185 protein-coding genes, 2 tRNA genes, 1 other RNA gene, 1 pseudogene and 1 riboswitch (1 of these 190 cut by a window edge) are annotated in these 209,952 nt (G+C 57.2%); of the genes and pseudogenes, 108 read left to right on the top strand and 81 right to left on the bottom strand.

All coding sequences use genetic code 11. The annotated features are described in order from the left end of the window. Positions 1-2: 2 nt before the first annotated feature. Positions 3-78: transfer RNA gene (locus MXF20_RS12825), tRNA-Gly, on the top strand. A 432-nt stretch (positions 79-510) separates the two neighbouring features. On the opposite strand, the gene queG is transcribed toward MXF20_RS12825, so the two are convergent. Next, positions 511-1,650, bottom strand: a complete 1,140-nt coding sequence (gene queG, locus MXF20_RS12820; protein ID WP_325969678.1) for a tRNA epoxyqueuosine(34) reductase QueG — start codon at positions 1,648-1,650, stop codon at positions 511-513. On the opposite strand from queG, the gene nnr reads away from it, so the two are divergent. The 15 genes from nnr to MXF20_RS12745 all read left to right on the top strand — a co-directional run bounded on the left by nnr (position 1,649) and on the right by MXF20_RS12745 (position 19,674). Then, positions 1,649-3,166 (top strand): bifunctional ADP-dependent NAD(P)H-hydrate dehydratase/NAD(P)H-hydrate epimerase, encoded by a 1,518-nt coding sequence (nnr, locus tag MXF20_RS12815; protein ID WP_325969677.1) that lies wholly within the window; start codon positions 1,649-1,651, stop codon positions 3,164-3,166. The genes queG and nnr overlap by 2 nt on opposite strands. A 3-nt stretch (positions 3,167-3,169) precedes the next feature. After that, a complete protein-coding gene (gene tsaE, locus MXF20_RS12810; RefSeq protein WP_325969676.1) occupies positions 3,170-3,646 on the top strand; it encodes a tRNA (adenosine(37)-N6)-threonylcarbamoyltransferase complex ATPase subunit type 1 TsaE in 477 nt (158 codons plus the stop codon). Further along, entirely contained in the window at positions 3,643-5,304 is a 1,662-nt protein-coding gene (gene amiB / locus MXF20_RS12805; protein ID WP_325969675.1) for an N-acetylmuramoyl-L-alanine amidase AmiB, read from the top strand. Before tsaE ends, amiB begins: the two co-directional genes overlap by 4 nt. 42 nt (positions 5,305-5,346) lie before the next feature. Next, complete coding sequence (gene mutL / locus MXF20_RS12800; RefSeq protein WP_325969674.1) at positions 5,347-7,209, top strand: DNA mismatch repair endonuclease MutL; 1,863 nt, start codon at positions 5,347-5,349, stop codon at positions 7,207-7,209. Next, positions 7,202-8,143 (top strand): tRNA (adenosine(37)-N6)-dimethylallyltransferase MiaA, encoded by a 942-nt coding sequence (gene miaA / locus MXF20_RS12795; protein ID WP_325969673.1) that lies wholly within the window; start codon positions 7,202-7,204, stop codon positions 8,141-8,143. Before mutL ends, miaA begins: the two co-directional genes overlap by 8 nt. A gap of 110 nt (positions 8,144-8,253) precedes the next feature. Then, positions 8,254-8,568: an RNA chaperone Hfq gene (hfq, locus tag MXF20_RS12790; RefSeq protein ID WP_010618006.1), complete on the top strand. Its 315-nt coding sequence runs from the start codon at positions 8,254-8,256 to the stop codon at positions 8,566-8,568. An 80-nt stretch (positions 8,569-8,648) separates the two neighbouring features. After that, positions 8,649-9,929 carry a ribosome rescue GTPase HflX gene (gene hflX / locus MXF20_RS12785; protein WP_021509763.1) on the top strand — a complete coding sequence of 427 codons (1,281 nt, stop codon included), beginning with the start codon at positions 8,649-8,651 and terminating at the stop codon, positions 9,927-9,929. Positions 9,930-10,008: 79 nt separating this feature from the next. Next, on the top strand, positions 10,009-11,244 hold the full coding sequence (hflK, locus tag MXF20_RS12780; protein WP_325969672.1) for an FtsH protease activity modulator HflK: 1,236 nt from the start codon (positions 10,009-10,011) through the stop codon (positions 11,242-11,244). Between the two features lie 3 nt (positions 11,245-11,247). Beyond that, complete coding sequence (gene hflC / locus MXF20_RS12775; protein WP_021509761.1) at positions 11,248-12,252, top strand: protease modulator HflC; 1,005 nt, start codon at positions 11,248-11,250, stop codon at positions 12,250-12,252. 57 nt (positions 12,253-12,309) lie between these two features. After that, positions 12,310-12,510 carry a DUF2065 domain-containing protein gene (locus MXF20_RS12770; protein ID WP_325969671.1) on the top strand — a complete coding sequence of 67 codons (201 nt, stop codon included), beginning with the start codon at positions 12,310-12,312 and terminating at the stop codon, positions 12,508-12,510. A 175-nt stretch (positions 12,511-12,685) separates the two neighbouring features. Next, positions 12,686-13,984: an adenylosuccinate synthase gene (locus MXF20_RS12765; RefSeq protein WP_104188201.1), complete on the top strand. Its 1,299-nt coding sequence runs from the start codon at positions 12,686-12,688 to the stop codon at positions 13,982-13,984. A 195-nt stretch (positions 13,985-14,179) separates the two neighbouring features. Then, positions 14,180-14,623, top strand: coding sequence for a nitric oxide-sensing transcriptional repressor NsrR (gene nsrR / locus MXF20_RS12760; protein ID WP_325969670.1), 444 nt, complete (start codon positions 14,180-14,182; stop codon positions 14,621-14,623). Positions 14,624-14,639: 16 nt separating this feature from the next. Beyond that, positions 14,640-17,075, top strand: coding sequence for a ribonuclease R (rnr, locus tag MXF20_RS12755; RefSeq protein WP_325969669.1), 2,436 nt, complete (start codon positions 14,640-14,642; stop codon positions 17,073-17,075). A gap of 140 nt (positions 17,076-17,215) precedes the next feature. After that, positions 17,216-17,950: a 23S rRNA (guanosine(2251)-2'-O)-methyltransferase RlmB gene (gene rlmB / locus MXF20_RS12750; protein WP_325969668.1), complete on the top strand. Its 735-nt coding sequence runs from the start codon at positions 17,216-17,218 to the stop codon at positions 17,948-17,950. 95 nt (positions 17,951-18,045) lie between these two features. Beyond that, positions 18,046-19,674: an isovaleryl-CoA dehydrogenase gene (locus tag MXF20_RS12745; RefSeq protein ID WP_325969667.1), complete on the top strand. Its 1,629-nt coding sequence runs from the start codon at positions 18,046-18,048 to the stop codon at positions 19,672-19,674. Here MXF20_RS12745 and bsmA read toward each other — a convergent pair. Both bsmA and MXF20_RS12735 read right to left on the bottom strand, forming a co-directional pair. Beyond that, positions 19,648-19,974 carry a biofilm peroxide resistance protein BsmA gene (bsmA, locus tag MXF20_RS12740; RefSeq protein WP_325969666.1) on the bottom strand — a complete coding sequence of 109 codons (327 nt, stop codon included), beginning with the start codon at positions 19,972-19,974 and terminating at the stop codon, positions 19,648-19,650. The two genes, MXF20_RS12745 and bsmA, sit on opposite strands and share 27 nt — an antisense overlap. A gap of 55 nt (positions 19,975-20,029) precedes the next feature. After that, positions 20,030-21,961 carry a methyl-accepting chemotaxis protein gene (locus MXF20_RS12735; protein WP_325969665.1) on the bottom strand — a complete coding sequence of 644 codons (1,932 nt, stop codon included), beginning with the start codon at positions 21,959-21,961 and terminating at the stop codon, positions 20,030-20,032. A gap of 158 nt (positions 21,962-22,119) precedes the next feature. Here MXF20_RS12735 and yjfP point away from each other — a divergent pair, with 158 nt between their 5' ends. Further along, the gene (yjfP, locus tag MXF20_RS12730) at positions 22,120-22,869 is read left to right on the top strand and encodes an esterase (protein ID WP_021509752.1); all 750 of its coding nucleotides are present in this window, start codon (positions 22,120-22,122) and stop codon (positions 22,867-22,869) included. 51 nt (positions 22,870-22,920) lie between these two features. On the opposite strand, the gene MXF20_RS12725 is transcribed toward yjfP, so the two are convergent. Next, positions 22,921-23,127 carry a hypothetical protein gene (locus tag MXF20_RS12725; protein WP_325969664.1) on the bottom strand — a complete coding sequence of 69 codons (207 nt, stop codon included), beginning with the start codon at positions 23,125-23,127 and terminating at the stop codon, positions 22,921-22,923. A gap of 386 nt (positions 23,128-23,513) precedes the next feature. Here MXF20_RS12725 and rpsF point away from each other — a divergent pair, with 386 nt between their 5' ends. The 4 genes from rpsF to rplI are packed head-to-tail and all read left to right on the top strand — an operon-like array spanning position 23,514 to position 24,954. Next, on the top strand, positions 23,514-23,909 hold the full coding sequence (gene rpsF / locus MXF20_RS12720; RefSeq protein WP_021509750.1) for a 30S ribosomal protein S6: 396 nt from the start codon (positions 23,514-23,516) through the stop codon (positions 23,907-23,909). 6 nt (positions 23,910-23,915) lie between these two features. Then, positions 23,916-24,233 carry a primosomal replication protein N gene (priB, locus tag MXF20_RS12715; RefSeq protein WP_031280155.1) on the top strand — a complete coding sequence of 106 codons (318 nt, stop codon included), beginning with the start codon at positions 23,916-23,918 and terminating at the stop codon, positions 24,231-24,233. Between the two features lie 4 nt (positions 24,234-24,237). Beyond that, positions 24,238-24,465: a 30S ribosomal protein S18 gene (gene rpsR / locus MXF20_RS12710; protein ID WP_000135199.1), complete on the top strand. Its 228-nt coding sequence runs from the start codon at positions 24,238-24,240 to the stop codon at positions 24,463-24,465. A gap of 39 nt (positions 24,466-24,504) precedes the next feature. Continuing rightward, positions 24,505-24,954: a 50S ribosomal protein L9 gene (rplI, locus tag MXF20_RS12705; RefSeq protein WP_021509748.1), complete on the top strand. Its 450-nt coding sequence runs from the start codon at positions 24,505-24,507 to the stop codon at positions 24,952-24,954. 55 nt (positions 24,955-25,009) lie between these two features. On the opposite strand, the gene MXF20_RS12700 is transcribed toward rplI, so the two are convergent. After that, positions 25,010-25,672, bottom strand: a complete 663-nt coding sequence (locus tag MXF20_RS12700; protein WP_325969663.1) for an OapA family protein — start codon at positions 25,670-25,672, stop codon at positions 25,010-25,012. A 184-nt stretch (positions 25,673-25,856) separates the two neighbouring features. Between MXF20_RS12700 and fklB the strand changes: the two genes are divergently transcribed. Next, on the top strand, positions 25,857-26,477 hold the full coding sequence (gene fklB / locus MXF20_RS12695; protein ID WP_021509746.1) for an FKBP-type peptidyl-prolyl cis-trans isomerase: 621 nt from the start codon (positions 25,857-25,859) through the stop codon (positions 26,475-26,477). A 32-nt stretch (positions 26,478-26,509) separates the two neighbouring features. On the opposite strand, the gene MXF20_RS12690 is transcribed toward fklB, so the two are convergent. After that, the gene (locus MXF20_RS12690) at positions 26,510-28,471 is read right to left on the bottom strand and encodes a bifunctional 2',3'-cyclic-nucleotide 2'-phosphodiesterase/3'-nucleotidase (RefSeq protein WP_325969662.1); all 1,962 of its coding nucleotides are present in this window, start codon (positions 28,469-28,471) and stop codon (positions 26,510-26,512) included. A gap of 282 nt (positions 28,472-28,753) precedes the next feature. On the opposite strand from MXF20_RS12690, the gene cysQ reads away from it, so the two are divergent. Beyond that, positions 28,754-29,500, top strand: a complete 747-nt coding sequence (gene cysQ, locus MXF20_RS12685) for a 3'(2'),5'-bisphosphate nucleotidase CysQ (protein WP_136546444.1) — start codon at positions 28,754-28,756, stop codon at positions 29,498-29,500. A 31-nt stretch (positions 29,501-29,531) separates the two neighbouring features. On the opposite strand, the gene MXF20_RS12680 is transcribed toward cysQ, so the two are convergent. After that, a complete protein-coding gene (locus tag MXF20_RS12680) occupies positions 29,532-30,089 on the bottom strand; it encodes a YtfJ family protein (protein WP_325969661.1) in 558 nt (185 codons plus the stop codon). 313 nt (positions 30,090-30,402) lie between these two features. Here MXF20_RS12680 and MXF20_RS12675 point away from each other — a divergent pair, with 313 nt between their 5' ends. Further along, positions 30,403-30,609: a DUF1107 domain-containing protein gene (locus MXF20_RS12675; RefSeq protein ID WP_031280153.1), complete on the top strand. Its 207-nt coding sequence runs from the start codon at positions 30,403-30,405 to the stop codon at positions 30,607-30,609. Between the two features lie 56 nt (positions 30,610-30,665). On the opposite strand, the gene MXF20_RS12670 is transcribed toward MXF20_RS12675, so the two are convergent. Continuing rightward, complete coding sequence (locus tag MXF20_RS12670; RefSeq protein WP_325969660.1) at positions 30,666-32,009, bottom strand: hemolysin family protein; 1,344 nt, start codon at positions 32,007-32,009, stop codon at positions 30,666-30,668. Positions 32,010-32,463: 454 nt separating this feature from the next. On the opposite strand from MXF20_RS12670, the gene tamA reads away from it, so the two are divergent. From tamA to MXF20_RS12655, 3 genes are read left to right on the top strand one after another with little or no spacing between them, the layout of a single operon-like run. Beyond that, a complete protein-coding gene (gene tamA, locus MXF20_RS12665) occupies positions 32,464-34,203 on the top strand; it encodes an autotransporter assembly complex protein TamA (RefSeq protein ID WP_325969659.1) in 1,740 nt (579 codons plus the stop codon). After that, positions 34,200-37,970: an autotransporter assembly complex protein TamB gene (gene tamB, locus MXF20_RS12660; RefSeq protein ID WP_325969658.1), complete on the top strand. Its 3,771-nt coding sequence runs from the start codon at positions 34,200-34,202 to the stop codon at positions 37,968-37,970. Before tamA ends, tamB begins: the two co-directional genes overlap by 4 nt. A 2-nt stretch (positions 37,971-37,972) precedes the next feature. Beyond that, positions 37,973-38,326 (top strand): gamma-glutamylcyclotransferase, encoded by a 354-nt coding sequence (locus MXF20_RS12655; protein WP_325969657.1) that lies wholly within the window; start codon positions 37,973-37,975, stop codon positions 38,324-38,326. An 80-nt stretch (positions 38,327-38,406) separates the two neighbouring features. On the opposite strand, the gene ppa is transcribed toward MXF20_RS12655, so the two are convergent. The 3 genes from ppa to MXF20_RS12640 form a co-directional block, all read right to left on the bottom strand. Beyond that, positions 38,407-38,937 (bottom strand): inorganic diphosphatase, encoded by a 531-nt coding sequence (gene ppa, locus MXF20_RS12650; protein ID WP_021509737.1) that lies wholly within the window; start codon positions 38,935-38,937, stop codon positions 38,407-38,409. Positions 38,938-39,037: 100 nt separating this feature from the next. After that, positions 39,038-39,487 carry a DUF441 domain-containing protein gene (locus tag MXF20_RS12645; RefSeq protein WP_021509736.1) on the bottom strand — a complete coding sequence of 150 codons (450 nt, stop codon included), beginning with the start codon at positions 39,485-39,487 and terminating at the stop codon, positions 39,038-39,040. A 67-nt stretch (positions 39,488-39,554) separates the two neighbouring features. Further along, positions 39,555-39,968 (bottom strand): lysozyme inhibitor LprI family protein, encoded by a 414-nt coding sequence (locus MXF20_RS12640; RefSeq protein ID WP_325969656.1) that lies wholly within the window; start codon positions 39,966-39,968, stop codon positions 39,555-39,557. Between the two features lie 172 nt (positions 39,969-40,140). Here MXF20_RS12640 and MXF20_RS12635 point away from each other — a divergent pair, with 172 nt between their 5' ends. Then, entirely contained in the window at positions 40,141-41,700 is a 1,560-nt protein-coding gene (locus MXF20_RS12635; protein ID WP_325969691.1) for a methyl-accepting chemotaxis protein, read from the top strand. Between the two features lie 96 nt (positions 41,701-41,796). Here MXF20_RS12635 and MXF20_RS12630 read toward each other — a convergent pair whose 3' ends face one another. Beyond that, a complete protein-coding gene (locus MXF20_RS12630) occupies positions 41,797-42,087 on the bottom strand; it encodes a helix-turn-helix transcriptional regulator (protein WP_325969655.1) in 291 nt (96 codons plus the stop codon). Between the two features lie 64 nt (positions 42,088-42,151). Here MXF20_RS12630 and MXF20_RS12625 point away from each other — a divergent pair, with 64 nt between their 5' ends. Further along, complete coding sequence (locus tag MXF20_RS12625; protein ID WP_168715054.1) at positions 42,152-42,442, top strand: helix-turn-helix domain-containing protein; 291 nt, start codon at positions 42,152-42,154, stop codon at positions 42,440-42,442. Positions 42,443-42,621: 179 nt separating this feature from the next. Here the strand turns inward: MXF20_RS12625 and fbp are convergent, their stop codons facing one another. Next, the gene (gene fbp, locus MXF20_RS12620; RefSeq protein ID WP_325969654.1) at positions 42,622-43,629 is read right to left on the bottom strand and encodes a class 1 fructose-bisphosphatase; all 1,008 of its coding nucleotides are present in this window, start codon (positions 43,627-43,629) and stop codon (positions 42,622-42,624) included. 168 nt (positions 43,630-43,797) lie between these two features. On the opposite strand from fbp, the gene mpl reads away from it, so the two are divergent. Continuing rightward, on the top strand, positions 43,798-45,153 hold the full coding sequence (gene mpl / locus MXF20_RS12615; RefSeq protein ID WP_325969653.1) for a UDP-N-acetylmuramate:L-alanyl-gamma-D-glutamyl-meso-diaminopimelate ligase: 1,356 nt from the start codon (positions 43,798-43,800) through the stop codon (positions 45,151-45,153). Between the two features lie 284 nt (positions 45,154-45,437). Here mpl and yjgA read toward each other — a convergent pair whose 3' ends face one another. Further along, complete coding sequence (yjgA, locus tag MXF20_RS12610; RefSeq protein WP_058759857.1) at positions 45,438-45,980, bottom strand: ribosome biogenesis factor YjgA; 543 nt, start codon at positions 45,978-45,980, stop codon at positions 45,438-45,440. A gap of 115 nt (positions 45,981-46,095) precedes the next feature. Between yjgA and pmbA the strand changes: the two genes are divergently transcribed. The 11 genes from pmbA to MXF20_RS12555 all read left to right on the top strand — a co-directional run bounded on the left by pmbA (position 46,096) and on the right by MXF20_RS12555 (position 55,651). Beyond that, entirely contained in the window at positions 46,096-47,436 is a 1,341-nt protein-coding gene (pmbA, locus tag MXF20_RS12605) for a metalloprotease PmbA (RefSeq protein WP_125309929.1), read from the top strand. 72 nt (positions 47,437-47,508) lie between these two features. Beyond that, positions 47,509-47,895, top strand: coding sequence for a cytochrome b562 (cybC, locus tag MXF20_RS12600; RefSeq protein ID WP_058775744.1), 387 nt, complete (start codon positions 47,509-47,511; stop codon positions 47,893-47,895). Between the two features lie 263 nt (positions 47,896-48,158). Beyond that, the gene (locus MXF20_RS12595; RefSeq protein ID WP_325969652.1) at positions 48,159-48,497 is read left to right on the top strand and encodes a glycine dehydrogenase; all 339 of its coding nucleotides are present in this window, start codon (positions 48,159-48,161) and stop codon (positions 48,495-48,497) included. Positions 48,498-48,509: 12 nt separating this feature from the next. Then, on the top strand, positions 48,510-48,872 hold the full coding sequence (locus tag MXF20_RS12590) for an SFCGS family glycine-rich protein (RefSeq protein ID WP_325969651.1): 363 nt from the start codon (positions 48,510-48,512) through the stop codon (positions 48,870-48,872). A 2-nt stretch (positions 48,873-48,874) separates the two neighbouring features. Beyond that, a complete protein-coding gene (locus MXF20_RS12585; protein WP_127834633.1) occupies positions 48,875-49,171 on the top strand; it encodes a DUF4312 family protein in 297 nt (98 codons plus the stop codon). 25 nt (positions 49,172-49,196) lie between these two features. Then, positions 49,197-49,973: a DUF4311 domain-containing protein gene (locus MXF20_RS12580; RefSeq protein WP_125309923.1), complete on the top strand. Its 777-nt coding sequence runs from the start codon at positions 49,197-49,199 to the stop codon at positions 49,971-49,973. 12 nt (positions 49,974-49,985) lie between these two features. Then, a complete protein-coding gene (locus MXF20_RS12575; RefSeq protein ID WP_021509724.1) occupies positions 49,986-50,633 on the top strand; it encodes a DUF4310 family protein in 648 nt (215 codons plus the stop codon). A 110-nt stretch (positions 50,634-50,743) separates the two neighbouring features. Then, the gene (locus MXF20_RS12570) at positions 50,744-51,877 is read left to right on the top strand and encodes an amidohydrolase/deacetylase family metallohydrolase (protein WP_325969650.1); all 1,134 of its coding nucleotides are present in this window, start codon (positions 50,744-50,746) and stop codon (positions 51,875-51,877) included. After that, complete coding sequence (locus tag MXF20_RS12565; RefSeq protein WP_325969649.1) at positions 51,861-52,982, top strand: DgaE family pyridoxal phosphate-dependent ammonia lyase; 1,122 nt, start codon at positions 51,861-51,863, stop codon at positions 52,980-52,982. The genes MXF20_RS12570 and MXF20_RS12565 overlap by 17 nt, the downstream gene beginning before the upstream one ends. Then, complete coding sequence (gene dagF / locus MXF20_RS12560; RefSeq protein ID WP_058759853.1) at positions 52,979-53,716, top strand: 2-dehydro-3-deoxy-phosphogluconate aldolase; 738 nt, start codon at positions 52,979-52,981, stop codon at positions 53,714-53,716. Before MXF20_RS12565 ends, dagF begins: the two co-directional genes overlap by 4 nt. A 24-nt stretch (positions 53,717-53,740) precedes the next feature. Then, on the top strand, positions 53,741-55,651 hold the full coding sequence (locus MXF20_RS12555; protein WP_325969648.1) for a BglG family transcription antiterminator: 1,911 nt from the start codon (positions 53,741-53,743) through the stop codon (positions 55,649-55,651). A gap of 245 nt (positions 55,652-55,896) precedes the next feature. On the opposite strand, the gene MXF20_RS12550 is transcribed toward MXF20_RS12555, so the two are convergent. After that, positions 55,897-56,796 carry a LysR family transcriptional regulator gene (locus tag MXF20_RS12550; protein WP_211725490.1) on the bottom strand — a complete coding sequence of 300 codons (900 nt, stop codon included), beginning with the start codon at positions 56,794-56,796 and terminating at the stop codon, positions 55,897-55,899. Between the two features lie 129 nt (positions 56,797-56,925). Here MXF20_RS12550 and MXF20_RS12545 point away from each other — a divergent pair, with 129 nt between their 5' ends. After that, positions 56,926-57,627 carry a pirin family protein gene (locus MXF20_RS12545; protein ID WP_325969647.1) on the top strand — a complete coding sequence of 234 codons (702 nt, stop codon included), beginning with the start codon at positions 56,926-56,928 and terminating at the stop codon, positions 57,625-57,627. Positions 57,628-57,658: 31 nt separating this feature from the next. On the opposite strand, the gene dolP is transcribed toward MXF20_RS12545, so the two are convergent. Genes dolP through MXF20_RS12525 form a run of 4 tightly spaced genes read right to left on the bottom strand, consistent with a single transcriptional unit; the run spans position 57,659 to position 61,246 of the window. Then, a complete protein-coding gene (gene dolP / locus MXF20_RS12540; RefSeq protein WP_211725488.1) occupies positions 57,659-58,231 on the bottom strand; it encodes a division/outer membrane stress-associated lipid-binding lipoprotein in 573 nt (190 codons plus the stop codon). Between the two features lie 14 nt (positions 58,232-58,245). Next, positions 58,246-58,833, bottom strand: a complete 588-nt coding sequence (gene diaA / locus MXF20_RS12535) for a DnaA initiator-associating protein DiaA (RefSeq protein WP_021509716.1) — start codon at positions 58,831-58,833, stop codon at positions 58,246-58,248. A 14-nt stretch (positions 58,834-58,847) separates the two neighbouring features. Further along, positions 58,848-59,243, bottom strand: coding sequence for a YraN family protein (locus MXF20_RS12530; protein ID WP_021509715.1), 396 nt, complete (start codon positions 59,241-59,243; stop codon positions 58,848-58,850). Continuing rightward, a complete protein-coding gene (locus MXF20_RS12525) occupies positions 59,201-61,246 on the bottom strand; it encodes a penicillin-binding protein activator (RefSeq protein ID WP_325969646.1) in 2,046 nt (681 codons plus the stop codon). The genes MXF20_RS12530 and MXF20_RS12525 overlap by 43 nt, the downstream gene beginning before the upstream one ends. Before the next feature lie 62 nt (positions 61,247-61,308). Here MXF20_RS12525 and rsmI point away from each other — a divergent pair, with 62 nt between their 5' ends. Together rsmI and rnpB are read left to right on the top strand one after the other, a co-directional pair. Next, a complete protein-coding gene (rsmI, locus tag MXF20_RS12520; RefSeq protein ID WP_325969645.1) occupies positions 61,309-62,172 on the top strand; it encodes a 16S rRNA (cytidine(1402)-2'-O)-methyltransferase in 864 nt (287 codons plus the stop codon). 33 nt (positions 62,173-62,205) lie between these two features. Beyond that, positions 62,206-62,582, top strand: an RNA gene (gene rnpB / locus MXF20_RS12515) — RNase P RNA component class A. A 229-nt stretch (positions 62,583-62,811) separates the two neighbouring features. Here rnpB and MXF20_RS12510 read toward each other — a convergent pair. Beyond that, positions 62,812-63,966 (bottom strand): IS481 family transposase, encoded by a 1,155-nt coding sequence (locus MXF20_RS12510; RefSeq protein WP_325969644.1) that lies wholly within the window; start codon positions 63,964-63,966, stop codon positions 62,812-62,814. Positions 63,967-64,431: 465 nt separating this feature from the next. On the opposite strand from MXF20_RS12510, the gene mdtJ reads away from it, so the two are divergent. Both mdtJ and mdtI read left to right on the top strand, forming a co-directional pair. After that, positions 64,432-64,782: a multidrug/spermidine efflux SMR transporter subunit MdtJ gene (gene mdtJ / locus MXF20_RS12505; protein ID WP_418936853.1), complete on the top strand. Its 351-nt coding sequence runs from the start codon at positions 64,432-64,434 to the stop codon at positions 64,780-64,782. After that, positions 64,769-65,098, top strand: coding sequence for a multidrug/spermidine efflux SMR transporter subunit MdtI (gene mdtI, locus MXF20_RS12500; protein WP_325969643.1), 330 nt, complete (start codon positions 64,769-64,771; stop codon positions 65,096-65,098). Before mdtJ ends, mdtI begins: the two co-directional genes overlap by 14 nt. Before the next feature lie 68 nt (positions 65,099-65,166). Here mdtI and MXF20_RS12495 read toward each other — a convergent pair whose 3' ends face one another. The 9 genes from MXF20_RS12495 to exuR form a co-directional block, all read right to left on the bottom strand. Beyond that, entirely contained in the window at positions 65,167-66,141 is a 975-nt protein-coding gene (locus MXF20_RS12495; protein ID WP_021509710.1) for a glutathione S-transferase family protein, read from the bottom strand. 81 nt (positions 66,142-66,222) lie between these two features. Next, complete coding sequence (locus MXF20_RS12490; protein ID WP_010618799.1) at positions 66,223-66,633, bottom strand: DoxX family protein; 411 nt, start codon at positions 66,631-66,633, stop codon at positions 66,223-66,225. 206 nt (positions 66,634-66,839) lie between these two features. Continuing rightward, entirely contained in the window at positions 66,840-67,124 is a 285-nt protein-coding gene (locus tag MXF20_RS12485; protein WP_325969642.1) for a YqjK-like family protein, read from the bottom strand. Then, the gene (locus MXF20_RS12480; RefSeq protein WP_021312955.1) at positions 67,121-67,516 is read right to left on the bottom strand and encodes a phage holin family protein; all 396 of its coding nucleotides are present in this window, start codon (positions 67,514-67,516) and stop codon (positions 67,121-67,123) included. The genes MXF20_RS12485 and MXF20_RS12480 overlap by 4 nt, the downstream gene beginning before the upstream one ends. Before the next feature lies 1 nt (position 67,517). Further along, on the bottom strand, positions 67,518-67,823 hold the full coding sequence (locus MXF20_RS12475) for a DUF883 family protein (protein ID WP_021509708.1): 306 nt from the start codon (positions 67,821-67,823) through the stop codon (positions 67,518-67,520). 34 nt (positions 67,824-67,857) lie between these two features. After that, positions 67,858-68,232 carry a DUF1090 domain-containing protein gene (locus MXF20_RS12470; protein WP_325969641.1) on the bottom strand — a complete coding sequence of 125 codons (375 nt, stop codon included), beginning with the start codon at positions 68,230-68,232 and terminating at the stop codon, positions 67,858-67,860. 172 nt (positions 68,233-68,404) lie between these two features. Then, positions 68,405-68,773, bottom strand: coding sequence for an EnvZ/OmpR regulon moderator MzrA (mzrA, locus tag MXF20_RS12465; RefSeq protein WP_325969640.1), 369 nt, complete (start codon positions 68,771-68,773; stop codon positions 68,405-68,407). Next, positions 68,773-69,447 carry a DedA family protein gene (locus tag MXF20_RS12460; RefSeq protein WP_021509705.1) on the bottom strand — a complete coding sequence of 225 codons (675 nt, stop codon included), beginning with the start codon at positions 69,445-69,447 and terminating at the stop codon, positions 68,773-68,775. Before MXF20_RS12460 ends, mzrA begins: the two co-directional genes overlap by 1 nt. 342 nt (positions 69,448-69,789) lie before the next feature. Next, complete coding sequence (gene exuR, locus MXF20_RS12455) at positions 69,790-70,542, bottom strand: transcriptional regulator ExuR (protein ID WP_325969639.1); 753 nt, start codon at positions 70,540-70,542, stop codon at positions 69,790-69,792. A gap of 296 nt (positions 70,543-70,838) precedes the next feature. Between exuR and MXF20_RS12450 the strand changes: the two genes are divergently transcribed. Both MXF20_RS12450 and MXF20_RS12445 read left to right on the top strand, forming a co-directional pair. Beyond that, positions 70,839-72,287: a tagaturonate reductase gene (locus MXF20_RS12450; RefSeq protein ID WP_325969638.1), complete on the top strand. Its 1,449-nt coding sequence runs from the start codon at positions 70,839-70,841 to the stop codon at positions 72,285-72,287. Positions 72,288-72,291: 4 nt separating this feature from the next. Further along, positions 72,292-73,782 (top strand): altronate dehydratase family protein, encoded by a 1,491-nt coding sequence (locus MXF20_RS12445; RefSeq protein WP_325969637.1) that lies wholly within the window; start codon positions 72,292-72,294, stop codon positions 73,780-73,782. Positions 73,783-73,828: 46 nt separating this feature from the next. Here the strand turns inward: MXF20_RS12445 and sstT are convergent, their stop codons facing one another. The 3 genes from sstT to MXF20_RS12430 form a co-directional block, all read right to left on the bottom strand. Continuing rightward, entirely contained in the window at positions 73,829-75,064 is a 1,236-nt protein-coding gene (gene sstT / locus MXF20_RS12440; protein ID WP_325969636.1) for a serine/threonine transporter SstT, read from the bottom strand. A 228-nt stretch (positions 75,065-75,292) separates the two neighbouring features. After that, positions 75,293-76,264: a TerC family protein gene (locus tag MXF20_RS12435; RefSeq protein WP_325969635.1), complete on the bottom strand. Its 972-nt coding sequence runs from the start codon at positions 76,262-76,264 to the stop codon at positions 75,293-75,295. 255 nt (positions 76,265-76,519) lie between these two features. Then, positions 76,520-77,506, bottom strand: a complete 987-nt coding sequence (locus MXF20_RS12430) for a Gfo/Idh/MocA family oxidoreductase (protein WP_325969634.1) — start codon at positions 77,504-77,506, stop codon at positions 76,520-76,522. A gap of 137 nt (positions 77,507-77,643) precedes the next feature. Between MXF20_RS12430 and MXF20_RS12425 the strand changes: the two genes are divergently transcribed. Beyond that, the gene (locus MXF20_RS12425; RefSeq protein ID WP_325969633.1) at positions 77,644-79,332 is read left to right on the top strand and encodes a chloride channel protein; all 1,689 of its coding nucleotides are present in this window, start codon (positions 77,644-77,646) and stop codon (positions 79,330-79,332) included. Here MXF20_RS12425 and MXF20_RS12420 read toward each other — a convergent pair. Continuing rightward, positions 79,329-79,829, bottom strand: coding sequence for a M48 family metallopeptidase (locus tag MXF20_RS12420; protein WP_325969632.1), 501 nt, complete (start codon positions 79,827-79,829; stop codon positions 79,329-79,331). The two genes, MXF20_RS12425 and MXF20_RS12420, sit on opposite strands and share 4 nt — an antisense overlap. A gap of 81 nt (positions 79,830-79,910) precedes the next feature. On the opposite strand from MXF20_RS12420, the gene rlmG reads away from it, so the two are divergent. Next, complete coding sequence (gene rlmG / locus MXF20_RS12415) at positions 79,911-81,029, top strand: 23S rRNA (guanine(1835)-N(2))-methyltransferase RlmG (RefSeq protein WP_325969631.1); 1,119 nt, start codon at positions 79,911-79,913, stop codon at positions 81,027-81,029. Here the strand turns inward: rlmG and MXF20_RS12410 are convergent, their stop codons facing one another. The 3 genes from MXF20_RS12410 to MXF20_RS12400 form a co-directional block, all read right to left on the bottom strand. After that, positions 81,030-83,036, bottom strand: a complete 2,007-nt coding sequence (locus tag MXF20_RS12410; protein ID WP_325969630.1) for an NADPH-dependent 2,4-dienoyl-CoA reductase — start codon at positions 83,034-83,036, stop codon at positions 81,030-81,032. A gap of 319 nt (positions 83,037-83,355) precedes the next feature. Then, the gene (locus MXF20_RS12405) at positions 83,356-83,979 is read right to left on the bottom strand and encodes a response regulator transcription factor (RefSeq protein WP_325969629.1); all 624 of its coding nucleotides are present in this window, start codon (positions 83,977-83,979) and stop codon (positions 83,356-83,358) included. A 99-nt stretch (positions 83,980-84,078) separates the two neighbouring features. Continuing rightward, positions 84,079-87,675: an ATP-binding protein gene (locus MXF20_RS12400; RefSeq protein ID WP_325969628.1), complete on the bottom strand. Its 3,597-nt coding sequence runs from the start codon at positions 87,673-87,675 to the stop codon at positions 84,079-84,081. Positions 87,676-88,266: 591 nt separating this feature from the next. Here MXF20_RS12400 and MXF20_RS12395 point away from each other — a divergent pair. The 4 genes from MXF20_RS12395 (at position 88,267) to MXF20_RS12380 (ending at position 92,343) form a co-directional block, all read left to right on the top strand. Further along, the gene (locus MXF20_RS12395; protein ID WP_325969627.1) at positions 88,267-88,968 is read left to right on the top strand and encodes a response regulator transcription factor; all 702 of its coding nucleotides are present in this window, start codon (positions 88,267-88,269) and stop codon (positions 88,966-88,968) included. A gap of 170 nt (positions 88,969-89,138) precedes the next feature. Then, positions 89,139-90,170: an L-idonate 5-dehydrogenase gene (gene idnD, locus MXF20_RS12390; RefSeq protein WP_325969626.1), complete on the top strand. Its 1,032-nt coding sequence runs from the start codon at positions 89,139-89,141 to the stop codon at positions 90,168-90,170. Positions 90,171-90,179: 9 nt separating this feature from the next. Beyond that, the gene (gene idnO / locus MXF20_RS12385) at positions 90,180-90,944 is read left to right on the top strand and encodes a gluconate 5-dehydrogenase (protein ID WP_325969625.1); all 765 of its coding nucleotides are present in this window, start codon (positions 90,180-90,182) and stop codon (positions 90,942-90,944) included. A 79-nt stretch (positions 90,945-91,023) separates the two neighbouring features. Then, entirely contained in the window at positions 91,024-92,343 is a 1,320-nt protein-coding gene (locus MXF20_RS12380) for a gluconate:H+ symporter (RefSeq protein WP_058771315.1), read from the top strand. 31 nt (positions 92,344-92,374) lie between these two features. Here MXF20_RS12380 and MXF20_RS12375 read toward each other — a convergent pair whose 3' ends face one another. Further along, the gene (locus tag MXF20_RS12375) at positions 92,375-93,085 is read right to left on the bottom strand and encodes a polyphenol oxidase family protein (protein ID WP_325969624.1); all 711 of its coding nucleotides are present in this window, start codon (positions 93,083-93,085) and stop codon (positions 92,375-92,377) included. Positions 93,086-93,194: 109 nt separating this feature from the next. Between MXF20_RS12375 and MXF20_RS12370 the strand changes: the two genes are divergently transcribed. From MXF20_RS12370 to MXF20_RS12355, 4 genes are all read left to right on the top strand, one after another. Then, on the top strand, positions 93,195-94,004 hold the full coding sequence (locus MXF20_RS12370; RefSeq protein ID WP_325969689.1) for a 5'-nucleotidase, lipoprotein e(P4) family: 810 nt from the start codon (positions 93,195-93,197) through the stop codon (positions 94,002-94,004). Between the two features lie 580 nt (positions 94,005-94,584). Further along, a complete protein-coding gene (locus MXF20_RS12365; protein WP_325969688.1) occupies positions 94,585-95,226 on the top strand; it encodes a carbonic anhydrase in 642 nt (213 codons plus the stop codon). 2 nt (positions 95,227-95,228) lie between these two features. After that, the gene (locus tag MXF20_RS12360) at positions 95,229-96,698 is read left to right on the top strand and encodes a SulP family inorganic anion transporter (RefSeq protein WP_325969687.1); all 1,470 of its coding nucleotides are present in this window, start codon (positions 95,229-95,231) and stop codon (positions 96,696-96,698) included. A 292-nt stretch (positions 96,699-96,990) separates the two neighbouring features. Beyond that, positions 96,991-98,415 carry a diguanylate cyclase gene (locus tag MXF20_RS12355; RefSeq protein WP_325969623.1) on the top strand — a complete coding sequence of 475 codons (1,425 nt, stop codon included), beginning with the start codon at positions 96,991-96,993 and terminating at the stop codon, positions 98,413-98,415. Positions 98,416-98,431: 16 nt separating this feature from the next. Here the strand turns inward: MXF20_RS12355 and ddlA are convergent, their stop codons facing one another. After that, positions 98,432-99,526, bottom strand: a complete 1,095-nt coding sequence (ddlA, locus tag MXF20_RS12350; RefSeq protein WP_325969622.1) for a D-alanine--D-alanine ligase — start codon at positions 99,524-99,526, stop codon at positions 98,432-98,434. Between the two features lie 269 nt (positions 99,527-99,795). On the opposite strand from ddlA, the gene MXF20_RS12345 reads away from it, so the two are divergent. The 3 genes from MXF20_RS12345 (at position 99,796) to MXF20_RS12335 (ending at position 105,187) form a co-directional block, all read left to right on the top strand. Beyond that, complete coding sequence (locus MXF20_RS12345) at positions 99,796-102,108, top strand: type I secretion system permease/ATPase (protein WP_325969621.1); 2,313 nt, start codon at positions 99,796-99,798, stop codon at positions 102,106-102,108. Beyond that, the gene (locus MXF20_RS12340; RefSeq protein WP_325969620.1) at positions 102,105-103,346 is read left to right on the top strand and encodes an HlyD family type I secretion periplasmic adaptor subunit; all 1,242 of its coding nucleotides are present in this window, start codon (positions 102,105-102,107) and stop codon (positions 103,344-103,346) included. The genes MXF20_RS12345 and MXF20_RS12340 overlap by 4 nt, the downstream gene beginning before the upstream one ends. A 77-nt stretch (positions 103,347-103,423) precedes the next feature. Beyond that, a complete protein-coding gene (locus tag MXF20_RS12335) occupies positions 103,424-105,187 on the top strand; it encodes a TolC family protein (RefSeq protein WP_325969619.1) in 1,764 nt (587 codons plus the stop codon). Here the strand turns inward: MXF20_RS12335 and MXF20_RS12330 are convergent. From MXF20_RS12330 to MXF20_RS12305, 6 genes and pseudogenes are all read right to left on the bottom strand, one after another. Then, entirely contained in the window at positions 105,184-106,329 is a 1,146-nt protein-coding gene (locus tag MXF20_RS12330) for an MFS transporter (protein WP_325969618.1), read from the bottom strand. The two genes, MXF20_RS12335 and MXF20_RS12330, sit on opposite strands and share 4 nt — an antisense overlap. Further along, complete coding sequence (locus MXF20_RS12325; protein WP_325969617.1) at positions 106,326-106,859, bottom strand: TetR/AcrR family transcriptional regulator; 534 nt, start codon at positions 106,857-106,859, stop codon at positions 106,326-106,328. The genes MXF20_RS12330 and MXF20_RS12325 overlap by 4 nt, the downstream gene beginning before the upstream one ends. A gap of 127 nt (positions 106,860-106,986) precedes the next feature. Further along, positions 106,987-108,291, bottom strand: a complete 1,305-nt coding sequence (yjjJ, locus tag MXF20_RS12320; RefSeq protein ID WP_325969616.1) for a type II toxin-antitoxin system HipA family toxin YjjJ — start codon at positions 108,289-108,291, stop codon at positions 106,987-106,989. Between the two features lie 691 nt (positions 108,292-108,982). Next, positions 108,983-109,192, bottom strand: a complete 210-nt coding sequence (locus MXF20_RS12315; protein ID WP_325969615.1) for a hypothetical protein — start codon at positions 109,190-109,192, stop codon at positions 108,983-108,985. Continuing rightward, positions 109,182-109,814, bottom strand: coding sequence for a hypothetical protein (locus tag MXF20_RS12310; protein ID WP_325969613.1), 633 nt, complete (start codon positions 109,812-109,814; stop codon positions 109,182-109,184). The genes MXF20_RS12315 and MXF20_RS12310 overlap by 11 nt, the downstream gene beginning before the upstream one ends. 5 nt (positions 109,815-109,819) lie before the next feature. Beyond that, positions 109,820-110,409, bottom strand: a pseudogene (locus tag MXF20_RS12305) (tyrosine-type recombinase/integrase); the annotation flags it as partial. Positions 110,410-110,543: 134 nt separating this feature from the next. Here MXF20_RS12305 and MXF20_RS12300 point away from each other — a divergent pair. Then, positions 110,544-110,807 (top strand): hypothetical protein, encoded by a 264-nt coding sequence (locus tag MXF20_RS12300; RefSeq protein WP_325969612.1) that lies wholly within the window; start codon positions 110,544-110,546, stop codon positions 110,805-110,807. Positions 110,808-111,240: 433 nt separating this feature from the next. Here the strand turns inward: MXF20_RS12300 and MXF20_RS12295 are convergent, their stop codons facing one another. After that, positions 111,241-111,888 carry a hypothetical protein gene (locus MXF20_RS12295; RefSeq protein WP_325969610.1) on the bottom strand — a complete coding sequence of 216 codons (648 nt, stop codon included), beginning with the start codon at positions 111,886-111,888 and terminating at the stop codon, positions 111,241-111,243. 484 nt (positions 111,889-112,372) lie between these two features. Here MXF20_RS12295 and MXF20_RS12290 point away from each other — a divergent pair, with 484 nt between their 5' ends. The 3 genes from MXF20_RS12290 to MXF20_RS12280 all read left to right on the top strand — a co-directional run bounded on the left by MXF20_RS12290 (position 112,373) and on the right by MXF20_RS12280 (position 114,742). After that, entirely contained in the window at positions 112,373-113,794 is a 1,422-nt protein-coding gene (locus MXF20_RS12290) for an integrase family protein (protein WP_325969609.1), read from the top strand. After that, positions 113,791-114,411: a hypothetical protein gene (locus MXF20_RS12285; protein WP_241798604.1), complete on the top strand. Its 621-nt coding sequence runs from the start codon at positions 113,791-113,793 to the stop codon at positions 114,409-114,411. Before MXF20_RS12290 ends, MXF20_RS12285 begins: the two co-directional genes overlap by 4 nt. A 121-nt stretch (positions 114,412-114,532) precedes the next feature. Further along, positions 114,533-114,742 carry a helix-turn-helix domain-containing protein gene (locus tag MXF20_RS12280; RefSeq protein WP_058771303.1) on the top strand — a complete coding sequence of 70 codons (210 nt, stop codon included), beginning with the start codon at positions 114,533-114,535 and terminating at the stop codon, positions 114,740-114,742. A gap of 118 nt (positions 114,743-114,860) precedes the next feature. On the opposite strand, the gene MXF20_RS12275 is transcribed toward MXF20_RS12280, so the two are convergent. Next, a complete protein-coding gene (locus MXF20_RS12275) occupies positions 114,861-115,043 on the bottom strand; it encodes a YlcI/YnfO family protein (protein WP_072210008.1) in 183 nt (60 codons plus the stop codon). A 394-nt stretch (positions 115,044-115,437) separates the two neighbouring features. On the opposite strand from MXF20_RS12275, the gene MXF20_RS12270 reads away from it, so the two are divergent. The 12 genes from MXF20_RS12270 (at position 115,438) to MXF20_RS12215 (ending at position 129,882) form a co-directional block, all read left to right on the top strand. After that, positions 115,438-115,632, top strand: coding sequence for a hypothetical protein (locus MXF20_RS12270; RefSeq protein WP_021509672.1), 195 nt, complete (start codon positions 115,438-115,440; stop codon positions 115,630-115,632). Further along, a complete protein-coding gene (locus MXF20_RS12265) occupies positions 115,622-115,990 on the top strand; it encodes a hypothetical protein (RefSeq protein ID WP_159378402.1) in 369 nt (122 codons plus the stop codon). The genes MXF20_RS12270 and MXF20_RS12265 overlap by 11 nt, the downstream gene beginning before the upstream one ends. Beyond that, positions 115,987-117,354, top strand: a complete 1,368-nt coding sequence (locus MXF20_RS12260; RefSeq protein WP_325969608.1) for a helicase RepA family protein — start codon at positions 115,987-115,989, stop codon at positions 117,352-117,354. The genes MXF20_RS12265 and MXF20_RS12260 overlap by 4 nt, the downstream gene beginning before the upstream one ends. A 284-nt stretch (positions 117,355-117,638) precedes the next feature. Continuing rightward, on the top strand, positions 117,639-117,959 hold the full coding sequence (locus MXF20_RS12255; RefSeq protein ID WP_150059437.1) for a hypothetical protein: 321 nt from the start codon (positions 117,639-117,641) through the stop codon (positions 117,957-117,959). A 1,007-nt stretch (positions 117,960-118,966) separates the two neighbouring features. Further along, positions 118,967-119,344, top strand: coding sequence for a response regulator (locus MXF20_RS12250; RefSeq protein WP_325969607.1), 378 nt, complete (start codon positions 118,967-118,969; stop codon positions 119,342-119,344). A gap of 83 nt (positions 119,345-119,427) precedes the next feature. Then, entirely contained in the window at positions 119,428-119,589 is a 162-nt protein-coding gene (locus tag MXF20_RS12245) for a response regulator transcription factor (RefSeq protein WP_325969606.1), read from the top strand. Between the two features lie 3 nt (positions 119,590-119,592). Then, entirely contained in the window at positions 119,593-123,249 is a 3,657-nt protein-coding gene (locus MXF20_RS12240; protein WP_325969604.1) for an ATP-binding protein, read from the top strand. Between the two features lie 944 nt (positions 123,250-124,193). Next, complete coding sequence (locus tag MXF20_RS12235; protein WP_058771500.1) at positions 124,194-124,703, top strand: fimbrial protein; 510 nt, start codon at positions 124,194-124,196, stop codon at positions 124,701-124,703. A 41-nt stretch (positions 124,704-124,744) separates the two neighbouring features. Further along, positions 124,745-125,455: a molecular chaperone gene (locus tag MXF20_RS12230; protein ID WP_325969602.1), complete on the top strand. Its 711-nt coding sequence runs from the start codon at positions 124,745-124,747 to the stop codon at positions 125,453-125,455. 49 nt (positions 125,456-125,504) lie between these two features. Beyond that, the gene (locus tag MXF20_RS12225) at positions 125,505-128,036 is read left to right on the top strand and encodes a fimbria/pilus outer membrane usher protein (protein ID WP_325969600.1); all 2,532 of its coding nucleotides are present in this window, start codon (positions 125,505-125,507) and stop codon (positions 128,034-128,036) included. 29 nt (positions 128,037-128,065) lie between these two features. Further along, on the top strand, positions 128,066-129,247 hold the full coding sequence (locus MXF20_RS12220) for a fimbrial protein (RefSeq protein ID WP_325969598.1): 1,182 nt from the start codon (positions 128,066-128,068) through the stop codon (positions 129,245-129,247). Between the two features lie 404 nt (positions 129,248-129,651). Further along, a complete protein-coding gene (locus MXF20_RS12215; RefSeq protein ID WP_325969595.1) occupies positions 129,652-129,882 on the top strand; it encodes a hypothetical protein in 231 nt (76 codons plus the stop codon). 1,064 nt (positions 129,883-130,946) lie between these two features. On the opposite strand, the gene arsH is transcribed toward MXF20_RS12215, so the two are convergent. Next, positions 130,947-131,645 (bottom strand): arsenical resistance protein ArsH, encoded by a 699-nt coding sequence (arsH, locus tag MXF20_RS12210; RefSeq protein WP_325969594.1) that lies wholly within the window; start codon positions 131,643-131,645, stop codon positions 130,947-130,949. 86 nt (positions 131,646-131,731) lie between these two features. On the opposite strand from arsH, the gene MXF20_RS12205 reads away from it, so the two are divergent. Genes MXF20_RS12205 through arsC form a run of 3 tightly spaced genes read left to right on the top strand, consistent with a single transcriptional unit; the run spans position 131,732 to position 133,825 of the window. After that, entirely contained in the window at positions 131,732-132,052 is a 321-nt protein-coding gene (locus MXF20_RS12205) for a transcriptional regulator (RefSeq protein ID WP_111141359.1), read from the top strand. 45 nt (positions 132,053-132,097) lie between these two features. Then, entirely contained in the window at positions 132,098-133,387 is a 1,290-nt protein-coding gene (locus MXF20_RS12200) for an arsenic transporter (protein WP_293774462.1), read from the top strand. 12 nt (positions 133,388-133,399) lie between these two features. After that, on the top strand, positions 133,400-133,825 hold the full coding sequence (arsC, locus tag MXF20_RS12195) for a glutaredoxin-dependent arsenate reductase (protein ID WP_064365669.1): 426 nt from the start codon (positions 133,400-133,402) through the stop codon (positions 133,823-133,825). A gap of 250 nt (positions 133,826-134,075) precedes the next feature. Here the strand turns inward: arsC and MXF20_RS12190 are convergent. Then, positions 134,076-134,151 (bottom strand) — tRNA-Ile (locus tag MXF20_RS12190). A 199-nt stretch (positions 134,152-134,350) separates the two neighbouring features. Then, entirely contained in the window at positions 134,351-135,133 is a 783-nt protein-coding gene (locus MXF20_RS12185; protein WP_325969589.1) for an SDR family oxidoreductase, read from the bottom strand. Between the two features lie 136 nt (positions 135,134-135,269). Here MXF20_RS12185 and MXF20_RS12180 point away from each other — a divergent pair, with 136 nt between their 5' ends. From MXF20_RS12180 to MXF20_RS12170, 3 genes are all read left to right on the top strand, one after another. Continuing rightward, positions 135,270-135,857 carry a TetR/AcrR family transcriptional regulator gene (locus MXF20_RS12180; protein ID WP_325969588.1) on the top strand — a complete coding sequence of 196 codons (588 nt, stop codon included), beginning with the start codon at positions 135,270-135,272 and terminating at the stop codon, positions 135,855-135,857. Then, positions 135,854-136,369, top strand: a complete 516-nt coding sequence (gene mug / locus MXF20_RS12175; RefSeq protein ID WP_152390417.1) for a G/U mismatch-specific DNA glycosylase — start codon at positions 135,854-135,856, stop codon at positions 136,367-136,369. The genes MXF20_RS12180 and mug overlap by 4 nt, the downstream gene beginning before the upstream one ends. An 88-nt stretch (positions 136,370-136,457) precedes the next feature. Continuing rightward, positions 136,458-137,219: a substrate-binding domain-containing protein gene (locus MXF20_RS12170; protein ID WP_325969587.1), complete on the top strand. Its 762-nt coding sequence runs from the start codon at positions 136,458-136,460 to the stop codon at positions 137,217-137,219. A 48-nt stretch (positions 137,220-137,267) separates the two neighbouring features. Here the strand turns inward: MXF20_RS12170 and rpoD are convergent, their stop codons facing one another. The 3 genes from rpoD to rpsU all read right to left on the bottom strand — a co-directional run bounded on the left by rpoD (position 137,268) and on the right by rpsU (position 141,570). Further along, a complete protein-coding gene (gene rpoD, locus MXF20_RS12165; protein WP_325969586.1) occupies positions 137,268-139,112 on the bottom strand; it encodes an RNA polymerase sigma factor RpoD in 1,845 nt (614 codons plus the stop codon). Positions 139,113-139,490: 378 nt separating this feature from the next. Beyond that, entirely contained in the window at positions 139,491-141,236 is a 1,746-nt protein-coding gene (gene dnaG, locus MXF20_RS12160; protein ID WP_325969584.1) for a DNA primase, read from the bottom strand. Positions 141,237-141,354: 118 nt separating this feature from the next. After that, on the bottom strand, positions 141,355-141,570 hold the full coding sequence (gene rpsU / locus MXF20_RS12155; protein ID WP_001144069.1) for a 30S ribosomal protein S21: 216 nt from the start codon (positions 141,568-141,570) through the stop codon (positions 141,355-141,357). A 281-nt stretch (positions 141,571-141,851) separates the two neighbouring features. Here rpsU and tsaD point away from each other — a divergent pair, with 281 nt between their 5' ends. After that, positions 141,852-142,865: a tRNA (adenosine(37)-N6)-threonylcarbamoyltransferase complex transferase subunit TsaD gene (gene tsaD / locus MXF20_RS12150; protein WP_325969583.1), complete on the top strand. Its 1,014-nt coding sequence runs from the start codon at positions 141,852-141,854 to the stop codon at positions 142,863-142,865. 30 nt (positions 142,866-142,895) lie between these two features. On the opposite strand, the gene plsY is transcribed toward tsaD, so the two are convergent. Continuing rightward, positions 142,896-143,495, bottom strand: a complete 600-nt coding sequence (gene plsY, locus MXF20_RS12145) for a glycerol-3-phosphate 1-O-acyltransferase PlsY (protein WP_325969581.1) — start codon at positions 143,493-143,495, stop codon at positions 142,896-142,898. 107 nt (positions 143,496-143,602) lie between these two features. On the opposite strand from plsY, the gene folB reads away from it, so the two are divergent. Together folB and bacA are read left to right on the top strand one after the other, a co-directional pair. Further along, the gene (gene folB, locus MXF20_RS12140; RefSeq protein ID WP_325969579.1) at positions 143,603-143,962 is read left to right on the top strand and encodes a bifunctional dihydroneopterin aldolase/7,8-dihydroneopterin epimerase; all 360 of its coding nucleotides are present in this window, start codon (positions 143,603-143,605) and stop codon (positions 143,960-143,962) included. A 191-nt stretch (positions 143,963-144,153) separates the two neighbouring features. After that, the gene (bacA, locus tag MXF20_RS12135) at positions 144,154-144,972 is read left to right on the top strand and encodes an undecaprenyl-diphosphate phosphatase (protein ID WP_031280132.1); all 819 of its coding nucleotides are present in this window, start codon (positions 144,154-144,156) and stop codon (positions 144,970-144,972) included. An 18-nt stretch (positions 144,973-144,990) separates the two neighbouring features. Here the strand turns inward: bacA and MXF20_RS12130 are convergent, their stop codons facing one another. After that, a complete protein-coding gene (locus tag MXF20_RS12130; protein ID WP_325969578.1) occupies positions 144,991-146,223 on the bottom strand; it encodes a multifunctional CCA addition/repair protein in 1,233 nt (410 codons plus the stop codon). A gap of 141 nt (positions 146,224-146,364) precedes the next feature. Beyond that, positions 146,365-146,988 carry a TIGR04211 family SH3 domain-containing protein gene (locus MXF20_RS12125; protein ID WP_010618709.1) on the bottom strand — a complete coding sequence of 208 codons (624 nt, stop codon included), beginning with the start codon at positions 146,986-146,988 and terminating at the stop codon, positions 146,365-146,367. A 205-nt stretch (positions 146,989-147,193) separates the two neighbouring features. Between MXF20_RS12125 and MXF20_RS12120 the strand changes: the two genes are divergently transcribed. The 3 genes from MXF20_RS12120 to hldE all read left to right on the top strand — a co-directional run bounded on the left by MXF20_RS12120 (position 147,194) and on the right by hldE (position 152,888). Next, the gene (locus tag MXF20_RS12120; protein ID WP_325969577.1) at positions 147,194-148,504 is read left to right on the top strand and encodes an inorganic triphosphatase; all 1,311 of its coding nucleotides are present in this window, start codon (positions 147,194-147,196) and stop codon (positions 148,502-148,504) included. Between the two features lie 33 nt (positions 148,505-148,537). After that, positions 148,538-151,396, top strand: coding sequence for a bifunctional [glutamate--ammonia ligase]-adenylyl-L-tyrosine phosphorylase/[glutamate--ammonia-ligase] adenylyltransferase (gene glnE / locus MXF20_RS12115; RefSeq protein WP_325969576.1), 2,859 nt, complete (start codon positions 148,538-148,540; stop codon positions 151,394-151,396). Positions 151,397-151,463: 67 nt separating this feature from the next. After that, the gene (hldE, locus tag MXF20_RS12110) at positions 151,464-152,888 is read left to right on the top strand and encodes a bifunctional D-glycero-beta-D-manno-heptose-7-phosphate kinase/D-glycero-beta-D-manno-heptose 1-phosphate adenylyltransferase HldE (RefSeq protein WP_325969575.1); all 1,425 of its coding nucleotides are present in this window, start codon (positions 151,464-151,466) and stop codon (positions 152,886-152,888) included. 40 nt (positions 152,889-152,928) lie between these two features. Here hldE and ubiK read toward each other — a convergent pair whose 3' ends face one another. Continuing rightward, positions 152,929-153,234: a ubiquinone biosynthesis accessory factor UbiK gene (gene ubiK / locus MXF20_RS12105; RefSeq protein WP_010618705.1), complete on the bottom strand. Its 306-nt coding sequence runs from the start codon at positions 153,232-153,234 to the stop codon at positions 152,929-152,931. 171 nt (positions 153,235-153,405) lie between these two features. After that, a riboswitch (FMN riboswitch) is annotated at positions 153,406-153,555 on the top strand. 106 nt (positions 153,556-153,661) lie between these two features. Between ubiK and ribB the strand changes: the two genes are divergently transcribed. After that, on the top strand, positions 153,662-154,318 hold the full coding sequence (gene ribB / locus MXF20_RS12100; protein WP_325969574.1) for a 3,4-dihydroxy-2-butanone-4-phosphate synthase: 657 nt from the start codon (positions 153,662-153,664) through the stop codon (positions 154,316-154,318). 50 nt (positions 154,319-154,368) lie between these two features. On the opposite strand, the gene MXF20_RS12095 is transcribed toward ribB, so the two are convergent. Both MXF20_RS12095 and zupT read right to left on the bottom strand, forming a co-directional pair. After that, positions 154,369-154,752, bottom strand: a complete 384-nt coding sequence (locus MXF20_RS12095; protein WP_325969573.1) for a cell wall hydrolase — start codon at positions 154,750-154,752, stop codon at positions 154,369-154,371. A gap of 143 nt (positions 154,753-154,895) precedes the next feature. Continuing rightward, complete coding sequence (gene zupT, locus MXF20_RS12090; RefSeq protein ID WP_021509618.1) at positions 154,896-155,663, bottom strand: zinc transporter ZupT; 768 nt, start codon at positions 155,661-155,663, stop codon at positions 154,896-154,898. A 210-nt stretch (positions 155,664-155,873) separates the two neighbouring features. Between zupT and ygiD the strand changes: the two genes are divergently transcribed. After that, positions 155,874-156,644, top strand: a complete 771-nt coding sequence (ygiD, locus tag MXF20_RS12085; protein ID WP_390951346.1) for a 4,5-DOPA dioxygenase extradiol — start codon at positions 155,874-155,876, stop codon at positions 156,642-156,644. Positions 156,645-156,679: 35 nt separating this feature from the next. On the opposite strand, the gene MXF20_RS12080 is transcribed toward ygiD, so the two are convergent. From MXF20_RS12080 to tolC, 3 genes are all read right to left on the bottom strand, one after another. Next, positions 156,680-157,843, bottom strand: a complete 1,164-nt coding sequence (locus MXF20_RS12080; RefSeq protein ID WP_021509615.1) for a glutathionylspermidine synthase family protein — start codon at positions 157,841-157,843, stop codon at positions 156,680-156,682. Positions 157,844-157,851: 8 nt separating this feature from the next. Then, on the bottom strand, positions 157,852-158,526 hold the full coding sequence (locus tag MXF20_RS12075) for a DUF1190 family protein (RefSeq protein ID WP_325969572.1): 675 nt from the start codon (positions 158,524-158,526) through the stop codon (positions 157,852-157,854). A gap of 141 nt (positions 158,527-158,667) precedes the next feature. Continuing rightward, positions 158,668-160,140: an outer membrane channel protein TolC gene (gene tolC, locus MXF20_RS12070; RefSeq protein WP_325969571.1), complete on the bottom strand. Its 1,473-nt coding sequence runs from the start codon at positions 160,138-160,140 to the stop codon at positions 158,668-158,670. Positions 160,141-160,353: 213 nt separating this feature from the next. On the opposite strand from tolC, the gene nudF reads away from it, so the two are divergent. From nudF to parE, 5 genes are all read left to right on the top strand, one after another. Next, entirely contained in the window at positions 160,354-160,989 is a 636-nt protein-coding gene (gene nudF / locus MXF20_RS12065) for an ADP-ribose diphosphatase (protein ID WP_325969686.1), read from the top strand. After that, positions 160,986-161,411, top strand: a complete 426-nt coding sequence (locus MXF20_RS12060) for a DUF1249 family protein (protein WP_325969570.1) — start codon at positions 160,986-160,988, stop codon at positions 161,409-161,411. The genes nudF and MXF20_RS12060 overlap by 4 nt, the downstream gene beginning before the upstream one ends. 64 nt (positions 161,412-161,475) lie before the next feature. Further along, entirely contained in the window at positions 161,476-162,303 is an 828-nt protein-coding gene (cpdA, locus tag MXF20_RS12055; RefSeq protein WP_325969569.1) for a 3',5'-cyclic-AMP phosphodiesterase, read from the top strand. A gap of 3 nt (positions 162,304-162,306) precedes the next feature. Next, positions 162,307-162,888 (top strand): esterase YqiA, encoded by a 582-nt coding sequence (gene yqiA, locus MXF20_RS12050; protein WP_325969568.1) that lies wholly within the window; start codon positions 162,307-162,309, stop codon positions 162,886-162,888. A 46-nt stretch (positions 162,889-162,934) separates the two neighbouring features. Continuing rightward, complete coding sequence (gene parE, locus MXF20_RS12045; RefSeq protein ID WP_325969567.1) at positions 162,935-164,830, top strand: DNA topoisomerase IV subunit B; 1,896 nt, start codon at positions 162,935-162,937, stop codon at positions 164,828-164,830. A 28-nt stretch (positions 164,831-164,858) separates the two neighbouring features. Here the strand turns inward: parE and MXF20_RS12040 are convergent, their stop codons facing one another. Continuing rightward, on the bottom strand, positions 164,859-166,325 hold the full coding sequence (locus MXF20_RS12040; RefSeq protein ID WP_325969566.1) for a tetratricopeptide repeat protein: 1,467 nt from the start codon (positions 166,323-166,325) through the stop codon (positions 164,859-164,861). A 102-nt stretch (positions 166,326-166,427) separates the two neighbouring features. On the opposite strand from MXF20_RS12040, the gene MXF20_RS12035 reads away from it, so the two are divergent. The 4 genes from MXF20_RS12035 to MXF20_RS12020 all read left to right on the top strand — a co-directional run bounded on the left by MXF20_RS12035 (position 166,428) and on the right by MXF20_RS12020 (position 173,969). Next, complete coding sequence (locus MXF20_RS12035) at positions 166,428-167,327, top strand: LysR substrate-binding domain-containing protein (RefSeq protein WP_325969565.1); 900 nt, start codon at positions 166,428-166,430, stop codon at positions 167,325-167,327. A 258-nt stretch (positions 167,328-167,585) separates the two neighbouring features. Next, on the top strand, positions 167,586-169,709 hold the full coding sequence (locus MXF20_RS12030) for an Ig-like domain-containing protein (RefSeq protein WP_325969564.1): 2,124 nt from the start codon (positions 167,586-167,588) through the stop codon (positions 169,707-169,709). Between the two features lie 47 nt (positions 169,710-169,756). Next, entirely contained in the window at positions 169,757-170,632 is an 876-nt protein-coding gene (locus MXF20_RS12025) for an OmpA family protein (RefSeq protein WP_325969563.1), read from the top strand. Between the two features lie 208 nt (positions 170,633-170,840). Continuing rightward, a complete protein-coding gene (locus MXF20_RS12020; RefSeq protein WP_325969561.1) occupies positions 170,841-173,969 on the top strand; it encodes an Ig-like domain-containing protein in 3,129 nt (1,042 codons plus the stop codon). Between the two features lie 72 nt (positions 173,970-174,041). Here the strand turns inward: MXF20_RS12020 and MXF20_RS12015 are convergent, their stop codons facing one another. Continuing rightward, entirely contained in the window at positions 174,042-174,350 is a 309-nt protein-coding gene (locus MXF20_RS12015; protein WP_325969560.1) for a putative quinol monooxygenase, read from the bottom strand. Positions 174,351-174,386: 36 nt separating this feature from the next. Beyond that, positions 174,387-174,968, bottom strand: a complete 582-nt coding sequence (locus MXF20_RS12010; RefSeq protein ID WP_325969559.1) for an NAD(P)H-dependent oxidoreductase — start codon at positions 174,966-174,968, stop codon at positions 174,387-174,389. Between the two features lie 163 nt (positions 174,969-175,131). Here MXF20_RS12010 and MXF20_RS12005 point away from each other — a divergent pair, with 163 nt between their 5' ends. After that, the gene (locus MXF20_RS12005; RefSeq protein WP_325969558.1) at positions 175,132-175,896 is read left to right on the top strand and encodes a transporter substrate-binding domain-containing protein; all 765 of its coding nucleotides are present in this window, start codon (positions 175,132-175,134) and stop codon (positions 175,894-175,896) included. Positions 175,897-176,065: 169 nt separating this feature from the next. Here MXF20_RS12005 and MXF20_RS12000 read toward each other — a convergent pair whose 3' ends face one another. The 6 genes from MXF20_RS12000 to MXF20_RS11975 all read right to left on the bottom strand — a co-directional run bounded on the left by MXF20_RS12000 (position 176,066) and on the right by MXF20_RS11975 (position 181,387). Further along, the gene (locus MXF20_RS12000; RefSeq protein ID WP_021509600.1) at positions 176,066-176,929 is read right to left on the bottom strand and encodes a ketose-bisphosphate aldolase; all 864 of its coding nucleotides are present in this window, start codon (positions 176,927-176,929) and stop codon (positions 176,066-176,068) included. Between the two features lie 108 nt (positions 176,930-177,037). Next, entirely contained in the window at positions 177,038-177,889 is an 852-nt protein-coding gene (locus MXF20_RS11995; RefSeq protein ID WP_325969557.1) for a class II fructose-bisphosphate aldolase, read from the bottom strand. A 9-nt stretch (positions 177,890-177,898) separates the two neighbouring features. After that, the gene (locus tag MXF20_RS11990; RefSeq protein ID WP_058771377.1) at positions 177,899-178,990 is read right to left on the bottom strand and encodes a PTS fructose transporter subunit IIC; all 1,092 of its coding nucleotides are present in this window, start codon (positions 178,988-178,990) and stop codon (positions 177,899-177,901) included. Positions 178,991-179,001: 11 nt separating this feature from the next. Next, complete coding sequence (locus tag MXF20_RS11985; protein ID WP_325969556.1) at positions 179,002-179,316, bottom strand: PTS fructose transporter subunit IIB; 315 nt, start codon at positions 179,314-179,316, stop codon at positions 179,002-179,004. 23 nt (positions 179,317-179,339) lie between these two features. Continuing rightward, positions 179,340-179,810 carry a PTS sugar transporter subunit IIA gene (locus tag MXF20_RS11980; protein ID WP_283342638.1) on the bottom strand — a complete coding sequence of 157 codons (471 nt, stop codon included), beginning with the start codon at positions 179,808-179,810 and terminating at the stop codon, positions 179,340-179,342. Between the two features lie 17 nt (positions 179,811-179,827). Continuing rightward, positions 179,828-181,387 (bottom strand): BglG family transcription antiterminator, encoded by a 1,560-nt coding sequence (locus MXF20_RS11975; RefSeq protein WP_325969555.1) that lies wholly within the window; start codon positions 181,385-181,387, stop codon positions 179,828-179,830. Positions 181,388-181,797: 410 nt separating this feature from the next. Here MXF20_RS11975 and parC point away from each other — a divergent pair, with 410 nt between their 5' ends. The 3 genes from parC to ftsP all read left to right on the top strand — a co-directional run bounded on the left by parC (position 181,798) and on the right by ftsP (position 186,504). After that, positions 181,798-184,071 (top strand): DNA topoisomerase IV subunit A, encoded by a 2,274-nt coding sequence (gene parC / locus MXF20_RS11970; RefSeq protein ID WP_325969553.1) that lies wholly within the window; start codon positions 181,798-181,800, stop codon positions 184,069-184,071. 38 nt (positions 184,072-184,109) lie between these two features. Continuing rightward, entirely contained in the window at positions 184,110-184,847 is a 738-nt protein-coding gene (locus tag MXF20_RS11965) for a 1-acylglycerol-3-phosphate O-acyltransferase (protein WP_325969552.1), read from the top strand. Between the two features lie 229 nt (positions 184,848-185,076). Next, a complete protein-coding gene (ftsP, locus tag MXF20_RS11960; protein ID WP_325969551.1) occupies positions 185,077-186,504 on the top strand; it encodes a cell division protein FtsP in 1,428 nt (475 codons plus the stop codon). A gap of 300 nt (positions 186,505-186,804) precedes the next feature. Here the strand turns inward: ftsP and dkgA are convergent, their stop codons facing one another. Continuing rightward, positions 186,805-187,632, bottom strand: coding sequence for a 2,5-didehydrogluconate reductase DkgA (dkgA, locus tag MXF20_RS11955; protein ID WP_325969550.1), 828 nt, complete (start codon positions 187,630-187,632; stop codon positions 186,805-186,807). A 205-nt stretch (positions 187,633-187,837) separates the two neighbouring features. On the opposite strand from dkgA, the gene MXF20_RS11950 reads away from it, so the two are divergent. Beyond that, positions 187,838-188,755, top strand: coding sequence for an AraC family transcriptional regulator (locus tag MXF20_RS11950; protein WP_325969549.1), 918 nt, complete (start codon positions 187,838-187,840; stop codon positions 188,753-188,755). Positions 188,756-188,776: 21 nt separating this feature from the next. Here MXF20_RS11950 and MXF20_RS11945 read toward each other — a convergent pair whose 3' ends face one another. Next, entirely contained in the window at positions 188,777-189,436 is a 660-nt protein-coding gene (locus tag MXF20_RS11945) for a DedA family protein (RefSeq protein WP_325969548.1), read from the bottom strand. A 105-nt stretch (positions 189,437-189,541) separates the two neighbouring features. Next, entirely contained in the window at positions 189,542-190,732 is a 1,191-nt protein-coding gene (gene metC, locus MXF20_RS11940; protein ID WP_325969547.1) for a cystathionine beta-lyase, read from the bottom strand. 647 nt (positions 190,733-191,379) lie between these two features. Here metC and exbB point away from each other — a divergent pair. Both exbB and exbD read left to right on the top strand, forming a co-directional pair. Next, positions 191,380-192,108, top strand: a complete 729-nt coding sequence (gene exbB / locus MXF20_RS11935) for a tol-pal system-associated acyl-CoA thioesterase (RefSeq protein WP_031280126.1) — start codon at positions 191,380-191,382, stop codon at positions 192,106-192,108. A gap of 5 nt (positions 192,109-192,113) precedes the next feature. Next, positions 192,114-192,536, top strand: coding sequence for a TonB system transport protein ExbD (gene exbD, locus MXF20_RS11930; RefSeq protein WP_021509588.1), 423 nt, complete (start codon positions 192,114-192,116; stop codon positions 192,534-192,536). A gap of 113 nt (positions 192,537-192,649) precedes the next feature. Here exbD and MXF20_RS11925 read toward each other — a convergent pair whose 3' ends face one another. The 5 genes from MXF20_RS11925 to MXF20_RS11905 all read right to left on the bottom strand — a co-directional run bounded on the left by MXF20_RS11925 (position 192,650) and on the right by MXF20_RS11905 (position 204,215). Next, positions 192,650-194,977 (bottom strand): Ig-like domain-containing protein, encoded by a 2,328-nt coding sequence (locus MXF20_RS11925; RefSeq protein WP_325969546.1) that lies wholly within the window; start codon positions 194,975-194,977, stop codon positions 192,650-192,652. A 196-nt stretch (positions 194,978-195,173) separates the two neighbouring features. Next, positions 195,174-197,486 (bottom strand): Ig-like domain-containing protein, encoded by a 2,313-nt coding sequence (locus MXF20_RS11920; RefSeq protein ID WP_325969544.1) that lies wholly within the window; start codon positions 197,484-197,486, stop codon positions 195,174-195,176. A gap of 192 nt (positions 197,487-197,678) precedes the next feature. After that, the gene (locus MXF20_RS11915) at positions 197,679-199,817 is read right to left on the bottom strand and encodes an Ig-like domain-containing protein (protein WP_325969543.1); all 2,139 of its coding nucleotides are present in this window, start codon (positions 199,815-199,817) and stop codon (positions 197,679-197,681) included. Positions 199,818-199,829: 12 nt separating this feature from the next. Next, on the bottom strand, positions 199,830-202,175 hold the full coding sequence (locus MXF20_RS11910) for an Ig-like domain-containing protein (protein ID WP_325969542.1): 2,346 nt from the start codon (positions 202,173-202,175) through the stop codon (positions 199,830-199,832). A 195-nt stretch (positions 202,176-202,370) separates the two neighbouring features. Beyond that, a complete protein-coding gene (locus MXF20_RS11905) occupies positions 202,371-204,215 on the bottom strand; it encodes an Ig-like domain-containing protein (RefSeq protein WP_325969541.1) in 1,845 nt (614 codons plus the stop codon). 402 nt (positions 204,216-204,617) lie between these two features. Between MXF20_RS11905 and MXF20_RS11900 the strand changes: the two genes are divergently transcribed. Further along, positions 204,618-205,940 (top strand): MFS transporter, encoded by a 1,323-nt coding sequence (locus MXF20_RS11900; RefSeq protein WP_325969540.1) that lies wholly within the window; start codon positions 204,618-204,620, stop codon positions 205,938-205,940. 284 nt (positions 205,941-206,224) lie between these two features. Here the strand turns inward: MXF20_RS11900 and MXF20_RS11895 are convergent, their stop codons facing one another. The 3 genes in view from MXF20_RS11895 to MXF20_RS11885 are tightly spaced (each overlapping or abutting the next) and all read right to left on the bottom strand, a layout consistent with a single transcriptional unit that may run on beyond the window. Beyond that, positions 206,225-207,187: a spore coat U domain-containing protein gene (locus MXF20_RS11895; protein WP_325969539.1), complete on the bottom strand. Its 963-nt coding sequence runs from the start codon at positions 207,185-207,187 to the stop codon at positions 206,225-206,227. Then, positions 207,184-209,616, bottom strand: coding sequence for a fimbria/pilus outer membrane usher protein (locus tag MXF20_RS11890; protein ID WP_325969538.1), 2,433 nt, complete (start codon positions 209,614-209,616; stop codon positions 207,184-207,186). The genes MXF20_RS11895 and MXF20_RS11890 overlap by 4 nt, the downstream gene beginning before the upstream one ends. After that, positions 209,616-209,952, bottom strand: the 3' end of a protein-coding gene (locus MXF20_RS11885) for a molecular chaperone (protein ID WP_418936852.1). The gene runs 362 nt beyond the window's last position; the window shows 337 of its 699 coding nt (coding positions 363-699); its start codon lies off the right edge, out of view; its stop codon occupies positions 209,616-209,618. The genes MXF20_RS11890 and MXF20_RS11885 overlap by 1 nt, the downstream gene beginning before the upstream one ends.

Below are 209,952 nucleotides of genomic sequence, written 5' to 3'. Positions count from 1 at the left end.
ATGCGGGAATAGCTCAGTTGGTAGAGCACGACCTTGCCAAGGTCGGGGTCGCGAGTTCGAGTCTCGTTTCCCGCTCCAGATTTTCATATTCACTAATGTTATTTGCCTCCGGGCACAATCAGACATACCACTGCTGCAGTTTGTTTTACCTGTGCGGTTCCGTTTGTTATCTGGAAATTTTGCACGCCGCGTCAGTGGCCGTGATGTCTGTCTCTGTTGCAGTAATCTTACAGGTTATCCACAATGCGCCCGCAACGTGCTGGCGGCGTTTTACCCTATCTGCAAAACCGTTTTGAACAGAGTTATCCACAAGCTCTGGACAAGCCCGTGCGCGCGAAACGCTACGCAAATGTTTACAGTAATCATCTAACCTTTTGAATATATTCAGGTAAATGATATTTCAGACTGTGAATGGCCTCGCTGGACGAAATAACGATCCATGTCACTATTCGGTGAAATAATTTTATTCACAGCATGTGGAAAAGCATAATATCCTGCGCGATTGCTCAATCATGCATCACGCGGTAACCCTTTCTCGACGGCGCGCACCAGCCGCTGCTGCTGTGCTGATTGCACCTCAATCGCCTGCGCCGCGCGTTTTTGCTGCTGCTGCGCGATCGCCCAGTCAATGTGCTCATCCAGCAGCGGATGCTCACCACGGCGCTGCTGTAATGCCGTAAGATTCGCTTCCGCCCAGGGCGCATTGCCCAGCGCTACCGCCACATTACGCAGCCAGCGCAGATGGCCGATGCGGCGAATGGCGGAGCCTTCCGTGACGCGCAGAAAACGCGCTTCATCCCAGCCGAACAGGTCGACCAGCTGCGGCGCGTGCAGCACCGCGCGCGGCGAAAAATCCTCTTCATCGGTCAGCTGACCATAGCGGTTCCATGGGCAGATCAGCTGGCAGTCGTCACAGCCGTAAATGCGGTTGCCGATCAGCGGACGCAGCGCTTCGGGGATAGCGCCTTCCAGTTCAATGGTGAGATAGGAGATGCAGCGGCGCGCATCAACCACATAAGGTTCGACGATGGCGCCGGTCGGGCAGATGGTCATGCAGGCGACGCAGCGCCCGCACTGTTCCGGCTGTGGCTGATCAACCGGCAGGGGCAGATCAATCAGCAGTTCGCCGAGAAAAAACCACGAACCGGCTTCGCGATTCAGCACCAGCGAATGTTTGCCGGTCCAGCCGAGGCCGGCTTTGACGGCAATCGGCCGCTCCAGAATTGGCGCGGAGTCGACAAACGGACGAAAATTGAGTTCGCCGCAATGGGCCTGAATCTTTTCTCCGAGCTTTTTCAGTCGATTGCGCAATACTTTGTGGTAATCGCGGCCCAGCGCGTAGCGGCTGACATAACCCAGCTGCGGGTTTTTGAGCGTGCTGGCAAACGCGGCTTTGGCCGGAAGATAGTTCATGCGCACGCTGATCACGCGCAGCGTGCCGGGCAGCAGTTCATGCGGACGGGCGCGCATCATGCCGTGACGCGCCATCCAGTCCATCTCGCCGTGATACTGTTTCTCCAGCCACTGCTGCAGTTTGGGTTCTTCGGCGCTCAGGTCGGTATCGCAAATACCCACCTGCTGAAAGCCGAGGTCGCGCCCCCACTGTTTAATCTGTTGAGCGAGCTGTTGAAGATCGAGAGGGTATGACATGAGAGACCAGGCAATTGAAGCAAACGCGCGCAGTTTACCACACTCTGTCTGGCCTGCGCAGGCCATGCCGCAACTGGAGCGCGACGCCGCCGATAGCCTGGGACTGACGCTGTATGAACTGATGCAGCGCGCCGGGCAGGCCAGCTATGAACTGATTCGCCGGCAGTGGCCGCAGGCTCAGCACTGGCTGATCTTATGCGGCCACGGCAATAACGGCGGCGATGGCTATGTAGTGGCGCGGCTGGCGCAGGCCGCCGGGCTGAGCGTGACGCTGCTGGCCTGTGACAGCGAACGTCCGCTGCCGGGAGAAGCAGAGCAGGCGCGCGACGGCTGGCTGGCGGCGGGCGGCGTGATTCATGCCGCCGACGCTGCCTGGCCGGAACACATCGACGTGATTGTTGATGCGCTGCTTGGCACCGGGCTGAATCGCGCACCTGCCGCGCCTTATCAGTCGCTGATTGAACAGATCAACGCGCACGCTGCGCCGGTGCTGGCCGTCGACATCCCTTCCGGGCTGGTTGCGGCCAGCGGCACCACGCCAGGTGCCGCAGTGGTGGCGGACTGCACGCTGAGCATGATCGCGCTAAAGCCTGGCCTGCTCACTGGCAAAGCGCGCGACCATGTCGGCGTGCTGCATTGCGCGACGCTTGGTCTGGACGCGTTTCTGGCCGGCGAGCCGGCACCGATTCATCGCTACGCCGCCCAGGATTTGTCGCGCTGGCTGAAGCCGCGTAAAGCCACTTCGCACAAAGGCGATCACGGCCGATTGCTGGTGGTCGGCGGCGACAGCGGTACGGCCGGCGCGATTCGCATGACCGGCGAAGCGGCGTTGCGCAGCGGTGCCGGACTTGTGCGGGTATTAACGCATGAAGATAATATTGGCCCGATTCTCAGCGCGCGGCCGGAGCTGATGGTGGATGCCCTGAGCGATGCGCGGCTGGATGACGCGCTGGCGTGGGCCGATGTCATCGCCATCGGACCGGGGCTCGGCCAGCGTGAATGGGCTCAGAAGGCACTGAAAAAGGTGGCACTGAGTGAAAAGCCGATGCTTTGGGATGCTGATGCGCTTAACCTGCTGGCAATCAATGCAGATAACCGTCAGAATCGCATCATTACGCCGCATCCCGGCGAGGCGGCACGCCTGCTTGGGGTGAAAACCGCTGAGGTTGAGAGTGACCGCTTACATGCCGCGCAGACCCTGGTAAAACGCTACGGTGGCGTGGTGGTACTGAAAGGTGCCGGGACGGTAATCGCCAGCGCGGCCGGCGAAATGGCGATTGCGGATGTCGGCAACGCGGGCATGGCGTCCGGCGGCATGGGCGATGTGCTGAGCGGTATTATCGCCGCCCTGCTGGGCCAGCAGGCCACCCTGTTTGACGCCGCCTGTGCCGGCTGTGTTGCGCACGGTGCCGCGGCTGATGCGGTAGCGCGACAGCGCGGGACGCGCGGCATGTTAGCCACTGATTTGTTCGCACTGCTGTGGCAGTTTGTTAATCCAGAGATGATCCAACAATAAAGCATGAAGACCTGTGTTATTCCTTTGCCCGATGAGGCGGCAACCCTGAATCTGGGTGCGCAACTGGCCCGCGTTTGCAGCAGCGCGGTGGTGATCTATCTGTATGGCGATCTGGGTGCCGGTAAAACCACCTTCAGCCGCGGCTTTTTGCAGGCGCTTGGCCATCAGGGCAACGTCAAAAGCCCAACCTATACGCTGGTCGAGCCCTATCAACTGGGCGACCGCAGCCTGTACCACTTCGATCTCTATCGCCTTGCCGACCCGGAAGAGCTGGAGTTTATGGGCATCCGTGACTACTTCAGCGGCGACGCGCTGTGCCTGGTAGAGTGGCCGCAGCAGGGCGCGGGCGTGCTGCCGGAGCCCGATCTGGCGCTGACGCTGCGCTATGTCGCTAACGCACGCGAAGCGGAGATCAGCGCGCATTCGCCGCTGGGCAACACGCTGCTGCAGCAGTTTCAGCAGGGCAGGGAACCGGCATGATGGCACGCGTTACAGGGATTTTGCTGGCCCTGCTGTGTTGGTTCTCCACCCCGGCGCTGGCTGCGACGCTGTCAGACATTAAAGTGGATAACGGTGACAGCCAGGCGACGGTGACGCTGAGCTTCAACGGCCAGCCGGTGTATGGCTTCTTTCCGTTGCACAACCCGAACCGGGTGGTGCTGGATATTCGCCAGAGCGGCAGTATTCAGGGCCTGCCGCTCAACTTTAGCGGCGATAACATCGTCAAACGTATTCGCAACAGCCAGCCGAAGGATAAGCAGAGCATCCGGCTGGTGTTTGAGCTGACGCAGGCGGCGAAAACGCGCGCCAGTACGCAGCGTGACGGCAATCAGTACCGCGTGGTGTTCACCATCAGCGGAACGCAGCCCGCCAGACGCAGCACGGCGGCCGCACCGGTGACGCGTGCGCGCCAGAGCGACAGCGCCGCGACCACCAGCCAGGGCAATCCGTTCAACGCCAATCCGGTGACGGCGGTGACCAGCAGCAATACCACGGTGCGTCCGGGCGGTGCGGTCAGCCGTAACGATGCGGTGATCGTGGCGATTGATGCCGGACACGGCGGTCAGGATCCGGGCGCCTCGGGCCAGCATGGTTTGCATGAGAAGAATGTCACCATCGCTATTGCCCGTAAGCTTAAAGCGCTGATGGATCAGGACCCGATGTTCAAACCGGTGCTGACGCGTAACGGCGACTACTTTATTTCGGTGATGGGCCGTTCTGAGGTGGCGCGTAAAGAGAACGCGAACCTGCTGGTATCGATTCACGCCGACGCCGCGCCAAATCACTCTGCCACCGGCGCTTCGGTGTGGGTGCTGTCCAACCGCCGCGCCAACAGCGAAATGGCTAACTGGCTGGAGCAGAAAGAGAAACAGTCTGAACTGCTGGGCGGCGCGGGCGACCTGCTGGCAAACAGTCAGGCCGATCCCTACCTGAGCCAGGCGGTACTGGATCTGCAGTTTGGCCATTCACAGCGCGTCGGCTACGACGTGGCGGTCAAGGTGCTGCAGCAGCTGCGCGGTGTGACGCCGCTGCACAAACGTCTGCCGGAACATGCCAGCCTTGGCGTGCTGCGTTCGCCGGACATTCCTTCTTTACTGGTTGAAACCGGCTTTATCAGTAACGCCGGGGAGGAGCGGCTGCTCGGCAGCAGCGCGTATCAGGAAAAGATTGCCCAGTCGATTTACAAGGGACTGCGCAACTATTTCCTCGCGCATCCGCTGCAATCGGTCCCAAAGGAGGAAAACCGGCCGCTGGACAGCGCACCAGCGGTTAGCGTCGCCAGCAACCCGGCGACCGGTACCGTACAGTACACCGGCGCAACCCAGCGCCACACCGTGACGCGTGGCGAGACGCTGTCCGGCATTGCCGCCCGATACGGTGTCAGTATGGCGACATTGCGCGAGCTGAATAACCTGAAGCGTGACGTGGTGTGGGTCGGGCAGCGGCTGAAAGTGCCGGCCGGCTCCGGCGTCAGCAGCGCGGCCCGCCGTCCGGCGCGGCACAAAGTGGTGCGCGGGGATTCGCTGACGGCGATTGCCGCGAAGTACGGCGTCAGCCCGAAAGCCATCATGCAGGCGAATAACATGAAGTCGAGCAACGTGATGCTGGGGCAAAATTTAAAGATTCCACAATCCTGATGTGGGGCTGCGCGCAGCCCATACCTGATAAGGATCACCACCATGCCAATACAGATTTTACCGCCCCAGCTGGCGAACCAGATTGCCGCCGGCGAAGTGGTTGAGCGCCCGGCTTCGGTCGTAAAAGAGCTGGTGGAGAACAGCCTCGATGCCGGAGCGACGCGCATTGAGGTGGATATTGAAAAGGGCGGTGCAAAGCTGATTCGCATCCGCGACAACGGCTGCGGTATCGCCAGAGGTGAGCTGGCGATGGCGCTGGCCCGTCACGCCACCAGCAAGATCGCCTCGCTGGATGACCTGGAGGCGATTGTCAGCCTCGGCTTTCGCGGCGAAGCGCTGGCCAGTATCAGCTCGGTGTCGCGTCTGACGCTGACGTCGCGCACCGCCGATCAGCAGGAAGCCTGGCAGGCCTACGCCGAAGGGCGCGATATGGCGGTGACAGTCAAACCCGCCGCGCACCCGGTGGGCACCTCGCTGGAAGTGCTCGATCTGTTTTACAACACGCCTGCCCGCCGTAAATTCATGCGCACCGAAAAAACCGAATTCACCCATATTGATGAGGTGATTCGCCGCATTGCCCTGGCGCGTTTCGACGTGGCCATTTCGCTGACGCACAACGGCAAGCTGGTGCGCCAGTATCGCGGTGTGACGCAGGAGGCGCAGCGCGAGCGGCGTCTGGGCGCGATTTGCGGTACCCCTTTTATGCAGCATGCGCTGCGCATTGACTGGCAGCACGACGATCTGGCGCTGCGCGGCTGGGTAGCCGATCCGGCCGGTTCGCGTCAGGTTACCGACCTGCAGTACTGCTACGTTAACGGTCGCATGATGCGCGACAAGCTGATTAATCACGCCATCCGCCAGGCCTACCAAACCCAGCTCGGCGACGATCAGCAGCCAGCCTATGTGCTGTATCTGGAGATTGACCCGCACCAGGTGGATGTCAACGTGCATCCTGCGAAGCATGAGGTGCGTTTTCATCAGTCGCGGCTGGTACATGACTTTATCTGGCAGGGTGTGATGAGCGTGCTGCAGGCCAGTCGCAGCGCCGAATTGCCGCTGGCCCATGCCGAAGAGCCGCCACCACAGTGGCAGCCGGAAAACCGCCAGGCTGCCGGGGCAAATCATTTTGCTCAGCCGGCAACCGGCGCGCGCAGTAGCAGTAGCGGCACCGCATCCGGCGGCACGGGCGCTCAGTGGCAGTCGAAAGAGCCGGGCTATCGCGCGCGTGAAGGGGCGATTTATCAGCAGCTGATAAAAACGCCGGCGGCGGAAGCGCCACGCGCACCGGTCGCCGAGTCAGCAGCGGCGCCACGTCCGGCCGCAACGCGTGAAGCGCCGCTGGCGGCCCATACGCAAAGTTTTGGCCGGGTGCTCAGCGTGATACGCGATCGCTATGCGCTGCTGGAGCGCGGGGCGACATTGCAGCTGCTGTCATTAAGCGTGGCGGCGCGCTGGCTTAAACAGGCCCAGCTGCAACCTGGTGATGAAGGGCTAAAACCGCAGCCGCTGCTGATTCCGGTACGGCTGAAAATTGCGCACGAAGAATTAAGCGTAATTGATGCCCAGGCGGCGCTGTTAAGCCAGATGGGCATTGATTTACAACGGGAAGGACAGCATGTGACGCTGCGCGCCGTTCCTTTACCGTTACGAACACAAAATTTACAAATCTTGATTCCAGACCTGTTAGGCTATCTCGCCCGGCAGCAAGAGGTTTCTGCTTCCGCACTGGCCCAGTGGCTGGCGCGACGCGACGATGCAACAGAACCTCACTGGAATCACTCGCAGGCGATCACGCTGCTGGCAGAGCTCGAACGGCTCTGTCCGCATCTGCTGAAATCGCCGCCTTCAGGTCTGTTACAGACCCTTGAGATTGAGAGCGCGCTAAACGCGTTGAAGCATGAGTGAACTGAACCAGGCTAGCCGGCCAAAGGCAATTTTTTTGATGGGGCCGACCGCCTCCGGTAAGACGGCATTAGCCATTGCGCTGCGTCAGCAGCTTCCGGTGGAACTTATTAGCGTTGACTCTGCCTTAATCTATCGCGGGATGGATATTGGCACGGCGAAACCGTCGGCACAGGAGTTGGCGCAGGCACCCCATCGCTTGCTGGACATTCGCGACCCGGCGGAGAGCTATTCCGCTGCCGAGTTTCGTCGCGATGCGCTGGCAGAAATGGCGGAGATTACCCAAAAAGGTAAGATTCCGCTGCTTGTTGGTGGAACCATGCTTTACTTCAAAGCGTTGCTGGAAGGATTGTCGCCGTTGCCCTCGGCCGATCCGGAAGTGCGTCAGCGAATAGAGCAAATGGCGGCGGAAAAAGGCTGGGAAGCCCTGCACCGCCAGCTGTGTGAAATCGATCCGGTCGCCGGTAGTCGTATTCATCCGAATGATCCGCAGAGACTTTCGCGAGCACTGGAAGTTTTTTTTATTTCGGGTAAAACTTTAACGGAACTGACAAAAACGGCCGGTGAAGCGTTACCCTACGATGTGTACCAGTTTGCCATCGCTCCGGCGAGCCGCGAACTGTTACACCAGCGCATCGCGTTGCGTTACGACCAGATGTTAGCGTTAGGTTTTGAAGCGGAGGCTCGGGCACTGTTTGCACGAGGTGATTTGCATACGGACATGCCTTCCATTCGCTGTGTTGGTTACCGTCAGATGTGGTCTTATCTGTCTGGCGAAATCGATTACGACGAAATGGTTTATCGGGGAATTTGCGCCACCCGGCAGCTCGCTAAACGCCAGATGACCTGGTTACGTGGCTGGCCCGACGTCCACTGGTTAGACAGTGACGCACCAGAATTAGCGCGTAATGCGGTGCTTCAGGTTGTTAGTGCGTAGCAGGGATGATTGTGTACAATTGGTCCGTTATCGTGCGCAAATTTTTACGCAGTTTTTCTGAACCACGGTTCACAAAGTAACAAACAACAAGCATATAAGGAAAAGATAGAATGGCTAAGGGGCAATCATTACAAGACCCGTTTTTGAACGCATTGCGTCGTGAACGTGTACCGGTTTCGATCTATTTGGTGAATGGTATTAAGCTGCAGGGACAAATTGAATCCTTCGATCAGTTCGTCATTCTGTTGAAAAACACGGTAAGCCAGATGGTGTATAAGCACGCCATCTCGACAGTGGTTCCTTCTCGTCCGGTTTCGCACCATAGCAACAACGCGGGCGGCAGCGGTGGCAGTAACTACCACCACGGCGGAAGCAACCAGGGCGCTCAGTCGCAGCCACAACAAGACGGCGATAACGCAGAGTAATTCTGCACGGCCGTAAAGCCAGGGCTGGGGAGCGAGTCCGTTTTCCCGTCCTGGTTATTTTATTTTAGCGAGGTTATAGCTTGTTTGACCGTTATGATGCCGGTGAGCAGGCCGTACTGGTACACATCTGGTTCTCCCAAGACAAAGAGCTGGAAGATTTGCAGGAGTTTGAAACTCTTGTCTCTTCTGCGGGCGTCGATGCGCTGCAAGTGATTACCGGCAGCCGTAAAGCGCCACATCCCAAATATTTTGTCGGTGAAGGAAAGGCAGTTGAAATTGCCGATGCGGTGAAAGCGAGTGGAGCATCGGTCGTTTTATTCGATCATGCCTTATCCCCTGCTCAGGAACGTAATCTTGAGCGGCTGTGCGAATGTCGCGTAATCGATCGCACCGGCTTAATTCTCGATATTTTTGCCCAGCGCGCCCGCACCCATGAAGGGAAACTGCAGGTCGAGCTGGCACAGTTACGCCATCTTGCCACCCGTCTGGTGCGCGGATGGACTCACCTTGAGCGGCAGAAAGGCGGTATCGGCCTGCGTGGACCGGGTGAAACCCAGCTGGAAACCGACCGTCGCTTACTGCGCGGCCGCATCAGCCAGATTCTGTCCCGCCTTGAACGCGTGGAAAAACAGCGTGAGCAGGGACGTCAGGCGCGCGCCAAAGCCGATGTGCCGACCGTGTCGCTGGTGGGCTACACCAACGCCGGTAAATCCACCCTGTTCAACGCCATCACTTCAGCCAACGTGTATGCTGCAGACCAGCTGTTTGCCACGCTGGACCCGACGCTGCGCCGCCTGAACGTGGCCGATGTCGGCGAAGTGGTGCTGGCGGATACGGTAGGCTTTATCCGGCACCTGCCGCATGACTTAGTGGCGGCGTTTAAAGCCACCCTGCAGGAAACCCGTCAGGCGTCGCTGCTGCTGCACGTGATTGACGCTGCGGATTTGCGCGTCAATGACAACATCGACGCCGTGAACGAAGTGCTGGCAGAGATTGAAGCCGATGAGATCCCGGTGCTGCTGGTGATGAACAAGATCGATATGCTGGATGGCTTTGAGCCGCGTATCGATCGCGATGAAGAAAACCGGCCGACGCGCGTATGGCTGTCGGCGCAGAGCGGTGCCGGTTTGCCGCTGCTGTGGCAGGCGCTGTCCGAGCGCTTAGCCGGTGAAGTGGCGCAGTATGATTTACGTCTGCCGCCGGAAGCGGGGCGCCTGCGCAGCCGCTTCTATCAGCTGCAGGCGATTGAAAAAGAGTGGAATGAAGAAGATGGCTGCGTTGGTTTGCAGGTGCGAATGCCGATTGTTGACTGGCGCCGCTTGTGCAAGCAGGAACCGCAGCTCGCCAGTTATATTGTTTGACCGTTGCCCAACTCATTTACCCTAAGACGTGCCTGGCACGTGGCAGGGTAAACTTATATACAATAAATGGAGTAGAGACATGGCGTGGAATCAGCCCGGAAATAACGGACAGGACCGCGACCCGTGGGGAAGCAGCAATAACCAAGGCGGCAACTCTGGGGGAAATAAAGGAGGTCGCGATCAGGGACCTCCTGATCTGGATGATATCTTCCGTAAGCTGAGTAAAAAACTCGGCGGACTGGGCGGTGGCAAACAGAGCGATAACGGCCAGCGCAGCGGCGGCAGCGGTGGCAAACTGGTTGGCATTGTCGCCGTGGCGGCAGTGGTCATCTGGGCAGCCAGTGGTTTCTACACCATCAAAGAAGCGGAACGCGGGGTAGTGACGCGTTTCGGCAAATTCAGCCATCTGGTTGAGCCTGGCCTCAACTGGAAACCGACCTTTATCGATCAGGTGCGGGCCGTCAACGTCGAAGCGGTGCGTGAGCTGGCGGCGTCTGGCGTGATGCTGACTTCGGACGAAAACGTGGTGCGCGTGGAGATGAACGTGCAGTACCGCGTGACCGATCCGGAGCGCTACCTGTATGCGGTGACCAGTGCCGATGACAGCCTGCGTCAGGCCACGGACAGCGCGCTGCGCGGCGTGATTGGCCGCTCAACCATGGACCGTATCCTCACCGAAGGCCGTACCGTGGTGCGTAGCGATACCCAACGTGAAATCGACGAAACCATTCGTCCTTACAACATGGGTATTACGCTGCTTGACGTCAACTTCCAGGCGGCGCGTCCACCGGAAGAGGTCAAAGCCGCGTTTGACGATGCGATTGCCGCCCGCGAAAACCGCGAGCAGTACGTGCGTGAAGCCGAAGCGTACGCCAACGAAGTGCAGCCGCGTGCCAACGGTCAGGCGCAGCGTATCCTGGAAGAGGCGCGCGCCTACAAAGAGCGTACCGTGCTGGAAGCGCAGGGTGAAGTGGCGCGGTTCGCGCGTCTGCTGCCGGAGTACAAAGCCGCACCGCAGATCACCAAAGAACGTCTCTACATTGAAAGCATGGAGCGCGTGCTCAGCCATACCCGCAAAGTGCTGGTTAACGACCGTGGCAACAGCCTGATGGTGCTGCCGCTCGATCAGCTGATGCGTGGCGGCCAGGCAGGCGGCCAGAGCGGTCAGAACAATGCCAATCTGATGAAGTTACCGTCGTCGCCGGGCAGCAGTGCCGGCCGCAGCGATACTTCGTCCTACAGTCCGGACAGCATCATGGATCAGCGTCGCGCCAATGCGCTGCGTAACGATACCCAGCGCGAAGGGAGGGAGTAATCGATGCGTAAGCCAATCATCGCCGTAATTATTGTTGTACTGGTGGTGCTGTACGCCTCACTGTTCGTGGTGCAGGAAGGCCAGCGCGGTATCGTGCTGCGCTTTGGTAAAGTGCTGCGTGATGATGAGAACAAGCCGCAGGTGTACGCACCGGGCCTGCACTTCAAGATTCCATTTATCGAAACCGTGAAGTCGCTGGATGCGCGCATCCAGACCATGGATAACCAGGCGGATCGTTTCGTCACTAAAGAGAAGAAAGACCTGATTGTTGACTCTTACATCAAGTGGCGCATCAGTGATTTCAGCCGTTACTACCTCGCAACCGGTGGTGGTGACGTGTCTCAGGCGGAAGTGCTGCTGAAACGTAAGTTCAGCGACCGTTTGCGTTCAGAAATGGGCCGTCTTGATGTTAAAGACATCGTCACCGACTCGCGTGGCCGTCTGACCACCGACGTACGCGATGCGCTGAACACCGGCAGTGCCGGCAACGATGACGAAGTGCAGACGCCAGCCGCTGACGATGCGATTGCCAGCGCAGCTGCCCGCGTTGAGCGTGAGACTAACAGCAATGAGCCAGCGCCAAATCCGAACAGTATGGCGGCACTGGGCATTCAGGTTGTCGACGTGCGTATCAAGCAGATCAACCTGCCGACCGAAGTGTCTGATGCTATCTACAACCGTATGCGCGCCGAGCGTGAAGCGGTCGCACGTAGCCAGCGTTCACAGGGTCAGGAAGAGGCGGAAAAACTGCGCGCCCAGGCGGATTATCAGGTAACCCGTACGCTGGCCGAAGCGCAGCGTCAGGCGCTGATCAGCCGTGGTGAAGGGGATGGTGAAGCGGCCAAGCTGTTCGCCGACGCCTTCAGCCAGGATCCTGATTTCTACGCCTTTATCCGCAGCCTGCGTGCCTATGAGAATAGTTTCGCGGACAACCAGGACGTGATGGTGCTGAGCCCGGATAGCGATTTCTTCCGCTATATGAAGGCGCCAACTAACGTCTCGCGTTAATCACTGTTATAAGCTTGAGGCCGACACCGATGTCGGCCTTTTTTTTGGGAAAACAGAATGAACACAACCGTCTGGATGGCGCTGGCTTTGGTGCTGGTGCTGGAGGGCTTAGGACCAATGCTGCTGCCGCGCCTGTGGCGCCGCATGATTCTGGCGATGACGCAGCTACCGGACCGTATCCTGCATCGTTTCGGTGGCGGCCTGGTGGTGGCTGGCGTGGTGATTTACGCCATGCTGAGCACGCACGGGAATGGCTGAGCACAAATCTGCGCGCTGCCGCACAGCTAAATTGTGTCTGCCGCAGAGCATTGCCCCCAACATGTTGTAGTGATCAAAACTCAGGCAAAAAACAGCGCAATCGTATGCTAAAAGTGCTGAAAGAGTGAAAATCCGATGGTAGAATCCATTTTTAAGCAATCGGTGATTTTAGAAAATGGGTAAGAACGTCGTCGTACTGGGCACCCAATGGGGTGACGAAGGTAAAGGTAAGATCGTAGACCTTCTGACTGAACGCGCGAAATATGTTGTGCGTTACCAGGGTGGCCACAATGCAGGCCATACACTTGTCATCAACGGTGAGAAAACCGTCCTCCACTTAATTCCCTCTGGCATCCTGCGTGAAAACGTCACCAGCATCATTGGTAATGGTGTTGTGCTGTCGCCTGAAGCCCTGATGAAAGAGATGAACGGTCTGGAAGCGCGCGGTGTGCCGGTACGTGAACGTCTGCTGATCTCTGAAGCTTGTCCACTGATTCTGCAATACCATGTGGCGATGGACCTGGCGCGTGAAAAAGCGCGCGGTGCCAAAGCTATCGGTACCACCGGTCGTGGTATCGGCCCAGCCTACGAAGACAAAGTTGCCCGTCGCGGTCTGCGCGTCAGCGACCTGTTCAACAAAGAAACCTTCGCCGTGAAGCTGAAAGAGATCGTTGATTTCTACAACTTCCAGCTGGTGAACTACTACAAAGAAGATGCAGTAGACTACGATAAAGTGCTGAGCGATGTGCTGGCGGTGGCCGACATCCTGACCGGCATGGTCGTTGACGTGTCTGAACTGCTGGACGGCGCGCGCAAGCGTGGCGATCTGATCATGTTCGAAGGTGCACAGGGCACGCTGCTGGATATCGACCACGGTACCTATCCGTACGTGACCTCGTCCAACACCACTGCTGGTGGCGTGGCGACCGGTTCAGGTATCGGTCCACGCTACGTGGATTACGTGCTGGGCATCGTCAAAGCTTACTCGACCCGCGTCGGTGCCGGTCCATTCCCGACCGAACTGTTTGATGAAACCGGCGAGTTCCTGTGTAAGAAAGGTAACGAGTTCGGTGCCACCACCGGCCGTCGTCGTCGTACCGGCTGGCTGGATGCGGTAGCTGTGCGCCGCGCGGTGCAGATCAACTCCCTGTCCGGCTTCTGCATGACCAAACTGGACGTGCTGGATGGCCTGAAAGAGGTGAAAATCTGTGTTGGTTACCGCATGCCGGATGGCCGCGAGATGACCACCACGCCGCTGGCCGCTGAGGGCTGGGAAGGGATCGAGCCGATTTATGAAACCCTGCCGGGCTGGAGTGAAAACACCTTTGGTGTTAAAACACTGGAAGGCCTGCCGCAGGCAGCACGTGATTACATCAAACGTGTTGAAGAAGTGACTGGCGTGCCGATTGATATTATTTCAACCGGTCCCGACCGTAGTGAGACCATGATTCTGCGCGATCCGTTCGACGCATAATCACGTTCTGCAGGCCGGACACTGTCCGGCCTTTGTTTATCTGCTCTTTGACTCCGCTCACTTCATTTTTTCCTGCTGGTTTCGCGAGTTGCAGGAAAAAAGCGCTCCGGGTTTCCCACACTGGTTTATCATCAATGTTAATCGAAGCGCTTACGTGCGTAATAACAACAATATCGATGATTCACTGAGGTACATGTGCAGCTAACAAGTTTTACCGATTATGGACTGCGCGCCCTGATTTACATGGCGACATTGCCGCAAGGTCAGCAGACCAACATTACCGAAGTCACCGATACCTACGGGGTATCGCGTAACCACATGGTGAAAATCATCAATCAACTGAGCCGGGCCGGCTTTGTTGCCGCGACACGCGGTAAAAACGGCGGAATTCGTTTAGGCATGGACCCGGGTAAAATCGTCATTGGCGATGTCGTGAGAAAAATGGAGCCTTTGCAGCTGGTAAACTGTAAAGAGTGTGCGATAAATCCCGCCTGTCGCCTGCGTAGCGCGCTGAATGATGCGGTCCAGCTGTTCCTGCAGGAACTGGATAAGTACACGCTGGCCGATCTGGTGCAAAACAACGATTCGCTTTACCACATCTTATTGTCCGAACCGCCGGTGGCAATTCCACATAAATGACATCGGAGGAACCGTAATGTCAAAAGATCCCTTTCAGGATAGAGAAGCTGAAAAGTACGAAAATCCTATTCCCAGTCGGGAATTTATCCTGGCGCTATTAGAAAAGCGCGAAAAGCCGGCGAGTCGCGAAGAGATCGCCGAAGAATTAAAGATCACCAGCGAAGAGCAGCTGGAAGCGCTGCGCCGCCGCCTGCGCGCCATGGAGCGCGACGGCCAGCTGGTGTTCACCCGTCGCCAGTGCTATGCCCTGCCGGAGCGGCTGGATTTACTGCGCGGTAAAGTCATTGGCCATCGCGATGGCTACGGCTTCCTGCGCGTTGACGGCCAGAAAGATGACTTCTACCTCTCGGCGGAGCAGATGAAGTTCTGTCTGCACGGCGATGTGATTCTCGCCCAGCCGGGCGGCTCCGACCGCAAAGGGCGGCGTGAAGCGCGCGTGGTGCGCGTGCTGGAACCGCGCAACAGCCAGATCGTTGGCCGCTACTTCACCGATGCCGGCACCGGCTTCGTGGTACCGGACGACAGCCGACTCAGTTTTGACATTCTGATCCCGGCCGAAGAGACGCTGAACGCGCGCATGGGTTCTGTCGTGGTGGTGGAGATCGTGCAGCGTTCGACGCGCCGCAGCAAAGCCATCGGCAAAATTACCGAAATTCTCGGCGACAACATGGGCACCGGTCTGGCCGTGGATATGGCGCTGCGCACCCATGAAATTCCGCACTCATGGCCGGAAGAAGTTGAGCAAGAGATTTCCAGACTGAAAGAGCAGGTGCCGGAAGCCGCCAAAAAAGGCCGCGTCGATCTGCGTGAGCTACCGCTGGTGACCATTGACGGTGAAGACGCGCGCGACTTCGATGACGCCGTGTACTGCGAGAAAAAACGCGGCGGCGGCTGGCGCCTGTGGGTGGCCATTGCTGACGTCAGCTATTACGTGCGTCCCGGCACCGCGCTGGACAATGAAGCGCATCAGCGCGGCACCTCGGTCTACTTCCCGTCGCAGGTGGTGCCGATGCTGCCGGAGATCCTCTCCAATGGCCTGTGCTCGCTCAATCCGCAGGTGGATCGCCTGTGCATGGTGTGCGAGATGACCATCTCGGCCGCCGGTAAACTCACTGGCTTTAAACACTACGAAGCGGTGATGAACTCGCACGCGCGTCTGACCTACACCAAAGTGTGGAACATTCTGCAGGGCAATCCGGAGCTGCGTGAACAATATGCGGCACAGGTGAAGCACCTGGAAGAGCTGCACAATATGTATCAGGCACTGGAGACCGCACGCGAGCAGCGCGGTGGCATCTCGTTTGAAACCGATGAGGCCAAATTCATCTTCAACGCTGAGCGGCGCATTGAGCGTGTCGAGCGCACCGTGCGTAACGATGCGCACAAGCTGATCGAAGAGTGCATGATTCTGGCCAATATCGCTTCGGCGCGTTTCGTTGAGAAAAATGAGGAACCCTCTCTGTTCCGCGATCACGATCGTCCAAGCGAAGACAGCATCACCAGCTTCCGTACCGTGCTGGGCGAGCTGGGTCTCAGCCTGCCGGGCGGAGCGAAACCACAGCCGATCCATTATGCCGATCTGCTGAACCAGATCGCCGACCGTCCGGATGCCGAAATGCTGCAAACCATGCTGCTGCGTTCGATGAAGCAGGCGGTGTACGATCCGGAAAACCGCGGCCACTTTGGCCTGGCGCTGGCGTCCTACGCGCACTTTACCTCGCCGATCCGTCGTTATCCGGATCTGCTGCTGCACCGCGCCATCAAATATCTGCTGGCCAAAGAGCAGGGCACGGTAAAAGGCAACAGCACGCCAACCGGCGGCTATCACTACGACATGCAGCAGATGCTGCAGCTGGGTCAGCACTGTTCGATGACCGAACGCCGTGCCGATGAAGCGACGCGCGATGTGGCCGACTGGCTGAAGTGCGACTTTATGCAGGATCAGGTGGGGAACGTGTTCAACGGCGTGATCTCCAGCGTGACCGGTTTTGGCTTCTTTGTGCGCCTCAACGATCTGTTCATTGATGGCCTGGTGCACGTCTCCACATTGGACAACGATTACTACCGCTTCGATCCGGTGGGTCAGCGGCTGATTGGCGAGTCCGGCGGTCGCACTTATCGTCTGGGCGACGCGGTGGAAGTGCGCGTTGACGCGGTGCACATGGATGAGCGCAAGATCGATTTCGCGCTGATCTCCAGCAAACGCGTGCCGCGCGGCGAAGGTAAAACGGCGCGCGAGCGTGAGAAGCGCGGCGGCAAGCCGCCCGCGAAGCGTCGTCGCGACGCGGGGCGCAAGGGCACCTTTGAGCCAGATGCCGCTTTCCGCAGCGACAAGCAGCCTGCGGCGCAGAAAAGCGAGAAAAAAAGCAAAAAAGTCTCTGAAAAAACCCGTAAAATCGCCGCCACAACTAAGGCGAAGCGTGCAGCGAAGAAGAAGACCAGCGAAGCCTGATGGTCTCTGCGCCAGCCAGCGGCCAGGTGCGTCAACGCTGACGCACCACAGCCAGCCCCGTTTCGCAGGCTGCGCCCAACCGCGCAGCCTGCTTAATGTTATCTGTCTTCAACGATATACATCCAAACTTGAGCAAAGTAATGAGTGAAATAATTTTTGGCATTCACGCCGTGCAGGCGCTGCTGGAGCGCGATCCCCAGCGTTTTCAGGAAGTTTTTATCCTTAAAGGCCGCGACGATCGCCGCCTGCAGCCGCTGATCGCCGCACTGGAAGCTCAGGGAATTGTGATTCAGCTGGCGAACCGCCAGTGGCTCGACAGCCAGGTCGAAGGCGGCGTGCATCAGGGGATCCTGGCGCGCGTCAGGCCGGGCAAAAACTATCAGGAAAGCGATCTGCCGGATCTGCTGGCCTCGCTGGATCAGCCGTTCCTGCTGATTCTTGATGGTGTTACCGATCCGCATAATCTGGGTGCCTGCCTGCGCAGCGCCGATGCGGCCGGTGTGCATGCGGTAATCGTGCCGAAAGATCGCTCAGCACCGCTCAACGCCACGGCGAAAAAAGTCGCCAGCGGCGCGGCGGAAAACGTGCCGCTAATCCGCGTCACCAATCTGGCGCGCACCATGCGTCTGCTGCAGGAGTACAACGTGTGGATCGTCGGCACGGCGGGTGAAGCAGACCACAATCTGTACCAGAGCAAAATGACCGGCGCGATGGCGCTGGTGATGGGCGCGGAAGGGGAAGGCATGCGCCGCCTGACGCGCGAACACTGCGATGAGCTGATCAGCATCCCGATGGCCGGTAGCGTCTCTTCCCTCAACGTCTCGGTGGCCACCGGCGTTTGTCTGTTCGAAGCGGTGCGTCAGCGCCAGGCGTGATCGCCGCCGCAAAACCTCAGCTGTACCAGGCATAATGGCACTTCCTCTCCATACTTATAGCCAGATCACAATAGGTATCGGGAGAGGAGCGTGCCATGGCCTGGACCACTCACAGCGTATTCAATCAACCATCTCCGCTCAGCAACAGCAACCTCTTCACCGGCGACAGCGCGCTGTGTGAGGCGGTGGTGCGTGAAGGGGCCGGCTGGGACCGCGAATGGCTGGCGTCCGTCGGCCTGCAGCTCGGCAGCGCGGAGTCACTGGAATTAGGTCGTCTGGCCAATGCACAGCCGCCGGAGCTGCTGCGTTACGACGCGCGCGGTGAACGGCTTGACGAAGTGCGCTTTCATCCTGCCTGGCATCTGCTGATGCAGGGCGTGTGCGCCAGCCGGTTACACAACCTGAGCTGGCAGCCCGACGTGCAGGCCAGCGCCATGGTGGCGCGCGCCGCGCGTTTCATTCTGCATGCGCAGGTGGAAGCCGGTTCGCTCTGCCCGGTGACCATGACTCACGCCGCGATCCCGCTGCTGCAACGCCATCTGCCCGCGCCCTACGCCGACTGGCACGATCGGCTGCTCAGCGATCGGTACGATGCGCATCATCTGCCCGGCAGCCAGAAGCGCGGCCTGTTGATTGGCATGGGCATGACGGAGAAGCAGGGCGGCACCGATGTGCTGAGCAACACCACGCGTGCCGAACCGCTCGGCGCGCGCGGGCCGGGCGAACCCTGGCGCATCACCGGCCACAAATGGTTCTTCTCGGTGCCGCAAAGCGACGCGCACTTGGTCCTGGCGCAGACCGCGGCAGGGCTGAGCTGCTTCTTTCTGCCGCGCCTGCTGCCGGACGGCACGCGCAACGCCATTCGCCTTGAACGCCTGAAAGACAAGCTGGGCAACCGCGCCAATGCCAGTGCTGAAGTGGAGTTTCAGGACGCCATCGGCTGGTTAATGGGTGAGGAGGGCGAAGGTGTGCGGCTGATCCTGAAAATGGGCGGTATGACGCGTTTTGACTGCGCGCTCGGCAGCCATGGGCAGATGCGGCGAGCGCTGGCGATTGCGCTGCATCACGCCGCGCAGCGTCAGGTGATGGGCAAAAACCTCAGCGATCAGCCGCTGATGCGTGCGGTGCTGGCGCAGCAGGCGCTGCAGCTGGAGGGACAAACCGCGCTGCTGCTGCGGCTGGCGCGCGCCTGGTCCACGCCGGCCAGCGCGCACGAACGGCTGTACGCACGTCTGTTCACGCCGGCGGCCAAGTTCGCGATCTGTAAAGCCGGTATGCCGTTTGTGGCGGAAGCCATGGAGGTGCTGGGGGGCATCGGCTACTGCGAAGAGAGTGAGCTGCCGCGCCTGTATCGTGAGATGCCGGTTAACAGCATCTGGGAGGGGTCGGGCAACGTGATGTGCCTGGATGTGCTGCGCGTGCTGGCACGGCAGGCGGAGGTGCTCAGCATGCTGCAGGATGAGTTTGATGCGGTGAAGGGCAGCAATCGCCACTTCGACCGCCGCTGGCGCCAGCTGCGGCTGCAGCTCGGCAACCTGCGTGAAGATCAGGGGCGGGAAGTCAGCGAAACGCTGATCCGCCTGGCAAGCGCGGCCATTCTGCTGAAGAGTGCCGAGCCGCCGCTGGCGGACAGCTGGTGCGCGCATTATCTGTCATCGCGCCCGGTGCAGGCTCTGAGTGATGACCTGAGCGCCCGCTTACTGCGGCGTGCCAGCGCCGCCTGATGGCGCGCCGTACAGAATGGCGGTGGCGTACCAGTAGCCGGGCATGGTGGTTTCATCGACCATCAGGATTTGATAGTAGACCGCACCGCTCTGATTCGCGCGTGCGGCGATAGCGCGCTGCACATCATCCGGCGATCCGCGTGATTGGGCGCTGACGGTGCCCAGCTTCGGCAGGCCGTGGCTTTGCGCGCGGGTAATCTCCTGCGCCTGAGTGGTGGGCGCTGGCGGGGGTCGTGGCGTGGTGTGCAGTGCGGCACAGCCGCTCAGCAGCAGGCCCAGCAGCAGAATAAGCGTACGCATGGTGGCTCCGGAAAACAGGCAGATGACTCAAGTGTAAGCCATCTGCCCGGGCGCATCAGTCGTTGAGGCGGAAAATACTCACCAGCTGGGTCAGATGATGGCCTTTCTGACTCAGATGCTGCGCCGTGTGCTCGGACTGATTAATCATGTCGCTGCTCTGATGGGTCGCCTGGCTGATGTGGTTCATCGCCAGATTGACCTGACCAATGCCCGCTGCCTGCTCCTGAGCGGCGATGTTGATTTCACCCATCAGGGTTTTCACCTGCTCAATGTGACTGACGATATGGCTCATGGCGTCGCGCGTCTGTTCCGAGAGCGCATGGCCAGCGGCCACTTTGTCGATCGAGCTGGCGATCAGCCCGTCAATCTCCTTCGCCGCGTTGGCGCTGCGCTGCGCCAGTGCACGCACTTCGGCGGCGACAACCGCGAAGCCTTTGCCGTGTTCGCCGGCGCGCGCCGCTTCAACTGCGGCGTTGAGCGCCAGAATATTGGTCTGGAAGGCAATCGACTCGATCACGTGGGTAATGTCGGCGATGCTCTGCGAGGCAATGCGAATCTCCGCCATGGTCTCCACCGAGCGCGCCACGGTGCTGCCGCCCTGGCTCACGGTGCTGGCGGCTTCACCCACCAGCGCCATCGCCTGGCGCACGTTAGCGGCGGTTTGCGCCACGGTTGCGCCAAACTGCTCCATGCTGGCCGAAGTCTCTTCGACACTGCTCGCCTGGCGGCCAATCTGCTCGCTGATGCTGGAGCTGCTGGCCGCAATGGTGTCAGTGCCGTCGCTGATCTCACGCGCGGCGGCGCGCACCTGGCCCACCACTTTCTCCAGGCCGTCACCAATGCCGTTTATGGCCGTCACCAGCTGACCGATCTCGTCGCGGCGCGCTGAGTCGAGGTGCGCCTGCAGATTCCCCGCCGCATACTGCTCGGCCAGGTGGATCACCTGCTGCAGCGGTCGGGTAATGGCGCGCCGGCTGTAAAGCACAAAGCCAATGGCAAAGGCGAGCACCAGCGCCAGGCCAATCAGCATGAACAGATTGCGGCTGTGGGTGATCGGTGCCAGCAGACTGGCGCGGCTGACTTCACCGGCGATAATCCAGTTCCAGCCCGGCAGTTGCTGCCATGCCAGCAGCCGGGTTTCGCCCTGATGTGCGATCTCCAGCAGGCCGTGCGGCTGCGTCAGGAGCTGCTGCTGCACGCTGCGATCCCAGTCCGGCAGCTTGCCTTCCGACTGACGGGCAAACAGATACTGGCCCTGCGCGCTGCCCGGCGTGCCGTTCAGCACGAAAAAGCTGCCGCTGTCACCGAGACGCCGCGCCAGCACTTTATCCCGCATCAGCGCGTACTGTTTATCAATCTGCACGCCCACAAATAGAATGGCGATCACCGCGCCGCTGTCGTCCTGCACCGGCTGGTATTGAGTGATGTAGCGATGGCCGAACAGCGTCGCCAGGCCACGATACACTTCGCCGTTATTGACGCTGCGCCACGCCGCACTGCTGCGGTCAAGCTGGGTACCCACCGCGCGGCTGCCATCCTCTTTCTTCAGTGAGGTCGCGATGCGGATGTAATCCTCGCCGTCGCGCACAAAAATGGTGGAGACCGCACCGGTGCGATCGAGAAAATCGTCCACGGCGATCTGATCGAGGTTGAGGGTTTTCAGCCCGGCGCGCAGCGTTGGCGTGCTGAACGATCCCACCTGAATACGTGAGCTGTCGTCACGGCTGAAACGCTTGGGTAAAAAGCTCTGAAACAGCCGGGTATAGTTCGCCACTTCTTCCGAGAGAGTGGCATTGAACATGGTGGCCATTTCATTGATGCCGAGCACCTGGTTCTGCATATCGTCGACAGCCAGCTGCTCCAGCTGGCGCGCGGCGTTGTGGCTGAGCGTTAACGTCAGGGCAAACAGCACGATTGCCACACTGAAAGACGTCAATACAGACAGCTTAATTCCGAGACTCATGGCGCTGAGAGAGAGACGCTTCATAAAGTACCTTTGATGAATATTGGAGGGGTACAGGATCAACGGCAAAATGCGGCAAATGTTTAGGGCAGAAATTAATCGAATTAAATGTGATGTGACTCGCGTTTTTGCCGGCAGCACGTACACTGAGACCCGTGATCATCATTCTCAACGGAGACGGTATGATTGAGTTGGCAACGGAGAACCTGGCGGGCATCGAGTGTATTCACGCAGCACCGGCCGGACAGCGGCTGGCGCGCTTACCCACCATCTTGTTTTATCACGGCTTTACCTCATCGAAAGAGGTCTACAGCTACTTCGCCGTGGCGCTGGCACAGGCCGGTTTCCGCGTGGTGATGCCGGATGCAGAGATGCATGGCGCGCGCTACAACGGTGATACCGACGCGCGCATGACGCACTTCTGGGAGATCCTGCGCCAGAACATCGACGAAGTGCCGCTGCTGGAAGCGGCGCTGCGCGACAACGATTGGGTGGCGGACGAGCGTTTCGCGATTGCTGGTGCCTCAATGGGCGGCATGACCGCGCTGGGCGCGATGGCGCGCTATCCGCACCTGCACAGCGTTGCCTGCCTGATGGGCTCCGGCTACTTTATGCAGCTCAGCCAGACGCTGTTCCCGCCGCTGGTGGCGCACACGCCTGAGCAGAAAGCGGCGTTACAGGCGCGGCTGGCCCCGCTGGCGGCCTACGATCCCTGTCAGCAGCTGGCGCAGCTGGCTAACCGTCCGCTGCTGCTGTGGCACGGTGAAGCGGATGAAGTGGTGCCGTTCGCCGAAACCGTCCGGCTGGAAAAAGCACTGCGCGAGGCGCAGCTCGACAGCCGGCTCACCTTTCTGGCGGAAAAGCAGATTGGGCATAAAATCACGCCGCCGGCGCTCACCGCGCTGGTCAGTTTCTTTAAACATCATTTATAAACGGAACGGGCTGGCGGCGCGGAGCACGCCAGCCCGGGATATCAGGCCGGACTACAGTTGTGACGACAAACGGTCGGCGGCGCTGGTGTTCGCGCTGACCGGGTTACCGCCTGGCGCATCCAGCCGGTTAACGTAGACATAGCCTGAAGCCGCTTTGCTGCTGTTACTTCTCATCTGCAGCGCCTGGTCAGCGGAGCTGGCAAGAGCGGGGGTAGACAGGAAGAGACCCAGTAAAGTGGCGATAATGATAGCTTTCATAATCGACTCCTCACTCCAGGGATTTCACTCTCAGGCGCGCTGATTAAGCCAAACCGTTGCGCCTGTAAATAGTTTAGTGCTTCACCCGTGCGATGCCAGATCGTCGTGCTGAACGCCTCGTTCAGGGATTTTGAACAATCGCCGGCTAACCTGCTGAATCCCAATCCTTAGCACAAAAGGTGTCCCTGCCTGGCACGATGGCGGCAATTTGATGAATTGTGCGCTTGAGTTTCCCCGGCGAGGTCAGTATGATTACGCGTCAATTTTTCAGCTGCATTCAGAGGTGTGTTTCATCTTTTGGGTGATTCGCAACCTATAACGTTCCTTGCTTCCGTGGGCCGCAGCTGACCCTGACAGGAGGCTGAATAATCCGTAAGGAGCTATCGATGCGTCATTACGAAATCGTATTTATGGTCCATCCTGACCAGAGCGAGCAGGTTCCGGGCATGATCGAGCGTTACACTGGTGCTATCACTGGTGCACAGGGCACGATCCACCGTCTGGAAGACTGGGGTCGCCGTCAGCTGGCTTACCCGATCAACAAACTGCACAAAGCACACTACGTTCTGCTGAACGTAGAAGCACCGCAGGAAGTGATCGACGAGCTGGAAACTAACTTCCGCTTCAACGACGCCGTTATCCGCAGCATGGTTATGCGCGTTAAGCACGCGGTAACTGAAGCTTCTCCGATGGTTAAAGCGAAAGACGAGCGTCGTGAGCGCCGCGAAGACTTCGCTAACGAATCGGCAGAAGACTCAGATGCTGGGGATTCTGAAGAGTAATCCACGATGACGGCCAATCGGCTGCGCCTGTCCGGCACTGTGTGCAAGACGCCAGTTCGAAAAGTCAGTCCGTCAGGGATTCCTCACTGCCAGTTCGTGCTTGAGCATCGTTCTGTGCAGGAGGAAGCCGGGTTTCACCGGCAAGCCTGGTGTCAGATGCCGGTGATTATCAGCGGCAGCGCCCATCAGGCGATTACTCAACATATAACGGTCGGCACGCAACTCACGCTCGAAGGTTTTATTAGCTGCCATCAGGCACGCAATGGCCAGAGCAAACTTGTGTTACATGCCGAGCAGATTGAATTGATAGATTCTGGAGACTAGCCAAATGGCACGTTATTTCCGTCGTCGCAAGTTCTGCCGTTTCACCGCGGAAGGCGTTCAAGAGATCGATTATAAAGATATCGCAACGCTGAAAAACTACATCACTGAAAGCGGCAAGATTGTTCCAAGCCGTATCACCGGTACTCGTGCAAAATACCAGCGTCAGCTGGCTCGTGCTATCAAGCGCGCGCGTTACCTGTCTCTGCTGCCGTACACTGATCGTCATCAGTAATCGGCAACTGTCCATTAACGACTTTAAGAGGATAAGGTAATGCAAGTTATTCTGCTTGATAAAGTAGCAAACCTGGGCAGCCTGGGTGATCAGGTTAACGTTAAAGCGGGCTACGCTCGTAACTTCCTGGTTCCACAGGGTAAAGCTGTTCCTGCTACCAAGAAAAACGTTGAGTTCTTCGAAGCGCGTCGCGCTGAACTGGAAGCCAAACTGGCTGACGTTCTGGCTGCTGCTAACGCACGTGCAGAGAAAATCAATGCACTGGGCACCGTTACTCTCGCGTCTAAAGCAGGCGACGAAGGTAAACTGTTCGGTTCCATCGGTACCCGCGACATCGCTGATGCAGTTACTGCAGCTGGCGTTGAAGTGGCGAAGAGCGAAGTTCGTCTGCCAAACGGCGTGCTGCGCACCACCGGTGAGCACGAAGTTGACTTCCAGGTTCACAGCGAAGTATTCGCGAAACTGGTTGTGAATGTAGTAGCTGAGTAATTTTTTACTTAGTGTGAAAGCGCCGGCCTTGTGCCGGCGTTTTTGTTTCTGTTCCTTACTGCGCGCGGATAAAGCTGCCGTCCGGCTGGCGGGTAAACAGCACCGGGCCGTTACTGCTCTCGACCGTCAAGCCGGTCACCACGCCCTGCGCGTTCTGACGAATCTTCACCTGCTGACCACTCTGTAGCGCGCTCAGCGGCTGTCCATCACCTTCCACTCGCGCCATGGCGAACACATCATTCACCGGCAGATTATTGTCACGGAACAGCTGCGCCAGCGTCTGGCCCGACGCCACGGTATAGCTGCGCCATTCGCCCTGGGCATCACTCTTTGGCGTCGTATTCTGTGGCTGCTGTGCATTATTGTTGTCGTAGATCTCCGCCTGCATCGGCACCTCTTTGCCGCTGGTTTCTGCCGGACGTTCTACCGGATACTGCGGCGTGCTGGTGGGCCAGAGAAACGCCAGCAGCATCACCAGCAGGGCAATAACGATACCGCGTCGGTGCAGCGGGGGCAGCGGATCCATCCAGCGTACGTTATCCAGCAGATGCCAGATGCGCTGCAGCACAGCGGGTATCCGCGACGGGGTTTCAGAAGCCATTCGTACATCCTCTTCGCTGGCGGGGGTGACGCGCCTGTCAGGCAGCCAGCGTTGCAACCGGGAAAATAAGGTACGCGGTGCGCGCGTCCTGCGACGTCGTGGGGCGATTTGGCCCATGTATGCTCTCTTGTTCTATAGTATGGGCAATGCGGGCGCGAAGTGCCTGCCAGCATTGAAAAATTTGACCTGCGTATTGTTTCTCTTTCCCCGGGAAATGTCATCCGCGGCGCGCGAGATTTTACGCCAGCCGCCTGCGCTGTTATGCTGCCGGTTCTATTTTATCCGGGATAAAGGAAACAAGATGACGACCCCTTCATTTGACAGCGTCGAATCACAAGCAAGTTACGGTATCGGTTTACAGGTTGGTCAGCAGCTGCAAGAGTCTGGACTGCAGGGTCTGCAGCCAGAAGCGCTGCTTGCGGGCCTGCGCGACGCGCTGGAAGGGAACTCACCGGCAGTTCCGGTTGACGTGGTGCACCGTGCGCTGCGCGAAGTCCACGAGCGCGCCGAAGGCGTACGCCGTGAGCGCGTTGAAGCCATGGCGGCCGAAGGCCAGCAGTTCCTCGAGCAGAATGCACAGCGTGAAGGCGTGAGCAGCACCGAATCCGGTCTGCAGTTCAGCGTCATCACCCAGGGCGATGGCCCGATCCCATCCCGTCAGGATCGCGTACGCGTGCACTACACCGGCAAGCTGATTGACGGCACCGTGTTTGATAGCTCCGTTGCGCGTGGCGAACCGGCTGAATTCCCGGTCAGCGGCGTGATTGCCGGCTGGATTGAAGCGCTGACCCTGATGCCGGTTGGCTCGAAGTGGGAGCTGGCGATTCCGCACAATCTCGCTTACGGCGAGCGCGGCGCGGGTGCCTCCATCCCGCCATTCAGCACCCTGATTTTCGAAGTTGAGCTACTGGAAATCCTGTAATACAACGCGGGCGCCATATCTGGCGCCCGCAGTCACTCTTTCTTCTCTGCCTGCTGCTGTAAATCTACCCGCCAGATCGCAAAACCCGTTTCATCACTGCCGACGGCTTTCATCGGATAATCAGCATACTTCTCAATAAACTGCGTGGCTTTAGCGCCCGGCGCGGTCTCAAAGCGGATATCCAGCGGCGTCGCGCTGGCGATCGGTGCCAGCCGCCAGTTGTGATCGGCCTGTGGCTGCACCGCACCGTGCGCGCGGGTTTCGCTGCTGATATAGGCGGCCACCACCGAGCGGTTCTCGTCCGGCGAGGCAAAGGCGACATACTGCTCGCCGGTGCCGGCAAATTTGCCGCCCCAGGCACGGTAATTATTGGTGGCAACGAGGAAGGTCGCTTTGGGATCGATCGGTTTGCCCTGCCAGCGCAGATCCTGAATGCGTGAGGCCGCCGGGTTAATCAGCTGGCACTCCGCGTCGTAGCGCGCCGGTTGCGTCACATCGATCTGATACTGCACGCCGTCGATCACATCAAAATTGTAGGTGCGGAAATCCCAGTTGATCAGTGACTGCGGCTGACGACGATGCACATCGATCTGATTAAATTGCGCCGCCGAGCACTCCAGCCACTCCTTCACCTGTGCGCCGCTGATTTTCATCACCACCAGCGTGTTCGGATAGAGATAAAGATCGGCGGCGTTACGGAAGGTCAGATCGCCTTTTTCCACTTCAACGTAGCTGGCCGGATCGTTCTTACGGCCGCCGGCCTTGAACGGGGCCGCCGCGGAAAGCACCGGTAAGCGGGCCAGATCCGGATCGCCCTGAATGAAGCGTTCGACGTAAGCTCGCTGCGCATTGTTGACGATCTGCACCGTCGGATCGTCCTGCACCAGCGACAGGTAGCTGTACATCACATCCGCCGACTTACCGATCGGTTTTGCCACAAACTCACGCGTGGCGCGATGATCGTCGGCCAGCACCTTCACCAGATCGGCATCTTCCGCCGCCAGCGATTTTTTCGCCACCGCATCGTAAATCGGCCGCGCTTCGGCTTTACCCTGGCTCACCTGCCAGTTGCCGCCGTCATTTTTCAGCACCAGGTCAACCACACCGAGATGATCGCCCCACATGCCGGGCATTACCGCTGGTATGCCGTTGAGCGTGCCCTGAGCGATATCCGCGCCTTTAATCGCCGCAAACTCTTTGCCGGGGAACACCGCGTGCGCATGGCCAAACAGGATGGCATTGATACCCGGCACCTGGCTGAGGTAATACACCGAGTTTTCCGCCATGGCATGATACGGCTCGCTGCTCAAACCCGAATGCGGAATAGCGATGATTATTTCAGCACCTTTTGCGCGCATTTCCGGCACATAGCGCTTCGCTGTCTCGGTGATGTCATCAACGCGCACTTTACCCTGCAGATTGTTGCGATCCCACACCATAATCTGCGGGGGTACGAAGCCGATATAGCCGATTTTCAGCGTATGCGGCTTGCCGTCGCGGTCTTTTACCGTGGTTTCTTTAATTAAATAGGGGGTAAACAGCGGTTTACCCGTGGTTTCATCGATGACGTTGGCATTGATGTAGGGAAAACGTGCCCCGGCAATCGCCTGCTGCAGATAGGGCAGGCCGTAATTGAATTCGTGGTTGCCGAGATTGCCTACTGTGTAATCCAGCGTGTTGAGGGCTTTATATACCGGATGGACTTCACCGGGCTGCAAGCCTTTGGCCGCCATGTAATCGCCCAGCGGGCTGCCCTGAATGATGTCGCCGTTATCCACCAGTACGCTGTTTTGTACTTCGCCGCGCGCCTGCTGGATGAGCGTGGCGGTGCGCAACAGACCAAACTTTTCGGTCGGCGTGTCTTTGTAGTAATCGAAATCCATCATGTTGCTGTGCAGATCGGTGGTTTCCAGAATACGTAAATCCACCGTGGCAGCCTGCACCGTGGCGGCTGCAACGCACAGTGCCAGTAACGACATGCTCGCTTTGAACATGGCTTGCTCCTTGTTCGCTTTAATGGGCCTCTCAAAATAATGTAAAACCATGACGAATTATCATTTCAATTTGTGATGAGGCTCGTGATTTTGCCCCTTTTCTGCGCAAGCGGGCGGAGTGGCCGCCATTCAGCATTGCGCCATAGCCGTCACCGGCGAACTATGGTATTGATAATCAAAGCGATTACCCTGAGCAGTAAGCTGCTACAGCGCAACTGCTAAAATATCTGGAGACGGGCTGCCGATGTTTCGCCGGCAGCATCAGCCGAAATGAGGTGAACAATGTTAGAAAAAATTTGCCAGCTGGCGCGCAGCGCGGGCGATGCCATTATGCAGGTCTACGATGGCGCGCAACCGCTGGACGTGACGCGTAAATCCGATGATTCACCGGTCACGGCGGCCGATCTGGCGGCACATCAGGTTATCGTGCAGGGCTTAGCCGCGCTGACGCCTGACGTGCCGGTGCTGTCGGAAGAGGATCCGCCCGGCTGGGATGTGCGTCAGCACTGGCAGCAGTACTGGCTGGTCGATCCGCTCGACGGCACCAAAGAGTTCATCAAGCGTAACGGCGAGTTTACGGTCAATATCGCGTTGATTGAGCACGGCAAACCGGTGCTGGGCGTGGTGTACGCGCCGGCGCTGGGCGTGATGTATTCTGCGGCCGAAGGCAAAGCGTGGAAAGAAGAGGGCGGCCACACCACGCAGATCCACGTACGTGAAGCGCGGCCGCTGCTGGTGGTGGTGAGCCGTTCGCACGCCGATAAAGATGAAGAGCTGAAAGAGTATCTGACGCAGCTGGGCGAGCATCAAACCACCGCGATCGGATCCTCGCTCAAGTTCTGCCTGGTGGCAGAGGGCAAAGCGCAGCTCTATCCGCGCTTTGGGCCCACCAACATCTGGGATACCGGGGCCGGCCATGCGGTGGCGATTGCCGCCGGCGCACACGTGCATGACTGGCAGGGCAAAACCCTCGACTACGCGCCGCGCGAGTCGTTTCTGAATCCGGGCTTCCGCGTCTCACTGTTTTGATACGCTGTGCGCGCCACCCGCTGTGGCGCGATCACGACTGCAGCAGCTGATGGATCAGTTTCATCGCCTGCTGCACTTCATCCTGCGTCAGCGGACCATCTTTGGCGTAACGCACATGGCCGCTGTTATCCAGAATCACAATCGCCGAACCGCCTTTCTCCAGCTGCCACGCCTTGCGCGCGTTGCCGTTGCTGTCGACAATGAACTGTGACCACGGATACTGCTGTTTATTGCTTTCAATGCTGCTGCGCACAAACATCCCGGTGCCGGGAATGGCATCATCGGTATTAACCACCGTGGTGGTTTGATAGCGGTCGTGCGGCAGCTGCGCGGCTTTAATGGCTTCAATCAACGCGGCGTTCTGCTCTTTGGCCGACGAGCGTCCGGCAATGTGCAGAATGACCCGCACTTTACCGCTCAGCTGGGCGCTGTTCCATGGCTGATAGCGAAACTTCTCCTGCTGATACAGCAACTCACCTTTATCGTTAACGCCGACCGCCGGCACGCGCTCGCCAACCTTAAACGCGTGGGCTGAGGCAAGGCTGGGCAGCAGCAGCGCCAGGGCTATCACGGAATGTGCCAAACGCATGGTAATGCTCCTTAGTGATCCGACCAGTGATTCATGTTTTTGCAATATTAGGCGTGGATGATGCGCCTGTCGCGATGAGATAGCAGCTTTGTAACCCATGCCACAATTCCTTAACCAATGAAGGTTTATACTGGATTTTGTGATCGTTATGACAGAGTTCTCTGTAATGATGTGTCAATTCAGTAAAAAATCCATTTTTTCGGAACACCGGCAAGGAATCATGTTCTATAGTTATGCCTCATTTGCGCTTCAAGGGCTCGTACCGAATTTGGCAACGGCGAAGCGTATTACATCTGTTCAGGAGTTAAACAGCATGAAGATCTTCCAGCGCTATAATCCGCTGCAAATTGCGAAATATGTAAAGACGCTATTTAAAGGAAGGTTGTACATCAAGGATGTTGGCGCGTTTGAGTTCGACAAAGGCAAAGTCATGTTGCCGCGCGTCAAGGATAAACAGCACCTTAGCGTGATGTCCGAAATCAACCGCCAGGTGCTGCGGCTGCAAGCCGAGTACAACTAAGCAAAAGAAAGGGCGCCGTGGGCGCCCTGAATTTTTCTGTAACCGCACAATCGCCGTCAGGCAGCAGGCCCTTCAGACTCATCCAGCGAATTCTTCGACACATTCAGCACCGGCGGGCGATCGTCAATGCGCGTCACCAGCAGCTGATCGATGCGATAGCTGTCGATGTCCACCACCTCAAATTTGTAGCCGGAGAATTTAACGAAATCGGTGCGTTTGGGGATCTTACGCAGCATATACATCATAAAGCCGCCGATGGTCTCGTAGTTGCCGGACTGCGGGAACTCGTCGATATCCAGCACGCGCATCACGTCATCAATCGGCGTACCGCCTTCCACCAGCCAGGAGTTTTCGTCGCGCGCCACAATCTGCTCTTCCAGCCCCTGACCGACCAGATCGCCCATCAGCGTGGTCATCACGTCATTGAGCGTGATAATCCCGACCACCAGCGCATATTCGTTCATGATCACCGCGAAGTCTTCGCCGGCGGTTTTAAAGCTCTCCAGCGCTTCTGACAGCGTCAGCGTGTCCGGCACAATCAGCGCCGAGCGAATCTGCACGCCGCTGTTAAGCGTCATACTCTGGTTACCCAGCACGCGCAGCAGCAGCTCTTTGGAGTCGACGTAGCCCACGATATGGTCGATATCGCCGTCGCACACCAGAAACTTTGAGTGCGGATGTTCAGCGATTTTGGTTTTCAGGCTGGTTTCGTCTTCGTGCAGATCGAACCACACGATATTCTCGCGCGAGGTCATAGACGAAGGCACGGTACGTGATTCCAGCTCGAACACGTTCTCGATCAGCTCGTGCTCCTGTTTGCGCAGCACGCCAGCCAGCGCACCGGCTTCCACTACCGCGTAAATATCGTCGGAGGTGATGTCATCTTTACGTACCATCGGCAGCTTAAAGATGCGAAAGAACACGTTGGCCAGGCCATTGAACAGCCACACCAGCGGGCGGAAAACCAGCAGGCAGAAGCGCATCGGATTGATGATGCGCAACGCGATGGCTTCCGGCGCAATCATTCCGACGCGTTTTGGCGTCAGGTCAGCAAACAGAATGAACAGGCTGGTAACGATGGTGAAGGAGCAGATAAAGCTGAGCTGATCCGCCAGTTCCGGTTCCATAAAGCGGTTGAACAGGCTGCTGAAAGCGGGCGAGAACGCCGCATCGCCGACGATACCGCCAAGAATGGCCACGGCGTTGAGGCCAATCTGCACCACGGTGAAGAACATACCAGGCTGTTCCTGCATCTTCAGCACGCGCTGCGCGTTGATGTTGCCTTCATCGGCCAGCAGTTTCAGTTTGATCTTACGGGCGGCCGCCAGCGAGATCTCCGACAGAGAAAAAAATGAACTGATTACAATCAGTAAAAGAATGACAAGCAGGCTATCAAGCATAAAAGATCCGTTGGGTTAATCACTTGTCATTTTTGGCCTGGGCAGCGCGAAGAGGCGTACATCCGGTACTTACCCGTCAAACAGGGCTATCCGTGCCAAAAATGTCTGCGCCAGTTCGACAAGATAACGTTAACGTCGGGGCAGAAATGCGTGCAGGCGAGGCCTGCTGGTCGCTGATTATAGCAGCAGCGCTATTGCTGCCGCCAGCGGCGTGATTGACCGGCTCGGATTAATCCGAGTGGCGGCCGGCGGCGCGCAGAAGCGCGGCTTCGTTGTTGTATCGTTACGCACATTTGCCGACAATAGCCGTTGATTTGGCTTAGCGGCCGTTTTTACGCAGCCGCTCGCAAAAAAGAGCGGCTATGCTGATGGGTATGCAAGGTGTGGTGATACCCTTTCCACCAGAGTTAACGCCCCTGCGGAATAGGGGCAGGCATTATTAACAGGAGTACGCGTGCCGCGATTTCATGCTTATTGCTTGGCCAGCCTGTTGCTTGCCGCACCTGCCGTTGAGGCAGCAAAAGTGCGTCTGCAGCTGGAAGGCCTGACCGGGGAATTACAGAAAAACGTCAGGGCGCGCTTGTCCACGATCGGCAGTGACGAGGTGTCGAACGACGGCCGTTTCCAGGCGCGCGTAGCTGCCGCGATCAAAGAAGGCCTGCGCGCGCTCGGCTATTACGAGCCGCAGATCGACTTTGAATCACGCCCGGCACCGCCGCAGGGTGGCCGTCCGGTGCTGATTGCCCGCGTCACCGCCGGCGAGCCGGTGAAGATTGGCGGCAGCACCATTGTGGTGGAAGGTGCCGCGAAAGACGATCCTGATTATCAGGCGTGGGTGAAGCAGGGCAGGCCGAAAGTCGGCAGCCAGCTTAATCACGGCGACTACGATAAATTCAAAAACGGCTTCTCCAGCCTGGCGCTGCGTAATGGTTACTTCGACGGTGACTTTAAGCAGAGCCAGCTTGGCGTTTCGGTAGAACGGCGCTTAGCGTTCTGGGATATCGACTACGACAGCGGCCCGCGCTATCGCTTCGGCGATGTCAGCTTTGAAGGCTCGCAAATCAATGAAGCCTATCTGCGCAACCTGGTGCCGTTCAAAAAGGGCGATCCCTACAGCTCACGCGATCTGGCCGAACTCAATCGTCGCCTCTCCGCCACCGGCTGGTTTAATTCTGTCGTCGTGGCACCGGAGTTCGATAAAGGGCGTCAGACCAAGGTGCTGCCGCTCAGCGCCGCCGTGTCGCCACGCGTCGAGAACACCATCGAAGCCGGTGTCGGTTACTCAACGGACGTCGGACCGCGGCTGAAAGGCACGTGGAAAAAGCCGTGGATCAACGACAGCGGCCACAGCCTGACCTCCAGCGCCTATATCTCCGCGCCGGAGCAGCAACTCGATCTCAGCTACAAAGTGCCGCTGCTGAAAAGCCCGCTGGAGCAGTACTACACCTTCTCCGGTGGCCTGAAACGCACCGATCTCAACGACACCAAATCGGACACCACCACGCTGGCGATGTCGCGCAACTGGGACAGCAGCTCCGGCTGGCAGCGCGCGGTTAACCTGCGCTGGAGCCTCGACCACTTTACTCAGGGCAGCGTCACCAACACCACCATGCTGCTCTATCCGGGCGTCAGCCTGAACCGCACCCGTTCGCGCGGCGGCCTGATGCCGACGTGGGGCGATTCGCAGCGCTACTCGGTGGACGTGTCGGACACCACCTGGGGCTCGGACGTTGACTTCCTGATCCTGCAGGCGCAGAACGTGTGGATCCGCACGCTGGGCGAGAAGCATCGCTTTGTGGCGCGCGGCAACCTTGGCTGGATTGAAACCAACGACTTCGATAAAGTCCCGCCGGATCTGCGCTTCTTCGCCGGCGGTGACCGCAGTATTCGCGGCTACAAATACAAAGATATCTCGCCGCGCGATGACGAAGGCAAACTCACCGGTGCCTCCAAACTGGCCACCGGCTCGCTCGAGTATCAGTACAACGTCTCCGGCAAATGGTGGGGCGCGGTGTTTGTCGACTCCGGCGAAGCGGTCAACGACATCAAGCAGAGTAACGTTAAAACCGGCGCAGGCTTCGGCGTGCGCTGGTCTTCTCCGGTAGGGCCGATCAAGTTTGATATCGCGCGCCCGATTGGCGATGACAAGGAGCACGGATTGCAATTTTATGTCGGACTGGGGCCTGAACTATGAAGCTGTGGAAAAAGGTCCTGATCGGTATCGGTATTTTCCTGCTGGTGCTGCTGGCTAGCGTGGCGTTTCTGGTCGGCACCACGCCCGGTTTGCATCTGCTGTTTAAAGGTGCCGATCGCTGGGTGCCGGGCCTGTCGATCAACAAGGTGGAAGGCGGCTGGCGCGATCTGACGGTGAGCGGCGTGAAGTACCAGATGCCGGGTGTCAGCGTGGATGCCGGGCGCTTTCATCTGGCGCTCAACCTCAACTGCCTGCTGCACTCCTCCGTGTGCGTAAACGATATCGCGCTGCAGGATGTCAGCGTGGTGGTCGACAGCAAAAAAATGACGTCCGCCAGTGCGCCGCCACCGGAAGAAGAGAGCGGCAGCAGCAATCTCAGCACGCCTTACCCGATTACGCTGAGCCGGGTCAGCCTGCATAACATCAACGTCAAGGTTGATGACACCGCCATTTCGCTGCTCGACTTCACCAGCGGCCTGCAGTGGCAGGATCGCACGCTGACGCTCAATCCTACTCACATTCAAAGCCTGCTGATTGCGCTGCCAAAAGCGGCGAAAGTGGCGGACGAACAGGTAGTACAGCCAAAAGTGCAGCAGCCGCAGCCGGATGAGAAGCCGCTGGGCGAAACGCTGCAGGCGATGTTTGCCGAGCCGCTGTTGCCGACGCTGCCGGATTTCCAGCTGCCGCTGGACATCAACGTGCAGCAGCTGGTGGGTGAGCAGCTGCGCATCACCGGCGATACGGACGTGGCGATTACGCGTCTGCTGCTGAAAGCCAAAACCACCGATCGGCATGTGCAGCTGGAGACCTTTGACGTCGACTCGCCGCAGGGGCAGGTCAACGCCAGCGGCGATGCCCGGCTGGCCGATAACTGGCCGGTCAATTTTGTGCTCAACGGCGCGCTGAATCTCGATCCGATTAAAGGCGAGAAGATCAAACTGAACCTCGCCGGGGCGATGCGTGATGAGCTGAAGCTTGGCCTGAATCTCTCGGGCCCGGTGCGTGCGCAGCTGGACGCCGCCGCGCAGCCGGCGGTTGCCGGTCTGCCGCTGTCGCTCAAACTCACCAGCCCGCAGCTGCGCTGGCCGCTGACCGGTCCGGTGCAGTATCAGGCGGATAATCTCGACTACCAGTTCAGCGGCAAAGCCACCGACTATGTGATGTCGCTGCGCACCGCGGTGAAGGGCGAAGCGGTGCCGCCGGCCACCATCACGCTGGACGGGAAAGGCAACGTGCAGCAGTTCAGTCTGGATAAACTGCGCGTGGCGGCGCTGCAGGGCAACATTGACCTCAGCGCGCTGGTGGACTGGAGCAAAGCCATCAGCTGGCGCAGTGAACTGACGCTGGCGGGCATCAATACCGCGAAGCAATATCCTGACTGGCCGGCGAAGCTCGACGGTAAAATTACCACGCGCGGCAGCCTGTACGGCGGCAGCTGGCAGCTCAGCGTGCCGCAGCTGGCGCTGAAGGGCAATGTGAAGCAGAACGCGGTGAGCGCCGAAGGCTCGCTGACCGGCAACAGTTACAACCAGTGGAAAATTCCTGGCATTAACATCGCGCTGGGGCGCAACCATCTGGACGTGAAGGGCGAACTGGGCGATGCGCTGAATCTGGACGCCAATGTCGATGCACCGCATCTGGATAATGCGCTGCCGGGCCTGGGCGGCGTAGCCAAAGGCACCATCAAGGCGCGCGGCACGCTGCAGGCGCCACAGCTGCTGGCCGATCTCACCGCCAGCGGTCTGCGCTGGCAGCAGTTGCAGATCCGCCGCGTCACGCTGCAGAGCGACGTCAAATCCAGCGATCAGATCGCCGGTAAACTGCAGCTGCGCGTGGAGCAGCTGCAGCAGGACGCGCTTAAGGTCAGCCTGCTGACGCTCAACGCTGACGGTAACGAGAAGCAGCACCAGCTGAAACTCAACGTGCAGGGCGAGCCGGTCTCCGGCCAGCTGGCGCTCAACGGCAGCTTTGACCGCCAGACCCAGCGCTGGCAGGGCAATCTCAACAATACGCGTTTTGATACACCGGTGGGCGAATGGCGCCTGACGCGCGCCATGGCGATTGACTACCTGAACAGCAAGCAGAGCGCCACCATCGGGCCGCACTGCTGGCAAAACCCGAACGCGCAGCTGTGCGTGCCGGAGCCGATCGAGGCCGGTGCCAGCGGCCATGCGCACGTGGTGCTGAACCGCTTCGATCTGGCGATGATCAAGCCATTCCTTACCGATGCCACCCAGCTGAACGGTGTGTTCAGCGGTGACGCGCGCGTCAACTGGACCGCCGACGGCGCGCTGCCGACCGGCACGGTGTCGCTCAAAGGAAACGGCGTAAAAGTGGTGCAGGATGTGCAGGGCAATAGCCTGCCGATCGCCTTCGACACGCTTAACCTGAACGCGGCGCTGCGTAACGGACGCGCGCAGCTCGACTGGCTGATTCACATCGTCAATAACGGTCAGCTGAGCGGCAACGTGCAGATCGCCGATCCGGAAAATCGCCGCCAGCTGTCAGGCAACATCGGCATCAGCAACATTTCGCTGGCGATGCTTAACCCGGCGCTGATGCAGGGTGAGAAGATCAAAGGCAACCTCAACAGCAATCTGCGCCTCGGCGGCACGCTGCAGCAGCCGCAGATCTTTGGTCAGCTGGGGCTGAGCGATGTCGATGTGGACGGCAGCTTTATGCCGGTCGATCTCACTTCGGCCAATCTCAACCTGGTGTTTAACGGCATGAGCTCGACGCTCAACGGCCTGATCCAGACGCAGCAGGGCAATCTCAATCTGGGCGGCAACGCGGACTGGAGCCAGCTGGACAACTGGCGCGCGCGCGTTACCGCGCAGGGCAGCCGCATTCGCGTCACCGTACCGCCGATGGTGCGGATGGACGTTTCGCCAGACCTGGCGTTTGAAGCCACACCGGCGGCGTTCAACCTTGACGGCAAGGTTGATATTCCGTGGGCGCGCATCACGGTGCAGGAAGTGCCGGAAAGCGCTACCGGCGTGTCGTCGGACGAGGTGATGCTGGATGAGAACCTGAAGCCGATTCAGCCGAAAACTGCCGCAATCCCGATCAACAGCAATCTGGTGATCCACGTCGGCAACGATGTGCGTCTCTCGGCCTTTGGCCTGAAAGCGCGCCTCAACGGCGATCTCAAACTGGTGCAGGATAAAACCGGGCTGGGCTTAAACGGACAAATCAATATTCCTTCCGGGCGTTTTCACGCGTATGGTCAGGATCTGATTGTGCGTAAAGGCGAGCTGCAGTTTGCCGGTCCGCCGGATCAGCCGTACGTTAATCTGGAGGCGATTCGTAACCCGGAAGCCACCGAGGATGATGTGACCGCTGGTCTGCGCGTCACCGGGCTGGCCGACGAGCCGAAGGTGGAAGTGTTCTCCGACCCGGCGATGTCGCAGCAGGAGGCGCTGTCTTACCTGTTACGCGGTCAGGGACTCAGCAGCGATGGCGACAGCAACGCCTTAACCTCGGCGCTGGTTGGACTGGGGGTTGCACAAAGTGGTCAGGTTATGGGTAAAATCGGCGAGACCTTCGGCGTCAGTAACCTTGCGCTTGATACCACCGGTGTCGGCGACAGCCAGCAGGTGCAGGTGAGTGGTTATGTGCTGCCGGGTCTGCAGGTAAAATACGGTGTTGGCATATTTGATTCACTGGCGACGCTCACTTTGCGTTATCGCCTGATGCCCAAACTCTATTTGGAAGCCGTGTCGGGTCTCGATCAGGCACTGGATTTGCTCTATCAGTTTGAGTTTTAGCAATGCGAATAATTGTCTACGGCAGTTTACGGCGCAAACAGGGAAATAGTCATTGGATGACCAATGCGCAATGGCTCGGCGACCATCAGATTGAAGGGTTTGCGCTCTACAATCTCGGTCACTATCCGGGCGTGGTTGAGGGGGAAGGCACGGTGTTTTGCGAAGTGTATCGCATTGACGCCAGCACCCTCGGCGAACTGGATGCCTTGCGCAGCAAGAACGGCGAGTATAAGCGCCAGCTGATCCAGACGCCTTACGGCAGCGCCTGGCTGTACGTGTATCAGCGTTCGATTGCCGGTCGCACCCGCATCGCGAGTGGCGACTGGTTACGGCGCGATGACGCCGCAGAAGCGTAAATAAAAACACCGCCCAGTGGGCGGTGTTTTTTTATCTGCCGATCGCCATGCAAAGCGATGCGACAGCGCTGACAGAAAACTTATTTCTTCTGTGCGCGCTCGAAAGAGGAGATGATTTCAGCTTTGGCCGCTTCCGCGTTGTCCCAGCCGTCAACCTTCACCCATTTGCCTTTTTCCAGATCTTTGTAGTGCTCGAAGAAGTGGGTGATCTGCGCTTTCAGCAGTTCTGGCAGGTCGTTCACATCTTTAATGTGATCGTATTCTTTGCTCAGCTTGGTGTGCGGAACCGCAACCAGTTTGGCATCTTCACCTGATTCGTCGGTCATCTTCAGCACGCCCACCGGACGGCAGCGAATGACTGAACCTGGCTGCAGCGGATACGGGGTTGGCACCAGCACGTCAACCGGGTCACCATCCAGAGACAGCGTGTGGTTGATGTAACCGTAGTTGCACGGATAGAACATGGCGGTAGACATGAAACGGTCTACAAACAGGGCGCCAGACTCTTTGTCCACTTCATATTTGATCGGATCGGCGTTGGCCGGGATCTCGATGACGACATAGATATCTTCTGGCAGATCTTTACCTGCAGGCACCTGGTTCAAACTCATCTGGCTTTCCTTCATTAGTCGTAAGTTGAGTGACGGCTATTATAGCCAACTGACTCTGAAAGTATGCCCCCTTTTTGGCGTTTCGGAATGGTCCAGCAGGCTACTTCGTGGTGACAAACAGCGACACAATCCCCGCCGCGATCAGCGGCCCGACCGGCACGCCACGGAAGAACGCCACGCCAATCACCGTGCCAATCAGCAAACCGCCAATCACCGACGGCTGCACGCTCATCAGACTGACGCCGCGACCGCCCAGCCAGGCGACAAACACGCCGACAATAATCGCCACAATCGACTGCCAGTTCGCAAAAGACTTCAGCAGCGACGAGGCCGGCAGCGTGCCGCTCGCCAGCGGTGCCATGACGGCCACGGTGAGGATAATGATACCAATCTGGATGCCCTGCTTTTCGACATAGGGAAAGAACTGCGCCAGCGGCGTGAGTTTAATCACCAGCAGGATAAGAATCGAAATGGTAACGGCGCTGTTGTGAACGAAATAGCTGAGGATGGCGAGGCAGATAAGAATCAGGGTCGAGGCGTAGGCAGCCATGGTTTCTCCGTGAATAATGGGCGCGCTGACCTCGGCCAGCGCTGAGCGTGTTTAACGCCCCCATTTATCAACAATCATCAGGATTGGCGCAACTGCCTTTGTTGATTGATTGCAGCATCAGCGCCTGGTTGCGCACCAGACTGACACCCTGCGCGCCGACTGACAGCGCTGCCATGGAGCCCTGACTGCTGAGGAAATAGCTGCGGCTGGCCTCGGTCCAGCTATCGCGATACGCCAGCCAGGCGCGCTGCGCATTGCGCAGTTTGTCTTTGGGCTCACCGGTTAATTTCTTCATCAGCTGGCTATATTGCGCATTCATCTCTTTGTCCCACGCCTTATTGGCCGTGCTGTAGCACTGTGACATGCCGGCGGTGCTGGACTCTTTGTTCAGGCAGTTATCCAGCTGCTGGTCGAGAGGATTTTGCTGTGCCATTGCCACGCTGGACGCGAACAGGCAGGCAAGCGGAAGCCATTTTTTCATCGTTACATTCCTTGCTTTAAGCGCTACGGCCTTCAGTAAATCTGAAGCGTAGATGATCGTAATCAGGTTGACCATCAATCAGGGATAAAGTTTCCGCCGGTCACTGCCGATAATCTCTCCGTTTTAGGGCTACTGGATTCTCCCTTTTTTAAAGCGCACGGGAATTATCATGATCACACAGCTATCTATACGCACGGCTTTACTCTCTCTTCTGGCCTTTATGACGCTGCTGCTGCTGGCAGTGAGCGGTATGGGCATTTACGCCATCAATTCCGGCAACCAGTCACTTGACGCCATTAATCGTATTCAGGGCATTGAACTCAACAGCCTGTATCAGAGCAACGCCGATCTGATGCGCGCGCGCGCCAGCGCCGCGCTGGCGGTGCGCAAAATCGAAATCGGCCTGCTGGATGAGGGCGCCACCGTCACCAAACAGGCGCAGGCGGATGTCGCCAGCTCGCAACGTCATCTGACAGCATTTATTGATGCCGGTACCGTTACCGCGCAGGGCAAAAGCCTCGCCGATGCGGTGGCGGCCGCGTTCAGCGCGTATCAGAAAGGCGCCATGGTGCCGATGATGGATGCGCTGCAGAAGCAGTACACCGATGAGTATTACCAGGTGCTGGAAGGCAATCTGTCGCAGCTGGCAGCCAACTATTCGAAGGCGGTGAACGACTTTAGCCGCTATGCCGACGAGGTCTCCGCCGCGCGCCTGGCCGCAGCGGCGCACAATGAACTGCAGATGAAGATTATGATTGGCGTCGCCGTCGCGCTGACCTTGTTGCTGATTGCGCTGGCTTGGCTGCTGCTGCGCCGCGCGCTGCTGCGTCCGCTGGATGGGGCGATCCAGCATCTGGAGCAGATTGCAGCCGGCGATCTGTCGCAGCCGCTGCCGGCAGCGGCCAATAACGAAATCGGCCGTCTTAACCACGCGCTGGCGGGAATGCAGCTGGCGCTGCGCGAATCGGTCAGCCAGGTGCGTGAAGCCAGCCTGCAGATTGACGTCGGCAGCCGCGAGCTGTCCGCGGGCACGGTGCATTTGTCGCAGCGCACGGAAGAGTCGGCGGCCTCGCTGGAGCAGACTGCCGCCAGCATGGAGCAGCTCACGGCTACCGTCCGGCTTAACGCCAGTAACGCGCAGCAGGCCAATCAGCTGGCCAGTAGCGTGTCCGATACCGCCGACCGCGGCGCGGAAGTGGTGTGCTACGTGATGGAGAAGATGCGTGAGATCACCCACAGCTCCGATCGGATCGCCGATATTCTCAGCGTGATTGACGGCATTGCGTTCCAGACCAACATCCTGGCGCTCAACGCCTCGGTGGAAGCGGCGCGTGCCGGTGAGCAGGGGCGCGGTTTTGCCGTGGTCGCTAACGAAGTGCGCACCCTGGCCGGGCGCAGCGCCAGCGCCGCCAAAGAGATTCGCGAGTTGATCAGCGAATCACAGACGCGGGTCAAAGAGGGCAGCGACATGGCCACGCGCGCTGGCGAAACCATGGATGAGATCTCCAGCGAAGTGATGCGGGTGACCGCGCTGATGAAGGAGATCTCCATCGCGTCCGAAGAGCAGAGCCGCGGCATTGAGCAGGTTAACCAGGCGGTGACGCAGATGGATGAAGCCGCACAGCAAAACGCGGCGCTGGTGGAGCAGGCCAGCGCCGCTACGCAGTCGCTGGAAGCACAGTCACAGCAGTTGCAGGCGTCCATGGCACAGTTCCGCGTGCAGGCAGCATAGTTATGATGTGGTCAGGGATGACCCATCACGCTCCATGCGTTGAGCATCATTGCTGGCGAAGCGACTGGAGATAAGCGGTAATGTAAGCAGTGCGTGTTATTGTGCATCGCCGTTCAGCGCGGCGGGAAACGCCAGAATCATCGCGGCCAGTCGATCATCTTCCGCCAGAAAATACGCCGCCGGCACTTCAAGCACCTGCGCCAGTAATTGCAGCGTTAATAAATCCGGTTTATGCACGCCCAGTTCATAGCGATTAATGCGCGCGCTGGCAGAAAACTCTTCAATCCCTGCGGCAATACCTAATCCTTTCTGCGACAAACCTTTCGCCTGACGCGCTTGTTTCAGGCGTCGACAAAAAGTGTCTTGCAGCGAGGAGGTCGGTTTCATGACTACGAGAATCGTAGATTTAGCGCTTGTCAGATACTACGAGTAACGTAGTATCGTTACGGGAATGGATAAGCGAACTAAGGAGAGTTGCGTGAATAATGCGAAGTCAGACTGGCATCCGGCCGACATCATTGCGGCGCTGCGTAAAAAGGGAACTTCAATGGCGGCGTTATCCCGACAGGCGGGCTTATGTTCCACCACGTTAGCCAATGCGCTGGCGCGTCCGTGGCCGAAAGGGGAATTAATTATTGCCGAAGCAATTGGTATTTCGCCGGCAGAGATTTGGCCGAGTCGTTATTATGCAGAGAACGGAGAATTAATTAATCGTCAGGCAAGAATCAGAAATAAAAAATAATAAAGCCTGCGCGCGGGTGCAATGCCGTTTACGTTGAAATTAATCTCAGTATACCGGTGCGCATGAATGCGCACCCAACATAAACCGTATAATCAACCTGCAGGGTCGCCATTAATGGCGACCGAAAATCATTTACTGGCAGGCATCACACACGCAGGCATGTTAAATACCCGCCTACATTACGCCTGATGTTCGTCCGGGAACTCGCGCATGAAGCGTTCCACATCGTCGACCATCGCATCATTACCGCAGAAGAACGGGCAGCGCTGGTGCAGCGTTTCCGGCTGAATATCAAGGATACGGTTTTTACCGTCGCTGGCTTTACCGCCCGCCTGTTCGGCGAGGAAGGCCATCGGGTTGCACTCATACAGCAGGCGCAGCTTGCCTTTCGGGTGGCTGGCGGTGCTGGGATAGAGATAAATGCCGCCCTTCAGCAGGTTGCGGTGGAAATCCGCCACCAGTGAACCGATGTAGCGCGAGGTGTAAGGGCGCTTCGTTGAGATATCTTCTTCCTGGCAGAACTTCAGGTACTTTTTCACGCCCTGCGGGAAGCGGATGTAGTTCCCTTCGTTGATCGAGTAGGTGTAGCCTTTCTCCGGGAAGGTCATGCGTTCGTGGCTCAGGCAGAACACGCCGAGCGACGGATCGTACGTAAAGGCGTGAACGCCCACGCCGGTGGTGTACACCATCATGGTTGAGGAACCGTACACCACGTAACCTGCGGCAACCTGTTTGTGGCCTGGTTGCATGAAATCGGCTTCAGTGATCGGCGTGCCTGGCTCGCTAATACGATGATAAATCGAGAAAATGGTGCCGACGGAAACGTTAACGTCGATGTTCGAAGAACCATCCAGCGGGTCCATCAATACTACGTACTTACCGTTCTCCGAACCTTCAAAGATGACAAACTCATCTTCTTCTTCGGAAGCAATCCCCGCGACCACACCGCGCGCCTTCAGTGCCGCTTTCAGCTTTTCGTTAGCGAACAGATCCAGCTTCATCTGCTGCTCACCCTGCACGTTCTCTACGCCGCTGGCACCGAGAATATCCACCAGACCCGCTTTGTTGATATCGCGGTGGATGATTTTTGCGCCCAGCTTGATGGAGGAAATCAGCGCCGTCAGTTCACCTGTGGCGTGAGGAAAGTCGTGTTGCTTCTCGACGATGAATTCGCCTAACGTTTTCATAACACATTCCCTGAATCTACGATGGAGTGGCAGCAGCTGTAACAAGCTACCAACGTATGCGTACGCAGTTTAGCCGATTGAACTTCAAAAACCATAGTCCTAATCCGTTTCTTCCCTCCGGACTCGGCGTTACACTGTGCGCCGAACTTTTGAGTAATGGATCTTTTTATGCGCATTCACATCCTCGGGATTTGTGGCACTTTTATGGGCGGACTGGCGATGCTGGCCCGCTCGCTCGGACATGAAGTGACCGGTTCAGATGCCAATGTCTATCCGCCGATGAGCACGCTGCTGCAACAGCAAGGCATTGAATTAACTGAAGGTTACGATGCCTCTCAGCTGGACCCGGCACCGGATCTGGTGATCATTGGCAACGCTATGACGCGCGGCAACCCGTGCGTGGAAGCGGTGCTGGAACGCAACATTCCTTACCTTTCCGGGCCGCAATGGCTGCATGATTTCGTGCTGCGCGATCGCTGGGTGCTGGCGGTGGCCGGTACGCATGGTAAAACCACCACCGCCGGCATGGCAGCGTGGATTCTCGAGGCCTGCGGCCTGGAACCGGGCTTCATTATTGGTGGTGTGCCGGGTAACTTCGACGTATCGGCAAAATTAGGAAAAAGTCCATTCTTCGTCATTGAGGCGGATGAGTACGACTGCGCGTTCTTCGACAAGCGTTCCAAGTTTGTACATTACTGCCCGCGCACCCTGATCCTCAACAACCTTGAGTTCGATCATGCTGACATCTTCGACGATCTGCGGGCGATCCAGAAGCAGTTCCACCATCTGGTGCGCATCGTGCCGGGGCAGGGCAAGATCCTGCTGCCGGAACACGATCACAACATTAAGCAGGTGATGGCGATGGGCTGCTGGAGCGAGCAGGAGAGCGTGGGCGACAACGGCCGCTGGCAGGCGAAGAAGCTGGTGGCGGATGCCTCGCGCTGGGAAGCGTGGCTCGACGGTGAGAAAGTGGCGGAAGTGAACTGGGCGCTGGTCGGCGAACACAACATGCACAACGGCCTGATGGCGATTGCCGCCGCACGTCACGTTGGCGTGAAACCGTGCGATGCCGGTGAGGCGCTGAACAGCTTTATTAACGCGCGTCGTCGCCTCGAGCTACGCGGCGAAGTGAACGCGATTAAGGTGTATGACGATTTCGCCCATCACCCGACGGCGATACTCGCTACGCTGGCGGCGCTGCGCAGTAAGGTCGGCGGCACTGCACGCATTCTGGCGGTGCTTGAACCGCGCTCTAATACTATGAAGATGGGCGTGAGCAAGAACGAACTGGCTCCTTCGTTAGGCCGCGCCGATGAGGTGTTCCTGTTCCAGCCGCACCACATTCCGTGGCAGGTCGCGGACGTTGCGGAAGCCTGCATTCAGCCGGCGCACTGGAGTGCGGACATTGATACGCTGGTGGAGATGGTGGCTAAAGCGGCGCAGCCGGGTGATTCGATTCTGGTGATGAGCAACGGCGGCTTTGGCGGGATTCATCAGAAACTGCTGGAGCGGTTAGGTAAGTAATGCGTGGCCGGTTCAGGCCGGCCTTGGGCAGATAAGGAGTCTACCCTCTAAGGGATCTACCCTCATCCCAGCCTTCTCCCGCAAGCGGGAGAAGGGGCTGCCCGGTGCGGACATCACGCTCAGCGCTCGTCCTCAGCTACCTCAGCGCTCTGCTTCAGCTCCCTCAGCACTCTGCTTCAGCTACCTCAGCACCCTGCTTCTAACCCGGCACTGTACTTTATATCCCCTCTCCCGCTTGCGGGAGAGGGTTAGGGTGAGGGCAAGGGCAACCGTCCGCAGCGGACTTATGCTTCAGCCAGCTCGCGCAGGTACTGGAAAATCTGGCGGGCGGCTTTTGGCGGCTTACTGGCGGCTTTCTCTTTCTGCGCGTTGCGGATCATACTGCGCAACTGCTGACGGTCGGCGTGCGGATAGAGATTCAGCACTTCCGCCACCGCGTCATCGCCCTGCTCGATCAGCCTGTCGCGCAGCTGCTCCAGCTTATGGAACAGCGCAACCTGCTGGTTGTGGCGGTTCTTCAGCTTATCCAGCGCCAGGCGGATTGGCTCTTCGTCGCGCTGACGCAGCATTTTACCAATCAGCTGCAGCTGGCGGCGGCGGCCTTCCTTCTTGATGCGCTGCGCCAGTTCAATGGCGTCACGCAGCTGTTCATCGAGTGGAATCTTGTCCAGGGAGTTTTTCCCCAGATCCACTAATTCGGCGCCCAGGCGTTTCAGCTCCTCGGCATCGCGTTTGATTTCGCTTTTACTGACCCAGATAATCTCTTCGTCTTCTTCTTCCTGATTATCCGGCACATCGTCGAGCCAGTCTTCGGGCTGCTTCGTCATCTGTTGGCTCCCTAAAAAAAGAGGCTAATCCTACCAGTTTATCGGGCGACTGCGAAATTGTTCTCTGAGTCTGATAGACTCAATAAATTCATACTTAAGATTAGACGGCAGGTCGATGAACGTATCTACTCAGGTTGCAGAACAACGTAAAGTGTTAGAACAGGCTGTCGCGCAGGCGCTGGAACTGGCGCAAGCCAGCACCGACGGAGCAGAAGTGGCGGTCACCAAAACCACCGGTATTGGTGTCAGCACCCGCTACGGCGAAGTGGAAAACGTCGAATTCAACAGCGATGGCGCGCTTGGCATCACCGTCTATCATCAAAACCGCAAAGGCAGTGCTTCCTCGACCGATCTCAGCCCGGACGCCATCAAACGCACCGTGCAGGCGGCGATCGACATCGCGCGCTACACCTCGCCGGATCCCTGTGCCGCACCGGCTGAGCGCGATCTGCTGGCGTTCGAGGCACCGGATCTCGATCTCTACCATCCGTGGGAGATCGACGCCGATCGCGCCATTGAGCTGGCTGCCCAGGCCGAGCAGGCTGCGCTGCAGGCTGACAAGCGCATCACCAATACCGAAGGCGGCAGCTTCAACAGCCACGTTGGTATCAAAGTGTTTGGTAACAGCCACGGCATGCTGCAGAGCTACTGCTCCAGCCGGCATTCGCTGTCGAGCTGCGTCATTGCTGAGCACAACGGTGACATGGAGCGCGACTACGCGTACACCATTGGCCGGGCGATGGGCGATCTGCAAAGCGCCGACTGGGTGGGCGCAGAATGCGCGCGCCGCGTACTGTCTCGCCTTTCGCCACGTAAGCTGCCGACCATGAAAGCGCCGGTGCTGTTTGCGCCGGAAGTGGCCACCGGCCTGTTTGGCCATCTGGTGGGCATGATCAGCGGCAGCAGCGTCTACCGCAAATCCACTTTCCTGCTCGACGCGCTGGGTCAGCAGATCCTGCCGTCATGGCTGACGATTGAAGAAAAACCGCATCTGCTGAAAGGGCTGGCCTCTACGCCGTTCGACAGCGAAGGCGTGCGCACCGAAGCGCGCGATATCGTGAAAGATGGCGTGCTGCAGAACTGGCTGCTGACCAGCTATTCAGCGCGTAAACTCGGCCTGCAAAGCACCGGCCATGCGGGCGGCATTCATAACTGGCGCATCGCCGGTCAGGGCCACAGCTTCGACGATCTGGTGAAGCAGATGGGGCGCGGCCTGATCGTCACCGAAATGATGGGATCCAGCGTCAGCGCCATGACCGGCGACTACTCGCGTGGTGCAGCGGGCTTCTGGGTTGAAAACGGTGAAATTCAATACCCTGTGAGCGAGATCACAATTGCGGGCAACCTCAAAGATATGTGGCTCAATATGGTAACGGTCGGTAACGACATTGAAACGCGCAGCAATATACAATGCGGATCGGTGCTGCTGCCGGAGATGAAAATCGCCGGACAATAAAGACATCGCTTGATGAAAGCAGCCCACAGCGGCTGCTTTTTTTTCGCCTGATAATAATTAAAGGAAAACGTTATGCGTAAGCATGTGATTGCAATGTTGTCTTTGTCGTTACTGTTCTCCTCGGCCAGCCTGTTCGCGGCTGACCTGGAGCAGGATATGGATACCCTGAAAGACGGGCTGAGCGTCGTGAAGAAAACCTCTGACGCGCAGGAAATGCACACTGCACTGGGCAAGATGCGGGCTGCGGCGCAGGATGCGAAAAAATCCACGCCGGAGAAACTGGAAGGTCAGGGCGCTGACAGCGCACAGATCAAGGATTACCACGCCGGTCTGGACTCACTGATTGCCCAGATTGATGTCGTCGACCAGCTGGCACAGGCCAATAAGCTGGACGAGGCGAAAACCGAAGCGAAGAAACTGGAAGATATTCGTAACGCCAACCATAAGAAATTCCGCTGATAAACCGGGCCAGCCTGCAGGCTGGCCTTATTCCTGCCGCGGCTTCGCGTCATTCTACTGTTTTCATCCCGCTTTTTACCTCATTTCATGCATTTCGTGAGCGATCTCGCATAGTTCGTGCATCGTGCGATCTGGCGCACAGTCGCCCGTGGGATTTCCACTTTGAGGTGGAAATGTTGCGTCTCCACACCGCCAGGCGGACAGCGTAATTTCTTCTCAACGCGAATTATCTGACATTGTCCGCTGTAAACAGGAGTAACAAGGTGAGGAGTGATGCTGTCCCGCTGAAACCGAGCACGCCGGAGGCAATCCAGGCGCTGGCGGATAAGGTGATGAATCAAATCGCGACGCTGTATGCCGCGCACCACATCGAAGCCAATGCGGTGCAACAGCAAATGCTGGCCTCACACGTCCGCGCGATGGCGGCACGCTCTCTGACCGGAGAGGCGCTGCCGGACGTCGAAGCCGAACTGTTTGAGGACATCTCGCCAGAGACCATGACGCTGGCGCAGCAGGTGGTGGATCTGTTTGGCAATCTGCCTGTCGAAGAAGCCTGGCTGCTGTCGGTGCATATCGAAGTGGCGAAATCGAACGAAGCATGAATTGAGAGAGGAATGAATATGGTAACGGTAGTGATTGGCGATCGTCTGGGTAAAGGACAGAAAGTGGCAGCTGGCGTAGAGAAAGCGGGCGGCCGTGCGGTGGTGGTGCCGGGCGTAGCGGCGGATATGAAGCTGGGCGACGTGATGAAAGCGGAAAACGCCGATTTTGGTATCTCCTTCTGTGGCAGCGGCGGCGCGGGAGCCATCACTGCACAGAACAAGTACGGCTACAAAGCCAAACACGGCATGCGTTCGGTTGACGAAGGGGTAACCGCCATCAACGAGGGCGCGACGGTACTCGGCTTTGGCTTCATGGATAAAGAAGAGCTGGGTGAGCGTCTGGTGCAGGCCTGGAACAAGAAACACGGCAGCTAAGCATGAAACAACAGTATGAGACGCAGGTAACGGTGCAGGGCAAAGGCGACAGCAAAGCAAAAGCCTTCGCCGATGCGCTCAGTAAGGTGCAGCAGCAGGTGCTGCGCACCAGCCAGAAAATTCTGTTGCGCATTGAACCGCTTGATGTGCGGGTGCTGCGCGCGCAGGAAAGCGTAAGGAAGGAGAAGTTTCTGTTCTTCTTCCTCGCGCGTGAACGGCGGAATTACAGCGTAGAGCTGGAGATTACCGTCAGCGTCACTGTGATCGACACCGAGAACGTGACCTTCACAGCAACGTAAGAATAACGACAACAAGGGTAACAATATGTTTTTAATCATTTTGTTTAAGTCGTTGATCATAGGTGGATTAGTCGGCGTGGGCGTTGGAGCGGGCGCGGCGCGCATGTTCCACGCGCCCGTCACGCAGGGGATGGGTGCCTTCCGTACGCTGGGCGAGCTCAACTCCTGCGAGGGCGATCCGGCATCACACTTCTCCTTTGGTCTCGGCTTCTTCTTTAACGCCTGGGCATCCTCCGTTGCCGCGGGCTCCTTCACGCAGGATGTGGATCACCGCATTCTGCCGAACTGGGGCGCGGCCGCACTGATGGTAAAGAACCGCAACGTCGCGGAAACGCTGCATAACCCGAAACGCATGGCGATTGCCTGCGGCATCATCGGCATGATCGTGGTGGCTTTCCTCAACAGTACCGCTTCCGCCGTCCCGGCAGCGCTGCAGGTGACCGCGGTGAAAGTGCTGGTACCGGCGGCGAATCTGCTGGTGAACACCGTCATGCCGGTGATCTTCTGGCTGGCCGCCATCGATGCCGGCAAGAAATCGGGCTTCTGGGCGACCATTTTTGGTGGTCTGGCGCAGCTGATCATGGGCAACGCCGTACCGGGTCTGGTGCTGGGCATTCTGATTGGTAAAGGCGTGGAAGAGAGCGGCTGGAACAAGGTCACCAAAGTGATGATGGCTGCGATTGTCCTGTTGTTTGTGCTGAGCGGCTTCTTCCGTGGCTTCGATCTGAAACTGCTGCAATCCTTCCAGCTCGGCATCCCTGGCTGGCTCGACATGATCCACAACAGCCTGAGCGGCAAATAAGGAGCCTTCAGCATGAACGAGAACGAAAACAAAGGGTTCTGGTACGCCGACTGGTCTTTCCCGCTGTTTGTCGGCCTGCTCTCCTCCGGCGTGTTCGCCGGAACGCACATGTACTACCTGTACGGCATCGGTGCCTTTAACGAAGTGGCGTTTGTTTCGATGCTGCGCTCCGGTATGGAAACCGGCGTGTACGGCGCGGTGGCGGCGTTTGGTGCCAGCTTCCTGTTTGCGCGCATTATTGAAGGCTCGCTGGTGGGGATTCTGGATATCGGCGGCGCGATTCAGACCGGCGTCGGCCTCGGCGTACCGGCGCTGCTGCTGGGAGCCGGTATCGTGTTTCCGGTGGCCAACTTTGCCGCTTCGCTGGCAACCGGGCTGGTGATTGGCGTGGCGATTGGCTACGTGATTATCCTCGCGCGCAAATTCACCATCAACCAGAGCGATTCTACCTACGGCGCGGACGTAATGATGGGGGCTGGTAATGCGTCCGGTCGCTTCCTTGGTCCGCTGATTATTCTGTCTGCCATGGCCGCGTCGATTCCTATTGGCCTCGGTTCGCTGGTTGGCGCGCTGCTGTTTTACCTGTGGAACAAGCCGATTACCGGCGGCGCGATTCTCGGTGCCATGGTGCTTGGCGCTATCTTCCCGGTTTCGCTTTGATGTGTGCGGTCGCCATGAATGGCGACCCTACAAAGGCCTGATACTACGCAAGCGTTTGAGTAAAGCATTGATTGTAGGGTGCGCATTCATGCGCACCATGAGGAGTAAGCATGTTTGATCTGATTCTGCGCCGCGCGCGTCTGTGTGACGAACAGCTGGTGGATATCGCGATTCGTGCCGGCAAAATCGCGGCGGTCGGTACGGTGGACGGCGCAGCGCAACAGGAACGCGATCTCGGCGGGCGCTACTACGTCAGCGCCGGCTGGATTGACAGCCACGTACACTGCTATCCCAAATCGCCGATTTACCACGACGAAGCCGACGCGATTGGCGTGGCGCAGGGCGTCACCACCGTGGTGGATGCGGGCAGCACCGGTGCCGATCACATCGACGACTTTTATCAGCTGACGCGCAGCGCGAAGACCGACGTGCGCGCGCTAATCAACGTCTCGCGCACCGGCATCGTCACGCAGAACGAGCTGGCCGACATGGCGCAGATCGACGGCGAAGCGGTGGTGCAGGCGGTACAGCGTCGTCCGGACTTTATCGTTGGCCTGAAGGCGCGCATGAGCAGCAGCGTGGTCGGCGACAACGGCATTCAGCCGCTGGTGCGCGCCAAAGCCATTCAGCAGGCGGCGGGCAACCTGCCGCTGATGGTGCACATCGGTAACAACCCGCCGGTGCTGGAAGAGATCGCCGCGCTGCTCACTACCGGCGACATCATCACCCACTGCTTTAACGGCAAGCCGAACCGCATTCTGTCGCCACAGGGCGAGCTGAAAGCGGCGGTAAAGCAGGCGATCGCGCGCGGCGTGAAGCTGGATATCGGCCACGGCAGCGCCAGCTTCAGTTTTGCGGTGGCGCGCGAGGCGATTGCCCAGGGCATTCTGCCGGACACCATCAGCTCCGATATCTACTGCCGCAACCGCATCAACGGCCCGGTGCACAGCCTGGCGCACGTGATGTCGAAATTCTTCTCTATCGGCATGACGCTGCCGCAGGTGATCGCCTGCGTCACCGTCAATGCCGCAGCAGGTCTGCGTCTGGCCGGCAAAGGGCATCTGACCGCCGGTTATGACGCCGATCTGACCATTTTTACCGTCAAAGAGGAAGCCCGCCCGTTCGTCGATGCTGAAGGCGAACGGGTCACGGGTGAGCAACATTTGCTGCCGCTGGCCGTGGTGATCGCGGGCCAGTGGCATCTGACTGAGGAAGGGAAAGCGCATCATGTCTTCGATTTATGAGAAATATGACCTGAAACAGGTGATCAACGCCTCCGGCCGCATGACCATTCTCGGCGTGTCGACGCCGTCCGCCGATGTGGTGGACACCGTCAGCTATGGCCTCAATCACTACTTTGAGATCAAAGATCTGGTCAATAAAACCGGTGCCTACATCGCGCGTCTGCTGGAAGTCGAAAACGCGGTGGTGGTGTCCTGCGCCTCGGCCGGTATTGCCCAGTGCGTGGCGGCGGTGATCGTCAAAGATAACGACTGGCTGCTGGATAACCTGCACGCCGCGCCGCTCAGCGTGCCACACGACATCGTGGTGCCGAAAGGCCATAACGTGAATTACGGTGCGCCGGTGGGCAGCATGGTGGCGCTGGGCGGTGGACGCCTGATTGAAGCCGGTTACAGCAATGAGTGCTCGCCGGAGCAGCTGGCGGCAGCCATCACGCCGACCACCGCGGCGCTGCTGTACGTCAAGTCGCATCACTGTGTGCAGAAAAGCCATCTCAGCGTCGAACAGGCGGCGGTGGTCGCGCGCAAACACGGCATTCCGCTGATTGTCGATGCGGCGGCCGAAGAGGATTTGCAGTGCTATTACCAGATGGGCGCAGACCTGGTGATCTACAGCGGTGCCAAAGCGATTGAAGGGCCAACCAGCGGCCTGGTGATCGGCCGCAGCCAGTACGTCGAATGGGTAAAACGCCAGAGCAACGGCATTGGCCGCGCGATGAAAGTCGGTAAAGAGGGCATTCTCGGTCTGACTCAGGCGATTGAAAACTATCTGCTGCAGAGCAAAACCAGCGGCGCCGACATGGTGGCGAAGATGACGCCGTTTATCGATAACCTCAACACGCTGCACGGCGTCAGCGCGCGCGTGGTGTGGGATGCCGCCGGTCGTGACATCGCCCGTGCTGAGATCAAATTTGATGAAGCGGTGACGGGCTGGCCGACCGGCGAGCTGGTACAGGCGCTGAAAAACGGCGACATCGCCATCTACTTCCGCGGCTATAAAGCCAACGAAGGCATTATCGAAGCGGATGTGCGCAGCGTCAGCGCGGAACAGCTGCACATCATCTTTAGCCGCATCCAGGCGCTGCTCAGCGGAGGAAAACGCGCATGAATCTTAACCCCAACTTCTATCAGGGCCGCCTGTGCCTCAACGTGCTGGCCGGTTCGAAGCAGAATGCGCAGGCGATCTGGCAGGCGGCAGAAGGGCATGTGCTGGTCGGCGTTTTATCTAAGAACTATGCCTCCAATGAGGCCGCGATCGCCGATATGCGCGAGTACGCGGCGCTGATTGATAATGCGCTGTCGGTCGGGCTGGGCGCGGGCGATCCGAATCAGTCGGCGATGGTCAGTGAAATCTCGGCGGAACTGCAGCCGCAGCACGTCAATCAGGTCTTCACCGGCGTGGCCACCAGCCGCGCGCTGCTCGGACAGTCACACACCATTGTGAACGGTCTGGTTTCACCAACCGGCACGCCGGGCAAGGTGAAAATCTCCACCGGTCCGCGCAGTTCGCAGGCGGCGGACGGCATCGTGCCGATCGCCACGGCGATTGCCATGCTGCAGGATATGGGCGGCAGTTCGGTGAAGTATTTCCCGATGGGCGGCCTGAACGCGGTGGAGGAGTATCGCGCGGTGGCGGACGCCTGTGCGCGCCATGATTTCTGGCTGGAGCCGACCGGCGGTATCGATCTCAGTAATTTCGAAGAGATCGTGCGGATTGCCCTTGAGGCCGGGGTCAGCAAAGTCATCCCACACGTTTACAGCTCGATCATTGATAGCGCCAGCGGCGACACGCGCATTGACGATGTGCGTCAGCTTCTGGCAACGTGCAAGAAACTGCTGTAACAAATGAGTAACAGGTGAGGCTCCGTGAGATTTCCCAATCAGCGTTTAGCTCAACTCTTCGCGGCGCTGCAAAGCGAAACGCTGCCACAGGATGAGCTGGCGCGGCGTTTTTCCGTTTCAACGCGCACGGTGCGCACCGACATCACCGCGCTCAACGCGCTGCTGGAACAGCACGGTGCCCAGTTCGTGCTGGCGCGCGGCGCGGGCTATCAGTTAAAAATCGATGACGCGGCGCGCTTCGGCCGCCTGCAGCAGGAGAGTGCGGCACCGCTGCGGGTGCCGCGCACCTCGCAGGATCGGGTGCGCTATTTGCTGAGCCGCTTTCTCACCGCTGCGTATTCGCTCAAGCTGGAAGATCTGTCGGAAGAGTGGTTCGTCAGCCGCGCCACGCTGCAGAGCGACATGGCGGAAGTGCGCGAGTGGCTGGGCCGCTATCATCTCAACATCGAAACCAAGCCGCGCTACGGTATGAAACTGTTTGGCAGCGAGGCGGCGATTCGCACCTGCCTGACCGATCTGCTGTGGCAAATCGACCAGCAGACGCCGGACAGCCCGCTGCTGACGGTCGAGGCGCTGCACAGCGGCATGCTGGCGCAGCTGCAGCCGCTGCTGGCGCAATGCTTCACGCAGCATGCGATTCGCCTCAGCGATGAGGGCGAGCGCTATCTGCTGATTTACTGCGCGGTGGCGGTGCGCCGCATCAGCGAAGGCTTCCCGCTCAGCGATCCCGGCGCGGAGGATGTCGGCGAGGAGATACGCGAGGCGGCGCACGATCTGGTTAATCTGATGCGTCCGCTGGTGGGTAAAGGCATCTCGCAGGCCGAAGAGAACTGGCTGCGCGTTAATATTGCGGCGCGGCAGATTCAGGCGCTGGCCCCCAGCACCATCAACGCCGATGACGCGGATGCGCTGGTGGATTACCTGCTTAACTACATCAACACCCATTACAACTACCGGCTGCAGCAGGATGAGCAGCTGCGCGCCGATCTGCTCACGCACATCAAAACCATGATCACCCGCGTGCGCTACCAGATTCACATCCCCAATCCGCTACTGAGTAACATCAAGCAGCACTATCCGATGGCCTACGATGTGACGCTGGCGGCCGTCACCAGCTGGGGCAAATACACGCCGTATACCATTAGCGAGAACGAGATTGGCTTTCTGGTGCTACACATTGGCGTCGGGCTGGAGCGACATTATGATGTCGGCTATCAGCGACATCCGCAGGTGTTGCTGGTTTGCGACAGCGGCAACTCCACGCTGCGCATGATCGAGGCGCTGCTGCTGCGCAAATACCCGCAGCTGGTAGTGACGGCGCGGCTGTCGCAGCGTGACTACGAGGTGCGTGCGCACATTGATGAAGATTTTGTCATTTCTACCGCGCGGCTCAGCGAGAAGAACAAGCCGGTAGTGATGATGTCGCCGTTCCCTACGGAGTTTCAGCTGGAACAGCTCGGCAAGCTGGTGCTGGTGGATCGCACCCGGCCTTACATGCTGGAGAAGTACTTCGACGCGCAGCATTTCATGGTGCTCGACCGGCCGATGAGCCAGTCGGCGCTGTTCCGCCTGCTGTGCGATCGGCTGGAGGCGGAGGGCTATGTTGACGCTGATTTTTATCCTTCGGTCGAAGAGCGTGAAGCGATTGTCAGTACCATGCTGGGCGAAGGGATTGCGCTGCCGCACTCGCTGGGATTACTGGCCAGAAAAACCGTGGTCTATACCGTGCTGGCACCGCACGGCGTGAGCTGGGGCGATGAGACGGCTTCGGTGATTTTTTTGCTGGCGATCAGTAAGAGCGAATATGAGGAGGCGATGGCGATTTACGATCTGTTTGTCACCTTCCTGCGCGAAAGGGCGGTGACAAGATTGCGCGACTGCGCTGATTTCGTCAGCTTTAAAGCGGTGGCGATGGATTGTCTGAGCCGGTTGTGATGGGGATGGGTGCGGTTTTCCCCTCACCCTAACCCTCTCCCGCAAGCGGGCGAGGGGACCGATCCAGCGGTGTGTGAGTTCAGGGGCTGATCCTCAGCTTCCTTCTCAAATCACTCTCTCCCGCATGTGGGGACCGATTCAGCGGTGTGTGAGTAGATTTCCTCTTAAAAGCGTGTCCGGACGGCTCCCTCTCCCGCGTGCGGGAGAGGGCTGGGGTGAGGGCGAAGGGCCGCCAGCCCACGAAATCACCCGCGTTTCGCCAGCAGTTTCGGAATCTCACGCAGACACCAGGCTTTGGCTTCACCCATGCTATCGCGGCGCCACGCCATAATTATATCCACCTCACGGGTATACTCGGCGCTGACGACGCGCAGGCGACCTTCAGCGATATCTTTCTCCACCATCGGATAAGGCATGGTCGCTACGCCCAGTCCCGCCAGCAGCGCGCGGCGTTTATCATCCATGCTGCTGACCGTCAGGCGCTGCTGTTTGTCCAGCAGCTGCACCGTCAACACCGGACGTTCGCGCGCGGTGTCCGCCACGGCGATGCCGCGATACTTAACGCGCGTGACTTCGGACAGCGGCTCGGCTTCCTGGTGAATCGGGTGATCCGGACTGGCAACATACACGCTCATAATGCTGTACAGCTTGCGCGTGTTGATTTCGGTGGAGGCGCGAAAGTGCAAATCCGGCGCGATCACGATGTCGGCGCGGCCCTGCTCCAGTCGCTCCCACGCGCCAGCCAGCACTTCGGTGACCAGCGAGATCTGCGTATTGGCTTTCTCGGAAAGCTTCTCCACCAGCGGGAACAGCAGTTCGCTTGGGATCAGCGCTTCGGCCACAATGGTGAGATGGGTTTCCCAGCCGCGCGCCAGCGCTTCGGCATCGGTGGTAAGTTTGTCGGCGGCTTCCAGCAGCACGCGGCCGCGCTCCAGCAGCATGCGCCCGACATTGGTGAACTTGGTGCGATGGCCGGAGCGGTCAAACAGCACCACATCCAGCTCCTCTTCCAGCTTCTGCATGGTGTAGCTCAGCGCCGATGGCACGCGTCCCAGCTCGTCGGCCGCCGCGGCGAAGCTGCCGCGCCGGTCAATCGCGTCCATCACACGTAAAGCTTCCAGGGTTAACGCGCGCTCTTTAGCCATGCCGACTCTCTGTCAGTAAATTTGAATATGCCAGGCAGATTAACTGGCTAACAATCCGGCGTCCAGCCTTTTACCATTGATGGATAAAGCCTGTGGTGGATTCTCACCGCAGTGCGTCGGAGGTAAAGCATGATGACAACCCGCTGCGCGTCCGCATGTGGCCAGGCCGATTTCGGTTGGTTGCAGGCGCGCTATAGCTTCTCATTTGGCCACTATTTTGATCCCAAACTGATGGGCTACGCCTCGCTGCGCGTACTGAACCAGGAAGTGCTGGCACCTGGCGCGGCGTTTCAGCCGCGCACCTATCCGCAGGTGGATGTGCTCAACCTGGTGCTGCAGGGCGAAGCCGAATACCGCGACAGCGAAGGTAATCACCTGGTAGCGCGGGAGGGCGAGGCGATGCTGCTGTCGGCCCGTCAGGGTGTCAATTACAGCGAACACAATATCAGTAAGGATCGTCCACTGACGCGTATGCAGCTGTGGCTGGCCGCCTGTCCGGAACGGGAAAACCCGCTGCTGCAGAAACGCGCGCTGCCGCAGCAAACCCATCTGCTGATTGCATCACCGGATGGCGCGGACGGCAGTTTACAGCTGCGCCAGCAGGTATGGGTACATCAGGTCACGCTGGCACCGGGCGAGCAATACAGCCTGGCGTTGCACGGGCCGCGCGCCTATCTGCAGTCGATTCACGGTGCGCTAGAGGTACGGGCCAGCAGTGCGCATCAGGAACAGCTGCGCTGCGGTGATGGGGCGTTTGTCAGTGAAGAGGCGCAGATTACGCTGCAGGCACAAACGCCGCTGCGTGCGCTGGTGATTGATATTCCGGTATAAAAAAAGGCGGCCATGCTGGCCGCCGATGGGATTACTTCAGAATCGTAAAGGCAGTGGTGACGTGCTTCACGCCGCTGACGCGGCTGGCGATATCCGCTGCCGCCGTCGCTTCCTGCTGCGTCACCAGGCCGAGCAGGAACACTTCCCCATTCTCGGTGGTCACTTTCACGTTGGACGATTTCACCTGATCGCTGCCCAGCAGCTGCGAGCGGATTTTGGTGGTGATCCAGGTATCCGACGAAGACGTGCCGAGGCTCACTTTCTGTCCGGTGCGGATTTCGTTATACACCTCTGTCGCGCCATCCACGCCCATGGCGATCTGTTTCGCCCGGCTGGCGAGATCGGCTGACGGTGACTGACCGGTCAGCAGCACTTTGCCCTGATAGGCGGTCACGACCACGCGCGCCTGATTTTTGATCTGCTCATCTTTTGCCAGCGCGTTAGTGACGCGCAGCTCCAGCGTGCCGTCATCAACCTGCGTGCCGACGGTGCGCGGGTCGGTGGCGGTTTTGGTGGCGACCGCAGCGCCGCCGGCGACAACCGCCACGCAGCCCTGCAGCAGCATGGCGGTTAACAGAATGGCGATAGCGTTCAATGCTTTCATTTGAGCTCCTTCAGTCATTCCTGGTGTGGGAACAAGGTGTTATCAATCAAATCGCACAGGCAGTTCAGCGTCAGCATATGCATCTCCTGAATGCGTGCGCTGCGATGTGACGGAATGCGAATTTCCACATCGTGCGGACCGAGCAGGCCCGCCAGCTCACCGCCGTCGTGGCCAGTCAGCGCGACGATAGTCATATCGCGGGTAACCGCAGCTTCCACCGCTTTAACGATATCGCGGGTGTTGCCACGGGTGGAGATGGCCAGCAGAACGTCGCCGGCCTGACCAAGCGCACGAACCTGCTTGGCGTAAATTTCGTCGTGCAAACGATCGTTACCGATTGCCGTCAGCATCACATTGTCCGCACTCAGCGCCAGCGCCGGCAGGCTGGGACGCTCAGTCTCAAAACGGTTGATCATGCTGGCGGCAAAATGCTGGGCGTTGGCTGCCGAAGCGCCGTTACCGCAGCTGAGGATTTTGTTGCCGTTCAGCAGTGACTGCACCAGCGTCATCGCGGCGCGGGAAATCGCATCCGGCAGCGCTTCGGCTGCGGCGATTTGCGTCTGAATACTTTCGGTAAAACACGCTTTAATTCTGTCCTGCACAAGACCACCTGGTTCTATCCATCCGCACGAAAGGCATCGGCCAGCCATACCAGCTCGCGGCCGGTGATGGCGATGATGTCAAAACGGCAATTCACCGTATCAAAACTGCCGCCGCGAGCCAGCAACCACAGCGCGGCGGTACGCAGCAGCTTTTGTTGTTTCTGACGCGTGACGCTGGCGGCCGCGCCGCCAAAGCGTGCATCGCGACGGTAGCGCACTTCGACAAACACCCAGCAATCCGCGTCGCGCATAATCAGGTCGATTTCCCCGCTGCGGCAACGCACATTGCTGGCTTCCCACTGCAGTCCGGCGCGTTCAAGATAACGACGCGCCTGCTGCTCCTGCTCAGCGCCGAGGCGCTGGCGGTTTACTGCACCGGAACGATTTGTCCCTGACGATACTGGTTCCATGCCAACTTCCTGTTGATCACGCAATCCGTGTCGGCGCTCAGCTTGCCGGTGTTGCCATCAATGGCAAAGCCCGGTACCTGGCGCATCTGGTTGAACTGGTTCGCCAGCGTCCAGGCATCAATGCCCATGGCATAAAGGCGGACCAGCGAATAGTCGTTGTTAAAGCTACGCGCCGCCTGCTGCATCAGGCCTGGATTGGCACCGGACAGCAGCGGAATATCGCTGAACTGCAGGCCATCCATCTCCAGACGGAAGTCCGGACCGGCACCGGCCTGCGCGCTGCGCGAGCTGGCATACAGGGCGATGTTATTGCGGCTGCTGGTGCGCATGGCAATCATCGGCTTGATCAGCTGCAGTTCGTCCTGAGTGGCAATAATGTAAACTGCATCAACGCTGCCGCTGCTGCTGGCGCTCTCAGGTGCAGGAGCGCTGGTCTGCGGTGCCGGAATGGTCAGACCGGCGACCGCGACGCCCTGCGGCTGATCCGCCTGTACCGTCAGCGGCGTACCGCTCAGCGCAATACCGGCACCGCTGTTGATGCCCTGTTTCAGCTCGCCCACGCCGCCAAAACGCTGCTGCAGCACGGTTGCGCCGCCCAGTTTTTGCCACTCCTGTGCAAACGCTTTGCCTACGCGGTCGCCATAACTGCTGCGCGGCATCAGCAGCAGCGGCTGGCGTTTGCCCTGATCCCAGATATGGTGCGCGGCATCGCGCGCTTCGTCTTCAGGAGAAAGCGCAAAATAGCAAATATTCGGATGGTTCTGGATCTGCTCTGGCTCGTTGAGCGCCAGCACGTTCAGCGGTGTCTGGCTATTGGCGACCTGTTCAACGTTATTTTTCAGCAGCGGACCGACCACCAGAGTGGCGCCATCCTGATGTGCCTGTTGCATCACCTGAGCAATCGGCTGGCTGCTGGTGTCATACACTTTCACCTGGGCGCTGCTGGCGGGCTGGGCCACCGCAGGCTGCGCGGCTGGCTGCTGCGGCTGTGCGCTGGCGGCCGGCGTGATGGCCGCAGCTGCCGGACTGACTACCGCATTAGCATCGCCACTGGCCGGCGTCGTCGTGCTGGCGGGCTGCTGCGCGGACGCGCTGGCATCGCTGCTGGCTGGCGCGGCAGGCGCTGCTGGCGCGTTTAGCACGCCGTTTTTCGCATCGTTAAAGCCTTTCTGGATAGCATTGGCGAACACCTGCGCCTGGCCATTAAGCGGCAGCAGCAGCGCAATGGTGCTGGTCGAGGCTTTGGTGAAGTTCTGCACCTGGCTGAGCTGGGTCGGCAGGGTTTTCGCGCCGGGGTTCTGCGGATAGCGCGTCTGCCAGTCGCTGATGGCGGCTTTCAGCATCTGTGCATCCTGGCTGTTGGCGTGCCAGGTGTTCAGCAGGTCGAGCCAGCCCTGCAGGGTATTCTCGTCGGCGTTGATTACCACGCTGTTGAGCTGATCCTGGGTTAGCTGGGTCAGTGCCTGCCAGGTGGCGTCAATATTGCTCTGGTGATCGGCCCCTTTCAGCAGCGGTTCCTGAGCAATATAGGCGCGCAGCAGCGCGAGCGACGGACGATTCTGCGCAGCGGCAATCTGCAGTGCGTAGTAGCGCACCTGCTGATCCTGCGACAGGTCCGCGGCTTTTATCTGGCCCAGCAGCTGCTGAGCACCGTTGAAATCCTGCTGGGCGATCTGCATCTGCGCGCGCAGCAGCAGCAGTTCCTGCTGTTGCACGTCAGAGAGCTGCTGCGGCAGCTGACCGAGCTGATTTTGCGCCTGCGGATACTTTCCTTCCTTCAGCAGGGCACGGATGGCAAGTAATTGCCAGTCGGTCTTGCTATCATCGCTGCTTTGCTGCACCTGCTGCAGATAATAGTCAGAGCGGCCCGTGGCAGGACCCTGAACGTTAACGCTGGAGGTTTGCTGCGGTCCCTGACCGCTACAGGCGGCCAGAATCAGACCCGCGAGCAAAACAGGGACCAGGCGTCCTGCTTTATGACGTACGACTTTCGAAGGAAGCATACTGTATCCAGTGATGTTTTTTTCAAGATGCTCAATATTAAATCGGCAATTCGGATGAAACAATGAAACAACTCGATCGGGCAGAGATTTCTGCCAGCACGCTCTATATCGTTCCTACCCCGATCGGTAACCTGGGTGATATCACGCAGCGTGCGCTGACGGTGCTTGCGAGCGTCGATCTGGTCGCTGCGGAAGATACACGTCATACCGGACTGTTGCTACAACATTTCGCCATCAATGCGCGACTGTTCGCACTTCACGACCACAACGAACAACAGAAAGCTGAGGTGCTGTTAGCGAAGCTGCAGGAGGGCCAGAGCATTGCGCTGGTTTCCGATGCAGGCACGCCGTTAATCAACGATCCGGGCTACCATCTGGTGCGTCGCTGCCGCGAGGCCGGGGTGCGCGTGGTGCCGTTGCCCGGCGCCTGCGCGGCGATCACAGCATTAAGCGCGGCGGGATTGCCGTCCGATCGTTTCTGTTACGAAGGGTTTCTGCCGGCCAAAAGCAAAGGGCGCTGCGATGCGCTGCGTGCGCTGAGCGAGGAGCCGCGCACGCTGATTTTCTACGAATCCACCCATCGCGTACTGGATACGCTGCAGGATATGGTCAGCGTATGGGGCGCGGCGCGCTACGTGGTGCTGGCGCGTGAGCTGACCAAAACCTGGGAGTCGCTGCACGGTGCGCCGGTTGGCGAGCTGCTGGCGTGGGTACAGGCGGATGATAACCGCCGCAAGGGCGAGATGGTGCTGATTGTCGAAGGCCATAAAGCGGATGAAGAGATGCTGCCGGCGGAAGCGCTGCGCACGCTGGCGCTGCTGCAGGCCGAGCTGCCGCTGAAAAAGGCGGCGGCGCTGACGGCGGAAATTCATGGGGTTAAGAAAAACGCCCTGTACAAGTACGCGCTGGAGCAGCAAGAGGCGTGACAAATGCCGGCGGATCGCCTATTATCCCGCGCCGAAGCTGACCAGACAGTCGCCGCTTTGTCGTCGTCCCTTTTGGGGGAGACGGGCAGAGGGGAGGAAAGTCCGGGCTCCATAGGGCAGGGTGCCAGGTAACGCCTGGGGGGCGCAAGCCTACGACCAGTGCAACAGAGAGCAAACCGCCGATGGCCCAGTAATGGGATCAGGTAAGGGTGAAAGGGTGCGGTAAGAGCGCACCGCGCGGCTGGCAACAGTCCGTGGCACGGTAAACTCCACCCGGAGCAAGGCCAAATAGGGGTTCACATGGTACGGCCCGTACTGAACCCGGGTAGGCTGCTTGAGCCAGTGAGCGATTGCTGGCCTAGATGAATGACTGTCCACGACAGAACCCGGCTTATCGGTCAGTTTCGACTTTTTTAATGAACGCCCGCAGATGAGAATCTGCGGGCGTTTTGTTTTTGGGGAAGGTGCGTGCTGTCCCTCATCCTAACCTTCTCCCGCAGGCGGGAGAAGGGACCGATTGTGCGTGTTTAAAGTTGAGCTTTCGTCCTGCAACACCACACCTAACTATTCCCTCTCCCTGTGGGAGTGTACGGTCCGGGGACATGGCAGACAGGTGTTCGGGGACATAGTGAACACTTTTTAACATCCTTTACCCATGGTGATCGACTTTTTCTTCAGGTCGATCACCCCCACTTTCGTGCTGTACCACCACACCTCGTAATACCCGTCTTCCCCCGTCTCCTTCAGCCCGACACGCTCTCCCCTGAACGCCTTGCCCGCCTTCAGGCTGAGACCCTTCACGCTCAGCTTCCCGCTGATATCCACCTTCCTGACCATCACGCCCTCATCGTATTCCGGTGGCGCTACGCGCACGCTGTACTGCCGCGATGAGGGCTGATAGCGCGACGCCGGCACCGCCATATCCAGCGCCTCATGCGGGCGCTCGAGGTTGTAGACCGTCCGCCAGTGGTCGAAGGCGCGCTGCAGCTCACCGCTGTCCGCGAACCACTTCCCCTGCAGCACTTCCGCCTTCAGGCTGCGGTGAAAGCGCTCCAGCTTGCCCTGCGTCTGCGGATGATACGGCCGCGAGTGCCCTACCCGGATGCCGTGGCGCATCAGCCACAGCTCCACTGCCGTCCAGGTGCCGGTGGTGTCGCCCCACGGCGAGCCGTTGTCCATCGTCATCCGGTCCGGCAGGCCGTAGCGCTCAAAGACGCTGACCAGCTGCTCCTGTACCGTCTCACGCCGTTCGTCAGCGCAGTGCACCAGGCACAGCGAGAACCGGGAGTGGTCGTCCAGCAGGGTGAGCGGGTGGCAGCGGCCGCCGCCAAAGGGAAAGTGGCCCTTAAAATCCATCTGCCAGAGCCGGTTCGGGGCCGCATGCTCAAACCGGCCGGTGGCCGGGACGCCCGGCGCTGCGCCCGGCAGCAGGCCGTGGCGGGCCATCAGGTTGTGGACGCTGCTGAAGGCCGGCATGCCGTGCCCGCGGTCTTCGAGCCAGCGCTTAATCTTGCGGGCCCCCCAGTGCTGATGAAGCTCGTGCGCCAAACGCAGCAGGTCAGTGATGTCGTCAGATGAGCGGCTGGGTGAGTGACGGGGCGCGCGGGAGCGGTCCTGAAGGCCGGACGGTCCTTCCTCCTCCCAGCGGCGAAGCCACTTGTAGGCGGTGGCGGGAGATATGCCGTAGCGGCGGCACAGCTCGCGGATGTTCGCCCCGTCTTGCGAGGCGAACAGAACAAACTCAGTACGTAATGACATGGTATCTCTCGCATCCCAGGGCATAAGCGACTCCATAAACGGGTTCTTATGCCTTAGTTGTAAGTGTCTACCATGTCCCCGAACAAGTGTTCACGATGTCTCCGGACTGTACAGGGAGAGGGTTAGGGTGAGGGCAGAAAACCGCAAGAAGCCATAGAAAACCGCACAAAACCCCAATTTCCCTGCGTAAAGAAACGAAAATGCGCAAAAACATTCTTTTCTCTGTGCCAGAATAGGCGCGTGTTCAACTACTGAGGACAATTTTTCATCCACACCGGGAAAAGCAACAACGTGGATAAGTTGTAAAATTATGGATAACCATTTCGTTACACATTTCACTTTAACCTCTTCACATTACTCCATTTTCTCCTACTCCCTCAGCGATCGACACTGGCGCTTCGCGCTGTAGTTTCTTTCTCTCCTTTTCACAATTTCATTCTTTTCAGCTATCACGCTGATGTTTTCGCGTGGATGGCGTTTATTTCTCACAGGAGAGAAATCATGCTGTACTGGATTTTACTCGCGTTAGCGATTGCTGCCGAAATTACGGGCACCGTGTCAATGAAGTGGGCCAGCGTCAACGGCGGCAGTGCCGGCTACATTTTTATGCTGTTGATGATCGCCCTGTCCTACATTTTCCTCACCTTTGCCGTGAAACGTATCGCCCTCGGCGTGGCTTACGCGATGTGGGAAGGCGTCGGTATTCTGTTTATCACCCTGTTCAGCGTGATGCTGTTTGACGAGGCGCTGACAGTGATGAAGGCGGCGGGATTGATCACCCTGATCGCGGGCATTGCGCTGATCAAAGCGGGAACTTTCAGCCGCAGGGAGCTGCGTCATGACCACGCTTAATGTTGTGCATCTGGCCTGGCTGGCACTGGCTATCGTGCTGGAAATTGTGGCGAACATCGCGCTGAAATATGCGAATGGCTTCCGTCGTCCGCTGTATGGCGTGCTGTCCCTCGCGGCGGTGCTGGCAGCGTTTAGTGCGCTGTCGCAGGCGGTGAAAGGCATCGATCTTTCGGTGGCCTACGCGTTGTGGGGCGGATTTGGTCTGGTGGCGACCGTGGCGGCAGGCTGGATCCTGTTCGGGCAACGCCTGAACAGCCGCGGCTGGCTGGGCGTGGCGCTGCTGCTGGCCGGCATGGTGCTGATTAAGTTTGCCTGAGGCTCGATAATGCAACCTGCCTTCCTTTCCCGGTAGCGGGCGAGGAAGGCAGGGGAATGCGCCAGCGGTTACCCGCGGCCGTGCGGCTCATCCCAGTCAAAAGCCGGTCCCAGCGAAATGACGCCGTTTGGATTGATGGTCTTATGGCTGCAGTAATAGTGATGGCGGATGTGCGGCAGGTTCACCGTATCGGCAATGCCCGGCATCTGATAAATATCGCGCAGGAAGCCGTTCAGGTTACGGTAATCGCTGATGCGATGACGATCGCACTTAAAGTGGGTCACGTAGACCGGGTCAAAGCGCACCAGCGTGGTCCACAGGCGCAGGTCGGCTTCGGTGAGGCGGTCGCCGGTCAGATAGCGATGCTGACCGAGAATTTGCTCCAGCCGTGCCAGCGAATGGAACAGCGCGGTAACGGCTTCATCATAGGCCGACTGCGACGTGGCGAATCCGCTTTTGTACACGCCGTTATTGACCGTGTCATAAATCCAGCCGTTGAGTTCGTCGATCTTGTCACGCAGCTCGGGCGGATAGTAATCGCCGGCGCGCGCGCCCTGCGCGTCGAAGGCGCTGTTGAACATACGGATGATATCGGCGGATTCATTGCTGACAATCGTGTGCTGTTTTTTATCCCACAGCACCGGCACGGTCACGCGCCCGCTGTACTGCGGATCGGCATGCAGATAAAGCTGATAAAGGAATTCGTTTTGATACAGCGAATCGCCGGTGGCGGCGGGGAAATCGTCGTCGAAGGTCCAGCCATTTTCCAGCATCAGCGGATGCACTACCGACACCGAAATCATCTCTTCTAACCCTTTCAGCTGACGCATCAGCAGGGTGCGGTGCGCCCACGGGCAGGCCAGTGAAACGTAGAGGTGATAGCGGTCGCGCTCGGCGGCAAAGCCGGCTTTGCCGGTTGGCCCGGCGCTGCCATCCGCGGTGATCCAGTTACGCCAGACTGCTTCTGTGCGTTTGAAGCGGCCACCGGTTGACTTCGTATCGTACCAGGTATCATGCCAGACACCGTCAATCAGTTGTCCCATAAGCCCTCCATAAAAAAAACGGGGCGAGGAAAATCCCCGCCCCTGCTATTCAGTATATGTGCTGTTGCACGGCTCGTGTGCTTAGCGTGCGGTGGCTGGCATAAAGCGCTGACGAATCAGACGGTCAATGCTGTACGCGCCCGGACCGACCAGACCCAGCACCAGGAAACCACCGGCGATGGACAGGTTTTTCATGAACATCAGCTGGTTAACGCCTTCAGCAAAGTTGCTGTGGAACAGGAATGCGGTCAGCAGCGTAAAGCCGGCAGTGAACAGCGCGGTGAAGCGAGTCAGGAAACCGAACAGAATCGCCAGGCCGCCGCCCAGTTCCAGCAGAATCACCAGCGGCAGCAGGAAGCCAGGAACGCCCATCGCCTGCATGTACTGTGCGGTGCCGGCATACGCGGTGATTTTGCCCCAGCCGGCAGTAATGAACAGGATGGTCATTAACACGCGTGCCAGCAGCAGGCCTGAGTCTTCGAATTTTTTCATCATCTACTCCAACAAGGTTTTTGGTGCAGGTTGTTGGCCTGCCAGGTTTATTTCCCGTTGAACCGCGCTATACAGTTCGCCGGGCTGATGGAGGGAGATGATAGTCGCGCAGTGGAATAGTTGTAAGCGAGATAAACTGTCGATGTTATTCAGGAATTCTGAAGGAGGAAAACCGAACCTTTTCGATCCGGTTAATTATGAGGAACTTAGCGAGGCGGCATGGCCGATTTAATCATGCGCCAGGTGCTCCACAGGCCGAATCCGCGCTTGGCCCAGCGCATGATGCGGTTCGGGCTGCGAATCGACCAGATGGCGAGCGCGCTGCTGCCAATCGCCAGATAACGACGCATGCTGAGAAACGTCAGCCAGCCGCGATCGTACTGCGCAGTGCTCTCCAGCCAGTCGCGGCGAGCAGCGCTGAGATCCAGCCGCTGCTGCTGTACCTGATTAAGCAATTCATGAATGCGTGCTTCACGTTCACGCTGACTCATGAGCGATGCTCCTCCAGTAAGGTGCGATCGGTGTCCAGCTCTTTACGCGTGTGGCGCAGCAGCGTGGACTGCCGGGATTTCCGCAACGTCCATAAACCAAAAATCAGCGCCAGCGCGAACAGTACGCCGGTGGTGATGGCAATTGCCATCAGCCGGTATTGCGCATCCACCGCCCAGATGATCAGCACCATCAGGCTCATCAGTCCGAAAGCGGTAAATAGCATGGTCAGGCCTATCATGATCAGCATCTGAATCAGATTGGCCTTTTCCTCTTCCAGCTCGGCAACGGCCAGCCGCACGCGTGTCTCGACCATGCCAACCAGCGTTGTTACCACGCGCTGACCTACATTGAAGACCCCTTTGCCTGGGCCGTGGCTCTGATTCTCGCTCATATTAACGACGTGAAATCAGGATGCCGATCAGCACGCCAACTGCCGCGCCGATACCCACGCCGTGCCACGGATTTTCACGCACGTAGACGTCTGCTTTTTCCGCCGCTTCACGCGTGGTCTGCGCGATGCGTTCGCCGGACTCGCCCAGCCGCTCGCGTGAACTCTCGATGGCGCCGCGCGCTTTGTGACGCAGTTTATCCAGCTCGCTTTTCGACTTGTCCGCCGAGCTGCTCAGCACTTCTTCCAGGGTGTCGGCAAGATTTTTCAGTTCCGCACGCAGATGTTCAGATGTGGTGTCTTTAGCCATGGTGTTCTCCATTACATCATTTATTTAAGTCCGATTAATAAGGCTCGGCCTGCAGCTTTTTCAGCTCGTGTCGTGCCTCTTCCAGCTTCCGTTCGCGCTTGCCGATCTTCTCCTGGTCTTTGCCTTCCTGGCGCTCTTCCTGCAGTTCGCGCTCGCGCTCGGCCACTTTATGCTGCTGAGCTTCGATGCGTTCAGCATGCGCGGATTTCAGTTTCTCGTCGGTGCAGTTGGCGCGCACTTCGGTCAGCGCACGCTCCAGCCCGGTTACGCGGCGCTGGTTATCGTGCTGCTTCGCCATCTCGATTTCGCGCTGAATATCCTGCTCTTTTTGCTGACACAGTGACTCTGCCGCCAGCAGCGAACCCGAAAGAGAGAAAAGAATAGCACCCAGCAGGAGTTGTTGTTTCATCAGGTTTTACCTTCCATTGTTGATGACCTGTCGCAAACCGGACAGGAGGGGCATCCCAGCTTGTCGTCTGCTCGCGCTCACTTAAGAATAGACAGCAGACGAAAAAATTCAAAAAACACGCGGGGATAGCGAGGATTAAGTCACCGTCTGGCGATGAACCAGACGGCGGGGATTAGCTATAGGTGGGACGACTGGCATCCACGACCTGCTGTGACGCCTGCGGACCGGCAGCCACGACAAAGCCCTGTGGCAACAGGCGGCGCAGCACTTTCTGCGCCGCCAGGCTCTGCTCTTCATTCTCAAAATGAATCACCAGCGCATCGCCGGAAGGGGTAATGCTTTTAATTCGCACGCCCTGCGCCGAGAGCTGCTGGTAGAGATAAAAGCCGTCCGGCAGATTGGTGCCGCTGTGCGCCACGCGGATCTGGACCACCGTTTCATGCTGCATCAGTTTTGGCACAATGCCGATAGCCAGCAGCGCCAGTACGCCAGCACACAGCCAGGGGAGTAAACGCCTGGGGAAATAACGGAAAACGGTCATTACTGTGACTTCCCGTTCTGACCTGCCTGACGTTTACGCCACAGCACCACCAGTGAACCCACCAGACCAATGACCAGCAGCACCAGCGGTAGCAGCATCAGGCAGAACATCAGCTCATCTTCATAGCGGCGGAAAATGGGCGTTTTACCCAGCGCAAAGCCGAGCACGGTGAGGATCAGCACCCACAGGAAGCCGCTCATCCAGTTAAAGAACTGGAAGCGCGCATTGCTCAGGCCGGAAAGGCCGGCAATGGTCGGCAGCAGGGTACGAACAAACGCGATAAAGCGGCCAATCAGCAGCGCAGACAAACCGTGGCGGTGGAACAGACTGTGGGCGCGCTGATGATATTGCGCAGGCAGGTGAGACAGCCATTTTTGTACTGTCGGCGTATTGCCAAGCCAGCGCCCCTGAATGTAACTGACCCAGCAGCCAAGGCTGGCGCCGGTGGTCAGTACCAGCAGGGTAAGCGGGAAACTCATGGTGCCTTTGGCGATCAGCACGCCGACCAGAATCAGCAGACTATCACCCGGCAGAAACGCGGCGGGCAGCAGGCCATTCTCCAGAAACAGAATCATGAACAACACGCCATAAATCGCCCACACCAGCGTGGGGTCGGAGAGCATTTCGTAATCCTGCTGCCACAGGGCATGCAGCAATGCTTGCAAAATATCCATCAATCATTCCTGAACATCATTGTTAAACGTGCCCGTGAGGGGCTTAGGCGCAGGCGGGTTAGGTTATACATTTTAGGTATGCCACCTGAGCAGGATTTCCGGATCCATCCAGAATTGATTGTTAAATCAGCGACTTTTTATTGCCCTGTCGCAAAGGGTAAGAAAAGGGCGATAACTGTAACAAAAATCGCGGGATTCAGACAGTGTAAAGTCGCGTTCGCACAGGAGTTTTACCTTTAGACGCAGATGGTCAAAAGGAGCTTTACACGAGCTGACACTATTGCAGATTAACTGACTTTTTAGCCTGGAAATGCAGCGTCCTGCAGCGGCGCTGCAACGGCTTCAGGGCAGGATCACCGGATTTTCCGCGAACATGTAGCGGTCGACGTTAAATTCAAAATCATCGGCGGTGGCGTCGAACAGCATCTGTTTAGTATTTTCCAGATGCTGCCACATCGCCAGTTTGCTGGCAGCGGGATCTTTGCGCATCAGCGCTTTTAAAATCTGGTCGTGGTCGTCGCACCAGCTGGTGATGTGGCGCGCATCAATGTGCTCATGCAACTTGAGCCAGTAAGGATTATGCAATCGATGTCGCCACATTTTCTCTACGATGGCCGCCAGCGCGCTGTTCTGGGTGGCCTGGGCGATACGCACGTGAAACTCCATGTCCCACGTTGAGTCGCGCGCGTGATCTTCCTGCCGGGCTTTTTCCTGAATCGCCAGCAGGGCCACAATGTCCTGCGGACGGATCTGCGTAGCGGCAAATTCGGCCACGTTGCTCTCAATCAGCTGGCGCGCCTGCAACAGCTCAAATGGGCCATAGCTGGCAAACTCCAGCGAGTCGGCGGCGCTATCACGCGGTTGTGGCTGACCGCTGATCACATGAATGCCCGACCCTTTGCGCACCTCCACATAGCCTTCCACTTCCAGCATGATAATTGCTTCCCGCACCACGGTGCGGCTTACCTGGCGCTCCTCCGCGATCAGCCGCTCCGCCGGTAACTTCGTCCCCACGGCATACGCCCCAGCTTCAATGCGCTGTTTGAGTTCGCTGGCGAGTTGCTGATAGAGGCGACGGGATTCGTTCAGGTCCATGGTTTCTACATTTCAATGAAAAGCGGTGAGTTGTTATACCACTTTGTACAGGACGTCGCAAAGCGCTCAGGTTGTTATACCATTTTACAAGTTAAGAACCTTATAGCTGAACGTGAAGGGCGAAAGGTAATGAGTTAATCTATTGTACTTATTGGTTTTATAAATGGGCGAGATTTTTAGTGCGGCCGACGATTAAGCGAGAATGTGACGGAGTTGGCAAACAAATCTCCCTGTCGTTGAAATTGGTATGATAACTTTTGCGCATTAGCTGACTGATTTATTGCAGAGGAAGCGACATGTTGCGACTTAACCGCCACGATTTTCCCGGTGCACGCTATAGCGAGCGGGTGATCCAGTTTGGCGAAGGAAATTTTCTACGCGCCTTTATTGACTGGCAGCTCGACTGGCTCAATGAACATCAGGGCACCGATGCCGGCGTGGTGGTGGTGCGACCGCGCAATCGTGCGCAAACGGAGACGCTCAATCAGCAGGATGGCCTGTACACCACGCTGCTGCGCGGCCTTAATGAAGCGGGGCAACCGCTCAGTGAGACTCGGCTGATCCGCAGCCTTAATCGTGAAATCCAGCCTTATCAGCAGTTCGATGAATTCCTGGCTCTGGCACGCGCGCCGCAGATGCGTTTTGTGTTCTCCAACACCACCGAGGCCGGCATCGCGTATGCCGAACAGGATCGGCTGGAGGATCAGCCCGCGTCGTCATTTCCCGGCAAACTGACGCAGCTGCTGTGGGCGCGTTATCAGCACTTTGCCGGCGCCGCCGATAAAGGCTGGCTGATTGTGCCCTGTGAGCTGATCGACCATAACGGCGACACGCTGCGCGCGCTGGTGCTGCGTTACAGCCAGCAGTGGCAGCTGCCCGCGGCCTTTACGCAGTGGGTCACGCAGCACTGCGCCTTTTACAACACGCTGGTGGATCGCATTGTCAGCGGCTATCCGCCGGATGGCGCACAGATTGCAGCGCAACTGGGCTATGACGACCGCTATCTGGTGGCCGGGGAGCGCTATTACCAGCTGGTGCTTGAGGGACCGGATGCGCTGATGCACGAGCTGCAGCTGACGGCGCTGGCACCAGCCGTCAGGCGGGTAGATGACATCACGCCGTACAAAGCGCAAAAGGTGGCGATCCTCAACGGGGCGCACACTGCGCTGGTTCCGGTGGCGTTTCAGGCCGGGCTGGAGAGCGTAGGTGAGGCCATGAACGATGCGCAGCTGGCAGCGTTCGTCGATGCGCTGCTGCGCGAAGAGGTGATTCCGACGCTGGATTTGCCGCGTGATGAGCTGCACGCCTTTGCCGATGCGGTGCAGCGCCGCTTTCGCAATCCGTTTGTTCATCATGCGCTGCTGGCGATTGCGCTCAACGGCATGACCAAATTCCGCACGCGCCTGCTGCCGGCGCTGTTGCAGGCGCAGCAGCAGCGTGGCGACTGGCCACCGCGGCTCACCTTTGCCTTTGCCGCGCTGCTGGCATTTTATCGCGGCCAGCAGGATGACCGGCAGTGGCCGCTGCAGGATGACGCGCACTGGCTGCAGCGTTTTGCCCGGCTGTGGCCGGCGGTCCTCACCGATCAGCTCACTTCGCAGCAGCTGGTGAGCGACGTACTGAGCGACGCGCAGCACTGGGGCGAAGATTTAACCCAGCGGCCCGGCCTGGTCACGGCGGTCAGCCAGCAGCTGCATAACATTCTCGTCCACGGCATGCGGACGGCACTCACCCAACTGAGATAACGCGATGCAAGATGCGATCAAAATACATTCACGCGACAACGTCGCCGTGGCGCTGCAGGATTTAGCCGCCGGTACGCAGGTTACCGTGGCTGAGCAGCTTATTACGCTGCAGCAGGATATCGGGCGCGGCCACAAGTTTGCGCTGCAACCGCTCAACAGTGGCGAGCAGGTGATTAAGTATGGGCTGCCGATTGCCCATGCCACTCAACCGATCGCCGTCGGCGAGCTGATTCACTCCAGCAACGCGCGCACCAATCTGAGCGATGTTGATGAGTACGAATACCAGCCGGAACACATTGCGCTGCCGGCGCAGGCGGCGGATCGTGACGTGCAGATCTATCGTCGCGCCAGTGGTGAGGTCGGTATCCGTAACGAGCTGTGGATTTTGCCGACCGTCGGCTGCGTTAACGGTATCGCCCGGCAAATTGTGTCACGTTTTCTGCGGGAAAGTGACGACGCGGCCGACATCGACGGTGTGCACCTGTTCAGCCATCCTTTCGGCTGTTCACAGCTGGGTCAGGATCATGAAAACACCCGGACTATGCTGCAAAATATGGTGCGCCATCCTAACGCCGGCGCGGTGCTGGTGATTGGCCTCGGCTGCGAAAACAATCAGGTCGATGTGTTCCGCGATACGCTGGGCGGCTTCGACAGCGAGCGCGTGCAGTTTATGGAGTGCCAAAAACAGGATGATGAGGTGGACGCGGGCCTGCAGCGGCTGCACGCGCTGTACAACGTCATGCGCCACGATCGCCGCCAGCCAGGCAAGCTGAGCGAGCTGAAGTTTGGTCTCGAATGCGGTGGCTCGGACGGCTTTTCCGGCATCACCGCCAATCCGCTGCTCGGCTGTTTCTCTGACCAGATGATCGCTAACGGCGGCACCACGGTGCTGACCGAAGTGCCGGAAATGTTCGGTGCCGAGCGCATCCTGATGAGCCGCTGTCGCGATGCGGCGACGTTCAGCAAAACGGTGGCGATGATTAACGATTTCAAACGCTACTTCATCGATCACCAGCAGCCGATTTACGAAAACCCGTCGCCGGGCAACAAGGCGGGCGGCATCACCACGCTGGAGGAGAAGTCACTGGGCTGTACGCAAAAAGCCGGACAGAGTCAGGTGGTGGATGTGCTGAAGTATGGTGAGCGGCTGTGTACGCCAGGGCTGAATTTGCTGAGCGCGCCGGGCAATGATGCGGTCGCCACCAGCGCGCTGGCCGGGGCTGGCTGCCATATGGTGCTGTTTACCACCGGACGCGGCACGCCGTATGGCGGCTTTGTGCCGACGGTGAAAATCGCCACCAACACGCCGCTGGCGGAGAAGAAGCCGCACTGGATTGATTTCAATGCCGGACGGCTGCTGGAGGGCATCAGTATGGCGGCGCTGCTGGCGGAGTTTGTCGAAACCATTGTGGCCATCGCCAACGGCCAGCCGGCACGTAATGAAGCGAATGATTTCCGCGAGCTGGCGATCTTCAAAAGTGGCGTGACGCTTTAATGCGTCAGCGGTTAAAGCGCGGCACCGGAGCGTGCCGCGACGAGGATTAACCGGCAGTACGCGGCTGACGTTCGGCTTCTGCCTGACATACCGCGGCGGTGAACAGGATATCGGTCGAGGAGTTCAGCGCGGTTTCGGCGGAATCCTGCAGTACGCCGATGATGAAACCGACCGCAACCACCTGCATCGCCAGATCGTTAGGGATGCCAAACATGTTACAGGCGACCGGGATCAGCAGCAGCGAACCGCCCGCCACGCCGGACGCACCACAGGCACACAGCGAGGCGACAAGGCTCAGCAGAATGGCGGTGGGTACATCCACCGCAATGCCCAGCGTGTGCACGGCGGCCAGCGTCAGGACGGTGATGGTGATCGACGCGCCCGCCATACTGATGGTGGCACCGAGCGGAATCGACACCGAGTAGGTGTCTTCGTCCAGATTCAGGCGTTTCGCCAGCGCAATGTTGACAGGAATATTGGCGGCTGAGCTGCGGGTAAAGAACGCCGTCACGCCGCTTTCGCGCAGGCAGGTAAACACCAGCGGATAAGGATTGCGGCGGATTTTCTGAAACACCAGCATCGGGTTCACCACCAGCGCCATAATCAGCATGCAGCCAATCAGCAGCGTCAGCAGGTGAGCATACTGCCACAGCGCAGCGAAACCGGTTGAGGCCAGAATCGATGCCACCAGGCCAAAAATGCCCAGCGGCGCACAGCGAATCACACAGCGCACCACCCAGGTTGCGGCATTCGACGCATCGTTCAGAAAGGATTTGCTGCTCGGGCTGGCATGACGAAACGCCAGGCCGAGGCCAACCGCCCACACCAGAATGCCAATGTAGTTGGCGTTCATCAGCGCTTCAATCGGATTGGCGACCATGCTCATCAGCAGGCCGTGCAGCACTTCGGTGATGCCGGACGGCGGCGTGATCTCGGTCGTCCCGACATTCATCGATAACGTCTGCGGGAACAGATGGCTGAAGATCACCGCGACCACCGCCGCGAAGAAGGTACTGAGCAGGTACAGCATAATGATCGGACGAATTCGGGTTTTTTGCCCTTGCTGATGGTTGGCAATCGAGGAGATCACCAGCACCAGCACCAGCAGCGGTGCCACGGCTTTCAGCGCGCGCACGAACAGTTCGCCCAGCAGACCGACGGCTAACGCGGCATCGCGTGAAAGCCACGCCAGCGCCACGCCGGCAACCAGGCCAATCATGATTTGTTTTACCAGACTGCCTGAGAACAGGACGCCCAGCGGTCGAAGAAGATTATTTAGCATATTACGGTCTTTTTATTGCGGTATGAGTGTTGTGCGCGGTTGCTCCGCGCCAAACGGTTTGCCCGGCGGAGTATAAGGAAAAGTCCTGGCGAGAAAAGAGATAATTCTGTCGGTGCGCGCCAGATCGGTTTTTTGATCTGCTGATGATGGGAAGTGTGACAGAGATATGAAACGCGAAGGTTGGCGCTGGCGAAACAAAGCAGGGGCGATTAGCGCCCCTGCAGAAGATTATTGTGAGATGCCTTTCTGGTCGTTTCTGTGGTTTACCCAGGCATTGACCAGCAGTGTACCGCCAAGAATCACACCAACTACCGTCAGCGAGATCGCCACCGGAATGTGGTAGAACTCGACGATCAGCATCTTAATCCCGATAAACACCAGCACAATCGCCAGACCGTACTTCAGCATCGAGAAGCGCTCTGCCACGTTAGCCAGCAGGAAGTACATGGCGCGCAGGCCAAGGATGGCGAACAGGTTAGAGGTCAGCACGATGAACGGGTCGGTGGTGACGGCGAAGATAGCCGGAATGCTGTCGACAGCGAAAATCACATCGCTCAGCTCCACCATAATCAGCACCAGCAGCAGCGGTGTGGCAAACAGCACGCCGTTTTTGCGGGTGAAGAACTGTTCGCCGTGCAATTCATCGGTCATGCGCAGATGCTTACGCAGCCAGCGCACCACCGGCTTATCGCCGACGGCAGCGTCATCACCGTCTTTCGCGAAGGCCATTTTGATGCCGGTAAACAGCAGGAACGCACCGAAGATGTAGAGGATCCAGCTGAACTGCGTGACCAGCCAGCTGCCGGCAAAGATCATGATGGTACGCAGCACGATCGCACCCAGCACGCCGTAAATCAGCACGCGGCGCTGAAGATTAGACGGAATGGCAAAGTAGCTGAACAGCATCAGCCAGACGAAGACGTTATCGACCGCCAGCGCTTTTTCCAGCACGTAACCGGTGAGGAACGCCAGGGTTTGTGCCGTCGCGACTTCGCGCCCGGCGCTGCCGTCGAGATACCACCAGAAGGCGGCGGCAAACAGCAGAGAAACGGAGATCCACACCAGCGACCAGACGGCGGCCTGTTTGAATGACATGGTTTGTGCGCCGCGTCGTCCCTGTAAGAAGAGATCGATCGCCAGCATGATGAGCACGACGACAGCGAAGCTGCCCCAGAGTAATGGTGTGCCTACAGATTGCATAGTCGTATCCTGTCCTGAAAATGAAAAAACGGCTGAGTCAGAAGACGTCAGCCGCTTTATAGAGCTGCAAGCAAACCTCGCCTTCCGGCAAGGTCTCACTTACAACACAGAATCAATTCCGGGTTGCCTGACGACCGGGTGCGCTACGCACCGTAATGACGATCGGTCAGCTTACAAGTTACTCCCCTTTGCTGCGGCCAACATACGTGCAACAGCGACCAGATTCAATGGGGCGGCTGTAATATTTTGCAATATTTACACTTCTTTCCGATCCGCCGGAAACACCACGCCGGTCTGGCGGCGAATGTCAGTCAGCAGTTGGGCGGTAATACGTGAAACCTCCAGCGCCGGATGCTCTACCTGGCGCGTCTCCACCAGCCGGGCAAAGGCCTCTGCTTCATACAGCATAGTATTGATATGTTGTGGCTGCGTCAGGTTCTGGCTCTCGCCGCCGCGCGGAACCAGGCGCAGCTGCTGGCACTCCGAAATTTTTTCAATAATAAGCGAGCCCGCTTCGCCCTGAATTTCGCTGGGAATCAGTGAATCACTCACTTTTGAGTGCAGCAGCGTGACGTCGAAATCGCCGTAGTCCAGCACTACCACGCCGTGCGCGTCGACGCCGCTTGCCAGCAGCGACGCCTCGGCTTTCACCTGCTGCGGCGCGCCCCACAGGGTTACGGCAGCGGCGAGGCAGTAGTAGCCAATATCCATGATCGAACCGTTAGACCAGCGCGGGTTAAAGGTATTCGGGTTCTCTCCGTCGAGATAGCGCTGATAGCGTGACGAGTACTGACAATAGTTGAACAACGCTTTGCGCAGTGTGCCCAGCTGCGGCAGCGCCTGTTGCAGCCGCAGGAACGTCGGCAGGCTGGCGGTTTTGAACGCCTCAAACAGCACTACCTGATGCTGGCGCGCGCAGGCAATCATCGCCTCAGCTTCACGCAGGTTAGAGGCCAGCGGTTTTTCGCAGATGACGTGTTTGCCGTGCGACATGAACAGCAGCGCCTGCTCACAGTGCAGCGCATTGGGGCTGGCGATGTACACTGCGTCGATTTCCGCACTTGCCGCCAGCGCTTCCAGCGAGGTAAAGGTCAGCGGACAGGGATAATCCGCGACAAAGGCGTCGGCCTGCTGCTGGCTGCGTGAATAGACGGCGCTCAGTTTCATTTTGCCGCTCTCATGCGCGGCATCGATAAACTGGCGGGTAATCCAGTTGGTTCCCACAATGGCAAAACGTATCACGGCTGGCTCTCCTGCACTCTGAAAGCGGCAGAGTAGCATGTTCGTCCGTGGCGCAGGCAGGCGAAATTTGATCCTGCGATCCGCATTCCAATATGATGATGCGAAACCCTTTTTTAACCGACATGCGGGGACGCCGGGTGAGCGGAAGTAAACACGCACTGAACTGGACCACACTGCTGATTGCCATTCCGGTGGGCCTCGTGGCCTCGCTGGTCACGCTGGCGTTTCGCGGCATCATCGATCTTATCAATCATTTGCTGTTTCACAGCGACAGCGAAATCACGGTCGCGATGCACGTCTGGCCGTGGATTTTCTGGCCGCTGCTGGTGGGCGCAGGCGGTCTGCTGGCCGGCTGGTTCCTGCGCTACGCGGTGGCGATTGAGCAGCAGGAGACGGTCAAAACCGATTATCTCGAAGTGATTAATGCGCGGCTTGATGCGGTGCCCACCAAAACCTCGCTGTTTCGTGCGCTGTCGTCGATTGCCAGTATCGGCAGCGGGGCGTCGATCGGGAAAGAAGGGCCGATGGTGCAGCTGTCGGCATTGAGCGGCAGCCTGCTGGGGCGCTGGCTGCCGAAGGCCCTCAACATGCGCAACAGTGACATTGTGGCGATGGCGGCGGCTGCCGGTCTGTCGTCGGTGTATCACGCGCCGCTGGCGTCCGCGATTTTTGTCGCGGAAATCGCCTTTGGTATTTCAGCGCTGCAGCGACTGATTCCGCTGATTATCGCCTCGGCGGTGGCGGTGATGACCATGTGGTCGCTCGGCTTTCGCAGCGCACTGTATCCGCTTTCCGATACGCTGTTTCAGATGGATGTCACCAGCCTGATGATGACCGTCGTAATTGGTTTTGCTGCGGGCGTGGCGGGCTGGCTGTTAATCAGGCTGATTGCGCGCAGCAAAGCACTGTTCAGCCGCGTGCGCTCGCTGCCGCTCAGGCTGGGTGCAGGCGGTTTTGCGGTTGGTCTGCTGGCGCTGATCTCCACCGATATCCTCGGTAACGGCTACGAAGTGATCGTGAAAATTATTGAAGGTCACTATTTGCTGGCCGGGCTGCTCGGCCTGCTGGTGCTGAAAATGCTGGCCACCACGCTGTCGGTCGGCTCCAACGCGGTCGGTGGATTGTTCACCCCCTCTTTATTAGTGGGCGCGCTGCTCGGCGTGGCGCTGGCGCAGATCGGTGTGCTGCTGCATCTGCCAGTGGGCGATACGCTGCTGTATGCGGCGGTAGGCATGGCGGCGGTGCTGGCGGCGGTCAGTCAGGCGCCGCTGATGGCGATGCTGATGGTGCTGGAGATGACGCTCAACAGCAGCCTGCTGTTCCCGCTGATGATTGCCTCGGTGCTGGCATCAATGCTGGTCTACCGGCTGCAGTCCGCCAGCACCTATCCGGTGGTGAGCCATCATCTCAATCGTTCGGAAGCGAAGTATGATTTTGACAACATGCGGGTTGATCAGCTGATCATCCCGGGTGCGGCGCTGCAGCCGGCGGAAACGGTCGGGCAGGCGCTGGCGGTCAGTTCCCTCAAGCGCGAGCGCTACGTCTACGTCATTAATCAGGCTGGCCAGTTTCTCGGCGTGGTATCGATTCACGACATTTCGCGCAAAGTGCTGGCGCAGGAGATCACGCTGGATTCGCCGGTCAGCAGCGTGATGGACGACAATTTTCCCTGCATTTATCAGCATCAGAGTATGCGGGAAGGCTGGGAGGCGTTTGCGCGCGTGACGCTGGAGCGTTTACCGGTGCTGAACAATGCGCAGGAACGCCGTTTTCTCGGCGCGTTGACCAAGACCAGCCTGATCCAGAAAGCGCAGGAGTTTCTTTAAGCGGCGTTACCGCGCAGCGCCTGCTCGGTCATCCACAGGCGCGCGTCAAACTCCAGCTGGTGGTAGTCGGGCTCCATGTGGCAGCACAGCTGATAAAAGGCTTTGCTGTGATCTTTTTCTTTCAGGTGCGCCAGTTCGTGCACCACGATCATGCGCAGAAACGGTTCAGGCGCGAGGCGGAAAAAGGTCGAGATGCGAATCTCGGCTTTGGCTTTCAGATTGCCGCCCTGCACGCGGGAAATCGCGGTATGCAGGCCGAGCGCATGCTTCATTACCTTGATTTTATTATCCCAGATGACCTTGCTCACCGGCGGCGCGCTGCGCATGTAGCGGTTTTTCAGCGCCTGGGTGTAATCATAAAGCGCGCGATCGCTGACGACATCGTGGGTATCGGGATAACGCTGCTGTAAAAAGGCGGCTAATCGCTGATTATCGATCAGCAGCTGCACCTGTTCGAGGATGTTTTCAGGGTAACCCTGCAGATAGATTAATGACATTGGGATTCCCGACGAAAGACAGTATACTGCGCCCCCTTTTCAGGGCGAAAATCGCGCAAAGTGTACCATGCCGGAGATTCCATGAGCCAACTTGAACTGACCGATCGCACGCTGACGCTTCAGCGCTTCCCGCCGATGCGTGAAGAGAGCCCGCTGCAGGCGTGGGACGCCGCAGACGAATATTTGCTGCAGCAGGCGCTGCCGGCAGGCCCGGTGCTGGTGTTCAACGACAGCTTCGGCGCGCTGACCTGCGGGCTGAACGGCCGTGAAATCTGGCACGTCAGCGATTCGTGGCTCAGCCAGCAGGCCGCGCGGCAGAATCTGCGTCTTAATGGCTTTGACGAAGCGCCGGTGCACTTTCTCGATAGCCTGGCACCGTTACCGGCTGCCCCGGCGGCGGTACTGATTAAGCTGCCTAAAGCGCTGGCGCTGCTTGAGCACCAGCTGCGTGCGCTGCGGACGGTGGTCTCGCCGGATACCCTGATTCTGGCGGCGGGCAAAGCCAAAGATATCCATAATTCCACGCTTCAGCTGTTTGAACGCATTCTTGGCGAGAGCAAAACCTCGCTGGCGTGGAAAAAAGCGCGTCTGATTTACAGCCGCTTCAGCGCGCCGGCGCTGGCGGACGTGCCGGCGACCACCGTCTGGCCGCTGGATGAGACGCCGTATCACATCCATAACCACGCCAACGTGTTTTCCCGGAGCTCGCTGGATGTCGGCGCGCGCTTATTCCTGCAGCATCTGCCGCACGACATTGCCGGTGAGATCCTTGACCTCGGCTGCGGCAACGGCGTGATCGGCCTGCAGGCGCTGGAGCAGAATCCGCAGGCTGAAGTGCTGTTCTTTGATGAATCCTACATGGCGGTGGCTTCCAGCCAGCTTAACGTTGAGCTCAACCGCCCGCAGGATCTGGCGCGCTGCCAGTTTCGGGTCAACAACGTGCTGAGCGGCTTTCCGTCAGACCGGCTGCACGCGGTGTTGTGTAATCCGCCGTTCCATCAGCAGCACGCGGTCACCGATCACCTGGCGTGGCAGATGCTGCGCGACGCCAAACGCTGCCTGCAGTATGGCGGCGAGCTGCGCATCGTCGGCAACCGCCACCTTGGCTATCATCAGAAAATGAAGAAGCTGTTTGGCAACTGCGAGCTGGTGGCCTCCAACGCCAAATTTGTGGTGCTGCGTTCGGTCAAGCTGCGTTAATCACAGGCTGAGCGCCAGCTCAGTGGCCTGAGCAATGGCGCGCCGCGCGTCCAGCTCCTGCGCGACGTCGGCACCGCCAATCAGCCGCACGGCTTTGCCGCGTGCGGTCAGCGCCTGCGCCAGCGTGCGCAGCGGTTCCTGACCGGCGCAAATCACCACGTTGTCCACCTTCAGCGTCACTGCTTCCCCCTGATGGCGCAGGTGCAGCCCATCATCATCAATCTTCAGATACTCCACATCACCCCACATCTGCACGCCGTGCGCCTGCAGGCTGGCGCGATGGATCCAGCCGGTGGTTTTTGCCAGTCCGGCACCGGGCTTACCGGATTTACGCTGCAGCAGCCAGATCTGGCGATCGGCAGGAGCCGGCTGTGGACGCAGTAAACCGCCGCGCGCCTGCAGGCTGCGGTCGATGCCCCAGCTTTGGTAGAAGTCTTCATGGTGATTGTCGTGATGCAGCAAAAATTCAGCGGTATCGAAACCAATGCCGCCGGCGCCGATAATCGCCACGCGCTGGCCAACCGGTTTTTTATCGCGTATTACGTCGAGGTAGCTCAGCACGCTGGGGTGATCGATGCCGGGAATGGTTAGCTGGCGCGGTGTGATGCCGGTAGCAATGATGACTTCATCCGCCAGCTCCAGCTCTTCGGCGCTGACGCGGTGATTGAGGCGCAACGCAACGCCTGCCGCTGCCAGCTGATGGCGAAAATAGCGTAGCGTTTCGCTGAACTCCGCCTTGCCGGGGATCTGACGGGCAATGTTGAACTGGCCGCCAATCTGCGCATCGGCTTCATATAATGTGACGCGATGGCCGCGCTGCGCCGCCTGCAGCGCAAACGCCATACCGGCCGGACCGGCGCCCACCACCGCCAGCCGTTTTGGCTGCGCGGCGGGGATGACCGGCATCAGCGTTTCGTGACAGGCGCGTGGATTGACCAGGCAGGAGGTGACCTTGCCGGCAAAAATCTGGTCGAGGCAGGCCTGATTGCAGGCAATGCAGGTATTGATGGCGTCGGACTGGCCCGCCTGCGCTTTGCTGACAAACGCGGCATCGGCGAGAAACGGTCGCGCCATCGAGACCATGTCGGCAATGCCGTCGCGCACAATCTCTTCCGCCACCTGCGGATGATTAATTCGGTTGGTGGCGATAACCGGCACGCTGACGTGCTGGCGCAGATGCTGCGTGACCCAGGCGAAACCGGCACGCGGCACGCAGGTGGCAATGGTGGGAATGCGGGCTTCATGCCAGCCGATGCCGCTGTTAAACAGCGTCACGCCGCGCTGCTCCAGCGCCGTGGCCAGCGCCAGCGTCTCCTGCAGTGAGCTAGCGTTATTCACCAGGTCGAGCATCGACAGGCGAAAAATAATGATGAAGGACTCACCGACGGCTGCGCGCACTGCCTGCGTCACGTCCAGCGCAAAACGTTGCCGGCGTGCCACATCGCCGCCCCAGTCGTCGTTACGCTGATTAGTGTGCGCGACCAGAAACTGGTTAATCAGATAACCTTCGGAGCCCATGATTTCGACGCCATCATAACCGGCCTGCTGCGCCAGGCGGGCGCAGCGCGCGAAGTCAGCGATGGTTTGTTCAATCTGCGCGGCACTCAGCGCCTGCGGCGTAAACGGGTTGATGGGCGCCTGAAGCGCCGAGGGCGCTACCTGGTCGCGTTGATAACTGTAGCGTCCGGCATGCAGAATCTGCAGCGCAATTTTGCCACCGTGCGCGTGCACGGCATCGGTTATCTCGCGGTGCCAGCCGCACTGGCTCTCTTCCGTCAGCATGGCGCCGCCGTGCGCCACCACGCCCTGCGCATTCGGCGCAATACCGCCGGTGACAATCAGCGCCACGCCTTCGCGCGCGCGTTCGGCATAAAAGGCGGCGAGGCGCTGTGCGCCATCGGTATGCTCTTCCAGACCGGTGTGCATCGAGCCCATCAGGAAACGGTTTTTCAGTTGCGTAAAGCCCAGATCCAGCGGGGCGAACAGGTGCGGATAACGCTCAGTCATGATCACTTACTCAGTGAGTGGTCGGATGAGTGAACTCTAGCGGGAAAAGCGTGGGCTGGAAATTCGCGGCGTTCAGCCTGTGAGAAACATCAAAAAAAAGCAGGGCGGCAAGTCGCAGACGAAAGTATCGGACCACTTTCGCCAGGCACGGGAAGAAACCTGCGCGCCCTGTAATGGCATGAAGATTGGGCTAATAAATTAGCTCTGTGGTTATAAATTCCTGTATGACTCAATCTTTAAAACAATCCCGGGTGAGGACGAGGGGATGATGCCATGCCTCTGTCGATTTAATCCGCAAGACTGGTCTTGATTTTTGGCTTTAGCAGGCGCCATTGCGTCGTGCCAGCTCAATGATATCGACCAGGTTCTTTGATTCGAGTTTTTGAAAAATCTTAGTTTTATAAGTACTGATGGTTTTGTTATTTAATCCTAATTCGCAGGCGATGATTTTGTTAGATTTGCCCTGCGCCAGCTGACGTAAAATAAGCGTTTCCCGCTCGGTCAGGCGCGACAGCATATCCTGTTCATTCACATAGCGCTGGCGACGATCGAGAATATCGCCAGGCAAATAATTTACGTTGTTATAGACGCAGCCAATGGCCGCGATTAGCGTCTGAATCGGATCGTATTTCGACACGAAGCCGTTAGCGCCCTGACTAAGCGATTGTATCAGCAGGTGATTGTTACTGCTCTGACTGAGCAGAATGACTTTCATCCAGGTTTTAGATTTTACGATATCACGTAAAAACGCGATGCCATTTTTTTCTTTGAAATCAGGATCTAATATCAGGATGTCGATGTGCTGATGAATAACATCGTCGATACCATCATTAATTGTGTTTGCTGTAGTAACACAATTAAAGCCATTCATTAATAATAAAGCCTGCACCCCAGCCGCAACCAGGCGATGCTCATCAACGATGAGAATTTTTGCATTAAACATATCTCTCCCTTATACGACACCGCAATGATGGCGCTGGCGGTCATTATGTCTGGCGGCTTATCGGGGCGAACCGAGAAATGTCTTGATAAGATTATGTTTTTATAAAACCTGCTGATTTTTCAGTCGATATTGTTCAAAGATAATTAACGATTCATTGACGTTGTTTATCTCGCAGGCAATAGCGCTAATCAGCTGCTGTACATCGTGTCCTTCCGACTGGTGATTTTCCAGTTTGCGGCCCAGCTCCACCAGCGCACTGGCGTTGAGAATGGTGGCACCGCCTTTCAGTTTGTGGCCAAGCTGCGACAGGGCGTGCGCATCGTCAGTTTGCTGCAGCGCCGCCAGCAATTCATCATGGCTGGTGCGAATACTCTCCAGCAGGGTGATACAGCTGGCAGGATCGCGCTCGGCCAGCTGCATCAGCAGCGGAGAAAAGGTGGCCACCGCCGGAGGTGCCGGCAACGTGGCGGAGAGGAGAACAGGCCTGTCGATCGCGTCTGGCATTACGGCCTCCGTGTCCGCCGCCGTCAGCGCGCCTGCCGTGCGGCGCGGACAGTGAGTAATCTGCGCCAGCAGCGTATCCAGATTGAGCGGCTTGAACAGGCAGTCGTTCATGCCAGCCTGCAGGCAGCGCTGCATTATGTGCTGCTCGGCGGAGGCAGTCAGGCCGTACAGCATAATCGGCGGCAGATGATGGTGACGTTCGTGCTGTCGCAGCGCCTGCGCAAATTCAAATCCGTTCATGCCGGGCATATTGCAGTCGGTAATAATCAGATCAAAGCGCAGCGGATCCTGTTGCCACAGCGTCAGCGCTTCGGCAGCGCTTTCGCTCACCACGACCTGATGGCCGGCCAGTTCCAGCTGTTTACCCAGCAGCAGGCGATTGGGCGCGTGATCATCAATCACCAGCACCGACAGCTTGTCGGTGACCAGCGGCTGTGACAAATGCGGTTGGGTTTGATCGCGCGGTTCGCCGGCCGGCGCGCGGAAGTAGAAGGAGAACACCGAACCTTCACCTGGCGTACTTTCCACAATCAGTTCGCCATCCAGCAGCTGTGCCAGGTTGCGGCAGATGCTCAGGCCAAGACCGGTGCCAATCTGCTGCTGCTGGCGCTCGCCGACCTGCACAAACGGCTCAAAAATCGCCTGCTGCTGCTCTTCAGTCATGCCGCAGCCGTCATCACTCACTTCAATAACAAACTCGCAGCCTTCCTCTTCCTGGCCAATGCCCTGCATCAGCACCACGGTTACGCTGCCGCGATCGGTGAATTTGATGGCGTTACTCAACAGGTTAGACAGGATCTGATTGATCATTAGCGGATCGGTCTGCACCCAATAGGCGGCAATGTCCATCTCCACGCGCAGATCGATGCCTTTGCTTTCGGCTTTGTTGCGAAACAGTGTTACCGCCTGATCGATGACATCCGGCAGGTAGACGGTTTCCGGCGTAGGCTGATACTGGCCGGATTCGATCTTCGACAGATCGAGGATATCGCCGATCAGCGACAGCAGCGCGCGCGCCGAGCTGTAGGCGACGCGGATATTTTCCGACAGCGTTTCACACGGCTGCGAGCGGGTTTCCAGTTCCAGCAGGCCAATGATGGCGTGCAGCGGCGTGCGGATCTCATGGCTCATGCTGGCGAGAAATTCACTTTTCGAGCGGTTGGCTTTGTCGGCGGTGTCCTTAGCCAGCTGCAGCTCCTGCAACAGCGCGTTACGCTCGGTGACGTCCACCCAGCCACCAATGACGCCGGCGACTTCACCCAGCCGATCGCGAAACGGCAGCGTCCAGTGATAAAGATGAAAGGCCTGCTGGCTAACCATCAGCTGGACGTCGCGCATCACCGCTTCACCATCCAGTAGCGTCTGCTGATAACCATCTTCAATGGTGTGAATACTGGCGTTATTAGTGTTGAACACGTCCGACAGCCGCTTGCCAATCACCTCGTCGCGTTTAATGTGCAGAAAGCGCAGATAGGCATTATTACAGTCAACCAGCCGCGTTTGTTTATCACGGATGTACATTGCCACTGGCGAGTCATTGAACAGCGTATGGGTGAAATTGAGCTGATTTTTTAGCGCATTTTCCGCCTGCATGCGCTGCTGGATCACTTTGCGCAGATGATGGTTCCACAGCAGGATCAACAGAATCAGCCCGAGGGATACCGAAACGATCAGCATGATGGTTTGCTTGTAATTCTGCCACGAGCTGCTGAGAAACGGCGGCTCAGCCTGGCGCCACTGCGCCATCAGCTTGAACAGCGTTTCCGGTGGAATAGCCAGCAGCGCTTTATCCAGAATACTGATCAGCGTCTCATTGCCCGCCTCAACGCGCATGACAAAGCGCGCGGGATCGGCGCCCAGCGTGCCTTCGACAATCAGTCCGCTACCAAAATGGTTGCGCAGATGATAGTCGGCAAAAATTTTCGGCACGATCACCGCGTCCACCTTGTGCGCCAGCAGCTGATGCAGCGCCTCCAGCGGACGATCGGTATCGCTGACTGACAAATGCGGATAGTGCGCCTGCAGCCAGTTTTTCATCAGGGAATTCTTCAGCATCAGTGCCGAACCAAACGGAAAGGTGTCGCGCGCCATGATGTTGCGCGGTTGCTGATTGCGAATGATCACCCAATGCGATACCAGCCACGGGCGCGTAATCCGATCCGGTTGCGCGGCGAGCTGCGGGTCAAGCATTTCCAGCGGAAACAGCCGCGGCAGAGGGCGTGCGCCGGGCGGTTCATGGCTGGCGTGCGCCACAAAATTCAGGCCGGTCTGGCTGGTGATCAGCGCCAGCACGTCCGGTGCCATGCCGCGAAACGACTCGGCAGCCGTATGGCTGCTGAGCGGTGCCTGCGCCACCGGCAAGGTGGTCTCAATGTGGATGTTATTTTGCAGCCACTGCTCTTCGTCGGCGGTCAGCGCCAGCGGGTTGCGCTGCAGCACGTGGTGAGGATCGAGCTGCCAGCGTTTGGCAATCTGCATGCGGATAGACAGTGGAATCTGCGGCAGCGCCTGATTAATGGCTTCAGCCAGCGCCGGATAAAGCGGGCTGATGCCAAACCCGACGTTGAGCGGAATGGTGTGCTCATCAGCCATAATCGTGAGCGCATTGGCAAACAGATAGCGATTAAGGTGCGTCAGGGTTGCCGCACTCCCCCAGACGCGCGCCGTCTGGCCATAAACGGTGGCGGCGACGGCATCGTAGTAGCCGGGAAAACGCATCAGATGCGCATTTTCGTAAGTCTCTTCCAGATACTGGCGCTGCAGCGGTGTGCCTGACCACGCAATTTGCTCCGGCAGACCGGTATTGAGAAAGATGTCGCTGTCGGTTTTTAAACCCAGCACGCTGTAATCCAGCATCCACGGCGCGCTGGCCAGCAGCGGCTGTGGCTGTGGCGATGGCTGCGCGACATAAATCGCCAGCATGTGCATTTCGCCTTTGATCACCGCCTGCTGTGCTGCGCTATGGCTGGGAAAGTGATACAGCTCAATGCTGGTCTCCAGCATGCCCTGAATCAGCGATAAATAGTCGGCGCTCAGGCCTTCGAAACGGCGCGTATCGGTATCCATATACAGCGGTGGCTGAGCTTTGCCGGCCACGGCGACTTTAATCACTTTATTGCGAAAGGCGGAAGAGATGGGCTCTGCCAGTTGCAGCGCCGGTTGTGCAGTATCATAGCGCGCTAAAAGCTGCAAAGGTTTGACTGACGCCTGTAGCGTACTGCACAACAAAATAAACAGTACGACGCTCGCGAGACGGATTAAATTAACAGGATTAAACACCGTGCTTTCCTGAGAAAAGTAAAGCCATTAATGCCGATAAGGGAAACGGAGTATAAAGAGATTTCTCCCGCCTGCCTGTTCTAATTTGGCATTAATGATATTTTGCGACCATTCTCGAATGTTTAACGTGTGATTAACAATCACGGGAGTTTTGGGCGCGCTGATTTTGCTGTGATTTCAAAAAAATTCAATGCTTTATTCATAAAATGACCTTTCAAGACAATTCTTATGTGGTCACTTCGCAGAGTTACGTCAGAATTTTCGCAGTTTTTCCGGGGCGGACAACCGCTGAAATACATGAACCCGGTAAAAGTACACTTTAAATAGATGTAATAAGTTAAACGCGTAAGAAAAATTCTAATTTTTGTTAACCTGGTTACATGTTGGTTTAAATCGCGGGCAGGGAGTATCCCCGGCTGCGGTCAGCGAATACTTTCAGGTCAATTTCACTGGTGTGGTTATCAGTACTGGACAAAATTAAGACTGTAATAAAGGAATAAATGAATGGTATATGCACATAATAAACAGGTGCGTGTCGCTGTCCTTGATGATCACCCGATGGTTCGTACCGTTTTCGAGTTATGCCTGAAACACGAACCCGATATTCATCTGGTCGGGACATGGTCTTCGAGTAATGAGCTGTTTAATCAACTGCGCAGCACCACGGTGGATGTGCTGGTGCTGGATTTCCTGCTGGGCGAGCGTGAACTGGATGGCCTGGCGCTGGTCAAGCAGCTGCGTAATCACTATCCGCAGCAAAAGATTTTAATCTCTTCTTCCATGGAAAGTCCGGCGATTGTCAAAATGGTGCTGAGTGCCGGCGTTAAGGGCTTCATCGGTAAAAGTCACAACATGCAGGAGATCGTGCAGGCGATTCGTCAGGTGGCGCAGGGGCGCTTGTTCCTGTCGCAGGAAGTGGCGTACGAGGTGGAAAACCTGTACGTCATGAATGAGGACGCCATCAATGAAAACCTCGATCTCTCCAGCAAAGGCAATATGTACGAGAAGGTCAAAACCCTCAGTCCGCGCGAAGTGGAAGTGGTGCGCTGTTTTCTCGATGGCCTCAGCGTGTCGCAAATTGCCGTGAAGTTTAAACGCAGCCGCAAGACCGTCAGCGGACAGAAGCAGTCGGCGCTGAAAAAACTCGGTCTGCGCTCGGATTCTGAACTGTTCAAATACAGCCACGACCTGATGTCAGGCAGTTAACTCTCGTTGCAGGGCGGCGATGGACTGCCGCCAGATTGTTTTCCGCCTCTCAACATCACGTTCCCGGTAACAGCATTTTTGTAACATCGCTTTGAGTGATGTTCATCACAGTTTCACCGGCCGTATCCCGTTGTGATAGCCCCATTGCTACAGCACTGAATGGGGACACGATGAACATTGAAACGCAATCCTGCGTCATTACCGGTAAAAAACAGGTCAGCGTCGCACAGCAGCAGGTGCAGTGGGACGGCACTGGCACGCTGGTGCGTATTACGCGCGGCGGCATCTGCGGATCCGATCTGCACTACTATCAGGAGGGTAAAGTCGGCAGCTTCGAGGTGAAGATGCCGATGATCCTCGGCCATGAAGTGACTGGTCACGTCGTGGAGAGCGACGATGCGCAGCTGCAGCCCAATCAGAAAGTGGCGATCAATCCCTCAAAGCCGTGCGGCAGCTGTAAATACTGCCTGCGCGATCAGCAAAATCAGTGCACCTCAATGCGCTTTTTCGGCAGCGCCATGTACCTGCCGCACGTCGATGGCGGCTTCACGCAATACAAAGTGGTCGACAGCGCACAGTGCGTGCCGTATCCGCAGGATGCTGACGACAGCGTGATGGTGTTTGCTGAACCGCTGGCCGTGTGCATTCACGCTACGCAGCAGGCGGGTGATCTGAACGGCAAAAAGGTGTTCATCTCCGGCGTCGGGCCGATTGGCTGTCTGATTGCCGCTGCCGCCAAAGCGCGCGGAGCCGCGGAGATAATTTGCAGCGATATCAGCGAACGCTCGCTCAGCCTGGCGCAGCAGATGGGTGCGACCGGCGTGATCCACGCGGCTGACGGTGATTTCACGCCATACCTTGCAGATAAAGGCTTCTTCGATGTCGCCTTCGAGGCTTCGGGTCATCCGTCATCACTGCAGCGCTGTCTCGACGTGGTGTGCGCCAAAGGTACGCTGGTGCAGGTCGGCATGGGCGGCACCATTCCTGATTTCCCGCTGATGACGCTGATCGCCAAAGAGATCACTCTGGTCGGCTCTTTCCGTTTCACCCACGAATTCAATACTGCCGTTGACTGGCTGGCACGCGGCGTGGTCAATCCGCTGCCGCTGTTCAGCGGGGAATATGGCTTACAGGATATCGACGCGGCGCTGCAGTTTGCCGGTGATAAAACCCGGGCGGCGAAAGTCCAGCTAACGTTTTAAGGAGTCAGTATGAGTCAGTTATTTTCCCTCGCGGGCAAGCGCGTGCTGCTCACCGGTTCGGCGCGCGGCATCGGTTTCCTGCTGGCGCGCGGTCTGGCCGAAGCGGGCGCGGAAGTGATCATCAACGCCACCACCGAGGGCGGCGCAGAGCAGGGCGCAGCGAAACTGCGCGAACTGGGCTATCACGCGCGGGCGAAAGCGTTTGACGTCACGCAGTCGGCGCAGGTCCGGCAGGCGATAGAGGAGATTGAAAGCCAGTGGGGCGCGATTGATATCCTGGTGAACAATGCCGGCATTCAGCGCCGCCGGCCGTTTCTTGAATTTCCCGAGCAGGACTGGAACGACGTGATCGCCGTCAACCAGACGGCGGTATTTCTGGTCTCGCAAACCGTGGCGCAAAAAATGGTGCAGCGTCAGCGCGGAAAAATCATCAACATCGGTTCTATGCAAAGCGAACTGGGGCGCGACACCATCACGCCGTACGCCGCCTCGAAGGGCGCGGTCACCATGCTGACGCGCGGCATGTGCGTGGAGCTGGCGCGCCACAATATTCAGGTTAACGCGATTGCGCCGGGCTATTTCGTCACCGAGATGACGCAGACGCTGGCCGACGATCCGGCGTTCACCGGCTGGCTGACCAAACGCACGCCGGCGGCGCGCTGGGGCAAGCCGGAAGAGCTGATTGGCGCAGCGGTGTTCCTGGCGTCGGGCGCATCTGACTTCGTTAATGGTCATCTGCTGTTTGTCGATGGCGGTATGCGCGTCGCCGTGTAATGCCGTGGCGCGGCTGGCGTAATCGCTGGCGCGCGCCTAAACCTTAAACACCCCTCTGTCTTCCTAAGGATAATAAAAAATGCCAATAACCATAATTGTGCTGGGTGTGATACTGCTGCTGGTGCTGATGATTGTCTTCAAGGTCAACGGCTTTATTGCGCTGGTGTTTGTCTCGGCGGTAGTCGGTATCGCCGAAGGCATGACGCCGCTCAATGTGATGGCCTCGATTCAGAAAGGTATTGGTTCCACGCTCGGCGGCCTGGCGATGATCCTCGGCTTTGGTGCCATGCTCGGGCGGCTGGTGTCCGATACCGGCGCCGCCCAGCGGGTGGCCACTACGCTGATTGCCGCGTTCGGTAAACAGCGGCTGCAGTGGGCGCTGGTGGTCACCGGGCTGATCGTCGGTCTGGCGATGTTTTACGAAGTCGGCTTTGTGCTGCTGCTGCCGCTGGTATTTACCATCGTTGCGGCAGCGGGCCTGCCGCTGCTGTACGTCGGCGTGCCGATGGTGGCAGCGCTGTCGGTGACGCACTGCTTCCTGCCGCCGCATCCCGGTCCAACCGCCATTGCTACCATCTTTGGTGCCAATCTCGGTACCACGCTGCTGTACGGCTTAATCATCACCATCCCGACGGTAATCATTGCCGGCCCGATCTTCTCAAAGTTTCTTAAAAGCTTTGAAAAATCACCGCCGGAAGGGCTATATAACCCTAAAATTTTCACCGAAGAAGAAATGCCGGGCTTTTTTATCAGCATCTTTGCCGCGGTGATTCCGGTGGTGCTGATGGCGATTGCGGCTGTCTGCGAACTGACGATGCCGAAAGAGAATGCGCTGCGTCAGTTCTTTGAATTTATCGGTAACCCGGCGGTTGCGTTGTTTATCGCCGTGGTGATTGCGGTGTTTACGCTGGGGCTGCGCAACGGGCGCAAAATGGAGCAGGTGATGGATATGTGCGGCGATTCGATTGCCGCCATCGCCATGATCGTGTTCATCATTGCCGGCGGCGGTGCCTTTAAGCAGGTGCTGGTCGACAGCGGCGTCGGTAACTACATCGCCGATCTGATGAAAGGCTCGTCGCTGTCACCGCTGCTGATGTGCTGGACGGTGGCAGCAATGCTGCGCATCGCGCTGGGATCGGCGACGGTCGCGGCGATCACCACCGCCGGTATCGTGACGCCGATCATTGCCGCCACCCACACCGATCCGGCGCTGATGGTGCTGGCCGTTGGTTCAGGCAGCGTGATCGCTTCGCACGTTAACGATCCCGGCTTCTGGCTGTTCAAAGGCTATTTCAACCTGAGCGTGGTTGAGACCCTGAAAACCTGGACGGTGATGGAAACGCTGATCTCCATCCTCGGCCTTGCCGGTGTGCTGGCGCTCAACGCCATCATTCACTGAGGCCCGCGCTTCACAGGGAGGTGAAGCGGCATCACGCGCGGCGGCGAATCCACGAGAAACGTGACTGATAGCCGCTGTCAAAATGGGTGTTATAGCGATAGCTCGACCCCGCCTCCGCCATGCAATAGGTACACACCTCCAGCCGATCGATCTGCGCCGCCGGGATGCCGCGCTGCCTCAGCAGGCCGTACGCCAGCTGAGGCAGATCAAACCAGACGCCCGCATGATGCGCCTGCGCCTGAGGGCGGATCGCCAGCGGATTGTGCGGCTGCTGTTGAGACCAGCTTAGCGCCGGCAGATCCGGACGCTGCTGCATCTGTGCGATGCGATCAACACCCAGTTCATAGCAGCAGGGGCCGATTGCCGGACCGATCGCCACCAGCAGGGATGCCGGCGTTGCGCCACCGGCCAGCAGCTGATCAAGGGCACTGTTCAGTACGCCGCCGAGCGTGCCCTGTAATCCCGCATGCACCGCCGCCACCTGATGCGTTTTCGCATCCGCAAACAGCACCGGCAGACAGTCAGCGGTGTAAACCGCAACCGGCTGGTGATCGTCACTGATCACTCCATCGGATTCACAACGTTTCGGCGGCCGGTTTTGCCCGGCCAGCACTACGCGTGCGCTGTGTCGCTGCTGGCCATAAGCCGCAGCGGCAGGCGCAGGCTGACCGGCTGGCTGAAAGGCGTACTCTAACCAGCTCTGACTCTCCATCAGCGCCGAACGCGGCCCGCGATTATCCATAAGTGTCTCCTGTGACCTGACCCCGGTTTTCCTCTGCCCACAGCTTACGTTAACTGCTACATTTTTAAAGCTTTACAAAAACTGACCATAATCACTTAAGGACGACATGATGAAAAACACCTCCTGGCTGGCCGCTGCGGGCTTGATTGCCCTGACGCTCACCGGCTGTGCCCAACCACAAAAACAGCAGGCTCAGCAGCAACTCGGTCAGCAGTCGGTGCTGGCAGTCAACTGGTTCCAGCAGTCCGGCGAGTATCAGGCGCTGAGCTGGCAGGCGTTCAATACCGCGCGTATGGCGTTTGATAATGCCCCTTCACTCACCGGTAAACCGAAAGCGGTGATTGTCGACCTGGATGAAACCATGATCGATAACAGCGCCTATAGCGCGTGGCAGGCAAAAAATGGCCAGCCGTTCTCCGGCAAAACCTGGTCAGCGTGGACCCAGGCGCGCCAGGCGACCGCGGTGCCGGGCGCCATCGAATTTGCCAACTATGTGAATAGCCACGGCGGCACCATGTTCTATGTCTCGAACCGCGATCAGAAAGATTACGCCGCCACGGTTGATAACCTCAATAAGCTGGGCTTCAGCGGTGTAAGCGAGAAAACCGTGCACCTCAGCACCGGTAATTCCAACAAACAGGCGCGTTTCGATGCGATTAAAAACGCCGGCTACAACGTGGTGCTGTATATCGGCGATAACCTGAATGACTTCGGCGGTGCCACCTGGCATCAGGGCAACGCCCAGCGCCAGCAGTTCGTCACGCTCAACCATCAACGTTTTGGCACCCAGTTCATTGTGTTGCCGAATCCACTGTACGGCGACTGGGAAAGCGGTATGGCAGAAAACTACAATAAATTAACCCCTGAACAGCAGCTGCAGGTGCGTGAATCCCGCATGAAAGCGTGGAACGGTAAATAATTCGTCAAGCGAATTAGCGCCTGCCCTGGCGGGCGCTTATCACGGGCTGGCAGAGCCAGCCATATTTACGTTTCTTTGTAATTATTATTCTGCTTATCATTTTCCCGATCTCTTACTTAATCCTTCCGCTGTATTCAGTGAAATATCATGGTTAATGCCTTTAAAACCAGCTGATGTCACTATTCATAAATTTATTAATTAGGATTTTTCTCAGCAGTCTGAAGTTATTCCACCATACCAGCACAAAGGCGCAGAAGTTTTACGTGTATATATTTGTCAGTGCATCCGAAATGCTTATTAAAATATTATTTTAATGATTTGATTATATTGATCTTTATTGAAAAGTTTTTTGATAGTGCCGCTTGCATTAACTTACTTTCACATGACATTTACTGACACTTATTTTACATAAGGCCGCTTTTGGCTGTTGTCTTAAATATTCCTGATGCAATTAAATTCATAAGCGTCTATAACCAATTTCTGTGATAAAGCGCCGTTTTCACCTGCCATCGAACGTTAAAACCGTACTGCGCAATGCACCGGGTTGCCTGGAAGCGCTATTTGCGGAAACAGAGAGAAGATAATTGTGACGACCCTTAAACCCTTATTAGCGAAAAATCGCAGTTGGGCACTCCAGCGCCGCGAGCGTAATCCGGATTACTTTGAACAATATCTCCATCAGCAGAAACCCCATTCCCTGTGGATCGGCTGTTCCGATAGCCGCGTCCCAGCCGAAGTGCTGACCGGCTCGCATCCGGGTGAACTGTTCGTGCACCGCAACATCGCCAATATGGTGGTACCGGACGATGACAACTTTCTCAGCGTGCTGCAGTACGCGATTTTTTATCTCGGCGTCGAGCGCATCGTGCTGTGCGGTCACTACGGCTGTGGCGGCGTGCAGGCGGCGCTGGGGTTGCCTGCCAGTCCGTTAGCGCAGGAGGATTCGGCACTTGCCCGGCGCATTGCCGCGCTGCGCCGCGCGTTGCAGCGGGGATTAGTGGCGTATCACGCCAGTCCCGCGCAGGAAGAGGAGAGCAGCAAGCTTAACCGGCTGGTTGAAGCGAATGTCATTGCCCAGTTCAGCCAGCTGGTGCGCTGTGAGCCGGTACAACAGGCCTGGCAGGCCGGACAGCAGCTGGATGTATTTGGCTGCGTGTATGACCTGCAGTCCGGCCATCTGAAAGAGTTAATCCAGCAATCGTCAGAGGAACCCTCATCATGAATCTGCAAACGCTTCGTCAGGATATTCCGGCGGGTCTGGTGGTGTTTCTGGTGGCGCTGCCGCTGTGCCTGGGCATCGCGCAGGCCAGTGGGCTGCCGCCCTTTGCCGGTCTGCTCACCGGAGTGATCGGCGGTCTGCTGGTCACCGCGCTCAGTCCTTCACGCTTTGCCGTGAGCGGTCCGGCGGCGGGGCTGGTGACCATCGTCGTGGCCTCGATCCACACGCTCGGCAGCTTTTCCGCATTTCTCACCGCGCTGATTCTGGCCGGCGTGCTGCAGTGCGTGCTGGGCCTGCTGCGCGCCGGTCGTTTTATCTCGCTGGTGCCGGGCAGCGTCATTAAGGGAATGCTGGCGGCCATTGGCCTGCTATTGATTATGCAGCAGATTCCGGTGGCGCTGGGCGCAGCGAGCGATGCCGGCCTGCTGTCGCTGGTCAGCGGAGAGTTTTCGTTCTCGCTTAGCGCGATGCTGGTGGCGGGAAGCGGTCTGCTGATTCTGTGGTTGTGGACCACGCCGGCGATTAAAGCGGTCAAGGTGCTGAGCTGGATCCCCGGCCCGCTGGTGGCGGTGCTGGTTGGCTGCCTTGCTACGGTGTTGGGCGATCGCCTGTTCCCCAGCCTCGGCGAAGGCTTGCCGCGCATCGTGTTGCCAGCGTTTGACAGTGTGTCGGCGCTGGTAGCGGAGCTGGAAACGCCCGACTGGCTGGCGTGGCAGAATCCGTCGGTGTGGGTGGTGGCGATCACCCTGGCGCTGGTGGCCAGCCTGGAAACCCTGCTCAGTCAGGAAGCGCTGAAAAAACTGCGTCCGCAGCATCCGGCGCCGTCACCGAATAAAGAGATGTTCGCGCAGGGGATCGGTAACCTGACCGCGGGCTTGCTCGGCGCAATGCCGATTACCGCCGTGATTGTGCGCAGTTCGGTCAACGTCAGCGTGGGGGCGCAGACCAAACTGTCGATTCTGCTGCACGGCGTGCTGCTGCTGATTTGCGGCTTGTGGTTCAGCGCGCTGCTCAACGCGATTCCGCTCGCCAGCCTCGCGGCGGTGCTGTTGTACACCGGCTATAAGCTGGCAACGCCGCGCCTGTTCATCGAACAGATTCGCATGGGCGCGCAGCAGTACGTGCCGTTCCTCGCTACCATCGGCGGCATTATTGTGTTTGGCATGCTGGCCGGGATTGGCATCGGTATCGCGACGCAGATTCTGTGCAGCATCTACCAAAGCCACCGCAACGCGCTGCAGCTTACCCGCTATGACGACCATTACGTGCTGCGCTTTCAGCAAAACCTGACCTTTATGCACAACCCGAAATTGCAGGGGCTGCTGGCGGAGATCCCGGAAAATAGCGTGGTGATTGTCGATCACGATAACGCCGAGTATATGGATCCGGACGTGAAAGCGGTGCTGCAGGATTTCGGGGATAGCGCCGGTGAGCGCGGCATCCGGCTGAGCCAGTGGCCGGTGGCGGTGAAATAACGTTCCCGCGCAAAGTCATGCAGTTTTTTTCGCCAGAATCGGATATCCCGGATATCCGATTTTTTTATTTATACGGCATAATTGCCGCTCACAGCGCCTGCCTGTTTCACTCCCTTTTAGCGGGGCTGGTAGCTCGTCTCTGGCTTTCATGGCAGAGTGAGCGCCGCTCAGTCGCAGAGTAGGGTGATGAACACCGGTTTAATTAGCGAATTATCACACGGATTTTTCAGGTTAAATGATTGCTGGTACCCGCGGCGGATGGCAGCGATTTCAGGTTACAGGGTTCAGACGTATGCGCGTTAAGCTGTTTGAAGAGAATAATGTCAAAAAGAATGCTCTTTCGCTGTGTCTCATTACGCTGTTTTTCTGCTTTGTCGGCAGCCATTTGCGTATTCCTGAAGAGTTTTCCCTGTTCTGGCCGGTCAATGCGCTGATCGCCGGCTTAATGGTGCGCAACCCGTTCCTGCACACCACCTCCAGTTATCTGGTGTGCTTTGCCGCCATGATTTTCAACGATACGGTGTTTTCCGGCTGGGCGTTGCCGGCGGTCACCGTAAATTTTGCCAATATCCTGTTTATCCTGGTGTCAGTGAGCATGCTGATTAAGCATCTGCAATCGCCAAGCGCAAACAGCCAGGTTTTCAACGCCATGCGCATCTTCCCGGCCTGCCTGCTCGGCGCGGCGACCTGCGCCACCTGGGGCGCCTGGGCGCAGGATATCGACTTCAACGCGCGTTTCGTGGTGGCATGGGCCGACTGGTTCAGCGAGCAGTTCTCCACCTCGCTGATGCTGCTGCCGGTAATGCTGACGCGTCCGCTGCGCAGCGTGCCGCTTCCGACGCTGCTGCACCCGGCGAAGCTGCTGCCGCTGCTCGCCGTGGTGCTGTCGCTCACGGTGGGCGCACTGATTGGTGGCGCGGGCAGCCTGACTTTCCCGGTGCCGGCGCTGATCTGGTGTGCCATTGTCTTACCGATTCCGATCACCAGCCTGGTGATTTTGTTCACCGGCATCACCGAGATCGTGCTGGTCGCGCACGGCGTGATGAATATTCAGGGCGATGATTCGCTGCTGCCCATCAGCCATCTCACCTCTGCACGGCTGGGCGTGGCGACTGTCGCGCTCAGCCCGCTGCTGGTGGCGGTGAGCATGGACGCCATTCGTCAGCTCAATCACCGGCTGGCGCTGCGCGCCAATTACGATTTCCTCACCCAGCTGCTGTCGCGCTCCGGCCTGTATGAAAATCTGCGCCAGCAGCCGTTTTCCCTGCAGCGCGAAGCCGGCGTAATCATGATGGATGTCGACTACTTTAAAGCCATTAACGATAATTTCGGCCACGATGCCGGCGATGGCGTGCTGGAAGAGATTGCGCGCCGCGTGCAGCACGTGGTCGGCAGTCGCGGCCTGGTGTGTCGCTTCGGTGGCGAAGAGTTTGTGGTAGTGGTGTTTGATTACACCCACAGCCAGTTGTTTCAGCTGGCCGAAGTGATTCGTCAGGCAATGGTGAAAGAGAAGTTCTGGATTCAGGGCAACACCGTGACGGTGACGGTCAGTCTGGGCCTGGCGCGCGGCGGTGTGGTTAACGAGCGTGAATGGCCGGGGGTGATCAACCGCCTGGTGTCGGCGGCGGATAAACACCTCTACGTGGCCAAACGCAACGGCCGCAATCAGACCTCGCCGGCAATCGCGCCGCGCAGTATGGCGCATGACGTGGCCTGAGCCACGTCATCACGGATTACACGCTGCTGTGCAACTGGCTGGATTGCTGATGACGCTGCTGCGCCAGTTCGATCAGGCGGGTAATCAGATCGCTGTAACTCAGCCCTGCCGCCTGCCACAGTTTGGGATACATACTGATGTTGGTGAAGCCGGGTAAGGTATTCACCTCGTTGACAATAATGTCGCCTGATGCGGTGAGGAACACATCGACGCGCGCCATGCCAAAACACTCCAGCGCCTGAAACGCGCTGATCGCCACCGCCCGAATCGCCTCGCTGGCTTCCGCACTGATGTCAGCCGGTACCACCACCTGCGCGCCGCTCTCGCTGATGTATTTGGTGTCGTACGAGTAGAAAGCATCGTGCACCACAATTTCACCGCACGGGCTGGCCTCGGGCGCGTCGTTACCCAGCACCGCGCATTCGATCTCACGACCGTTAATGCCCTGTTCAATCAGCACTTTGCGGTCAAAGCGGAACGCCAGATCCAGCGCCGCGTCGAATTCGTCTGGATGCGTCACTTTGCTCACCCCGACGGATGAACCCTGATTGGCCGGCTTGATAAACAGCGGCAGACCAAAGCGCGCGATCACCGCCTGCACATCCAGCGTCGCGCGCTGCGGCAGGGTAACACTCAGCCACGGCGCCACGTTCAGGCCAGCATCGCGCAGCAGACGTTTGGTGAAATCTTTGTCCATGCTGACCGCGGAACCCAGCACATCCGAACCAACAAACGGCAGGTTGGCCATGCGCAGCAGCCCCTGCAGCGAGCCATCTTCGCCTAAAGTGCCGTGCACAATCGGGAAGATCACATCCAGCTGCGACAGCGGCTGCGCCTGCTGACGCGTAATCAGCTGTTCTGCGCGACTGCCGGGCACCAGCGCCACGTTTTCACCGGAGCGGTTCAGGGCAATCAGCGCCGGATTGTCGGCGTTGAGCAGAAACCCGGAAGCATCGTTAAGATGCCACTCGCCCTGTTTGTCGATCCCGAGCAGCACTACGTCGTATTTGTTTTTATCGATCGCCTCAAGAATGTTTTTTGCCGACTGTAACGACACTTCATGTTCAGCCGACTTGCCGCCAAATACGATTCCTACCCGCTGTTTTGCCATTGCTTATTGTCCGGTTGCAGTAAAGCGAGCAGCTAAGATAGCACGCCCAGGACAGCGCTCAACAGTGCCGCAATTATTATGCGCGCGTGCGGCCGCCAGAGCGCATTCCGCCGCGCTTTTGCCACTTTATTCATAAATATTCTCCACCGTTTGAGACAAGTCTTGGACGGCCTGAAAGCTGCCTTCTGTCAGAATTTTCCCAATTCAAAGAAAAGTCTGCGGTGGACGATGCGTCCACCGTTTTTTGTCAGGTTTACAGGAGTCGGGAAATGATGGACCAGAAGCAGAATGCCGTGGAGCAGGATGCGCGTTCTGTTGCTCGTATCGAAACCACCGTGGATGACACGCTGTTAAAAAGCGTGGCGTGGATTTGCAAACACTACAAACGCGAGAAGAGTGAAGAAGCGCTGGTCGCCGGTCTGCCGAAAGCGACGCTGCTGTCGCCGTCGCAGGCGATGACCGCTCTGGAGAACGCTGGCATTACCGGCGGCATGGTCGAACGCCGCCTGCAGGATCTGCCGGAGCAGCTGATGCCGATGATTCTGCTGCGGCTGAACGGCGGCGGTTGCATCGTGCTGTCGCGACGCATTCACACCAATGAGGAGAATCAGCGCGAGCTGCGCTTCCAGCTGATCATGCCGGAAGTGAGTGATAAAGCGGTAGAGATGAGCCTGGCGGAACTCAATGAGATCTACGCCGGCTTTGCGGTGATGGCGAAACCGGCGGCGGTGCTGGATGAACGCGCCAGCGAAATGCTGCCGGAGGTCAAAGGTCACTGGCTGTTCAGCACGCTGTGGCGCTACCGGCGTTACTACCGCAGCGCCGCCATCGCCGCCGTGCTGATCAACGTGCTGGCACTCTCCAGCATTTTCTTCACCATGAACGTGTACGATCGCGTGGTGCCAAACCAGGCCTTTGTCACGCTGTGGTCGCTGGCGATCGGCGTCACCATCGCCATGATCTTCGAAGCCATCACCCGCTTTGTGCGGGCGCACCTGCTGGACATGGCAGGTAAGAAAGCCGATCTGGTGCTGGGCAGCATGCTGTTCCGTCAGGCGCTGTCGATTCAGATGGAGCACAAACCGGCCTCATCGGGCACTTTCGCCAACCAGATCCGTGAATACGAATCGGTGCGCGATTTTGTGGCCTCGGCGACGCTGGCGGCAATTTCGGATCTGCCGTTCATCCTGATGTTCGTGGCCGTGATCTTCTTTATCAGCGGTCCGCTGGCGATTATTCCATTAATGATGATCCCACTGATCATTATTGTCAGCGCCGCGATCCAGTGGCCGCTGGCGCGCATCATGAAAGAGAACCTGCGCGACGCCTCGCTGAAACAGGGCGTGCTGATCGAGTCGGTTGAAGGCATGGAAACGCTGAAGGCGGTCGGCGGTGAAGCGCACATGCAGCGCCGCTGGGAGAACTTTAGCGCGCTGCAGTCGGCTAACTCAATGAAGTCAAAACGCTATTCGACGCTGGCAACCGGTGTGGTGACCTTTCTGCAGCAGTTTCAGACCGTGATGCTGGTGGTCGCCGGGGTTTACCTGATCAATGCCGGCACCTTCACTATGGGTGCGATGATCGCCACCGTGATGCTGGCCAGTCGCGCTACCGGCCCGCTGGGTCAGGTGATTGGCCTGGCGGTGCGTTATCAGCAGGCCAAAGCGGCGCTGACCTCGCTGAATAAGCTGATGGAGATGCCGGTCGATCGCGACAGCAGTAAAACCTACCTGACCGATCCGCCGCTGACCGGTGAGATCTCGCTGAGCAACGTCAGTTTCTCCTATCCGGCACCGCCGATGAAGCCCAATCCGGAAATCCTCAAAGACATTTCGCTGACCATCAAGGCCGGTGAGCGCGTGGCGATTCTTGGCCGCATCGGCAGTGGTAAATCGACGCTGTTACGCGTGATGGCGCGTCTGTATCAGCCGGTAAAAGGGCAGATCTCCGCCGACGGACTGGATGTTAACCAGATCGATCCAGCGGACTGGCGCAAAGCGGTAGGTTTCGTCAGCCAGGATGCGCGCCTGTTCTACGGCACGCTGCGCGAAAACGTGATGATTGGCCGACCGGATGCCACCGCGAACGAACTGCTGCGTGTGCTGAACCTCACCGGTCTCGATCACGTGGCGGCGCGCCACCCGAGCGGCATTAATCTGTCGGTCGGCGAGGGCGGTGAAGGACTGTCGGGCGGCCAGCGCCAGCTGGTGTCATTAGCACGAACTCTGCTGACGCGGCCTAAAGTGTTGCTGATGGATGAGCCGACCAGCGCGATGGACAGCATGACCGAAAGCCAGTTCCTTGCGCATCTGCGTCGCGCCAGTGAAGGCCACACGCTGATTGTCGTGACACATCGTCCGTCAATTCTGGCGCTGGTCGACCGCATCATCGTGGTTGAGGAAGGAAAAATTGTCGCGGATGGCCCGAAAGAGCAGGTGCTGGCCGCGCTGGAAGGTAAAGGTAAAACCCGCCAGCCGCCGCGTCAGGCGGTAGAGCAGGCGGCGCGCGCACCTGCGCCGGCGAACGATGCTTCGGCAACGTCAGAGCCCGCAGCCGCCGCGGCAGAGGAGGCCGCAGTATGATCAAGTTAATGCCATGGCGCAGCCGCAGCAAAAATCTCTCTGCTGCAGATGCCGAGTTCATGAATGACGTGCAGGCGTCCCTGTTGTCACAAACCACGCCGGGATCGAAGCTGGTGATGTGGATCATCATCGCGGTGATTGGCATCGGCCTCACCTGGGCTAACTATGCGCGGGTTGAAGAGATCACCAAAGGCGACGGTAAAGTGATTTCCCGCAGCCGCGAGCAGGTGATTCAGAGTCTGGAAGGCGGCATTCTCGCCGAAATGAACGTGCGTGAAGGCACGGTGGTCAACCGGGGCGACGTTCTGCTGAAAATCGATCCAACGCGTGCGCAATCGAGCTATCGCGAGGCGCTGAGCAAGGTGATTGGTCTGAAGGGCAGCATTGCGCGTCTGCGTGCCGAAGCCTATGCACAGCCGCTGGAATTTGACGAGCAGGTGAAGAGCGATCCCGCGGTGGTTGCGCAGGAAACCAAAGCCTATGAAGCACGCAAACGCGCGCTGAACGACAGTGTCAACTCACTGCAGCGCAGCTATGGCCTGTCAATGCGTGAAATCCGTCTGGCGGAGCCGCTGGCGGCGAAGGGATTACTGTCTGAAGTCGAGCTGCTGCGTATGCAGCGCCAGGCCAACGATATCCAGGCACAGATTGTCGAGCGGCGTAACCGTTATCAGTCTGACGCCAACACCGAACTGGCGCGGCTGGAGCTGGAGCTCAGCCAGGTAAGCGAAAACCTGATTGGCCGTGCGGACGTGGTCGAGCGCACCACCATCACCGCACCGGTGCGCGGCACGGTGAAAAACGTGCGCGTTAACACCATCGGCGGCGTGATTCAGCCCGGTGAGCACATTCTGGAGATCGTGCCGCTGGAAGAGCAGCTGCTGGTAGAGGGCAAAATCCGTCCTTCTGATGTCGCTTTCCTGCGTCCGGGTCTGCCGGCCAAAGTGAAAATCACTGCCTACGATTTCGCCATCTATGGCGGACTGGATGGCCACGTGGAATACATCAGTCCGGATACGCTGAAAGACGATCAGAAAGCCGCTTCCGGCCGACCGGATGACACCTATTACCGCGTGTTGATCCTCACCGATAAGAGCACGCTGCACGCTGGCAACAAAGATCTGCCGATCATTCCCGGCATGGTGGCCACGGTGGAAATTCGCACCGGTGAGAAAACCATTCTTGATTACCTGCTGAAGCCGGTACTTAAGGCGAAAGAAGCCTTCCGCGAGCGTTAATAACCATGAAAAATAATAATATGCCTCGTCGCGCAGCTGCGCGGCGCCTCTCTCTGCTTGCCGGTTGCATTACGGTCATGATGGCGCCGGCCATCAACGTAATGGCCGATTCCACCAGTGAACTGATGATGTTTGCCGAAATGAGCGGACATCGCCCGGCAGCTCCTGCACCCGCTGCGGCGCCAGTACGCAGCGCGCCGGTACAGCGTGCGCCTGCTGCGCCAGCTCAGCGCGTTGCAACCGCGCCGGCACCACAGCCGATGTTTACGCCCGCGCCGACGGCAGCGGTGACGCCACCGGTTGCCGCGCCACGCACCCAGCCTGCACCGGCACCGGCAGCGCCGATTGCGCCGCCGCCGGTGCAGTCAGTACAGGGCGGCAGCTTCCTGACGGAGGAACAGCGCCAGCCGGAACCCAAGCAAACCAATCCGCTGCTGAAATCGGTACGCACTTTCAACCCGCAACAGCCCGCGCCGGTGCCGGTCAATGAAGCAGAAGTGAAAGCACAGAGCGAGTTCAGTTATGTCAGCCCGCCGGTAGCGGAAACCCGAACCACCGCTGCCGATGCCGCTGTGGCGCGTTCGCCGGTCAGCCTGAGCGGTGCGGTGGATGAAACCGTGGCAGAAGGCGAGCTGCGGCAGAAATTCCTCTCGGCCGCGCGTATCACCTGGCGCATCAGTCCGGCGCTGAAATCGTCCGTCGCACAAACCGAAGTTGCCGTCGCCAGCGTGGATGAGGCGAAAGGGCAGCGCTGGCCGCAGCTGGATGTCAGCGCCAGTTCGGCGACCAAAGAGTTCGGTGGCGGGGTAAAAAGCTATGACGGACAGAGCAACGTGCCGGCGCTCGGCGTGTCGATGGCGACCAACCTGATTGATTTTGGCCAGACCAGCCGCACCATCGAAAGCCGCGAAGAGCGCGTGACCTCAGCGCAGCAGGCGGCGCAGGCGCAGCGTGAAGAGCTGGCGATGCAGGTCAGCAACGCGTTAATCGAATGGAACAAGCAACAGCGGGTCATTGCCATCAGCCAGCAGTATGTGGCGCGCATGACGGAACTGACCACCATGCTGAGCGGTATTGTGCAATCGGATAGCGGTCGCCGCAGCGAACTGACGCAGGCCAAAGGACGTCTGCTGCAGGCGCGGAGTTATCTGGAGAATGCCGAATCGCGCGCGCGCGATGTCGAAATCACACTGAACCGCCTGATGGGCAACAGTCGCGTGACGCTGCCCGCCAGCGATCGCTGGGCGATGAATTTTGGCGATCTCAACCGCCAGCTGGCCAGCCTGGATAATCACCCACTGATCCTGCGCGCCAGCGCGGAAACGCGAGCAGCGTTCAGAGAGGCTGAGGCGGTCAAAGCTTCCGGCCTGCCCAAACTCAACTGGACGGTAACCAAAAATACGCGCGAGGATCAGCTCGGTCGCCAGCAGGCGTGGCAAACCGGACTTAACGTCAGCTGGGGTCTGTTCCGCGGTGGTTCAACCAACGCGCAGGAGATTGCGGCGATCAAACGCGCCGAAGCCAGCCGCCAGCAGGTGCAGGAGCAGCGACGCGATCTGGAAAATCGCGTGCGCGCCGCCAGTCAGGACGCACACTCGATGGCCGATCGCGCCGCGCTGTATAAGAGTCTGATTGTTGAGTCTGACCGCATCCGCAAAGACTTTTTCGATCAGTGGTATCACCTCGGACGCCGCTCGCTACTGGATGTCCTGAGCGCCGAGAGCGATCTGTATAACAACCAGGTAAGCGAAGTGAGCAACCGCTTTGACAGCTACGCGGCGATCATTCGCGGCTACTCCAGCGCTGGCATCCTCAGCCGCTGGCTCACCACCGGACGTTAAGTGCCAGCCCGCTGCTCCGGGTTAGCCGGTACCAGAAACAGCAGCGCAGCCGGGATGGCGGCGAACAGCAGCAGTGCTGTAGTAGCGCTGCTGCTGTAGATTTGCGCAAAGAGTATCGCCCCGGCAATTTGCCCAATCGCCAGCGTCAGAAACGCCGCCGCCACGCCGGAGGCCGCGTTTTGTGGCGTGGCAGCGGCGCCGGCAACCAGCAGAATACCCGACAGCGTGACATATCCCGCGCCGCACAGTGCCGCCGCCGGCAGCAGCCAGTAGCTAAAGTGAGTGAGCGCCGCCAGCAACAGCAGCGGTGCGGCCATCGCCAGCTGCGCCAGCCAGTACACCTGACGCATACCGATGTAGCGTGCCAGCGGGCCGGTGAGCGCGCCGAGAATGCCGGCCGCGCCGCTAACCAGCCACAGTATACTGGCCTGGCCGTCGGTCAGGTGGCTGTGCTGGCGCAATATATCCGCTCCAAAACACCACCATGCCGCGCTGGCGATCCCGCTGAAAAAAGCAATAGCGATCACCCGCAGCAGCGCGCGATTGTGCAATCGATCGCGCCAGCCAACCGGCGATCCCGGTGGATCGGCGCGACCGGCGGGCAGGCAACAGCGGGCCAGTAGCAGGCTGATTAACGCCAGCATGGCAAAACAACAGCAGGCCGCGCGCCAGCCGCCGGGCACCAGCATGAAAATGGGCACTGACACAATAATGCCCGCGCCGGTGCCGGCATTAATGAGTGTATTAGCAGCGGTTTGCCGCGATGCGTCAATGCGCAGGCTCACGGCACTGGCGAGCGCCGGCGAAGCCAGTCCGGCACCGAGACCAGCGATAAACAGTCCACCGGCAATCAGCCATGCGCTGCCGGCAGCGGCCAGCAGCAGTAAGCCGAGCATGGCCGTCAGCGCTGCCAGCATGGCGGTGCTGCGCACGCCCCAGCGCGCCAGCAGCAGCGTGGCGCCGGGTGTGGCCAGGCAGTAAGCCAGATAGCTGCAGGCAGCCAGCATGCCCGACGCGCGCGGGCTGAAGCTGATCTGTTGCGCCACCTGCGGCATCATCATTCCCCACGCAAAACGCGCCAGTCCGTAGGTCACGGCGATCAGCATAAAGCCACTTAGCGTCAGGCGGAGTGAGGTTTTCATGACGCACTCGCCATCAGTTTCTCGGCCGCCAGACGTGCATTGACCGCGGCCTGCGGACCGTCAATCAACCCGGCCATAATCGCCCCTTCAAACAGTATCCAGATGGCATCGGCCAGCGCTGACGGCGAATTCCTGCGCGAGTGCGCCAGGCAGGCACGGATGTAGCCGCGCTGCCAGTAGCGATAATCCAGCGCCTGCGCCGCCAGCTCAGCATCCTGCTCCGTATACTCTCCGTACGCTTTGGCAAAAAAGCAGCCGAGCGAACCTTCCGCCCGCATCCACTGTTCCAGCACCAAAAACAGCTGGCTGATGGCTGCCGGATCGTCTGGCTGTAACAATAAATCGGCAAAGCGCTGCCGGCGCGCGGTCATCACCGCGGCGGTTAACCGCTCGCGCGACGGAAAGTGCTGATAGAGCGTACGCGTGGAGACCTTCGCCTCACGGCAAATGTAATCGGTGCTGGTGGCATGAAAACCGTTGTTGTAGAACAGCCGCTCGGCAGCGTTCAGGATGTGTTGTTTTTTACTCATACCTTAAAAAGTAAACCGATCGTTTTACTTTTGCAAAGTTGCGGGGGTGAAAATCGGGTGCGAGGCGGTTTGTCACCGCCGGTTTCGAGGATGCAGCGTTGAAGACATTATCAATATGGAAACGCGCTTAGCCCAGCCGGGCGATGCGCGATCGCGCCTCATCCAGATGCTGCTGTAACGCGGCGAGGCACGGCGCAAATCGCGCTGAGAAGCCATCGCAACTGTTCGTCAGCGACAAAAATTCCTCCGCCAAAGTCAGTGCTTCCCGCCATGTATCGCTGCTGACCACTTCTGGCAGTGACGCAGGCCGCAGCGTATTCACGATGGCACCGCCCGCTCTGGGCGCAAAGCCCATCGGCAGAATGTCATAAGCCGGCGCAAGGTGATAAGGACGGCCATGGCGACTGATGAATGACAGGTTACCGGCGTGCATGTCGGTATTGCCGATCAGCATGCCGAATGCCCAAAGCCGGGCCGTGCTGTGGGCGGCCTCAGGCTGAACACACTTTTCCGCCACAAGCTGGTTGACGAGGACCGGCCAGCTTGCACTGGCATTGCCGACGAACTCCGCATCAAGCGCCCGCAGCGAAAACACGCCGATACGGCCCATTTTGCCCACCCGATCAAAGCGGGGGATTTCGAGGAAGCGCTGCCCTTTAATATCAAACATGTCGGTCTCAACACCCAGCACTTTCAGAGCCAGATGCTCAGCCATCAGCAGATCGCGCCAGCGTTCGCTGACTGGGTTGTCATCTGCTGCCGTGAATTTCACCAGCACATGACCGCGTTCGGTATAGGTGCAGAATTTGGGCTGCTCACCACCCGCTGATGAGCCCGGCACCTCACCAGCGCCTGCGGCCCGCGCCAGTTCGGGATACGCCGTCACGCGCTCCACGGGTGTCGGTTCGGGCATTTCCAGAAAACGGCTGCGCGCCTGTTCGCCGATCAGCAGGTTGCCGATCGCATCATGACCTTGCGCCAGCAGCGCTCTGACCACATCTGCGTCCGCCCATTGTTCGGGATTCGCCGGCAGACCGAGCCCGCCGGCATAAGTCGAGGCATACGCTCTGCCAAGATAGCCTTGTGGTCGCATGTCAAACAGCCACCACGGCAGCCCGTCACTGTGAAAGCTTTTGTGGTCCGCCTGCACCATCACAAACCCTTCCGGACGAACCGGAATCAACTCGCCGAGAGGTTTGATTTGCCCTTCATCGGTAACACGATAAATCGGGGCCGAGCGGAATCCGCGAAACGTATCCCGCAGGGCATATTGAATAGATGGACCCGCCCCGATTTTGACGATGTCATCAACCAGTTCTCTAATCGCACGGGAAAGCGTAGGCTGGCTTATACTCATTTTTTCAATGAGTTGCCTTGCTGTCATCGGCCCGCTATAGAGAAGCTGACGTACGATTTCCGCATGCGTGGACATAGTGTTGAATCACTTTGTGAATAGATAGGTGAATAGATTTTTGAATAGATAATCTAGCAGGTAAGCGGCTGGCAGTCACTGGGATGTGCTGCGCATGGTGTGCAAAATGTGTGGTTCTGTGGGGAGTTGAGGCTGTATGCAGGCTTAGCGAGGTAGATTGTGGTGTAGTTGTCTGCAATAGGCGGTTGTTAACACAATAACAGGATTGGAAAGCATGAGTCTTGAAGGCTTGTAGTTTTAGATTAAAGCGAGCAGGCGGACAGTGAGTTTTAATAGTAACGGGAAAAAGCGCTGCCTCTTCATCGCTATTGTTGAAACTTAAATAAAAAATTATCTGTTTAAAGCGTGGCTTAAGTCAATGGTGTAATTGAGTAATTTGGCGGCCTTCGCTAATTTTTTAACCACCGAACAAGTGGTTATGAGTTCCATTTTGAAGCTTGTTAAATCAGTAACTTACTTATTTTTACCTTTTCTTTCGGCCGAACAACGATAGGAAGCATTGAATAGCGTTACGCTCTTCTGCCATTTTTTTCCCATTTGTAGTATCAACTGAAGTCGTGACTACACAGCTTTTTGGATTGTATTGCCAGTCGTCTGAAGTTTCATATATCGTGCCATCGTCGTCCATTACTTTCGCGTTTAGCTTTTGAGATATTAGGAGCATTTTCCGGTAGAGGGGAGTTGGTGGCCATTAAGTATAAATGTTACCTCCAGACCAATCAAGCCAGTCTTCTCCATCCGATCCATCCCCATTCCATATGGCGTGAAACTCTCCGCTTCTTGGATTAAGGCTAAGTTCGGGATCGCTGCTTATTATTTTTAGCCATTCTTCAGAACTGATTTGGTCATCATCGTTTTCAGCCCAGTACTCTGCTCTTGTTATATGAAATTCAACGCCCATCAATATTATTTCCTGTTTCTGCATTTTTAAAGGAATTGCGATGCTTGCCAGATAAAAAGTCGACCCAATCCTGATTGGTAAGGATTCGATAAAACGGTTTTAATCTGTCTCTGACATAGTTAAGTATTTCTAACTCACTCATTTTAGATGCTTTAGAGGGATGGTCTGGCCCCCAATCTTCAAATAATTCTTCGTGTAAATGGTAGTATCGCCAAGTGATTTTGCTAGATAAAAGAGAATCTGGGCCCAGCGGGTACGCAGGGATTTGGTGCAATCTGACTTCGATTTCTTCGGGAGATTCTATATGTAATAAAAACCAAGTTTTAATTCTTAACCACACAACAGAACTTTCACTAAGATTGGGCATGAAAATACCCTCTTGGCGCATGTAATTTGAAAGGTAATGTTTTACCTCATAAGGGTCAGGTTTTTTGTCTAAATTAAGAGAGGCGAGAATCAACATGGTTTGTGATGTGTTCCCCTCTATTATTTCTCTCTCAGCCCATTCTGTAATCTCTTTGTCATAGTCATCAACTCGATAAGCTTCGAATGCTTCGGCATAAGTCCTTAGACAAAGAATTTCATGCAAACTGTATTTGTACTTTATGTTTTCCATTAACATATTCTTTAATCCATTATACTTAGTGAATTAAGTCTCAAAGCCTCAGACAAGAGATCCGTTACAAAGTGTGCCTATCTCATTGTTACCTTGATATCTGTATGCCCTAATATCCGCTGAAGCACAAGAATGTTGCCACAGTTCATCATGAAATGAGACGCGAAGGTGTGGCGAAAAACATGCGTAAGCTGTCCAGCAGGTGTCTCGATACCGGCGCGTTGCATGGCCTTTCTGAAGGCTGAATAGCACGGTTTAAAGAGCACCTGCGCTTTCCTGCTTGATGAAAGGCCAGCCTGTAATTTTTAAGTTATCGGCACCGCGCGGCTTTTCTTGCCATTAGTTTTCACATATATGATCTGACCGGCGCGGATTTGGTTTCCTTTCAAGCCTTCGGCCTCACTCCATTGTGCGCCAGTTACCGGGCAGATTTTCACAATGGTCGTCAGATCTTTGACCGGCTGTTCTCACATTAGGCTAGAAGGCTTCTGATTTCCTCAATGGTGAGATACGTCATCTCCGATTTATTGATTTTAAACTCTCTCACGTTCTCTAACGGGTTTGATGCGGGTCACTCAATTAATCCGCGTAGCTCATTAAACTCGGGTGCGAGTTGGTTTCCCTTCACCTTGCATATGGTTAGATGCTTCTCATCATCAACTGGCACGAAGTCTGCAGGAGTCTACTGCACCGGTGGTATGGCTTGGGTACGCACACATTAACGTAGCCCAGTTGATGCTCGATACCGTGGCGCTTCTTGAGCAGCTTGCCAATCAACTGGCCAGCCATTGCACGGCCCTACCGCAAAGAGATCGTAAGCACAGCGTGGCGCTGGCTGCGCCTCCGCCCCGGCAAAATAAATGCTTCGCAGACAAAATCGGCGCTACACTGCACCCGCCTGCGGGTTTTGCATCAGAAAAATTTTTCAGTTTTATTTTTCTACAAACCGCCACGCCGGGCTGCGCTACTACTGACTTTGTACCGGAGTACGCCAACTGAAATCAGTGAAAAGAATTTCAGCTTTTTTAAGTTTTGAGGATCGAAAAAGGATCTAAGTAAAAATCAATTTCCTGAAATATAATGAAAAACTGGATTTTACGTGAGTGCATAGGATCGCGCGCTGTGCGTTCGGGGATTTGCCCTAAGCGCAGCCAGGCCAATACTGGCAAGGCTTAACGAGCGCAGGGGGGATTACGAAACTGAAAATAATACAACCGGTCGGGTCTACTGGTCTGGTCGTTCTGGCAGCATTTTCCCTATGAAATAGACAACCGCAATGGTCAGGCCGATTGCGATCAGCCGCTCATGCCATGTGTCATAATGGAAAAACCAGTAACTGCAAAGAAGGACTAAGAAGCCCCCTATAACAGCACCAGATGCTTCGATGAGGGTAAACAGAATCCGCTTACCGATACTTAATTTGTGAGGTTTATCATTTCGCATTGATTTCATTCTCAACCATGGAAAGAAGTCTTTCAAAGGCTACCTGCCCTTGCGTATTCCTTATCTTCAGAGCATCAACGAATGGGTTTAAAGCTGGCTCAACAAGAAAGTAAAGCAAATCTAAATCCCGGGTACGCAGGCGATTATAAATCTCGGGATTATATTGCTGAAGGCGTTCTGAAGTATAAATACACCTCTCGACCATGCCACCAATCAATAATGTGTTACCAATAAGGCCGCCGCGTAAGGTTATGAGGAATGAGCTTCGTTGTGCAATGATTGTCGCAAGCTTACCTGCTATCAGGGAATTAGTGATTGTGCGGCCAGCTACCGACGCCATTGTTTTACCGTAAATGGCATTCTGCTTATCTTCAAGAACAGTTTTGTTAAAGATGTCCAGAACCGTCTCTATCGTCTTGATGAAATTGTGATTCTCAAGAAGGCCATACTTAATGGCTGTCAGCATCCTGATTTTTTCGGACTCACGCTGATAACGGTTATCGGTATCAATAAACCCAAACGCCAAGTAACCAATATCTTTAGGAACAGATAGCACGCCATCAATGAAGCCTAAAGCCGACTCGGGGGATAAAATAATTTTGGCTATACGCCTTGCAATTTCCTGATAGCTACGCAATTAAAAATCCTTTTATAATTGATAGAAATTTTTCAGTTCATTCGATGAAAGATACTAAATCAATTTTTAGTAACCCAGACAGATGTTATCAATCCAAATAGCTCACCACATTACTGCAGCACACAGCGCAGTAGCTTAGCAAGACGCTGGCTTTGTACGTGGTAAAAAATGCACCGCCACTTTACCGCCACTCAAAAAACCAGATACAAAAAAACCGCTTCGATGAGCGGCTTAACTATATGTTTTTTATTATTAAATTTGGTGGCCCCTGCTGGGTTTGAACCAGCGACCAAGCGATTATGAGTGTAAAATCAATAAGTTACGTAAATTTACCCCTCTATACTTTTCAATACCTTCCCAATATAATGACCGCTGTATAAATAACCAGAAATCATTCCAAATACGCTCTCGGGGAATCCTATAGGTATCCTGGCTGGACCATGCGATTCGCAGGATACCCTGATCGTGTGGTCGAGGAGGTTGGATGGAAACGTTCAAATTCACGAAAACCAGGCTGGAAGAGCTGCCCCCTGCTGCCAGGGGGCAGGTGGAGTATGGCGACACGGTCGTAAACGGGCTACGGATCCGTGTCGGCGTCAGCGGCACGAAAAGTTTCTGTGTGTCCCGCAAGAAAAACGGCAAGTTTTTACGGGCAACGCTGGGGCGTTTTCCTGCGCTGTCGGTGGAGAATGCCCGGGCGAAAGCCCTGGAGGTCATGGGCAGCATGGCCCTCAGCGGTCAGAATCCCAATATTCAGAAGCGCACGAACGAACGGGCAGCCGTCATCCTGCAGGACGCCCTGAACACCTATATTCTCAGCCGCGAGCATCGCCTGAAGCCGGCCACCGCAAAACAATACCGGAGCATTCTGGGCAACTATTCAGGGGACTGGCTCTCACAGCCTCTGGCTTACATCACCCGCGATCGCGTTGAAGCCCGTCATAAAGCCATCACGCATGGCACGGTCTGGTATGGTGCGGATAAGCGATCCCTGCGACGGGGCACCGGGCAGGGGAGTCATGCGCAGGCGGACTTATGGGCCCGCGCACTCAGGGCGGTTTACCGTTTTGCACACGATCACTATCGGGATGAGGAAGGGCGAACCCTGCTTCCCGATCCACCCACACTGGTGCTCAGCACTAAGCGGAAATGGCATGGCACGGTCAGGAAAAGCGACCGCATCCGTACCCATGATCTTGGTCGCTGGTTATCTGCGATAGAGACGGTGAGGGAACAGGCGGAGCGTGAACGTGATGATTTCGCTGCGACCGTGTGTGATGCCGTGGAGATGGCCACGTTCACGGGCCTGCGGAAGTCCGAAATATTCGGTCTCGCCTGGTCCTGCGTTAACCTGGGAGGCCGCTACTTCTGGATAGATACGACAAAAAACGGCGACCCGCTTGAACTGCCCATCACCCGTACCTTACTGGCGCTGTTCCGCCGGCGCGCTGCGGCGCGGCGCGGAGAGCATCCTCTGGTCTTTCCGGGCATAAAGACCACCATCAAAGAATACCGCCACGTCACCGGGCGCATAAGCCGGTCAACGGTTCCTGAACCCAATCCGGACAATCTGCAGCCCATCCCGTTCAAGTGGCATGACGCGAGGCGAACTTACGGTACCGTGGCGGAGCTGGCCGGGGTAGGAAGCTATATCCTGAAGCGCCTGATGAACCACAGAACGCTGCGCAGTGCCGATGTGACCCAGGGGTATCTGCACTTTGGTGCGGATGAACTGCAGGCACCGGCAGCAAAAATTGAGCATGCCATCCTGGGCTACAGCGGGAGAGCGGATAAGCCCGAAGGCCTGGATGCCCGGCTGAAAGAAGCGCTGGAGCACCTCAGTGATGATGAGAAACGAAGACTGCTTTTCTCACTCTCAGAAAAGGTCAATGAGGTCAGAAAATGATTGATGAAATTAAAGCGGAAATGACAAAAAAGCTGGAAGAGCTGGCTATGGCAGAGCCGGTGACAGGTTATATCAATATGTTTTACCAGGCGTTGTCCTTCAGTGATGCAGACCGCAGGACGTATATCACCGAAATTTCAGACCCGCTCTGGTGTATGGACCTCGCGAAAGGCAGCTATGACCGTGCCCGGCTGGCCCTGCTTAAATCCTATCTGCTGCTTCTGCTTGAACAGCACTACCACACAGCCATTTCACTCCTTCCTGTTCTGAAGTCTTTCGACATCCTGGGACAGACCGATACCGCAACGTTTATTGATGTCGCCATGAATAAGCTGCGTCAGTCTGAAGAGTTCCGTCGGGAAGTGTATAGCGGCCATAACAGCAGGAATGCGTCAGGACGGCGTAATAAACATGCAGATGAAGTGATCGCGATAATGTCTGAAACCTGGCGCCATTATCCGCACACCCCTAAAAATGCCATGATCAAAAAAGTATATGGCCATCTGAAAGGACAGGTCAGTGAAGAGACGCTGGCACGGTGGATTAAAGAGGAGAAACTCGGGCCGGCTTCCAAAGTTCGCCCGTATCCGCCTTTTCGGCTGGTCATACCCTCATAGCGCGTTATGATCCCCTTATAGCGCGTTGTGATCCGATCACAGCGCGTTCTGAGGCTACACACAGTATCTCCGGCGATAGATATTCACCATCAGTCTTTAACTGATATTGATGGTGATACTCATGCAATTCCCTCTCAGCCTGAAAACTCCCAGCCGTCTGACCCGGTCAGAGGCAGCGTACTATCTGGGGGTTACGCCCCAGACCCTGGCTAACTGGGCCAGCACCGGGAAGGTGCAAATTCCGCATTACAAAGTCGGTCGTAAGGTTATTTATTTTCAGTCAGATTTGGACGCTTATCTGGCGTCGACGCGTCGTACGCAGACCATGTGAGGTTGACTGTGTTTGAGAATAAGAAAATTTTACAGCTCAAGATAGGCGCAGGGCTACAGTGTCGAGGCTACCAAATGCTGCTCAGCAAAGTAATCAACTGTAAGTATGAAATGTTTTATTACTTGCCGCGCTGTTCCGCTTCCAGTTTTTCTTCACATGCTTGTATTACCCAAGAAGAGAAATTTGTTTGTGGGTTCAGTTTTTTTTCATCGCTAACGATTTTTTCGATCGCATCAATTAACTCGTGCGGGAAACGAATCCCTTTAAAGGTGGATTTGTTGTTCTTATGCCCAGTACTCATTTTTAGTCATAACCTCTGTGGTTCACCAGGTAACAACCTTATCGCAGTTCGTTTGGCACATGAAGTGTTTAAACACAAGCCTCTTGACGTGTTTAAACACTTAGAGGTAACGTGTTTAAACACCAGTGTGTGTTGGTGTGAACAAATGAACGAAGCCCCGAAGTGCTGCAACACATCCGAGGCTTCTGACCTGTCGCGTTATTAGGAGTAACGACTATGGCTATGAACAAGCATACCCAAACTCGCCCCAAATATCAGTACCGCCTCCCCGCCATTTCCCGTCAGGGCCGGTCTGTGCCCCCGTTTCGTCTCTGCACCGGCGCCGGCTCACAGCAGGATATCCGGTGCCTTGTCCTCTCTCCTGCGGACCCGCTGCCCGTTCAGGAGGCCCGAAATGCGTGAGCCCATGGACTTAGATCAGGCGGAATTCCAGGCCGAGATGGCCACCTCGCTGTTTGAGGTGATTATGGACAAGGCCTGCCAGGAGTGTTCGCCCCAGCTGCGGCACCTCATCAGCCTGGCCTGCGACATCAACTTTGAGATCTACCGCGCGCTCAGGGCTGACGGAGGAAAACACCATGATCAGTAACGTGAAGTTTAACGAGCTGGCCAGCCGGGTGGAGGCGCTCACTGCGCGCGTCGGGGACCTGGAGGCCAGCCTGAACGCGCTGGTGGATTCACAGGGCGGCACTATTCCGCCCGGCATGGCGCCGGTCAGCACGCTGGCGGCGGAGTTTGGCATCTCCACCAAAAAGGCGGAGGAGCTGGCAAAAAACGCCGGCGTGATGCTGGTGCGGCACAGGGCCGGAGGCTACCTGGTGCCGGACGAGAAGTTTCGTGAAGCGGCCCGGCTGGTGCTGCGTGCGGCCAAACGGAAGTACGGCTCGGCGTACTGGTACCACCCGCTGATTGGCAAATTCCAGATGAGCGGAGGCCTGCCAAAATGAGCCATCCCCTGCGGCTTACTGAGCCGCTTTCCGACGCGCTCTTTGCCTGCGTCTATCTGTGGGCGCACGGACGCCCCTGCAGCCGCTCTGAGCTGGAAAAGGCCGCCCGCCAGCATCACGACCCGGCAACCCGCTGCGGCAGGCTGGTGGTGCGGCTGATGCAGCTGCACGGCATGACCTACGAAGACCTGTGCGACGCCGGCTACCTGGGCACGGACGCTGAGCAGGTGAAGGCGCTCCGCCGCTCGGTCGTGGCGGAAATCCTCGGCACGGAGGCGCTGAATGCCTGCCTGCGCGACACCGGGCGCATTCAGCGCGTCTTTCCTGCGGCAGACCCGGCGAGGACCCGGCTGCCGCTGTCGCGCGGCTCTGAGGGCTTCGACGCCCGGCAGGACTATGTGATGAAGCACGTCCTGCCCGCGCAGGCGCTGTGCAGTATCTACGGCCCCAGCGGCTCGTTCAAAAGCTTTCTCGCCGTCTCCTGGGCCTGCCATATTTCGGCGGGCCTCCCCTGGGCAGGCCACAGGGTAAAACGCGGCGCGGTGCTGTATATCGTGGGTGAGGGGGGCATCGGCGTGCCGCGCCGCATCCGCGCCTGGGAGCAGGTTTATCAGCAGCGCGCGGAAAACGTCTGGCTGGTAAACCGCCCCGTCTTTCCGGTGCGGCAGTCAGAGGTGCAGGAGGTCATCCTGGCGGCGAAGCAGATTGAGTCTGATGGGGGGCTGCCGGTGCGGCTGATTGTCATCGACACCCTGGCGCGCTGCTTTGGCGGCAACGATGAGAACGACGCCCGTGATATGGGCGCGTTTATCGAGGGCTGTGACGATATCAAGCGGAAGACCGGCGCCACGGTGCTGGTGGTTCACCACTCAGGGAAAGACGAGGCCAAGGGGGCGCGGGGCTCCAGTTCGTTCCGTGCGGCGCTGGACGCTGAGTTTCAGGTGAAGCGCGAGGATGAGAACATCGCCCTGATACTTTCCTGCACCAAAATGAAGGACGCTGAGGAGCCGAAGCGCCGGGCGTACGACCTGCAGCTGGTCAGGCTGTTTACGGACGAAGAGGGAGAGGAAATCCACTCGCTGGCCGTGCGGGACGTCGCCCGTGAAGCTGAGGAAAGCGACCCGGACTTAATTGCCGTGCCAAAGCTCAGTGATAATCATCTGGCCATATGGCAGTCAGTAAGAAGCCGTAATGCGCGCGGTGAGGCCTGTACGAAGGCCATCATCATTGATGACCTGAAAGCCATGGGCATTGATACCCGCAAGCATTTTTCCCGCTGGCTAGGCAAGCTGACTAAGGCAGGGCTCGTTTCTTTAGACGGCGAAAATATTGTCATTCACTCTCAGAGGGATGTGGGGGAATAAGTGGGGGCCTGGTGGGGATGGTGGGGGCGCCCCCCCTTTCGCCCCCACTTTTTCCCTGTATACACACAGAAAGTGGGGGCCATGCTGAAACCCGCAAATTTACCGGGCTGAGAGGGGATTTTCAAAAAACAGGTGGGGGCGTGGTGGGGGCAGACAAAAGTGGGGGCATGGTGGGGGCCGGAAAGGGAAATGGTTGTCTGGAAAACCTGAATGTGGCCAGGTTGAAGCCTTTGAAGTGAAAGGACTGCTATGCTGGTTCGTTGTGTGAAAACTAAGGGTATGGTATGAAAAATTTCCTGTCTGACTACTGCAAAATCGCAAATGAAACCTCTGGCCTGATAGCGCTTGGACTATTACAGTCAGTCGTGATGGCTGCAGTATTGAGGCAACGGGAACTAAAAGGTGTAGACTGGTATCCGATCATATTCTGGAGTCTTTTAGTGGCTTCTACACTGGGCATGGTGTTGACAGCACTCAGCACAGGTAATGCCATCCTGTCGCATTCCTGCCTGGGAAAATTCGAAAGGCTACTGCTGCTGGTACTTTTCGAGCTGGTCTTCATCGGTGTCCTTCTTTCCGCTGTCATCACTGTTAAATCTTTATAGCTTTGTCCATAATTATGGTCAGAGATGCTCTTTTATTCCTTATTAACGAGCGATTATGTCGGCCATGAATCGCCGTATTCTATCTGTATCCCGACAAGTATAGTCGAACGGGATTGTTGCGACTGGCACATCAAGACCAAATAGTGATCACTTATTGTCGCGCAGGTAATGTGATGTCAGGGTAGATACAGGTAAGATAGTTAAAAAATGTAAATTTTCTAATGCGCTGTATGTAATAGTTAGATCTGCCTGATAGCAGGTTTAACATCACGATTACGCATAAAAATGGGTTATCACATAAATCGTTACGTTAAATTTGTTGAGAAATGTGTGAGGAAAGCATCACGCTGAAAATATTTAAATTAAAGGGTTTAAAAGTAAGTTGCTTATAAATTTTTATGACCGTCCAATGCTTATTACTTTATCAAAACGTTTAGAGCTAATGATTAAAGATAGTCTCTAAAAGATAAATATTTTATTTTCATTATTAACTTGTATGGCGGGAAGACAACATCGGAAAATGTGATATCTGGCTCTGAAAAATGGTGCGGGTGACTATATATACAGTACTATTAAAAGAGTAATTAGCATCCATGTGGCACAACAGCAAGTCAGTGTTGCTATCCACACTAATGAGCGTAGTTCTCTACGCTGCGCTTTAACACTGCTATAATTAGAGGTTACTATTGCGTTAGGGCTTTTCATCTTAAATTACCAGTCGATATTTTTGAAGGCGTAAATATCTACTTTCAAAGTAAAAAAATAAATAGGATCTTTTTACCTTTTTTGTAGGATAGAGCTTACACTATGTTTAAAAAGGGTCGTTGAGTACATTGATGACAAATCAATTTAACATAAATAATGTTTGTTTTTCACTAGAATCCCTGTGAGACGGAGGCTGTAGTCTGAGGACTACAAGTGCAAGAAAGTCCTCTCTCATTCTGATTGTTCAGCGTGGTATGAGTTGTAAAATTATTTCAATCAAGCCGTCCGCAGATGGGGTAATCATGGCTAACATTTTGATAATTGACGATCACCCGGTTGCTCGCCTAGCGGTGCGCATGCTGCTTGAAAAAGACGGACACGCCATCATTGCTGAAGCAGGTGAGGGGTACGAGGCGCTGAAACTGGTCAGGCAGCTTGAACCGGATATGGTAACGGTGGATCTCGATATTCCGGGACTGGGGGGAATAGAACTCATTGAAAAGCTCAGAATCAGTGGTTACTGCGGAGGAATACTTGTTCTGACCGCCCGTAATGATGAACATTATCTCAGCCGCTGTAAGGCTACCGGCGCAGATGGTTTCGTCGGAAAAAAAATAATCTGGAAGAACTCGGTGATGCTGCGCGCGCGGTATTGCGGGGCTACGGTTATTTTCCATTAAACCGAGGAGAATCTAATCGGTCTCAGTCTCTTTCTCAGGAAACGCAGATTGTCAGGTCGCTTTCGAACCGGGAAGTACAGGTTTTGCAGTATCTTGCCAGAGGTGAAAAAGTCATTGATATTGCAGCCAAGATGCACATCAGCAACAAAACCGTCAGCACCTACAAAACCCGCATTCTTACTAAACTAAACCTGGTTAATCAGGTTGAACTCATCGACTTTGCGCGCCGGAACAACCTGGACTGAAATTTGAAATTTTTCCTTTTTGTTTTATGGGCTTCAATCGCCTCACTGCCATTGGTCGTAGCGGCTAATCTTTCATCACAGCCACTGCAAATCCTGAGCAGGGAGCAATACGATCCCCGCTCGTTTTCTATCACTGACGAGGACTGGCGATGGCTGGGTCAGAAAAGAGAACTGAAAGTTGCTGTCTGGCAGCCTGAAATACCCCCTATCAGTATGTTTACTCAGGACGGGAAATTTGAGGGTATTGCCTCAGATTATTTAATGCTCACCGCGAGCTACCTTGGTGTGCGAGTAAAGGTCATCAGCTACCCCTCCCAGGATGCCGCCTATAAAGCAATGAGCCACCATGAGGTTGACCTGATGCTTGATGCTTCAGGAAAAAGATGGCCCTTCGATGGAGATTTCATCTATTCGAATCGGTTCGTGAGCGATCACCCGGTATTGGTCCATCCGAAGCTCACAGCCGGTGAAAATTTCACCTATCAGCCAGGTATGCGTCTGGCAATAGCGCGATGGTATGTCGATGACGACTGGATAAGTTCTAATTTTCCCGGAGCCCGCATCGTGCATTTTGATACGGATGAAGAAGCACTGGCATCCGTAGCCTTTAAAAGGAATGATTTTTTTATCGGAAACCTTGTCACTACGTCATATCTACTAGAGCGTAACTATCCCAACCATCTGGAATACCAGACCGTCTATCCCGAACGGGATACGGGAACCCGCTTCATTGTGTCGCGCAATGATAAAATTCTTCTCAGGACATTGAACGCCGCGTTGAACGCAATTCCCTCTGCTCAGTCGCAAATCATTATGCAGCAGTGGAGTGAAGAGGCAGATATTTGGCGTTTACGTAAACACATTGACCTGAACGAACAGGAGCGTAAATGGATCCAGCGTCATCCTCAGGTCAGAGTCTCAGTGAATTCCTTCTATGCTCCTTTCACGATGACCGACGCCGGCGATAACTTTTACGGCGTGACGGCTGACATATTAAAACTGGTCAGCCAGAGAACCGGAATTGAATTCATCCCCGTTGCGGCCAGATCGCTCGAAGCCATGCAGACGCAGCTTGACCGTGGGGAAACCCTCTTTATCGGGGCTCTCAGTTACAGCGACGATCGTAACGACAGGCTCCTGTTTTCCCGCCCCTATTTTAAGTCTCCATTCGTTGAAATCATTCGGGCAAACAGGGATATGCCGGATGATAGATCAGGCCTTCGTATAGCACTGGTAAAGGGCAATCCGCTGCTTTCTACACTTCAGGCGCGTCATCCCGGCATTAAGTTTGTGGAAACCCCTAATGCCAGCGTTGCCATGCAGGACGTGATTGAAGATAAAGCGGATATTGCGATCCATACTTTGTTTGGCGCCAGCTACATGATCAACCGATATTTCGAGGGGCAGTTAAAGATTGCGGGGAGTTTAGATGCAGCCGATGGTCAGATTGGCTTTGCGGTTAACCGTACTCAGCCGGAACTGCTTGGTATACTCAACAAGGCGCTGGAGAATATTTCACCCTCAGACATAAACGACATCATAAAAAAATGGCAGACCCGGCCGGACGTGCGCCTAAATACCTGGGAGCTTTACCGCAAACAGTTCTGGCTCGTTATTGGGGTGGCCACCATTATTCTGCTCACTTCTCTGATATGGATTTTCTATATGCGCAGGGAAATAGTGGCAAGAAAAAAAGCGCAGAGCCGCCTGCATAGTCAGCTGAAATTTAACGAAACCCTTATCGGCACCCTGCCATTACCCGTTTACGTCACTGATCTGGAAGGAAATCTTCGCTTATGTAATAAATCGCTCAGTGACTTTTTTGGTCAGCCAGAACATGCGTTTACCGGACAGACATTAAATCAGGACATTCACCCACTTCATTCACTCTGGAGCAACGTCACCCGTCAGGTCAGCGAATCGGGAGATGCATTTCAGCCGCTTATCAGCCATGAGCGTATCTATGACGGCGAAAGGTTCAGAAACATTCTGCACTACTCCGTGACTTTTACAGATGGTTCCGGGATGCCAGACGGCTTTATCTGCACTTGGCTGGATATGACTGAACAGGAAGAGCTCAACCGTGAATTGTTTGAGGCGCGCGAGCGGGCAGAGCAGGCTAACCGTGCAAAAAGCACTTTTCTCGCCACGATGAGCCATGAGATCAGAACGCCGGTGAGTGCCATTATTGGTCTGCTTGAGCTGGTAGTGAAAACCAGCCAGTCTGAGAGTGATAAAAATGACACGGTGAAAGTAGCATGGGAGTCCGCCAGAAGCTTGATGGGGCTGATTGGTGACATTCTTGACATGGCTCGCATTGAATCCGGCAGGTTGGAACTAACCCCGGAGTGGGTAAGAACCAGTGACCTTCTCCCACCGATCGTCCGTGTATTTGAAGGCCTGGCGAGGCAGAAAAGTCTTCGACTCAGAAGCTCACTGCCTGCACAATTGCCATATGAAGTCTTCATTGATCCGCTCCGCTTCAGGCAGGTGCTGTCAAACCTGGTCAGTAACGCTATCAAGTTCACAGACAGGGGGTATATTGACGTCGATTTGCATATTATTCATGCCGGATATGACGGTGATGCAACCCTCACCATCAGCGTTCGCGATACGGGCAAAGGATTATCGCCTGAGGAGCAGGAGGATATCTTTTCGCCCTGGGTTCAGGCGCGTGCCGGACGCATTCAGAGTGGCTCTGGACTGGGATTGGCCATCTGTTCACAGCTTGTCGACATGATGGGCGGGAATATTCACATGCAGAGTCAACTGGAACGGGGAACAACGGTCACCTTTACCGTCCCTGCAGCAATCCGCATGGAGCGCAGCGAGCCGGAAAACATTCCTCCGCAGGATTTCCCGGACAGACACAGAAGGCTTCGCATACTTGCCGTTGATGACCATCCTGCAAACCGCCTACTGCTCAGACATCAGCTCAGTCATCTGGGGCATGATGTTACGGTGGCAAGTGACGGTGAAGAGGGCTGGAAATGCTGGCAAAAGGATGTATTTGACGTCGTGATTACAGACTGTACTATGCCGGGCATGGATGGTCTTGAACTGACACGATTGATCAGGCAGCATCAAAACCGGAACATCATTGTTCTCGGTCTGACGGCAAATGCGTGGCCAGAGGAACGTGCCCGCTGTATCGCCTCTGGTATGGACGACTGCCTGTTCAAGCCACTGCAACTGCCCCAGTTGCAGATGATTCTAGATGACGCCTCTGAAAACCTTCATCAGATAGCCGATATGGAAAATGACGCTACAACTGTTGCCGAACCGGAACCCTCTCTCGAACATCTGCTTAATATGAATGATTTATACACGCTCACACACAACGACAAGTCCATGTTACGCGAGTTGCTGTCCGTCACGCTCACAAGCAATCGGGAAGATCTTGCGCTGGCTGAAGATTTATTCGAACTTGAAGACTGGCCCGAACTGGCAAAGTGCATGCACCGTATCTCAGGAGCGGCACAAATCATCGGGGCCGTCCGCGCAGAGGGGGACTGCCGTTTGATGGAAAAAAGCTGTCTGCTGAGTGATGCCGCCAATGAAAATATCATTCTGCACTGGGAGGCCGTTCAAGCCTCCGTATGGGAGCTAAACCGGAGTATTGAGGCGTGGATCAACGCCTTTGAGCGGGCGGTACACTGAGGCGGCTTTTACTTAACGTATCGGAGCCAGCCTCAGCATGCGGTTATTTTAGAACCCCGGTGCACGCATCGTCTAATCTCGTATGGTCATGGTCTGGAACAAATAATAGCATCAGTCTGAATCCAAAGGGGATAACAGATACGGCCGGATGATACTTTGAAATCTGGTCATCATTTCGCACCAAATGCGGGAAGGATAAATAGCGTGCGGCATATTTTCTCCGGATAACGTAAACCGGTTTGGTTGCTTCCTGATGAGTATGACATCAGGAAGCAACCTTCCGATGACGCTCAGCAGAGAAGCATCCGAAATGCACGTGGACACGATGACTTTCATATCTGCATTGGTTCTGTTCAGACATATTTAAGCCCGCTACTAACGAATCAATACCTTCTCCTCATTAAAAAATTCGGCAATTAAAATCTGTAATGACTCATCTATAGTCATACAGATATTCGGGCAATGTTATTTTATGAATGATTTCTCTCCCGGCATTAGATAGTACGGTATGCAGACTTTTTGTAATGAAAATGTTGCCATTATTAATTATTGTTTTTGCCTTGACCACTCCTTGTAAATTCAGGGTGATAATTGGGAGCGTAGGAATGATTAACATTCAATTCAGTGTCCTTCTGACTATAAAACTATGGTTACATTAATACGTAGGCATGGGACTACATAGTGCAGATTAATCTTACAAGGAAGGAGAAATTCCCTACACCTTCTCACCCGCCATCCGATATTGATTCGACTCTCACCGCATTACTATTTACCCATCAGACAGAGACCTCAGGAAAAAACATACGGAGCTCAGGCTGTCTGAAAATGGAATGAGTTAGTGCTGCCTGCCTCCAGACATCGTTTTCTCTTCCTGATGATAATTTAATTACGGGAATATCTAAGTGAACAACAAATTAAAAACGGCTTACGCTGCGTCAGCGCTCATGTTAATCGCAATCGGAGCAAATGTGCACGCTGCGTCAACTGGCACCATTACTTTCAATGGTGAACTCACCGCCACTACCTGTGACGTTTCAGTTAACGGTTCCGGCCCAAGCGCCACGGTAAAACTGCCAACCATGGCTGTGACGCAACTGGATGCGGCGGGTAAAACCGGCGGCACAACCAAATTCAACATGGCGCTCAGCAACTGTGCGGGAACGCTCACCACGGCGTCCGCCTTCTTTGAAGCAGGCCCGACGGTCGACCTGACCTCAGGTCGCCTGAACAGCTCAGGCACTGCCAGCAATGTGCAGTTGGAGTTACTGGATGGCTCAAGCTCAACGCTGGCTCCTATCAACGTCGGCGACTCTGCACAGGTCAATGACACCACCTATGTCGACGTATCAGGCGGTACCGCGAATCTGCCTTACGCGGTTCGTTATTATGCGACCGATGCGACTGGTGCAGGCACCGTCGTCAGCAACGTCGTGTATTCAATTCAGTACAAATAAAATCCGGGGCTTCGGCCCCTTATTCCACGTGAGGGGAAATCATGTTCAGTCTTACCCGCCGGGCGGTGATACCCGCACTTTTTCTGACACTCTCATCCACTTATTCCACATTCTCATCCGCGAGTATTGTGATCGGTGGCACGCGGGTCATTTTCCCGCAGGCGGAAAAAACTGTTTCGGTGCAGTTAACCAACGAAGGGGACAGCCCCGTGCTGGCACAGAGCTGGATCGATGAGGGCAACAGCGAAGCCAGTCCGGAAACCCTGCAGGCTCCATTCCTGCTGTCGCCACCAATTAACCGCATTGAGCCTAAAAAAGGGCAGACGCTGCGTATCAGTTATACCGGAAAGACTCTGCCAGCAGGGCGTGAAAGCGTGTTCTGGCTCAACGTGCTGGAAATACCCGCTAAAGCGAAAAATGCAGACAACACGCTGCAGATGGCCTTCCGTACGCGTATTAAAGTTTTCTTCCGCCCTTCTGGTCTCAGGGGAACGCCTACGCAGGCTGCTGAACAACTCAGCTGGAGCATGTCTGGAAATCAGGTTAAGGCCATAAACGCTTCACAGTATCACGTTTCGCTTGTCAGGGTCGGCATTAAAGGCGACACCCGCAAGCCTGCGGAAGGGAAGATGATCGCGCCCGCTGGCTCTGAACTGTTCAGCGTTCCAGGCGCTTCAAGCGGTAAGACGCTGAGCGTTCAGTGGGTCAACGATTACGGAGCCATCGTCATCAGCGACGTCGTTATCAAATAAATCATTATCTTCGCGATATACGGGACTTTACGGGAGTCAGGGGCAGGTTATGTCAGTTTGTAACATCACACCGCGGGCAGATCAGCTCGCCCGGGCAGTCAGACTGGCCCTTCTGAGCGCCGCACTTGTCGCAAGCGACAGTGCTCTGGCGGAAGATTCCGAAAAAAACGTCGAGTTTGATCCTGTTTTCCTGCAGGGATTTGGCGGCACCAACAATGACCTGAGCCGCTTCTCGGCCGGATCCAGCGCCACCCCAGGACGCTATCAGGTCTCCGTTTACCTGGGCGAGGAGTATCTCTCGCTGCAGGAAGTTACTTTTCACCAGACGGAAAAAGGCGTCATACCCTGCCTGTCACCTGAGCTGCTGGCCGCGATTGCCTTCAATGATTCACAGCTGCCTGAGCCTATGCGCCAGGCATTAAATCAGCCTCAGCCCTGCAGTGACCTGTCGGCACTTCTGCCCGACGCCAGAGTGACCTTCGACAGCAACGAGCAGCGGCTGACATTGTCTATTCCCCAGCGTTATCTGCGCCAGAATGCCCGAGGCGAGGTTGACCCCCTCCTCTGGGACCGCGGCATAAATAGCGGGTTTTTAAGTTATGGTCTTAACGCATGGCAGAACAACTATCGCGGCAGCAGCGACAACTCGCTGTATGCCAGCCTTAATTCGGGGTTGAATATTGACGGCTGGTACCTGCGTCATAACGGTATCTGGAACCACGGTTTAGGACAAGACGGTTATGCCGCATTAAATACTTACGTTCAGCGTGACATTACCCCTCTGCGAAGCCGTCTGCTGGCAGGCCAGTCGAATACGTCTGGCGTGCTTTTTGACACGCTGCCCTTTACCGGCGTGCAGATAAGCTCGGATGAAAGGATGCTGCCAGCCTCACAGCGCGGCTACGCACCTGATATTCGCGGTATCGCGCGCACAAACGCCCGTGTTACCGTTCGTCAGGGGGGAAATGTTATCTATGAAACCACGGTCTCACCCGGTGAATTTCTGATAAATGACCTTTATCCGACCGGTTACGGTGGAGACCTTCAGATTACGGTAACGGAGGCTGACGGCACTCTGCAGCAGTTCAGCGTCCCTTATGCTGCGGTCGCACAGCTGTTACGGCCGGGTAATGCGCAGTTCTCACTGACCGCGGGGCGCCTGCGCAGTGAGCTGGTTGATGATCACCCTGCGCTTTTTCAGGGAACTCTCCAGTACGGTTTATCTAACACCCTGACCGGCTACAGCGGCCTGCAGCTAAGTGAAAACTATTACGCCATTCTGGCAGGTGCGGCCGTTTCGACGCCTGCCGGTGCCGTAGCCGCAGACGTGATTCAGGCCGCAACGCAGCTCGGTAAAAATGGCAGCAGCATGGGTGGCCAAAGCTATCGCCTCAGCTGGAACAAGACCCTGACGGATACAGGTAGCAACCTGTCGCTGGCGACGTACCGCTTCTCAACCTCCGGATACATGGATTTCCTGACGGCGATGCAGTCGCGACAGGCCGTTGAGCGCGGCACAGACATTAATCGCCTCTATCGGGCAAAGAACCGTGCAACCCTGACCGCGTCTCAGGCGCTGCCTGAAAATTTTGGCCAGTTTTATGTCAGCGGGTCAGTGCAGAACTACTGGAATCAGCCGGGTAGCGACGTGCAGTACCAGCTTGGTTACAACAGTCAGTATAAATCAGTCAGCTGGGGTCTGAGCGCCAGCCGCGCGAAGACAAGAACGGGGTCACAGCAGACTACCTATCTACTATCCATGAGTTTCCCGCTGGGTCGATCGGACGGCGGCCACCAGCCTTATGTGCGTATGGACTGGAATCGCGACAGCAACGGCGGCAACGTGCAGCAGGCAACCCTGTCAGGGAATTTGGGGAGCAGCAACCAGTATGGCTATAGTGCAACGGCAAGTAATGACGTACGCGGCGGGGACAGCGGTTCACTTAACGGACAATATCGCTCACCCGTCACCAGCCTTAATGGGGGCATATCAAAGGGCGCAGGCTATCGCAGCACCTCACTGGGTGCATCCGGCACGATTGTTGCTCACGCTGGCGGCGTGACGCTATCCCCTTACACCGGCGAAACCATGGCTCTGGTTGAGGCAAAAGGCGCGAAAGGCGCTCAGGTGTCAGGCTACCCGGGTATTGAGATAGATAGCTTCGGTTATGCGGCCGTGCCGTACCTCAACCCCTATCAGTTTAACGATATCCAGATTGATCCAAAAAACGCTCCTGAAGATATCGAGCTGGAAAATACACAGCAACGCGTTGCTCCCTGGGCCGGTGCCGTAGTGAAGGTTAACTTCAACAGCCAGAGAGGCACGCCGCTGTTAATCAGCGGAAGCTTCAAAGGGCAACCGCTTCCCTTTGGTGCTGACGTAAAGAACTCACGCGGAGAGCGTGTGGGCAACGTTGGCCAGGGTGGGCAGTTGTATGCCCGCGTGAAAGAGGAAAGTGGCAGCCTGACGGTGAGCTGGGCAGAAGGTGCTCTGGGTAAATGTTTGCTGCATTATCGTATTCCGACCAGTAAAGGCAAAAAGCCGGGCGTCCTGAATGAAATAACAGGCATCTGCAAATAATTTAGCGGATAGCCCGCAGGAGTTAAGAAATGAAATCTACTGAAAAAGCCGACAAGAACAAGATAAAGAATATTTTTTCATACGCGATAGCGCTGTCTCTCGGGCTGATGGCCTTCGCAGCTCATGCTGACGACTGTGACTTTGCCACTGGACAGGGTCCACTGGTGTATACCGTCCCATTAACGACGCCGAACATTACGATAGGTGCCGATGTGCCTGTAGATACCATTGTTCACCGGCAGCGGATAACAACAGACGGAAGCAGGACGCCTTACCTTATCTGCCACACAACCAATTCTGCACTGCCCTTTGATATTGAACAGTATGTACACGTTACGAACACACCAGGACTGGTCCCCGGCTGGGGAGGAAAGTACGCGGGCAAGCTTTATGTTACGTCTGTGCCGGGTATCGGCGTGGCGGTGGTGAATGATGATGGCACATCGGCAAGCGTAGGGCAGCCGCTCGACTTTACTCCTTTATTTAAATGGTCCTATCCGTCAACACAGTTCGGCGCTGCTTCGGTGATGATCCGCAATAATTTTACGTTGGTTTTCGTCAAGACCGGCCCAATTGCTGGCGGTCTTATAAACGGTGCTCAGTTGCCAACGGTTGTTCTTGACGTTAAAGGCTCAAGAAGCGTAACTGGACTGCCAAGAGAGACGTACCGGGAAAATTTCAGTGGGTCAATCAACGTGATCGCAGGTACGTGTAAAACGCCTGACGTGACAGTTCCTCTGGGCAGTTACAGCATGGACAAATATTTTAACGGAAGTGTGAAAACCACTCCGTGGAAGCCCTTTAATATTACCCTGACGGACTGCCCGGCTTTTTATGGCACTTACACGAATTCGAGTAATTCGCCTGGTTTCAGCGTAGGCGGTGCTCAGACGCCGGGTCTTCGTGGACTGAACCGGTTCGTGATGAATATTTCACCCACATTCGGCGCAATCGATGCGCTGAAGGGGATTATTAAACTTGATGGTGCGGATGATAGCGCCAGAGGAATTGGTATTCAGCTGGCAACTGGCGATGCCTCAAACAGTTCACCGGTTCCGTTCAATCTTGGAGGGGCGTATGAGACTACGGTTGACAGCGGAGCACCAGGCACGCACACGATCCCAATGCAGGCACGCTATTATCAGACTGAGACGCGCGTAACGCCCGGCACAGCCAACAGCAAAGCGGTATTCACTATCAATTATCACTGATTCCAGAAAGCGGAATCTGCACGATACAGCTAGTACAGTTTATAAAAGGGCAGAATCTATAGGGTTCAAAAAGATCACGATAATAAAAAAATTGAAATGGCTGGTGGCTTATGAAATGTCTGATATTTCTAATCTACTAAATTACAGTAGCGGTTTGATGTCGAACTGGAAAACTTCTGGACACTAATGCGAACTGTAATCTGAATAAGATAGCAAATAGGAAGTGTGAAGAGACTGGACCGCGCAATAGTGGGCGAGGGCGCTATCCATAGATCTATATGCTTCGTACGCGCAGATATTACTTGAGCTTTAAGAAAAGTGAGCCTGAGAGATCCCGTATAGGTGCGGAGCTCTCTGGTGCGGTTTCTCTGTGCGAAATGCTCACTTTTCTGTAGGTATCCGAAATGAATGAACTGACATTTAACAATCACAGTGTCGTGCCATTTGATAACGGTGACGGGAAAATCTGGTTCACAGCTGATCACCTCGCTGAATTGCTGGGATACAACGATGCAAAACAGGTAAACAAAATCTATCAGCGTCATGAAGACGAGCTTACAGGCAGCATTAAAACGCGAACCAAAGTGACGAAGAATGCAATAAACAACAGCTTACGTGCTCTGTGCCAGGCCTAATAGCCGGGCGGTCCTAAAACGGGGGCCGGATTAAGCGTCAGGACACCGGTGGTCACTGTGACCACTCGTAATAAAATCAGCGAGTTACTAATTAATCTTCTGGCTGCCAGCTCTCGTAAGCCAGACAAAGTGACGGTCCCGAACAAATCAGAGGCTTAGGCTGTGTTTGAAAGTTCGCCCCTACTGAGAAGTCATTGCAACAGCCCGAAGGTTTAGCACTATTTGGGTAAAACCCTTTCGGGCCTGACTTTCATTTTTGAACCGACCACCAGCCTGTTGATGGTCGGTCACTGTAACCGGGAGGACGGGGAAAGATGAGCGGGTCCTCCCGGCGGGGTACCCTGTCCACGAGGCGGCGGCCCCGCGGAAAACGGCTGATTTTTGCATTTTCATGGTGGCGGCGGCAGGTCACTTAAGTTACTGATAATGATGATTAATTTTCAAGATCACCTGTACACTTTTTTTGCAGGGGTGTCATTAGACCAGTTTTTAAGTTTATGAAATTTAATAATAAAATTGGTTTTCACCTGCCAGGTTGAGCTGCCTGGTCAAATTTAAACCACTTGTGGTGTCTTTCACTGGTGCATTTTTAAAATCTCCGAGGACATGGGGATTTTATAACACCACCATAAGTTGACAGGTGAAGTCGAAGAATTACAGGGCGTCAGCGCCTTTGGGCTTATCTGGACGCAGAGTTTCAGGTAAAGCATGACCATGATTACAAAAGTGACGAAGAATGGAATAAACAACAGCTTACGTGGCATTTCGGTAAGGCTGTTTTCTCTAGGCAGTGCTTATTCATTCGAAACGTTCTGATGGTTATGAGCTGTGCCGGTAGGGTTGGCAGCTCGGCAGCCTCGAGTGGTTTAAATCAGCGATGCAAACCAAACATCGCAATTCTTTGTTGCTGGAAAGCGAGGGGGGAAGGAAGGTAGTGGCTGCTTGCTTAATTGTGGCAGACCCAGCATTACTGTTCGCACTGAAAGCTCATGTCGAGTGTCCGCTTTGTGCCAGAAGCGGACGTTGTTGAGTTCACACAGCATGAACTCATGAAAACAGGAACGTCATATTTTGTCTTGATTAACGCGGGATGAAAGCTCCTCATGGCTCTCATTTCGTTCACTGTAGCGATCGGCAAGGTAACCGGTCTGTCCCTTCAGTATGAGGGTAATTTTAAACAACTCTTCGGCGACATCGACGATACGATCGTACCAGGACGAGGGTTTCATTCTCCCGTTCTCATCAAATTCCTGCCATGCTTTGGCAACTGAAGACTGGTTGGGGATCGTAAACATCCGCATCCAGCGTCCCAGAATTCGCATCTGGTTCACGGCGTTGAAAGATTGCGAACCGCCGCACACCTGCATGACCGCCAGAGTTTTTCCCTGGGATGGGCGAACGGCTCCTTCGATTAAGGGAATCCAGTCGATTTGTGCCTTCATCACGGCACTCATTGCCCCATGCCGCTCCGGGGAACTCCACACCATCCCGTCACACCACCTGACCAACCCGCGCAACTCGGTGACTTTTGGGTGCGTATCCGGGGCGTCGTCCGGCAGGGGTAAACCTGAAGGGTTAAACAGTCTGACTTCCGCTCCCATCGCCTCCAGCAGGCGACCTGCTTCTTCTGCTGTAAAACGACTGTAAGAACGCTCTCTTACCGAGCCATACAGAATCAGAATGCGTGGCGGCTCATGGAGCTGCAGACGTTCAGCAATATGCTGATCGAAGCAATCAGCGTTCAGGGCAGGAAAGTGCTCCATTTTTTCTCCTTCGGGTGGCTCTGGTGATTTCAAAATAAACACATATGATTTAACATATATGTATTCTAAAGGGAACGGAGTAATAAATGCTACAGCCTGTTCAGCTTTTTAAAATCCTGTCGGATGAAACCCGGCTCGCAATTGTCATGCTTCTCCGGGAATCGGGCGAACTGTGCGTATGCGATATATGTGCTGCTACCACTGAATCACAGCCTAAAGTTTCCCGTCACATGGCTATCCTGCGTGAGGCTGAACTGGTACTGGACCGTCGGGAAGGGAAATGGATTCACTATCGTCTCTCACCGCACATGCCTGCATGGGCCGGCGAGACGATAACGACGGCATGGCACTGCCTGCGCGATGATGTGCGTGAACGACTGGAAAAATCCGCATGTACTTCTTGCTGACAAGCTTAATCACATACACATAAGCATATATAAAGGAGTCTGAAAATGTTTCTGGCAGGAAGTATCTTTATACTCACGCTGGTCCTGGTCATCTGGCAGCCCAGAGGCCTCAGCATTGGCTGGAGCGCAAGTATCGGAGCCGCGCTGGCGCTGGGAACGGGAGTCATCCACTTTGAAGATATCCCTGTCGTCTGGAATATCGTCTGGAATGCAACAGCGGCGTTCATTGCGGTAATCGTCATCAGCCTGCTGCTCGATGAGTCTGGTTTCTTTGAATGGGCCGCACTGCATGTTTCCCGCTGGGGTAACGGGCGCGGTCGCCTGTTGTTTACGTGGATAGTGCTGCTTGGCGCTGCTGTTGCTGCGCTGTTTGCTAACGACGGTGCAGCACTGATACTGACACCGATTGTGATTGCGATGCTGCTCGCTCTGGGGTTCAGCCAGGGAACGACACTGGCATTTGTCATGGCTGCAGGATTCATCGCTGATACCGCCAGCCTGCCGCTGATTGTCTCTAACCTGGTAAATATTGTCTCGGCGGATTTCTTTGGCCTGGGCTTTACGCAGTACGCCTCGGTGATGGTTCCTGTGAATCTGGCAGCCATTGCTGCCACGCTGGTCATGCTGCATCTCTTCTTCCGCCGCGATATCCCTGCCAGATATGACGTCTCACTGCTGAAGACTCCCGGCAGTGCGATTAAGGATCCTGCGACGTTCGGGGCTGGCTGGATTGTTCTGCTGTTCCTGCTGGTCGGTTTCTTTGTTCTTGAGCCGCTGGGGATCCCTGTCAGCGCTATAGCAGCAGTTGGCGCAGCGGTGCTGTTCGTGGTGGCAAAGAGGGGCCAGGCCATTAATACCGGGAAAGTGCTTCGTGGTGCGCCCTGGCAGATCGTGATTTTCTCGCTGGGTATGTATCTGGTCGTCTATGGCCTGCGTAATGCCGGACTCACTGAGTATCTTTCTGCCGTACTCAATATGCTGGCAGACAACGGTTTATGGGCCGCCACGTTCGGCACCGGCTTCCTGACTGCCTTCATGTCGTCGGTGATGAACAATATGCCGACGGTGCTGATTGGTGCGCTGTCCATTGACGGGAGTACTGCGACTGGCGTCGTCAGAGAAGCAATGATTTACGCCAATGTGATTGGCTGCGATTTAGGTCCCAAAATTACCCCAATCGGGAGTCTGGCAACCCTGCTGTGGCTGCATGTACTGGCACAGAAAAACATGAGCATTACCTGGGGATATTACTTCCGGACAGGCATAATTATGACCCTGCCGGTGCTGTTCGTCACTCTGGCCGCGCTGGTATGGCGGCTCTCTATCACTTTGTAATGAGATACTGATATGAGCAACATTACTATCTATCACAACCCGGCCTGTGGTACTTCACGTAACACGCTGGAGATGATCCGTAACAGCGGCACCGAACCAACAATTATTTATTATCTCGATACGCCACCGACACGAGAAGAGCTTACCAGGCTGATTTCAGAAATGGGGATTTCTGTACGTGCATTACTGCGTAGGAATGTTGAGCCTTATGAGCAATTGGGTCTGGATGAAGATAAATTTTCTGATGCGCAATTGATCGATTTTATGCTTCAGCACCCGATCCTGATTAACAGGCCGGTAGTAGTGTCACCGTTAGGGACACGACTTTGCCGTCCCTCAGAAATTGTGCTGGATATTCTCCCTGAAGGTCAGAAAGGTTCTTTCACCAAAGAGGATGGAGAAAAGGTGACTGATGAGGCAGGAAGACGGTTTAAGTAACCTGGCTAGTTCACATTAGCGGACACCGGGCGTCCGCTCCTCGCTCAAAGCGGACATTGCGCTTGCTGAACAGCTTTATGCCACAGATGGCCTGAGCGTTAAGTAGCCTTAGGTTGAAGTTAGCTTAAAGCAAAAATTGACTGAATATATGGTGGGTGAAGCACTACTTTGCTCTACTTCAGGCCGGTATCCTATAAGTATCCTGGAAAACCAGCTTAGCGGTAACTTTTGAGGTAAGTTATTGATAATTTGGTGGCCCCTGCTGGGTTTGAACCAGCGACCAAGCGATTATGAGTCGCCTGCTCTAACCACTGAGCTAAGGGGCCAGCGGAGCGGGGATTATAAAGTATCTCGGTGGGGCGATCCAGCGTTGCTCAATCGGTTGGTGAAAATTCCCGCAATCACTGAGTCCTTGATCTCACAGCAAAAAATCACCAAACCCTGGCAGGAGCGGGCAATAAGCACTCAGCGTTGGCGTGTTTTTGAGACAAGGCTTGCTGCTGCCTTGTCTCAGGATGCACAGGCTCAGCGATAGCGCGTGGCGGGCTTATTCAGCGAGATAAACGGCAGGATGGCGCCGCGTGCCTGCTCAAAGCTGTGCCACAGGCCCATATCTTCTACCGAAGGAATGGTGATCGCTTCGCCGTCATCCAGACCGCGCAGCGCGGCGGCGACTAAGTCGTCGACCTCCATCACCATCTCTGCCGGCAGGTCATCTACAGAACGCCCGGTACGCTGAAAGATCTCGGTGCGCGTCAGGCCCGGCAGCAGCGCCTGCACGCGTACGTTGTGGCCCGCCAGCTCGCGCTGCATGTTACGCGTCAGTGAGAGCACAAAGGCTTTCGTCGCATTGTAGGCTCCGTTTGCCTGCTCATTGACCAGCGCCAGTACCGACGCCACGTTCACGATGGTGCCCGCATTGCGGCTGCGGAAAACCTGTGCGGCCGTGTGAGAGAGTTGCGTCAGCGCCACCACGTTTAGTGCCAGCATGGTTTGCGTTTGGTCGATGCTGGCGTCGATAAACTCGCCTTCCACCGTCATGCCCGCATTGTTGACCAACGTGGTAATGCGCGTATTGTCCCGCAGCTCGCGATCAATACGCGCCAGATCCTCATGGCGCGTCAGGTCTGCAGCCAGCACGCTGACTTCCACGCCGTGCGCCTCACGCAGCGACTGCGCCAGCGCGCTCAGACGTGCAGCATCGCGCGCCACCAAAATCAGGTCATTGCCGCGTGCGGCCAGCTGTTTAGCGTAAGTTGCGCCGATACCGCTGGAGGCGCCGGTGATTAAAGCCAGTTGGTGTGACATGGGAAAGTCCTCTGTATGATGGTCGTCATATTGGTGTGCTGATAATATGACGACCATCATATCTATCGTCAAGCTGGAATATGACGATCGTAATAATTACACTGATTGCCATTAACGATGAGCAGGGTAACAACCGATGGAAAAGCTAAGCCATAAGGCGCGCACGCGGCAGCGCATTCTGGAAGAAGCGGCGGTGGTGATGCGCGAATGCGGCACCGAAGGCATTGGCGTGGCAGCGCTGATGAAGCGCGTCGGCCTGACGCACGGTGGATTTTATGCGCACTTTGCCTCACGTGAAGCGCTGGTCGAAGCGGTGATTAGCGAGATGTTTGCTGACTCGGCGCAGCGTTTTGCCGCCGTGCTCGCGATTGAGGATCCGGCTGAACGACTGAACCAGTGGATCGACCGCTACCTGTCGACGCAGCATTGTGGCGCGCCAGGCGAGGGCTGTCCGATACCGGCGCTGGTCAGCGAAGTGGCGCATTTACCGCCGGATGCGCGAGCGCTGTTTTCAGCGAAGCGCGAAGCGGTGCGGCGCCAGCTGGTGCAGGCGCTGCAGCAGCTGGGACATGCGCAGGCGGAGAGCATCGCCAGCAGCATGCAGGCCGAAATGGTCGGTGCGCTGGCGCTGGCGCGCGCCTGCACTGACGAGGCGGAAGCGCGCCAGATGCTGGAGGTGACGCGTCAGGCGGTCAAACTGCGCGCCGGGCTGGTGACGGCATGAGCGATCACGACATCCGCGACATCATCGCGCCCGATTTGCAGGTGCTGTTCTGCGGCATCAATCCGGGTAAATCCTCGGCGCATACCGGTTTTCACTTTGCGCATCCCGGCAACCGCTTCTGGAAGGTGATTCATCAGGCCGGATTCACCCGCGAACAGCTGCTGCCGGAGCAGGAACAGCGGCTGCTGGAGACCGGCTGCGGCATCACCATGCTGGTTGAGCGCCCAACCATTCAGGCCAGCGAACTGGCGGGCGCGGAGCTGCGCGACGGCGGTGCGCGTCTGCAGGAAAAGGTGCTGCGCTATCAGCCGCGCGCGCTGGCGGTGCTGGGTAAGGATGCGTTTCAGAAGGCGTTTCGTCAGCGCAACGTGGCGTGGGGCGAGCAGCCGCAGTTGCTGGGCGAAACCCGCTTATGGGTGCTGCCCAATCCCAGCGGATTAAACCGAGCTTCGCTGGAGGAGATGGTCGCCGCTTATCGCCAGCTTCATGATTGGTTACAGAATAAGGCGTGAGCTGGCTCTGTTTCACAAAGTAATAACGTTGTTCATCGTTTTGTTTCTGGCTACACCGAATGCTCCACGCAAAAAAAGGAGCAGGGAGATGAAGCAACGCACCATGGTTCTGGCGGCACTGCTGCTGGCGGCGCAACCGGGCGTCCAGGCCGCAACGCTGAAGGTATTCAGTTCCGGCGGTATGTACCCGGTGATTGAAAGCCTGAAGCAGGATTATCAGCAGCAGAGCGGTGACAGCATTGAGCTGGAAGCGGCGCCGTCGATGGGTGACACGCCGCAGGCGATTCCGAATCGCCTCAAACGCCATGAAAGCGCGGATGTGCTGGTGATGGTGGATTACGCCATCAAGCCGCTGGAGCAGGCGAAATGGGTGGATAGCGCCAGCCATCAGGTGCTGGCGCACTCGTACATTGCCATGGCGGTGAAGCAGGGCACCACGCCGCCGGATATCAGTACCGTCGCGAAGTTCAAACAGGTGCTGACCTCCGCCTCAAGTATCGCCGTGTCTGACAGCGCCAGCGGCAAATATATTCAGAGCAAGATGCTGGATAAGCTGCAGCTGGGCCCGAAAACAGCGGCGAAGATCACCGTGATTCCGGCCACGCCGGTGGGTGAGGCGGTCGCGCAGGGCAAAGCCGAGCTGGGCTTCCAGCAGAACAGCGAGCTGAAGGCGGTGAAGGGGATTACTGTCGTGGGACTGATTCCGCCGGCGGCACAGCAGGATACGCTGTACGGTGCGGTAATCACGCGCAGCAGCCAGCAGCAGCAGGCCGCGGCGAAGTTCGTGAAATACCTGCAGAGCGACAAGGCGCGCAGCGTGATGCAGGAGAAAGGGCTGACGCCATACTGAAGACAATAAAAAACCCCGGCAAGCCGGGGTTTTTACTGACCAGGACGATTAATCGTCGAGGAAGCTACGCAGCACTTCCGAGCGGCTCGGATGGCGCAGTTTACGCAGCGCTTTGGCTTCAATCTGACGGATACGCTCACGCGTTACGTCAAACTGTTTGCCCACCTCTTCCAGCGTGTGGTCGGTGTTCATATCGATACCGAAACGCATACGCAGGACTTTGGCTTCACGCGCGGTCAGGCCAGCCAGCACATCGTGGGTGGCAGAACGCAGGCTTTCCGAAGTCGCGGAATCCAGCGGCAGCTCCAGCGTAGTGTCTTCGATAAAGTCGCCCAGATGCGAATCTTCATCATCACCAATCGGCGTCTCCATGGAGATCGGCTCTTTAGCGATTTTCAGCACCTTACGGATTTTATCTTCCGGCATCAGCATGCGCTCAGCCAGCTCTTCCGGCGTTGGCTCGCGGCCCATCTCCTGCAGCATCTGGCGCGAAATACGGTTGAGTTTGTTAATGGTCTCAATCATGTGCACCGGAATACGGATGGTACGCGCCTGGTCGGCGATAGAACGGGTGATAGCCTGACGGATCCACCAGGTGGCATAAGTTGAGAACTTATAGCCGCGGCGATATTCAAACTTATCCACTGCTTTCATCAGACCGATGTTGCCTTCCTGAATCAGATCGAGGAACTGCAGGCCACGGTTGGTGTACTTCTTGGCGATGGAGATCACCAGACGCAGGTTAGCCTCAACCATCTCTTTCTTCGCACGACGCGCTTTGGCTTCGCCGATCGACATACGACGGTTGATGTCTTTCACCTGCTCAATGGTCAGGCCGGTCTCTTCTTCAATCTGCAGCAGTTTCTGCAGCGAACGCATGACATCTTCTTCCACTTCCTGCAGTTTTTCCGACCACGGTTTATTCATGGCCAGTGCCGCTTTGAACCAGCTTTCACTGGTTTCATTACCGGTAAACAGGGTGATGAAGTTTTTCTTCGGCATTTTGCACAGTTCAACACACAGCTTCATGATCAGGCGCTCTTGCGTGCGCACGCGCTCCATCATTTCACGCATGTTGTTCACCAGGTAGTCGAACTGCTTCGGTACCAGGCGGAACTGTTTGAACACTTCAGAGAGATTGTTGATCTCGGCCACGGCGTCCGCATGGCTGCGGCCTTTGGCTTTGATCACGGTGCGCGTGGTTTCGTACTGCGTACGCAGGTCGTTAAACTTCTCGCGCGCCAGTTCCGGATCGATAGAGTTATCGTCGTCGGAGCTGTCTTCATCGCTCTCTTCGTCTTCCTCATCGTCGTCGTCACGGTCTTCTTCTGACAGCTCAGAACCAACGTGGGTCGCGGTTGGCGCCAGATCTTCCTCGGCGTTCGGATCGACGAAACCGGTGATCAGGTCAGACAGACGCGACTCGCCCGCCTCAACGCGATCGTACTGATCGAGCAGGTAGGTGATCGCTTCCGGGTATTCGGCGACAGAGCATTGCACCTGGTTGATACCGTCTTCGATGCGCTTGGCGATGTCGATTTCGCCTTCGCGCGTCAGCAGTTCAACGGTACCCATTTCACGCATGTACATGCGCACCGGGTCGGTGGTACGGCCAATTTCAGATTCAACGCTGGATAATACCTGAGCGGCAGCTTCCGCGGCATCTTCGTCAGTATCGGTACTGTTTTCATTCAGCATCAGATCATCGGCATCCGGGGCTTCTTCCACCACCTGAATACCCATATCGTTGATCATTTGGATGATGTCTTCGATCTGATCGGAGTCGACGATATCTTCCGGCAGATGGTCATTGACCTCAGCATAGGTCAGATAGCCCTGCTCCTTACCACGGGTGACAAGCAGCTTAAGCTGTGACTGCGGGTTTTGCTCCATAAGACGGTATCCACACTTCTGTTAATTAGATTGGTGTCGGTCGGCAGCGAGCCAACTATAACAGTGAAGGCGTTGTGTTTTTGCCGCTGCCTTCAACGCGGCCAGGGCTTTGGCCCATCGTAAATCGGCACTTAAGCCGCTTAATATTCTGTCCGAGGCTAGCTTACCGGCCATTTTCAATGCTGGCAGTGCCTGCAATCCTCACGTACGCCAGTACGCTCCGGTTGCTGCGCGCTGGCAGCTTTGAAACTGACTGCGACGTTAACGCCTCTGGTACGTATGCATTGCTTCCGGCTTCGCTTACAGCGTCTGTAAACCAGAAACATCAGGCTAGAACGGCGGCGTTATCAGCCTTCCTCGTTCTGACCCGGTAAAATCTTATTTTTTCGCTAATGCCTGGCTTAATGCCCAGAATTCACGGCGTTCGGCGGCACTCAGGCCCTCTGTCCGATCGCGCGCAATCAAGGCTTCGAGGCGCTGTTCCAGCGCAGAATCGTAAATGCTTGCCAGCGAGTCCTGGAATACTTCTTCCGCTTCGTCATCTACGATCATGTGGTTCCAGGTCGCCAGTGTTTCAAGGGGCTGGCTAAATTCTGTCCCGCGATATAACTCTAGTAGCTGTCCGGTGGTCAGGCCAGGATTCTCAGCACAACGGCGGACTAACTCCACAAACAGCGGCAATCCCGCTAATTTTGACTGCTCCAGTCCGTCCAGCGCAGGCACGATGGCGGCAAATTGCGGATTCTGCACTAACAAAGCAATCAGCACGCGCATGGTGGTGCGTTTCATCGGTGGCGCGACTGGCGCGGTACCGCTTTCTGCCAGCTTCGGCATCAGCTTGTCTAACTGGTTATCGTCCAGAATGCCGAGTTTATTACCCAGCGTCTGACGAATATAGATGCGCAGCGTTTCACCCGGAATCTGGCTGATCAGCGGCAGCGCCAGCGTCGCCAGCTTGGTGCGGCCGTCGCGCGTACTCAGATCCACCTGCGGCATCAGGCTGTCGAACAGAAACGTGGAGAGCGGCATGGCCTGCTCCATCCGCGCTTCAAACGCCGCTTTACCCTCTTTACGCACCAGCGTATCCGGGTCTTCACCGTCGGGCAAAAACATAAAGCGTAGCTGACGCCCGTCATTCATGTAAGGCAATGCGGTTTCCAGCGCACGCCAGGCGGCTTCACGGCCTGCGCGGTCGCCGTCGTAGCAGCAGATCACGTTATCGGTCGAGCGGAACAGCAGCTGGATATGTTCCGCCGTGGTCGAGGTGCCCAGCGAGGCGACAGCATAATCAATGCCGAACTGCGCCAGCGCAACCACGTCCATGTAGCCTTCCACTACCAGCAGACGCGCCGGTTGCGGATGATTTTTTTGCGCTTCATACAGGCCATACAGCTGGCGGCCTTTATGGAAAATCGGTGTTTCCGGTGAGTTCAGGTACTTGGGCGTATCGTTGCCCAGCACGCGACCACCAAAACCAATCACGCGTCCGCGCTTGTCGCGAATCGGGAACATCACGCGATCGCGGAAACGATCGTAAGTGCGGCCGCTGTCATTGCTGACCAGCATGCCCGCTTCCATCAGCGATTCACGATCTTCTTTCTGCTGACCAAAGCGCTTCAGCACGTTGTCCCAGCCGGCCGGCGCATAGCCAATGGCGAAGTGATCGATCACCTGCTGGCTCAGCCCGCGCGTGGCGAGGTACTGTTGTGCTGATGTCGCCTGTGGATTACGCAGGCTCTGCTGATAAAAGCTGTCTAAACCTTCCAGCAGCTGATACAGGCTCTGACGCTGATGGCGCTCCATCGGGCTCGGACCGTTGCCCGCTTCGTAGGGCACTTCTAAGCCGTGCTGCGTGGCAAGTTCCTCTACGCTCTCGACAAAATCCAGACGATCGTGATTCATCAGGAAATCGATGGCGTTGCCTTTGGCACCACAGCCAAAGCAGTAGTAGAACTGCTTCTCACCGCTTACGGTGAAAGAGGGGGTTTTTTCGTTATGGAAAGGACAGCACGCGTGATAGTTCTTACCCTGCTTTTTCAGCTTAACGCGGGCATCGATAAGATCCACGATGTCCGTGCGGGCAAGTAAATCATTGATAAATACGCGTGGAATTCGTCCAGCCATAAGCCCCGGTTTTTCAGCTCATAAACGGCAACAAGCCGCGCTTCCTTTCGGAAAGCACGGCCTCTTACTTGACTCTGTCTGCGTTTAACACGCGGCGGAAGCGAACTTCCGAAAGAAATTAGTACAGACGAGTGCGGCGTGCGTTTTCGCGAGCCAGTTTCTTGGCGTGACGCTTAACAGCAGACGCTTTAGCGCGCTTACGTTCAGTCGTTGGTTTTTCATAGAACTCACGACGACGAACTTCAGCCAGAACGCCTGCTTTCTCGCAGGAACGCTTGAAGCGACGCAGTGCTACGTCGAATGGCTCGTTTTCACGTACTTTAATTACCGGCATGTAACTCTCACCTCGATAAAATTCGGTTTTTGCTGCTGACTGCGGCGCCAGCACATTTCAAAATGGTGCAGCATTTTACTCCAGGCGCGGCTGGCTTGTAAAGCACCATGGACAATTTAGAACCAACAGGAGCGTTTGCCTGTGCGGCTGCCGGTTTTTTCAGGCCGTGGAGTATAGCGCACTCTTTGCGCGACAGAAAAACACTTTTTCGCATCCGGAGGGGCGCAGGCGTCAGGCGGCCTGTGCTACACTGCGCGCCGCAAGAAGAGGGTGATAAAGCTATGCGAGTTCTGGGTATTGAAACGTCCTGCGATGAAACCGGCATCGCGATTTACGACGATGCGTCCGGTCTGCTGGCGAATCAATTATATAGCCAGGTAAAATTACATGCCGATTACGGCGGCGTGGTGCCGGAACTGGCCTCGCGCGATCACGTGCGGAAAACCGTGCCGCTGATCCAGGCCGCGCTGAAACAGGCTGGTCTCCAGGCCGGAGAGATTGACGCCGTGGCTTACACGACCGGTCCCGGACTGGTGGGCGCGCTGCTGGTTGGCGCCACCATTGGCCGCGCGCTGGCGTTCGCCTGGAACGTACCGGCGGTGCCGGTGCATCACATGGAAGGCCATCTGCTGGCGCCGATGCTGGAAGAGAATCCACCTGAATTCCCGTTCGTGGCCCTGCTGGTCTCCGGCGGCCACACGCAGCTGATCAGCGTCACCGGCATTGGTGAATATACGCTGCTGGGCGAATCGATTGACGATGCCGCCGGGGAAGCGTTCGATAAAACCGCCAAGCTGCTGGGGCTGGATTATCCGGGCGGTCCGATGCTGTCGCGCATGGCGCAGCAGGGCACGCCGGATCGCTTTAAATTCCCGCGCCCGATGACCGATCGTCCGGGGCTGGATTTCAGCTTCTCCGGCCTGAAAACCTTCGCGGCGAATACCATTCGCGAACACCAGGATGATGAGCAGGCGCGTGCCGATATCGCCCGCGCCTTTGAAGATGCGGTAGTGGATACGCTGATGATCAAATGCAAGCGCGCGCTGGAACAGACCGGCTTTAAACGGCTGGTGATTGCCGGCGGCGTCAGCGCCAACCGCACGCTGCGTGAACGCATGGCGACAATGATGAGCGCGCGCGGCGGCGAAGTGTTTTATGCCCGTCCGGAGTTCTGCACCGACAACGGCGCGATGATTGCCTATGCCGGCATGGTGCGGCTGAAAGGCGGCACGCGCAGTGAACTGGGCGTCAGCGTACGGCCACGCTGGCCGCTGGCGGAATTGCCGGCCATCTGATGACAAAAAACCGGCTGCGCGCCGGTTTTTTTATTGCTTCTTCTTACGCTTCCACACGCGGTTTTCCTGACCGCGCCACAGCCGCTGAATGTTGTCGTGATGGCGCAGCAGAATCAGGCATGACAGCATCGACACCGGGAAGGTGAACTGCGGTTTAAACCACCAGACGTAAAACGGGGCAATCAGCGCGCTGACAATCGCACCCAGCGATGAATAGCCGCTGAGCAGCACCGTCAGCAGCCATGTGCCGGTCATCAGGCCGGTCAGGTCCCAGCCAATCGGCGCGATGGCACCAAACGCGGTCGCCACACCTTTGCCGCCGCGAAAGCGGAAAAACACCGGATAGATATGACCGAGGCAGGCAGCGATAGCCGTCAGGCCCAGATACATCGGCGTGACGTGCAGCCACCAGGCGATCCATACCGGCACCATGCCTTTGGCCACGTCAAAAATCAGCACCGCTGCTGCGGCTGCTTTGCCGCCAAGACGTAATACGTTGGTGGCGCCCGGATTGCCAGAGCCTGCACTGCGGGGATCGGGTAAACCAGCGAGTTTACAAACCAGGATCGCACTGGAAATCGAGCCGCAAAGATACGCGAAAATAATCATACCAAGCGCGATAGCACTCATAGCTTCGTACCGTTCCTTTTGGGTCGTTTTGTTCTCGATAAGCGTGGATAATACGCATAATCCGCCGGAAGTGGTATCCGGCCAGGCCAAAAACAGAGAGTGACATCATGGATATCGTATTTATAGAACAACTCACCGTGTTCACCACCATTGGCGTTTACGACTGGGAACAGGGCATGCAGCAGAAGCTGGTGCTCGATGTCGAAATGGCGTGGGACAACCGTCGGGCGGCGGTAAGCGACGATGTGAACCACTGCCTGAGCTATGCCGATGTCACCGAAGCGATCCTCAATCATTTACAGGGACAGCGTTTTGCGCTGGTCGAACGGGTGGCGGAAGAAATCGCCGATCTGTTGATGAATCGTTTCAAAACGCCCGGCGTGCGCGTGAAGGTCGGTAAACCGGGGGCTGTCGCCCAGGCGTCGAGCGTGGGCGTGCGAATTGAGCGCGGGACTATTCCTAAATAAATCCTGCGTGATTGCCATCACAATGAAACCAAACCAAATTATGGTGTGTTTCAGTGGAGGCCGTTGCGCTGGCCAAGGTGAAGTGACCGAAATCCTTAAGGTTTCCTTCATGCTGGCGCAGGCATAATTTCAGGCGGTAGCGGTGCGCGACCGCCTTTTTACTGTTTAAAACGGATAGAGGGTAAAATTTGATGGCAGACATTCATCAGCTATGGGTAGCTGCAATCCTGGGGGTTGTGGAAGGCCTTACGGAGTTCCTGCCGGTCTCTTCCACAGGCCACATGATTATTGTTGGCCATTTGCTGGGGTTCGAGGGTGAGAAAGCGGAAACCTTTGAAGTGGTGATCCAGCTGGGTTCAATCCTCGCGGTGGTAGTGATGTTCTGGCGCCGGCTGTTTGGCCTGATTGGCATTCACTTCGGCCAGGAGCGCCACGAAGGCGTTGGCAGCGGAAAACTGACGCTGATCCACATTCTGCTCGGAATGGTGCCGGCGGTGGTGATTGGCCTGGTGCTGCATGACCAGATTAAAACCCTGTTTAACCCGATCAACGTGATGTATGCACTGGTGGTGGGCGGCGTGCTGCTGTTGGCGGCAGAGTACCTCAAGCCAAAGCAGCCGAAAGCGGTGGGCATTGACGATATCACCTATCGCCAGGCGTTTATGATTGGCTGCTTCCAGTGTCTGGCGCTGTGGCCGGGCTTCTCGCGTTCCGGCGCCACCATCTCCGGCGGGATGCTGATGGGTGTCAGCCGCTATGCGGCGTCCGAGTTTTCCTTCATCCTCGCGGTACCGATGATGATCGGTGCTACCGGTCTCGATCTCTACAAGAGCATGGGCTTCCTGACGATGCAGGATTTCCCGATGTTTGCCGTGGGCTTCGTGACCGCATTCATCGTCGCGCTGCTGGCGATCAAAGTGTTCCTTGAGCTGATCAAGCGCATCTCGTTCGTGTCGTTCGCCATCTACCGCTTTATCGTTGCGGCAGCGGTTTACGCTATCTTTATGTAATGCGCGAGGCGCGGCCGGTTACGCTGGCCGCGCCTCGATCAAGCCTTCCTGCAATGCCAGCACGCGCCGACGCGTCAGCTCTTCGCGCACATCCGCGCCTTTGAACCCTGCTTCGACCACCGCTTTTGTCGGCACTGCCTGCGCCAGCGCGAACGCCTGTCGCAGATAATCGCCCTGCGGATAAGCCATGCTCTCCAGCGTAGCGCGCCCGCGTGCATCGGCTTCGCTGGTCAGCGCCATCTTTTCCACGCGATCGGGCTTGCGCCACGCATCGATGCGGTCAAACAGCGCCACCAGCGCCGCAGCCGGCTGGCGTTCAATGGTATGGACAATATCGTGAAACTCCGTCACCACCAGCGCCAGATCGCGCACCTGATTCGGCACGCGCAGCCGCTGGCACAGCGCTTCGACAATCGGTACGCCAGCCAGGCCGTGACCATGATGGCTCGGCCACTTCTCCGGCGGCGTCAGCGCTTTACCCACATCGTGGAACAGCGTGGCGAAGCGCACGTCAAGCTGGTCGGAGAGCGCCGCGGCCATGGTCAGCGTCATCAGCGCGTGAACGCCGGTGTCGATCTCCGGATGCCACTTAATGGGGGCCGGAATGCCGTACAGGTTGTCGATTTCCGGGAACAGCACCTGCAATGCGCCGCAGTCGCGCAGCAGCTGGAAATAGACCTGTGGATTGCGCGTCAGCAGCGCTTTTTCCGTCTCTTTCCACACCCGCTCTGCGGTGAGGTGCGCCAGTTCGCCGCTGTGCGCCATCGCGCGCATCAGTGCCAGGGTTTCGGGTGCGACGCGAAAGTTGAGGTGGGCGAAACGGGCAGCAAAGCGCGCCACGCGCAGCACGCGCAGCGGATCTTCATTAAAGGCTGCCGACACGTGACGCAGGGTGCGCTGCTGCAAATCCTGCTGACCGTTATAAGGGTCGATTAGCGTGCCGTCAGCGGCCTGGGCGATGGCATTGATGGTCAGATCGCGGCGCTGTAAATCCTGCTCCAGCGTCACGTCCGGCGCGAACTGTGTCACGAAGCCGGTATAACCGTTGCCACTTTTGCGCTCGGTGCGCGCCAGCGCATACTCTTCACGGCTGTCAGGATGTAAAAAAACCGGAAAATCCCGGCCTACCTGCTGATAGCCCTGCGCCAGCATGCTGTCGGGCGTCGCGCCGGTCACCACCCAATCTCTATCTTTTACCGGCAAACGTAGTAAGGCATCACGCACTGCGCCACCGACCAGAAACGTCTTCACTCAACCACTCCAGAGGCAATCCACTTTTGCGTGCCGCGCACGCTTGTTACGTTATTGTTGCATACTTTGGCGAAAATGCGGGCATGCCAAAAGGGGCATCTTACGATCCCCTTCCGGCAAACCACAAATGACGTGGCGGGTTTAATTCATCCAGCGATCGTTTTTCTTGCGGCGCGGCACCATGTGCGGCAGCAGCAGACCAAGCAGCAGACCGACGCCGAGCACGCCGCCGCCATACATAAACCACTGCATGATGATGGTGCGCTGTTTGTCATCCAGCTGAACGTTAGCGGCGCTGACTTTCTTCTGCGCGACAATCAGTTCATTGCGCAGCTTCTGATTCTCTTCTTTCAGGCCATTGATGGTGCCGTCGCTATTGGCCACCTTGTTCTGCATCTCTGACGTACGCTGATTCCAGCTGTTATCAATGTTCGCCAGTTTATCGGTCAGCTCTTTGACCTGCTGCTCCAGCTGCGGCACGCGGGTGCGCAGGCTGGGCGAGGCGCTGAGCTGCGACAGCGGGATCCAGTTAGTTTTGCCTTCTGCATCGCGGATCTGCGCATACTGCGAGTCATTATTGGTTTGCAGCAGCGTGACTTCCTCCCCGGCATTCAGCTTGCCAACCAGGCGATACTGATCGCCCGGTCCGCTGCGTACCCAGGTGGATAATTCGTCGGAGATGTAACGTTTTTCATCGGCCGCGTGGGCCGGTGCGATGGCGCTGAAAGCCAGCAAAGAGAGGGCGGCAAGTGTGATTTTTTTCATTCGATATCGTTTTTTCATGATGGGCGTAAATTTACCGGCACAGTCTGGAGTCGCTTCGCATAAATCTGAATGAGAACTATCCTGGTCTCAATGCGGTGCGAAAAGGGTCGTAAAAGCACAAGAAAGCAGAGACAGCAGGCTTGCGGTGCATTACTCTTCGCCAGATTACACTTGTAAGTGCCAGCAGCGTATTGAATAAAAAATTATGACCATCGAAATTGAATTAAAGTTCATTGCCACCCCGCAAGCCGCCGAAAAACTGGCGCAGACGCTTGCCGCCTGGCCACATCAGCATCACGCCGCGCGCGAGCTGACCAACATCTATTACGAAACCGACGACAATCAGCTGCGCCGCTGGGATATGGGCCTGCGCATTCGCGGTGTAGATCAGCGTTATGAAATGACGCTGAAAACCGCCGGCAAAACGCTGGGCGGTCTGCATCAGCGTCCGGAGTACAACGTCGATCTCAGCGAGCCGCAGCTGGACATCGCCCGGCTGCCGGCGGAGATCTGGCCGCAGGGCACCGAGGTTGCTGCGCTGCAGCAGCGTTTGCAACCGCTGTTCAGCACCCATTTCCAGCGTGAAACCTGGCTGGTGAGCGTTGGCGACAGTGAAATAGAAGTGGCGTTCGATTGTGGCAGCGTTGCCGCCGGTGAGCTGAGCGAGCCGCTGTACGAAGTGGAGCTGGAGCTTAAGCGCGGACAGCGCAGTGACATGCTGACCTTTGCCAGCGCGCTGATCGCCATGGGCGGCCTGCGCCTCGGCAGCCTGAGCAAAGCGGCACGCGGCTATCAGCTGGCGCAGGGCAACGCACCGCGACCGCTGCGCGCATTGCCGCTGCAGAAAATCGCCGCCAAAGCCACCGTAGAGCAGGGCATGGTTCACGCCATGAGCGCGGCGCTCGGCCACTGGCAATACCATGAAGAGGTCTGGCTGCGCGGTAACGAAGACGCCAGAGCACGGGTAATTGAAGCGCTGGAAACGCTGCGTCAGGCGTTTTCCCTGTTTGGCGCGCTGGTGCCGCGCAAGGCCAACAGCGCGCTGCGTCAGAAGCTGACTCAGCTGGAAGAGTTGCTGGCGGACAGCGACGCCAGCGCGGAAACGATCTGCTTCTCATCGACCGCGGTTGAAGCTCAGTTAGCGCTTACTCACTGGCTGGTAGAGTCGCAGTGGCAGCCGTGGCTGGATGAAAAGAGCAAAAGTAAGCTGCAGGGATCGTTTAAACGCTTCAGCGACATCATGCTGGGGCGCATTGGCGCGGATCTGCGTGAAACCTTCGTCGACGTACAGCTGTTTAATGAATTCCAGGACAAAGCCACGCGCCTGAAGCGTCAGCTGCTGGCGGTGCATCTGCTGGCGGGCGCGTATCCGGCGGAAGAGGTCAGCCAGTGGCTGGCGGGCTGGCAGGAGTTGCAGCACGCTATTGATGAGAAACAGGAGCGCGGCCTGATTCAGCTGGTTAATCTGGCGACCCGTCAACCGCCGTTCTGGCTGAACAACGGCGCAAAACGCTAAGGCCGCGGCACTACTAATCATCAGGGAGGAAAGATGTCGTTACCGTTACCGGCGCTGATGCAGGCGCAGCTCGCCAGCGTGGCAGAACGTCTGGCTTTGCCGCTGACGGCGATCACGCCGCAGCAGGCTGGCGCACTAACCTTTAGTGACTTTATCGTGGATAACCTGCAGCAGCATCCGGCGTGGTGGCAACAGCTGCAGCAGCAACCGCCGCAGCCGGAGGAGTGGCAGCACTATGCCGCCTGGCTGGCAACGGCGCTGCAACCGGTGGATAACGAAGCCTCCCTGATGCGCGAACTGCGCCTGTTCCGCCGCCATATGCTGGTGCGCATCGCGTGGATGCAGGCGCTGGAGCAGGCCAGCACCGGGCAGAGCCTGACGCAGCTCAGCACGCTGGCGGAAGTGCTGATCGCCGCCGCGCGCGACTGGGTGTGGCAGGATTGCTGCCGCGATTTCGGCACGCCGTGCAACGCTGCCGGCGAAGCGCAGCCGATGCTGATTCTCGGCATGGGCAAGCTGGGCGGCGGTGAACTCAACTTCTCTTCCGATATTGACCTGATCTTCGCCTGGCCGGAAAACGGCGTCACCCACGGCGGCCGGCGCGAGCTCGACAACGCACAGTTCTTTACCCGCATGGGGCAGCGGCTGATAAAGGTGCTGGATCAGCCCACGGTCGATGGCTTTGTGTATCGCGTGGATATGCGCCTGCGCCCGTTTGGCGACAGCGGCCCGCTGGTGCTGAGCTTTGCCGCACTGGAGGATTATTACCAGGAGCAGGGCCGTGACTGGGAGCGCTACGCGATGGTGAAAGCGCGGCTGATGGGCGATGACGGCGGCCACTGGAGCCAGGAACTGCAGCAGATGCTGCGCCCGTTCGTCTACCGTCGCTACATCGATTTCAGCGTGATTCAGTCGCTGCGTAACATGAAAGGCATGATTGCGCGTGAAGTACGGCGGCGCGGCCTGAAGGACAACATCAAACTCGGCGCCGGCGGCATTCGCGAAACCGAATTCATCGTTCAGGTATTCCAGCTGATTCGTGGCGGACGTGAGCGCTCACTTCAGCTGCGCTCGCTGCTGCCCACGCTGCAGGCCATCGGAGAGCTGGCGCTGCTAACGCCTGAGCAGGTTGACCACCTGCGCGCTGCCTATCTGTTTTTACGCCGGCTGGAAAACCTGCTGCAAAGCATCAATGATGAACAGACGCAGACGCTGCCGGACAATCCGCTCGACCGCCAGCGCCTGGCCTGGGCGATGGGCATGGCGGACTGGGAAACGTTGCTGGCGCAGCTGGAGCAGCACATGGCCGGCGTGCGCCGCATTTTCGACGAGCTGATAGGCGATGATGCGCCGGATGTCGACGATCAGCCGCAGCTGGCGGAGTTTGCCAGCCTGTGGCAGGACGCGCTGGAAGAGAGCGATCTGCTGCCGGTGGTGCCGCAGCTGCAGCCGGCGCAACACCAGGCGCTGTATCGGGCGCTGAACGATTTTCGCCAGGACGTCAGTCGTCGCACCATCGGCCCGCGCGGCCGGCTGGCGCTCGATCAATTAATGCCGCGCCTGCTGAGCGAAGTGTGCGCGCGCGACGACGCCGATGTGGTGCTGGCTCGTCTGACGCCGCTGCTGCTGGGCGTATTAACGCGCAGCACCTACCTGGAGTTGCTGACCGAGTATCACGGCGCGCTGCGCCATCTGATTCGCCTGTGTGGCGCTTCGCCGATGATCGCCAGCCAGCTGGCGCGCTATCCGCTGCTGCTGGATGAACTGCTCGATCCGGCCACGCTGTATCAGCCCACCGCTACCGACGCCTATCGTGACGAACTGCGCCAGTATCTGCTGCGCATTCCGACCGATGATGAAGAGCAGCAGCTGGAGGCGCTGCGTCAGTTTAAACAGGCGCAGCATCTGCGTATCGCCGCCGCCGACATTGCCGGCACGCTGCCGGTGATGAAAGTGAGCGATCACTTAACCTGGCTGGCGGAAGCGATCATTGAATCGGTGGTGCAGCAGGCGTGGCAGATGATGGTGCAGCGCTATGGCCGTCCTTCGCACCTCACCAGCGACAGCGAGCGCGGTTTTGCCGTGGTCGGCTACGGCAAACTGGGCGGCTGGGAACTGGGTTACAGCTCGGATCTCGATCTGGTGTTTCTGCACGACTGCCCGGATGATGCCGAAACCGACGGTGAACGCGTCATCGACGGGCGCCAGTTTTATCTGCGTCTGGCCCAGCGTGTGATGCACCTGTTCAGCACCCGCACCTCGTCCGGCATTTTGTATGAAGTGGACGCACGCCTGCGCCCTTCTGGCGCGGCCGGCATGCTGGTCAGCACTTTTGCTGCCTTTGATGATTACCAGCGCCATGAAGCCTGGACGTGGGAACATCAGGCGCTGGTGCGCGCGCGCATCGTGTTTGGCGAACCGGCGCTGTGTGAACGCTTCGATGCGATCCGGCGCGGTATTCTCTGCCTGCCGCGTGAAGGCGCGAAGCTGCAAACCGAGGTGCGCGAAATGCGTGAAAAAATGCGCGCGCACCTCAGTAATAAGCACAAAGGCCGCTGGGAGATTAAAACCGATGAGGGCGGTATCACCGATATTGAATTCATCGCGCAGTATCTGGTCTTAGGTTACGCCGCCCGCCAGCCAGCGCTGACGCGCTGGTCGGATAACGTACGCATTTTCGAACTGATGGCGCGCCACGGCATCATGGCTGATGAGGAAGCGCAGGCGCTGACGCATGCTTACGTCACGCTGCGCGATGCGCTGCATCATCTCGCGCTGCAGGAACTGCCGGGTCACGTCGATCCGGCATCGTTCGCTGACGAACGCGCCGTGGTGCACGCCAGCTGGCAGCGCTGGCTGGCCGCGAGTAACGCGGATGACACGGAGCAGTGAGCCTGGCGGCTTCTATGCTATTATCCGCGCATTATTTTGACTGAACGTTGAAGTCTGGAGTCTCTGCATGAAAGTTACACTGCCCGCGTTTGGCAAGGCCGCTGTGCTGGTTGTCGGCGATGTGATGTTAGACCGCTACTGGTACGGCCCGACCAGCCGGATCTCGCCGGAAGCCCCGGTGCCGGTGGTCAAAGTGGATACCATTGAAGAGCGTCCGGGCGGCGCGGCCAACGTGGCGATGAACATCGCCGCACTGGGCGCCGATTCCCGCCTTATCGGCCTGACCGGTGCCGATGAAGCCGCGCGCGTGCTACGCGAAACGCTGGCGCAGGTGAAGGTTGCGTGTGACTTCGTCGCCGTCGACAGCCATCCGACCATCACCAAGCTGCGTGTGCTGTCGCGCAACCAGCAGCTGATTCGCCTCGACTTTGAAGAGGGCTTCGAGCAGGTCGATCCGCAGCCGATTCACGATCGCCTGCGTCAGTCGCTGGCGCAGGCGGGCGCGCTGGTGCTGTCCGACTATGCCAAAGGCGCGCTGAACAGCGTGCAGACCATGATTCAGCTGGCGCGTGCGGCGCGGGTGCCGGTGCTGATTGACCCGAAAGGCACCGATTTCGAACGCTATCGCGGCGCGACGCTGCTGACGCCAAACCTGTCCGAGTTCGAAGCGGTGGTCGGCAAGTGCAAAAGCGAAGAGGAGATCGTCAGCCGCGGTATGCAGCTGATCGCCGATTATGACTTCTCCGCGCTGCTGGTGACGCGCTCGGAAAACGGGATGACGCTGCTGCAGCCGGGGAAAGCGCCGCTGCATCTGCCAACCCAGGCGCAGGAAGTGTATGACGTCACCGGTGCCGGCGATACGGTGATCGGCGTGCTGGCGGCGGTGCTGGCTGCCGGTGAGAGCCTGGAAGATGCCTGCTTCCTCGCCAACGCCGCGGCAGGCGTGGTGGTCGGCAAGCTCGGAACTTCAACCGTCAGCACCGTGGAACTGGAGAACGCTATCCACGCGCGGCCGGACAGCGGCTTTGGCGTGATGACCGAAGCGGAGCTGAAAGCGGCGGTGGCACAGGCGCGTCAGCGCGGTGAGAAAGTGGTCATGACCAACGGCGTGTTCGACATTTTGCACGCCGGCCACGTCTCATATCTGGCCAACGCGCGCAAACTGGGCGATCGCCTGATCGTGGCGGTCAACAGCGATGCATCCACCAAACGTCTGAAGGGCGAAACCCGTCCGGTGAATCCGCAGGAAAACCGCATGATCGTGCTCGGTGCGCTGGAAGCGGTGGACTGGGTGGTGCTGTTTGAAGAGGATACGCCGCAGCGGCTGATTGCCGAAGTGCTGCCGGATCTGCTGGTGAAAGGCGGTGATTATAAGCCGGAAGATATCGCGGGCAGTAAAGAGGTGTGGGCCAACGGCGGCGACGTGCGCGTGCTCAACTTTGAAGACGGTATCTCAACCACCAACATCATCAAAACCATTCGCAGCCAGTAAGCGCAGAACCGACGGGAGCAGCGCTCCCGCCATCATCATGTTACTGCGGCGTGTCGATTTTGCCTGCCGGATCTGGCGTGATCACCGCCGGTGCCGGTGCTGCCGGACTTTCGCTCTCCAGCTTCGCCAGACGCTGCTCCAGCGCCGCCAGTTTTTCACGCGTGCGCAGCAGAACCTGGGTCTGCACGTCAAACTCTTCACGATTAACCAGATCCATGCGGGTTAACTGCGCCTGCAATACCTGACGAATTTTCTTTTCCACATCGTCGCCAAAATCGCGGATACCTTTCGGCATCGCTTCGTGGACCTGGCGCGCCAGTTGTTCAATTTTTTTCGTGTCGATCATGGTTGTTTCCTGGTTACGGTGGCTGATAACAGCGCGTGTTCCGACTCATCAAGCATTAAGTGTAATGCCAGAAACGAAAAGGTTAAACCCGAAATCCGCAACGCATGATGTGCAAAAGCATTTGCACTTTTGTTGATTGCCCGACCAGGTGATTGGCGCTATAGTAATTTCGCTTATTCTCAGGGCGGGGCGAAATTCCCCACCGGCGGTAAATCAGCTTCGGCTGAAAGCCCGCGAGCGCTTTCGCTGTACAGTGAAAGGTCAGCAGATCCGGTGTAATTCCGGGGCCGACGGTTAAAGTCCGGATGGGAGAGGGTAACGACATCAGCCGGGCTGCGCCCGCGTCACGTTATTGCCATGTGTTTTCTACGCACTCCTAAGCTCGCCCTGGTTCTGGTAACTCATATTTTTTATAAGGTTTTTTACCATGAATCAGACGCTTCTTTCTGAATTTGGCACGCCGGAACAGCGTGTAGAACGCGCCATTGATGCGCTGCGCAACGGGCGCGGCGTAATGGTGCTGGACGATGAAAATCGCGAAAACGAAGGCGATATGATCTTCGCTGCCGAAACCATGACCGTTGAACAGATGGCGCTGAGCATTCGTCACGGCAGCGGCATTGTCTGCCTGTGCATTAACGAAGCGCGCCGCCAGCAGCTGGATCTGCCGATGATGGTGGAAAACAACACCAGCTCCTACGGCACCGGTTTTACCGTCACCATTGAAGCGGCCAGCGGCGTCACAACCGGCGTGTCGGCTTCCGACCGCATCACCACCATTCGCGCTGCAATTGCCGATGACGCTAAACCGGCCGATCTGAATCGTCCCGGCCACGTATTCCCGCTGCGCGCGCGCGACGGCGGTGTGCTGGCGCGCGGTGGTCATACCGAAGCGACGCTCGATCTGGTGACGCTGGCGGGCTTCAAACCTGCAGGCGTGCTGTGTGAGCTGACCAATGATGACGGCAGCATGGCGCACGCGCCGGAAGTGATTGCGTTTGCGAAACAGCACGCGATGCCGGTAGTCACTATTGAAGACCTGGTGGCCTGGCGCCGCCAGCGTGAAACGCGTCAGGCCAGTTAAGCCGACGCGAAATAAGAAAGGCCGGATGTGATGCATCTGGCCTTTTTTTATTAGCGACTGGCGTAAAAAACGTGATTGCCTATGACCACGGTGCGCTGGAACGCATGGCGCCACGCGGGTCTGACGCTGTGCGCATGAAAGAAGGTCGCGCCCTGCGTGACGTCCGCCAGTTCACCTTCCACAATCCGCTGGGCCAGGCGCTGCGCGCGTTGCCAGCTTTTGTCATGCTGCGGCGGGTGGCGATGGGGATGTTTGTGCAGAGACGTCCAGGAGAACTGTTTGGGTGCGTACACCACCGGACAGATCTCTTTGACGTCCCAGTTGGCGCGGTTCATGGTGACGGTGCCGACGGCAATCTGCCCTTTTACCGGTTCGCCGCGCGCTTCATGATAGATATTCATCGCCAGGCATAAAATGGCTCCCTGAATTAACATAACACTCCACTGCTTTCTAAGAGTCGCGTGGAGTGTAAAGAGCCCGCCGCCGGGTGTTAACAAGACCCGTCTCGACTACGCCTTAACAAGCATAAGGCATTGATAAACAGCCTTAAGCTGTTGTGAATGAGACTAATCCCGCGTCAGCCGACTCCGCTGGTTTGCAGCAACGTCAGGCTCAGGCCCATCACCGTCATGCCGCACAGCACGCCGTAGCTGGGATTGTTATGCGGATCGATTTCGCGCGCCAGCGGCATCAGTTCATCCACGGACAGCGCCACCATAATGCCCGCCACCGCCGCCATGATGGCCGCAATCATCACCGGTGAGACCGCCGGCCCCAGCAGCAGAAAGGCGATGATGCCACCAAGAATCTCCGCCATGCCGGACAGGCAGGCCCAGAACAGCGCTTTGGCTTTCGAGCCGGTGGCGGCGTACATCGGTCCGGCCACCGCCAGCCCTTCCGGAATATTATGAATCGCGACGGCCAGCGCGATGCCCAGCCCCAGTTCCATATCGCTGCTGGCGGTGACAAAGGTGGCAATGCCTTCGGGAAAGTTATGCAGGCTGATACCGAGCGTCAGCAGGATCGCGGTACGTTTCAGGTTAGTGGGGCGGCGATTGACCGCCATCAGATCCTGCGGATGCTGGTGCGGCAGCAGGCGATCCATGGCGAAATAACCCAGCAGACCGAGCATGAACATGCCGTAGCCAAGCACCGGTGACATGCCTTCCGCATGCAGCGCGGCGGGCAGCATCTCCATCAGGGAAATCAGCAACATGATGCCGGCGGCAAAGCCGAGCGCAAAGGCCAGTACGCGGTTCGACGGCTTCTGACCGAGCACGCCAAAAATCGCGCCGACGAAGGTGGCACCGCCAGCCAGGATGGTTAGCAGCAAAGGTACTGACATGATGGGCTCCTTAATGATAATGATTACCAGTTACAATATAGTTAACCCCATAAAATATCGAGTTATTTAGCGTAAAGTTATGTCGGCAAAATCTTGTTCAAATTTGCTGATAAACATCATCATGCTTATCAGCGTTTTTCCCCTGGCGAAAGCGCGTATCGTGACAGTCATTAACGCGATCCCGACGCCAGAGGATGAATAATGACCCGCATGCCCGCTCTGTTTCTCGGCCACGGCAGCCCGATGAACGTATTAGAAGACAACCGTTATACCCGCGTATGGCAGCAGCTGGGCGAAACCCTGCCGCGTCCGCGCGCTATTCTCGCCATCTCGGCGCACTGGTACACGCGCGGCACGGCGGTGACGGCGATGAGCAATCCGCGCACCATCCATGATTTTGGTGGCTTCCCGCAGGCGCTGTTCGACGTGCGCTATCCGGCGCCGGGTTCGCCTGCGCTGGCACAGCGCGTTATCGATCTGCTGGCGCCGGTAGCAGTGCAGGCCGATCAGCAGTGGGGCTTTGATCACGGCTCGTGGGGCGTGCTGGCGAAGATGTATCCACAGGCGGACATTCCGCTGATTCAGCTCAGTATTGATGGCACCCAGCCGGCGGCGTGGCATTTTGCGCTGGGACGTAAACTGGCGGCGCTGCGTGACGAAGGCGTGATGCTGGTGGCCAGCGGCAACGTGGTGCATAACCTGCGCATGATTCGCTGGCAGGGCGCGGAAAGCGCTTATCCGTGGGCGGAGAGCTTTAACCAGTTTGTGCGCGATAATCTGGGCTACGAGGGTGAGGCGGCACAGCATCCGCTGGTGAATTATCAGCAGCATGAAGGCGCGCAGCTGGCTAACCCGACGCCGGAGCACTATCTGCCGCTGCTGTATATTCTCGGTGCGCGAGCTGAAGGTGAGGCGGTGAGCATCCCGGTGGAGGGCATGGAGATGGGGTCGATCAGTATGCTGTCAGTGCAGGTTGGCTGACACCTGTGCCGCCCGCAGACCGGGCGGCACGTGCGTTACTCAATAAAGGTGTGCGGATAGAAACGCGACAGATCCTGGGTGATCAGCGCGCGATCTTCACGCAGACCGATACCGGCAGGCTGATCGTCAATCAGCCAGCTGCCAATCAGCGTGTAGCTGTCGCCAAACTTCGGCAGCGGCCAGAACTGCTGGACGATCATGCCCTCTTCGCCATAGGGGCCGTCGGCGCGCGCGATTTCCTGACCGTTTTCCACGATGGTGATATTGGCACCTTCGCGGGAAAACAGCGGTTTCACCACATATTTTTCCATCTGCGGCGCGCTGGCATCATCGGCAAACCAGGCGGGCAGCAGGTTAGGATGGTTGGGGAACATCTCCCACAGCAGCGGCAGCAGCGCTTTGTTGGAGAGAATGCTTTTCCATGCCGGCTCCAGCCAGCGCACGCCCGCATCGGCCAGCTTGGTCGAGAACATCTCGCGCAGCATGAATTCCCACGGATAGAGCTTGAACAGGTTACTGATCACCTGATCGTGCTGATCGGTAAACTGACCTTTTTCGCCCAGCCCGATCTCATCAATGTAGAGAAATTCACTCGGCAGACCGGCTTCAGTGGCGCAATCCTGCAGATACTGTACCGTGGCGCGATCCTCTTCCGTATCGCGACAGCAGGCAAAGTGCAGCCAGTTAAAACCGTGCTGCTGGTGCAGCGTGGCGAAGCGCTCAATCAACTGCTCCTGAAGGCTGTTGAATTGATCGCTGCCCTGCGGCAGGTTGCCGGCGTTGAGCTGATCCTCCAGCCAGATCCACTGGAAAAACGCCGCTTCGTACAGCGAGGTTGGCGTATCGGCGTTGTTCTCCAGCAGCTTGATCTCGCCTGTGCCATCCCACGCCAGATCGAGGCGTGAATAGAGCGATGGCTGACGCTGCTGCCAGGATTCGCGCACAAAATCCCAGGTGTGTTTCGGAATGCAGAAACGGGTGAGCAGCGCTTCGCTGTTCACCACTTTTTCTACCGCCTGCAGGCACATCTGGTGCAGTTCAGCGGTGGCCGCTTCCAGCTGTTCAATTTGCGCCAGCGTAAACTGGTAATAAGCGTCTTCGCACCAGTAGGGTTCGCCATACATGGTGTGAAACTGAAAGCCGTACTCGGTCGCCTTTTCGCGCCAGTTCGGACGTTCGCTGATAGCAATTCGTTGCATGCGCGGGCTTAGCCTCCCAGCGAGCGGCTGCCGGTGCTGGTGGCACTGCTGCGCTGCATGGTGTTCTGTTTGGCTACCGTCTCACCAAAGCCGCCACGGGTGATGGTGGACGTAGTGGCCGGTTTTGGCGCCAGCGCAGTTTTCGGCACGTTTACCGTCCGGCCCGAGGTGGCCGCACCGTAGTTCTTACCGGAAGCATCAACAAACTGGCCGTTAGCCGGGCTGTTAGGGGTTTTTGGCGAGAACAGTGGCTGCTGCGCAAAGCCGGCACCGCCGCCCATCAGACGACCCATCATGTAGCCAGCCATCAGAGGCATCCAGAAGCTGCCGCTCTGCTGCGCTTCAGCGTTGTTCGCCGTGGTACCCACGCCCGCCTGTGCCGGGGTTTGCTGACACTGGTTTTCACCGAATTCCGCCACACAATCCTCGCGCGTGGCGTATTTTGGCGCGGTGCGCTCAGCCTCTTTCAGCGCGTTGTTGTAAGCGGTGGTGCACTGCGCGCTCTGGCCCGGATTGGCTTTGGAACAATCATCGGCGTTCTGGTACATCGAGACCGTTTCATCGCTCTGTTCGCAACCTGCCAGCATAAACACGGCGGTGACCGCCAGCGCGACCGGTGTTAAATGGCGTGCCTGCCAGCTTTTACGAAAAGCGGCATGACGAATATTTTTTGTCCGTTTCATTATCTTCATCCTGTGCCCAAAGGTGGGGCTTAGGATAGGTGATGAGTGGTGGAAAATGAAGCGGGAAGCCGGGTGGCAAGGGGATCTTTACGTTGTTATACGTTTGAATGCGAAAGGGGCCGCAAGCGGCCCCTGTAAGGCTTAATTCGCGAAAGGATTGGCGCTGTTGCGCGCCGCGGCCGGACGCGCCTGCGCGGCGGCGGAAGCGCCGGTCGCTTTCGGGCCGTTATCCACGCGGGCAGCCTGCTGGCTGTTTTCCGGTGCCACCACTTCTGGCGAGGTGGTGACTTCTTTGCCCAGCGTGCTGTTCAGCTGCTGCAGATCCTGCTCGTTCAGCGTACCCAGCGCATATTTGATGTTGAGCTGGTTGATCAGGTAGCTGTAACGCGCATTCGACAGCTGCTGTTTAGCGTTAAACAGCGTGGTGGTCGCGTCTAACACATCGACGATGGTACGCGTACCCACCTGGTAACCGGCTTCCGAGGCATCCAGTGAGCTCTGCGCCGAGATGACCGACTGTTTGTACGCATCGATGCTGCTGATGGACGCGTTCACGTTGTTGAACGAAGAACGAACGGTCTGGATCGCGCTACGATGTGCGCCTTCCAGTTGCTCGCTGGCGGCCACGTAATTGTACTGCGCCTGTTTCACCTGTGAGGTGACTGAACCGCCGCTGTACAGAGGTAGCGAGAAGCTCAGGCCAACCTGGTTTGAACCGGTGATCGAGTCAGTGGTACCGGCGCTCTGGTTAGCGCGGCTGCCGCCGTATTTGCTGTTAGACAGACCGGTTGAGGCAGTCAGATCCAGCGTCGGCATGTGGCCGGACTCGGCGGAGCGAATCTGCTCACGCGCCAGGTCCTGGCTCAGGCGGGCAGACAACAGATTCAGGTTACGGCTTTCGGCCTGTTTCAGCAGGCTGGACACCGCGTCCGGCCGTGCGGTTTTGAAACGGTCGATATTCAGTGACGCCAGCGACAGATAATCCATGCCGGTGATCTGACGCAGCGATTCCACCGCGTTATCCAGGTCGTTACGCGCGGTCACTTCGTTGGCCAGCACGCTGTCGTACTGTGCACGGGCGTTCTGCACGTCGGTAATCGCTACCAGGCCCACGTTGAAACGCTGGGTGGTCTGATCCAGTTCGCGGTAAATCGACTGTTTCTGTGCTTCGGTGTAAGAAAGCGTATCAATCGCCTTCAGCACGTTGAAATAGGCAGTTGCAGTGTTCAGGATCAGATCCTGCTGCGCTACCTGGTAAGTAACGTCCTGAATGCCGGCCGTTTTTTCCTGCAGCGACAGCGCACGCCATTTCGACATGTCGAAAATCGTTTGTGTTAATTGCAGCGAGGCGCTGGTCGTGTTGGAATGGAGACCGCTGTTGTCGCGATAGCCGCTGTTATAGGTATAATCTGCACCCAGACCCAGCTGCGGCAGCAACGGGCTACGCGCTTCGTTAATTTTCTCAAAGGCAGCGTCGCGGTCAGCGGCAGAAGCACGCAGATCCGGGTTGCTGAGGCGCGCCTGCTGGTAGACCTGCAACAGGTTTTCTGCCTGGCTGGCAAGGCTGAAACCGCCCAGGCTCAGTCCAATAAAAAGTGGGAGCAGTTTTTTCATTTGCATTCCTTGTGTTGCAGCAAATGCACAGAGAGTGTGCTGCAGGTAAGCCAAAAAATAATCGCCGATTCTACAGAGGCGGCGTCAGAGATAAGTTGGCTGAACGTGCCTTCTCCCCCTAATTTACGTAAATAATTCAGAAAGAACCACTCGGACGGAGCACAAGGGTTGGCTTTTCTTCGCTCCATCCCAATCTGCATAAGGAACCAGATGATGGCGGGTGAAAAAAAATCCCCTGTGACTTTCACAAAAAACGATGTAGAAATTATTGCACGCGATACTCGCTACGATGGTTTTTTTTCCATCGTCAGCTACCGCTTCCGCCATCGCCGCTTTAACGGCGACATGAGCGGTGAAGTGGTGCGCGAAGTTTTTGAGCGCGGACACGCTGCCGTGCTGCTACCCTATGATCCCCTGCGCGACGAAGTGGTGCTGATCGAACAGATCCGCATCCCGGCTTACGATTCCAGCACCACGCCCTGGCTGCTGGAGATGGTGGCCGGCATTATTGAACCGGGTGAAACGCCTGAAGATGTGGTGCGTCGTGAAGCGGTCGAAGAGGCTGGCCTCAAGGTTGGCCGCGTCAAACCGATAGTGAATTACTTAGCCAGCCCTGGCGGAACCTCTGAGCGTTTGTCGGTGCTGGTGGGCGAAGTGGATGCCAGCCTGGCAGAGGGAAATCACGGGCTGGAGGAAGAGAATGAGGATATTCTTGTGCATGTGGTAAGCCGCGAACAGGCTTATCGCTGGGTGGAAGAGGGGATTATTGATAACGCGGCATCTGTCATCGCTCTGCAATGGCTGGCGTTGCACCATGAGAAACTACGAGAAGAGTGGAAGCCAATATGAAACAGCGCTATACCCCTGATTTCCCCGAGATGATGCGTCTGTGCGAAACCAATTTCGCCCAGCTGCGTCGCCTGCTGCCGCGCAGTGACGAGGCAGGTGCGTCGGTGATGTATCAGGTGAACGGCGCCCGTTATCAGCTGACTATTGAAGAGTCGACCCGTTACACCACGCTGGTGGAGGTCCGCCAGGTGGCACCGGCGGTGAGCTACTGGAGCCTGCCGTCCATGTCGGTGCGGCTCTACCATGATGCGATGGTGGCTGAAGTGTGTTCCACTCAGCAGATCTATCGCTTTAAAGCGCGCTATGATTATCCTAATAAAAAATTGCATCAGCGCGATGAAAAACATCAGATTAACCAGTTCCTTGCCGACTGGTTGCGGTACTGCCTGGCGCACGGCGCGATGGCCGTGCCGGTGTGCTGATCGCGATACCCTGAATCCGCACGGGTATATAACGCAACGATAGCGTGGAGAGAAAGGAAACGCTTTGGATAGCCTGCTAACTCTTCCTGCGGCAAATGGGTCCGATATCAGGATTTTACAAATTACGGATACCCATCTTTTCGCGGGAAAACATCAATCGCTGCTTGGAGTGAATACCTGGTCGAGTTTTGATGCGGTGCTGGACGCCATCGCGGCGCAACAGCGCGATTACGATCTGATTATCGCCACTGGCGATCTCGCCCAGGATCACACCGTCGAAGCTTATCAGCATTTTGTTGCGGGCATTGCACGTCTGCCGAAGCCGTGCGTCTGGCTACCGGGCAATCACGATTTTCAGCCGGCGATGGTGGATACGCTGGCGCAGGCCGGCATCGCTGCGGACAAGCATGTGCTGCTCGGCGAGCACTGGCAGCTGGTGCTGCTGGACAGCCAGGTTCCGGGCGTGCCGCACGGCATGCTGAGCGATTATCAGCTGGAGTGGCTGGACCGCACGCTGCGTCAGTTTCCCGAACGCTACACGCTGGTGCTGCTGCACCATCATCCGCTGGCCTGCGGCTGTACCTGGCTCGACCAGCACAGCCTGCGCAATCCGCATCAGCTGGATGCGGTGCTGCAAAACTTCCCGCTGGCGCGTCATCTGGTGTGTGGCCACATCCATCAGGAACTGGATCTCGACTGGCACGGCCGCCGCGTGCTGGCGTCGCCTTCGACCTGCGTCCAGTTCAAACCGCACTGCACCAACTTCACCATTGATACCGTGGCACCCGGCTGGCGCTGGCTGACGCTGCAGGCGGATGGCACGCTGCACACCGAGGTGAATCGCCTGCAGAGCGATCTGTTCCGTCCGGACCTCGATTCCGAGGGCTACTGAATCATGGCGGCGCTGATTTATCTGCACGGATTCAACAGCTCACCGCAGTCGGCTAAAGCGACGCAGTTACAGCAGTGGTGTCAGGCGCAGCATCCGCACATTGAGGTGCTGGTGCCGCAGCTGCCGACTTTTCCCGCTGAGGCCGCCGCGCTGCTGGAAGAGCTGGTGATGCAGTACGCCGGTGAACCGCTCGGGCTGGTAGGATCATCGCTTGGCGGCTACTTCGCCACCTGGCTGTCGCAGTGCTTCATGCTGCCGGCGGTGGTAGTGAATCCGGCGGTGCGGCCGTTTGAACTGTTGGTGGATTATCTCGGTGAAAACCGGAATCCCTACACCGGGCAGCAATATGTGTTAGAGTCTCGCCACATTTACGATCTGAAAGTGATGCAGATTGACCCTCTGGAAGCGCCCGATCTACTCTGGCTGCTGCAACAAACCGGCGATGAAGTGCTCGACTATCGCCAGGCGCTGGATTACTACAGCGCGTGCCGTCAGACGGTGGAAGAGGGCGGCAATCATGCCTATATCGGATTCGAACGCCATTTTGCGCAGATGATTGATTTTCTGGGACTGAATGCTCCCTGATGCTGCGGGATGGGCCCATTTTCCTATTGCTAATCAGACTGTTACGATGAGCCAATCAAGCTATAATGCTGACGCCATTGAGGTTTTAACCGGCCTCGAACCGGTACGTCGCCGTCCGGGCATGTACACCGATACCACGCGCCCAAACCATCTGGGCCAGGAAGTGATCGATAACAGCGTCGATGAGGCGCTGGCCGGTCACGCCAAACGCGTGGAAGTGATTCTGCACGCCGACCAGTCGCTGGAAGTGATCGACGACGGCCGTGGTATGCCCGTCGATATTCACCCGGAAGAGGGCGTGCCCGCAGTCGAACTGATTCTCTGCCGCCTGCACGCCGGCGGTAAATTCTCCAACAAAAACTACCAGTTCTCCGGCGGCCTGCACGGCGTGGGGATTTCGGTGGTCAACGCCCTGTCGAAGCGCGTGGAAGTCACGGTGCGCCGTAACGGTGAAATCTATCAGATCGCCTTCGAAAACGGCGACAAAGTGCAGGATTTAGCGGTAATCGGTACGGTAGGCAAACGTAACACCGGCACCAGCGTTCACTTCTGGCCAGACGGCAGCTTTTTCGACAGCCCGCGCTTCTCGGTCTCCCGCCTCAAGCACCTGCTGAAAGCCAAAGCGGTGCTGTGTCCGGGCGTCGAAATTGTCTTTAAAGACAAGGTGAATGATACCGAGCAAACCTGGCTGTATCAGGACGGCCTGACGGATTACCTGTGCGAAGCGGTGAACGGCCTGCCGACGCTGCCGGAAAAACCGTTTGTCGGCAGCTTTGCCGGCGACGTGGAAGCGGTTGACTGGGCGCTGCTGTGGCTGCCGGAAGGCGGCGAGCTGCTGACCGAAAGCTACGTTAACCTGATCCCGACCATGCAGGGCGGCACGCACGTCAACGGCCTGCGTCAGGGCTTGCTCGACGCGATGCGCGAATTCTGTGAATACCGCAATATTCTGCCGCGCGGCGTGAAGCTGTCGGCGGAGGATATCTGGGATCGCTGCGCCTATGTGCTGTCGGTCAAAATGCAGGATCCGCAGTTTGCCGGACAGACCAAAGAGCGTCTGTCTTCACGCCAGTGCGCCGCGTTTGTCTCGGCGGTGGTGAAAGACGCCTTCAGCCTGTGGCTCAACCAGAACGTGCAGGCCGCAGAAATGCTGGCCGAGCTGGCGATCTCCAGCGCACAGCGTCGTATGCGCGCGGCCAAAAAAGTGGTGCGTAAAAAGCTGACCAGCGGACCGGCGCTGCCGGGCAAGCTGGCCGACTGTACCGCGCAGGACCTGAATAAAACCGAACTGTTCCTGGTGGAAGGGGATTCTGCGGGCGGCTCTGCCAAGCAGGCACGTGACCGCGAATATCAGGCGATCATGCCGCTGAAAGGTAAGATCCTTAACACCTGGGAAGTGTCGTCGGACGAAGTGCTGGCGTCGCAGGAAGTGCATGATATCTCGGTGGCGATCGGTATCGATCCCGACAGTGAAGATCTCAGCCAGCTGCGCTACGGCAAAATCTGTATCCTCGCCGATGCGGACTCCGACGGCCTGCACATTGCCACCCTGCTGTGCGCGCTGTTTGTAAGGCACTTCCGCTCGCTGGTACAGCAGGGCCATGTGTACGTGGCGATGCCGCCGCTGTATCGCATCGACCTCGGTAAAGAGGTGTATTACGCGCTCGATGAAGACGAAAAAGAGGGCGTGCTGGAGCAGCTGAAGCGGAAAAAAGGCAAGCCGAACGTGCAGCGCTTTAAAGGTCTGGGTGAGATGAACCCGCTGCAGCTGCGCGAAACCACGCTCGATCCCAACACCCGCCGTCTGGTGCAGCTGACGGTCGACGAAGAAGACGTCGAGCAGACGTTGCGCATGATGGACATGCTGCTGGCGAAAAAACGCTCGGAAGACCGCCGCAACTGGCTGCAGGAAAAAGGCGACCTCGCCGACCTCGAAGTATGATGAAACGGGACGCTGCGGCGTCCCTTTTTTATGCCTGCAACTGCTGTTTCACGCGTGCAATAACCGCTTCCCAGCTTTCCTCCTGCCCGCGAATAAACAGCCGCATCTGCGGATACCACGGCGAATCCTGCCGTCCCGCCAGCCAGCGCCAGTCGCGCGCCCACGCCGGCAGCAGCACCCAGCACGGAACGCCCAGCGCCCCCGCCAGATGAATCACCGACGTGTCCACGCCAATCACCAGATCCAGCTGGGCGATCACCGCAGCCGTATCCTGATAATGACGGAAGCGTGCGCCTGACGGCTGCAGCTGGGGGAAATCATCTGTTTCCTCTTCGCCTGCGCCTTTTTGCAGGCTGACCCAGTGCGTGTCAGGCAGGGAGAACAGCGGCGCCAGCTGTGCCAGATGCGCCAGCGAACGCTGGCTGTCATTTTTGTGCGCGCCGGAACCCTTCCACACGATACCGATTTTGCGTCCGCCAGCGCTGAGCGGCCACTGCGCCTGCTGCGCCGGATCGCTGAACAGATAAGGGGGCTGCACGCCGAACGGCTGCGGCGAGTCGAGAAAATGCAGCGGTAAATCCAGCAGCGAGCACCAGTAATCTGCGCCCGGCAGTGCACCGTCATCGCGCGTCAGGTAACGATCGACGCCCGCCAGCGAGGCCATCAGCGGCTGTAGCGCATTGCTTCCCAGCATAATCACCTGCGCCGCCTGCTTTTCAGCTTTCAGCCGCGGCAAAAAACGACAGAACTGAATTTCATCGCCCATGCCCTGTTCAGTCCGCACCAGCAACCTTTTGCCACGCAGATCGTCGCCCTGCCAGTACGGCATGGGCAGCGTCGGCAGAGTGAAAAAACGGTCCGGATTGGCGGCGGCGTAACGTGACTGATAATGACGCCAGCCGGCGGCGAACTTGCCCTGCTGCAGCTCGACCATGGCCAGCGCATTGCGGCAGCGATGATCGTCAGGCCGCTGCTGTAAAACCTGGCGCATCTGCTGCTCAGCCTCAGCCAGCTCGCCCATGTGCGCCAGCACGGTGCTCAGGCCGTAGCGCGCCTCAGGGTAATCCGGCTGGATGCGCAACGCATGCTGATACTGTTCCCGCGCCGCGGGGTAAAGGTGCTGCCGATGCAGCAATATCGCGTAGTTGTTGTGACAGGCCGCGTAATGCTGATGAGCACGCAGCGCGGCCTGATAACAGCTTTCCGCCTCAGCAAAGCGGCCGGCGTCAAAGTGCGTCAGACCAAGCCCGTTAAGCAGACCAGCATCCTGCGGTGTCAGCTTCAGGGCGCGCTGATAGTAGCGCTGCGCCAGCACCACATCGCCGCTGCGTCGTGCCAGCCGCGCCGCTTCGTGCAAAAACCAGCTATCGTTCGGTGCCAGCGTCAGGCGGGCGCGGATTTTGCGCCAGGCTTCATCCTGTTTGCCCTGCTGCAGTAGCTGGCTTAGTGCCTGCTGCTGGCGTATGTCAGCGATAATCCTTGGTTTTTGCTGCATTGTGGTATCCTGCCGCTGCTGAGAGTGGAGTAATCTACGCCAGCAGCGGTGGGGATGACGCTAAGACAGGTCTCGAAGTGGCAACGCGCTAAGGCAGGAAGAGTGAAAATCACACTGGAAGAGTTACGCGCCTGGGTGGCGGTGGTGGATACTGGTTCTATCACTGCGGCAGCAGAACAGCTGGATCAGACCAGTTCCGGCATCAGCCGGGCGCTGAGCCGGCTGGAGGGCAAGCTGCAAACCACGCTGCTGCACCGCACCACACGCCGACTGGCGCTGACCGAAGAGGGGCTGATTTTTCTCGATCATGCGCGGCAGATCCTCGCCTCGGTGGAGCAGGCCGAAGAACATATCGCGCAGCGGCGTGACATTCCCTCCGGACGGCTGCGCGTCAACGCCAATACGCCGTTCACTCTGCATGTTATCGTGCCGCTGGTGGCCGAATTTTGCGCGCGCTATCCGCAAATCCAGCTGGAGCTCAACACCGACGACATTGTTATCGACCTGCTTGAGCAGCAAACCGATATCGCCATCCGCATCGGCGAACTGCGCGATTCCACGCTGCGCGCCCGCGTGCTGGGCAGCAGCGCGATTCGCCTGCTGGCCAGTCCGGCCTATCTGGAAAAGGCCGGTATGCCGCAGAACGTGGAAGAACTGCTGACGCATCAGCTGCTGGGCTTCAGCCAGCTGGATGCGCACAATGTCTGGCCGGTGTGGCAGCGTGAAGGCGAGTTTTTGCGCATCAAGCCCACGCTGTGCGCCTCCAGCGGCGAAACCCTGCGCCAGCTGGCGCTGGCCGGGCAGGGCATCGTACGGCTGTCGGATTTTGTCAGCCGCGAAGATCGTGCCAGCGGCCGGCTGGTGCAGGTGCTGGAAAATGACACGCGCGAGCTGCGCCTGCCGATTCACGCCGTGTATTACCGCAACCAGGCGCTGAGCTCGCGTATCACCTGTTTTCTGGATTTTTTACGGGAAAAAATTCAGGAAAATCATCTGTTATAGTCCTGTTCTGTCTGAATAACCTTTCCCGTTCTTATCGGTTTACATCGATAAAATCAATTTAATTCAATCGGTTAATGGTTTAACTATCTTTCAGCTGCCCAATTAAGAATTTTTTCCTAACGGGACATTTCTTATGTCTCGGATTTATCTCTTTCCGGATTATGTCGCAACTTTGAGCCCACCCGTGGGCAGAGCCAGGGAGATTGCGGCGCTTGCCTGCAAACGCGCAGTCAAAATTAATCGACGGAAGGAAGAATCATGAACGTTTCACCCGTAAGTGTGGCGGTTATCGATAAGAAAACCATAACCAAAACGGAAGTGCTGCGCGCCGGCAAAGACGGTAAGGCAGTGAAGATCCAGGCAATTACCAACGGTAAATATCTGCTGACGCAGAACCAGGACGGCACCGCGCCGGAGAACATCACCGTGAAACGCGTGGGGAAAAACCTGCTGGTGATGCTGGAAGGCTCAGATGCCAGCAAACCGGATCTGATTATCGAAGACTTCTTCGCTAAATCCGGCACCTTAGTGGGGAAAGCGGAAGACGGCGAAATGCACGCTTACGTCGCGACGGACGGTAATGCCGACCACGAAGCCGCCGCGCTGGCCGATGGCGAAACCACCGCGCTGGCGCTGGGTGAAAGCAGCGTTGATGATAATTCCGGCTACGCGCTGGCCAGCGGCTTCGAATGGTCGCCAGCGCTGATTGCACTGGGCGGCCTGGCGGCTATCGCGGCAGCGGCGGGCCTCGGCTACGTTGCGGCGAAACACCATTACGACAATAACAACGGCAGCAACAGCGGCAAAGGCGAAGGCGGCGGTGGCAGCGGCGGCGGTGATATCAGTAAGCCGGTGATTAGCGACGTGATCGACGATATCGGTGACGTGACCGGTCCGGTGGCTAACGGCGGACGCACCGATGACACCATGCCTACCTTCAACGGTACCGGTACGCCGGGCAACACCATCGAAATATGGGATGGTGAGACGCTGCTGGGCGAAGTGCTGGTGGATGACAAGGGTGACTGGACCTTTACGCCGGAAAAACCGCTGGCGGCCGGCAATCACAGTATCGTTACCGTTGAGCGCAACGCCGAAGGCGTGGTGGGTGAAGAGAGCGATCCGTGGGAATTCATCATTGATCTGACGGCGCCAGCCAAAGGCTCCATCGGCAGCGTAATGGACGATACACAGGATCCGCCGGTGCTGATCGAAAAAGGTGGCGTGACGAAAGACAACACGCCGACGCTGACCGGTAAAGCGGAAGCGGGCTCGACGGTAGAGATCTGGAACGACGGCGTGAAGCTGGGTACCGCGCTGGTGGATGCAGAAGGCAACTGGACCTTTATTGCACCGGCGCTGAAGGATGGCCAGCACGAACTGAGCATCGTGGTGGTTGATCAGGTAGGCAATAAATCGCTGCCATCCGATCCGTTCATCGTTGATGTGGATACCGTTGCGCCGGAAAATCCGGGCATCGGTGTCATTAAAGACAGCGAAGGTAATCCGCTGGAAGACGGTTCCACCACCAAAGATCTGCGTCCGACGCTGGAAGGCAGCGGCAACGATGGCGACATCGTGGTCATTATCGACAACGGTAAGCCAATTGGTTCGGTGATTGTCGAAGACGGCAAGTGGACCTTCACGCCAGAAAATAATCTAAAACCGGGTGAGCACGAGCTGGAAATCGTGGTGCGCGATCCGGCCGGTAATGAATCGCCGGCCTCTGAAAAGGTCACCATCGGCTTTGAAGGCGAAACGGAAGTGCCGGTCGATCCTGAACCTGTGGAAGGCCTGCCCGATCCGAATGTCCCGGTTACCGGCATGATTGAACACATCTTTAAAGACAATAACGACGCCGGCGTGCGGACGCCAATCGAAAACGGCGGCGCGATGAACGATCCAAGCATCATTGTGGCCGGTAAAGGCGTGCCGGGCGAGCTGGTGACCATCTATATCGTCGGTCTGGATAATCAGTATACCTTCACCACCACCATCGGTGCTGACGGCAAGTGGGAGCTGACCACGCCGGATCTGGCGGATGATGTCTACCAGCTGCGCGGCGTGTTCTCCAGCGATGGCGAAGTCACCGGTAAAACGGAAATTTATGAAGTGGAAGTCGACACCATTCCACCGCCGCCGCCGGATATCAGTGCGCTTGAACTGGCCGGTCTCGACCTTTCTGCACTGCTCGCCGGAGATCAACGTGAATTGTTTAATGAGGCCGATGAAAATCAGCAGCCGATTAATGCTGATTTACTGCAGCTAAATAACGATGCGTTTGGTGACTGGAATAATCAGGAAACCCAGAGCGGCGTAATCGGCGAAAATAGTTCCCAATCCGAGACACTCGTTTTCCAGAACGAGATGGAACAATTCTAATTTATTTGGAGCATACAGGTGTAATTTATTGCACCTGTGAAACTTAAATGAAAATGGCAAAAAAATTACTTTTAGCTTCACTGGTATGTGCACCAGCATTAATCACTTTCCCGTCGCAGGCGCAAAATACATTCGGCGCCGCATGGCGGAGTTTATCGCCCGCATCGCCGCAGCAGGCGCGCGTGGTATATTATCGCCCGGCTTCATTAACCGGCGCGCAACCAGCGAATATCTATGTCGACGGTGAGTTTCAGACCTCATTACTGGCCGGGGGTTATACTGTTTTTTGTGTTGCGCCTGGGAAACATTCGCTGGGCAGTTATGTCAACGATGCGCCAGCTTATCAGGGTAAAAGCGCCCAATCGTGGAGTGATACCCTGGCTGCCGGTAAAACCTACTATATTCGCGCCAACCTCGATAGCAGCGGCCGGCCGCTGGTGGTCAGTCAGGAGCAGGCACAGCAGGAATTACTGAACACCAAACGTCAGGCACATCTGCTGTCGCGTGCCTCTGCGGTGCAAGCCTGTCAGGAAGGTGCAACTGAAGCGTATGATAACTATGCGTTTTCATCAGATCTGCTGTTCCGCTTTGGCAGTGCCAATAGCAACGATATTTCTGCACAGGGGCGTGAGGCGCTAAGCAGCTTCGCCACCATGCTGAAAGCGGACAATGCAGCCAGTCGCCACATCATTGTCACCGGCTTTACCGATCCTATCGGCAGCGACAGCAGCAATATGGCGCTCGGCCAGCGTCGCGCCGAGGCGGTGAAAACGCTGCTGGTTGCCCAGGGACTGAATGCAGCCAATATCACGGCACAAAGCATGGGTGAATCTCAGGTCGATAAAAACTGTTCAGGCAGCGTGCAGGAGCAGAAAGCATGTTACGCCAGCGAGCGTCGCGTTATTATCAGCGTAGAAAATTAATAGTCTGATTTAATTATTTTAAAAGCGCATTCTCACATCTCATATTTATGAGGTGTGAGGAACGACGCCCCGATGAAATTATTAAGTGTTCATATAACGTAATCGATTAAGACGTTTCTCGTATTGTCTGAAGGCGTAAAAAGCGAAATTAAACCTGTATTCGGCTGGAAATCCCGAAACATTATTCAACATAAAAGGAATGCACATCATGGCTAATATTACAGCAGCAGATAACGCGACCGTTATCTCGACCAAAGATCAGTTTTATAAATGGATCGATAAAGAAGTTAGAGGTGCCAACGGCGGCAAGCTGGAGATTACAATCGATGGTGAAGTGCACATGGTTGATATCAGCGAGGATGGTAAATGGTCATTCGATCCGAAAACCAGCTGGTTAGACGGCACCCATGTTATTCAGCTGGTATCGATTGATAAAGCGACCAACCCAAGTGATCCGCGCATTTTCATTCTTGATATGGATACGACGCCTCCGGCAAAACCGGAAATCTGGCGCGTGATTGATGACGCTGCGGCGGAAGATCACTACCTGACGCCGGGTGACGCCACCAGCGATAATACGCCGGCGCTGTCTGGTGTGGCAGAACCGGGCACCATTGTTACCCTGTACGATAACGGCAAAGAGATCGGTTCCGTCGTCGCGGACAAAATGGGTGCATGGAGCATTACGCCAGAACTGGCGGATGGCGAGCATGCCCTGACTGTCATCGCTAAAGATACGGTGGGTCATGAAAGCCCGGTATCTGATGCTTTTAATCTGACGATTGCTGACGGTGTAGTCACTCAGGCGGTGAACGAAGCCGTATTTGAAACGCCGGCAGAGTCAGCCATCGTGGATGCGGCTAATTTCCCTGGTAAGTCGATTAAGACCATCAATAAAAACGTGATTTCCATCAGCGGTACGAACGCGGAACCTAATGCACTGGTGCAGATCGTTATTGATGAAACAGTTTACACTACCCGTGCTGATGACAGCGGCAAGTGGCAATTCGAGTCGTCGGAGCTGAAAGAGGGTTTGCACGTTGCGGGCATTCGTTATCAGGACCGTGCGGGCAACTGGGGATCATCAACTCCGCTTATTTACAATATCGACACTTCCGCACCGGAAGCGCCGCAAATTATGCGCGTGATCGATAACGAAGGCAGCGCGGATAGCTATCTGACGCCGGGCAACTACACCAACGATAAAACCCCAACCCTGTACGGCGTTGCCCAGCCGGATAGCGTGGTAAAAATCTACGATACCAAATCTAACGTAATTGGCAGCGTAAAAGCTGGCGCCGATGGCCGCTGGAGCTTCACGCCAGAGCTGAACACCGATGGCACCCACGTCTTCAGCGCCAGCTACACTGACCGCTTCGGCGCTGAGAGCCCGCGTTCCGACAACTTCGCGCTGACGCTGGATACCTCGGTACCGGGCACGCCAGAGCTGGCTCAGGTATTCGATGACGAAGGCCGCGTCACCGGTCCGCTGAAGTCAGGCGATACGACTGACGACAAAACGCCAACCCTGTCAGGCGTAGCCGACGCGGGCGTGATTGTGCGCGTCTGGGACGGCGACAAGCTGATTGGTTCAACCGTGGCGAACGCACGCGGTCAGTGGAGTCTGGAGGTTGAGCTGGGCGAAGGCGAGCACTCGCTGACCGTGGATTCCATCAGCAAAGGTGGCAACGTTTCTGAGAAAACCGATCCGTTCAAGCTGGTGATTGACAGCAATATCCTGCCGGCACCGGTGGTGGATGAGATGGTTGCTAACAACGGTGATGAAGAGCGTGTGCTGCAGCCGGGCGATTCAACCAACGACACCACGCCAGTACTGCGCGGTGAAGGCAACGACGGCGACATCATTTATGTGATTGTGGACGGTGAAAAAGAGCCAGTGGCTTCCACGGTCGTGAAAGATGGCAAGTGGGAAATTGAATTACCAGAGCTGGCGGAAGGTTCACACGATATCGAACTGATCGCCAAAGATCCGGTTAGCGGCAAAGAGTCACCGACCTCTGATCCAATCAACGTGATTATCGACATTACACCACCGGATCAGCCGACTCAGCCAACCATCATCGATAATGAAGGGGATAACACCGGCCCGGTTGAGCCAGGTAAGCCTATCGATGACAACCGTCCAGGCTTTGGCGGTGACGGCGGCAATCCAGGCGACAAAGTGGAAGTCATCATTGATGACGGCAAAGGCAATCCAGTAGTGATTGGTACCGGTATCGTGGGTGACGACGGCAAGTGGGAAGTGAAACCTGAGAACCCGATTGAAGACGGCAACTACGAAGTGATTATTGAAATCACCGATCCAGCCGGCAACGTGTCTGCCCCTTCCGATCCTATCGATCTGATTATCGACACCAAAAAGCCAGGTTCCATGGAAGGCTCGTACCTGCTGGAGGATAACGTCGGTCCTATTCAGGGTGAGATCAAAGACGGCATGGTTACCGATGACAAGCAGCCAACGCTGAAAGGCTCGTCACCGGATCTGTCGCAGGTGATCATTTACATCGACGATCTGGAGCCGATCGTGGTGGACGTCGTAAACGGCGAGTGGAGCTATGAGCTGCCAGCACTGGGTGATGGCAATCATAAAGTTGAAGTGCAGCCGGTGAGCAAATCCGGTGTGAAAGGCGACAAAGAAGCCGCCATCAACTTCGACGTTGATACCACCATTCCGGAGCCGGTTGAAGGTGGCCCTAATGCTAACTTCGAAGGCGTGTTTGCGGATAAAACCGGCACTGTAATCCCAGTGCCAGGGGATACTAATGATGACACGCTGATCTTCAGAGGGAAGGGCTCAGAAGACGGTTCTATCGTGATGATTTGGGGCGACGAAGCGCGTACCCAGTTGATCGGTTCTACCGTGGTGCAAAACGGCGTGTGGAGCTACGAGTCGGACAAACTGGCAGAAGGCGATTATGACTTCAACGTCACGGTACGCGATGCGGCTGGTAACGAGCTGGTCATTGATCGTACCATTTCGACCAACGTCGACGTCACCCCGCCGCCGCCGCCAGAAATCGACTTCTTCTCTGTGGCTGGTATGACAGATGTAGAAGGGCTGATGAGCATGTCGCTGAACGACATCATGACGCAGGGTCAGGATTCACTGTTTATCGACAACGGCAAGTCACAGCTGGTCGTGAACGCTAAACAGGGCGAGGCGCTGACGCTGGAAGACATCCTGCCAGCCGGTGAAGATGCCAGCTCCTGGCAGCAGGCGGCCGGTACCGTCACCGTCGGCGGCACCGAGTACAACGTCTACAGCAACGGTGATGCGGAACTGCTGGTGCAGAACCTGCACAACGAACAGCATTAATCGTTGATTAGCCGCTAAACAAAAGCCCCGGTCGCAAAACCGGGGCTTTTTTTATTCCTGCGTCGGAGAAACTCAGGCGGTCGGTTCCAGCACCAGAATCTTCACGTCGACCACGTCATCTTTGATGGTGGCGCGGTGTGCATCCATGTGCGGCATCTGCTGATGCTGCTCCAGGTGACGCAGCGATTCCCACTGCTCGAGCATAAAGATCGAGTCCGGCGAGTTCTGCTTCCACGGCACCTGCGCCTGGTGATCGACCAGCGCATCGTACTGATGGCAACCCTCTTCTTCCAGCACGACAGGGATCAGTTGATTGATCGCCTCGAGCACCACCTGACGGCGGCCCGGCTTCACACAAATTTCTGCAACCACAGTTAACATAACGCTTCCTTCTGTTTTTTCCCGGTGTGCTTATAGTTAAGCAAAGATCTGGCTGAGATGAGTCCGATAACGCGCAATATCGCGCGGCACGTCCGGCTGTTTAATCACATCGTTACAGATAAAGGTCGGCAGACTTTCCATGCCGAGGAACTGATTGGCTTTGTGGAAGTGCAGATACAGGCCGTCCACGCCGACGCCTTCAAAGAACTGATCGGCATCGGTGAAGGCTTCCAGCGGCGCGTTCCAGGTCAGCGACAGCATGTATTTTTTGCCCTGAATCAGGCCGCCGGAGCCATATTTCTTGCTGGCATCGCTGCGCGACCGGCCATCGCTGGCGTACAGCGCGCCGTGGCCCTGAGTAAACACCTCATCGATGTACTTTTTCACCGTCCACGGCTCGCCCATCCACCAGCCCGGCATCTGATAAATCACTACGTCGCTGTCGAGGTATTTCTGCACTTCGTCTGCCACGATGTAGTCGCTATCGGCAACGGTCACCTGCACTTCATGGCCCAGATCGCGCAGCTGGCTGGCCGCGACTTCGGTCAGGGTATGATTCAGCTCGCCTTTGGAATGGGCAAAGGTCTTGCCGCCGTCGATAATCAAAATCTTGCTCATGGATAATTCGCTCCGTTTCTCATAGATGCCGCCCACTCTACGCGCGCGCGCAGGGCAAAAAAATGCGTGATTGATCACAAGACTTTTGCTCTCAAAGCAATAATGCCGTCAGTTATGCAACAATCCGCACGCTAACCAACATCCACTTAAAAAAGAACAAACCATGAAAATAGTGATACTGAGTGCTTTACTGCTGGTGGCCGGCGCGGCTCAGGCGCAATCCCACCTTGATGCGGTCCGCCAGAGTAAAATACTGAAGGTGTGCACCACTGGCGATTACAAGCCTTACACCTTTCTGCGCAGCGACGGCCAGTATGAAGGGCTGGACATCAGCATGGCGCAGTCGCTGGCCGCCAGTCTCGGCGCAAAGGTGCAGTGGGTGCCGACCACGTGGAAAACCCTGAGCGATGATTTTGTCGCGAAGCAGTGTGACATTGCGCTGGGCGGTGTTTCGGTGACGCTTAAGCGCCAGCAGATTGCCTGGTTCGCCCAGCCGCTGGGCGTCGATGGCAAGATTCCGCTGGTGCGCTGCGCGGATAAAGCGAAGTACCAGACGGTTGAACAGATCAACCAGCCGCAGGTGCGGGTTATCGAGCCGGCCGGCGGCACGAATGAAGCGTTTGTGCACAGTCATCTGCCCAAGGCCAGCCTGCAGCTGGCGGAGAACACCGGGATTTTCCAGCAGCTGGTGGATAACAAAGCTGACGTGATGATCACCGACGCTTCCGAAGCGCTGTTCCAGCAGCAGCACTATCCATCGCTGTGCGCCATTAATCCGCAGCAGCCGATGCAGTATGGCGAGAAGGCTTACATGATTCCGCGTGATGATATGAGCTGGAAGCTGTATGTCGATCAGTGGCTGCACCTCAGTACCGCCACCGGCGAATATGCGCAGATTGCCAGACAGTGGCTGGGCGTGGCGAAGTAATCGTTAGCGATAAATCGTATCGCGACAGGCGTTACCGTCCCGTAGCGGCGCAATTTATTGCGCAAAATACCACGGTGCAGCGGTGGGAACAGCGCGATAAATCGTGCCGCTACGGCATGTGCAACTGACATCCTGCACCTCCGTAGCGGCAATATTTAGTGTTGCAAAATCAACGATACAACCCGGCTTTCCCCAATCCGCCAAACAGGTTCATCTTGTAGCGGATCACCGCTTTCGCGGCGGCGATGGCGTCCGGGTAGATCACATTCGGATCCCACCAGCTTTCCCGTGCCAGGATCTCGCGCAGTCTGGCGAAATAGGCGAACTTCATGTCGCTGGAGATATTAATTTTACCCACGCCCAGCGTGACCGCCTCGGCAATCTCCGCATCCGGATTGGCTGAACCGCCGTGCAGTACCAGCGGAATGTCTACGCGCTGGGAAATATCCTTCAGGATGTGCATTTGCAGCTCCGGCTTCATATCTTTGGGATAGATGCCGTGCGCGGTGCCAATCGCTACCGCCAGCGTATCGACGCCGGTGCGCTGCACAAAATCTTCCGCCTGCGCCGGTTCGGTGTAAATCACCTTGCTCACGCCGCCTTCCACCGTGGTGCCGGTATCGCCGATGGTGCCGAGTTCGCCCTCCACCGACACGCCCACCGCGTGCGCCAGCTTCACCACCTCTTTGGTCAGCGCCACGTTCTCTTCGTACGGCAGCAGCGAGCCATCAATCATCACCGAGGTAAAGCCGCACTGAATAGCGCGCAGCACCTGGGCAATCGAAGCGCCGTGATCGAGGTGAATGGTAAACGGTACGCGGCTTTTTAAGGTGCGTTCGCGCACGTAGCCAAAAAATTCATCGGTGACAAATTCCAGTTCGCTCGGATGGATCGAAATAATGGCGGGCGTGTTGGTGGCTTCAGCTTCTTCCACCACGGCCCGGATAAAGCAGCTGTCAGCGACGTTAAATGCGCCGATGGCGAAGCGATGTTCACGGGTCGGGGCCAGCATCTCTTTCATTGAAATCAACATGTTTATGTTTCCTTAGCGTGAGTTTTACCAGAGCCGGCGCACGCGCCGACCCGATGAGGGAAAAACGAACAAGGTGGTGATTGCGCCGCGATGCGGGCGGGTGCGACGTCAGTAGCGGTTCGCCGACCCTGACCAGCTCAGATACTCAATGACCACTTCGCGACAGGCGGACTCCATCAGCGCCAGCACATCGGCCAGCTCGGCCTGCGGGTGCTGGCGCAGCGCCTGCTGCACCGCGTGCTTACCGGCGTCGAACACCGCAGCGCCGACGTTAATCTTGGCGACGCCACAGGCGCTGACGCGGCGTATATCTTCCGCCGGGGTGCCCGAGCCGCCGTGCAGCGCCAGCGGTCGCGTCGTCACCGCGTGCAGCTGCTGCAGCCGTTCAAAGTCGATCTTCGGCTTTACGCCCGGCGGATAGAGCCCGTGCGCGGTACCGACTGAAATTGCCAGCAGATCGATGCCGGTCTGCTCAATAAACGGCAGCACGTCTTCTACCCGCGTCATCTTCACGGCGGCATCGGCCAGTTCATACGTGGGCGCATCGGCGATATGCCCCAGTTCGCCTTCCACGCACACGCCAGCGGTATGCGCCATTTTCACTACCGCTGCGGTCTGACGAATATTGTCCGCCAGCGGCTCGGCCGATGCGTCAATCATCAGCCCGGTAAAGCCGGCACGAAACGACTGAGCAATTAGCGGAAAAGCTTTGCCGTGGTCAAGCGCCAGCGCCACCGGCACCGCGGCCTGAGCGGCCAGCGCCTGTACCAGCGGCGCCGCCACCGCCGGCGGAAAATGCGCGCTGTGTCCCTGATACACGTTGAGGATCAGCGGCGCGCGCTGCTGTTCCGCCGCCTGAATCGCCGCACGGGCGGTTTCGAGGTTGAAGCAGTTGATCGCCAGCACCGCGTACTTGTGCTGAAAGGCGGCCTGAATCAGCTCATTCATCATGGCAAACATGCGGGCTCCTTATTCCAGAGTGAATTTGATCTCTTCATCGCGGACGCCGGGCGCTTCCACGTCATCGAACTCTTCATCCTGCTGCGTGACCGGTTTTTTCATCAGTGACAGCATCACGCCGCACACCACGGTGCCGATGCCGAGCGCCAGGCAGAACAGCCACGGTTTGGTGAACAGTGGCACCACGAACATGCCACCGTGCGGCACCGGCGCTTCCACGCCCCACACCATAATCAGTCCGCCGGCCAGCGCTGAGGCCACCACGCAGCTGGCCACCACGCGCAGCAGGTCGCGTGCCGCAATCGGAATCACACCTTCGGTAATCATGCAGATGCCCATCGGGAAAGCGGCTTTCAGCGCTTCTTTCTCCGCTTTGGTGTACTTGTGCCGCGTCAGCAGATAGGAAAGGGTGATGCCGAACGGCGGAATGATGGAGCCGACAAACTTCACCGCTTCCGGACCGTAAATGCCGTCGACCAGCATGCCGTCGGCGAACAGCGACATGGTCTTATTGATCGGCCCGCCAAAGTCGAAGGTGGCCATCGCACCGAGAATGGCGCCCATCACGAACTTTGAGCCGCCCTGCATAGACTCCAGCAGATGAATCAGCGTTTTTTGCAGCCAGACGATCGGCTGGCCGATAAAGGTCATCATCAGCAGCCCGGCGATGATGGTGCTGAGCAGTGGCAGCACCATGATCGGCATCAGCCCCTGCATCGACTGCGGCAGCCTGATCACCCGGCGCAGCAGCAGCACGGTATAGCCGACGAGGAAACCGCCCAGAATGCCGCCGATAAAGCCGGTGCCGATCTGGCCACAGATAAAGCCGACGATCAGGCCGGGCGCAAAGCCGGGACGATCGGCAATGGAGTAGGCGATGGCGGCGCTGATCAGCGGCACAATCAGCCCCATGCCCCAGCCGCCGATCTGGTTCAGCATCCACGCAATGCTGCCGGTCTGTTTGCCGACGTCCGGCCCGCCAATCACCTGGCCGAGCGCGATGCAGATACCAGCGGCGACGATCAGCGGGATCATCCAGGAGATGCCGGTGAGCAGGTGGCCTTTGATCTCCTGGCCGTACTGACGTTTGTGATCGCTCATGATCGATCTCCTCAGGCGCGCGCCAGTGAATCCGCCACTTTTTCGAGGAATTTCACCGGTGACCTGATCACCACGTCGGTTTTCACTCGCACGATGGGTTTGCCCTGAAAGCGCTCTTCGCCGTTGATCTTGACGTCAACCGCGAGGATCACCACATCAGCGGCGTCGATCTGCTCACGCGTCAGCGGCGTTTCGGTGCCGATGGTGCCCTGGGTTTCAACGTGGACGGTATGGCCCAGCGCGTGAGCCCCCTTAATCAGTTTTTCGCGCGCAATGTAGGTATGCGCGATGCCTGCGGTGCAGGCCGCTACACAGACGATATTCATGTGGCACCTCAAGGTGTTGGGTGTTAACAGAGGTCGGTTTCGGCGTACTGACTAAACAGCCGGATGATATTGCCGGGGTCATTCTCCGCCAGCAGTCGGGCTATCACCTCATCATCGGCCAGCGCGCTGGCCACCTGCGACAACAGGCGAATATGGGTGGTGTTCTGATCTTCCAGCCGCACGGCGAACAGGATGATGCAGCGCACCTGGCTGCCATCCAGCGTTTCCCACGGAATGTCCTGCCGGGTGCGGCCGATGGCGAGCGTGGTTTGTCTGACCGCCGACGATTTGCCGTGCGGAATTGCGATATGATTTTCAAAGCCGGTCGAGCCTTCCGCTTCACGCAGCCAGACATCGGCGATAAACGCAGCGCGATCGCTGATCGCGCCGTCGCTCACCAGCAGATCGGTGAGTTCGTTGATCGCCTCTTCTTTACTGGTGGCGCTGAGCGCCAGGTTAACGCGGCGCGGCGTCAGAATGCGGGAAATGTCCATGGTTGCTCCTCATTCAATCAGTGTGCGGCCAACGCGTAGGGCGTGCCGTTGGGCAGCTGGCTGCCAATCATGGCGTCAGTGACCCGCCGGATATCGTCATCATTAAAAAAGGCGCTGACATACACGGCCGGAATGGCACCGGCGTCGAGGTGAATGGTGGTGATCACCAAATCCACCGCGTGGTGCTGACAAAACGCCGCCTGATTGCTGGCTGACACCACGCCGGCAATCTCCCAGTCCGGAAAGGCGCGTAAAATGCGGCTCTTGAGCAGGTGTGAGGTGCCGACGCCGCTGGAGCACACCACCAGGATACGTTTGTGGGCGATCTGCCGCTCCAGCGCCGCCTGGAAATGCACGCACAGATAACCAATTTCATCGTCGGCCACCGGTGACAGGGCGAAGGTGCGTGCGGTCAGCTGCATCGCCTGTTGCGTCAGGGAAAATATCTCTTTCATTTCCTGCTTAATATCATCCAGCAGCGGATTGCGAATATGAATGTGATATTTAAGTCGGTTGAGTAAGGGTTTTATATGCACCAGTAAACCGTCAAATAATAAACGGTCCTGAGATAAATCCTGCTGAATAAATGCCGAGAAACGATCGACCAGTTCGCAGGTTATTTTAACCGACTCGGCAGTGGAAAATTGATTATGCAGCGCGATCTGATCGCCACGCTCTTCCACCACAATGCCGGACGAAACGATATATTGATAAATAAAACCGACTTCATCGGCCGGCAGCGCACAGCCGATGCGCTGTTCAATGCGCGCCACCATCTGCCGGGCAATGGTAAGAATCGACTGATCGAGATCGTGTGCGGTGGTCAGCGTCTCCAGCGCCAGCGCGTTACCCTGCGCCATGCGGTGCATCATGATCAGGATGTGCGTGCACAGATTGAGATACCAGGCATCGCCCAGCGGATAACTCAGCTGCTGCTCCATCTGCTGCAGCAGCGCCTGTACAAAGGCCACATCTTCTGAGCCAAAATAGTGCACCAGCGCCTGCTGGCTGCCGGGATCGAGCCGCGGCAGCAGCGGCGTGCCGGCGACCTGTTGCTGCATCACATCGTTGATCAGCGACACCATCGCCTGACGCAGCGCCTGCTCGTTGCCCTCAATGTGCGTGCCGCCCGGGCCGCGCTGCAGCGTTAACCCCAGCGGCTGCAGCCACTCTTCAATCACTTTCAGGTCATTCACAATCGAGGCGTGGCTGATAAAGTAGCGCTCGGACAGCTTGCTGATGGAGGTCACGCGCGGCGCATCGCTCAGTAGCTGGGAGGCGATTTTTACCCGCCGGCTGTTGTGGCTGAGCGCGTCGCCGGCCTCGTCGCCGGTTAGCTGCTGCTCCAGCTGCAATCGCTGCTGCATATCGTCGACCCGCAACCGCACGCCGCGGCCGGGGATCTTCTCCAGCGTCAGCGCCCAGTGGCTGAGCCAGTTCTCCAGCCACTGCAGGTCACGCTGAATGGTTTTCCCGGAGACGCCGAGCTGTAACGCCAGCTGACCAATCGGCTGCGGCGCTGCCTGTTGTAACAGCCATTTCACTAATCGGTGTTGTCGCGAAGTCAGTATTTGCATTCGGTCACCCTTTATTTTGGTCAAACTTATTGGGAATGTTCCTCGTGGTATTTATTTCAATGCCCGCAAGCCGTCGCGTAAAAAAGGTGTGTCTTATGGAGTATGAATTTAGGAAAGGATGGCGGCAGCAACAATACTAAATGTTGTCCCGTCAGGCGGACAGTATTAATACACCGCGGTGAAGGGGAATTAAATGCGAGTTTGCTCACACAATAAGGCGCGAAATAAGTGTGATGATGCTCGCAAACCTTTTTATTTTCCCAACCGGCGTCACGTTATTTAACGCCGGGTGATTCTCGTTACCGACAACGGCTTCCCTGTGACTAAATCCCGCGAATAAGGTACTATCCTCGCCAAATGACCGCAGGATGACTCGCCGTTGCGGGCCACGAAGTGAGGATGCCAGCTTAATGAGTGAAATGACACAGGATGGCGCAGAGCGTCTTGCCCTGCACAAGTTTACTGAAAACGCGTACCTGAACTACTCCATGTACGTGATCATGGACCGTGCGCTGCCGTACATCGGTGACGGTCTCAAGCCGGTACAGCGCCGCATTGTGTATGCCATGTCGGAGCTGGGGCTCAACGCCAGCGCCAAATTCAAGAAATCGGCGCGTACCGTCGGTGACGTACTGGGTAAATACCATCCGCACGGCGATAGCGCCTGTTACGAAGCGATGGTGCTGATGGCGCAGCCGTTCTCCTACCGCTATCCGCTGGTGGATGGTCAGGGCAACTGGGGTGCACCGGACGATCCGAAATCCTTCGCGGCGATGCGTTACACCGAATCGCGCCTGTCGAAATATGCCGAAGTGCTGCTCAGCGAGCTGGGACAGGGCACGGTGGATTACATTCCGAACTTCGACGGCACGCTGCAGGAGCCGAAAATGCTGCCGGCGCGCCTGCCCAACATCCTGCTTAACGGCACCACCGGCATCGCCGTGGGTATGGCAACCGACATTCCGCCGCACAACCTGCGCGAAGTGGCCGAAGCCGCCGTACGCCTGATCGACAAGCCCAACACCACGCTGGATGAGCTGCTGGAGATCGTGCAGGGGCCGGACTTCCCGACCGAAGCCGAGATCATCACGCCGCGCGACGAGATCCGTAAGATCTACCAGAACGGTCGCGGTTCGATCCGCCAGCGTGCGGTGTGGAAAAAAGAGGACGGCGAGGTGGTGATCACCGCGCTGCCGCACCAGGTATCCGGCGCACGCGTGCTGGAACAGATCGCCAGCCAGATGCGCAATAAAAAGCTGCCGATGGTGGAAGATCTGCGCGACGAATCGGATCACGAAAATCCAACGCGGCTGGTGATTGTGCCGCGCTCCAACCGTGTGGATCTCGATCAGGTAATGAACCACCTGTTTGCCACCACCGATCTGGAAAAGAGCTACCGCGTTAACCTCAACATGATCGGCCTGGATAACCGTCCGGCGGTGAAAAACCTGCTGGAGATCCTGTCGGAATGGCTGGTGTACCGCCGCGATACCGTGACGCGCCGCCTCAATCATCGCCTGGAACGCGTGCTGCGTCGTCTGCATATCCTTGAAGGTTTGCTGGTGGCGTTCCTCAATATTGATGAGGTGATTCACATCATCCGCAGCGAGGATGAGCCGAAGCCGGTACTGATGTCGCGCTTTGACATCAGCGAAACCCAGGCCGAAGCGATTCTGGAGCTGAAACTGCGCCATCTCGCCAAACTGGAAGAGATGAAGATTCGCGGTGAACAGGCCGAGCTGGAGAAAGAGCGCGATCAGCTGCAGGCGATCCTCGCCTCAGATCGCAAAATGAGTAACCTGCTGAAGAAAGAGCTGCAGGCGGATAGTCAGACCTACGGCGACGATCGCCGCTCGCCGCTGCATGAACGTGAAGAAGCGAAAGCGCTGAGCGAGAACGAGCTGGTGAGCGCTGAGCCGGTCACCATTGTTCTTTCGCAGATGGGCTGGGTGCGCAGCGCCAAAGGTCACGATATCGATCCGGCAGGATTAAGCTACAAAGCCGGCGACAGCTACCGTGCCGCCGCGCGCGGCAAGAGCAACCAGCCGGTGGCGTTTATCGACTCCACCGGCCGCAGCTATACACTGGATCCCACCTCGCTGCCGTCGGCGCGCGGGCAGGGCGAGCCGCTCACCGGCAAGCTGACGCCACCGCCGGGCGCGGTGATTGAGCAGGTGCTGATGGAAGCGGACGATCAGAAGCTGCTGATGGCCTCCGACGCCGGCTACGGTTTTATCTGTACCTTTGCCGATCTGGTGTCGCGCAACCGTGCCGGTAAAGCGCTGCTGACGCTGCCGGAAAACGCCAAAGTGATGACGCCGCTGGCGGTGCACTCTGGCGACGACATGCTGTTGGCCATCACTCAGGCCGGCCGTATGCTGATGTTCCCGGTGGCCGATCTGCCGCAGATGTCGAAAGGCAAGGGCAACAAGATCATCTCGATTCCGTCCGCGGACGCCGCCGCGGGCGTGGACAAGCTGCAGTGGCTGCTGATTCTGCCGCCGGGCAGTTCCATCACTATCTATGTCGGCAAGCGTAAGCTGATCATGCGTGATGAAGATCTGCAGAAAGTGCGTGCTGAGCGCGGCCGTCGCGGTAGCGTATCGCGCGGACTGCAGCGGATCGATAGTGTGGAAGTGAATGCGCCAGCGCGGCCAAAAAGTGACGCGAATAGCGAAGAGTAAGACTGAAAAGGCGAAGGACTGCCACATTTGAGGAAGCTATGTTACTAATTTTACGCACGTTGATCGTTGTGATTTATTCGATTCTGGTTTGTATATTTGGCAGCATCTGGTGTCTGTTTTCACCGCGTAATCCGCGCCACGTGGCGACCTTTGGTCACATGTTTGGTCGTCTGTCGACGGTGTTTGGCGTCAAAGTCGAACTGCGTAAACCGGCGGATGCCGAAAGCTACGGCAACGCGATTTACATCGCTAACCATCAGAACAACTACGACATGATTACCGCCGCCAATATCGTGCAGCCGACCACGGTCACGGTGGGCAAGAAAAGCCTGCTGTGGATCCCGTTCTTCGGCCAGCTTTACTGGCTGACCGGTAACCTGCTGATTGACCGCGATAACCGCGCCAAAGCGCACGGCACCATCGGCGAGCTGGTGGCGCAGTTTAAAAAGAAGAAAATTTCCTTCTGGATGTTCCCGGAAGGGACGCGCAGCCGCGGACGCGGTCTGCTGCCGTTCAAGACCGGCGCGTTCCATGCGGCGGTGGCGGCGGGCGTGCCGATCATCCCGGTGGTGGTCTCTAACACCCACGGCAAAATCAAACTGAATCGCTGGAACAATGGCTTAGTGATTGTGGAAATGCTGCCGCCGGTGGATACCACGCAGTTTGAAACCACCTCGGTGCGTAAACTGGCGACCCACTGCCGTGAAATAATGTCTGCTAAGCTGGAAGAGTTAAACGCCGAAGTCGCCGAACGCGAAAAAAACGGTAAAATCTAGCCGGCAAAAAATGGCGCACCCGCAGCGCGCTATGGCTCGATCTGTCGGGTGCATTGATTTGTTGCGGATCCCGCCATTTGTAGGGTGCGCATTCATGCGCACCGGGTCGCGGATGCGCATTGACCTGACCCGAACACACAGCCGCGCCTGTCGGGCGCTTCACAACACGATTAAAAATAACAACATGGACACGGCGTCCTCGCGCCACGCTCAAAAGGTCTGAAGTTTTATGTCTTGCAGCAGACGTCAGTTTATTCAGCTTTCTGCCGGTATGGCGCTGGCGACCAGCGCTATGCCTTATGCCGCCCGCGCCGCCGCGCCATTGGGCGATGTGCCTTTACCGGTCCCGCCGCTCATCGAATCACGCCGCGGTCAGCCGTTGTTTCTCACGCTACAGCGCAGCCACTGGTCTTTTGCCGGCAACAGTAACAAAGTGCCGGTGTGGGGCATTAACGGTCTGTATCTTGGCCCGACGGTGCGCGTTTACAGCGGTGACGATGTCAAACTGATCTACAGCAACCGCCTCAATGAACCGGTGGCGATGACTGTCAGTGGTTTGCAGGTGCCGGGCGCGCTGATGGGCGGTGCGCCGCGCATGATGTCCGCCGGCGTTGACTGGGCACCGGTGCTGCCGATTCGTCAGGGCGCGGCCACATTGTGGTATCACGCCAACACGCCAAATCGTATGGCGCCGCACGTCTACAACGGCCTGGCGGGCATGTGGCTAATCGAAGACGACATCAGCAAAGCGCTGCCGCTGCCGAAGCATTACGGCGTCGATGATTTCCCGCTGATTATTCAGGACAAGCGCCTCGATAACTTTGCCACGCCGGTTTATAACCCACCGTCGGACGGCGGTTTTCTTGGCGATACGCTGCTGGTTAACGGTGTGCAAAACCCATATGTGGAAGTGTCGCGCGGCTGGGTGCGTTTGCGCCTGCTCAATGCCGCCAACGCGCGCCGTTTCGATCTCAGCTTTAGTGATAACCGGCCGTTTACGGTGATCGCCAGCGATCAGGGCTTCCTGCCCGCGCCGGTGGCGGTGCAGACACTGTCGCTCGCGCCGGGTGAACGTCGCGAAGTGCTGGTGGACATGTCGCAGGGCGATGAAGTGTCGATCACCGCAGGCACGGCGGCAGGCATTATGGATCGTCTGCGCGGGCTGTTTGAGCCCTCATCGATTCTGACCAATACGCTGGTGCTGACGCTGCGCCCGACCGGCCTGCTGCCGCTGGTCACGGATAACCTGCCAATGCGCCTGCTGGCGGATCAGATTCTGGATGGCGTAGCAGTGCGCACGCGTGAATTCCGCCTCGGCGACGGCACGCCGGGCATTAACGGTGTGTTGTGGGACATGAACCGCATCGATACCACGGTGCAGCAGGGCAGCTTTGAGCGCTGGATCATCCACGCCGACCGTCCGCAGTCGCTGCATATTCAGGGCGTGATGTTCCTGATCAAGAGCGTCAACGGTGCGCAGTCGATGGGAGAAGATCGCGGCTGGAAAGACACGGTGTGGGTAGACGGTGATGTCGAATTGCTGGTGAGCTTCCCACAGAGTTCGTCAGAGCATTTCCCGTTTGTCTATTACAGCCAGACGCTGGAGCTCGCCGATCGCGGCACGGCAGGGCAGATGGTGGTGAATCCGGTTGGGTGAGGTGCGTTTCTTTCCCTCACCCTAACCCTCTCCCGCCAGCGGGAGAGGGAACCGTTTTGAGCGAATTATAAATTGAGAAATCCACTTAAACCCTTGGTTTAAAGGGCTTTTAAAGACATTTCATTGTTTCAGTCTCGCCCGGACATCTCCCTCTCCCGCGCGCGGGAGAGGGCCGGGGTGAGGGGGCTGGTTGCGCAGTGTTACCCATTGGCACACCGCTTCAGATTGGCCGGGAAATCTCCCTCTCCCGCGTGCGGGAGAGGGCCGGGGTGAGGGGGCAAACCGCACCCATTCACCCGTTCATCCATTAAACTCTTCCGGATTGGGCCCCAGCCGCTTGCCTTTATCCAGCTTCGCGATCTCGCTCACCTCCGACTTATCCAGCCGGAAATCAAACACCTGGAAGTTCTCCTGAATGCGCGCCGGTGTCACCGATTTCGGAATCACCACCAGGCCGCTGTCCAGATGCCAGCGAATCACAATCTGCGCCGGCGTCTTGCTGTACTTCTTCGCCAGCTCGCGAATGATCTCCTGATCAAACACGCCTTCGCCGCCCTGCGCCAGCGGGCTCCACGACTCGGTCTGAATCTGATGCAGCGCATTCCAGGCATGCAGCGTGCGCTGCTGCAGCATCGGATGCAGTTCGATCTGATTCACCACCGGCGACACGCCGGTTTCGTCGATCAGCCGCTTGAGGTGCGCTTCGTGGAAGTTACACACGCCGATGCTTTTGGTCAGGCCCTGCTGCTGCAGTTCCACCATTTTCTTCCATGCATCAACATAATGATCTTTCTGCGGGCACGGCCAGTGCATCAGATAGAGATCCACCTGCTCCAGCTGCAGCTTCTTCAGGCTGGTCTCCATCGCCTGTTCAACGTTCTGCTGGTCATCATTCCACAGTTTGGTGGTGATAAAGATCTCGTCGCGCGCCACGTCGGTTTCCTGCAGCGCCTGGCCAATCGCCTCTTCGTTTTTATAGGCGGCAGCGGTATCGATGGAGCGATAGCCGACCTTCAGCGCTTCCAGCACCGCGTTGCGCGCTTCATCAATACTGGCCTGCCAGACGCCAAGGCCGAGTTGCGGCATCATGTTGCCGTCGTGCAATTTAATCCGGGGTTGCTCTGCCATAGTGACTCCTTATCGGTTGCAGTGACTTACCGTAGAAACGATGTGCTTAAGTCTAGTCAACAAACCTGACCTGGGGATCATTGTGGCAACCGAACGGCACTTTCGCCCGGTGCAATCCTGCAAAAATCTTGCCTGATCCTCCAGCTATCTGGAGCTTTATGCAGCGATGCGGCACACTGCGTTTTTTGCTGCCCGAGAGAGTGCCATGCCGAACGATGCCCTTTGCCGCCAGCTGGCGCAGCGCGTGATCACGCTGATGCGCCAGCCACAAAAGCCGCTGTGTGCGGTGGAAAACGTACGGTTGATCTACGCAGAGGAACCGCTGCCGCGCACGCCGATGTTGTATCCGGCGGGCATCGTAATCCTGTTTCAGGGGCGCAAAACCGGCTACCTCGGCAGCACCGTGTTTCACTACGACGCCACCAAATATCTGATGCTCACCGTGCCGCTGCCGGTAGAGTGCGAAACCGACGCCACGCCGCAGCAGCCGCTGGCCGGCATGAGCCTCAACGTCGATCCGTCCGGTTTGCAGGATCTGCTGTTAAGCATCGGCGATGACGCGCAGTTTCAGCCGCAGCCGCTCACCTCCGGCATTCATTCGGCGTTTCTCAGCGAGGAAATGCTGTGCGCCGCGGAACGGCTGCTGGATGTAATGGATAAACCGCGTGATGCGCGCGTGCTCGGCCCGCAATTGGTGCGTGAAATCATCTATTACGTACTGACCGGACCGATTGGCGGCGCGCTGCTGTCGCTGGTGAATCGCCAGACGCAGTTCAGCCAGATTGCCCGCGCGCTGCGCCGCATCGAGAACCACTTTGCCGAAAGCCTGAGCGTGGAAATGCTGGCGTCGGAGGTCAATATGAGTGTCTCGGCGTTTCACCACAACTTTAAGGCGGTGACGCAGACGTCGCCGCTGCAGTATCTCAAGCGTTACCGTCTGCATCAGGCGCGGCTAATGATGTTGCAGGATGGGCTGAAAGCCAGTGCTGCTGCCGTGCGCGTTGGCTATGAAAGCCCGTCCCAGTTTTCGCGGGAGTTTAAGCGGTACTTTGGCGTGACGCCGGGAGAGGAGGCGAGCCGCGCGCGTCAGACGGTGCAGCTTCAGCCGGTTGACGCCGCCTGAAACGGCGGCGCTTTTAGAGGGTCAGGCTTTCTGGCGCCGTTTTTTCCAGATCACCACGATGCTGCCGCCGAGGCCGATAAACAGCAGCACAATAGGCAGCACCATCAGAATCGCCATCACCTGGTCTTCGTGACGCTTGATAAACGGCACCTGGCTGATGCCGTAACCCATCGCCACCACAATTCCGACCCACAGCGCGCCGCTCAGCCAGTTAAAGAACTGAAAACGCCCGTTCTGCAAACCGGAAATGCCCGCCATGGTGGGCAGCAGCGTGCGTACAAACGCCAGGAAGCGGCCAACCAGCAGCGCCATCAGGCCGTGGCGGTTGAACAGGTGCCAGGCGCGCTGATGATACTGAGCCGGCAGGTGCATCAGCCAGCTTTTGACTATTTTGGTGTTGCCGAGCCAGCGCCCCTGCAGATAGCTCAGCCAGCAGCCAAGGCTGGCGGCGGTGGTCAGGATCACCATGGTGGGCACGAAATCCATCACGCCTTTGGCGATCATCGCGCCCGCCAGCAGCAGCAGGCTGTCGCCTGGCAGGAACGAGGCAGGCAGCAAACCGTTTTCCAGGAACAGCGTCAGGAACATCACGCCGTAGACAACCCACACCACATCCGGATTGGCCAGCGCGGCAAAATCCTGATGCCACAGCGCCTGGACAATCTCATGTAAAACACCCATCTGCTATCCCGTCGAGTCACAAGGCTTCTATTTTAACCGTCCGGCGCAGGGTAATCGTTGATCTCCGCTACGCCGCGTCGGATGGTTTAAGTTTGGTTTATCTTTTTACGCGTTCAGACGGGCAAAGCCGGCTTTCAGGTCATCCAGCAGATCGTCGACATGCTCGAGACCGATATGCAGACGCACCAGCGTGCCGTCAAAATCCACGCCGCCCGCCGGACGAATCGCCGCCAGCTCTTCCGGCTGGTTGGCCAGAATCAGTGATTCATAGCCGCCCCACGAATAGGCCATACTGAAATGGTGGAAGCGATCGAGATAATTTGCCAGCTGCGCCGGCGTCAGTTTTTCGTGCAGGATAAACGAGAACAGTCCGCTGCTGCCGCTGAAGTCGCGCCGCCAGAACTCATGGCCCTTGCACTGCGCCAGCGCCGGATGGTTGACGCGCGCCACTTCCGGCTGTGCCGCCAGCCACTCGGCCACGCGCAGGCCGCTCTCTTCGTGCTGACGCAGACGCGTAGCCAGCGTACGCAGGCCGCGGCTGGCCATGTACGCGGTGTCCGCATCCACCATCTGACCCATCAGGTAGGAGTTTTCGCGCAGCTGCGCCCAGCAGCGTTCATTGGCCACCGCAGTACCGATCATCGCATCGCTGTGGCCGATAATGTATTTGGTGCCGGCCTGAATCGAAATGTCGATGCCATGCTCCAGCGCGTTAAACAACACGCCCGCCGCCCAGGTATTATCGATCATGATCACCGCGTCTGGCGCTTTGGCGCGTACCGCCGCGACAATCGCCGGGATATCCTGCACTTCCATGGTGATCGAGGCCGGTGATTCCAGAAACACCACGCGGGTGTTCGGCTGTACCAGTTCGCCGATTTCACTGCCGATGCAGTGATCGAACCAGGTGGTGGTGACGTTGAGCTTCGCGAGAATTTTGGTGCAGAAATCCTGCGTGGGTTCGTATACCGCGCCGCTCACCAGAATGTGATCGCCGCTGGCGACAAACGCCAGAATGGCATTAGCGACTGCCGCTGCACCGCACGGGTAGAGCACGCAGCCGGCACCGCCTTCCAGTTCGGTCATCGCATCCTGCAGCGAGAAATGGGTGAGGGTGCCGCGCCGGCCATAAAACAGTTCGCCGCTGGCGCGTCCGGCGGTGGCGCGTTGTTTGTCCGCGACGGAATCAAAAACCAGTGAGGAAGCGCGCTGAATGACGCTGTTAACCGAGCCCTGAGTGTAACGTTTGCTGCGTCCCGCGGTGACCAGCCGGGTATCAATCTTTTTCGTTGCCATCACTGCCTTTCCTGACACGTCTCACAAAGCATTCAACTTACCACGAATCGCGGCGCGGGGTTGAGCCCGTTTGCCGAATATCAGAGTGACGCCAGCACAATCGCGGAAAGAGGCTGATTGTGGCTTTTATTACGCGGCGGAAAAGCGCAATAAATTGCGCCGCTACGACAGGTGCGGGATGTTCGTCCGCGCCAGTTGCTCCATTCCGCAAACCGCACCCAACCGTAGCGGCGCGATTTATCGCGCGATGGTGCCTGTTGCTCCATTCCGCAGACCGCACCCAACCGTAGCGGCGCGATTTATCGCGCGATGGTGCCTGTTGCTCCATTCCGCAGACCGCACCCAACCGTAGCGGCGCGATTCATCGCGCGATGGTGCCTGATGCTCAATACCGCACACCGCACCCAACCGTAGCGGCGCGATTCATCGCGCAACCGTGCCTGTTGCTCAATGCCGCACACCGCATAGGATCGTAGCGGCGCGATTTATCGCGCTAAACATTGCGCCGCATCAATTCAGCGGCTTACAGCTTTGTAAATAGTAATGAGAACTACTATCACTTCGGCCGTTTTTTTTGCTATGATCCGCGTTTCAATCGTGAACGGTGCAACAGAAGTTGGAGACGCAGCGTGGTAGCCAGTGACTTGATGCAAACGGACCTCTCCGTTTGGGGCATGTATCAGCATGCCGATATCGTGGTAAAAATTGTGATGATCGGCCTGTTGCTGGCCTCCGTTGTCACCTGGGCGATTTTCTTCGGCAAATACGCGGAGCTGAGCGGAGCGAAACGTCGCCTGAAGCGTGAACAGCTGGCGCTGGGCGAAGCGCGCTCACTCAACGATGCGTATCGCGCCGCTGAAAATTTCAAAGCCAACAGCCACAGCGCCGTGCTGCTCGCGGATACGCGTAACGAACTGGAACTCTCCGCCGGCAGCGAAGACCTTGACGGCATCAAAGAACGCACCAGCTTCCGCCTCGAACGCCGCGTCGCAGGCTTCAGCCGTCACGCTGGTCGTGGCAACGGCTTCCTCGCCACCATTGGCTCCGTCGCGCCGTTTATCGGTCTGTTCGGCACCGTCTGGGGCATCATGAACAGCTTTATCGGCATCGCGAAAACCCAGACCACCAACCTCGCGGTGGTGGCACCGGGCATCGCGGAAGCGCTGCTGGCAACGGCAATCGGCCTGGTGGCAGCAATCCCTGCGGTGGTGATCTACAACGTGTTTGCCCGCATGATTGCCAGCTACAAAGCCTCGCTGGGCGACGTGGCGGCGCAGGTACTGCTGCTGCAAAGCCGCGATCTGGACCTCGGCAACGTCGATACCGCAAAAGAAGTTAACCGTCCGGCGGCGGCCCAGAAACTGCGCGTAGGGTAAGTATTATGGCGATGCGTTTAAACGATGATGCGGTCGGCGATGGCGAAATGCACGAAATCAACGTGACGCCGTTTATCGATGTCATGCTGGTTCTGCTGATCATTTTTATGGTCGCCGCGCCGCTCGCGACGGTGGATGTACGCGTCAATCTGCCTGCCTCAACCAGCGCGCCGCAGCCGCGTCCGGAGAAGCCGGTTTATCTGTCGATCAAAGCGGATAAGCAGATCTACATCGGTAACGATGCAGTGACCAAAGAGACGCTGGTGAACGCGCTCACTGCGCAAACTGAAGGCAACAAAGAGACTACCATCTTCTTCCAGGCGGATAAGTCAGTGGATTATGAAACGCTGATGTCGGTGATGGATCAGCTGCGTGAAGCGGGTTATCTGAAGATTGGTTTGATGGGCATGGAGACGGTGAAGAAATAGTTTCACCGGCGTAATACCAGCACCATATTTGTAGGGTCGTCATTCATGACGACCTTTTTTAATGTGGCGGCCGGAGCAGGCCGCCATGTCACACGATGCGGTGCTGAATCCGGTTAAACCAGATTCACCGTTACACCGTCCTGTACCAGCAGCTCTGCGTCGCCGTGGCTGAAGACGTGATACTGGGTGCCGGCGATGGTGATAGTGCCGGTTTGTTCGGTCCAGGTTGTTATTTGTTCATTTTCCGGCAAAATATCTTTAAGCAGGACGGTTTTATTTTTCACACCTTCAATCATCAATTGAATTTTTGCATCATCAATAAAGAAGTTTTCAATGCCATGATTTAAAATGTCTTCAACTGTGATTTCGGTTCTATCCTCGTTTAAATTCATAATGCCAGGCTCATCGTGAAGGAAAGCTTTATTTTCATCATTTGATGATATCGAGTTCTTTTCATCGACTTTGGTATAGGTGATATCATCTATATTCAACCCGGAAATATCATCGCGGCTTTCAATTACAATTTTACTTATGAAGTTTTGGGCGGATTTGAACGAGAATTGTTTCCATCCTGCCTGGGTTACCTGTATGGTTTCAATAACATTTCCAAATTTATCATAGGTGGAAATAGTTGTCTTGCTATCCAATCCAAGCAAGCGAAGAGACGCGTCACTCGCCAGACTATCTAACTCAATTGTAATTTTTCCGTTATAGTAATAGCTATCTTTTCCAACTTTTAAGTGAACGGAACCATGCTTATTAAGTATTTCAGTATAAACGCCTTTGTCAAATAAGATATTTGCACCGTTGATTTTAAGTGGGCCATTAAAAACCCCCGTTTTGAATCCTGAAAAGTTTTCTGTTATGATTTCCTTTTCAACTATGTCATAGATGTTCAAGTCGAAAGTGTTGCTCCAGATTTCGCTATTTTCTGAGCCTACCTTGATCTCCCATTGCCCTTTTGTTAAATCATTGGAGGGTGTGAAATCCCAGTATCCTTTATCATTGACGAGAATAGTTGTTGTAATGATTTCTTCAGTAGTCTTATTGCTGATTTCAAGTTTCACAACTGAATTTGCTTCAGCACTACCCTTAATTTGTGGTCTGGTATCATCGGTTTTATCACCTGATTTCAAGAAGCCAGTGCTTAAGCCTACATCATCATAAACCTCGTCAATAATTGGCAGAGTATTGTTTTCTGAGATAATATTTAATTTAAAAGGTTTGCTATTTCCGTCATTCCCCACTGATGATCCAGCCTGAAACTCATAGATCCCAACAGGTAAACGATCCGTTCCATACTCCCAGCGACCATCAGCTCCAGCAGTTACGCTGTCCAGCAGTTCCCATGCACCCAGTACGTTACGATAGTGGATATACACCACGCTGTTAGATTCGGCGCGGCCGTGCAGGTTTGGCGTGCGGTCATCGGTAATGGCGCCGTTGCCGAGCATGCCGGTGAACGGGCCGAAGTCATCGTAAGCGTGGGTGATTTCAGTTTTCCCCGCCGGTGCGAGATCGATATCCAGTTTGAATTCGTCAGTCCAGCCGCTGCCGGCGTTGGCGCGGAACTCCCAGTTACCCGCACCCAGCGCCGGGTCTGGCGTCCAGCTCCAGCTGGTGCCATTCATCACCGCGTTGCCGCCGTCGATCCATTCACCTTTATCGTTACGATATTGAATACGCACCACGCTGCCTTGCGGCGCACTACCGCGCAGTTCTGGTGTGATGTCATCGGTAATACCACCGCTCTTCAGTGAACCGGTCACGCTGCCGACGTTATCGATGGCATCAATAATTTTCGCCACGCCGCCCGGATCGACCGGCACTTCGCCGTCTTTACCAATAATAATGGTGAACTCATCTGACGGCTCACCCTCGCGCAGCTTACCGGCAAAGGTCTCACTCGCCACCAGCGTCAAATCATGCTGACCGTCGGTGAGATCAGTTAGCGGCTCAATCGTCCACATCCCTGTCTTTTCATCCGCTTTCGCGCTGCCGATAACCTTATCGCCTTCTTTCAGGTAAACAATCACGCCTTTCTCCGCGATGCCGGTCAGGGTCGGGCGGCGGTCGTCGGTCATTTTGCCTGAATCGAAGCTGCCGGTGATGTCGCCCTGATCGTCATACATGTTCAGCAGCGTCGGCGCTGCCGGCGGCGTGGTGTCGACAATCAGCGTACGCAGCGTGGGCGTGCTGGGGTTACCGGCTTTGTCAATCGACTGGAAGGACATGTTGTAGTGACCATCCTCAAGCGGCGTTGACGGCGTCCAGCTCCAGCTGCCGTCGGCGGGGTTGATATCTACCGAGACCGTTTTATCGCCCACGGTAATCAGCATCTGACCGCCTTTACCAATTTCTGACGGTACGGTGCCGGAAAACGTTGGCGTACTGGTGTCGCGCTCGAGGTACTTCACCTCTTTAAAATCGAACAGATCCATGAAGATTATTCCTGTGTTTTTTTCGTCGGGTCCATTGCAGCGAGGGCCGCTGCGCCTTTTTACAGAATGCGCATTTTGTAATAGATGACGTAACACGCCGTATGAGATACGTCCCGAAGGGAGAAAAGTCCGAACGGATTAAAAACAGGAGGAAAAAGGGAAGAAAATGCCGTGCTGCGCGCACGGCATCGGGAGATTACACCAGCTCGGTTTTCACGCCGTCCTGCACCAGCAGCTCGGCGTCGCCGTTGCTCCAGACGTGGTACTGGGTGCCGGCGATGGTGACGGTGCCGGCCTGCTCGGCCCAGCCTTCCTGCTCGCTGCCCTCAGGCAGGATGTCTTCCAGGCGCACGGTATCGCCCTGGTTGCCGTTGACCATCAGTTGGATTGTGTCATTTTCAATGAAAAGATTTTTGCTGCCCTTATCCAGAATGTCGTTGATATTGATTTGGTCAAAATCATTTATTTTTTCGACCCCATCAAGTGCATGGGTAATGATTTGCTCATTTTCATCAATTAGATTGTTCTGACTTAACCTTGGTTCAACGGCAACATAGCGAAGGTCATCAATTGAGACCGCAGAACTATTACTATAAACTGCAATGGATACTTTGCTGATTAGCGCATCTTTTGCCATGAATTCATATTTCGACCACGAAAAGTTTTTTGCCTCAATAGAATGAAGTTCATTTCCTGCAGCATCAAAAAAACGAATGTAGGCTGGCTGGCTTGATAATTGAATGCCCATGAGGTTAAATGAGATTTCGCTTGCGTAGTTATCAAGCTCTATATTAACTACTGCTGTTTGACTTACATAATTACCACCTATTTTAACCTGCCTGCCAGGACTGTCTACTACTGAAACCTGGCCAAAGTGGGCTGTAAGTGTTGCTCCATTAATATCGAGTGGTGAAGATATCACTCCCAAAGGTATACCAGTAAAGTCTTCATGGATTATTGTTGGATCCATTTTGTCAGTAATATTTAATTTAAATGAGCCAGTATTGCTGTCATTGAAGTTAACGGTCCATGTGCCTTTTGACAGTTCATGTGGTGGTGTGAACTTCCAATGGCCAGTATTATCCGTCATAACCTGATAGCTTAGCTTTTCTCCGGTTGTTGCATTGTTAAACACAATAACGAAAGTCGCGTTTGCTTCGTATGCACCATAAAAGTCAGGCTGGGAATCATTTGTTGTATCTCCCGATTTCAGTTTGCCTGTCGCGTAACCGACATCATCCCATGCACTTTCAACTGAAAGAGATAAGCTATTCGGGGCAATGATCTTGATATCGAATGTTTCTTGCGATGTATCACGTTCAGCACGGTTGCTTACCTGGTATTGATAGTCTCCTGCAGTCATCCGGTCAGACACATACTCCCAACTGCCATCGGCAGCTGCAACTGTGCTTCCTGATAAGTGCCACTGACCTGACAAATCACGAAAGTGAATAAATACTACGCTATTAGATTCTGCGCGGCCATGTAAGGTTGGCGTACTATCATCTGTGACTGCTCCATTCCCTAACATCCCCGTATATGGCCCTGCATTATCATAAGCATGAGTTATAGAGGCTTCAAATTCTGTGGAATAGTTGATCTCGAGTCTGAATGTTTCACTCCAGTCGTTGCCAGCATTTGCGCGAAATTCCCAGTTCCCGGCACCCAGCGCCGGGTTTGGTGTCCAGCTCCAGCTGGAACCATTCATCACCGCATTGCCGCCGTCAATCCATTCGCCTTTATCGTTACGATATTCAATGCGCACCACGCTACCTTCCGGCGCTCTGCCGCGCAGCTCTGGTGTGGTGTCGTCCGTTATGCCGCCATTCTCAAGCAGGCCAGTCAGGCTACCAACGTTGTCGACAGCATCAATGACCTTCACCGGATTAGCTGGTGCTTCACTGTCCTTGCCGATGGTAATGCTGAACTCATCGGATACATTACCCTCGCGCACCTTACCGGCAAAGGTTTCCGCAGAGACCAGCGTCAGGTTGTGGCGGCCGTCCGCCAGGTCCACATCCGGTTCCAGCGTCCACAGGCCGGTGTTTTCATCGGCCTTCGCGCTGCCGATAACGGTGTCGCCCTCTTTCAGATACACCACGGTGCCTTTCTCGGCGATGCCGGTCAGGGTCGGGCGGCGGTCGTCGGTTATTTTACCGGCGTCAAAGCTGCCGGTAATAGCACCCTGATCGTCGTACATATATAGCAGCGTCGGCGCGACCGGCGGCGTGGTGTCGACGATCAGCATACGCTGCGTCGGCGTGCTGAGGTTACCAGCGGTATCGATGGTCATAAAAGAGATGCTGTATTCGCCGTTGGCCAGCGCTTCCGGAGGCGTCCATTCCCAGCTGCCGTCCTGCGGGTTGATGTCGACGAAGAAATTCCTGTCGCCGAGGGTAATCATTACCTGGCCGCCTTTACCCACTTCTGAATTGATGATGCCGGAGAAGGTTGGTGTACTGGTGTCGCGCTCGAGGTACTTCACCTCTTTAAAATCAAACAGATCCATGGAAAATATTCCTGTGTTTTACGTCGGGTCCATTGCAGCGAAGGCCGCTGCGCCTTGTTATGAAGTGCGCATTTTGTAATAGATGACGTAAAACGCTGTATGAGACCTGTCCCGAAGGGAGAAAAGTCTGAGAGGGAAAAAGCAGGAGGAAAAGGGAGGGGATGCCGTGCCCGCGGGCACGGCATCGGGGGACTACACCAGCTCGGTTTTCACGCCGTCCTGTACCAGCAGCTCGGCGTCACCGTGGCTAAACACGTGATACTGCGTACCGGCGATAGTGACGGTGCCGGTTTGCTGCGTCCAGCCGCTGACTGCTTCGTCTTCCGGCAGGATATCGCTGAGCTGCACGCTGTCGCCGGCCTGACCGCTGACGCGCAGCTGAGTTTTGCCGTCGTCAATGAACAGGCCCTGCTGACCGGCTTCCACCACGTCGCTGAGCGTCAGGCTGAGCGGAGCGAGCGCGTTGATTTCCACCTCGCCCGGCGGCGTGGCGTCTACCTCGATGGCCCAGGCAGGACGGCTGGCGTCGTAAGCGCCATAGCTGACGTTGAGCGCGTGACCACCATCGACCAGTACCGGCGTGGTGAATTCCCAGTTGCCGTCAGCGCCGGCCTGCGCACTGCCGAGCAGCGTGCTGCCGTCATAAACATTCACTATCCTGCCTGCATCGGCCGTGCCATGAAGGGTTGGCTGGCTGTCGTTGGTTATCCCTCCGGCCGGCACGTCACCGATGCTGAGTGCAACGTCATCATACACGCGGGTAATCGATGGATATTCGCCGCTGCCAGCCTCGGGATCAATTTCTACCTCGCCCGGCGGCGTGGCGTCCACGACGATGCTGTACGCCGGCAGGCTGGCGTTGTAAGCACCATAGCTGACGCTGAGGCTGTGCGTCGCATCGCTCAGCTCCGGCGTGATAAAGCGCCAGTTACCGTCTGCGCCGACTTGCACGCTGCCGATCAGCGTGCTGCCGTCGTAGACGTTGAGCACGCTATTGGCCTCGGCGACGCCGCTCAGCTCTGGCTGGCGGTCGTTGGTGATGCCGCCGTTACTGATCTCGCCGATGTAGAGCGCTACATCGTCGTACACGCTGAGGATGTCCGGCGTGTGCCGGCCGCTCTCAAGCAGGGTGAGCTCGAAGGTGTCGCTCCGATGGCTGTCGCCCTGCGCCTGCACGACAAACGACCAGACGCCGTATTCCAGCACCGGCGGCGTAAAGCTCCAGCTGCTGTCTGCGCCCACCGTCACTACCGCCGAGTGAGTGAACTCACCGGCGATGCCGTAGTGCACCACCACGTTGCTGTTGGCTTCGCCGCGCCCGGTGAGGGTTGGCGTGGTGTCGTCGGTCAGCGCGCCGCTCAGCAGCGTACCGGTGACCGGGCCAGCGTCGTCAATCGCGTGAGTCAGCGTGGCGTGCAGCGCGTCGCTGCCGGCGAAGGCGATGTCGAGCGTGAAGCTGTCGCTCCAGCTGCCTTCCTGACCGGCGCGGAACTCCCAGTTGCCCGCCTCCAGTTCAGCCGGTGGTGTCCAGCTCCAGCGGGTGCCGTTCATCTGCGCCGCGCCGCCGTCAACCCATTCGCCGCTGGCGTTGCGGTACTGCACGAAAACCGCGCTGCCCGCCGGAGCGCTGCCGTGCAGCTGTGGCGTACTGTCGTCGGTCAGCGCGCCGCTCAGCAGCGAGCCGGTAACTGGGCCGGCGTCATCCACGGCGTGGGAAATCACCGTAGCAGCAGTGCCGTCGCGGCCAACCAGCAGTTCAAACGGTGCTGAAGGTTCGCCCTCGCGCAGCTTGCCGTTAAAGGTTTCGACCGCCACCAGCGTCAGCTGATGGGCACCGTCGCTCAGGTCGGCGTCCGGCTCCAGCGTCCAGATGCCGGTTACTGCATCGGCCTGTGCGCTGCCGATCACCGTGTCGCCCTCTTTGAGGTACACCACAGTGCCCTTTTCGGCGATGCCGGTCAGGGTCGGACGGGGGTCGTCGGTCATGCGCCCGGCGTCGAAGCTGCCGGTGATGTCGCCCTGATCATCGTACATGTTGAGCAGGCGTGGCGCGTCCGGCGCAGTGTAGTCAACCACCTGAATAAACTGGGTGGGATCACCGATGTTGCCGGCCGGGTCAATCATACGCACTGACACGATGTGCTCGCCCTGCGTCCAGTCGGCGGACGGGGTCCAGCTCCAGCGGCCGTCCGCGTCGACCTTCACGGTGAACGGCTTGTTGCCATCGATAGCGATCTCCGCGAAGCCGTTGCGCGCCTGCGGCGACGTGCCGCTGTAGCCGCGGCGCGGGTCGTCGGTGTAGCGGTAAGTGGCGTTAAGAATCTGGTTCATGATAGTTCTCCCTTATACCAGCTCGGTTTTCACGCCGTCCTGCACCAGCAGCTCTGCGTCGCCGTTGCTCCAGACGTGGTACTGGGTGCCAGCGATGGTGACGGTGCCAGCCTGCTCAGCCCAGCCGTTTTGCTCGCTGCTCTCTGGCAGGATGTCTTCGAGGCGCACGGTGTCGCCCTGGTTGCCGTTGACCATCAGCTGGGTTTTGCCGTCATCGATGAAGAGATCTTTCTGGCCGTTTTCAAGTAAGGTTTCTATGTTTAGAATAATATCGTTTTCTTCAAGTGTAGTAAGATCATAAATAGCGATTTCATTAAATATATTATGATCTTTATTACTGTCTGATCCTCTGATTTCATTGGCTGCATCAGATATTTCCCACGAGAAATTATCAAAGGTAACACCATCCCCTGAACCATTGACGAGTTTTTTTTCTGGGTTGATATCAATGACGATATAAGATATTAGCGTTGACTCCGGAGCATCAAAGGAAACTGTAGTCCCCCCGGCAGCTTTAGGGAGTTCATTTTTTTTAATTAAATTGTTATGCTCATCATAATAAGATATATAGTTAGTGAATTCACTCCATTTGATAACGAATTCGACATGGTTTGCACCATGAAAGTCGATTCTGACTTGAGAATCAAGGATGTATAGTGCGCGGCTCGTAATTCCACTTTTATTGGTAGAGCTGCGGCTCCAGGTGTCTGTTAAGGTGATTTGTAAACCATTAGAAGTTTCAACTGTTTCTCCAACTCTAAAATCTATATTTGCTGTGGCATCGAAGCCTTCTTTATCACTATTGAATTTATTAATAAAAAAGGAGTAAGGAGTGCTTGTGTTTTTGGTGATGCTATCCTTGGCAGTTATTGTCCATTCGCCATCAATTAATTTTTCATTTGGGGTGTAACTCCATTTTCCATATTCATTAGCAACAACAGATGCGGTTTTGCTAACATTATTATTACTCAATTGAATAATGATTACGCTATTTGCTTCTGCGCTTCCCTCTACAGTTGGTGTTTGATCATAAGTAGATTTCCCTTGTTGTATTTCTTTTTTAATAAATCTGAAGTCATCCCATGCGGACTCAATCTTTGGCACAATCGTCTCTAGAGCAGCAAGCTGTAGCCCAAATGGTTTACCGTTCGCATCGCGGGTGGCAGAGGTTCCTGCCTGGAACTCATATAAACCGGTGGAAAGGCGATCTGTCTCATACTCCCAGCGGCCATCGGCGCCGGCAGTGACGCTGTCCAGCAGTTTCCATGTGCCCAGCACGTTGCGATAGTGGATATATACCACGCTGTTGGATTCGGCGCGGCCGTGCAGGTTTGGCGTGCGGTCATCGGTGATGGCGCCGTTGCCGAGCATGCCGGTGAACGGGCCGAAGTCATCGTAAGCGTGGGTGATTTCAGTTTTCCCCGCCGGTGCGAGATCGATATCCAGCTTGAATTCGTCGGTCCAGCCGCTGCCGGCGTTAGCGCGGAACTCCCAGTTACCGGCACCCAGTGCTGGGTTTGGTGTCCAGCTCCAGCTGCTGCCGTTCATCACCGCGTTGCCGCCGTCGATCCATTCACCTTTATCGTTGCGGTACTGAATACGCACCACGCTGCCTTCCGGCGCGCTGCCGCGCAGCTCTGGCGTAGTGTCATCGGTGATGCCACCGCTCTTCAGTGAACCATTCAGGCTGCCGGCATTGTCGATTGCCTCAATGATTTTTGCCACGCCGCCCGGATCGCTCGGCACGTCGCCGTCCTTACCGATGGTAATGCTGAACTCATCGGATACTTTGCCCTCGCGCACCTTACCGGCGAAGGTTTCCGCAGAGACCAGCGTCAGGTTATGGCGGCCGTCCGTCAGGTCCACATTCGGTTCCAGCGTCCACAGGCCGGTGTTTTCATCGGCCTTCGCGCTGCCGATAACGGTGTTGCCCTCTTTCAGATAAACCACAGTGCCTTTCTCGGCGATGCCGGTCAGGGTCGGGCGGCGGTCGTCGGTCATTTTACCGGCGTCAAAGCTGCCGGTGATGGCACCCTGATCGTCGTACATATTCAGCAGGGTCGGTGCGACTGGCGGCGTGGTGTCGACGATCAGCGTGCGCTGGGTTGGCGTACTGAGGTTACCGGCAGTATCGATGGTCATAAAGGAGAGGCTGTATTCGCCGTTGGCCAGCGCTTCCGGTGGCGTCCATTTCCAGCTGCCGTCCTGCGGGTTGATGTCGACGAAGAAATTCCTGTCGCCGAGGGTAATCATTACCTGGCCGCCTTTACCCACTTCTGAGTTGATGGTGCCGGAGAAGGTTGGCGTACTGGTGTCGCGCTCGAGGTACTTCACCTCTTTAAAATCAAACAGATCCATGGAAAATATTCCTGTGTTTTACGTCGGGTCCATTGCAGCGAAGGCCGCTGCGCCTTGTTATAAAGTGCGCATTTTGTAATAGATGACGTAAAACGCTGTATGAGACCTGTCCCGAACGGAGAAAAGTCCGAACGGGTGAAAAGCCGGGAAAGGAGGGCAGGGTGATGCCGTGCTGCGCGCACGGCATCAGGGGGGTTAGACCAGTTGCAGTTGCACGCCGTCCTGTACCAGCAGTTCGGCGTCGCCGTGTTGCCAGACGTGGTATTGCGTGCCGGCGATGGTCAGGGTGCCGGTCTGCTGCGTCCAGCCGTCGGCCGCTTCGCCTGCTGGCAGGATATCCTGCAGCTGCACGCTGTCGCCCGGCTTGCCGTTTACCAGCAGTTGGGTGCTGTCGTCCTCAATGAATAGCCCTTTGCCACCTTCGCTTAGCAGCTGTTGCAGCGTCAGCGCTTGCGGCTGATCATCCTCGATCGCCTGCTGACTGAACGCGGCGTCAGGGCTGACATCGAGCACGAATTTGCTGCTCCAGTTGCTCTTCATCTCGCCGGTTGAGGCACGCGCCTGATATTCCCACAGCCCTGGCTGATGCAGATACGGTGAGGTGAAGCTCCACTTGCCGTCGGCATCGACCAGCACGCTGCCGGCGTGGCGCAACCCTTCGCCCTGCACGCCATATTCGATCTCAATCACCTGGCCCGGCGTGCCACTGCCACGCAGCGTTGGCGTGGTGTCATCGGTTGAACCGTGCTGATAAACCGGCCCCTGCAGCGGGCCCGCGTTGTCCCAGACGTAGTCGATGGTTGGCTCAAGCGGCGCGCCGGGGATCACCAGCAGCTCAAACTTATCGCTCCACGCGCTGGCTTTGCCCCCGGCCACGCCGCGTGAGCGGAAACCCCATTCGCCAAAGTAGGTGAGTTCGAAGCCGGCAAACTGCCAGTTGCCCTGGGCATCAACGATTACGCTACCCGCGCTGTGCCAGCCGCTGTTACTCAGGTTGTATTCAATCTCCACGATGCTGCCCGGCGCGCCGCGGCCCTGCAGCACCGGCGTTTTATCGTCGGTCGTGCCGCGATGGTACACCTGGCCGGTGTGAGCGCCGGTATCGTCACGCGCAAAGTCGATGGCGGGGCGCAGATTTTCCAGCGCCGACATGTTCAGGCTGAAATCCGGGCGGTAGTCGTCTTTGCTGTTCTCGTAAGAGGCATAAAAGGTGTAGATGCCGTCGCCGCTGATCATCCCGCGTGACTGAATCACCCAGTCGCCGTTGGCATCGGTTTTGACGCTGCCTTTATAGCCGATGCCGCCGTGATCGTTCTGTGCGAACAGATAAACGATGCTGTTCGGCTCCGCGCGGCCAACAATCAGCGGCGAAAAGTCATCGGTGGTGGCGCCGCTGGCGAGCTGGCCCTGCACGGTGCCAACATCATCAATGGCGTAGCTGATGGTCGGCGGCACCGGCCCGGTCTCACCAATATTAATGTCGAAGTGTTCAGAAGGTTCGCTGACGCGGCCGAATGCGTCGGTCGCGGTGACGGTTAACTGATGCCCGCCCGCGGCGAGCACGGGTTCCAGCGACCATTCGCCGCTTTTACTGGCCACGGTGCTGCCAATCAACCTGCCGTGATCGTACAGCCGCACCGTGCTGCCTGGCAGTGCATAGCCCTGCACTTTGGGCGTGGTGTCATCAATGGTGTGGCCGCGACCGACCGGGCCGGTTTCGCTGCCGACATCATCGAACAGCGCGGTAATCCCCGGTTTATCCGGCACCGGGAGCGTTACATCTAAAGAGAACGGATGCGGTTCGCCATTGGCACCGATGCGCGCCACCATCTCGTGGCTGCCTTCGCTTAGCGAGAACGGCGGCTGAAATGACCAGCTGCCATCGGCGGCAATCGGTGTGCTGTAGCGGTGATCGTTGATAATGAACTCAATGATTTCACCGGCCTGCGCCGGCAGGCTGCCGCTCAGCAGCGGATAAGGGGTTCCCACTCGCAAGGTATTAATGGATGAAAAGGGGTCAAAGCTGAGAGGTGTTAGCATAAGTATTCTCCACCAAAATCAACAACGGCGTGATTACCGTTGCCTGCCCAGCATAACGGGGGAGGGCGTGGCAGCATGTACCAGAATCGTCTCGTTTCTAAGACTGATCTTAATTAGTTCGGCTAATGAAAAAGGCATTAAAAATAACGGGATATGTCTCATGACATTTTTTTGCTCAGGCTTGATCTGCCTGACGTAATGCCAGCGGAAAGTTCGATGCTCAGTGCTCAGTCTGTTACCTGGAAAGCCCTGAATTATTAACTTTCCTCATAAGGTGATCGGACCGGCTGTGTTAACTGTTTGTTACCTTTGTTTGTACTTTTGTAAAGTGCAATGGTGAACAGGATCACATCTATTCGCGTGCCGGCAGGCTAAAACAGGAGAAAAACCAGGAAGGACGATATGAGCTCAAGTCACGCTTTACAAAAGTCATCGCAGGGCGGTGCCAAAACCATCTTCAGCGTTACCAGCGGTAACTTTCTTGAGATGTACGATTTTATGGTGTTTGGCTACTACGCCACCGCCATTGCAAAAACCTTTTTCCCGGGCGACGATCCGTTTGCCTCGCTGATGCTGACGCTGATGACTTTTGGTGCTGGTTTCCTGATGCGTCCGCTCGGCGCGATTGTGCTGGGTGCCTACATCGACCATCACGGGCGGCGCAAAGGGCTGCTGCTAACGCTCGGCCTGATGGCGCTCGGTACGCTGACCATCGCGCTGGTGCCGGGTTACGCCACGCTGGGTGCGGCAGCGCCGATTCTGATTCTGCTGGGTCGCCTGCTGCAGGGCTTTTCAGCCGGTGTTGAGCTGGGCGGCGTGTCAGTGTATCTGGCAGAAGTGGCCCCGAAAGGCCGCAAAGGCTTTTACGTCAGCTGGCAGTCGGGAAGCCAGCAGGTGGCGGTGATCTTCGCCGCGCTGCTGGGGCTGGGGCTCAATCATCTGCTGGCGAAGGACGCGGTCACTGAATGGGGCTGGCGTATTCCGTTTGTGGTCGGCTGTCTGATTGTGCCGTTCCTGTTCTGGGTTCGCCGCATGCTGGAAGAGACCGAAGCCTTCAGCCAGCGTAAATCGCACCCGTCGATGGGCCAGATTGTGCGTTCTGTGGGACAAAACTGGGCGCTGGTGCTGGCCGGCATGCTGATGGTGGTGACGACCACGGTGATGTTCTACATGATCACCGCGTTCACCCCGACCTTTGGCAAAACCGTGCTGATGATGAGTGACAAACAGAGCTTCCTCGTGACGCTGTTTGTCGGCATCTCCAACCTGTTCTGGCTGCCGGTGATGGGCGCGCTGTCGGACCGCGTTGGACGGCGGCCGCTGCTGATTACCTTTACCGTATTGATGATTCTGACCACCTGGCCGGTGCTGCACGGCCTGGTAGGATCGCCGACTTTTGCGCACCTGGTGGAAGCGGAGCTGTGGCTGTCGTTTCTGTACGCCAGCTATAACGGCGCAATGGTGGTGTATCTGGCGGAGATTATGCCTGCCGAAGTGCGCGCCTCGGGCTTTTCGCTGGCCTACAGCCTGGCAACCGCGCTGTTCGGGGGTTTTACGCCAGCGATTTCCAGTTATCTGATTCATGCCACCGGCGATAAAGCCATGCCGGGCGTCTGGCTGTCGTTCGCCGCGGTGTGCGGCCTGGTGGGCACGCTGCTGATTGGCCGCATGGTGAAGCAGTATCAGGCGCGGCACAGCGCAACGGCTGTGGGGGTGTCGCTGTAATGATTGTCGGTGCGCGCTGACCCTCACTTTAACATACTCCCACTTGCCCTCACCCTAACCCTCTCCCGCGTGCGGGAGAGGGAACCGCTCAGTGTGGTTTCACTAACCTGCGCTTCACCTCAACACCCGCGCGATCGGCCCCCTCTCCCGCACGCGGGAGAGGGAACCGCTCAGTGCGGTTTCACTAACCTGCACTGCACCTCAACATTCGCGCGATCGGCCCCTTCTCCCGCGGGCGGGAGAAGGCGGGGGATGAGGGAGCCAGCCAGCTCCCGTCCTGCCCGTTAAAACGCCAAATCCACCACCACGCTATCGCTGTAATTGCCCGCTGCCGGCGTCGTCTGCGTGGTCAGAATTCGCGCCGTGTAGGTAAAATTGCGCGTCACGCTATCCGCGTTGAGCGATGTGGAAGTCGCGCTGCTCCAGCGGTCGCTGCCGCTCGGACCCCAGCGATTGGCGGTGGTGGTGCCTTTATAGATATCGTACGCCAGCCGGTTGGTGCCGCTGGCCATCTGACGCGTGGTGCCGCTGAAATAACTGCCGTTACTCAGTCCTACCGTATACGTGCTGCCCTTTGAACACACCACGTTAATCGTCTGCTGCACGGTAGAAAAACTGCCGACCAGCGGCGCGCTGCCAAAGTTAACGTTAGGTGCCGTAATGGTGGTGCAGTCATTGGTGATCACCATGTTCACGGTGATCGGCATCGCCGTGCCGCTGCTGCTCTGCACTGTGCCAACACACACGCCCGCCAGATTCACCCCGGCGCATACGTTATAACTCACCGTCAGCGTAATCGTGGTGCTGTAACTGCCCGCCGCGATCACCTGGCCGGGCACGGTGCGAAAATAGAGCGGAATGACAAAATTGAGGCTGTTGCCGAGCGCCAGCAGCGCGGAAGAGTTCCAGCGATAGCTGCCGCCCTGGCGCAGTTCGGTGGCACAGGCGCTGTCGATGCACAGCTGAATCGGCACGTTATCGGTGCCGCTGGCAGACGCCTTCAGGGTGGCGCGCGTGCCGCTCAGGAAGTTGGCGGTGGTAAACGCATAGGCGATGTAATCGCTGCCCAGCAGATTGAGCGTGCCGGAGCCACAGTTGACGTTGGTGTTGCTGGAGGTATTGAGCGCCGTCGACTGCACGTAAAAGGTGGTTTGCGTACCAAAGCTGGCGCTGGGGGCCGAGAGCGAACAGAGCGCATAGCTGCTGGCTGGCAGCAGCCACAGCAGTAATAACAGAAGCTTCCTCATGGCGAGATTCCTGATTGTGAGTTGTTGGCGGCATTCACCGCCGTGCCGGGCGGCGCAGGCGGCAGCGGGCAGGTAAGCGGACCGTAAGTCTGCAGCGCTTTGGGCTGACCGTCAGCGATAGCCAGCGTGGTTTCACACTGGCGTCCGTCCGGTGTTACCACGCGCATCGGGTTGCTGGCGCGGAGATCTTCCATCCACACGAGGCCGTCCCAGCCGACATATTCGGTAGCGCGATCGCGGCGCAGCACCTGGCTGGAGACCGGCAGCGGCTGGCCGTCGCTGTCGTGCAGGATCACGCTGGCGGCGCGCAGTCGCTCCACCGGGAAGTTCAGCAGATAGCCGCTTTTGCGTTTTACCGCGAAGCGCTGCTCCACTTTCGGTGCCGTCATGTCAGCCGGCAGATCGAGGGTATCGATATCGTACTTCGCGCCGTAGTAGCTGCTGATGGAGGGCACCAGCAGATAGCCTGCGTCATCGGTGCGCCCCATCGGCTGGTTTTCATAGCGCACCGTCACATCCGGATAGCGGGTTTTCACCACCACAAAGGCATCGTTGATGTTGTTGGCAGCAAACAGCTGGTTGTCCATCAGCACCAGCGAGCCGGTGAAGTCGGCCCACTGCGTGGTGTTGTCATCGTCGCCGTAAAAGCCGGCAGATGTATCGATCTTGTTGTTGCGATAGCGCAGGCTGCCCTGGCGATAATCGCTGCTGTCGCCGCCCTGACGCGCCCATGACGCATCGTAAGCAAACCCACCGTCGCTCGGCATGGCGCGCGACACGTACAGGCGCTGATTGCTTTGTCCCTGTTGATCGCGCTCGACGCTGATCGATGCGCTGCTCTGTTCGCCGAACGGAATCACCAGCGAAATCGCGCCGCTCCAGTCGCCCTGCTGCTGATCGCGGCTGGCGGCAATATACAGGCTGCTGTTGCCCCACAGGTTTTTACTCCACGACAGATTCCACAGGCGGGTGCGATCGCCGCTGCCGCCGGCGATATCCAGATACGCCAGCCCCACGCTGCCGTACTGGCTGAGCGACACGCTGGCGGTGTACTGCGCGCTGCGCCTGGCGAGCGAGTAACTGGTATTGGCGCTGTCGCCGCGGCTGCCGACCAGCGCGAGGTTGCCGAAATCCGCGCTGCGCAGCGTGTGCTGGGTGCTAAGGCTGAACCAGCTGTTGTTGTACTGGTAACCCCAGCTGTACTGAGTGCCGGGCCTGCCGTCCAGCTGGCTCTGCGCCAGCGCCGCGTTGATGACGCCCAGGCTGCCCAGCTTCACCAGCGCGCCGGCGCCGCCCATCGCCACGTCGCTGCTGCCTTCGGCGTGTGACTCCAGCGTCAGCCAGTCGCGCAGGCCGTAGCGATACGATCCGCTGGCCGCCGCCGCGCCGTAATCGAAGTTTTTGATGCCGTAATTCTCGCGAATCGCCCCGGCGGAGAAGGCATAATCAGACAGGCCGGTTTTCAGCAGGCTGCTGGAGACATAAAACGGCAGCGTCGTCGTCACCTGGCGGCCGACCGCGTCAGTGGTGGTGATCACCGCATCGCCCGCGCCATTGACGAACGGCACGTTGTTCAGCGACCACGGCCCCGGCTGTACGTTGGCCTGCGCGCTGCGATAGCCATTGATGAACAGATCGACCGACGACGGCACCGCCGCCTGGCCGCTGAAGGCCGGCAGCGGGTAGGTGACCAAATCCGGCCGCACGCTGAAGTCGCGCGCAATCTGCACGCCGCCGAGGCGCACGCTGTTGCTCCAGCCCAGCGCGTCCGTGATTAAATCGCCGGCGCGCCAGCTCAGCGCGGCGTTTTCGTTCTCGTTGCTGTACCAGGTGTCGTAGCGAATGTAACCCTGCTGCTGGCCGCGGGTGTCGCCCTCAAGCTGCTGGATAGAGACGCCGTTGCTGGAGAACTGGCCGGCCGGGCCGAACAGACGCAGCTCGTGCCAGCTGGAGAGGCGCGAACCGGCGTTGTCGGTGCGCGTGGCGTAGAAGTCATAATTGAGCAGTGCGCCATTGCTGACGCGGCCCGGATAACGCGGGCCATTCTGCGGCTGACCCAGGGTTTGCGCCGGCAGCCAGGCCGGCGGCACCGTCAGCAGCAGGCGCTGACGGCGTTCATCGTATTCCACTTTAACCTCACCCAACTGACCGGGAGCGACCTGTTCGCCAGCCAGCTTCGCCGCCGGAATGCCGGCGCGCTGCAGATCGCCACTGCGCAGCCAGAACTCACCGTTGCGCCGCTCTACCGGCACAATCTCGCCCCGTTCGCGCTGGTTTACCACCAGTTCCAGCATATATTGCTGACCGCTGGCGCTATGGCTGACGGCCGGCGGCGGTGGCAGCTCAGAAAAAGTCTCTGCACTGCTCAGCGGGGAAAAGCACAGCACGCTGGTGATCGCCAGCGCGCAGGGATGTGGCGTCAGCTTCATCAGCGCGTGGCAGCGCTACGCCAGTGGCTTTTATTCACCTCGGCCGCGAGTTCGCCGCTCAGCGCACTGTTCAGCGGCCAGCGGTGGCTGCTGTGGGCCAGCACATAGCCAAACAGGCCATTGCCGAGCGCGCGACCGCCGACCGTGACATTGCTCAGGCGCGCGTGGCCGTTGCCGCGATTGGTCAGCTCCAGCCAGCGCTGACCTGCCGTGCTGACCTGACGCCAGCTGAGATCGGCTTTGGCGCTGTCGCGCGTCAGGCCATCGCCATAGACAAACAGCGGCACCGAATAGCGCATCTGAAACGTCAACCCGGCCTGATTATCGCCCGGCGAG

This window comes from Pantoea dispersa, from assembly GCF_035783935.1.
GTDB classification, from domain to species: Bacteria; Pseudomonadota; Gammaproteobacteria; order Enterobacterales; family Enterobacteriaceae; genus Pantoea; species Pantoea dispersa_C.
This window is presented reverse-complemented; position numbering and strand designations above follow the sequence as displayed.

Bases quoted from the DNA above. Each gene is read 5' to 3' on its own strand.
- MXF20_RS11965 (WP_325969552.1), top strand. From the start codon at position 184,110: ATGTTACTAATTTTACGCACGTTGATCGTTGTGATTTATTCGATTCTG.
- dolP (WP_211725488.1), bottom strand. From the start codon at position 58,231: ATGAAAGCATTGAACGCTATCGCCATTCTGTTAACCGCCATGCTGCTG.
- rpoD (WP_325969586.1), bottom strand. From the start codon at position 139,112: ATGGAGCAAAACCCGCAGTCACAGCTTAAGCTGCTTGTCACCCGTGGT.
- MXF20_RS11920 (WP_325969544.1), bottom strand. From the start codon at position 197,486: ATGGATCTGTTTGATTTTAAAGAGGTGAAGTACCTCGAGCGCGACACC.
- MXF20_RS12640 (WP_325969656.1), bottom strand. From the start codon at position 39,968: ATGAAAAAATGGCTTCCGCTTGCCTGCCTGTTCGCGTCCAGCGTGGCA.
- MXF20_RS12260 (WP_325969608.1), top strand. From the start codon at position 115,987: ATGAGCCATCCCCTGCGGCTTACTGAGCCGCTTTCCGACGCGCTCTTT.
- MXF20_RS12735 (WP_325969665.1), bottom strand. From the start codon at position 21,961: ATGAAGCGTCTCTCTCTCAGCGCCATGAGTCTCGGAATTAAGCTGTCT.
- mdtJ (WP_418936853.1), top strand. From the start codon at position 64,432: ATGCTGTACTGGATTTTACTCGCGTTAGCGATTGCTGCCGAAATTACG.
- mzrA (WP_325969640.1), bottom strand. From the start codon at position 68,773: ATGACCGTTTTCCGTTATTTCCCCAGGCGTTTACTCCCCTGGCTGTGT.
- MXF20_RS12310 (WP_325969613.1), bottom strand. From the start codon at position 109,814: ATGTTAATGGAAAACATAAAGTACAAATACAGTTTGCATGAAATTCTT.
- tamB (WP_325969658.1), top strand. From the start codon at position 34,200: ATGAAGCTGTGGAAAAAGGTCCTGATCGGTATCGGTATTTTCCTGCTG.
- MXF20_RS12450 (WP_325969638.1), top strand. From the start codon at position 70,839: ATGTTGCGACTTAACCGCCACGATTTTCCCGGTGCACGCTATAGCGAG.
- cybC (WP_058775744.1), top strand. From the start codon at position 47,509: ATGCGTAAGCATGTGATTGCAATGTTGTCTTTGTCGTTACTGTTCTCC.
- MXF20_RS12495 (WP_021509710.1), bottom strand. From the start codon at position 66,141: ATGGGACAACTGATTGACGGTGTCTGGCATGATACCTGGTACGATACG.
- MXF20_RS12770 (WP_325969671.1), top strand. From the start codon at position 12,310: ATGAACACAACCGTCTGGATGGCGCTGGCTTTGGTGCTGGTGCTGGAG.
- fbp (WP_325969654.1), bottom strand. From the start codon at position 43,629: ATGAAAACGTTAGGCGAATTCATCGTCGAGAAGCAACACGACTTTCCT.
- MXF20_RS12670 (WP_325969660.1), bottom strand. From the start codon at position 32,009: ATGCTTGATAGCCTGCTTGTCATTCTTTTACTGATTGTAATCAGTTCA.
- MXF20_RS12745 (WP_325969667.1), top strand. From the start codon at position 18,046: ATGGCCTGGACCACTCACAGCGTATTCAATCAACCATCTCCGCTCAGC.
- hfq (WP_010618006.1), top strand. From the start codon at position 8,254: ATGGCTAAGGGGCAATCATTACAAGACCCGTTTTTGAACGCATTGCGT.
- ubiK (WP_010618705.1), bottom strand. From the start codon at position 153,234: ATGATCGACACGAAAAAAATTGAACAACTGGCGCGCCAGGTCCACGAA.
- MXF20_RS11895 (WP_325969539.1), bottom strand. From the start codon at position 207,187: ATGAGGAAGCTTCTGTTATTACTGCTGTGGCTGCTGCCAGCCAGCAGC.
- mdtI (WP_325969643.1), top strand. From the start codon at position 64,769: ATGACCACGCTTAATGTTGTGCATCTGGCCTGGCTGGCACTGGCTATC.
- mutL (WP_325969674.1), top strand. From the start codon at position 5,347: ATGCCAATACAGATTTTACCGCCCCAGCTGGCGAACCAGATTGCCGCC.
- MXF20_RS11905 (WP_325969541.1), bottom strand. From the start codon at position 204,215: ATGCTAACACCTCTCAGCTTTGACCCCTTTTCATCCATTAATACCTTG.
- MXF20_RS12265 (WP_159378402.1), top strand. From the start codon at position 115,622: ATGATCAGTAACGTGAAGTTTAACGAGCTGGCCAGCCGGGTGGAGGCG.
- MXF20_RS12255 (WP_150059437.1), top strand. From the start codon at position 117,639: ATGAAAAATTTCCTGTCTGACTACTGCAAAATCGCAAATGAAACCTCT.
- MXF20_RS12340 (WP_325969620.1), top strand. From the start codon at position 102,105: ATGATCAAGTTAATGCCATGGCGCAGCCGCAGCAAAAATCTCTCTGCT.
- MXF20_RS11995 (WP_325969557.1), bottom strand. From the start codon at position 177,889: ATGTTTGCCATGATGAATGAGCTGATTCAGGCCGCCTTTCAGCACAAG.
- MXF20_RS12205 (WP_111141359.1), top strand. From the start codon at position 131,732: ATGCTACAGCCTGTTCAGCTTTTTAAAATCCTGTCGGATGAAACCCGG.
- arsC (WP_064365669.1), top strand. From the start codon at position 133,400: ATGAGCAACATTACTATCTATCACAACCCGGCCTGTGGTACTTCACGT.
- mug (WP_152390417.1), top strand. From the start codon at position 135,854: ATGAGCGATCACGACATCCGCGACATCATCGCGCCCGATTTGCAGGTG.
- MXF20_RS12625 (WP_168715054.1), top strand. From the start codon at position 42,152: ATGGATAAGCGAACTAAGGAGAGTTGCGTGAATAATGCGAAGTCAGAC.
- idnD (WP_325969626.1), top strand. From the start codon at position 89,139: ATGAACATTGAAACGCAATCCTGCGTCATTACCGGTAAAAAACAGGTC.
- MXF20_RS11900 (WP_325969540.1), top strand. From the start codon at position 204,618: ATGAGCTCAAGTCACGCTTTACAAAAGTCATCGCAGGGCGGTGCCAAA.
- dnaG (WP_325969584.1), bottom strand. From the start codon at position 141,236: ATGGCTGGACGAATTCCACGCGTATTTATCAATGATTTACTTGCCCGC.
- MXF20_RS12345 (WP_325969621.1), top strand. From the start codon at position 99,796: ATGATGGACCAGAAGCAGAATGCCGTGGAGCAGGATGCGCGTTCTGTT.
- MXF20_RS12330 (WP_325969618.1), bottom strand. From the start codon at position 106,329: ATGAAAACCTCACTCCGCCTGACGCTAAGTGGCTTTATGCTGATCGCC.
- MXF20_RS12480 (WP_021312955.1), bottom strand. From the start codon at position 67,516: ATGAGCGAGAATCAGAGCCACGGCCCAGGCAAAGGGGTCTTCAATGTA.
- bsmA (WP_325969666.1), bottom strand. From the start codon at position 19,974: ATGCGTACGCTTATTCTGCTGCTGGGCCTGCTGCTGAGCGGCTGTGCC.
- MXF20_RS12230 (WP_325969602.1), top strand. From the start codon at position 124,745: ATGTTCAGTCTTACCCGCCGGGCGGTGATACCCGCACTTTTTCTGACA.
- MXF20_RS11890 (WP_325969538.1), bottom strand. From the start codon at position 209,616: ATGAAGCTGACGCCACATCCCTGCGCGCTGGCGATCACCAGCGTGCTG.
- rnr (WP_325969669.1), top strand. From the start codon at position 14,640: ATGTCAAAAGATCCCTTTCAGGATAGAGAAGCTGAAAAGTACGAAAAT.
- fklB (WP_021509746.1), top strand. From the start codon at position 25,857: ATGACGACCCCTTCATTTGACAGCGTCGAATCACAAGCAAGTTACGGT.
- MXF20_RS12290 (WP_325969609.1), top strand. From the start codon at position 112,373: ATGGAAACGTTCAAATTCACGAAAACCAGGCTGGAAGAGCTGCCCCCT.
- zupT (WP_021509618.1), bottom strand. From the start codon at position 155,663: ATGTCAGTACCTTTGCTGCTAACCATCCTGGCTGGCGGTGCCACCTTC.
- hldE (WP_325969575.1), top strand. From the start codon at position 151,464: ATGAAAGTTACACTGCCCGCGTTTGGCAAGGCCGCTGTGCTGGTTGTC.
- nudF (WP_325969686.1), top strand. From the start codon at position 160,354: ATGGCGGGTGAAAAAAAATCCCCTGTGACTTTCACAAAAAACGATGTA.
- MXF20_RS12180 (WP_325969588.1), top strand. From the start codon at position 135,270: ATGGAAAAGCTAAGCCATAAGGCGCGCACGCGGCAGCGCATTCTGGAA.
- rsmI (WP_325969645.1), top strand. From the start codon at position 61,309: ATGAAACAACTCGATCGGGCAGAGATTTCTGCCAGCACGCTCTATATC.
- MXF20_RS12680 (WP_325969661.1), bottom strand. From the start codon at position 30,089: ATGCGTTTGGCACATTCCGTGATAGCCCTGGCGCTGCTGCTGCCCAGC.
- MXF20_RS12315 (WP_325969615.1), bottom strand. From the start codon at position 109,192: ATGGGCGTTGAATTTCATATAACAAGAGCAGAGTACTGGGCTGAAAAC.
- parE (WP_325969567.1), top strand. From the start codon at position 162,935: ATGAGCCAATCAAGCTATAATGCTGACGCCATTGAGGTTTTAACCGGC.
- MXF20_RS12460 (WP_021509705.1), bottom strand. From the start codon at position 69,447: ATGGATATTTTGCAAGCATTGCTGCATGCCCTGTGGCAGCAGGATTAC.
- MXF20_RS11990 (WP_058771377.1), bottom strand. From the start codon at position 178,990: ATGAGCGATCACAAACGTCAGTACGGCCAGGAGATCAAAGGCCACCTG.
- hflK (WP_325969672.1), top strand. From the start codon at position 10,009: ATGGCGTGGAATCAGCCCGGAAATAACGGACAGGACCGCGACCCGTGG.
- MXF20_RS12585 (WP_127834633.1), top strand. From the start codon at position 48,875: ATGAAACAACAGTATGAGACGCAGGTAACGGTGCAGGGCAAAGGCGAC.
- MXF20_RS12630 (WP_325969655.1), bottom strand. From the start codon at position 42,087: ATGAAACCGACCTCCTCGCTGCAAGACACTTTTTGTCGACGCCTGAAA.
- MXF20_RS12580 (WP_125309923.1), top strand. From the start codon at position 49,197: ATGTTTTTAATCATTTTGTTTAAGTCGTTGATCATAGGTGGATTAGTC.
- MXF20_RS11985 (WP_325969556.1), bottom strand. From the start codon at position 179,316: ATGAATATCGTCTGTGTAGCGGCCTGCACCGCAGGCATCGCGCATACC.
- tsaD (WP_325969583.1), top strand. From the start codon at position 141,852: ATGCGAGTTCTGGGTATTGAAACGTCCTGCGATGAAACCGGCATCGCG.
- MXF20_RS11950 (WP_325969549.1), top strand. From the start codon at position 187,838: ATGCCGAACGATGCCCTTTGCCGCCAGCTGGCGCAGCGCGTGATCACG.
- MXF20_RS12375 (WP_325969624.1), bottom strand. From the start codon at position 93,085: ATGGATAATCGCGGGCCGCGTTCGGCGCTGATGGAGAGTCAGAGCTGG.
- exbB (WP_031280126.1), top strand. From the start codon at position 191,380: ATGCAAACGGACCTCTCCGTTTGGGGCATGTATCAGCATGCCGATATC.
- MXF20_RS12000 (WP_021509600.1), bottom strand. From the start codon at position 176,929: ATGTTGATTTCAATGAAAGAGATGCTGGCCCCGACCCGTGAACATCGC.
- MXF20_RS12700 (WP_325969663.1), bottom strand. From the start codon at position 25,672: ATGGGCCAAATCGCCCCACGACGTCGCAGGACGCGCGCACCGCGTACC.
- rpsR (WP_000135199.1), top strand. From the start codon at position 24,238: ATGGCACGTTATTTCCGTCGTCGCAAGTTCTGCCGTTTCACCGCGGAA.
- MXF20_RS12470 (WP_325969641.1), bottom strand. From the start codon at position 68,232: ATGAAACAACAACTCCTGCTGGGTGCTATTCTTTTCTCTCTTTCGGGT.
- MXF20_RS12765 (WP_104188201.1), top strand. From the start codon at position 12,686: ATGGGTAAGAACGTCGTCGTACTGGGCACCCAATGGGGTGACGAAGGT.
- yjjJ (WP_325969616.1), bottom strand. From the start codon at position 108,291: ATGTCCACGCATGCGGAAATCGTACGTCAGCTTCTCTATAGCGGGCCG.
- MXF20_RS12300 (WP_325969612.1), top strand. From the start codon at position 110,544: ATGCTCGATACCGTGGCGCTTCTTGAGCAGCTTGCCAATCAACTGGCC.
- ribB (WP_325969574.1), top strand. From the start codon at position 153,662: ATGAATCAGACGCTTCTTTCTGAATTTGGCACGCCGGAACAGCGTGTA.
- tolC (WP_325969571.1), bottom strand. From the start codon at position 160,140: ATGAAAAAACTGCTCCCACTTTTTATTGGACTGAGCCTGGGCGGTTTC.
- dagF (WP_058759853.1), top strand. From the start codon at position 52,979: ATGAATCTTAACCCCAACTTCTATCAGGGCCGCCTGTGCCTCAACGTG.
- miaA (WP_325969673.1), top strand. From the start codon at position 7,202: ATGAGTGAACTGAACCAGGCTAGCCGGCCAAAGGCAATTTTTTTGATG.
- bacA (WP_031280132.1), top strand. From the start codon at position 144,154: ATGGCAGACATTCATCAGCTATGGGTAGCTGCAATCCTGGGGGTTGTG.
- MXF20_RS12370 (WP_325969689.1), top strand. From the start codon at position 93,195: ATGAAAAACACCTCCTGGCTGGCCGCTGCGGGCTTGATTGCCCTGACG.
- MXF20_RS12530 (WP_021509715.1), bottom strand. From the start codon at position 59,243: ATGGAACCAGTATCGTCAGGGACAAATCGTTCCGGTGCAGTAAACCGC.
- MXF20_RS12420 (WP_325969632.1), bottom strand. From the start codon at position 79,829: ATGTCATTAATCTATCTGCAGGGTTACCCTGAAAACATCCTCGAACAG.
- MXF20_RS12095 (WP_325969573.1), bottom strand. From the start codon at position 154,752: ATGTTAATTCAGGGAGCCATTTTATGCCTGGCGATGAATATCTATCAT.
- yjgA (WP_058759857.1), bottom strand. From the start codon at position 45,980: ATGACGAAGCAGCCCGAAGACTGGCTCGACGATGTGCCGGATAATCAG.
- glnE (WP_325969576.1), top strand. From the start codon at position 148,538: ATGTCGTTACCGTTACCGGCGCTGATGCAGGCGCAGCTCGCCAGCGTG.
- yjfP (WP_021509752.1), top strand. From the start codon at position 22,120: ATGATTGAGTTGGCAACGGAGAACCTGGCGGGCATCGAGTGTATTCAC.
- MXF20_RS12675 (WP_031280153.1), top strand. From the start codon at position 30,403: ATGAAGATCTTCCAGCGCTATAATCCGCTGCAAATTGCGAAATATGTA.
- MXF20_RS12060 (WP_325969570.1), top strand. From the start codon at position 160,986: ATGAAACAGCGCTATACCCCTGATTTCCCCGAGATGATGCGTCTGTGC.
- MXF20_RS12200 (WP_293774462.1), top strand. From the start codon at position 132,098: ATGTTTCTGGCAGGAAGTATCTTTATACTCACGCTGGTCCTGGTCATC.
- MXF20_RS12405 (WP_325969629.1), bottom strand. From the start codon at position 83,979: ATGTTTAATGCAAAAATTCTCATCGTTGATGAGCATCGCCTGGTTGCG.
- folB (WP_325969579.1), top strand. From the start codon at position 143,603: ATGGATATCGTATTTATAGAACAACTCACCGTGTTCACCACCATTGGC.
- MXF20_RS12590 (WP_325969651.1), top strand. From the start codon at position 48,510: ATGAATATGGTAACGGTAGTGATTGGCGATCGTCTGGGTAAAGGACAG.
- tsaE (WP_325969676.1), top strand. From the start codon at position 3,170: ATGAAGACCTGTGTTATTCCTTTGCCCGATGAGGCGGCAACCCTGAAT.
- pmbA (WP_125309929.1), top strand. From the start codon at position 46,096: ATGAACGTATCTACTCAGGTTGCAGAACAACGTAAAGTGTTAGAACAG.
- MXF20_RS11975 (WP_325969555.1), bottom strand. From the start codon at position 181,387: ATGCAAATACTGACTTCGCGACAACACCGATTAGTGAAATGGCTGTTA.
- MXF20_RS12445 (WP_325969637.1), top strand. From the start codon at position 72,292: ATGCAAGATGCGATCAAAATACATTCACGCGACAACGTCGCCGTGGCG.
- MXF20_RS11915 (WP_325969543.1), bottom strand. From the start codon at position 199,817: ATGAACCAGATTCTTAACGCCACTTACCGCTACACCGACGACCCGCGC.
- MXF20_RS12285 (WP_241798604.1), top strand. From the start codon at position 113,791: ATGATTGATGAAATTAAAGCGGAAATGACAAAAAAGCTGGAAGAGCTG.
- MXF20_RS12235 (WP_058771500.1), top strand. From the start codon at position 124,194: ATGTTAATCGCAATCGGAGCAAATGTGCACGCTGCGTCAACTGGCACC.
- MXF20_RS12525 (WP_325969646.1), bottom strand. From the start codon at position 61,246: ATGCTTCCTTCGAAAGTCGTACGTCATAAAGCAGGACGCCTGGTCCCT.
- MXF20_RS12325 (WP_325969617.1), bottom strand. From the start codon at position 106,859: ATGAGTAAAAAACAACACATCCTGAACGCTGCCGAGCGGCTGTTCTAC.
- cysQ (WP_136546444.1), top strand. From the start codon at position 28,754: ATGTTAGAAAAAATTTGCCAGCTGGCGCGCAGCGCGGGCGATGCCATT.
- MXF20_RS12125 (WP_010618709.1), bottom strand. From the start codon at position 146,988: ATGAAAAAAATCACACTTGCCGCCCTCTCTTTGCTGGCTTTCAGCGCC.
- MXF20_RS12565 (WP_325969649.1), top strand. From the start codon at position 51,861: ATGTCTTCGATTTATGAGAAATATGACCTGAAACAGGTGATCAACGCC.
- MXF20_RS12030 (WP_325969564.1), top strand. From the start codon at position 167,586: ATGAACGTTTCACCCGTAAGTGTGGCGGTTATCGATAAGAAAACCATA.
- sstT (WP_325969636.1), bottom strand. From the start codon at position 75,064: ATGCTAAATAATCTTCTTCGACCGCTGGGCGTCCTGTTCTCAGGCAGT.
- MXF20_RS11980 (WP_283342638.1), bottom strand. From the start codon at position 179,810: ATGGACATTTCCCGCATTCTGACGCCGCGCCGCGTTAACCTGGCGCTC.
- MXF20_RS12025 (WP_325969563.1), top strand. From the start codon at position 169,757: ATGAAAATGGCAAAAAAATTACTTTTAGCTTCACTGGTATGTGCACCA.
- MXF20_RS12185 (WP_325969589.1), bottom strand. From the start codon at position 135,133: ATGTCACACCAACTGGCTTTAATCACCGGCGCCTCCAGCGGTATCGGC.
- MXF20_RS12250 (WP_325969607.1), top strand. From the start codon at position 118,967: ATGGCTAACATTTTGATAATTGACGATCACCCGGTTGCTCGCCTAGCG.
- MXF20_RS12575 (WP_021509724.1), top strand. From the start codon at position 49,986: ATGAACGAGAACGAAAACAAAGGGTTCTGGTACGCCGACTGGTCTTTC.
- MXF20_RS12395 (WP_325969627.1), top strand. From the start codon at position 88,267: ATGGTATATGCACATAATAAACAGGTGCGTGTCGCTGTCCTTGATGAT.
- MXF20_RS12010 (WP_325969559.1), bottom strand. From the start codon at position 174,968: ATGAGCAAGATTTTGATTATCGACGGCGGCAAGACCTTTGCCCATTCC.
- MXF20_RS12040 (WP_325969566.1), bottom strand. From the start codon at position 166,325: ATGCAGCAAAAACCAAGGATTATCGCTGACATACGCCAGCAGCAGGCA.
- MXF20_RS12410 (WP_325969630.1), bottom strand. From the start codon at position 83,036: ATGACTGAGCGTTATCCGCACCTGTTCGCCCCGCTGGATCTGGGCTTT.
- metC (WP_325969547.1), bottom strand. From the start codon at position 190,732: ATGGCAACGAAAAAGATTGATACCCGGCTGGTCACCGCGGGACGCAGC.
- ppa (WP_021509737.1), bottom strand. From the start codon at position 38,937: ATGAGTTTGAACCAGGTGCCTGCAGGTAAAGATCTGCCAGAAGATATC.
- MXF20_RS12275 (WP_072210008.1), bottom strand. From the start codon at position 115,043: ATGAGTACTGGGCATAAGAACAACAAATCCACCTTTAAAGGGATTCGT.
- rlmG (WP_325969631.1), top strand. From the start codon at position 79,911: ATGAGCCAACTTGAACTGACCGATCGCACGCTGACGCTTCAGCGCTTC.
- MXF20_RS12215 (WP_325969595.1), top strand. From the start codon at position 129,652: ATGAATGAACTGACATTTAACAATCACAGTGTCGTGCCATTTGATAAC.
- ygiD (WP_390951346.1), top strand. From the start codon at position 155,874: ATGCCCGCTCTGTTTCTCGGCCACGGCAGCCCGATGAACGTATTAGAA.
- MXF20_RS12005 (WP_325969558.1), top strand. From the start codon at position 175,132: ATGAAAATAGTGATACTGAGTGCTTTACTGCTGGTGGCCGGCGCGGCT.
- MXF20_RS12270 (WP_021509672.1), top strand. From the start codon at position 115,438: ATGCGTGAGCCCATGGACTTAGATCAGGCGGAATTCCAGGCCGAGATG.
- MXF20_RS12335 (WP_325969619.1), top strand. From the start codon at position 103,424: ATGATGGCGCCGGCCATCAACGTAATGGCCGATTCCACCAGTGAACTG.
- MXF20_RS12545 (WP_325969647.1), top strand. From the start codon at position 56,926: ATGATGACAACCCGCTGCGCGTCCGCATGTGGCCAGGCCGATTTCGGT.
- MXF20_RS12490 (WP_010618799.1), bottom strand. From the start codon at position 66,633: ATGAAAAAATTCGAAGACTCAGGCCTGCTGCTGGCACGCGTGTTAATG.
- exbD (WP_021509588.1), top strand. From the start codon at position 192,114: ATGGCGATGCGTTTAAACGATGATGCGGTCGGCGATGGCGAAATGCAC.
- MXF20_RS12015 (WP_325969560.1), bottom strand. From the start codon at position 174,350: ATGTTAACTGTGGTTGCAGAAATTTGTGTGAAGCCGGGCCGCCGTCAG.
- MXF20_RS12075 (WP_325969572.1), bottom strand. From the start codon at position 158,526: ATGAAACGGACAAAAAATATTCGTCATGCCGCTTTTCGTAAAAGCTGG.
- nnr (WP_325969677.1), top strand. From the start codon at position 1,649: ATGAGAGACCAGGCAATTGAAGCAAACGCGCGCAGTTTACCACACTCT.
- MXF20_RS12435 (WP_325969635.1), bottom strand. From the start codon at position 76,264: ATGCAATCTGTAGGCACACCATTACTCTGGGGCAGCTTCGCTGTCGTC.
- rpsF (WP_021509750.1), top strand. From the start codon at position 23,514: ATGCGTCATTACGAAATCGTATTTATGGTCCATCCTGACCAGAGCGAG.
- MXF20_RS12080 (WP_021509615.1), bottom strand. From the start codon at position 157,843: ATGCAACGAATTGCTATCAGCGAACGTCCGAACTGGCGCGAAAAGGCG.
- rpsU (WP_001144069.1), bottom strand. From the start codon at position 141,570: ATGCCGGTAATTAAAGTACGTGAAAACGAGCCATTCGACGTAGCACTG.
- MXF20_RS12475 (WP_021509708.1), bottom strand. From the start codon at position 67,823: ATGGCTAAAGACACCACATCTGAACATCTGCGTGCGGAACTGAAAAAT.
- MXF20_RS12510 (WP_325969644.1), bottom strand. From the start codon at position 63,966: ATGGAGTCGCTTATGCCCTGGGATGCGAGAGATACCATGTCATTACGT.
- MXF20_RS12725 (WP_325969664.1), bottom strand. From the start codon at position 23,127: ATGAAAGCTATCATTATCGCCACTTTACTGGGTCTCTTCCTGTCTACC.
- MXF20_RS12020 (WP_325969561.1), top strand. From the start codon at position 170,841: ATGGCTAATATTACAGCAGCAGATAACGCGACCGTTATCTCGACCAAA.
- MXF20_RS11945 (WP_325969548.1), bottom strand. From the start codon at position 189,436: ATGGGTGTTTTACATGAGATTGTCCAGGCGCTGTGGCATCAGGATTTT.
- amiB (WP_325969675.1), top strand. From the start codon at position 3,643: ATGATGGCACGCGTTACAGGGATTTTGCTGGCCCTGCTGTGTTGGTTC.
- MXF20_RS12120 (WP_325969577.1), top strand. From the start codon at position 147,194: ATGACCATCGAAATTGAATTAAAGTTCATTGCCACCCCGCAAGCCGCC.
- ddlA (WP_325969622.1), bottom strand. From the start codon at position 99,526: ATGGCAAAACAGCGGGTAGGAATCGTATTTGGCGGCAAGTCGGCTGAA.
- rlmB (WP_325969668.1), top strand. From the start codon at position 17,216: ATGAGTGAAATAATTTTTGGCATTCACGCCGTGCAGGCGCTGCTGGAG.
- priB (WP_031280155.1), top strand. From the start codon at position 23,916: ATGACGGCCAATCGGCTGCGCCTGTCCGGCACTGTGTGCAAGACGCCA.
- MXF20_RS11925 (WP_325969546.1), bottom strand. From the start codon at position 194,977: ATGGATCTGTTCGATTTTAAAGAGGTGAAGTACCTCGAGCGCGACACC.
- hflC (WP_021509761.1), top strand. From the start codon at position 11,248: ATGCGTAAGCCAATCATCGCCGTAATTATTGTTGTACTGGTGGTGCTG.
- MXF20_RS12280 (WP_058771303.1), top strand. From the start codon at position 114,533: ATGCAATTCCCTCTCAGCCTGAAAACTCCCAGCCGTCTGACCCGGTCA.
- parC (WP_325969553.1), top strand. From the start codon at position 181,798: ATGAGTGAAATGACACAGGATGGCGCAGAGCGTCTTGCCCTGCACAAG.
- rplI (WP_021509748.1), top strand. From the start codon at position 24,505: ATGCAAGTTATTCTGCTTGATAAAGTAGCAAACCTGGGCAGCCTGGGT.
- yqiA (WP_325969568.1), top strand. From the start codon at position 162,307: ATGGCGGCGCTGATTTATCTGCACGGATTCAACAGCTCACCGCAGTCG.
- MXF20_RS12570 (WP_325969650.1), top strand. From the start codon at position 50,744: ATGTTTGATCTGATTCTGCGCCGCGCGCGTCTGTGTGACGAACAGCTG.
- MXF20_RS12170 (WP_325969587.1), top strand. From the start codon at position 136,458: ATGAAGCAACGCACCATGGTTCTGGCGGCACTGCTGCTGGCGGCGCAA.
- MXF20_RS11910 (WP_325969542.1), bottom strand. From the start codon at position 202,175: ATGGATCTGTTTGATTTTAAAGAGGTGAAGTACCTCGAGCGCGACACC.
- exuR (WP_325969639.1), bottom strand. From the start codon at position 70,542: ATGGACCTGAACGAATCCCGTCGCCTCTATCAGCAACTCGCCAGCGAA.
- idnO (WP_325969625.1), top strand. From the start codon at position 90,180: ATGAGTCAGTTATTTTCCCTCGCGGGCAAGCGCGTGCTGCTCACCGGT.
- MXF20_RS12220 (WP_325969598.1), top strand. From the start codon at position 128,066: ATGAAATCTACTGAAAAAGCCGACAAGAACAAGATAAAGAATATTTTT.
- MXF20_RS12645 (WP_021509736.1), bottom strand. From the start codon at position 39,487: ATGGCTGCCTACGCCTCGACCCTGATTCTTATCTGCCTCGCCATCCTC.
- dkgA (WP_325969550.1), bottom strand. From the start codon at position 187,632: ATGGCAGAGCAACCCCGGATTAAATTGCACGACGGCAACATGATGCCG.
- arsH (WP_325969594.1), bottom strand. From the start codon at position 131,645: ATGGAGCACTTTCCTGCCCTGAACGCTGATTGCTTCGATCAGCATATT.
- queG (WP_325969678.1), bottom strand. From the start codon at position 1,650: ATGTCATACCCTCTCGATCTTCAACAGCTCGCTCAACAGATTAAACAG.
- MXF20_RS12380 (WP_058771315.1), top strand. From the start codon at position 91,024: ATGCCAATAACCATAATTGTGCTGGGTGTGATACTGCTGCTGGTGCTG.
- MXF20_RS12225 (WP_325969600.1), top strand. From the start codon at position 125,505: ATGTCAGTTTGTAACATCACACCGCGGGCAGATCAGCTCGCCCGGGCA.
- MXF20_RS12550 (WP_211725490.1), bottom strand. From the start codon at position 56,796: ATGGCTAAAGAGCGCGCGTTAACCCTGGAAGCTTTACGTGTGATGGAC.
- MXF20_RS12655 (WP_325969657.1), top strand. From the start codon at position 37,973: ATGCGAATAATTGTCTACGGCAGTTTACGGCGCAAACAGGGAAATAGT.
- ftsP (WP_325969551.1), top strand. From the start codon at position 185,077: ATGTCTTGCAGCAGACGTCAGTTTATTCAGCTTTCTGCCGGTATGGCG.
- plsY (WP_325969581.1), bottom strand. From the start codon at position 143,495: ATGAGTGCTATCGCGCTTGGTATGATTATTTTCGCGTATCTTTGCGGC.
- MXF20_RS12485 (WP_325969642.1), bottom strand. From the start codon at position 67,124: ATGAGTCAGCGTGAACGTGAAGCACGCATTCATGAATTGCTTAATCAG.
- mpl (WP_325969653.1), top strand. From the start codon at position 43,798: ATGCGCATTCACATCCTCGGGATTTGTGGCACTTTTATGGGCGGACTG.
- MXF20_RS12355 (WP_325969623.1), top strand. From the start codon at position 96,991: ATGCGCGTTAAGCTGTTTGAAGAGAATAATGTCAAAAAGAATGCTCTT.
- MXF20_RS12690 (WP_325969662.1), bottom strand. From the start codon at position 28,471: ATGTTCAAAGCGAGCATGTCGTTACTGGCACTGTGCGTTGCAGCCGCC.